The organism is Streptomyces alanosinicus (genome assembly GCF_014650595.1).
GTDB lineage: Bacteria > Actinomycetota > Actinomycetes > Streptomycetales > Streptomycetaceae > Streptomyces > Streptomyces alanosinicus.
In genome coordinates this window covers 335,222-509,951 of record NZ_BMVG01000002.1, presented here as the reverse complement: position 1 = coordinate 509,951, position 174,730 = coordinate 335,222, and the positions used below count along the sequence as shown (strand labels likewise).

The 174,730-nt window shown below is 70.5% G+C and carries 155 protein-coding genes, 4 tRNA genes, 4 pseudogenes and 1 riboswitch (1 of these 164 only partly in view); of the genes and pseudogenes, 68 read left to right on the top strand and 95 right to left on the bottom strand.

Annotated features, from left to right (window positions below; translation table 11 throughout):
- Window positions 1-113: 113 nt before the first annotated feature.
- On the top strand, window positions 114-995 hold the full coding sequence (locus IE277_RS08620; protein ID WP_189950184.1) for an IS5 family transposase: 882 nt from the start codon (window positions 114-116) through the stop codon (window positions 993-995).
- A 216-nt stretch (window positions 996-1,211) separates the two neighbouring features.
- Here the strand turns inward: IE277_RS08620 and IE277_RS08615 are convergent, their stop codons facing one another.
- Window positions 1,212-2,216, bottom strand: a complete 1,005-nt coding sequence (locus IE277_RS08615; protein WP_189950111.1) for an esterase/lipase family protein — start codon at window positions 2,214-2,216, stop codon at window positions 1,212-1,214.
- Window positions 2,217-2,672: 456 nt separating this feature from the next.
- Here IE277_RS08615 and IE277_RS08610 point away from each other — a divergent pair, with 456 nt between their 5' ends.
- Complete coding sequence (locus IE277_RS08610) at window positions 2,673-2,840, top strand: hypothetical protein (RefSeq protein WP_189950109.1); 168 nt, start codon at window positions 2,673-2,675, stop codon at window positions 2,838-2,840.
- 365 nt (window positions 2,841-3,205) lie between these two features.
- Here IE277_RS08610 and IE277_RS08605 read toward each other — a convergent pair whose 3' ends face one another.
- Window positions 3,206-3,385: a hypothetical protein gene (locus IE277_RS08605; RefSeq protein ID WP_189950107.1), complete on the bottom strand. Its 180-nt coding sequence runs from the start codon at window positions 3,383-3,385 to the stop codon at window positions 3,206-3,208.
- A complete protein-coding gene (locus IE277_RS08600) occupies window positions 3,382-3,729 on the bottom strand; it encodes a hypothetical protein (protein ID WP_189950105.1) in 348 nt (115 codons plus the stop codon). The genes IE277_RS08605 and IE277_RS08600 overlap by 4 nt, the downstream gene beginning before the upstream one ends.
- Window positions 3,730-4,556: 827 nt before the next feature.
- On the opposite strand from IE277_RS08600, the gene IE277_RS08595 reads away from it, so the two are divergent.
- Window positions 4,557-5,393 (top strand): helix-turn-helix domain-containing protein, encoded by an 837-nt coding sequence (locus IE277_RS08595; protein WP_189950103.1) that lies wholly within the window; start codon window positions 4,557-4,559, stop codon window positions 5,391-5,393.
- Window positions 5,390-5,602 (top strand): DUF397 domain-containing protein, encoded by a 213-nt coding sequence (locus IE277_RS08590; protein ID WP_189950100.1) that lies wholly within the window; start codon window positions 5,390-5,392, stop codon window positions 5,600-5,602. The genes IE277_RS08595 and IE277_RS08590 overlap by 4 nt, the downstream gene beginning before the upstream one ends.
- A 561-nt stretch (window positions 5,603-6,163) precedes the next feature.
- Here IE277_RS08590 and IE277_RS48760 read toward each other — a convergent pair.
- On the bottom strand, window positions 6,164-6,298 hold the full coding sequence (locus IE277_RS48760) for a hypothetical protein (RefSeq protein WP_268252259.1): 135 nt from the start codon (window positions 6,296-6,298) through the stop codon (window positions 6,164-6,166).
- A 19-nt stretch (window positions 6,299-6,317) separates the two neighbouring features.
- Entirely contained in the window at window positions 6,318-7,712 is a 1,395-nt protein-coding gene (locus IE277_RS08585; protein WP_189950097.1) for a cystathionine beta-synthase, read from the bottom strand.
- A gap of 159 nt (window positions 7,713-7,871) precedes the next feature.
- On the opposite strand from IE277_RS08585, the gene IE277_RS08580 reads away from it, so the two are divergent.
- From IE277_RS08580 to IE277_RS08570, 3 genes are all read left to right on the top strand, one after another.
- Window positions 7,872-8,891: an SGNH/GDSL hydrolase family protein gene (locus tag IE277_RS08580; RefSeq protein WP_189950095.1), complete on the top strand. Its 1,020-nt coding sequence runs from the start codon at window positions 7,872-7,874 to the stop codon at window positions 8,889-8,891.
- Window positions 8,892-9,027: 136 nt separating this feature from the next.
- Window positions 9,028-10,248, top strand: coding sequence for an acetyl-CoA C-acetyltransferase (locus tag IE277_RS08575; protein ID WP_189950093.1), 1,221 nt, complete (start codon window positions 9,028-9,030; stop codon window positions 10,246-10,248).
- A gap of 284 nt (window positions 10,249-10,532) precedes the next feature.
- A complete protein-coding gene (locus IE277_RS08570) occupies window positions 10,533-11,315 on the top strand; it encodes a hypothetical protein (protein ID WP_189950091.1) in 783 nt (260 codons plus the stop codon).
- 12 nt (window positions 11,316-11,327) lie between these two features.
- Here IE277_RS08570 and IE277_RS08565 read toward each other — a convergent pair whose 3' ends face one another.
- Window positions 11,328-11,639, bottom strand: coding sequence for a hypothetical protein (locus IE277_RS08565; RefSeq protein ID WP_189950089.1), 312 nt, complete (start codon window positions 11,637-11,639; stop codon window positions 11,328-11,330).
- A gap of 99 nt (window positions 11,640-11,738) precedes the next feature.
- On the opposite strand from IE277_RS08565, the gene IE277_RS08560 reads away from it, so the two are divergent.
- Complete coding sequence (locus tag IE277_RS08560) at window positions 11,739-11,969, top strand: DUF4287 domain-containing protein (protein ID WP_189950087.1); 231 nt, start codon at window positions 11,739-11,741, stop codon at window positions 11,967-11,969.
- A gap of 63 nt (window positions 11,970-12,032) precedes the next feature.
- Here IE277_RS08560 and IE277_RS08555 read toward each other — a convergent pair whose 3' ends face one another.
- From IE277_RS08555 to IE277_RS08545, 3 genes are all read right to left on the bottom strand, one after another.
- A complete protein-coding gene (locus IE277_RS08555) occupies window positions 12,033-12,893 on the bottom strand; it encodes a Bax inhibitor-1/YccA family protein (RefSeq protein WP_189950084.1) in 861 nt (286 codons plus the stop codon).
- 165 nt (window positions 12,894-13,058) lie between these two features.
- A complete protein-coding gene (locus IE277_RS08550; RefSeq protein ID WP_189950082.1) occupies window positions 13,059-14,255 on the bottom strand; it encodes a 4-hydroxybenzoate 3-monooxygenase in 1,197 nt (398 codons plus the stop codon).
- A gap of 163 nt (window positions 14,256-14,418) precedes the next feature.
- Window positions 14,419-14,505, bottom strand: a tRNA-Leu gene (locus IE277_RS08545).
- A gap of 410 nt (window positions 14,506-14,915) precedes the next feature.
- Here IE277_RS08545 and IE277_RS08540 point away from each other — a divergent pair.
- Window positions 14,916-15,686 carry an ABC transporter ATP-binding protein gene (locus IE277_RS08540; protein WP_189950080.1) on the top strand — a complete coding sequence of 257 codons (771 nt, stop codon included), beginning with the start codon at window positions 14,916-14,918 and terminating at the stop codon, window positions 15,684-15,686.
- The gene (locus IE277_RS08535; RefSeq protein ID WP_189950078.1) at window positions 15,686-18,214 is read left to right on the top strand and encodes an ABC transporter permease; all 2,529 of its coding nucleotides are present in this window, start codon (window positions 15,686-15,688) and stop codon (window positions 18,212-18,214) included. The genes IE277_RS08540 and IE277_RS08535 overlap by 1 nt, the downstream gene beginning before the upstream one ends.
- A gap of 92 nt (window positions 18,215-18,306) precedes the next feature.
- On the opposite strand, the gene IE277_RS08530 is transcribed toward IE277_RS08535, so the two are convergent.
- A complete protein-coding gene (locus tag IE277_RS08530; protein ID WP_189950076.1) occupies window positions 18,307-19,599 on the bottom strand; it encodes a class I SAM-dependent methyltransferase in 1,293 nt (430 codons plus the stop codon).
- 208 nt (window positions 19,600-19,807) lie between these two features.
- Complete coding sequence (locus IE277_RS08525) at window positions 19,808-21,190, bottom strand: NAD(P)/FAD-dependent oxidoreductase (RefSeq protein WP_189950074.1); 1,383 nt, start codon at window positions 21,188-21,190, stop codon at window positions 19,808-19,810.
- Window positions 21,191-21,748: 558 nt separating this feature from the next.
- Here IE277_RS08525 and IE277_RS08520 point away from each other — a divergent pair.
- The gene (locus IE277_RS08520; protein ID WP_189950072.1) at window positions 21,749-21,964 is read left to right on the top strand and encodes a hypothetical protein; all 216 of its coding nucleotides are present in this window, start codon (window positions 21,749-21,751) and stop codon (window positions 21,962-21,964) included.
- A gap of 100 nt (window positions 21,965-22,064) precedes the next feature.
- On the opposite strand, the gene IE277_RS08515 is transcribed toward IE277_RS08520, so the two are convergent.
- The 17 genes from IE277_RS08515 to IE277_RS08435 form a co-directional block, all read right to left on the bottom strand.
- Entirely contained in the window at window positions 22,065-23,036 is a 972-nt protein-coding gene (locus IE277_RS08515; protein ID WP_189950071.1) for a Ppx/GppA phosphatase family protein, read from the bottom strand.
- Window positions 23,033-23,569 carry a DUF501 domain-containing protein gene (locus IE277_RS08510; RefSeq protein WP_189950068.1) on the bottom strand — a complete coding sequence of 179 codons (537 nt, stop codon included), beginning with the start codon at window positions 23,567-23,569 and terminating at the stop codon, window positions 23,033-23,035. The genes IE277_RS08515 and IE277_RS08510 overlap by 4 nt, the downstream gene beginning before the upstream one ends.
- 46 nt (window positions 23,570-23,615) lie before the next feature.
- Complete coding sequence (locus tag IE277_RS08505) at window positions 23,616-24,092, bottom strand: FtsB family cell division protein (protein ID WP_189950066.1); 477 nt, start codon at window positions 24,090-24,092, stop codon at window positions 23,616-23,618.
- 120 nt (window positions 24,093-24,212) lie between these two features.
- Window positions 24,213-25,499, bottom strand: coding sequence for a phosphopyruvate hydratase (gene eno, locus IE277_RS08500; protein WP_189950064.1), 1,287 nt, complete (start codon window positions 25,497-25,499; stop codon window positions 24,213-24,215).
- 386 nt (window positions 25,500-25,885) lie between these two features.
- The gene (locus IE277_RS08495; RefSeq protein ID WP_189950062.1) at window positions 25,886-26,620 is read right to left on the bottom strand and encodes a LysM peptidoglycan-binding domain-containing protein; all 735 of its coding nucleotides are present in this window, start codon (window positions 26,618-26,620) and stop codon (window positions 25,886-25,888) included.
- A 3-nt stretch (window positions 26,621-26,623) separates the two neighbouring features.
- Window positions 26,624-26,797: riboswitch (cyclic di-AMP (ydaO/yuaA leader) on the bottom strand.
- 185 nt (window positions 26,798-26,982) lie between these two features.
- Window positions 26,983-28,173, bottom strand: a complete 1,191-nt coding sequence (locus tag IE277_RS08490) for a LysM peptidoglycan-binding domain-containing protein (RefSeq protein WP_189950060.1) — start codon at window positions 28,171-28,173, stop codon at window positions 26,983-26,985.
- 172 nt (window positions 28,174-28,345) lie between these two features.
- The gene (locus tag IE277_RS08485; RefSeq protein ID WP_189950058.1) at window positions 28,346-29,665 is read right to left on the bottom strand and encodes a cytochrome P450 family protein; all 1,320 of its coding nucleotides are present in this window, start codon (window positions 29,663-29,665) and stop codon (window positions 28,346-28,348) included.
- 141 nt (window positions 29,666-29,806) lie between these two features.
- Window positions 29,807-30,841: a nucleoside triphosphate pyrophosphohydrolase gene (locus IE277_RS08480; RefSeq protein ID WP_189950056.1), complete on the bottom strand. Its 1,035-nt coding sequence runs from the start codon at window positions 30,839-30,841 to the stop codon at window positions 29,807-29,809.
- A 98-nt stretch (window positions 30,842-30,939) separates the two neighbouring features.
- Window positions 30,940-31,596, bottom strand: coding sequence for a SurA N-terminal domain-containing protein (locus IE277_RS08475; protein WP_189950182.1), 657 nt, complete (start codon window positions 31,594-31,596; stop codon window positions 30,940-30,942).
- Window positions 31,597-31,826: 230 nt separating this feature from the next.
- Window positions 31,827-33,320, bottom strand: coding sequence for a serine/threonine-protein kinase (locus tag IE277_RS08470; RefSeq protein ID WP_268252262.1), 1,494 nt, complete (start codon window positions 33,318-33,320; stop codon window positions 31,827-31,829).
- A gap of 38 nt (window positions 33,321-33,358) precedes the next feature.
- Entirely contained in the window at window positions 33,359-33,976 is a 618-nt protein-coding gene (locus IE277_RS08465) for a hypothetical protein (protein WP_189950052.1), read from the bottom strand.
- Window positions 33,977-34,178: 202 nt separating this feature from the next.
- The gene (locus IE277_RS08460; protein WP_189950050.1) at window positions 34,179-34,346 is read right to left on the bottom strand and encodes a hypothetical protein; all 168 of its coding nucleotides are present in this window, start codon (window positions 34,344-34,346) and stop codon (window positions 34,179-34,181) included.
- Between the two features lie 78 nt (window positions 34,347-34,424).
- Window positions 34,425-35,168 carry an N-acetyltransferase gene (locus tag IE277_RS08455; protein ID WP_189950048.1) on the bottom strand — a complete coding sequence of 248 codons (744 nt, stop codon included), beginning with the start codon at window positions 35,166-35,168 and terminating at the stop codon, window positions 34,425-34,427.
- A gap of 91 nt (window positions 35,169-35,259) precedes the next feature.
- The gene (locus IE277_RS08450) at window positions 35,260-35,976 is read right to left on the bottom strand and encodes an HNH endonuclease family protein (RefSeq protein ID WP_189950046.1); all 717 of its coding nucleotides are present in this window, start codon (window positions 35,974-35,976) and stop codon (window positions 35,260-35,262) included.
- Between the two features lie 267 nt (window positions 35,977-36,243).
- Window positions 36,244-39,801, bottom strand: coding sequence for a transcription-repair coupling factor (gene mfd, locus IE277_RS08445; RefSeq protein WP_189950044.1), 3,558 nt, complete (start codon window positions 39,799-39,801; stop codon window positions 36,244-36,246).
- Window positions 39,802-40,033: 232 nt separating this feature from the next.
- The gene (locus tag IE277_RS08440) at window positions 40,034-42,616 is read right to left on the bottom strand and encodes an ABC transporter permease (RefSeq protein ID WP_189950042.1); all 2,583 of its coding nucleotides are present in this window, start codon (window positions 42,614-42,616) and stop codon (window positions 40,034-40,036) included.
- A complete protein-coding gene (locus IE277_RS08435; RefSeq protein ID WP_189950040.1) occupies window positions 42,613-43,401 on the bottom strand; it encodes an ABC transporter ATP-binding protein in 789 nt (262 codons plus the stop codon). Before IE277_RS08435 ends, IE277_RS08440 begins: the two co-directional genes overlap by 4 nt.
- 475 nt (window positions 43,402-43,876) lie before the next feature.
- Here IE277_RS08435 and IE277_RS08430 point away from each other — a divergent pair, with 475 nt between their 5' ends.
- The 3 genes from IE277_RS08430 to IE277_RS08420 all read left to right on the top strand — a co-directional run bounded on the left by IE277_RS08430 (window position 43,877) and on the right by IE277_RS08420 (window position 47,927).
- Window positions 43,877-45,418, top strand: coding sequence for an MFS transporter (locus IE277_RS08430; protein ID WP_373310747.1), 1,542 nt, complete (start codon window positions 43,877-43,879; stop codon window positions 45,416-45,418).
- Between the two features lie 338 nt (window positions 45,419-45,756).
- Complete coding sequence (locus IE277_RS08425) at window positions 45,757-46,287, top strand: DUF485 domain-containing protein (RefSeq protein ID WP_189950038.1); 531 nt, start codon at window positions 45,757-45,759, stop codon at window positions 46,285-46,287.
- Window positions 46,284-47,927 carry a sodium/solute symporter gene (locus IE277_RS08420; RefSeq protein WP_189950036.1) on the top strand — a complete coding sequence of 548 codons (1,644 nt, stop codon included), beginning with the start codon at window positions 46,284-46,286 and terminating at the stop codon, window positions 47,925-47,927. The genes IE277_RS08425 and IE277_RS08420 overlap by 4 nt, the downstream gene beginning before the upstream one ends.
- 265 nt (window positions 47,928-48,192) lie before the next feature.
- Here IE277_RS08420 and IE277_RS08415 read toward each other — a convergent pair whose 3' ends face one another.
- The 3 genes from IE277_RS08415 to IE277_RS08405 all read right to left on the bottom strand — a co-directional run bounded on the left by IE277_RS08415 (window position 48,193) and on the right by IE277_RS08405 (window position 53,385).
- On the bottom strand, window positions 48,193-49,080 hold the full coding sequence (locus IE277_RS08415; protein WP_229881009.1) for a coiled-coil domain-containing protein: 888 nt from the start codon (window positions 49,078-49,080) through the stop codon (window positions 48,193-48,195).
- A 306-nt stretch (window positions 49,081-49,386) separates the two neighbouring features.
- Window positions 49,387-52,365 carry an SUKH-4 family immunity protein gene (locus IE277_RS08410; RefSeq protein ID WP_189950034.1) on the bottom strand — a complete coding sequence of 993 codons (2,979 nt, stop codon included), beginning with the start codon at window positions 52,363-52,365 and terminating at the stop codon, window positions 49,387-49,389.
- Between the two features lie 9 nt (window positions 52,366-52,374).
- Window positions 52,375-53,385 (bottom strand): SMI1/KNR4 family protein, encoded by a 1,011-nt coding sequence (locus tag IE277_RS08405; protein ID WP_189950031.1) that lies wholly within the window; start codon window positions 53,383-53,385, stop codon window positions 52,375-52,377.
- 264 nt (window positions 53,386-53,649) lie between these two features.
- On the opposite strand from IE277_RS08405, the gene IE277_RS08400 reads away from it, so the two are divergent.
- Window positions 53,650-54,165 carry a YwqJ-related putative deaminase gene (locus IE277_RS08400; RefSeq protein WP_189950029.1) on the top strand — a complete coding sequence of 172 codons (516 nt, stop codon included), beginning with the start codon at window positions 53,650-53,652 and terminating at the stop codon, window positions 54,163-54,165.
- A 52-nt stretch (window positions 54,166-54,217) separates the two neighbouring features.
- Window positions 54,218-54,751 carry an SUKH-3 domain-containing protein gene (locus IE277_RS08395; protein ID WP_189950027.1) on the top strand — a complete coding sequence of 178 codons (534 nt, stop codon included), beginning with the start codon at window positions 54,218-54,220 and terminating at the stop codon, window positions 54,749-54,751.
- 49 nt (window positions 54,752-54,800) lie between these two features.
- On the opposite strand, the gene IE277_RS08390 is transcribed toward IE277_RS08395, so the two are convergent.
- Window positions 54,801-56,111, bottom strand: coding sequence for a sensor histidine kinase (locus tag IE277_RS08390; protein WP_189950025.1), 1,311 nt, complete (start codon window positions 56,109-56,111; stop codon window positions 54,801-54,803).
- 166 nt (window positions 56,112-56,277) lie between these two features.
- On the opposite strand from IE277_RS08390, the gene IE277_RS08385 reads away from it, so the two are divergent.
- From IE277_RS08385 to IE277_RS08355, 7 genes are all read left to right on the top strand, one after another.
- Window positions 56,278-57,153: a hypothetical protein gene (locus IE277_RS08385; protein WP_189950023.1), complete on the top strand. Its 876-nt coding sequence runs from the start codon at window positions 56,278-56,280 to the stop codon at window positions 57,151-57,153.
- A 6-nt stretch (window positions 57,154-57,159) separates the two neighbouring features.
- Window positions 57,160-57,230: transfer RNA gene (locus IE277_RS08380), tRNA-Gln, on the top strand.
- 124 nt (window positions 57,231-57,354) lie between these two features.
- Window positions 57,355-58,803 carry a bifunctional UDP-N-acetylglucosamine diphosphorylase/glucosamine-1-phosphate N-acetyltransferase GlmU gene (gene glmU / locus IE277_RS08375; RefSeq protein ID WP_189950021.1) on the top strand — a complete coding sequence of 483 codons (1,449 nt, stop codon included), beginning with the start codon at window positions 57,355-57,357 and terminating at the stop codon, window positions 58,801-58,803.
- A gap of 154 nt (window positions 58,804-58,957) precedes the next feature.
- On the top strand, window positions 58,958-59,938 hold the full coding sequence (locus IE277_RS08370) for a ribose-phosphate diphosphokinase (RefSeq protein WP_189950019.1): 981 nt from the start codon (window positions 58,958-58,960) through the stop codon (window positions 59,936-59,938).
- 199 nt (window positions 59,939-60,137) lie between these two features.
- Window positions 60,138-60,728, top strand: a complete 591-nt coding sequence (locus IE277_RS08365) for a 50S ribosomal protein L25/general stress protein Ctc (protein WP_189950017.1) — start codon at window positions 60,138-60,140, stop codon at window positions 60,726-60,728.
- A 75-nt stretch (window positions 60,729-60,803) separates the two neighbouring features.
- Complete coding sequence (gene pth / locus IE277_RS08360) at window positions 60,804-61,409, top strand: aminoacyl-tRNA hydrolase (protein WP_189950015.1); 606 nt, start codon at window positions 60,804-60,806, stop codon at window positions 61,407-61,409.
- Window positions 61,410-61,460: 51 nt separating this feature from the next.
- Window positions 61,461-61,970: a hypothetical protein gene (locus tag IE277_RS08355; RefSeq protein WP_189950176.1), complete on the top strand. Its 510-nt coding sequence runs from the start codon at window positions 61,461-61,463 to the stop codon at window positions 61,968-61,970.
- Window positions 61,971-62,085: 115 nt separating this feature from the next.
- Here the strand turns inward: IE277_RS08355 and ppc are convergent, their stop codons facing one another.
- The gene (gene ppc / locus IE277_RS08350) at window positions 62,086-64,818 is read right to left on the bottom strand and encodes a phosphoenolpyruvate carboxylase (RefSeq protein WP_189950013.1); all 2,733 of its coding nucleotides are present in this window, start codon (window positions 64,816-64,818) and stop codon (window positions 62,086-62,088) included.
- A gap of 317 nt (window positions 64,819-65,135) precedes the next feature.
- Between ppc and IE277_RS08345 the strand changes: the two genes are divergently transcribed.
- Genes IE277_RS08345 through IE277_RS08335 form a run of 3 tightly spaced genes read left to right on the top strand, consistent with a single transcriptional unit; the run spans window position 65,136 to window position 67,468 of the window.
- A complete protein-coding gene (locus tag IE277_RS08345) occupies window positions 65,136-66,143 on the top strand; it encodes an acyl-CoA desaturase (protein WP_189950011.1) in 1,008 nt (335 codons plus the stop codon).
- Complete coding sequence (locus tag IE277_RS08340) at window positions 66,140-66,817, top strand: TetR/AcrR family transcriptional regulator (RefSeq protein WP_189950009.1); 678 nt, start codon at window positions 66,140-66,142, stop codon at window positions 66,815-66,817. Before IE277_RS08345 ends, IE277_RS08340 begins: the two co-directional genes overlap by 4 nt.
- Before the next feature lie 42 nt (window positions 66,818-66,859).
- Window positions 66,860-67,468, top strand: coding sequence for a hypothetical protein (locus IE277_RS08335; RefSeq protein WP_189950007.1), 609 nt, complete (start codon window positions 66,860-66,862; stop codon window positions 67,466-67,468).
- Window positions 67,469-67,477: 9 nt separating this feature from the next.
- On the opposite strand, the gene IE277_RS08330 is transcribed toward IE277_RS08335, so the two are convergent.
- Window positions 67,478-68,290 (bottom strand): trans-aconitate 2-methyltransferase, encoded by an 813-nt coding sequence (locus tag IE277_RS08330; RefSeq protein WP_189950005.1) that lies wholly within the window; start codon window positions 68,288-68,290, stop codon window positions 67,478-67,480.
- Between the two features lie 88 nt (window positions 68,291-68,378).
- Between IE277_RS08330 and tamR the strand changes: the two genes are divergently transcribed.
- Entirely contained in the window at window positions 68,379-68,876 is a 498-nt protein-coding gene (gene tamR, locus IE277_RS08325; protein WP_189950174.1) for a MarR family transcriptional regulator TamR, read from the top strand.
- On the opposite strand, the gene IE277_RS08320 is transcribed toward tamR, so the two are convergent.
- Window positions 68,835-69,602 (bottom strand): LuxR C-terminal-related transcriptional regulator, encoded by a 768-nt coding sequence (locus IE277_RS08320; RefSeq protein WP_189950003.1) that lies wholly within the window; start codon window positions 69,600-69,602, stop codon window positions 68,835-68,837. The genes tamR and IE277_RS08320 overlap by 42 nt on opposite strands.
- Window positions 69,603-69,922: 320 nt before the next feature.
- Between IE277_RS08320 and IE277_RS08315 the strand changes: the two genes are divergently transcribed.
- Together IE277_RS08315 and IE277_RS08310 are read left to right on the top strand one after the other, a co-directional pair.
- Window positions 69,923-70,366, top strand: coding sequence for a GNAT family N-acetyltransferase (locus tag IE277_RS08315; protein WP_189950001.1), 444 nt, complete (start codon window positions 69,923-69,925; stop codon window positions 70,364-70,366).
- Between the two features lie 327 nt (window positions 70,367-70,693).
- A complete protein-coding gene (locus IE277_RS08310) occupies window positions 70,694-70,948 on the top strand; it encodes a hypothetical protein (protein ID WP_189950000.1) in 255 nt (84 codons plus the stop codon).
- Between the two features lie 21 nt (window positions 70,949-70,969).
- On the opposite strand, the gene galK is transcribed toward IE277_RS08310, so the two are convergent.
- From galK to galT, 3 genes are read right to left on the bottom strand one after another with little or no spacing between them, the layout of a single operon-like run.
- Window positions 70,970-72,124 (bottom strand): galactokinase, encoded by a 1,155-nt coding sequence (gene galK, locus IE277_RS08305; RefSeq protein ID WP_189949997.1) that lies wholly within the window; start codon window positions 72,122-72,124, stop codon window positions 70,970-70,972.
- Window positions 72,124-73,086, bottom strand: coding sequence for a UDP-glucose 4-epimerase GalE (galE, locus tag IE277_RS08300; RefSeq protein ID WP_189949996.1), 963 nt, complete (start codon window positions 73,084-73,086; stop codon window positions 72,124-72,126). The genes galK and galE overlap by 1 nt, the downstream gene beginning before the upstream one ends.
- Complete coding sequence (gene galT, locus IE277_RS08295; protein WP_189949994.1) at window positions 73,083-74,144, bottom strand: galactose-1-phosphate uridylyltransferase; 1,062 nt, start codon at window positions 74,142-74,144, stop codon at window positions 73,083-73,085. The genes galE and galT overlap by 4 nt, the downstream gene beginning before the upstream one ends.
- 180 nt (window positions 74,145-74,324) lie before the next feature.
- Here galT and IE277_RS08290 point away from each other — a divergent pair, with 180 nt between their 5' ends.
- Window positions 74,325-76,016 carry a sodium:solute symporter family protein gene (locus tag IE277_RS08290; RefSeq protein WP_189949992.1) on the top strand — a complete coding sequence of 564 codons (1,692 nt, stop codon included), beginning with the start codon at window positions 74,325-74,327 and terminating at the stop codon, window positions 76,014-76,016.
- Between the two features lie 20 nt (window positions 76,017-76,036).
- Window positions 76,037-76,387 carry a hypothetical protein gene (locus tag IE277_RS08285; protein ID WP_189949990.1) on the top strand — a complete coding sequence of 117 codons (351 nt, stop codon included), beginning with the start codon at window positions 76,037-76,039 and terminating at the stop codon, window positions 76,385-76,387.
- 116 nt (window positions 76,388-76,503) lie between these two features.
- Here IE277_RS08285 and IE277_RS08280 read toward each other — a convergent pair whose 3' ends face one another.
- The 4 genes from IE277_RS08280 to IE277_RS08265 form a co-directional block, all read right to left on the bottom strand.
- Window positions 76,504-77,187 carry a helix-turn-helix transcriptional regulator gene (locus tag IE277_RS08280; protein ID WP_189949988.1) on the bottom strand — a complete coding sequence of 228 codons (684 nt, stop codon included), beginning with the start codon at window positions 77,185-77,187 and terminating at the stop codon, window positions 76,504-76,506.
- A 226-nt stretch (window positions 77,188-77,413) separates the two neighbouring features.
- A complete protein-coding gene (locus IE277_RS08275; RefSeq protein WP_189949987.1) occupies window positions 77,414-79,243 on the bottom strand; it encodes an outer membrane protein assembly factor BamB family protein in 1,830 nt (609 codons plus the stop codon).
- 112 nt (window positions 79,244-79,355) lie between these two features.
- Window positions 79,356-81,098, bottom strand: coding sequence for an outer membrane protein assembly factor BamB family protein (locus tag IE277_RS08270; protein ID WP_189949985.1), 1,743 nt, complete (start codon window positions 81,096-81,098; stop codon window positions 79,356-79,358).
- Window positions 81,099-81,423: 325 nt separating this feature from the next.
- The gene (locus tag IE277_RS08265) at window positions 81,424-83,232 is read right to left on the bottom strand and encodes an ABC-F family ATP-binding cassette domain-containing protein (protein ID WP_189949983.1); all 1,809 of its coding nucleotides are present in this window, start codon (window positions 83,230-83,232) and stop codon (window positions 81,424-81,426) included.
- Window positions 83,233-83,390: 158 nt separating this feature from the next.
- On the opposite strand from IE277_RS08265, the gene IE277_RS08260 reads away from it, so the two are divergent.
- On the top strand, window positions 83,391-83,981 hold the full coding sequence (locus tag IE277_RS08260; RefSeq protein WP_189949981.1) for a Uma2 family endonuclease: 591 nt from the start codon (window positions 83,391-83,393) through the stop codon (window positions 83,979-83,981).
- Window positions 83,982-83,992: 11 nt separating this feature from the next.
- Here the strand turns inward: IE277_RS08260 and IE277_RS08255 are convergent, their stop codons facing one another.
- The 6 genes from IE277_RS08255 to rsmI form a co-directional block, all read right to left on the bottom strand.
- Window positions 83,993-84,886: a 4-(cytidine 5'-diphospho)-2-C-methyl-D-erythritol kinase gene (locus IE277_RS08255; protein ID WP_189949979.1), complete on the bottom strand. Its 894-nt coding sequence runs from the start codon at window positions 84,884-84,886 to the stop codon at window positions 83,993-83,995.
- Window positions 84,883-85,776 (bottom strand): 16S rRNA (adenine(1518)-N(6)/adenine(1519)-N(6))-dimethyltransferase RsmA, encoded by an 894-nt coding sequence (rsmA, locus tag IE277_RS08250; RefSeq protein WP_189949978.1) that lies wholly within the window; start codon window positions 85,774-85,776, stop codon window positions 84,883-84,885. The genes IE277_RS08255 and rsmA overlap by 4 nt, the downstream gene beginning before the upstream one ends.
- A 123-nt stretch (window positions 85,777-85,899) precedes the next feature.
- Window positions 85,900-87,354: a resuscitation-promoting factor gene (locus IE277_RS08245; protein ID WP_189949976.1), complete on the bottom strand. Its 1,455-nt coding sequence runs from the start codon at window positions 87,352-87,354 to the stop codon at window positions 85,900-85,902.
- Between the two features lie 148 nt (window positions 87,355-87,502).
- The gene (locus IE277_RS08240; protein WP_189949967.1) at window positions 87,503-88,399 is read right to left on the bottom strand and encodes a TatD family hydrolase; all 897 of its coding nucleotides are present in this window, start codon (window positions 88,397-88,399) and stop codon (window positions 87,503-87,505) included.
- Window positions 88,400-88,446: 47 nt separating this feature from the next.
- Window positions 88,447-88,857: a hypothetical protein gene (locus tag IE277_RS08235; RefSeq protein ID WP_189949965.1), complete on the bottom strand. Its 411-nt coding sequence runs from the start codon at window positions 88,855-88,857 to the stop codon at window positions 88,447-88,449.
- A 425-nt stretch (window positions 88,858-89,282) separates the two neighbouring features.
- A complete protein-coding gene (gene rsmI / locus IE277_RS08230; protein WP_189949963.1) occupies window positions 89,283-90,131 on the bottom strand; it encodes a 16S rRNA (cytidine(1402)-2'-O)-methyltransferase in 849 nt (282 codons plus the stop codon).
- 177 nt (window positions 90,132-90,308) lie between these two features.
- Between rsmI and IE277_RS08225 the strand changes: the two genes are divergently transcribed.
- On the top strand, window positions 90,309-92,057 hold the full coding sequence (locus IE277_RS08225; protein WP_189949959.1) for a dolichyl-phosphate-mannose--protein mannosyltransferase: 1,749 nt from the start codon (window positions 90,309-90,311) through the stop codon (window positions 92,055-92,057).
- 192 nt (window positions 92,058-92,249) lie between these two features.
- The gene (locus IE277_RS08220) at window positions 92,250-93,920 is read left to right on the top strand and encodes a penicillin-binding transpeptidase domain-containing protein (RefSeq protein WP_189949950.1); all 1,671 of its coding nucleotides are present in this window, start codon (window positions 92,250-92,252) and stop codon (window positions 93,918-93,920) included.
- Between the two features lie 27 nt (window positions 93,921-93,947).
- Here IE277_RS08220 and IE277_RS08215 read toward each other — a convergent pair whose 3' ends face one another.
- Entirely contained in the window at window positions 93,948-94,286 is a 339-nt protein-coding gene (locus IE277_RS08215; protein WP_189949948.1) for an SsgA family sporulation/cell division regulator, read from the bottom strand.
- A 169-nt stretch (window positions 94,287-94,455) separates the two neighbouring features.
- Here IE277_RS08215 and IE277_RS08210 point away from each other — a divergent pair, with 169 nt between their 5' ends.
- The 4 genes from IE277_RS08210 to IE277_RS08195 all read left to right on the top strand — a co-directional run bounded on the left by IE277_RS08210 (window position 94,456) and on the right by IE277_RS08195 (window position 98,403).
- A complete protein-coding gene (locus IE277_RS08210) occupies window positions 94,456-95,511 on the top strand; it encodes an energy-coupling factor ABC transporter permease (protein ID WP_189949946.1) in 1,056 nt (351 codons plus the stop codon).
- Window positions 95,512-95,513: 2 nt separating this feature from the next.
- Window positions 95,514-96,275 (top strand): cobalt ECF transporter T component CbiQ, encoded by a 762-nt coding sequence (gene cbiQ / locus IE277_RS08205; RefSeq protein ID WP_189949944.1) that lies wholly within the window; start codon window positions 95,514-95,516, stop codon window positions 96,273-96,275.
- Window positions 96,263-97,024, top strand: a complete 762-nt coding sequence (locus IE277_RS08200) for an energy-coupling factor ABC transporter ATP-binding protein (protein ID WP_189949943.1) — start codon at window positions 96,263-96,265, stop codon at window positions 97,022-97,024. The genes cbiQ and IE277_RS08200 overlap by 13 nt, the downstream gene beginning before the upstream one ends.
- A 209-nt stretch (window positions 97,025-97,233) precedes the next feature.
- Entirely contained in the window at window positions 97,234-98,403 is a 1,170-nt protein-coding gene (locus IE277_RS08195; protein ID WP_189949941.1) for a serine hydrolase domain-containing protein, read from the top strand.
- 42 nt (window positions 98,404-98,445) lie between these two features.
- Here IE277_RS08195 and IE277_RS08190 read toward each other — a convergent pair whose 3' ends face one another.
- The 6 genes from IE277_RS08190 to IE277_RS08165 form a co-directional block, all read right to left on the bottom strand.
- Entirely contained in the window at window positions 98,446-98,721 is a 276-nt protein-coding gene (locus IE277_RS08190) for a DUF1876 domain-containing protein (RefSeq protein ID WP_189949940.1), read from the bottom strand.
- 96 nt (window positions 98,722-98,817) lie between these two features.
- A complete protein-coding gene (locus IE277_RS08185; protein WP_373310749.1) occupies window positions 98,818-99,777 on the bottom strand; it encodes an NAD(P)-dependent oxidoreductase in 960 nt (319 codons plus the stop codon).
- Between the two features lie 267 nt (window positions 99,778-100,044).
- Window positions 100,045-100,890, bottom strand: a complete 846-nt coding sequence (locus IE277_RS08180) for an EamA family transporter (protein ID WP_189949938.1) — start codon at window positions 100,888-100,890, stop codon at window positions 100,045-100,047.
- Entirely contained in the window at window positions 100,887-101,402 is a 516-nt protein-coding gene (locus IE277_RS08175; RefSeq protein WP_189949937.1) for a YbaK/EbsC family protein, read from the bottom strand. The genes IE277_RS08180 and IE277_RS08175 overlap by 4 nt, the downstream gene beginning before the upstream one ends.
- A gap of 157 nt (window positions 101,403-101,559) precedes the next feature.
- Window positions 101,560-103,785, bottom strand: a complete 2,226-nt coding sequence (locus IE277_RS08170) for an MMPL family transporter (RefSeq protein WP_189949936.1) — start codon at window positions 103,783-103,785, stop codon at window positions 101,560-101,562.
- A 208-nt stretch (window positions 103,786-103,993) separates the two neighbouring features.
- Window positions 103,994-104,608, bottom strand: coding sequence for a TetR/AcrR family transcriptional regulator (locus IE277_RS08165; protein ID WP_189949935.1), 615 nt, complete (start codon window positions 104,606-104,608; stop codon window positions 103,994-103,996).
- A gap of 156 nt (window positions 104,609-104,764) precedes the next feature.
- Between IE277_RS08165 and IE277_RS08160 the strand changes: the two genes are divergently transcribed.
- Complete coding sequence (locus tag IE277_RS08160) at window positions 104,765-108,238, top strand: S41 family peptidase (RefSeq protein ID WP_189949934.1); 3,474 nt, start codon at window positions 104,765-104,767, stop codon at window positions 108,236-108,238.
- 286 nt (window positions 108,239-108,524) lie between these two features.
- Here the strand turns inward: IE277_RS08160 and IE277_RS08155 are convergent, their stop codons facing one another.
- From IE277_RS08155 to IE277_RS08140, 4 genes are all read right to left on the bottom strand, one after another.
- Window positions 108,525-108,767 carry a hypothetical protein gene (locus IE277_RS08155; RefSeq protein ID WP_189949933.1) on the bottom strand — a complete coding sequence of 81 codons (243 nt, stop codon included), beginning with the start codon at window positions 108,765-108,767 and terminating at the stop codon, window positions 108,525-108,527.
- A 116-nt stretch (window positions 108,768-108,883) separates the two neighbouring features.
- The gene (locus IE277_RS08150; RefSeq protein ID WP_189949932.1) at window positions 108,884-109,768 is read right to left on the bottom strand and encodes an SDR family oxidoreductase; all 885 of its coding nucleotides are present in this window, start codon (window positions 109,766-109,768) and stop codon (window positions 108,884-108,886) included.
- The gene (locus IE277_RS08145) at window positions 109,765-110,730 is read right to left on the bottom strand and encodes an alpha/beta fold hydrolase (protein ID WP_189949931.1); all 966 of its coding nucleotides are present in this window, start codon (window positions 110,728-110,730) and stop codon (window positions 109,765-109,767) included. Before IE277_RS08145 ends, IE277_RS08150 begins: the two co-directional genes overlap by 4 nt.
- Complete coding sequence (locus tag IE277_RS08140) at window positions 110,727-112,367, bottom strand: flavin-containing monooxygenase (protein ID WP_189949930.1); 1,641 nt, start codon at window positions 112,365-112,367, stop codon at window positions 110,727-110,729. The genes IE277_RS08145 and IE277_RS08140 overlap by 4 nt, the downstream gene beginning before the upstream one ends.
- A 242-nt stretch (window positions 112,368-112,609) precedes the next feature.
- Here IE277_RS08140 and IE277_RS08135 point away from each other — a divergent pair, with 242 nt between their 5' ends.
- Complete coding sequence (locus tag IE277_RS08135) at window positions 112,610-113,245, top strand: MerR family transcriptional regulator (protein ID WP_189950172.1); 636 nt, start codon at window positions 112,610-112,612, stop codon at window positions 113,243-113,245.
- Window positions 113,246-113,290: 45 nt separating this feature from the next.
- Here IE277_RS08135 and IE277_RS08130 read toward each other — a convergent pair whose 3' ends face one another.
- Window positions 113,291-114,094, bottom strand: coding sequence for an exodeoxyribonuclease III (locus IE277_RS08130; RefSeq protein WP_189949929.1), 804 nt, complete (start codon window positions 114,092-114,094; stop codon window positions 113,291-113,293).
- Window positions 114,095-114,176: 82 nt separating this feature from the next.
- On the opposite strand from IE277_RS08130, the gene IE277_RS08125 reads away from it, so the two are divergent.
- Window positions 114,177-114,653, top strand: a complete 477-nt coding sequence (locus IE277_RS08125; RefSeq protein WP_189949928.1) for a GNAT family N-acetyltransferase — start codon at window positions 114,177-114,179, stop codon at window positions 114,651-114,653.
- A gap of 121 nt (window positions 114,654-114,774) precedes the next feature.
- Here IE277_RS08125 and IE277_RS08120 read toward each other — a convergent pair.
- The 7 genes from IE277_RS08120 to galU form a co-directional block, all read right to left on the bottom strand.
- Window positions 114,775-114,848 (bottom strand) — tRNA-Ala (locus tag IE277_RS08120).
- 126 nt (window positions 114,849-114,974) lie between these two features.
- Window positions 114,975-116,252: a divisome protein SepX/GlpR gene (gene sepX / locus IE277_RS08115; protein ID WP_189949927.1), complete on the bottom strand. Its 1,278-nt coding sequence runs from the start codon at window positions 116,250-116,252 to the stop codon at window positions 114,975-114,977.
- Window positions 116,253-116,439: 187 nt separating this feature from the next.
- Window positions 116,440-117,144 (bottom strand): GNAT family N-acetyltransferase, encoded by a 705-nt coding sequence (locus tag IE277_RS08110; protein ID WP_189949926.1) that lies wholly within the window; start codon window positions 117,142-117,144, stop codon window positions 116,440-116,442.
- Window positions 117,145-117,164: 20 nt separating this feature from the next.
- Entirely contained in the window at window positions 117,165-117,665 is a 501-nt protein-coding gene (locus IE277_RS08105) for a MogA/MoaB family molybdenum cofactor biosynthesis protein (protein WP_189949925.1), read from the bottom strand.
- Window positions 117,662-118,141, bottom strand: coding sequence for a cyclic pyranopterin monophosphate synthase MoaC (gene moaC, locus IE277_RS08100; RefSeq protein WP_189949924.1), 480 nt, complete (start codon window positions 118,139-118,141; stop codon window positions 117,662-117,664). The genes IE277_RS08105 and moaC overlap by 4 nt, the downstream gene beginning before the upstream one ends.
- 136 nt (window positions 118,142-118,277) lie before the next feature.
- On the bottom strand, window positions 118,278-119,600 hold the full coding sequence (gene glp, locus IE277_RS08095; RefSeq protein WP_189949923.1) for a molybdotransferase-like divisome protein Glp: 1,323 nt from the start codon (window positions 119,598-119,600) through the stop codon (window positions 118,278-118,280).
- On the bottom strand, window positions 119,597-120,508 hold the full coding sequence (gene galU / locus IE277_RS08090; RefSeq protein WP_189949922.1) for a UTP--glucose-1-phosphate uridylyltransferase GalU: 912 nt from the start codon (window positions 120,506-120,508) through the stop codon (window positions 119,597-119,599). Before galU ends, glp begins: the two co-directional genes overlap by 4 nt.
- A gap of 140 nt (window positions 120,509-120,648) precedes the next feature.
- On the opposite strand from galU, the gene IE277_RS08085 reads away from it, so the two are divergent.
- Entirely contained in the window at window positions 120,649-121,230 is a 582-nt protein-coding gene (locus IE277_RS08085) for a 5-formyltetrahydrofolate cyclo-ligase (RefSeq protein WP_189950170.1), read from the top strand.
- A 131-nt stretch (window positions 121,231-121,361) separates the two neighbouring features.
- On the opposite strand, the gene IE277_RS08080 is transcribed toward IE277_RS08085, so the two are convergent.
- Window positions 121,362-124,196: a penicillin acylase family protein gene (locus IE277_RS08080; RefSeq protein WP_189949921.1), complete on the bottom strand. Its 2,835-nt coding sequence runs from the start codon at window positions 124,194-124,196 to the stop codon at window positions 121,362-121,364.
- Between the two features lie 223 nt (window positions 124,197-124,419).
- Here IE277_RS08080 and IE277_RS08075 point away from each other — a divergent pair, with 223 nt between their 5' ends.
- The 6 genes from IE277_RS08075 to mscL all read left to right on the top strand — a co-directional run bounded on the left by IE277_RS08075 (window position 124,420) and on the right by mscL (window position 130,336).
- Complete coding sequence (locus IE277_RS08075) at window positions 124,420-125,970, top strand: potassium/proton antiporter (RefSeq protein WP_373310745.1); 1,551 nt, start codon at window positions 124,420-124,422, stop codon at window positions 125,968-125,970.
- 277 nt (window positions 125,971-126,247) lie between these two features.
- Window positions 126,248-127,546, top strand: a complete 1,299-nt coding sequence (locus IE277_RS08070) for an MFS transporter (RefSeq protein ID WP_189949917.1) — start codon at window positions 126,248-126,250, stop codon at window positions 127,544-127,546.
- Between the two features lie 67 nt (window positions 127,547-127,613).
- A complete protein-coding gene (locus IE277_RS08065; protein ID WP_189949915.1) occupies window positions 127,614-127,922 on the top strand; it encodes an FmdB family zinc ribbon protein in 309 nt (102 codons plus the stop codon).
- Window positions 127,923-128,026: 104 nt separating this feature from the next.
- A complete protein-coding gene (locus IE277_RS08060; RefSeq protein WP_189949913.1) occupies window positions 128,027-128,860 on the top strand; it encodes an S-methyl-5'-thioadenosine phosphorylase in 834 nt (277 codons plus the stop codon).
- Window positions 128,861-129,208: 348 nt separating this feature from the next.
- Entirely contained in the window at window positions 129,209-129,721 is a 513-nt protein-coding gene (locus tag IE277_RS08055) for a CpaB family protein (RefSeq protein WP_189949895.1), read from the top strand.
- A gap of 138 nt (window positions 129,722-129,859) precedes the next feature.
- On the top strand, window positions 129,860-130,336 hold the full coding sequence (mscL, locus tag IE277_RS08050) for a large conductance mechanosensitive channel protein MscL (RefSeq protein WP_189949893.1): 477 nt from the start codon (window positions 129,860-129,862) through the stop codon (window positions 130,334-130,336).
- A 19-nt stretch (window positions 130,337-130,355) separates the two neighbouring features.
- Here mscL and IE277_RS08045 read toward each other — a convergent pair whose 3' ends face one another.
- The 3 genes and pseudogenes from IE277_RS08045 to IE277_RS08035 all read right to left on the bottom strand — a co-directional run bounded on the left by IE277_RS08045 (window position 130,356) and on the right by IE277_RS08035 (window position 132,666).
- Window positions 130,356-130,532, bottom strand: coding sequence for a hypothetical protein (locus tag IE277_RS08045; RefSeq protein WP_189949891.1), 177 nt, complete (start codon window positions 130,530-130,532; stop codon window positions 130,356-130,358).
- A 106-nt stretch (window positions 130,533-130,638) separates the two neighbouring features.
- The gene (pflA, locus tag IE277_RS08040) at window positions 130,639-131,475 is read right to left on the bottom strand and encodes a pyruvate formate-lyase-activating protein (RefSeq protein ID WP_189949889.1); all 837 of its coding nucleotides are present in this window, start codon (window positions 131,473-131,475) and stop codon (window positions 130,639-130,641) included.
- A 39-nt stretch (window positions 131,476-131,514) separates the two neighbouring features.
- Window positions 131,515-132,666, bottom strand: a pseudogene (locus tag IE277_RS08035) (pyruvate formate lyase family protein).
- Between the two features lie 228 nt (window positions 132,667-132,894).
- Between IE277_RS08035 and IE277_RS08030 the strand changes: the two are divergent.
- The 4 genes from IE277_RS08030 to IE277_RS08015 all read left to right on the top strand — a co-directional run bounded on the left by IE277_RS08030 (window position 132,895) and on the right by IE277_RS08015 (window position 137,591).
- Window positions 132,895-134,133 (top strand): low temperature requirement protein A, encoded by a 1,239-nt coding sequence (locus tag IE277_RS08030; RefSeq protein ID WP_189949885.1) that lies wholly within the window; start codon window positions 132,895-132,897, stop codon window positions 134,131-134,133.
- 37 nt (window positions 134,134-134,170) lie between these two features.
- The gene (locus tag IE277_RS08025) at window positions 134,171-135,196 is read left to right on the top strand and encodes a P1 family peptidase (protein ID WP_189949883.1); all 1,026 of its coding nucleotides are present in this window, start codon (window positions 134,171-134,173) and stop codon (window positions 135,194-135,196) included.
- 261 nt (window positions 135,197-135,457) lie between these two features.
- On the top strand, window positions 135,458-136,675 hold the full coding sequence (locus IE277_RS08020; protein ID WP_229881004.1) for a L,D-transpeptidase: 1,218 nt from the start codon (window positions 135,458-135,460) through the stop codon (window positions 136,673-136,675).
- A 169-nt stretch (window positions 136,676-136,844) separates the two neighbouring features.
- The gene (locus IE277_RS08015) at window positions 136,845-137,591 is read left to right on the top strand and encodes a DUF6227 family protein (RefSeq protein WP_189949880.1); all 747 of its coding nucleotides are present in this window, start codon (window positions 136,845-136,847) and stop codon (window positions 137,589-137,591) included.
- Between the two features lie 60 nt (window positions 137,592-137,651).
- Here IE277_RS08015 and IE277_RS08010 read toward each other — a convergent pair whose 3' ends face one another.
- The 5 genes from IE277_RS08010 to IE277_RS07990 all read right to left on the bottom strand — a co-directional run bounded on the left by IE277_RS08010 (window position 137,652) and on the right by IE277_RS07990 (window position 143,904).
- Entirely contained in the window at window positions 137,652-137,903 is a 252-nt protein-coding gene (locus tag IE277_RS08010) for a hypothetical protein (RefSeq protein WP_189949878.1), read from the bottom strand.
- Window positions 137,904-138,022: 119 nt separating this feature from the next.
- Entirely contained in the window at window positions 138,023-140,236 is a 2,214-nt protein-coding gene (locus IE277_RS08005) for a PTS fructose transporter subunit IIABC (RefSeq protein WP_189949876.1), read from the bottom strand.
- Between the two features lie 283 nt (window positions 140,237-140,519).
- Window positions 140,520-141,467 (bottom strand): 1-phosphofructokinase, encoded by a 948-nt coding sequence (gene pfkB, locus IE277_RS08000; protein WP_189949874.1) that lies wholly within the window; start codon window positions 141,465-141,467, stop codon window positions 140,520-140,522.
- The gene (locus IE277_RS07995) at window positions 141,464-142,225 is read right to left on the bottom strand and encodes a DeoR/GlpR family DNA-binding transcription regulator (protein WP_189949872.1); all 762 of its coding nucleotides are present in this window, start codon (window positions 142,223-142,225) and stop codon (window positions 141,464-141,466) included. The genes pfkB and IE277_RS07995 overlap by 4 nt, the downstream gene beginning before the upstream one ends.
- Before the next feature lie 239 nt (window positions 142,226-142,464).
- Complete coding sequence (locus IE277_RS07990) at window positions 142,465-143,904, bottom strand: MFS transporter (RefSeq protein WP_229881019.1); 1,440 nt, start codon at window positions 143,902-143,904, stop codon at window positions 142,465-142,467.
- A gap of 224 nt (window positions 143,905-144,128) precedes the next feature.
- Here IE277_RS07990 and IE277_RS07985 point away from each other — a divergent pair, with 224 nt between their 5' ends.
- The gene (locus IE277_RS07985; RefSeq protein WP_189949868.1) at window positions 144,129-145,115 is read left to right on the top strand and encodes a helix-turn-helix transcriptional regulator; all 987 of its coding nucleotides are present in this window, start codon (window positions 144,129-144,131) and stop codon (window positions 145,113-145,115) included.
- A gap of 4 nt (window positions 145,116-145,119) precedes the next feature.
- Here IE277_RS07985 and IE277_RS07980 read toward each other — a convergent pair whose 3' ends face one another.
- Window positions 145,120-145,866, bottom strand: a complete 747-nt coding sequence (locus IE277_RS07980; RefSeq protein WP_189950168.1) for a TetR/AcrR family transcriptional regulator — start codon at window positions 145,864-145,866, stop codon at window positions 145,120-145,122.
- Between the two features lie 230 nt (window positions 145,867-146,096).
- Between IE277_RS07980 and IE277_RS07975 the strand changes: the two genes are divergently transcribed.
- On the top strand, window positions 146,097-147,122 hold the full coding sequence (locus IE277_RS07975) for a MerR family transcriptional regulator (RefSeq protein WP_189950166.1): 1,026 nt from the start codon (window positions 146,097-146,099) through the stop codon (window positions 147,120-147,122).
- Window positions 147,123-147,744: 622 nt separating this feature from the next.
- Here the strand turns inward: IE277_RS07975 and IE277_RS07970 are convergent.
- A complete protein-coding gene (locus IE277_RS07970; protein WP_189949866.1) occupies window positions 147,745-148,755 on the bottom strand; it encodes a sigma-70 family RNA polymerase sigma factor in 1,011 nt (336 codons plus the stop codon).
- A gap of 193 nt (window positions 148,756-148,948) precedes the next feature.
- On the opposite strand from IE277_RS07970, the gene IE277_RS07965 reads away from it, so the two are divergent.
- Window positions 148,949-149,467 (top strand): GNAT family N-acetyltransferase, encoded by a 519-nt coding sequence (locus IE277_RS07965; RefSeq protein WP_189949864.1) that lies wholly within the window; start codon window positions 148,949-148,951, stop codon window positions 149,465-149,467.
- A gap of 67 nt (window positions 149,468-149,534) precedes the next feature.
- Here the strand turns inward: IE277_RS07965 and IE277_RS07960 are convergent, their stop codons facing one another.
- Window positions 149,535-150,302 carry a dioxygenase family protein gene (locus IE277_RS07960; protein WP_189950164.1) on the bottom strand — a complete coding sequence of 256 codons (768 nt, stop codon included), beginning with the start codon at window positions 150,300-150,302 and terminating at the stop codon, window positions 149,535-149,537.
- A gap of 236 nt (window positions 150,303-150,538) precedes the next feature.
- Between IE277_RS07960 and IE277_RS07955 the strand changes: the two genes are divergently transcribed.
- Window positions 150,539-151,048: a MarR family winged helix-turn-helix transcriptional regulator gene (locus IE277_RS07955; RefSeq protein ID WP_189949861.1), complete on the top strand. Its 510-nt coding sequence runs from the start codon at window positions 150,539-150,541 to the stop codon at window positions 151,046-151,048.
- 107 nt (window positions 151,049-151,155) lie between these two features.
- Here IE277_RS07955 and IE277_RS07950 read toward each other — a convergent pair whose 3' ends face one another.
- Complete coding sequence (locus IE277_RS07950; RefSeq protein ID WP_189949859.1) at window positions 151,156-152,697, bottom strand: MFS transporter; 1,542 nt, start codon at window positions 152,695-152,697, stop codon at window positions 151,156-151,158.
- 286 nt (window positions 152,698-152,983) lie between these two features.
- Entirely contained in the window at window positions 152,984-153,628 is a 645-nt protein-coding gene (locus tag IE277_RS07945; RefSeq protein ID WP_373310748.1) for a TetR/AcrR family transcriptional regulator, read from the bottom strand.
- 385 nt (window positions 153,629-154,013) lie between these two features.
- Between IE277_RS07945 and IE277_RS07940 the strand changes: the two genes are divergently transcribed.
- Together IE277_RS07940 and IE277_RS07935 are read left to right on the top strand one after the other, a co-directional pair.
- On the top strand, window positions 154,014-155,366 hold the full coding sequence (locus tag IE277_RS07940; protein WP_189949855.1) for a M6 family metalloprotease domain-containing protein: 1,353 nt from the start codon (window positions 154,014-154,016) through the stop codon (window positions 155,364-155,366).
- A gap of 199 nt (window positions 155,367-155,565) precedes the next feature.
- On the top strand, window positions 155,566-157,212 hold the full coding sequence (locus tag IE277_RS07935; protein WP_189950162.1) for an IclR family transcriptional regulator domain-containing protein: 1,647 nt from the start codon (window positions 155,566-155,568) through the stop codon (window positions 157,210-157,212).
- A 33-nt stretch (window positions 157,213-157,245) separates the two neighbouring features.
- Here IE277_RS07935 and IE277_RS07930 read toward each other — a convergent pair whose 3' ends face one another.
- Both IE277_RS07930 and IE277_RS07925 read right to left on the bottom strand, forming a co-directional pair.
- A complete protein-coding gene (locus tag IE277_RS07930; protein WP_229881001.1) occupies window positions 157,246-157,707 on the bottom strand; it encodes a DUF2000 domain-containing protein in 462 nt (153 codons plus the stop codon).
- A gap of 131 nt (window positions 157,708-157,838) precedes the next feature.
- Window positions 157,839-159,632 (bottom strand): hypothetical protein, encoded by a 1,794-nt coding sequence (locus tag IE277_RS07925; protein WP_189949852.1) that lies wholly within the window; start codon window positions 159,630-159,632, stop codon window positions 157,839-157,841.
- Window positions 159,633-159,913: 281 nt separating this feature from the next.
- Here IE277_RS07925 and IE277_RS07920 point away from each other — a divergent pair.
- The 6 genes from IE277_RS07920 (at window position 159,914) to IE277_RS07895 (ending at window position 163,866) form a co-directional block, all read left to right on the top strand.
- Window positions 159,914-159,986: transfer RNA gene (locus IE277_RS07920), tRNA-Arg, on the top strand.
- 113 nt (window positions 159,987-160,099) lie between these two features.
- Entirely contained in the window at window positions 160,100-160,261 is a 162-nt protein-coding gene (locus IE277_RS07915) for a hypothetical protein (RefSeq protein ID WP_189949850.1), read from the top strand.
- Window positions 160,262-160,399: 138 nt separating this feature from the next.
- Window positions 160,400-160,735 (top strand): deoxyxylulose-5-phosphate synthase, encoded by a 336-nt coding sequence (locus tag IE277_RS07910; protein ID WP_189949848.1) that lies wholly within the window; start codon window positions 160,400-160,402, stop codon window positions 160,733-160,735.
- Window positions 160,736-161,225: 490 nt separating this feature from the next.
- On the top strand, window positions 161,226-161,585 hold the full coding sequence (locus IE277_RS07905; RefSeq protein WP_189949847.1) for a hypothetical protein: 360 nt from the start codon (window positions 161,226-161,228) through the stop codon (window positions 161,583-161,585).
- 442 nt (window positions 161,586-162,027) lie between these two features.
- Window positions 162,028-162,606 (top strand): hypothetical protein, encoded by a 579-nt coding sequence (locus IE277_RS07900; protein ID WP_189949845.1) that lies wholly within the window; start codon window positions 162,028-162,030, stop codon window positions 162,604-162,606.
- Window positions 162,607-163,470: 864 nt separating this feature from the next.
- Window positions 163,471-163,866 (top strand): hypothetical protein, encoded by a 396-nt coding sequence (locus tag IE277_RS07895; RefSeq protein WP_189949844.1) that lies wholly within the window; start codon window positions 163,471-163,473, stop codon window positions 163,864-163,866.
- Between the two features lie 85 nt (window positions 163,867-163,951).
- Here the strand turns inward: IE277_RS07895 and IE277_RS07890 are convergent.
- The 7 genes and pseudogenes from IE277_RS07890 to IE277_RS07870 all read right to left on the bottom strand — a co-directional run.
- Window positions 163,952-164,412, bottom strand: a pseudogene (locus IE277_RS07890) (response regulator); the annotation flags it as partial.
- The gene (locus IE277_RS47000; protein WP_229880998.1) at window positions 164,409-164,759 is read right to left on the bottom strand and encodes a sensor histidine kinase; all 351 of its coding nucleotides are present in this window, start codon (window positions 164,757-164,759) and stop codon (window positions 164,409-164,411) included. The pseudogene IE277_RS07890 and the gene IE277_RS47000, both read right to left, overlap by 4 nt.
- A complete protein-coding gene (locus IE277_RS46995; protein ID WP_229880984.1) occupies window positions 164,744-164,875 on the bottom strand; it encodes a histidine kinase in 132 nt (43 codons plus the stop codon). Before IE277_RS46995 ends, IE277_RS47000 begins: the two co-directional genes overlap by 16 nt.
- 244 nt (window positions 164,876-165,119) lie before the next feature.
- Window positions 165,120-165,434, bottom strand: a complete 315-nt coding sequence (locus IE277_RS46990) for a hypothetical protein (RefSeq protein WP_229880970.1) — start codon at window positions 165,432-165,434, stop codon at window positions 165,120-165,122.
- Between the two features lie 27 nt (window positions 165,435-165,461).
- Window positions 165,462-165,776 (bottom strand): hypothetical protein, encoded by a 315-nt coding sequence (locus IE277_RS07880; RefSeq protein ID WP_229880967.1) that lies wholly within the window; start codon window positions 165,774-165,776, stop codon window positions 165,462-165,464.
- 164 nt (window positions 165,777-165,940) lie between these two features.
- Window positions 165,941-166,684 carry a polysaccharide deacetylase family protein gene (locus IE277_RS07875; RefSeq protein ID WP_189949842.1) on the bottom strand — a complete coding sequence of 248 codons (744 nt, stop codon included), beginning with the start codon at window positions 166,682-166,684 and terminating at the stop codon, window positions 165,941-165,943.
- A 152-nt stretch (window positions 166,685-166,836) separates the two neighbouring features.
- Window positions 166,837-168,303, bottom strand: a complete 1,467-nt coding sequence (locus IE277_RS07870) for a protein kinase domain-containing protein (RefSeq protein WP_229880963.1) — start codon at window positions 168,301-168,303, stop codon at window positions 166,837-166,839.
- Window positions 168,304-168,432: 129 nt separating this feature from the next.
- On the opposite strand from IE277_RS07870, the pseudogene IE277_RS46985 reads away from it, so the two are divergent.
- A pseudogene (locus tag IE277_RS46985) lies at window positions 168,433-168,567 on the top strand (cupin domain-containing protein); the annotation flags it as partial.
- Window positions 168,568-168,621: 54 nt separating this feature from the next.
- On the opposite strand, the gene IE277_RS07865 reads toward IE277_RS46985, so the two are convergent.
- A complete protein-coding gene (locus tag IE277_RS07865; protein WP_189949838.1) occupies window positions 168,622-168,789 on the bottom strand; it encodes a hypothetical protein in 168 nt (55 codons plus the stop codon).
- 55 nt (window positions 168,790-168,844) lie between these two features.
- A complete protein-coding gene (locus tag IE277_RS07860; RefSeq protein ID WP_229880949.1) occupies window positions 168,845-169,465 on the bottom strand; it encodes a hypothetical protein in 621 nt (206 codons plus the stop codon).
- A gap of 220 nt (window positions 169,466-169,685) precedes the next feature.
- Between IE277_RS07860 and IE277_RS07855 the strand changes: the two genes are divergently transcribed.
- The gene (locus IE277_RS07855; RefSeq protein ID WP_189949836.1) at window positions 169,686-170,558 is read left to right on the top strand and encodes a slipin family protein; all 873 of its coding nucleotides are present in this window, start codon (window positions 169,686-169,688) and stop codon (window positions 170,556-170,558) included.
- Here IE277_RS07855 and IE277_RS07850 read toward each other — a convergent pair.
- Window positions 170,458-171,693 carry an MFS transporter gene (locus IE277_RS07850; RefSeq protein ID WP_189949834.1) on the bottom strand — a complete coding sequence of 412 codons (1,236 nt, stop codon included), beginning with the start codon at window positions 171,691-171,693 and terminating at the stop codon, window positions 170,458-170,460. The two genes, IE277_RS07855 and IE277_RS07850, sit on opposite strands and share 101 nt — an antisense overlap.
- Window positions 171,694-171,803: 110 nt before the next feature.
- Here IE277_RS07850 and IE277_RS07845 point away from each other — a divergent pair.
- Together IE277_RS07845 and IE277_RS07840 are read left to right on the top strand one after the other, a co-directional pair.
- Window positions 171,804-172,760, top strand: a pseudogene (locus tag IE277_RS07845) (ArsR/SmtB family transcription factor); the annotation flags it as partial.
- Window positions 172,761-172,856: 96 nt separating this feature from the next.
- Entirely contained in the window at window positions 172,857-173,345 is a 489-nt protein-coding gene (locus tag IE277_RS07840) for a glutathione peroxidase (RefSeq protein WP_189950155.1), read from the top strand.
- Window positions 173,346-173,508: 163 nt separating this feature from the next.
- Here IE277_RS07840 and IE277_RS07835 read toward each other — a convergent pair whose 3' ends face one another.
- Window positions 173,509-173,700, bottom strand: coding sequence for a DUF397 domain-containing protein (locus IE277_RS07835; protein WP_189949833.1), 192 nt, complete (start codon window positions 173,698-173,700; stop codon window positions 173,509-173,511).
- A 189-nt stretch (window positions 173,701-173,889) separates the two neighbouring features.
- On the bottom strand, window positions 173,890-174,730 hold the 3' portion of the coding sequence (locus IE277_RS07830; protein ID WP_189949832.1) for a helix-turn-helix domain-containing protein. It continues 17 nt past the right edge of the window; only the last 841 of its 858 coding nucleotides appear in the window; the start codon falls outside the window, past its right edge — the gene reads right to left on this strand; it ends in the stop codon at window positions 173,890-173,892.

Below are 174,730 nucleotides of genomic sequence, written 5' to 3'. Positions count from 1 at the left end.
ACGGAACATGCGATCAAACGGACACGCCACCGGCGAGTGAACCTGACCAGGCCCTACTAGGGTCTGTCCGGCGAATCGCGTGACCGCTGAGCGTGCTGATCGTTCCGGTCAGCGTGGGGCGAGGTGACTTAGCAGACGAGGAATGGGCTCGGCTGGCGGCAAACTTGCCGAAGAACGTTGGCCGGGGCGGGCGCTGGAAGAATCATCGTCAGGTGATCAACGGGATCTTGTTCCGGCTGAGGACCGGCGTCCCATGGCGAGATCTGCCGACTCGATTCGGAAAGTGGAAGACGGTATACGACAGGCACCGCCGCTGGTCGGCGGATGGAACGTGGGACGGGATCCTGCGAGCGGTCCTGACCGATGCCGACGCGAGAGGGCGCATCGACTGGTCGATGGTGAGCGTGGACTCCACCGTGTGTCGCACTCACCAGCATGCCGCCGGTGCACGCAAGCAGGCGCCGCGGAAATCCGGCAAGCGTAGTCGGCCCTCCCAGCATCGTGCCGATGAAGCCCTCGGTCGTTCACGCGGCGGGCTGACAACGAAGATCCACCTGGCCGGTGAAGGCGGGCTGCGCCCCTTGTCCATCTTGATCACGCCTGGGCAATGGGGGGACGCCCCGCAGATGATCCCAGTCCTGGAACGCATTCGCGTGCCCCGTCCGGCCGGCGGCCGTCCACGCACACGGCCAGACCATCTGAGCGGCGATAAAGCGTACTCATCACGCCGTAACCGCCGTTACCTGCGGAGTCGACAGATCAAGCACACCATCCCCGAACGCCGCGATCAGCAGGCTCACCGCCAGCGCCGTGGCAGTGATGGAGGCAGGCCCACTGGCTTCGACCCGGCGCGCTATGCCCGTAGGAACGAGGTCGAGCGCCTGATCAACCGGTTGAAGATCTACCGGGCTGTTGCCACGCGCTTTGACAAGAGGGCGTACGTCTTTCACGGCACCGTGACGGCTGCTGCTGTACGTCTCTGGCTTCGCTCATGACACGCCGTTCTCCCCAGCCGCCCCGTCGACTGCGGCTGAGGCCGTTTTCACGGCCGCCCGGCCCCTCACTACCGGCGCCGCCGTTACCTGCACCTGGAGGACCGGACGGTCGGCCGCAGCGCGTCAGTAGCCTGAACTGCCCAGGTGGGGCCCGGTGTTTGGTGGGCCCCACCAAGAAGACCGGCAGTGTGTCGCCTGGCCTTCGGTCGATCGGGGTTACACGGGAATCGGCATCGCGGCGCAGCGCACCGGCGCCGCGTGGGCGGGGTCGAGGGCGTTGAGGACCAGTTGGTACACGTTGGAGTCATAGGCGTCGCCCAGGTGACCGGAGAGGTCGAGCGGGCACACGTCCTGCAGCAGGATGTTGTGCACGGTCGCGCCGGGCCCGGCGGTGAGGAACTGGTGGGTGTACGGGGTGACGATGATGTCGGTTTTGGTGACGATGTTGGTGTAGGTGACGCCGGGTTCGGTGTCGCCCTTGGCGTACAGCTGCTGGAGGACCGGGGAGCCGACCGTCTGGTCCTTGGCCGCGGGGCTGTCCAGCCCGAGGGGCTTGCCGGCATGCCCGGCGACGTCCAGCACCTCGTCCACGACGGGGGCCAGGCCGTCGATGGTGGTGCCGTGGCTGCTGGGGCTGATGCCCACCAGCTGGTGCACCTTCTTGGCGCCGCCCTCGAAACGCAGATACCACTGGGGCATCAGCCCGCCGCCCTGGGAGTCGCCCACCAAGTCGACCTTCTTCGCACCGGTAGCGGCCCGCACCTTGTCGACGTAGGCGGCCAGCTGCTTGGCCGAGGCGGGGACCGGGCCGGTGGCCTTCATCAGGGCGTGGGGTTTGGTCTCACCGTAGTTGAGGGCGAAGACGCAGTAGCCGGCGTTCTTCAGCACCGGGGCGAGGCCGCTCCAGTTGTCGAAGGCGTTGACAAAGGTGCCGTGGACGAGGACCACCGGGTAGGGGTGGGCGGCCGTGGGCTTGCAGGTGAAGTCGTTGGTCCCGGCCGGGGACCGGTCGGGGTCCGGCAGCGCGGCGGCAATGGCCGCCACCACGCTGACCACCCCCAGGGTGCCGAACGGGTTCACGGCCGGAACAGCCGGAGCAGCCGGGGCTTCGGCGGCAGCATGCCGCGGTGCTGGGGGTGCGGCGGAAGCGGCCGGAACGGCGGTGGTCAGGCAGGCCGCCGTGGCCAGGGCAGTGGCTGCGGCCTTGAGGAATCGGCGCATCGGGGCGCGGACCTCCCGGGTGAGGGGGCGTCGGGGGCATGAAGCGACCCCACACTCGACACCCGCCGCGCCACGATCGCGTGCGGCACACTGAGTGCACCCGTTCAGCGCACACGCAGTCACCCGGGAGAGCGGTCCCCCACCGGAAACGGCATGCTGCGGCCGTACCGTGCCTCGATGCCACCTCGTTGAGGTGAGCGCGCCTGTTCAACTTGCTCGCGGTCCCCCACTGGTACCTGCTTTGAGGCCCCACGGCTCCGTGGGCCGTTGCTGTAGACACCGGACCGCCCCCCGCGACCCATCGGACAGGTCCTAAGCCGGCCCGAGACCGGGCAGGGACGAACAGCAGGGCGGAGGATCGATACGTCGGCACCCACACGAGTACGGCATCGCATGCGGAACCGGAGGCCCGGGAAGGTACGGCCCACTCAACGGACCTACTCGAAGAGGTCGTTCATGCGCCGTATCGCCGCAGTCATCGTGGGAGCCGTCGCACTCGTCGCGCTCACCGCCTCAACAGCCAGTGCCCAGCCCCAGGGCCTCGGCGATGGTGCCGCAAAACTCGTCAGCGATGAGTTCGCGGGGCTCGCCACCACCGTCCAGGACGTTTCCGGTCTGCTCTAGTCCGACTCGGCTCACAGGGCCCCTCCGGGGAACGGCCCGTACACCAGACGCAGCCTTCCCCGTACCCCCACCCCCGGTAGCCACGCCGTCCGCCCGGCCCCACGACGCATCTTCGGCAGGTGCGGCTCCAGCAGCACCCATTTCGCCGACCGCTATGTCGGACAGCGTCGCATCAGCCATCGGCCCGCCTCAGCGTCCGTGAGTCATGCGGGTGGCCGTGAACCATGTGGTCATGCGCGGCGCGTACGAGGCTTCCCGCTACCGCGTGGTCGCCCGACGTGATGGCTTCGCCGAGCAGGACGCTGAGCTGTGCGCACACGGAGCACCGTTGGGGGTCGACGGGTCCCGGACGCGGAGTCATCAGGTCATTCAGCATGGGTATCGGACTCTTTCCAGTACGCCCAGCCTTCGGAGTCGAATGGGTCGCCAATGGGTCCATCGTGGTCGGGGCCGTCGTGCGGTTCACGGTTGCACGTGACGACGAATTCGCTGCCGTCAAAATCGCGGAAAGCCCTCTGTGCGCCGCATACGTCATCGCTGGTCACAGGTACCGTTCCCAAGCGTGGCCGCCCCGATGTGCTTCGGGCAGCCAGCAGCGAAGATCCTCGCCATCGGGTGACGGGCTTTCCGACTTGCAGACCGCACGTTGCTGCACCTTGATGTCGTCGGCGTCGGCGTCCAGCCCGTCAGCCTTCCAGGTGACCCACACAATGAACTCGTTGCCCAGGTCCCGGAGCAGCGCAACATGGTCGCCGAAGGGGTGCTTGTCGAGTTCGCACGTCACGTCTTCCGGCAACGGGTCGTCGCCTTCGAATGGCAGCTCACTCGGGAAGTCAAGTGCCGCCTTGCGCATCCCTTCGGGCACGTCCAGCCGCTTGTCACACGTCATCTCTCGCCTTTCTCTGCATGGCATGCATTCGGGGATGCGGCACGGGGGGAGTGCTCCGCGCGGGAACGCGATCACGCCGGACGCCGCGTCGAGCTGCCCGCCGTAACGCGTCCACCAGCCATCAGCGGGCACGCCGGTTCTCCCGCTCCACAAGGGGGCGCAAGCGCGCCATGGTGGGGCTGGCGGACCGGTCGTCGGCACCCTTGTACGCCGAAGGCGCGTCGGGACACTTCGGATGACCGCACTTGCATTTCGGCCACACCAGAGCCGACCGGATCGGGGGCTCACCGTGGTCGGGGAAGTCGGCGCTCACGCCACTCCCTCCCGCACATCCGTTGCCCGGCGGTGCGGATGCTGCCGGATCGCTTCGGTGGCACTGCGAACGCTCGCCACGCTGCCCAGCCGATGCGCCGCTTCCCGCTGTCGTGCGGCAGCAGCACAGAACGAGCAACCTTCCACAGGCACAGGCTCAAGGGTCGGAATGCGGAGCGCCGGTACCGTCGCGTCACTGCCCACTCTCACAACCCCCTCTTGAGCCCATCCTCAACAGCGCGCAGAAGGGCGCGAGTTGGCTTCGCATAGCCCGTGCGCGGCACCCAGTCCGGAGCCAGCCGCCAGAACCCGCCGGCCGCTATGAGTGCTTCCAGCTCCACCACGTCGTTAGCCGGGGGCCGGGGCGTGGAAGATTCGCTCGATTGCCCGAGATAGCGCTTACCGGACACGGCCACTCCTCTCCGTAGTGCTACGACTACCGGGAGGTTAAGCGTGGCCCACTGCTGGGAACCATTCAACCTGTTGGAAGAGAACGAAAGGTTGGTGAACTGCCCTTGAATCGCAAGGAGTTGAACCCAGACGCGTCCCCACAAGCGGCCTACGGAGCGCGTTTACGCAGTATGCGAGAGTCGCGCGGCTGGACCCAAGATGATCTTGGCGAACGCACGGAATATTCCAGTGTGCATATTTCAGCCGTTGAAACTGGGCGGAAGCCTCCAACCCTTCGATTCTCACGAAGCGCAGACAAGGCGTTCGGCATCGAGGGCACCGCAGACGCGTTCGAGCACGAGTACCGCGAACTTCAACACGGTTCCTTGCTGGAAGGGTTCCCTGAGTACGTCGGGCACGAGGGGCGAGCAGTAGAGATCCGGTTGTTTGAGATTGGGATCATTCCCGGCTTGCTTCAGACACCCGCGTACGCACGCGCCCTGGCAGACGGTGACGTTCGCCGGGGCACCATCACACCCGAACAAGCGGCTGAAAGAGTCTCGATCCTGGCAGAGCGGCAAGCAACGCTAGTACGGTCCCGGCCGCCCACGATGCTTGTGGTGATGGACGAAAGCTGCATCCGCCGTCCAGTCGGTGGCACCGAGGCCATGAACGATCAGCTACAACGCCTCGTAGACTTCGCCGCGTTGCCGAACACACATCTTCAGGTTGCCCCGTATGTCATAGGCGAGCGACGACCGTTCAACCTGCCGATCAACCTACTGACGATGTCGGACCGGTCCATGATCGCGTACGCGGAGTCCCAGGCCCGGGGACACTTGGACCGCGAATCTACGTTCGTTCTGTCCTCGCTATCGGCCTACCATCAGTTGCAGGCCGAAGCCCTGTCACAGACAGAATCCGTGGCCTTGATCGAACAGCTTCGAAAGGGCACCCCGTGACGACCGAATCCCCCCGCTGGTTCAAGTCCTCCTACAGCTCCAACGGCGGCAACTGCATCGAGGTCGCCGCAAACCTCGTCGCCTCGCGCGGCGTGGTCCCCGTCCGTGACTCCAAGAACCCGAGTGGTCCGGTTCTGGCCTTCCCCACCGACGCGTTCTCGTCCTTCGTGGCAGGCGTCAAGGCAGCCGGAGAGTTCGGCGCCGTTTGATCGCACCCTGAGACACGAGTCGGCCCCCTCTCGCCAGAGAGGGGGCCGACTTCTGCCCTGCGGGCACACCATCAGGTGGTTTGACGGACGACACCGATAGCATCGTGTTATCGCTTGAATACCCTAAGTGGCCGCAGCGTGTCGCGCGCAGTGCGATCCGCACCGACGGGAAGGGGTACACGCGCAATGCGACGCATGGCAACGGCCTTGGGGACTCTCGGGGCAGCTGTGGCACTCATGCTCACTGTCCCGAACTCCGCTTACGCGGCTACTGGAGTTCTAGTCATCGATGGTGTGGCCCACGAAGATCCGAGCGGCTGCTTCCCGCTTGGAGACTCCGCTCCTCCGGTGGTCTCCAACTACACTGACGCGGTCGCCGAGGTGCACTCCGGGCCCGACTGCACGGGGCAGGTCACCTGGTTGATTTACCCCGGTGAGACATACCACCCAAACGGTAGCCGGAGCATCTTCGTCCTCTGAGGTCTAGGCCAGCTCTAGGGGTGGACGTAGCACTCGACCCCCGAAGGCAGCCACCTTCGGGGGTCGAGTGGTGTTACGGAGTCAGGCGGCCTGAGGGCTGATCACGGACCATATCTCTGCCCACGACTCCTCAGAGATGTTGGGCAGAAGCTTGCTCAGCTCCTGTGCAACCCAGTCGTTGAGTTCCTGCGTGGTCTCAGTCTTCTCGGTTGCCATCCGCACTCCCTGTTGGGTCTCACATGGTCGAGTTTGAAAGGAAGGCCAAGAGGTCTTGGCGGGTGACGATCCCCGCAGGCTTGCCATCCACCAAGACCACCGCCGCATCGCGGCCCTCAAGGGCAGTCATGAGCCGTTCCACCGGTTCGCCGGACCCGACGACAGGCAGAGACTCAGACATGTACTTGCTCAGCGGCGCGTCAGAGGGTGCGTGGTCGGCCACCAGGGCGTGAAGAAGAACCCGCTCCTCCACCGCACCGATCACCTCTCCCGCCATGACGTCGGGGTGCCCCGCTCCTGGAGACACCACCGGCATCTGCGACACCCCGTACTCGCGCAGCACGCTGATCGCTTCCCCAACGGTCTCATCAGGGTGCATGTGCACGAAGCTGGGGATGCCTCCCTCTACGCTTGCCTTCTGCGTCAGGACCGCCCCAGCCGTCTGGCCAGTCGAGGTCTCTTCGCTGAACCCATGTTGACCGATCCACTCATCGTTGAAGATCTTCGAAAGGTATCCACGACCGCTGTCCGGCAGCAGCACGACCACCACGTCGTCGGGGCCCAGCCGTTCGGCGACCCGCAGCGCGGCGACGACGGCCATCCCGCAGGAGCCGCCGACGAGCAGGCCCTCCTCCTTGGCGAGGCGGCGGGTCATCTGGAAGGCGTCCTTGTCGGACACGGCGACGATCTCGTCGGCGACGGTGCGGTCGTAGGCGGTCGGCCAGAAGTCCTCGCCGACGCCCTCGATCAGATACGGCCGCCCGGAGCCGCCGGAGTAGACGGACCCCTCCGGGTCGGCGCCGATGACCTTGACCGTGCCGTCGCTGGCGTCCTTCAGATAGCGGCCGGTGCCGGAGATGGTGCCGCCGGTGCCGACGCCCGCCACAAAGTGGGTGATCTTGCCCTCAGTCTGCTCCCACAGCTCGGGGCCGGTGGAGTGATAGTGCGAGAGCGGGTTGTTGGGGTTGGAGTACTGGTCGGGCTTCCACGCGCCCGGGGTCTCCCGGACGAGCCGGTCGGAGACGTTGTAGTACGAGTCCGGGTGCTCGGGGTCCACGGCGGTCGGGCAGACGACGACTTCCGCGCCGTAGGCCCGCAGCACATTGATCTTGTCGGTGCTCACCTTGTCGGGGCACACGAAAATGCAGTTGTAGCCCTTCTGCTGGGCGACGATCGCCAGCCCCACACCGGTGTTACCACTGGTCGGCTCGACGATCGTGCCGCCGGGCTTCAGCTCCCCGCTCTGCTCTGCGGCTTCGATCATGCGCAGGGCGATGCGGTCCTTCACGGAGCCGCCCGGGTTGAAGTACTCCACCTTGGCAAGGACGGTCGCCTGGATGCCCTTGGTCACGTTGTTGAGCCGCACCAGCGGGGTGTTGCCGACGAGGCTGATCATCGAGTCGTGGAATCGCACCGTTGTCTCCGGTCGCTGCAAAAGATGTGGTCGTAGTGGTGTCGCCAGCCTAAGGCCAGCGGTGTGGCTCGGGCGGCCGTTCACTCCCCGTTGAGATTGACGTACGGGCCGTACGGGGCAAGGAGTGGGTGTACGGCTACGAGGAGGTGGCGGCGACGTATGACGAGCATGTCGAGGGCGAGGGTGGCCCGGCGTATCGCGGCCGGCGCGGCGTACGGCGGTGGCGGGGTCGGTCTGGCCGGTGCGGCCGCGGTCGGTCTGCTGCTGGCGGAGGTACGGCTGGCCCGGCGCCATGTGGGCAACGGCACCGGCGGACGCGTCCCGGTGTCCGACGGCGTGTACGGCCACACCTACGACATCCCCGGTGAACCGCCCCTCCGCCTCACCATGCTCGGCGACTCCACGGCGGCCGGGCAGGGAGTGCACCGGGCGGGGCAGACGCCGGGCGCGCTGCTGGCCTCGGGGCTCGCGGCGGTGGCGGAGCGCCCGGTGGAGCTGCGCAACGTCGCCCAGCCGGGGGCCCAGTCGGACGACCTGGACCGTCAAGTGGCCCTGGTCCTCTCCGCGTCCGTGGCCGTCCCCGACGTCTGCGTGATCATGGTCGGCGCGAACGACGTGACGCACCGGATGCCGCCGACCCGTTCGGTACGGCATCTCTCCGCGGCGGTACGACGGCTGCGCACGGCCGGCGCCGAGGTGGTGGTCGGCACCTGTCCCGACCTCGGGACCATCGAGCCGGTGCAGCAGCCGCTGCGCTGGCTGGCCCGGCGGGCCTCGCGGCAGCTGGCGGCCGCGCAGACGATCGGGGCCGTGGAGCAGGGCGGGCGCACGGTGTCGCTGGGCGATCTGCTGGGCCCCGAGTTCGAGGCGAACCCGCGGGAGCTGTTCGGCCCCGACAACTACCACCCCTCGGTCGAGGGGTACGCGACGGCGGCGATGGCCGTCCTGCCGACGGTGTGCGCGGCGCTGGGGCTGTGGCCGGCGGAGGAGGAGCGCCCCGACGTCTCCCGTCGCGAGGGCTTCCTGCCGGTGGCCCGCGCCGCCGCCGAGGCGGCATCGGAGGCCGGCACCGAGGTCACGGCCGCCATGCCGACGGGGCCGCGGGGGCCGTGGGCGCTGCTCAAGCGCCGGCGCCGGCGCCGGGTCCCGGAAGCCGAGCCCGCGACTCCCTCGCTCTGACCGGCCTTTCCCGAGCCGGGCAAGCAAGCGCTTAGTAAATTGCGGCCAGTGTCACACCACGGCACCAGTGACCTGGCTCATACGTGCGGGTAACTTCCCACACAGCCCTGCAAGAAAACTGCCCACTGGAGCCGTGATGCCCGAAGCCGTCATCGTCTCGACCGCCCGCTCCCCCATCGGCCGCGCCGGCAAGGGTTCCCTCAAGGATCTGCGCCCCGACGACCTGACTGCCACGATCATCCAGGCCGCCCTCGCCAAGGTCCCCGAGCTGGACCCCAAGGACATCGACGACCTGATGCTCGGCTGCGGCCTGCCCGGCGGCGAGCAGGGCTACAACCTCGGCCGGATCGTCGCCGTACAGATGGGCATGGACCACCTGCCGGGCTGCACGATCACCCGCTACTGCTCCTCCTCCCTGCAGACCTCCCGCATGGCCCTGCACGCCATCAAGGCCGGCGAGGGCGACGTCTTCATCTCGGCCGGCGTGGAGACGGTCTCCCGCTTCGTCAAGGGCAGCTCCGACGGCCTCCCGGACACCCGCAACCCCCTCTTCGCCGAGGCCGAGGCCCGCACCGCCGCCGTGGCCGAGTCGACCGGTTCCGACTGGCACGACCCGCGCGAGGACGGCCTGCTGCCCGACCCCTACATCGCGATGGGCCAGACCGCCGAGAACCTGGCCCGCGCCAAGGGCATCACCCGCCAGGACATGGACGAGTTCGGCGTCCGCTCGCAGAACCTGGCCGAGCAGGCCATCAAGAACGGCTTCTGGGAGCGCGAGATCACCCCGGTGACCCTCCCGGACGGCACGGTCGTCAGCAAGGACGACGGCCCGCGCCCCGGCGTCACCATGGAGGGCGTCGCGGGCCTCAAGCCGGTCTTCCGCCCGGACGGGCTCGTCACCGCCGGCAACTGCTGTCCGCTCAACGACGGTGCCGCCGCCGTCGTCATCATGAGCGACACCAAGGCCCGCGAGCTGGGCCTGACCCCGCTCGCCCGGATCGTGTCCACCGGTGTCTCCGGCCTCTCCCCCGAGATCATGGGCCTCGGCCCGGTCGAGGCGAGCAAGCAGGCGCTGCGCCGCGCCGGCCTCGGCATCGGCGACATCGACCTGGTCGAGATCAACGAGGCCTTCGCCGCCCAGGTGATCCCCTCCTACCGGGACCTCGGCATCGACCTCGACAGGCTGAACGTCAACGGCGGCGCCATCGCCGTCGGCCACCCCTTCGGCATGACCGGCGCCCGGATCACCGGCACGCTCATCAACTCCCTCCAGTGGCACGACAAGCAGTTCGGCCTGGAGACGATGTGCGTCGGCGGCGGCCAGGGCATGGCGATGGTCATCGAGCGCCTCAGCTGACACACCGTCCGTAGCGGGACAGGCACGTACCGTCAGGAATCGGCCCGGAACCGAGGAATCCCCGAGGTTCCGGGCCTTTCCGTGATCCAATCTCCCCCAGGATGTGACCTATCTCGCGCACCGAACCCATCGGTGCAGGTCAAAGCAGGTCAGCGCAGGGTGCGACGAGAACACAAGACCAAGGCCCTGTCCGTTTCGTGACGTTACGCACTGACAGCTGCCTAGTCCGCCCTTCAAGCTGATGTAGGAAGTCGGGGGTCGACTTTGAACACGGGAGTACGTCAGTGAGCGCCATGCCGATCGCCCTGCTGCTCACCACGGCCGCCACCGGCGCCGTGGGCGTCGCCGTCCTGCGCGCTGTTCTGAAGCTGCGCCGCCAGCTCACCGAGCTGCAGCGCCGGCTCGCCGAGAACCAGGCGACGGCCACGCGGGCCCTGCTGCCGAACGCCCGCAGCCACGCCGACGCCGACCAGATACGCACGGCCGTGGCCGAGGCGCTCGCCGAGGAGCGGGAGCGGGAGCTGGCCGAGGCGCGTGCCTTCTGGGCCGCCCAGGAGACGCGTGACGCCTCGGACGCCCCGTCCCTGCTGGGCCTGCCCGAGGCGGAACTCTTCCTGCCCCGGCAGGGCGACTTCGCCGGCCTGGAGCCGGTGTCCGAGCCGACCGCCGACACCGACGAGTTCGCCGGGGACTCCCCGGAACTGGCCGCGGCCCGCCGCCGTCACCCCTCGCACCCCGACTTCGTCCCGGTGCAGTCCCCCGTGGGCAACGACCACGAGCGCACGGTGACCGCCCTGGAGCAGCTGGCCACCGAGCACGTCGAACTCTCCGACGTCCGCCCGGGGCCGCTCGGCACCCTCGACGTCTATGTCTTCGCCGACGGCACCACGTTGTGCATGACCCCGGGTCACCGCGAGACCGCCGAACGCCTCGCGGCGGCGGTGGACGCGGGCGACGCCCCCTACCTCCTGGGCGGTTCGGGCATCTCCGGCGCCTACACCCTCACCTTCGCCTGCGGTGAGGACACGGTCTACATCCTGGCCGACCGGGTCATCGCGTCCCTGTAAGGCCGACGCGCCTCACACACTGGCCCTCGCCCGCGCCTCCTCCACCAGGCGCACCGCCTCGGCGACCTCGTCCTCGCTCCGCAGTACCAGCGACACATCGTGGGCGGCCACGAGGATCTGGTCCGCCACGGCGAACATCCCGGCATCCGGCATCTCCCGGGGCTCGCTCCCCGGCTCCTCGACCCGCTGGGCCCACCGGGCCAACTCCCGGGCCAGCGCCAGCGCCTCGGCGGCGGCTCCTCGCTGAAGCCGACTCTGCGGTGCCGCGCGCAACCGGTCGGCGAAGTGATCCACGGCTTGGGTCAGGGGCGTCGTATCAACCACGCGCCGAGCGTAACGTGCCGCACTGTTGCCAATACGCGAACGCTCAGGCACCGTGACGTGAAGGACCGGCTTACATCCCCTTTGCGTTCGGAGGCGCCGATGTCCCAACTCTTCTCCGAGGAGACCCACCGCAATCTGCTCGCCCGTATCCCGCACTGCACCGGTCGTGAGGTCTCCGACTGGCTGCGCACCGTAGAAGAAGGTCCCGCCCTGGTCCGCTTCGAGGAGAAGGTCACCTGGCTCCGGCACGAGTACGACCTCGCGTACGGCCACGCGAAGGCGATCGTCCATGAGTACGACCTGAGGAGGGCGGCCCGCAAGCTGCTCTAGACGCAGAGGGGCCCCGGGTCGGAACCCGGGGCCCTTCTCGTCGTCCTTCGACCGGCGGGTGCGCTAGTCGTTGTTGGTGAAGATCGCCACCAGTCGCAGCATCTCCACGTAGATCCACACCAGGGTCATGGTGAGGCCGAACGCGGCCAGCCAGGACTCGTTGCGCGGGGCGCCGTAGGCGATGCCGTCCTCGATCTGCTTGAAGTCGAGGGTCAGGAAGAACGCGCCGAGCAGGATCGCGATGATGCCGACGAGCGCGCCGAGCGGACCGAAGCTGCGCAGACCGCCGTCCGAGGCGACGCCGAACACGACCAGCAGCAGGTTGACCGCCATGACCACCATGAACGCCATGGCGATGGCGATGCCGATGCGGGCGTAGCGGGCGGTGACGCGGATCCAGCCTGCCTTGTAGACGAGCAGGGTGGCACCCGAGACCGCCATGGTGCCGAGCACCGCCTGGAAGGGGGCGCCGCTCCAGCGGCTGTTGTACATCTCGCTGATGACGCCGAGGAAGACGCCCTCGAAGGCGGCGTACCCGAGGATCAGCGCGGGCACCGGGGTGCGCTTGAAGCTCTGGATCATCGCCAGGACGAACGCGACGATCGCGGAGCCGACGGCCAGGCCGTAGCTGGTCGTCGAGACCGGCAGCAGCGCCCAGGCGAGGACCGCGCCGACGGCGACGGTGCCGAGCGTGATGGCCGAGCGGACGACGACGTCGTCCATGGTCATCCGGTCGGTGGTGACCGGAGCCTGCGGCGGAGCGCCGTACTGGACGCCGCCCTGCGCGTACGGGTTCTGGGCGTAGGGGTTCTGCGCGTACGGGTTGCCCTGGACGGACCCGGCCTGCGGTGCGGTGTTGAAGCCGGCGTAGCCGTTGTCGCGGCTGAACCCCCGTCGCGAGAAGACCGGGTTGCTGCTCCTCATTTCACTCCTCCATGGCCGCCATGCGCAGCCTTGGCTCAAGAGTAATGGATTGGCAAAGGGTAGACCGTGATACTTAAGGAGGATCTTTCCCCTGCCGTGTTGCCCAACACGCTACGCGTATGGCTGATTCCCAGCCAACGGTGATCGCGTTCCATGACGAATCCGCTACCTGGCCGAGATCTGACGCCGGCCCAGCGGAAACCCGGTGTACGCCTCGGCGAGGTCCGTCTCGGCCGCCCGGGAGGAGGCGATCCGCTCCAGCCGGGCCTGCTGGAGGCGGACGTCGAACGGGGTGGCGTCCGGGGCCGAGTGGAGCAGGGTCGTCATGTCGCAGGAGAAGCGCTCCGCCTGCCAGACCCGGCGCAGACAGGTCGCGGAGTAGGCGTCGAGCAGATCGGAGGAGCCCGTCTCCTTCTCGTGCGCGAGGGCGTGGGCGAGGGTGACGACGTCTCCGACGGCGAGGTTCAGCCCCTTGGCGCCGGTCGGCGGGACGATGTGGGCGGCGTCACCCGCGAGGAAGAGACGGCCGTGCCGCATCGGCTCGTGGACGAAGGACCGCATGGGGGTGACCGACTTCTGGGTGAGGGGTCCGCGCGCCAGCCGCCAGCCGTCGTCGGTCTCCAGGCGCCGCTCCAGCTCGTCCCAGATCTCCGGCTCGCTCCACCGCCCGGCGTCCGTGTCGGCCGGCACCTGGAGATAGAGGCGGGAGACGGACGGGGAGCGCATGGAGAGAAGCGCGAAGCCGCGGTCGTGGCGGGCGTAGACGAGTTCGTCGTGCGAGGGCGCGACGTCGGCGAGGACACCGAGCCAGGCGTAGGGGTACGTCCGCTCGAACACGCGGGACAGGGCGGCCGGGAAGGCCCGGCGGGCAACTCCCCAGAAGCCGTCGCAGCCGACGGCGTAGTCGCACTCCAGCACGTCCGCGCGGCCCCGGTGCCGGAACGGGATGCGCGGCCGGCCGTCGGCCGCGTCCTCGACCGCGAGTGCCTGCGCCTCGAACAGCAGCGGTCCGCCCTCGGTCAGCTGAAGGGCGATCAGGTCCTTGCAGACCTCGGTCTGGGCGTACACCATCACCGACCGGCCGCCGGTCAGAGCGGGGAAGTCGATGCGGTGGCGGCGGCGGGCGAAGCGCAGCTCGATGCCGTCGTGCCGCAGCCCCTCCCGGTCCATCCGCTCCCCGGCGCCGGCGGCGCGCAGCACGTCCACCGTGCCCTGCTCCAGGATCCCGGCGCGGTGGCGGTGCTCGACATAGGCGCGGTCGCGGCTCTCCAGGACGACCGAGTCGATGCCGGCGCGGTGCAGCAACCGCGCGAGCAGCAGTCCGGCCGGCCCCGCTCCGATGATCCCGACGGTGGTGCGCATCGACTCTGTCCCTTCCCGCGGCGGCATCGCCTCAGACCGAGATTCCCTGCTTCGCATGATCGCGCGCTGTTCGTGTGGTGAAGTTTTGTTCACCCATCGACGCGCCGAGTCTGCGCCGGGAGGCAGGTGATGTCAACGGGTATGACTGCGGCCAAGGCGCGGTTGGTGCCCGGAGCCGGACTTGAACCGGCACGCCCGCGAAGGGGCAGCGAGGTTTAAGCTCGCCGTGTCTGCATTCCACCATCCGGGCAGGCCATGGGCTCCGCTTTGAAGTTCGAGCCTATCGGGACGCATCCCCCGAACAGCGGAAGGGCGGACCGATGTTGTCTTATTTTATTGACGTCTGAGGGTGCATCAGCCCGCGGAACGGGCCATCCGCACTTGCCAACAGCGTGACGTGACGTGGATACGGCCGTACGTGGAATGACGGAATTTCACCGTCCGAACGAGGGTGTACCACCCGTTCTGGACGTCGTTCGACATCGATTCGACCGCGCCGCTCTCCGGGTCCGGCGTCCTCCCCAGGTATGACGCGGCGTCCTGCCGTCCGACCGGAGTCGTCCCCGGGAACCGGAACAGCGACTGACTACACGGCCCGCCGGCGCCGGGACGATGGAGACGTCCCCATGGAACACGTCGTCCCGACAGGAGCACCTTCCCGTGACCACCACACCCACCGCCGCCCGGGCCACCTCCGTGGCCGCACGCGCCACGGAGCTGTCGAAGATCTACGGGCAGGGTGAGACCCAGGTGGTCGCCCTGGACCGGGTCTCCGTCGACTTCCGGCAGGCCGAGTTCACCGCGATCATGGGCCCGTCCGGCTCGGGCAAGTCCACGCTGATGCACTGCGTGGCGGGCCTGGACACCTTCTCCTCCGGGTCCGTGCGCATCGGCGACACCGAGCTGGGCTCCCTGAAGGACAAGCAGCTCACCAAGTTGCGCCGGGACAAGATCGGCTTCATCTTCCAGGCCTTCAACCTGCTGCCGACGCTGACCGCCCTGGAGAACATCACCCTCCCGATGGACATCGCGGGCCGCAAGGCCGACAAGGCGTGGCTGGACCAGGTGATCTCGATGGTCGGCCTGTCCGGGCGGCTCAGCCACCGGCCCGCGCAGCTCTCCGGCGGCCAGCAGCAGCGCGTGGCCGTGGCCCGTGCGCTGGCCTCCAAGCCCGACATCATCTTCGGCGACGAGCCGACCGGAAACCTCGACTCGCGCTCCGGCGCCGAGGTGCTCGGCTTTCTGCGCAACTCGGTGCGCGAACTGGGCCAGACCGTCGTCATGGTGACCCACGACCCGGTCGCCGCGGCCTACGCCGACCGCGTGGTCTTCCTCGCGGACGGCCGGATCGTCGACGAGATCCACGGCCCGACGGCCGACTCCGTCCTCGACCTCATGAAGCAGTTCGACGCGAAGGGCCGTACCAGCTGATGTTCCGCACCGCCCTGCGCAACGTCCTCGCGCACAAGGCCCGGCTGCTGATGACGGTCCTCGCCGTCATGCTCGGCGTGGCCTTCGTCTCCGGGACGCTGGTCTTCACCAACACCATCTCCGACGCGTACCAGAAGAGCTCCGCCAAGGGCTTCGACCAGGTCGACGTCGCCGTACAGCCCAAGTACCAGGACTCCGAGGGCGACAAGGTCGGCAAGACGCCGGATCTGACCCAGGCCGTGCTGGACAAGGCCGCGAAGGTCCCCGGCGCCGCCTCCGCGACCGGTGTCGTCAGCGGCTTCACCGCCGTCGCCGACAAGGACGGCAAACTGCTCGGCGGCGACTGGCAGTCCGCCGGCGGCAACTACTGGGGCGCCAAGGACGCCCGGTACCCGCTGGTCAGCGGCCATGCCCCGCACGGCAGGAACGAGGTGCTGCTCGACTCCGAGACCGCGAAGCGGGCCGGCTACAAGGTCGGCGACACCGTGCGGCTCTCCGTCGACGGCCCGGTCCTCACCCCGACCGTCGCGGGCATCTTCACCACCGACGACGGCAATGTCGCCGCGGGCGGCAGCCTCGCCCTGTTCGACACGCCGACCGCGCAGAAGCTGTTCGGCAAGAAGGGCGGCTACGACGAGATCGACGTCAAGGCCGCGGCCGGCACCGGCCAGTCCGCGCTGAAGTCCGCGCTGGACTCGGCGCTGCCGCAGCACCTGGTGGAGACCACCACCGGCAAGAAGCTCGCCGACGACCAGGCGAAGCAGATCGCCGACTCGATGAGCGGACTGAAGCAGACCCTGCTGGTCTTCGCCGGTATCGCGCTGTTCGTCGGCACGTTCATCATCGCCAACACCTTCACCATGCTGGTCGCCCAGCGCACCCGCGAACTGGCCCTGATGCGGGCGGTCGGCGCCTCCCGCCGCCAGGTCACCCGCTCGGTGCTCATCGAGGCCTTCGCGGTCGGCACGGTCGCCGGTGTCACCGGTCTGGCCGTCGGTATCGGCATCGGCGCGGGCCTGCGCGCACTGCTGGGCTCCTTCGGCGCGAGCATGCCCGACGGGCCGCTGGTGATCAGCCCCGGCACCGTGGTGACCGCCCTCGCCGTCGGCATCCTCATCACCATGCTGGCCGCCTGGCTGCCCGGCCGCCGGGCCGCGAAGATCCCGCCGGTGGCGGCGATGAGCAGCGTGCACGCCAAGGCCAGCACCAAGTCGCTGGTGCTGCGCAACACGCTCGGCTCGCTGTTCGCGGCGGCCGGCGTCGCGACGGTCCTCGGAGCCACGACGATGGACGCCGACGCCGCCCAGGGCCCGATGGGCCTCGGCGCGGTCCTGCTCATCATCGGCGTGTTCATCCTGACCCCGCTGCTGTCCCGGCCGCTGATCGCGGCCGCCGCCCCGGTGCTGCGCGCCTTCGGCATCTCCGGCAAGCTGGCCCGCCAGAACGCGGTGCGCAACCCGCGCCGTACGGCGGCCACCGCCTCCGCGCTGATGATCGGCCTGACCCTGATCACGGGCATGACGGTGATGGCGGTCAGCCTGCAGACGGCGATCGACAAGATGGCCTCCTCGGCGATCCGCGCCGACTACGTGGTCTCGATGGCCAACCGCTCCCCGCTCTCCCCGGACGTGGCGAAGAAGCTCGCCGCCACCGACGGCGTCACCGCCAGCAGCCCGCTGCGCAACGCGATGTCCCGGATCGACGGCAGGACCGAGTTCCTGACCGGTGTCGACGCCTCGTCCATCGCGAAGCTGACGGACCTGAAGGTGGACGACGGATCCTTCACGGTGGGCGGCGACCAGGTCGTCGTGGACAAGGACCGGGCCAAGGAGAACGGCTGGACGCCCGGTTCGCGCTTCACCGCGCACTTCGAGGACGGCAAGGCCCGCACGCTGACGGTCGCCGGCGTCTACGAGGGCAACGACATGATCAACGGGATCATGCTGGACGACAAGGTCGTCACCCCGCATCTGAAGGACCCGGCCGATATGCAGGTCATGGTCAAGACCGCGGACGGCGCGTCCAGCGCCACCAAGGACCGGCTGGCGAAGGTCCTGGACTCCAACCCGGCGATCAAGATCCAGGACAAGCAGGACATCTCCAACGAGGTCGCGAAGATGTTCACGATGATGCTGAACATGGTCTACGGCCTGCTCGGCATGGCGGTGCTCGTCGCGGTCCTCGGTGTCATCAACACCCTGGCCATGTCGGTCTTCGAACGCGCCCAGGAGATCGGCATGCTCCGCGCGATCGGCCTGGACCGCAAGGCCGTCAAGCGCATGGTCCGCCTGGAGTCCCTGGTGATCTCCCTGTTCGGCGGGGTGCTCGGCATCGGGCTGGGCGTGTTCTTCGGCTGGGCGGCCGGCCAGCTGCTGGGCACGAAGATGCCGACGTACGAACTGGTCCTGCCCTGGGGCCGGATGGCGCTCTTCCTGCTGCTCGCGGGCGGGGTCGGCGTCCTGGCCGCCCTGTGGCCGGCCCGGCGCGCGGCGAAGCTGAACATGCTGACGGCGATCAAGGCCGAGTAGCCGAACAGCCGAACAGCCTTACGGCACAAGGAAGGTACGGCACAGGGAAGGGGGGCCTCGCGGTGGTGGGGCCCCCTTGGCCGTACCGGCTGTCAGGTGTTCCAGGTGCGGGTGCGCAGCGGCAGACCGGACGTGCCCGGCTCCGGGGTGCGGACCGCGAGGACCTGGTTGACGCCGATCCGGTTGCGTTCGAAGGCGAGCGCGGAGGCGGCCATGTACAGCCGCCAGACGCGGGCGCGGCCGGGGCCGGCCAGGCGCATGGCGCGGTCCCAGTCCGCCTCCAGGTTGGTGACCCAGTGGCGCAGGGTGCGGGCGTAGTGCTCGCGGATGGACTCCACGTCCCGCACCTCGAACCCGGCGCGCTCCAGCTGGGTGACCGTGGTCCCCAGGGGTGCGAGTTCGCCGTCCGGGAAGACGTAGGCGTCGATGAACTCGTCCACCTGGTACGTCGATTCGTCGCCCTGCGGGCGGCGCGCGATCTGGTGGTTGAGCAGCCGCCCGCCGGGCCCCAGCAGGTCGTACAGCCGGCGGGCGTAGTCCAGATAGCGGTCGGCGCCGACGTGCTCGGCCATCCCGATGGAGGAGATCGCGTCGAAGGGGCCGTCCTTGACGTCCCGGTAGTCCTGGACCCGGATCTCCACCCGGTCGGTCAGTCCCTCGTCGGCGACGCGCTTACGGGCGTACGCCGCCTGCTCCTGCGACAGCGTGATCCCGACGACGCCGACGCCGTGCTCACGGGCCGCGTGGATGGCCATCGAGCCCCAGCCGCAGCCGACGTCCAGCAGCCGCTGACCGGATGTCAGGCCCAGCTTGGCGCTGATGAGTTCGAGCTTGTCCCGCTGGGCGGTCTCCAGCGTCCCGCCGTCCTCCCAGTAGGCGCAGGAGTACACCATCGACGGCCCGAGGACCAGCTCGTAGAAGTCGTTGCCGACGTCGTAGTGATGGCTGATGGCCCGCTTGTCGGTGTGCCGGGTGTGCAGCCGGCGGCGCGGCCTGCGCACCTCCTCGCGCGGCGGGGCGGGCGGCAGCGGCGGCCCCGCCAGCATCAGCAGTTCGCGGACGGCGGCCCGTACGGCGGGGTCGCGCACGCTCTGGACGAGGCCGGGAGCGTCCTCCCCGCGCTCCCACACCAGCCCCGCCATCGCGTCCAGCGTGGTGTACAGATCTCCCTCGATCTCCAGGTCGCCGGAGACCCAGGCGCGGGCGAGGCCCAACTCGCCCGGCTTGAACAGCATGCGGCGCAGGGCGCGGCGATTGCGCACGACCAGTGCCGGCGCGTCCGGTGGCCCGGCCTGCGATCCGTCCCAGGCCCGCAGCCGGACCGGAAGCGGGGCTCCCAGTACCTGCTCGGCAAGACTCCTCAGCCGCGCTGCGGCGTCGGCCATGGCGCACACCTCCAAGACGACGATCCCGGATGCCGGTCATCACGTAAACACCGTCGGCGGTCGCGCACAGTCCCGCAAAGGAGTCACAGCTGGGCAAAATAGATGCACGGGCCATATAGATGCTGTTCGCGGAACGCCGGAAGACCCCCTGCACCACGGATGGCAGGGGGTCTTCCGGTTGGTTCAGCGACTCAGCGACCGGTGCGGGTCAGGAGGCCTTGGCCTTCTCCTCGGTCTTGCTCGGGGCGGCGACCGGGGCCGGCTTGGCCGCCTCGTAGAACTCCTCGCGGGGGTTCTCCATCGCGCCGAGGGAGACGACCTCGCGCTTGAGGAACATGCCGAGGGTCCAGTCGGCGAAGACGCGGATCTTGCGGTTGAAGGTCGGCATCGCCATGCCGTGGTAGCCACGGTGCATGTACCAGGCGAGGCGGCCCTTGAGCTTGATCTTCATCTTGCCCATGACGATCATCGCCACGCCCTTGTGCAGGCCGAGACCGGCGACCGCACCCTTGTTGGCGTGCTCGTACTCCTTCTGCGGGAAGCCCCGCATACCGGAGACCACGTTGTCGCCGAGGGCCTTGGCCTGGCGCAGCGCGTGCTGGGCGTTCGGCGGGCACCAGGCGTTCTCGTTGCCCGCCTTGCGGCCGACGAGGTCCGGGACCTGGGCATTGTCGCCGGCGGCCCAGATGTAGTCCGTGCCCTTGACCTGGAGGGTCGGCTCGCAGTCGACGTGACCGCGCGGGCCGAGCGGCAGACCGAAGCGGGACAGCGCCGGGTTCGGCTTGACGCCGGCGGTCCACACGATCGTGTTGGCGTCGACCTCAAGGCCGTTCTTCAGCACCACATGGCCGTCGACGCAGGAGTCCATCGAGGTGGAGAGGTAGATCTCCACGCCCCGGCTCTCCAGGTGCTCCTTGCCGTACTGGCCGAGCTTGGGGCCGACCTCGGGAAGGATCTTGTCGGCGGCGTCGACGAGGACGAAGCGCATGTCCTCACGGGAGACGTTCTTGTAGTACTTGGCCGCGTCCCGGGCCATGTCCTCGACCTCGCCGATGGTCTCCGCACCCGCGAAGCCACCGCCGATGAAGACGAAGGTGAGCGCCTTGCGGCGGATCTCCTCGTCGGTGGTGGACTCGGCCTTGTCGAGCTGCTCCAGCACGTGGTTGCGCAGACCGATGGCCTCCTCGACACCCTTCATACCGATGCCCTGCTCGGCGAGGCCGGGGATCGGGAAGGTGCGGGAGACCGCACCGAGCGCGATCACCAGGTAGTCGAAAGGCAGCTCGTACGCCTCGCCCACGAGCGGGGCGATCGTGGCGACCTTGCGGTCCTGGTCGATGGTGGTGACCCGGCCGGTGAGGACCTCCGCCTTGGGGACCACGCGTCGCAGCGGGACGACGACATGGCGCGGGGAGATGTTGCCGGCGGCGGTTTCGGGAAGGAAGGGCTGGTAGGTCATGTACGACCGGGGGTCGACGACCGTGACGGTCGCCTCTCCGTAGCGCATCTTCTTGAGGATGCGCCGAGCTGCGTACAGGCCTACGTACCCACCGCCTACTACGAGGATCCTGGGACGCTCCGTGGTGCTCATGCCATCGAGTATCCACCCGCCCCTCGGGGGTCGCTCGTGCGCCCCTTCACAAGGTCGGACAGACCCTGTGCTACACTCCGCGACTCGCGTGACACAGATCATGAGGACCGAGGGGAACCGCAGCACCCTTTGAGCCGTTGTCAATGCCGCGTGAGCTGCTCCTCTCGGTTACAGGTAAGGCTGCGAGCCACCCGGAACGCCCTCGTCGGCACGCGATCCGCAGGTGTCGCACGACCCCTATCTGAACATGTTCAAAGGCCTCTTCACCCCTCGAAAGGGCCAATGGGCCACCCTCTGTACGCCGATGGGCCCGAAATCCTTGTGAAGAACTTCACGAAGTTTTCCGACGCCACGTCACCGAGGGGCCCCGAAGAGCCCCCGGAAGGCGCTCAAACGTTATCCGACCTGCTCAACCAGCGGCTACCCGTCAGTAACAAATGAGACTCGGGCAACAGCCGGACCGGGGGAACCACCCGGACGGGCCGTTGGACGCCGCGCTCTTCACCCGTCAGCCACGCACCGCGCGATATCGGGAGCAAACACCCATAGCGTGCCTGCATGAGCACTTCACAGACGGCCTTCAAGGCCTTTTCGCGAATATGCGCGGTCAGCGCAGTCCTGGGCGTCGCTCTTGCGACGGGGCCGGCCGCGGCCGCGTCCACCGTGACCACGGCGTCCGCATCCCACATCACCAAGGCGGCCTCCCCCCTCGGCGGCCATGACGACGACGACGGCAACAACGGGTGCATCGCCCTCATCGCCCTTCTCTGCTGACGGCCGTTCTCTGCTGACGGCCGGCCGGGTCGGCCCGGGCTCAGGCGACGGCCCCGGTTCCTGCCCATGAGGAACCGGGGCCGTTCCACGTCACCGCGGGTCAGTGGCCGCCTGCGCCCGACTCCGCCTCTTCCGCCACCTTGAAGGCGATGCCGTCGAGGATGTCGTGCTCGCTCACCACGACTTCCTCGGCGCCGATCCGCTCCATGATCGCGAGCAGTACCAGGGCGCCCGCGCCGATGACGTCCACCCGGCCGGGATGCATGGACGGGATCGCGGCGCGCTCGGCGTGCGTCGAGCGCAGCAGCCACTCGGTGATCTCACGGACGCGGTCATGGGAGATCCGGGAGTGGTGGATGCGCGCGGAGTCGTACGCGGGCAGCTCCTGGGCGATCGCCGAGACCGTGGTGACGGACCCGGCGAGGCCCACCAGGGTGCGGGCCTCGCTCAGCGGCACCGTCCGCTCGGCGAGGTCCAGGGCCGCCTCGATGTCCGCTCTTGTCGCGGCGATCTGCTCCTCGGTCGGCGGGTCGCCGACCACGCCGTCCCGCACCAGGTGACGTTCTGTCATCCGCACACAGCCGACGTCCACCGAGCGCGCCGCCCGGACGTGCTCCTCGCCCACGACGAACTCCGTGGAGCCCCCGCCGATGTCCACGACGAGATAGGGCGTCGCGAGGTCCTCCCGGCCCGTCAGCTCCCTGGTCGCGCCGGTGAAGGAGAACTCGGCCTCCTGGTCGCCGGTGATGACCTCCGGCTCGACCCCGAGGATGTCCAGCACGCCGCGTACGAAGTCGTCCCGGTTCTCGGCGTCGCGGGAGGCGGAGGTGGCCACGAAGCGCAGCCGCTCGGCGCCGTGCTCCTTGATGATCTGCGCGTACTCACGGCAGGCGGCGAAGGTCCGCTCCAGTGCCTCGGGCGCGAGCCGCCCGGTCCGGTCGACCCCCTGGCCCAGCCGCACGATCGTCATCCGGCGGTCCAGGTCGACGAGTTCACCGGTCTCCGGGTGCACATCGGCGACCAGCAGCCGGATGGAGTTGGTACCGCAGTCGATGGCGGCGACGCGGGTCACTGCCCGTCCCCCTTGCTGTCGCAGGGCGTCACACAGGCCCCCTTGGCCCACCACTCGGGCAGCATCGCGATCGCCTCGTCGCCGAGCGGATTGACCCCGGGCCCGGCGGCCAGCGAGTGGGCGACCAGCACATGCAGGCACTTGACCCGGTCCGGCATGCCCCCCGCGCTCGGGAAGCCCGCCAGCACCTCGATCTCGTCCCGGCGCCGGATGTAGTCCTCGTGCGCGGCGCGGTACGCGGCGGCCAGCTCGGGATCCGTCCCCAGCCGCTCGGTCATCTCCTTCATCACGCCGTTCGCCTCCAGCGTGCCGATGGCGGAGGACGCCTTCGGGCAGGTGAGGTAGTACAGCGTCGGGAAGGGCGTACCGTCGGGCAGCCGCGGCGCGGTCTCCACCACGTCCGGCTGGCCGCAGGGGCAGCGGTGCGCGATGGCCCGCAGGCCCCGCGGCGGACGGCCCAGTTGCTGCTTGAAGGCCTCGACGTCCGCGGCGGTGGGCTCGGTGCGCGAGGTGGTCGGCGGGGGCGTTTGCATGACTGCTTTCAGGATGGCTTTCTGCTCGTTGCCGGCGAGGGGCCGGTCACTGGTCGGAGGCGTCGGACTTGTCGACCCCGTCCCAGATGTTCGCGTACCAGGGCCGGTGGGCGGCCCTGAGGTCGATGCGGGACTGCTTGGCCGTACCCGGGTCGACGACGATGTACCCGGTCTCGCCGGGCATCACATAGTGCAGCCGGAGCCGGATCTGCTGCTCGGCGTAGGAGTCGTCCTGCCAGCGCGCCTTGAGGTCGCGCAGCTGCTCGACCCGCTTGCGGGCCTGCTCCTGCTGCCGCTGCAGATCGGAGATCTGCGCGCGCTGGGAGACGTACTGCCGCATCGGATAGGCGAGCGCGACGATCATCGAGCACAGCACGAGGGCGAGCAGCGCCGCCCGGCCGGTGAGCCGGGAGCGGCGGGCCTGCCGCTTGGTCTGCGAACGGTAGACCCGGGCCGCCGTCTGCTCGCCGAGCAGCCGCAGTCTGGTCGCGGTGGAGAAACGGTCGCGGTCCTTCACGCCCATCTGGCTCTCCGCCTCCCCTTTCACGTGCGTACGTCCCCGGACACGGTACGGGACCGGGTACGGGGACGTACGTACGACTGGCTAGGCCTTACCTCTTTGCGACTCAGCCCTTGAAGCGGCTCAGCCCTTGAAGCGCGGGAAGGCGCTGCGGCCCGCGTACACCGCGGCGTCGTCGAGGATCTCCTCGATGCGCAGCAGCTGGTTGTACTTGGCGACACGCTCGGAGCGGGCCGGGGCGCCGGTCTTGATCTGCCCGCAGTTGGTGGCGACGGCCAGGTCGGCGATGGTGACGTCCTCGGTCTCGCCGGAGCGGTGGGACATCATGCACTTGTAGCCGCTGCGCTGGGCCAGCTCCACGGCGTCCAGGGTCTCGGTCAGCGAGCCGATCTGGTTGACCTTGACCAGCAGGGCGTTGGCGGTGCCCTCCTCGATGCCGCGGGCGAGGCGCTCGGGGTTGGTGACGAACAGATCGTCGCCGACCAGCTGGACCTTGTCGCCGATGCGGTCGGTGATGACCTTCCAGCCGGCCCAGTCGTCCTCGAACAGCGGGTCCTCGATGGAGACCAGCGGGTAGGACGCGACCAGCTCCTCGTAGTACTCCGTCATCTCGGCGGCGGAGCGGGACTTGCCCTCGAACTCGTACGTGCCGTCCTTGTAGAACTCGGACGCGGCGACGTCGAGCGCGAGCGCGATCTGCTCGCCGGGGACGTAACCGGCCTGCTTGATGGCCTCGACGATGAGGTCGAGGGCGGCGCGGTTGGAGTCGAGGTTCGGGGCGAAGCCGCCCTCGTCGCCGAGGCCGGTGGACAGGCCCTTGTTCTTCAGGACCTTCTTCAGCGTGTGGTAGACCTCGGTGCCCCAGCGCAGGGCCTCGGAGAAGGACTCCGCGCCTACGGGTGCGATCATGAACTCCTGGATGTCCACGTTGGAGTCCGCGTGCGAGCCGCCGTTGAGGATGTTCATCATCGGCACCGGCAGCAGGTGCGCGTTGGGGCCGCCCAGGTAGCGGAAGAGGGGGAGGTCGGAGGCCTCGGAGGCGGCGTGGGCGACGGCGAGGGAGACGCCGAGGATGGCGTTGGCGCCGAGGGAGCCCTTGTTGTCGGTGGCGTCCAGGTCGAACATGGCCTGGTCGATCAGGCGCTGCTCGGTGGCGTCGTAGCCGACCAGCTCCGGGCCGATCTGCTCGATGACGGCGAGGACGGCCTTCTCGACGCCCTTGCCCTGGTAACGGTTGGGGTCACCGTCACGCAGCTCGATGGCCTCGAAGGCGCCGGTGGAGGCGCCGGACGGGACGGCGGCACGACCCGTGCTGCCGTCGTCGAGGCCGACCTCGACCTCGACCGTGGGGTTGCCTCGGGAGTCCAGGATTTCCCGGGCTACGACGACGTCGATGGACGGCACGAGCATCTCCTTCTTGGATGTGACGCTGGAAGTGCGAGGTGGTGTGCCTTACGGCTGTGCCTTGCGACTAGAGCCTAACCGTCTCCGGGGGATCGGCCACTGACCGACCGTCCCGTGGACGGGAAGGGACACGCAGACGGTACCCATTGTTCATGAACGGAACAAAGAGGGGTGGAGGTAAAGAGCGGGGGAACGGCGGACGCCGGGGAGTCCGGGGGAGCGGGGAATCCGCGAAAGCCCGGGGCCCGGGAACGCAAAAGACCCCGTCCCGGCGCGTACGGGGGAACACGCGCCGGGACGGGGAGCCCGTGGGGACGGGGGTGGCCCTCACGGGGCCTTCAGCGTGGGGGGCGGGGATGTGAGGGCGCTGTGGACCGGGCCGGAGCCAGGTGTCACTTCAGGTGCAGCTGCTGGCCCGGGTAGATGAGGTCGGCGTTGTCGACGATGTCCTTGTTCAGCTGGAACAGCTTCTGCCAGCCGCCGGCGACGTGGTGCTTCTCGGCGATGGAGCTGAGGGTGTCACCCGTGACGACCTTGTACTCGCCGTCGCCCTTCTTGACCTTCTTGCCGGTCGGGGTGGTGACGGTCTTGCTCTTCGACGGGGCCGTGCGCTCGGTGGAGCGGGTGGCGGCCTGCTGGTCGGTGGAGCGGGTGGCGGTGCCGCCGGCCGAGGTGTTCGAGGAGGAGCCGGCGCTCTTCGAGGAGGTGCTGTTCGACGAACCGGAGCTGCTGCTCGGGGCGGAGCCGTTGTAGGCGGCGGAGGACAGGCCCGTGCCGCAGACCGGCCAGGCGCCCTTGCCCTGCGCGGCGAGGACCTTCTCGGCGACGGTGATCTGCTGCGCCTTGGTGGCCTGGTTGGCGCTGGCGGCGTAGGCGGTGCCGCCGTACGCGGCCCAGGTGGAGGCGGAGAACTGCAGACCGCCGTAGTAGCCGTTGCCGGTGTTGATGGACCAGTTGCCACCCGACTCGCACTGGGCGACCGCGTCCCACTCGGAGGCGGTGGCGGCGGAGGCGTTGCCGGCCGCCATCAGCGGGGCGGCGACGGCGGCACCGGTGACACCGGCGAGCGCGACGACGCGGACGGCCTTGGACGGACGACGGTGCTTGCCCTTGCCGGAAAACAGCATGGATCATCCCCTCACCGACGCCTGCGAGGTGAGCTGTCGGGTTCGGGCCGGTTGAGTTGCCCGGCCGCGCTCTCGCTTTCGCGAAGCGCGGCTTCACCCCTAGCCGGCACCGGCGTCAACCGCCGGGCCCGGCACTTACCTTGGGTCCCCCGCTCCTGCCTACGGCGCTTGACGCGACGACTGTTCCCGGACGACCGCTGGCAGGACTCGGCGTTGCGGTCGCCGGTGCTCGTGGTGACGAGCGGCCTTGACCGTAGACAGGTGATCGGCGGAATTTCAAAGACGATCAGGGCTTCTGAGACTCATCCCACACTTTCACCAAACCGGACATTCGGCGTAAAGTGGGGCGCCAACTCCCGCTGTCAGTCGTCCTTTTCGCCCGTGACTTTCAGGGTCTGACCGGCGGTGATGTGATTCGGATCGGCACCTACGACGTTCTTGTTGCCGTCGTAGAGCGCATGCCATCCGCCATGGACGCCAAGAGAGTCGGCGATGGAGCAGAGGGTGTCGCCCTCGCGGACGGTGTAGGTGTCCGGCCCCCGGCCGGCGTGACGGCCGGATCCGCCGGCGTTCTGACCGTTTGCGGCACTTTCGTCCGCACTGCCGCCGCGGTGACGTCCGCCACTGCTGAGCCCGCCGGTGTCGACGAGGCTCCAGGAACCGGTGGACTGACGGGAGTTGCCCGGGTCCTCGACGCCGGGGGTCTGCGTGGACGAGGTGTCGCCCCCCTGCCGGTCTCCGTCTCCGGTCGAGCCGGACTTGTCACCCTTGTCGGACTTGGGGGTGCTGGTACCGGAGGGGCCGTCGGTCGCATCCGGAGTCCCGGTGGCACCGCCCGTGCCCGGGCTCGCGCCCGGCGTGGCGGTCGAGCCGGACGAGGAGGGGCCCGAGGAATCGGAGGAGCCCGGACCGGAAGCGTCCGAGCCGGTGCCGGAGTTGGAATCGGAGCCGGAACCCGAGTCCGAGCGCGAGTCCGAGCCCGCACGGGAGTCGGAGCGGGAGTCGGAGTCGTGGCCGGAACCGGAATCAGAGCCGGAGCCGGAGCCGGAACCGGAATCCGGCGAGGAGGAATCCGACAGACCGGACGAGTCGGAGTCGTCGGCGGAGCCGGACCCGTCGCCAGGCCTGTTCGAGTCGCCGGAGCCGCCGAGGCCGGTGTCGACATCGACCGAACCGGAGTGGGAGGTCAGACCGGCGGTCAGGGCACAGGTGGCCCAGGGCTTGGTGCCCTGGCCGGCGAGGATCTTCTCGGCGACGGCTATCTGCTGGGAACGGCTGGCCTGATCGGCGCTCTGGGCATACTGCATGCCGCCGTAGTTGTCCCAGTCGTCCTGCGAGATCTGCAGGCCGCCGTAGTAGCCGTTGCCACTGTTCGCGCTCCAGGAGCCGCCGCTCTCACATTCGGCGACCTTGTCCCAGGTCGTGCCGTCGGCGGCGTTGGCGCTCGCGGCGCCGAGCAGCGGGATGGCGATGGCGGAGCCGGTCACTCCGGCCGCGACGAGGAGGGCCGGAGCCTGACGGGGGCGACGGTGACGACCGTTCCCGGGGAGCATACGGAAGCCTTTCGTGCGACAGCGGAACCGGCGTGGCGGCGGATACCACTCGCCACACTGATGGGTGAACGTATCGGCAGACGATCACTTGTCACAAGTTAATGCCGCGCAGATCACGTGAAGATCACAGAGTTGAACCTGCTTCGTACGCGTCCTTCGTACGCGTCCTTCCTCAGCCGGCCGGAGTGAACTCCACGGGCAGGGTGCGCAGGCCGCGCATGATGAGCCCGCCGCGCCAGCGCAGCTCGGCCGGGTCGGCGGCGAGCCGCAGGTCGGGCAGGCGGGTGAGCAGGGTGGTGAGCGCGGCCTGGCCCTCCAGCCGGGCGAGCGGGGCGCCGAGGCAGTAGTGGATGCCGTGGCCGTAGCCGAGGTGCTGGTTGTCTCGTCGGGCGAGGTCCAGCACGTCCGGTTCGGCGAACCGCTCCGGATCCCGGTCGGCGGCCGCGAGCACCACGAGCACCGGATCCCCGGGGGCGATGTCCTGCCCGCCGATGGTGAGCGGCTCGGTGGCGAAGCGCCAGGTGGCCAGCTCCACCGGGCCGTCATAGCGCAGGAGTTCCTCCACCCCGGTCTCCAGCAGGTCCCGCTGCCCGCCGGCCAGGGACCGCTGGAGCCGTTCCCGCTGCTCGGGGTGGGTGAGCAGGGCGTAGGTGCCGTTGCCGATGAGGTTGACGGTCGTCTCGAAGCCGGCGAACAGCAGGATGAACGCCATCGCGGCCGCCTCGTTCTCGGTGAGGTGCTCGCCGTGGTCGGAGGCGCGGATCAGGCCGGAGATGAGGTCCTCGCCGGGCGCGGGCTCGGCGGGCAGCGCCTCGCGCTTCCTGTGGATCAGCTCCGCGAGGTAGCCGCGCATCTTCTTCACGGAGCGTGCGACTCCGCCGCGCGGGCCTCCGCCGTGCCGGATCATCATGCCCGCCCAGTCCCGGAAGTCGTCCTGGTCCTCACGCGGGACGCCGAGCATGTCGCAGATCGCGTAGATGGGCAGCGGGAAGGCGAACTCGTGGATGAGGTCGGCCGAGCCCCTCTGCGCGAACCCGTCGATGAGGTGGTCGGTCAGCTCCTGCACCCGGGGAGCGAACTCGGCGACCCGGCGCGGGGTGAACGCCTTGCTGACCAGCCGGCGCAGCCGGGTGTGGTCCGGCGGGTCGATGTTCAGCAGATGGGTCATCAGCTCGGCCTTGCGCTCGCCGGGGATGCCGGTCTTGCCCTTGGCGTGCGCCGGCTCGTCGTGATGCGCCGGATTCTTGCTCAGCCGCTGGTCGGCGAGGGCCTGCTTGGCATCGGCGTACCGGGTGACCAGCCACGCCTCGACCCCGCTGGGCAACCGCGTCCGGTGCACCGGCGCATGCTCGCGCAGCCAGGCGTAGGCCGGGTAGGGGTCGGTGGCGAACTCCCACGTGAAGAGGGCGGGGGCGGGCTCCGCGCCGGAGCCGGCGGCACTGGCGGCTCCGGCGGCTCCGGCGGCGGTCGGGGGGTGGTGCTGGTCGGTCACCCCCCGACGGTATCCGGGCGCAGGCACCGCTCCTCCTCCGGTGCCGCGTCCTTGATGGCGTCCGCCTGCTCCGGTGCCGCGTCCTCCGTCCAGTCCGCCCGGTCGGTCGGTGCCGCCTCCCGTCTGTCGTCCGCCTACCGCCTAGTCCGATGCTCTTTCCTCCGCGGCCCGGGTCCGCTCCGGTGATCCGGCGCGGGCGGCCTCCGTCTGGCGTATCGCTTCCCGGTACACCCGGGTCGCCGCTCGCAGCGCGGTCTCCGGGTCGATGCCGGCCGCCTCGGCGCGGACCGCCAGGGCGAGCAGTTCGTAGCCGATGTCCTCGCCGTGCGGCAGGGGGACGTCCAGGCCCGCCGTACGGGCGCGGGAGGCGAGCTTGGCGGCGAGGGCCAGGCCGGGCTGGCCCACCGGGACGCCGTCCGTGACCGAGGTGCGCTGCTTCTCCTCGGCCTTGGTGCGCAGCCAGTGCTCCTTGACGTCCTCGGGCGTCTCGGCCTTCTCGTCGCCGAAGACGTGCGGATGGCGGTGGACGAGCTTGGCGACGATGCCGCCGGCCACGTCGTCCACGGAGAACGGCGCCTGCGGGTGCTCCTCGGCGATCCGGGAGTGGAAGACGACCTGCAGCAGGACGTCGCCCAGCTCTTCGCGCAGTTCCTCGCGGTCGCCGGTCTCGATCGCCTCGACCAGCTCGTAGGCCTCCTCGATGCCGTACTTGGCGAGGCCCTCGTGGGTCTGCCGGGAGGACCAGGGGCATTCGGCGCGGATGCGGTCCATGACCTGCACGAGGTCCAGCAGTCGGGCGCCCGGCAGGTCGTACGAGGCCGGCAGCAGCTCCAGCTCCGGCATGGCGACCCGGCCGGAGCCGGCCAGCCGGGCCAGGCCGTCGGTGAGCGCGGGCTCTCCCTCGCCCGTGGCCACGACCACCACCGTCCGCCCGCCGGCGCAGGCGTCGACCAGCTCCTGCGCGGTGGGGGACGCCTCCCGCACCACTGTCCCGGCCTCACGCAGATACGGCAGCTGCGGATGCGCTCCGTCGGCGCACAGCACGGCGTCGGCGGAGCGCAGGGCCTGCCAGGCGGGCCAGGACAGCAGGCCGGGGGCGACGCGGTGGCTGGTGGTGAGCAGGACGATGCGACCGCGGTCGGCGGCAGGGGCGAGGTCGGAGCTGGATGCGTTCACGATCCGAACGTAACCCACGGCGGGAGGGGACGGATTCGGTTATCCACAGGGCGGAGAGGATCGTGTGATCGTATGACCGATGCCTGCCCGGTCGCTCGTCACGCGGTCGCCGGCTGTCCGCCCGTCGCGCCCGTCGTGACCTCCCGTACCCAGGGCGTCTGGGTGTCCACGCGGCTGCTCTTCTGCACGTCCCAGGCGCCGTAGCGCGGGTTGAGGTCGACGCGGAGTTCCTGGGACGCCTTGGACAGCGCCTTCCAGAAGGCGGGCTGGCTGGTGTCGGTGCCGAGCTTCTTGGCCAGCTTCTGCGCCTCCAGCTGGAGCTGGAGGTTCTCGTCGAGGTGGGCCGGGGCGATGCCGTACTTCTGCAGCCAGGCCGTCTCCAGCCCCTTGGCGCCGCCGGCCTGCTGCTCCAGGCCCGTGCGCAGCTGCTGGACCTCCTTGCGAGTCACCGTGACACCGGCGTCCTGCGCGGCGCGGTGCAGTACCCGGTCGAGGACCAGGTTGTGCAGGGTGTCGCGGGTGAGGCTGCTGGTGGAGGCGAGGACCTGTGCGTACTGGGTCTCGTCCGGCACCGCGGCCCGCTGCGCCGTGCGGATCTCGTCGACCCGGCTCTGCAGCTGGGCGACGGTGATCCGCTGCCCTCCGACGACGGCCGCGGCGCCCGGGTGCGCGTCATGTCCGCAGGCGGTCAGCAGGGGTGCCGCGGCGGCGATCGCGGCGGTGAGGACGAGCGCGGTGCGACGGCGGCGGTGCAAGGGAACCTCCAAGGGGAGATTGTGCGACGGTGCACAAAGTCTTGCGGTGATCGATGGTAGGCAGTGGGCAGCCTGCGGCCAACCCATTCGACCAACGATTCGCACGCGCTTCGGGCACCGTCGCTCCCCCGGGCGGCCGTCGGTCGGGTGCGGGCCGGGTGCCGGGCCGCGGCGGCGCCGTGGATGTCGTACGGCGGGCGGCCGCGCCAGGCTTTGGGGCGACGGCGGATCTAACCGCGCACCTGTCCGAGCCATTGCAGGGTGCGCCGGATCTCCATGGCCATCGGATAGCCGGGTCCGTGCAGCCGTTCCACGTCCATCAGCAGCCGCGCGAGGGTGTCGTGGGCGGAGGGCCGGTCGCCGACGGCGAGCAGCAGATGGCCGATGCGCCGGCGGACATCGTGGGCGAGCTGCGGGTCGCCGGAGACGTACTGGTTCTCGTAGTACGGCAGCAGCGCGCGGTACTCGGCGAGCGCCGCGGCCGGTTCGCCCAGCTGCTCCAGGCACTGTGCGGCCTCGTAGCGGTAGCGCAGGGACTGCGGGTCGGCCTGGCCGGCCTCGGCGGCGCGTTCGTCGGCGAGCCGGCGCAGTTCGGGCAGCGCGCGCCGGTACTGGCCGTCGTCCATGAGGGTGGCCGCGTACTGCTTGCGCAGGGTGCGCACCACCGGGGAGTGCTCGCCGTGCTGTTCGGCGGCGGTGGGCAGGATCGCGCCCAGGATGTCCACGGCCTGGGTGATGCGCCCTTCTCCCAGCAGTCGCTTGACCTCGTCCACGGCCGCGGCGACATCGGGCTTCCCGGCCGGCGGCTGCGCCGGCGTGACGGGGGCGGGCTGGGGCGCGGGGGTCCGCGCGCGATCCGGCCAGGGGGCGTGCGGGCGCAGGAAGGGGCGTGTGGGGTCCAGAGGCGCCCCGGTGGGCGTCCCGCGCCCGGGCAGGAGCAGCGCCAGGTCCTCGTACACCTCCTGCGCGGAGGCCGGACGGTGCTGGGGGTCCTTGGCGAGCAGACGCAGCACGAGCCGCTCCAGTGCCTCGGGGACCTCGGGACGGATCCGGCGCACCGGCTGCGGGGGCTCGTACAGATGCCGGTGCAGCACACCGAGCGCCGTGGAGCCCGCGAACGGCACGTCGCCGCTGAGCAGTTCGTGCATCAGCACCCCGAGCGCGTACAGGTCGGTGTACGGGCCGACCGCGCCGCCCATCGCCTGCTCCGGCGCCATATAGGCGGGTGATCCGATCGGGGAGCCGGTGTGGGTGAGGCGCGTGGTGTCGGTGTCCATCACCGAGGCCACGCCCAGGTCGAGCACGGTGAGCGTGCCGTCCTGCTTCACCATCACATTGCGCGGCTTGAGGTCGCGGTGGACGATCGGCACGGCGTGCACGGCGCTCAGCACGGCGCACAGTTGCGCGGCGACCGCCACCGCCCAGGGCCACGGGTACGGGTCGTGCTCGGCGAGATGGCCGGAGAGGTCGGCGCCGTCGACGTACTGCATGACGAGGAACAGCTCCTCGCCCTCGCTGCCGGCGTCGTGCACGGTCACCAGACCGGGGTGATCGACCTGCGCGGTCACCCGGCACTCGCGCAGGAAGCGGCGGCGCAGTTCGTCCGCCTCCTGGCCCGCCACCTTGTCGGGGCGCAGCAGTTTCACCGCGACACGCCGGTCCAGCCGCCGGTCGTACGCCGTCCACACCTGGCCCATGCCGCCCTGTCCGATGAGCGTGGACAGTTCGTACCGGCCGCCGATGACACGTCCCGCCGCCACGCTCACCTTCCGCCCTCATGGCTGTCGTGCCGGCCGTCGTGCTTGCGCAGGTAGTCGCTCAACTCGTCCAGTTCGGCACGCACCTGCTCGATGTGCGTGGGCGCCGGGCGCTGCGGCGGCTGGGGCACGACCGGGCGCGGCACCGGGGGCGGGGTGCGCGGACCGACCTGCATGGGCGGCGTGGTCGGTACGGTCGCCGCGGCGTACGGGCTCATGGGGGCGGGATAGGCGTACCCGGCCTGTGCCTGCGCCGTCCGCTGCGCCTCGTACGCCTGCCGCTGGTGCGCGGCGTGGCGGATGTCCGCGGTGAGGTAGTACGCGATCGTGGCCACGAACGTGAAGAGCAGCAGGAACAGCCCGAAGTAGCCGGCCGGGGTGTGGACTTCGTCGCCGGATTCGGTGCCCATCAGCACCAGGCTGAGAATGTCGGCGGCCAGCGCGGCGAAGAACAGACCCCAGTCCACCGACCGTCGCGTGACGATCGCCAGCCGCAGCAGCAGCACCCAGACCAGGAGGCCGATACTGAAGATCCCGATCGCCACGAACAGCACACGCAGCAGAACCAGCCACGCGGTGTGCGGCGGCTGCTTCACCGGCTGTCCGTAGCCGAGGCCTTGCATGGCTGCTCCTGATGCCTGATATGGGCGCGCTTGTCCGCCCGGCGCTCCGAAGGGCGGACAACGCCGGTCGTGTGATTGTCGCTTCGAGCATATGACCCGGCACGGACAAGCGTCCCGGTTGTACCGAACCGTTGTCCGGCTCACGCGCGCGACAGGCGGCCGACCGGCTGCCGTTGAGTGTGTGACAGCCGCCATCCGGCGCTCAGTCGGGCGCCACCGTACCGTCGGCGAGACCGTCGTACATCCCGCGCACGAGCGGCGCCTGGCGAAACGGCGGCACGCTGCTCGCGGCCCGTTCCGGCGATGCCGTGGTCACCGTGCTGTCCACGGCGGGCAGCGACAACGGTGCCGCCTCCGCGAAGAAGGTCACGACGCGGATCCTGGCTTGTCTGGCGGACATGAGGCCCGCCTGATCCTGGAAGGACCGCGCCGTACGACGGTCATCCGGTCACAGCGCGTGCCGCATCCATACGTTGGGCTCGACGTAGACGGCGTATCCGCGCTCCGGTTCACAGCGGACCGGGACCAGCGCGCCGGGCACCTCGACGTCCTCGGCGGTGTCGAACGGCAGTCCGGTCCAGCGGCGCCATTCCGCCAGCGAGGCGCCGACGGTCATGGAGGCCGGGGCGATGGAGTCGATGCGGGCGCCGGCGCGGGCGTGCACACGCAGCCACGGATCCTCGGGCAGGCCGTCGGGGCGCACCCGGTGGGCGTACTCGGCGATCGGGGTGTGCGGTTCGCGGTGCTTGGCGCTGGGGCGGACGGGGGCGACGACCTCGCGGAAGCCGCGTGCGTGGGCGCGGGCGCGCATCGCCGAGAGCATGACGGCGGACAGGCCGTGGCCCTGCGCGTGCGGGGCGATGGTGACGGAGATCGCGCTCACGGTGTCCGGGCGGGTACCGCGGCGCAGGTCGGCGAAGGCCCAGAGCAGGATCTGGTCCCAGCCGCGCGCGGGCAGGGTGCGCCGACCGTCGATGTCGAGGGCGAAGGGCACGCTGAAGGCGTGGGCGACGATCTCGCCGCGCTCGTCCTCGGCGAACAGCACGTACTCCGGCAGTTCGCCGGGGATGCGGCCGTAGTGGGCGGTGCCGACGGGGTCGTTGGTCACGAACTCGGGCCATGTGTCGGCCATCTCGAACACCGCCGGCAGCCGGTCGGGCTGCTCGGCGATGCTGCTCACCTTGACGTCCATGACGTTCACCGTAGATGGCGCGCGCCGTCTCCCTTAATGGTTTTCACGGGGTGGCGTGGCGCGCCCGGCAGTGCGCGGGCCGGCCCCCGGCTCAGCGGGCGCGGAAACGCTCCGGCGCCTTGGTCGGGTTGCCGCCCGTGGGGAGCTGCCGGCCGGGGCAGCCGGCGAGCACCTTCTTCATGGCGGCCTTCTCGGCCTCGGTGACCCACAGGCCGTACTTCTTCTTGACGGCGACCTGGGTGGCCACATAGGTGCAGCGGTACTTCCCGTTGGGCGGGAGCCAGGTGGCCGCGTCGCCGTCCCCCTTGCCGCGGTTGGTGCTCGCGTCGACCGCGATGAGGTTCAGGGGGTCGTTGGCCAGGGCTATGCGCTTGCTCGCGTCCCAGTACTCGGCGCCCTTCTGCCAGGCGTCCGAGAGCGGGACGACATGGTCGATGTCGACCTGGCTGGCGCCGCGCCGGTAGGTGATCTCCTTGCCGGAATAGGGGTCGGGCTCAAGCAGGCCGTAGGTGACCTTGCAGGTGCCGCCGGTGACCTTCACGCCCTTCAGGTCGCGCTTGAGTATGTCGTCGCGGGTGTCGCAGGAGTTGGAGTCGGTGTCCGCCCAGGCGGTGCCGAACCGGGCCCGGGAGTAACCGGTCTGCGGGGCACGCCCCTTGACGGTCAGTGAGTCGACGGCGGTCAAGACCGCGCCTCCGCCGCCGGACTGCTCGGGTCCTGCGGACCCCTTGGTCTTGTCCTTGGTGCAGCCGGCCACGGCGACCAGCACGACCACGGCGGCCACCGCCCCGCCCCTCAGACGCGTCACGGTGCGTCCCCCCTCACTCGCCCTGGTCCGCCCTCACACACAGGCGGAATCGTTCCGTCCCTTACGGTAACCGGCCCGAGGCCGACTGCAGATGAGGACCAAAGGGGAGCTTTCGGGCAACGGGTGGTCGAGTTGGGGCATATGGTCCCATGCAGGGGGAGCGCGGCCGGGGGCGGGTGTGCGCCGCCGGCCTTGTGCGCCCCCGCCCCGGCCCCGCCCTACGCCCCTTCAACGGCCCTCTCTACGGACCTTCTCCACGGGCCCTCTTTACGACCCCAGGATCGAGGCGAGGAACTCACCGACCCAGCCCAGGAGTTCGCGGCCGACCAGTGGCTTGCCGCCGACCTTCGCGGTCTTCGGGCGCGGGACCAGCACCTGGTGCGCGGCCGGCTTGATGACCGTGCCCGGGTAGAGCCGTTTGACCCGCAGTTCCTGCGACTCGCGCAACTCCACCGGTGCGAAGCGGATGTTGGTGCCCTGCAGGACGATCTCGCCGACGCCGCAGGCACGCGCGAGCATCCGCAGACCGGCCACCAGCAGCAGGTTCTCCACCGGTTCGGGCAGTTTGCCGTAGCGGTCGGTGAGCTCCTCGCGGACGGCCTTGATGTCCTCCTCGGAGTTCGCGGAGGCGATGGCGCGGTACGCCTGCAGGCGCAGCCGCTCGCCGGGCGCGTAGTCGTGCGGGACGTGCGCGTCGACGGGCAGCTCGATCTTGACCTCGAGCGGCGGCTCCTCCTCGATCTCACCGGTCTCCAGCTGGCGCCGGTAGTCGGCGACGGCCTCGCCGACCATACGGACGTACAGATCGAAGCCGACGCCCGCGATGTGTCCGGACTGCTCGCCGCCCAGCAGGTTTCCGGCGCCGCGGATCTCCAGGTCCTTCATCGCCACGTACATGCCCGCACCCATCTCGGTGTGCTGGGCGATGGTGGCGAGCCGTTCGTGCGCCGTCTCCGTCAGGGGCTTCTCCGGCGGATACAGGAAGTACGCGTACCCGCGCTCGCGGCCTCGGCCGACGCGGCCGCGCAGCTGGTGCAGCTGGGACAGGCCGAAGTTGTCGCCGCGCTCCACGATCAGCGTGTTGGCGTTGGAGATGTCGATGCCGGACTCGACGATCGTGGTCGACACGAGCACGTCGAACTTCTTCTCCCAGAAGTCGACGACCACCTGCTCCAGCGTCGATTCCGACATCTGGCCGTGGGCGGTCGCGATGCGCGCCTCGGGGACGATCTCGCGCAGCCGGGCCGCCGCGCGGTCGATGGACTCGACGCGGTTGTGGATGTAGAAGACCTGGCCCTCGCGCAGCAGTTCACGGCGGATGGCCGCGCCGATCTGCTTCTCCTCGTACGGCCCGACGAAGGTGAGCACCGGGTGGCGCTCCTCCGGGGGCGTGGTGATCGTCGACATCTCGCGGATGCCGGTCACCGCCATCTCCAGGGTGCGGGGAATCGGGGTCGCGGACATGGTCAGCACGTCCACGTTGGCGCGGAGCTTCTTCAGCTGCTCCTTGTGCTCGACGCCGAAGCGCTGCTCCTCGTCGACGATGACCAGGCCCAGGTCCTTGAACTTGGTCTCCGAGGAGAACAGCCGGTGCGTGCCGATGACGACGTCGACCGCGCCCTCCTTGAGGCCCTCCAGGGTCGTCTTCGCCTCCGTGTCGGTCTGGAAGCGGGAGAGCGCCTTCACGCTCACCGGGAACTGCGCGTACCGCTCGGAGAACGTCCCGAAGTGCTGCTGCACCAGCAGCGTCGTCGGCACGAGGACGGCGACCTGTTTGCCGTCCTGTACGGCCTTGAAGGCGGCCCGCACCGCGATCTCGGTCTTGCCGTAGCCGACGTCGCCGCAGACCAGGCGGTCCATGGGGACCGACTTCTCCATGTCCTCCTTGACCTCGGCGATGGTGGTGAGCTGGTCCGGGGTCTCCGCGTAGGGGAAGGCGTCCTCCAGCTCGCGCTGCCAGGGTGTGTCGGCCCCGAAGGAGTGGCCGGGGGCGGCCATGCGGGCGCTGTAGAGCTTGATCAGGTCGGCGGCGATCTCCTTGACGGCCTTCTTGGCGCGCGCCTTGGTCTTCGTCCAGTCCGCGCCGCCGAGCCGGTGCAGGGTGGGGGCCTCGCCGCCGACGTACTTGGTGATCTGCTCCAGCTGGTCGGTCGGGATGTACAGGCGGTCGCCGGGCTGGCCGCGCTTGGCGGGCGCGTACTCGACCACCAGGTACTCGCGGGTGGCGCCCTGGACGGTGCGCTGCACCATCTCGATGTAGCGGCCGACGCCGTGCTGTTCGTGGACGATGTAGTCGCCCGGCTCCAGGGTGAGCGGGTCGATGGTCTTGCGGCGGCGGGCCGGCATCCGGGCGCCCTCGCGGCCGGTCGCGCGCTGGCCGGACAGATCGGTCTCGGTGAGCACGGCGAGCCCCAGCGCCGGGTCGACGAGGCCGTACTCGATCGAGCCGCAGGAGACGTGCACCAGCGACGGGCTCAGTTCGCCGAGGTCGACGTCCAGGCGGGCGGCGATGCCCTCGCCGCCGAGCACCTCCACGGTGCGGGCGGCCGGGCCGTGGCCCTCGGTGACGAACACCGTGCGCCAGCCGTCGGCGAGCCAGCCCTTCGTGTCGGCGAGGGCGCGCGCGGTGTCGCCGCGGTAGGTCTCGGGCGCGTGCATGCCGAGCTTGAGCGTGTCGGCGTCGCCCGCCGCGTCCGCGGCATGTGTAAGCGTTTCGTCGGCGGCGAACGGCGACACGGACCACCACATCATGTCCAGTTCGCGCGCGCGGTCGCGGACTGCGGCGATGGACCACAGGGAGGCCGCGCCGACGTCGATCGGGGCCTCGCCGCCGCCGGCGGTGGCCGCCCAGGAGGCCTGCAGGAACTCCTGGCTGGTGGCGACGAGGTCGGCGGCGCGGGTGCGGACTCGCTCCGGGTCGCAGACGACGGCCATCGCGCCCTTGGGCAGGACGTCGAGGAGCAGCTCCATGTCGTCGACCAGGACGGGGGCGAGGGACTCCATGCCCTCGACCGCGATGCCTTCGGCGATCTTGTTCAGGAGTTCGCCCAGCTCCGGGTGGTCCTCGGCGAGGGCACGCGCGCGTGCGCGGACGTCCGCGGTGAGCAGCAGCTCCCGGCACGGCGGCGCCCACAGGCCGTGCTCGGCGACTTCGAGGGAGCGCTGGTCGGCGACCTTGAAGTAGCGGATCTCCTCGACGTCGTCGCCCCAGAACTCCACCCGCAGGGGGTGTTCCTCGGTGGGCGGGAAGACGTCGAGGATGCCGCCGCGCACGGCGAACTCGCCGCGCTTCTCGACGAGCTCCACGCGCGCGTAGGCGGCGGCCGCGAGGGCTTCCACCACGTCGTTCAGGTCGGCGTTCTGGCCGGTCCTCAAGGACACCGGTTCCAGGTCGCCGAGGCCCTTGACCTGCGGCTGGAGCACGGAGCGCACGGGGGCCACGACGACGGAGACGGGGCCGGTCTCGGGGTCGTCCGGGCGGGGGTGGGCGAGGCGGCGCAGGACGGCGAGGCGGCGGCCGACGGTGTCGCTGCGCGGGCTGAGCCGCTCGTGCGGCAGGGTCTCCCAGGAGGGGTACTCCACGACGCCCTCGGCGGGCAGCAGGGAGCGCAGCGCGGCCGCCAGGTCCTCGGCCTCACGGCCCGTGGCCGTGACCGCGAGCAGCGGGCGGCCCGCCTCGCGGGCGAGGGCGGCGATCGCGAAGGGGCGAGCCGCCGGGGGGCCGACGATGTCGATGTGCATGCGGTTGCCGTCCGCGGCCGCAGTGATCGCTTCCGCGAGGGCGGGGTCCTTGACGACGGCGTCGAGCAGACCGTGCAGGCTCATGGAGAGGCTTTCCGTCCGGGGGGTCGGCAACACGAAGGGCCCGACTCGTGTGACGGGCCGGGGCTGTCCAGCGTACGACGCCGACGCCGTTGCCGTCGGGGCTGTGGACAACCGCTGTTTCCCCTGGCGGTGAAGAACCCGGTGCCGGGAAGTCCCCGAGGACTTCCCGGCACCGGGTCTTTCCCCCGCAACCCCCGTATGCGGTGGTCGGGCGGCGGCCGAGCCGGTGCGGCTAGTCCGTCGCGATGGCGTTCAGGACGTTCATCCGGCCCGCCCGGAACGCCGGGATCAGCGCGGCGAACAGGCCGACGAAGGCCGAGGCGATGAAGACCGTGATGATCGTCGGCCAGGGGATGTCCAGGATGTGCAGGCCCTGGAGCGAGAGGAGCTTCTGGGCGGTGGCACCCCAGCCCATGCCGAGGCCGAGGCCGAGCAGGGCGCCGAAGAGGGCGATCACCACGGACTCCAGGCGGATCATGCGGCGCAGCTGGCGGCGGGAGAGACCGATGGCCCGCATCAGGCCGATCTCCCGGGTCCGCTCGACGACCGACAGGGCCAGGGTGTTCACGACACCCAGGACCGCGACGATGATCGCGAGGGCGAGCAGGCCGTAGATCATGTTCAGCAGCTGGCCGATCTGGTCCTTCAGCGCCTTCTTGAAGTCGGTCTGGTCGCGCACGGTCAGCGACGGGTCGTCCCGCATCGTCGACTTCAGCGACGCGTAGGCGGCCGCTTCGTGCCCGTCCTTGGCGGTGGCGAAGACCATCTGGTCCAGCGGCATCCGGCCGGCCGGCATGTACTTCGCGGCGGTGGAGATGGCGGTGTACATCGCGCCCTTGTCGACCACGACGTCGTCGCTGGTGATCGCGCGGACCGTCAGCTTCGCCGTCGCACCTTCCCTGAAGCCGACCGAGACCGTGGAGCCGAGCTTGATGGCGTGCTTCTTGGCGAAGTCCTGGGGGACGGACATCGAGCCGGGCTTGTAGGCGTCGGCGAGGTCACCGGCGACGGTCTTGGTGCGCACGTCCTGCGCGTAGGTCGGATCGGCCGCGTTGATGGTGCTCTTCTCGGAGACCCGGCCGTCCGGCGTGGTCAGGTCCGCGTCCAGGAGCTTGTACTCGGTGACCCGCTCCAGGCCGGGCGTGGCCTTGATCTTCTGCACCATCTGCGGTTTGACCATCGAGTACTGCTGGTCGCCCTGGATGATGAAGTCCGTGCCGACGGTCTTGTCGAGCTGGTCGGTGGCCGAGGCCACCATGGAGGAGCCGACGACCGACAGACAGGCCACCAGGGCCAGGCCGATCATCAGGGCCGCGCCGGTGGCGCCGGTGCGGCGCGGGTTGCGCAGCGCGTTGCGCTCCGCCATCCGGCCGACGGGTCCGAAGAACCGCAGGATGATCGCGCCGAGGACGCGGACCACGCCTGCGGCGAGCAGCGGGCCGATGACGACGAAGCCGATCAGCGTGGCGACCACGCCGAGGCCCAGCCAGCCCGAGCCCGTCGTGGCCTTGTCGGCGCTCGCGGCGGCGTACAGGCTGACGGCGCCTGCGCCGGTCAGGAGCAGGCCGATCACGGCCCGGACCACGCCCGACTTCGCGTCGGCCGGGGCGCCCGCGTCGCGCAGGGCGGCCATCGGAGAGACCTTGCCGGCGCGGCGCGCGGGCAGATAGGCCGCGAGGACGGTGACGACGACGCCGAGGACCAGGCCGACGGTGGGGGTCGTCCAGGCGACGGTCAGGTCGTCGGTGGACAGGTGCATGCCCATCTGGCCCATGAGCTTCATCAGGCCGACCGCGATGCCGACGCCCGCGCCGACACCGAGCACGGAGCCGATCACGCCGAGCAGCACCGCCTCGACCAGCACCGACCGGTTGACCTGCTTACGGGAGGAGCCGATGGCGCGCATCAGGCCGATCTCGCGGGTGCGCTGGGCGACCAGCATGGAGAAGGTGTTGATGATCAGGAAGATGCCGACGAGGAAGGCGATACCGGCGAAGCCGAGCATCGCGTACTTCATGACGTTCATGAAGCTCTCGACGCTCTTCTGGTTGGCGTCGGCGACCTCCTTGGCGGTCTGCACCTTGTAGCCGTGACCGAGGGCGGCCGTGACGTTCTTCTTCAACTGGTCGTTCGTCACGCCCTTGGCGGCGGTGACGTTGACGTTCGTGTAGACGCCGGTCCGGCCGACCAGGGTCTGCTGGGCGGTCCTGGTGTCCAGGTAGAAGATGGCCGCGCCCGGGTTGGTCACCTTGAAGGCGGCGATGCCGGACACGCGCGCGTGGTGGGTGCCGACGACCGAGATCATGCCGATCTCGGAGCCGATCTTCAGGTGGTGCTTGTCGGCGGTGTCCTCGTCGACCATGACCTGGTCCGGGCCCTGGGGCGCCGTACCGGAGGTGATCTTCATGGTGCGGGCGTCGTTGCCGTTCCAGCTGCCGACGATGGTGGGCGCGCCGCTGGACGGCGACAGCTTGTCCTTGTCGGCGTCGATGACCGTCACCGCGGTGGAGGCGACCGTACCCTCGGCCTTCCGCACGCCCTCGGCCCCGTGGATCTTGCCGACCACGGAGGCCGGCATGACGGGCGGCTTGCCGGTGCGGGAGGTCGTCTGGCCGGTGTCGGAGGAGCCCATGGCGCTGACCGTGACGTCTGAGGACGTGGCCTGGAAGAGCTTGTCGAAGGTGGTGTTCATCGTGTCGGTGAACACGAGCGTGCCGCACACGAACGCCACCGACAGCAGGACCGCGACCGCCGACAGCGCCATGCGGCCCTTGTGCGCGAAGAAGTTGCGCATCGAGGTCTTCAGGACGGTCATGACGTACGTCCCCGGGCGTCGAAGTCCTTCATGCGGTCCAGAACCTGATCGGCCGTCGGCTGGTACATCTCGTCGACGATCCGGCCGTCGGCGAGGTAGAGCACGCGGTCGGCGTAGGAGGCGGCGACGGGGTCGTGCGTGACCATCACGATGGTCTGGCCGAGTTCGTCCACCGAGCGGCGCAGGAAGCCGAGGACTTCGGCGCCGGCACGCGAGTCGAGGTTTCCGGTCGGCTCGTCCCCGAAGATGATCTCCGGGCGGGCGGCGAGGGCACGCGCCACGGCGACGCGCTGCTGCTGGCCGCCGGAGAGCTGGGTCGGCCGGTGCTTGAGCCGTTCGGCGAGGCCGACGGTCTCCACCACCCGGTCCAGCCACGCCTTGTCCGGCTTGCGCCCGGCTATGTCCATGGGCAGCGTGATGTTCTCGATCGCGTTCAGCGTCGGCAGCAGGTTGAACGCCTGGAAGATGAAGCCGATCCGGTCCCGGCGCAGCTGGGTGAGCTTCTTGTCCTTCAGGCCGGTGATCTCGGTCTCGTCCAGGTAGATCTGACCGCTGCTCACGGTGTCGAGTCCGGCGAGGCAGTGCATGAGGGTGGACTTGCCGGACCCCGAGGGGCCCATGATCGCGGTGAACTGGCCGCGTGCGATGTCCACGTCGACGTGATCGAGGGCGACGACACGGGTCTCACCGGACCCGTACGCCTTCACGACCTGCCGCGCCCGCGCGGCAACGGCCGTACGCCCTCCAGTGCCCCCGTGCCTGGGAATGGTCACAGCCGATGTCACGGTATGTCTCCTATGTCGGTGTGCAAGTCGGTGAGTTGCCCCTGGTGTACCGGGGTGTCGTCCTGGGTACGTCGTTGAGTCTCGTGGCCGCCGAGGGCGTCGCGCGCTGGTGCGAAGCCCCGTCTTTCCCTGGGGAAAACCCCACCCCTCCGGTGTGGCCGGCCGCCCCCCTGCGGCGTAAAGCCAGGTTAAGGACCGCGCCCCGCCCCGCTCGTCCTCCGCCGGAACGAACCCTCCCCGAGCCGTAGTACGGAGGTACCCCTAGGGGTGCTCCACCTCCGGGCGGAGTCGTTCTCGGGGTGGACTCCACCCTTCGGCCCGGAAAGCCTCCACCCTTCCGTTGCGTCAGGGTCAAGCCCGTTCGCGCCAGGCCGGGTCCAGGGGGCGCGTGGCAAGCTGTCGTACCGCAGATAGATGCAAGGGCCACGGGGCAGACTCCGCCAGGAAGCCAGCGCGTCAGGGAGAGGGGTACACGGTGGGCAGTCACGGGGAGGGGTCCGCAGGGGGGAGCACGACACCCGCGATACGCGGCGGCACGGCCGCGCGCAAGGACACCCGGCGACGGGGCGCGGTGGTCGCCGCGCTGATGCTGGCGATGGGACTGGCCGCGCTGGACTCCACCGTCGTCTCCACGGCCGTACCGCAGATCGTCGGCGACCTCGGCGGGTTCTCCGTCTTCTCCTGGCTCTTCTCCGGCTATCTGCTCGCCGTGACCGTGACGCTTCCCGTCTACGGCAAGCTGTCCGACACCTTCGGCCGCAAACCGGTGCTGGTCGCCGGCGCGGCCGTGTTCCTGCTGGGCTCGCTGTTGTGCGCGAGCGCCTGGAACATGGCCGCGCTGATCGCGTTCCGCATCGTGCAGGGCCTGGGCGGCGGGGCGTTGCAGGGCACCGTGCAGACGCTCGCCGCCGATCTGTATCCGCTGGCGGAGCGCCCGAAGATCCAGTCCAAGCTGTCCACGGTGTGGGCGGTGTCGGCGGTGGCCGGGCCGGGGCTCGGCGGCGTGCTCGCCACGTACGCCGACTGGCGCTGGATCTTCCTGATCAACCTGCCGATCGGCGCCGCCGCGCTGTGGCTGGTCGTCCGGCATCTGCACGAGCCCGTACGGGAGAGGCCGGAGCACCCCGACAGCACGGCACGCGCGCGTGTGGACTGGCCGGGCGCGCTCGCGGTGTTCGCCTGCGGCGGGGTGCTGCTGACCGCGCTCGTGCAGGGCGGGGTCGCCTGGCCCTGGCTGTCCGCGCCCTCGCTGACGCTCTTCGCCACCGGCCTGGCGCTGGCCGGTGTGGTGGTCGCGGTGGAGCGACGGGCGGCGCAACCGATCATGCCGGGGTGGGTGTGGCGGCGCCGGACCATCGCGGCCGTCAATCTGGCACTCGGCGCGCTGGGGCTGCTGATGGTGGCGCCGAGCGTGTTCCTGCCGACGTACGCGCAGTCGGTGCTCGGACTCGCGCCCGTGGCCGCCGGTTTCGTGCTGTCGGTGTGGACGCTGAGCTGGCCGGTGTCGGCGGCGCTCAGCCAGCACGTCTACCGGCGCATCGGCTTCCGGGACACCGCGCTGCTCGGCATCGGCCTGGCCACGCTGATCCTCTTCGCGTTCCCGTTCCTGCCGTACCCCGGCTCGTGGTGGCAGCCGACGCTGCTGATGCTGCTGCTGGGCGGGGCGCTCGGACTGTTCCAGCTGCCGCTGATCATCGGCGTGCAGTCGACGGTGGGCTGGTCGGAACGGGGCACCACGACCGCGTCCGTGCTGTTCTGCCGACAGACCGGACAGACCGTGGGCGCGTCACTGTTCGGCGCCGTCGCCAACGGCGTGCTGGCCGCGCGCCTGGGCGGAGCGGGCGATCTGGACTCCGTCACGCGCGCGTTGGACGCCGGCAGGGCGCCGGAGGCGACCCGGCGGGCGATCGCCGACGCGGTGCACACGGTGTATCTCGGCGCGGCGGGCGCGGCGGCACTGGCCTTCCTGGTCCTGCTGCTGGTGGCGCCGAGGCGGTTCCCGGTGCGGCAGGAGTGACGGAACGACGGCATCGCGCGGTGCGGACGGGATACGGCCGGGGTACGAGCAGTACGGACGGGGTACGGCTGGGGTGCGACCGAGGTACGGATGGGCTACGGACGGCCTGGCGCGACGCCCCTGACTCCGCCGGCTCCGCCCGCCGGGCCATTCCGGTCAACGCGGGTAACGCCCCGGGGCGGGCTCGGATTTCGTGTAGCAAGCGCATACCGACTGGCCAGTTCGGTGAAAACGCCGCGTGAACCCGAACTCGCGAGTAACGTGCGTGGCTCCATTTCCCACCCCCCACCTCCCTGCGGTCCGCCGCCACGGACCCGAGCCATGCAAGGAGCCCCGGGATGTCCTACGACCCGCCGCACCCGTCGTACGACCCACCCCATCCGTTCAACGACCCGCCGCACACGCCCTACGGCCTACCGCACCCGTCCTACTGCCCACCGCACCCGCCCTACGGGCCGCCATCCCCCTCCTTCGGCCCACCACCCCCCTCGCGCCTCACCTACCCCTGGCAACCCGCGCCCGCGCGGCCGCCCCGGCCGCAGCGCCCGCCGGCCCGCGAACCCCTCGGCCACCACAGCGACCTGCGTGTGCTGCGCGGCGCCTACCGCTGGCAGCGGCGCACCGCCACGCTCACCGCGCTGGGCTACTTCACCCTGTTCCTGGTCCTGTCCGCGACCGCGCCCGGCGTGATGACACGCACGGTCGCCGACGGCATCCCCGCCGGCCTGCTGCTCGCCCTGCTCCAACTCCCGGTCACCGGGCTCGCGATCGCCCTGTACGAGCACACCGCGCGCCGGCATGTCGATCCGCTCGCGGACCGCATCCGCAAGACGGCCGAACTGGACGCGCGCCGGGGAGCGGTCCGATGACCGGCGCCGCCACCCCGGCCACGGGAGTCTTCACCGGCTTCAGCGGCTCGGCCCAGTCCATGTCCCTGGTCGCCTTCTCCACGGTCGCCACGGTGACCCTGCTGCTGTGCGTGATGACCGGCCCCGACCGCGACGACCTCGACGAGTTCTACACCGGCTACGGCTCCCTGTCCCCGCTGCGCAACGGCCTCGCCATCGCCGGGGACTACATCTCCGCCGCCACCGTCCTCGGCACCGGCGGAGTGATCGCCCTGTGCGGCTACGACGGTGTCGTCCTCGCCCTCAGTACGGCGCTGTCGCTGATGCTGCTGATGTTCCTGCTGGCCGAACCGCTGCGCAACGCGGGCCGGTTCACGATGGGCGACGCGCTCGCCCGCCGGCTGCCGGGCCGCTCCGTGCGCATCACGGCCTGCGCGGTGACGATCGCCGCGCTGCTGCCGCTGATGCTGGTCCAACTCGCCGGCACCGGGCAGCTGATGGCGTTCATCCTGGGCTTCTCCAACGCCTCGCTGAAGACCGGATGCGTCGTCGGACTCGGCGCCCTGATGATCGCCTACGCGGCGATCGGCGGCATGAAGGGCACCGCGCTCATCCAGATCCTGAAGATAGTGATGCTGCTCGGTTCGGGCGCCGTGGTCGCCGTGCTGATCCTGCACCGCTTCCACTGGGACCCGGGCGCCCTGTTCTCCGCCGCCTCGCGGCGAAGCGGGGCCGGGCCGGCCTTTCTGCACTCCGGGCTGCAGTTCGGCACCGGGCCGAGGTCCCGGCTCGACATGATCGCCTCGGAGTTGACGGTGGTGCTCGGCGGCGGCGTCCTGCCGCACGTCACCATGCGCATGTACACCGCTTCCAGCGCCCGTCAGGTGCGCCGGTCGATGTCCTGGGCGGTGTCGATCGTCGCCCTGTTCGTGCTGGTCATCACGGTGATCGGGTTCGGCGCCACGGCCCTGGTGGGCCGCTCCGTGATCGCCGGCGCCGATCCGCAGGGCAACACCGCGTATCTGCTGAGCTCGCGGGCGGCACTGGGCGCCGACGTGTCCACGACGGAGACCTTTCTGTTCACCATGGTCACCACCGCGATCTTCCTGACCCTGCTCGCCTCGGTCGCCGGGATGATGCTCGCCTGCGCCAACTCCCTCGCCCACGATGTGTTCGCGGCCCGCGTACAGGAGATGCCGGCCCGGCGCGAGATGGCCCTGGCGCGCGTCTCGGCGCTCGCCATAGGGGTGCCGACGATCCTGCTGGCCACACTGGTGCAGCACCACAGCCTCCAGCCCCTGATCACGCTCTCCTTCTGCCTGGGCGCCTCGGCCATCGCGCCCGCCCTGGTGTACGGACTCTTCTGGCGCCGGTACACCCGGGGCGGACTGCTGAGCACTCTGATCGGGGGCTCGCTGACCGTGCTGCTGCTCATGCCGGGCACCAATCTGGTCTCCGGCTCGCCCGTCTCGGCCTTCCCGCACGCCGACTTCAACTGGTTCCCGTTCACCACGACCGGCATCGTCTCCATCCCGGCCGGCTTCTTCTTCGGCTGGCTCGGGACGGTGGTCTCCGGCCGCGCCGGGGCGGAGCAACAGAGGCGTGAGTACGAGGCGGTGGAGGGGTGGATCCTGGCGGGGGCGGTACGGAAGGGGGGTTGAAGGGGGCGCGAGGCACGGGAGCGCGGGCGCGGGGCGTACGTGGGGTGCGCGGGGCTCCGGGCGGGGGCTGCCGCGCACCGGGGTGCGGAGCGCGCGGGCAGGCGCGGTGCGGGGAGCAGGCGCCGAGGAGGGGAGCGCGTCGGCAGGCGCGGGCGCTGGGCGCGCGGGCGCCCGGTGCGCGGCGTGCAGGCGCTGGGCGCGCGGGCGTGCGGGCGCCCAGCGGGGGCGGTCGGCGAACCGGGGAGCGGCCAGCCAGTGGCTGGCGCTAGTCCAGGGCCGCTCTGCCCGTCAGCGTGATCAGGCGGCTGCGGACGTGGTCCATGTGCGCCTGCACGTGGTCCCAGGTCTCGCCGTGCTCGCGCAGCACCTGTTCCGTCTCCCCGGCGATGCGTTCCTCGCGTACGCGCGCGTCGGCGACGATCTCGGCGGCACGCGTGCGTGCCTCCTCCTCGCTGCGCTGCGCGAACTCCTCGGCCTCGCCGAGGGCCCGCTTTGCGGCGGTCAGCGCGGCCTCGGCCAGGCTCGCCCGTTCGGCGTTCCGGGCCTCCAGCGCGGCGATCCGCTCGGCTTCCTCGCGTTCGGCCTCGGCCCACTGCTGGGCGTGCTCCCGGGACTGCTCGGTGAGCATGGCGGTGGTGCGCTGCCGTACCTCGCGCAACGCGGCGAGCGCCGCGCCGCGCTCTTCCTTCACGTCACGCCGGGCGCCGACGCGGAGTTCCTCGGCTTCGGCGCGCGCGGCGAGGAGCCGCTGGCAGGCGTGTTCGTCGGCTTCCGCGCGGAGCGCGTCCGCCGCTTCCTGCGCCTCCCGGCGCGCGTCGGCAGTGTCCGCTTCGGCCTGCGCGACCTGCTCATGCGCTTCACGCCGGGTGCGCTCGCGAAGGTCCGCCGCCTCCTCCAGCACGAGCGAGAACAGATCCCGCGCACGCTCCCCGAGCGCCTCGTACTCCTGCGGCGGCAGCTGGGCGACGGCCTCGCGCAACCGCGCGGCCTCCGCCTCCATGTCCTTGGCGAGCACGGTCAGCCGCGCGGCGCGCTCCCACGCGGCGTCACGGTCGTACGACAACGCCTCCAAGGAGGCGTCGACCTGATCGGGACGGTAGCCGCGCCCCCGGACGGTCACGAAGCCGTTGGGCGACATCGATGCGCTGCTCACCCTGGGAACTCCTCTCCACCGGACATACACGACAGGACGATTTCGCGCACATCTTGATGGATCGGACGTAAGTGTTCATAACGCGACACTCCGCAGCCACGTCACGCGCGCTATCTCGCAGTTCCCGCTTGCTGTGACCTGGGGCGGACCGAAGTGCTCTCTTCCTCCTCAAGGGTGACGACCGTACTGCGAACGGGTGCCGCCCCGGCTCATCGCTCCCACGAAAGGCGCCGGAAACGACACCGGCCCATCGTGTCCCTCACGCGTGCGTGGAGGACACGATGGGCCGGCATCCGGGTGGTGCTCCTACAAGAGCCCGTCCCACATCTGCTCCAGCAGCACCGACCACCAGCTCTCCGGGGAGCCGAGCGCCGCCGGGTCCAGGGCGGCCAGCTGCGCCTGGAAGTCGACGGTCCAGCGCCCCGCCTGCTCCTGGTTCAGCCCGAACCTCAGGCGCCACATCCGGCCCAGCAACGCCAGGCACCGCGCGAACTCGGGCAGCCCGGTGTTCACGAACTGCGGCGGCACCGGCGCCCCGCCCGGCCCCGCCTCCACGGGCACGGCCACGATGTTCGCCGTCCCGTACTGCACACAGATCGCCCTGCCGAAGTCGGTGCCCATGACGAGGTACGAACCCGCGTCCGACGCAGGCTGCACCGCGCGCTCGGCCGCCAGCTCCGCCAGCGTCGGCACGGGACGGCCCGGCTGAGCCTGCGCCCAGAAGAACGGGCCCATATCCACCGGCAGACCGGCCACGACCAGCGTGTGCGCCACGATCGGCGGCACACCCTGCCGCGACACCGCCTGCTGGTCGAACCGGAAGATACCCGGCCCGAACGCCGCCGCCAGCTCCTGCGCGATGCCCTCCGGCGGGACCGGCGGCACGGCCTGCACCGGCGCCAGCGGCGCCCGCACCGGCGCGAGCCGCGCGGGCCCGTCCGCCACCTGGTGCAACTCACCCTGGTGCGCCAGCAGTTGCTGCATACCCTGCTGTCGGCTCGCGTGGTCCGTGCCGTACGGCGCGATGTTCGTGATCCGCGCCTGCGGCCACTGCTCCCGGATCATCCGCGCGCAGTAGGCACCCGGCAGCGCGCACGACTCCAGCTCCGTGTGCAGCTCCAGCACCTGGTCCGCCGGCACGTTCATCGTCCGCAGCTCATGGAAGATCTGCCACTCCGGATGCGGCATACCCGGCGCCGAACGCCGGATCAGCTGCTGCTCCGAACCGTCCTGAGCGCGGTAGCGCAGCACGGCCTGATACCCCGGACCGACCGTCGGCTGCCCCTGCTGCGGATACCCGTACGCGGCCGGCTGCCCCGGCATGGGCGCGCCCGGCGGAGGCATCGCACCCGGCGGCATCGACTGCGGTGCGCCCGGGCCGCCGGGCGGCATGCCCGGGGCGCCCGGAGCCATGGGAGCGCCGGGGGCGGGCGGCGGGGGCGGAGGTGCGCCGGGACCGGCCACGGGGGGCGCGGCCAGCATGGTCTCCGCGTGGTGCACGGCCCCGCGCCCGCCCCCTGGAGCGCCCGGGGCGCCAGGCGCACCGGGACCGACGGGAGCGCCCGGAGGCTGTGGTGCGCCAGGCACGGGTGGCATGCCCGGGGCGCCCGGGGCCATGGGAGCGCCGGGCGGAGGCGGCATGCCCGGGGCGCCCGGCGGCTGCTGAGCGCCCCCGCCCAGCTGGCTGGGGTCGGCCAGCATCGTGGCCGCGTGATGCACATTGCCCGCAGGCGCGGGAGGCGGAGTGGGGGTACCCGGAGCATGGGGCGCACCCGGCGCCTGCGCCCCTTCCGCACCACCCGGACCGGCCGGCGCGCCCGCAGCGCCGGGCCCCTCCGGGCCGAGCGCCGACACCAGCTGCGTCGGCACGTACGGACCGCTGGACGCACCCGGCTCGGGGGGCATCGGCGCGCTCCCCGGGCGCGCGCCCGGCGCGCCAGGGACACCCGGCGGCGGAGGCGGCGTACCCACGCCACCGCGCGCCTTCTTCGGCAGCGGCGCCGCCTTGCTGGTCGCGGCGTCCGCGATGTCACCGGCGTTCGGCGCGAGATGCCGCGCAGACGCACCCGTGTCCGCCGGAGACTGCGGCGCACCCGCCGTACCGTCCGGCGCCTGCGGGTAGCCGTACGGAGGAGGCGTGCTGCCCTGCGGCGCGCCAGGCCCCTGCGGGTAGCCGTACGGAGGAGGCGTACTGCCCGGCGGGACGCCCGGCGCGCCGGGAGCGGCAGGGGGCGGGACCGGAGTGCCGGGCGCCGGCGGGTACACGTGCACGCCCGGCGGAGGCGTACCGGGAGACGCCGGCGGCTCCGGGTAGCCGTACGGCGGCGTGCCGGGCGACGGAGGGGGCGTACTGCCCTGCGGAACGCCCGGCGCACCAGGAACAGCGGGCGCCCCGGGCACACCAGACCCACCCGGCGCGTGCGCAGCATGAGGCGCTCCCGGCGCGTTCGCCGGATCGAGCGCCGGCGCGACCGCCGTCGCCGGCAGCTGACTGCCCCCCGACATCAACGCCGTCTTCGCGTCCGGCACACTCGTCGGCGGCCGCGGAGCCGGACCGTCGGCATCGCTCAGCGGCGGCGCGAACACGGTCGCGGGCAACGGCACGGAACGGTCGTCCTCGCCCGGGTCCGCGTTCGTGTCGGTACCGGACCAGGGCGTCGCGCCCACGGGCACATCCGCGGACGGCGCATTCCCGGGAGCAGGCGCCCCGGGCACACCGAACGCGCCCGGCGCACCCGACCCGCCCTGCGCCCCACCAGACACCCCGGACGCCCCCGATACCCCGGACGCCCCAGCACCAACACCGGCGCCCGCATCAGCACCGGAAGCCACACCCGAAGCACCCGCACCGGCACCAGCACCCGCACGACCGCCCCCGCCCTCCGGCTCCGGCCGCCGCTCTCCCCCGATGCCCAGCTTGTCCGCCGCCTCCTGCAGCCACTCCGGAGGAGTCAGCAGGAACGACGTCTGATTGAGATCCATCCGGGCAGCCGCCGGCGCCGGAGCCGCGCCCTGCGCCCCCTCGGCACGGCCGTACTCCTCCTCGTACCGGCGGATCACCTCACCCACCGGCAGACCCGGCCACAGCGTCGCCTCACCACTGTCCCGGGCGATCACCAGCCGCTGCGCGCCCGCGTCCGAACGCGGCCCCTCCGCCCGGTCCTCGCCCCACACCACGAAACCCAGCTCGAACTCCCGCACCCGCACCTCACGATGCTGGTACGCGGGCACGTCACCGTTGATCCACTCCTCGGCGCGCTCCTGCGCCTGCGCGTAAGTCACCATCGCTGCAGCTCACTCCCCCACCGGGCCGGCGGACGCCGAGCCGGCCGACACGGCGACGACACGGGCGAAACCACCGTCGACCATCAGATTCGCCACCGTCTCCAACTCCGGCGGATTGCCCGCCAGCCGCGACAGAAAGGCATCGAAGTCATCACCGCACGGCAGCAGCAGACGCTCCACCCGCTCCGCCGGCGACCACGAAGGATCCACATCGCGCACGTCGTCGTACGCGCAGAACCACACCGAACCGGGCCGCTCGCCCTTCACCTTCACCGCGAGCAGACCACCCTGCACGAACGAGACCCCGAGGTAGTCCTTCGTCAGGTGGTCCCGCAGACACTTGTTGACATACACCAGGTCGTTCACGGCCGCCTCCTCGCGCACCGTGAAGAACGGCTGGTCCACCAGCAGACCCAGCTCGGCGTCCAGCGCCGCACCCACCGGCGCACAACCACCCGCCGCCTTCAGGAACGAGCGGTACGCGCCCGGAAGACGGAAGCCGAGATCCTCCTCGACCCCCTGCACCTGCGCCTCCGTCACCGCCACACCCGACTTCGGCAGCCCGAAGTGCGCCGGCCGCGTCTCCTGCAACGGCCGCGTCCCACGCTTGCCGTGCTCGACCGGCGCCGTCGCCACCCCGCCGTGATGCCGCAGCAACGCCTTCACCTCGACCGGAACCAGCTCCAGCCGACGCGTGCCCACCACGTGATGCCACGTCCAGCCGTGCGGCGTCGCCACATCCGGCACCGTGTCCCACAGCTCATGCCGCTCCGCAGCCAGCGCCGCGTTCGCCGACACATAGTCCGTCAGCCGCAACTCGTCGACGCCGAAACCGTCCGGCGGCTCGGCGATCTCCACCGCCACGCGCGCGTACGGAGCGAAATCCGGGTAACCACGCTCATCGACCCGTACTCCTCTCGGGTGACGTGCCGCCCGGACCGGATCCGGGAAGTGCACGACCTGCCCGGCGTAGGCCGCGTTCGGCGGCGCGGCTTGCTGCCCGAGCCGACCTGTCGTCATGGCGGTAGCCCCCTGCGGCGTTCTGTTAGGCCTCAATCGGCGGTGTCGATCGCGGATGGCGACAGCCTATGCGGTACACGAACGCCGGTCACCGGCCCACCGCATCCGCGCGGAAACCACCCCTCCGCTTCCGTCACCAGCCGTCACCCCACCGTGACGACCCGCCCCTGCCCGGGCGTGTCGCGCCGCCCCAGCTTCCGCACCGGCCACGGCATTTGGCACCCTGTGTCCTTCGAGGGGATGCCAGGGGAGGGGAAAACGATCATGAATACCTTGCGAACCGGAGGTACCGACGTGCGGGCCGGCGACCCCCGCATCGGCTGGAGCGGCACCGACGCACCCCCCGCCCCCACCCTGCGCCACCGCCGCGACGGCATCCTGCCCACCGTCGCCGCCGCCCTCTCCGTCCGCGGCGCCACCCTCACCGGCACCGCCGCCCGCGGCGACCAGCCCCCACCCCTGCACCCCCTCGTCCAGGACTTCCTCGACACCCTCACCAGCGCCCAACGCGACCGCTTCACCGGCCGCTGCGCCGAAACCATCCTCATCTCCCGGCACATCACCGCCGCCGACGCCACCCGCAGCAAACGCGCCGCCCGAAAACCCATGACCAACGGCGAAGCACGCAAAGCCCTCAAACACGCCAAACTCACCGCCCGCCGCATACGCGAGGACGGCGACCCCCTCCACGGCAGCTTCGCCACCCCCTGCCGCGCCTGCACCGCCCTCAGCGCCCACTTCGGCGTCCGCGTCGTCGACCCCACGGCAACCGACGGCTGACCACCACCGTCCACCCCAGTACGACACCGCCGGCACGACGAACGAAGGGCAGATGCACCCCGACAACGCCGCCACCCCCAAGCCCGCCGCCCGCCACGAGCACGGGGCCACCCCGGCCCGCTTCCCCGTACTCGTCGACGCCGCACTGCGCGCCGCCGGCTGGCAACCCGGACGCTGGGACATAAAGCAGGCCGAGATCTGGGCCGACGCCCTGCGCGAACACACCTCACCCGCCGGACACCGGCACACCGTCTTCCCCGCCGCCGTCGAGGCCTGGGCCGAATTCGGCGGCCTGACCATCACCCCCAGCGGACCCGGCCGCCAGATCGCCCCCGCCACCCTCCACCTCGACCCCCTGCACGGCCTCCACCACGCCCGCACCCTCGGCGACCTCGGCCGCGCCCTCGGCACCGAGATCTGCCCCCTCGGCGAAGAGACCGACACCGCCGCCGTCCTCGCCATCGACAGCGAAGGCCGCGTCTACACCCTCGACCACACCGGCGACTGGTACGCCGGCCCCGACATCGACCACGCCCTCGCCGCCCTCGTCACCGGCATCGAACCCGTACGCCTCACCGCCGGCTGACCCCCACCGACCCACCCCACACCGCCGGCCGACCCCCACCGCACAGCCCCTACGCCGCCGGAATCACCGCCGACACCCGAAAACCCCCCGCATCCGTCGGCCCCGACACAAACACACCACCCAGCGCCACGACCCGCTCCCGCATCCCCACCAAGCCGTTCCCGCCCGACGGCAACCCCGCCGACGCCGAACCCGGCTCCGGCGGCGGCTCGTTCTCCACCTGCATCGCGATCTCCGACACCCGGTGCGCCAACCGCACATGCGTCTTCGCACCCGCCGCATGCTTGTGGACGTTCGTCAACGCCTCCTGCACCACCCGGTACGCCGTCTGCTCCACCCGAGCCGCATACGACCGCACCTCCCCCTCCACCGCCAGATCCACGACCATCCCCGCCGCCGCCGACTGCCCGATCAGCTCAGCCAACTCCGACAGACACGGCCCGGGCCCGTCCTCCACCACCACCCAAGACGCCGCCGCAGCGGCCGCAGCCGCCTCCCGCACCGCCGCCAACGGCACCCCGGCAGCACGCCGGCCCACATCCTCACCCGCCCGCAGAACCCCGAGCATCTCCCGCAACTCGGTCAGCGCCTGCCGCCCCATGTCCCCCACCAGAGCGGCATTGCGCACCGCCTTCTCCGGATCCTTCCGGGCCACCGCCTGCAACGCCGCCGAATGCACCACCATCAGACTCACCCGATGCGCGACAACGTCATGCATCTCCCGCGCGATCCGCGTCCGCTCCTCGTTACGCGCCCACTCGGCCCGCTCCTCGGCCCGCTCCGCGAGCAACTGCAGCTCCCGCTCCAGCGAGTCCGCCCGCTCCCGCAGACTCTCCATCAACCGCCGCCGCGCCCCCACATACAGCCCCAGCAGCACCGGCGGAGCCGTCAGCCCGAGCGCCGTCGTCACCGCGGCGAACGGCACGAACCAGTCACCGAGCGTCAGGTTCCCGCTCGCCATGTCCTGCCGCACCCGCACGAACGTCACCACCGCCGTACCCACCAGCGACATGCCCGCCAACGCCCCGATGATCCGCCGCGGCAGCTCACACGACGCGAGGGTGTACAGACCGACGACGCTCAGCAAGAACCCCATCTGCGCGGGCGTGATCGCGATGGCGACCAGAACCACGGCGATCGGCCACTTCCGCCGCACCAACAGCACCGAACCGGCGAGCAGACCGAAGACGATCCCCACCGACACCGGAATCCCCGCGTCCCGGGCGAACCCGATACCCTCCGCGCCGCACTCCACCGCGGACAGCAGCGCGAGACTCCCGTCGAGCACCGCACTACGCCACCTCGCCCACCACCACGGGCCGGTCAGGCCCCTGGCGTGGTCTTCCCCCGTCGTGGTCATGCATCCAGCCTACGGGCCGCCGCCAGGGCTTTTCCGGCGACTTTCACCCACCTCCACACACCACACTCCGTAACCGGACGACCCCGATACCCCCAGGTATCCCTCGAACTGGTGAACCCTTCCCGTTCGACCCCGGAACCCACCATTCCGGCCAGACGGTATGCCTATGACACATTCATCGGGCAAATACGCCGACTTCGAGGCCCTGCGCGAGCAGGCGGTCGCCTTACGCCGGGCAGGGCTCAGCCGACGACAGATCCGCGACCGGCTACACGTCGACAACAACGACATCCTCAACCGACTCCTGGAAGGCGAGCCCCCTCCCAATTGGACGAAGCGCCCGAACGCGAAGGACGACCTCCGGGACAAGGCGCGCGAGCTACGACTCCAGGGCTGGACCTACGACCAGATCCAGGTCGAGCTGGGCTGCTCGAAGAGCTCGATCTCGCTGTGGGTGCGGGATCTGCCGAGGCCGGAGCGGCAGAAAAGGACCCGAGAGGAGGCCTCGGCGATCGCGAAGCGCGGCTGGGAGGCCAAGCTCCTGCTACGCGACGAGGAGCGCCAGCGCACCAAGCAACTGGCGATGACAGAAGTGGGACAGCTAACCGAGCGGGAGCTGTTCCTTATCGGCGTGGGGCTCTATTGGGCGGAGGGTGCCAAGAGCAAGCCCTACAGCCGACGAGAGCGCATCACCTTCGTGAACAGCGACCCGAACATGGTCACGGTCTTCCTGGTCTGGCTGAAGATGCTTCGCGTAGCCCCGGAGACTCTGAGGTTCGCCGTGCAGATCCACGAGACCGCAGACGTACCAGCCGCCGAGAAGTTCTGGGCAGATCACGTCGGCATCGAAAGGGCTGCACTCCTGAAGACGACGCTCAAGAAGCACAACCCGAGCACCAACCGGAAGAACACCAAGGAGAGCTACTACGGCTGCCTCCGTGTCGACGTGAGGGACGGAGCCGACCTGTACCGTCGCATCGAAGGCTGGTGGTACGGCATAGTAGGGGCTGCCACCGCACCCGATCTAGCAAATCGGACATAGCGGTAATCCCGGGTCGTCTAAGGGCAAGACGTCAGATTTTGGTTCTGATCATGGGGGTTCGAGTCCTCCCCCGGGAGCACATGCTCAGTTCGGGTCCTGACCGGTCACCGCACCGTCAGGGCCCGCTCTCATGTCCGCTGAACATCCCCCCGGTATCCTGCGGCTGTCATCCCACCCACCCTCAGCCGAAGGGCCACCCCCGTGAGCGCCATCCGCCCGGCCGCCGTCGTCGTTCTCGCAGCGGGTGAGGGCACCCGTATGAAGTCGGCCACACCGAAGGTCCTGCACGAGATCTGTGGCCGTTCCCTCGTCGGTCATGTGCTGGCCGCGGCCCGTGAGTTGGACCCGCGGCAGCTGGTCGTCGTCGTGGGCCACGCCCGGGAGCAGGTCGGCGCGCATCTCGCCGAGATCGACGCGGAGACCAGGACCGCCGTGCAGGCGGAGCAGAACGGGACCGGGCATGCCGTGCGGATGGGCCTGGAGGAGCTGGGCGGGGCCGTGGACGGGACCGTGGTGGTCGTGTGTGGGGACACCCCGTTGCTGACCGCGCAGACGCTGCGGCGGCTCGCCGGCACCCATCACTCCGACGGCAACGCCGTGACCGTGCTGACCGCCGAGGTGCCGGATGCGACCGGGTACGGCCGGATCGTGCGGGACGAGGCGTCGGGTGCGGTGACGGCCATCGTGGAGCACAAGGACGCCACGGATGCCCAGCGGGCTATCCGGGAGATCAACAGCGGGGTGTTCGCGTTCGACGGGCAGTTGCTGGCGGACGCGCTGAAGAAGGTGCGGACGGACAACAGCCAGGGCGAGGAGTACCTGACGGACGTGCTCGGGATCCTGCGGGCGGCCGGGCATCGGGTGGGGGCCTCGGTGGCCGCCGATCACCGGGAGATCGCCGGGATCAACAACCGGGTGCAGCTGGCCGAGGCGCGCCGGATTCTCAACGACCGGTTGCTGACCACCGCGATGCTGGACGGTGTCACGGTCGTCGATCCGGCGTCGACCTGGGTGGATGTGACGGTGACGTTCGGGCGGGATGCCGTGGTGCAGCCGAACACGCAGCTCACCGGGGCCACGCACATCGGTGAGGGTGCCGAGGTCGGGCCGAACAGCCGGTTGAAGGACACGCGGGTGGGTGCGGGGGCGCGGGTGGACAACACGGTGTCCGATTCCGCTCACATCGGTCCGGACGCGACCGTGGGGCCGTTTGCTTATCTGCGGCCGGGTACGCGTCTTGGGAGCAAGTCCAAGATCGGCACGTATGTGGAGACGAAGAACGCGGCGATCGGTGAGGGTACGAAGGTTCCGCATCTGTCGTATGTGGGTGACGCGACGATCGGTGATTTCACGAACATCGGTGCCGCGAGTGTGTTTGTGAACTACGACGGTGAGAACAAGCACCACACGACCGTCGGGTCGCATTGCAAGACGGGTTCGGACAACATGTTTGTGGCGCCTGTCACGGTCGGGGACGGTGCTTACACCGCCGCCGGGTCTGTGATCACGAAGGATGTGCCGCCCGGTTCGCTGGCCGTGGCCCGTGGCCAGCAGCGGAATATCGAGGGTTGGGTGGCTCGTAAGCGTCCGGGGAGTGCGGCCGCGCGGGCGGCCGAGGCGGCGTCCCGGAGGGGCGAGAGCGAGGAGTGACCGGAAACGGTTGCGTCGAACTCGGCGTACCGTGATAAGTGCACATCCGCACGTGTGCACCCCGCACCCTTACCAGCTGATACGGCCTCTCATGCCCAGCCGAGAGGTCGCCGAGCAGCCGGCTGGCTGAGACAACCTCTGAGGAGACTGTGCTGTGACCGGGATCAAGACGACCGGCGAGAAGAAGCTGATGTTCTTCTCCGGCCGCGCCCACCCCGAGCTTGCCGAGGAGGTCGCCCAGCAGCTGGGTGTCGGGGTCGTCCCGACGAAGGCCTTCGACTTCGCCAATGGCGAGATCTACGTCCGGTACCAGGAGTCGGCGCGTGGTGCGGACTGCTTTGTGATCCAGAGCCACACGGCTCCGATCAACCAGTGGATCATGGAGCAGTTGATCATGATCGACGCGTTGAAGCGTGCGTCTGCGCGCTCCATCACGGTGATTGTGCCGTTCTACGGTTACGCGCGGCAGGACAAGAAGCACCGGGGTCGTGAACCGATTTCGGCGCGTCTGATCGCGGATCTGATGAAGACGGCGGGTGCGGACCGCATTCTGACCGTCGATCTGCACACGGATCAGATCCAGGGCTTCTTCGACGGGCCGGTGGACCATCTGTTCGCGCTGCCGCTTCTCGCCGACTATGTGGGCGGGAAGGTGGACCGGGACAAGCTGACGGTGGTGTCGCCGGACGCGGGCCGGGTGCGGGTGGCGGATCGCTGGTGCGACCGTCTGGGTGCGCCGCTGGCGATCGTGCACAAGCGTCGTGACAAGGACGTGGCGAACCAGGTGACCGTGCACGAGGTCGTGGGTGAGGTCAAGGGCCGGGTGTGTGTGCTGGTCGATGACATGATCGACACGGGTGGCACGATCTGTGCGGCCGCGGACGCGCTGTTCGCGCACGGTGCGGAGGATGTCATCGTGACGGCGACGCACGGTGTGCTGTCGGGTCCGGCGGCGGACCGGTTGAAGAACTCGCGGGTGGGTGAGTTCGTGTTCACGAACACGCTGCCGACGCCGGCGGAGCTGGGCCGGGATCTGGACAAGATCACGGTGTTGTCGATCGCTCCGACGATCGCGAGTGCGGTGCGTGAGGTGTTCGAGGACGGTTCGGTGACGAGCCTCTTCGACGAGCAGTGAGGATTCCGCGGCCCCGCCGGGTGCGGTAGCTGAAGATCCTTTTGGGTACGGCCTTCCTGTCCGAGTAGACTGCTGCAGTTGCTCGGCGAGGGAGGCCGTACACATGTGTACGGCGGTCCGTTATCGACGCGCTCTTCGTAGCAGGCCGTTCGTGGCCGGGTGACCACGTCCGTTCTACTTTCTACGAGGAGTGATCATCATGTCCGAGGTGAAGCTCGCCGCCGAGACCCGTACCGAGTTCGGCAAGGGTGCCGCCCGTCGCATCCGCCGTGAGAGCAAGGTTCCGGTCGTTCTCTACGGTCACGGCACCGAGCCGGTGCACCTGACCCTGCCGGGTCACGAGCTGCAGCTGGCGCTGCGTACGCCGAACGTCCTGCTCTCCCTGGACATCGACGGCAAGACCAGCGAGCTGGCGATCCCGAAGGCCGTCCAGCGTGACGCGATCAAGGGCTTCCTGGAGCACGTCGACCTGCTGCTGGTCAAGCGCGGCGAGAAGGTCACGGTCGAGATTCCGGTGCACACCGAGGGCGAGCTGGCCCCGGGTGGCAACCTGCTGGAGCACGTGCTGTCCGCGCTGCCGGTCGAGGCCGAGGCCACGCACATCCCGCAGGCCGTCACGGTCTCCGTCGAGGGCCTGGAGGCCGGTGCCTCCGTCCTCGCCAAGGACATCACGCTGCCCTCCGGTGTGACCCTGGCCGTCGAGGAGGACGCGGTCGTGCTGCAGGTGCTGCAGGCGCAGGCCGAGGAGGCCGAGGGCGAGGCCGCCGAGGGCGAGGCGGCGGAGGCCTGATCCTCCCCGTCGTCATCGACTGTTCAGCCGCTGCTCCCCTCGCCGGGGGCGGCGGCTGGCGCGTATCAAGGAGACATGGACGTGACCACCCCCGTCAGCGGTGACCCCTGGCTGATCGTCGGGCTCGGCAATCCCGGGCCGGAGTACGCCATGAACCGGCACAACGTCGGTTTCATGGTGGCGGACCTGCTCGCGGAGCGGATCGGGGGGAAGTTCAAGCGGGCGGGCAAGGCGCAGGCGCAGGTGCTGGAGGGGCGGATCGGCCCGGTGGGTCCGGCGAACCGGCGGGTGATCCTGGCGAAGCCGATGTCGTACATGAATCTGTCCGGTGGTCCGGTGAACGCGCTGAAGGACTTCTACAAGGTGCCGGTGGCGAACATCGTGGCCGTGCATGACGAGCTGGACATCGACTACGGGGTGCTGCGGCTGAAGCGGGGCGGCGGTGACAACGGGCACAACGGTCTGAAGTCGATGACGAAGGCGATGGGTGCGGACTATCACCGGGTGCGGTTCGGGATCGGGCGGCCTCCGGGGCGGATGCAGGTCGCGGATTTCGTGCTGAAGGATTTCTCGTCGGCGGAGCGCAAGGAGCTGGACTACTTCGTGGACCGTGCGGCGGATGCGGTGGAGTGTCTGGTGATCGAGGGGCTGGAGCGGGCGCAGGGCGCGTACAACTCGTGACTTGTACGGTTTTGGTTCCCGGGTGAGTTGACGGTCATGGCGGTATGGCCAATGATCCCGGCCATGCCTGCCTCCGCCGCCGCCTCTGCTCGTCGCGCCTCCGTGACCGCTCTGCACTTCGGGCGGGTCGCGGCGATGGGCTCTCTCGCCGCGCTGATCCTGTTCGCGGGGGTGTGGGGTTCCTGGGGGACCGCGCAGCACGTGATGCTGGCGAAGGGGCGTGAGGCGGGCACGGTGCGGGTGACGCGGTGTGCCGGGGACACGTGTACGGGGCCGTTCACGCCGACGTCGGACGGGGCGCGGGCACGCGCGCGTGTGGAGCTGGCGCAGTCCGTGGCGGTGCGCAAGGGGCAGACGTACGACGTCGTGCTGAAGCCGGGTACGTCGGACGCGGTGCGTTCGGGGCCTGCGGGGATCCTGTACGCCTGGGTGCCGTTCGGGGGTGCGTTGTTGCTGGCCTCGGTGGTGGTGGCCGGCGGGATGCGGCTGACGCGGGTGGCGTGGGTGCTGGGGCTGTCCGGGGCGGGGCTGCTGACGGCGGCGTTCGTGGCCTTGCAGTAGCCGGAGCCTCGCCGGGGCCTGGGCCTTGCGGTTGCCTGGGCTTTGCGGTGGCCTGAGACGGAGGGTGCCCCCGGGGTCGTACGGCCTCGGGGGCACCGTCCGTCTCGGGGCCGGGTCAGCCGGTGTTGCGCAGGCCCGCTGCCACGCCGTTGACGGTGAGGAGCAGGGCGCGGGCGAGCAGCGGGTCGGGTTCGGTGGCTGTTGCCGCCGCGTCGCGCTGGCGCTTGAGGAGGGTGACCTGGAGGTAGGAGATGGGGTCCAGGTAGGCGTCGCGGATGGCGAAGGTCTGCTTCAGGTCGGGCTGGGCGTCCAGCAGTTCCTGTTCGCCGGTGATCCGCAGGACCTCGCGGACGGTCAGCTCGTGTTCGGCCTTGATGGTGTCGAAGACGTGCTTGAGCTCGTCGGGGACGAGGGTGTCGACGTAGTGCTGGGCGATGCGCAGGTCGGTCTTCGCGAGGGTCATCTCGACGTTGGAGATGAAGTTCTGGAAGAAGTGCCACTGGCCGTGCATCTCGTCGAGCACGGTATCGAGGCCCGCCTCGCGCAGGGCCTTGAGGCCGGAGCCGACGCCGAACCAGCCGGGGGCGATCTGCCGGGACTGGGTCCAGCCGAACACCCAGGGGATGGCGCGCAGGCCGTCGAGGCCGGCGCCGGAGTCGGGGCGCCGTGAGGGGCGCGAGCCGAGGTGCAGGTCGGCGAGCTGGTCGACGGGGGTGGAGGCGAAGAAGTACGCGGGCAGGTCGGGGTCCTCGACCAGCTTGCGGTAGGCGGCGTGGGCGGCGTCGGAGACGACGTCCATGGCGGCGTCCCAGCGGGCGAGGGCCTCGTCGGACTGGCGGGGCGCGGTGTGCAGGGCGGAGGCCTGCAGGGTGGCCGCGACGGTGAGTTCCAGGTTCTCCCGGGCCAGTGACGGGATGAGGTACTTGTCGGAGATGACCTCGCCCTGTTCGGTGACCTTGATCTCGCCCTCCAGGGTGCCCCAGGGCTGGGCGAGGATGGCGTCGTGGGAGGGGCCGCCGCCGCGGCCGACGGTGCCGCCGCGGCCGTGGAAGAGGCGCAGGCGGACGCCGTAGCGGTGGGCGACGTCGCGCAGCCGGCGCTGGGCGCGGTGGATCTCCCACTGGCTGGTGGTGATGCCGCCGAACTTGGAGGAGTCGGAGTAGCCGAGCATGACCTCCTGGACGTCGCCGCGCAGCGCGACCAGGCGCCGGTAGGACGGGTCGGAGAGCATGTCCTCCAGGATGGTGTCGGCGGCCTTGAGCTCGTCGGTGGTCTCCAGGAGGGGGACGATGCCGATCTTGGCCCAGCCGGCGTGCAGGTCGAGGAGGCCGGCCTCGCGGGCGAGGACGGCGGCGGCGAAGACGTCGTCGGCGCCCTGGCACATGGAGATGATGTAGGACTCGATGACTTCGGGGCCGAAGATTTCGAGGGCCTTCTTGACGGTCTCGAAGACGCCGAGGGTCTTGGCGCCGGCCGCGTCGACGGGGGCGGGGGTGGGGGCGAGCGGGCGGCGGGACCGCAGCTCCTTGGCGAGGAGCTTGGCGCGGTACTCGCGGGGCATGTCGGCGTAGCGCCAGGATTCCTCGCCGAGGCGGTCGAAGAGCTGGCCGAGGGCGTGGTGGTGGGCGTCGGCGTGTTCGCGGACGTCCATGGTGGCGAGCTGGAGGCCGAAGGCGGCCAGGGTGCGGATGGTGCGGCTCATGCGGCCGTCGGCGAAGAGGGCGCCGCGGTGTGCGCGCAGGGAGGTCTGGACGAGGCGCAGGTCGGCGAGGAGTTCGGCGGTGCCGAGGTAGTCGCGGCCGGCTTCGTGCGGGGTGCTCGTGGCGAGGCGCTGCTTGGTGTTGACCAGCTTCTGCCGGATGCAGGTGGCCTTGAGCCGGTAGGGCTCCTCGGCGTTGAGGCGCTTGTAGCGGGGGCTGATCTCGGGGAGCCGCTCCAGGTCGGTCTGGAGGGAGGTGAGGAGTTCCTCGGTGGCGCCGGTGTAGCGGATGGAGTTGGAGAGCAGACCGCGCAGTTCGTCGATCATCTCCAGGGCGTCGTTGATGCCGTGTTCGTGCTGGAGGATGAGGACGTCCCAGGTGACCTGGGGGGTGACGTTGGGGTTGCCGTCGCGGTCGCCGCCGATCCAGGTGCCGAAGCTCAGCGGGCGGGTGTCGTCGGGGAGCTTGACGCCGACCCGTTCCAGTTCGGCGGTGAGGTCTTCGAGGACGTCGCCGACGGCGTCGGCGTGCAGCTCGTCGAGGTAGTAGATGGCGTTGCGGGCCTCGTCGGCGGGCTCGGGGCGGACGACGCGCAGTTCGTCGGTCTGCCACACGAGGTCGATGTTCTCGGCGAGGCGGACGTCGTGGCGGCGGCGGTCGGAGTCGAGGACGGGCTGTTCCAGGAGCGCCGCGATGCGCCGGAGCTTGTTCAGGACGGAGCGGCGCGCGGCCTCGGTGGGGTGTGCCGTGAACACCGGGCGGACGTTGAGGTGCTGGACGGTCTGCCGCAGGTGCTCGGGGTCGGCGTCCTTGAGCCGGTCGGCGGTGCGGGCGATCAGGCCGCCCTCGGCGGCGCGCCGGGCGCGCAGCTCGCGGCCGCGGTGCACCTGTTCGGTGACGTTGGCGAGGTGGAAGTAGGTGGAGAAGGCGCGCACCAGCTTGGCCGCGGTCTCCAGCTCGGTACCGCGCAGCAGCTCGGCGGCGGCCTCGCCGTCCTCGCGGGTGAGGCGGCGGACCTTCTCGACCAGGTCGAGGAGCTCGGGTCCCTCCTGTCGTACGAGGGTCTCGCCCAGGAGATCACCCAGCCGGCGGATGTCGGCGCGCAGCTCGCTGCTGGTCGTGGTGGTCTGGTCGTCGGCACTGCTCACAGGTGCGGCTCCTTGCAGTGTGGAAGCTCGACTAGGAGGGAACCCGGCCGGCCGGCGGGCGGCGGGCGCCGCATACGGGCCGGAGCGTCCGGGAAGGAAACTTCAGCGGACCGCGCTGTCCGACCGAGACCAAGGATAGGTGGCCATGTGGACGCGCAGGGTCTGGGGCTCTTGCCGCCGCACGCCACGCTGCCATACTTACGTCGCCGTAGGTTACGGAACCGTAGGGAAGAGTACCGTCGAGTCCCGTTCGGTCCCTGCGGCCCGGTATCTGCCTCGACTCTCACCCTCGACCCTCGACCCCACAGGGGACGCGCATGACCTCCAGTTCCGATGTGATCGAAGAAGCCCCTGAGGCCAACGACACGCCCCACCCCTCCGCCACGCTGGGTGGCGAGCAGAAGCGTTCGATCGAGCAGATCACGCTGCTCCTGTTCATCACTGTGCCGTTCCTGGCTCTCGTGGCGGCCGTGCCGCTGGCCTGGGGCTGGGGGGTGAGCTGGCTCGATGTGGGCCTGCTGGTCTTCTTCTACTACCTGGGATGCCACGGCATCACGATCGGTTTCCACCGGTATTTCACCCATGGTTCGTTCAAGGCCAAGCGGCCCTTGAGGATCGCGCTGGCGGTCATGGGGTCGCTGGCGGTCGAGGGCCCGCTGGTGCGCTGGGTGGCCGATCACCGCAAGCACCACAAGTTCTCCGACGCGGAGGGCGACCCGCACTCTCCGTGGCGGTTCGGGGAGACGGTCCCGGCGCTGATGAAGGGCCTGTGGTGGGCTCATATCGGGTGGATGTTCGACGAGGAGCAGACCCCGCAGGACAGGTACGCGCCGGATCTGGTCAAGGATCCGGCGATCCGGGCGATCTCCCGGCAGTTCGTCTACTGGACGGCTCTCTCCCTCGCGTTGCCGCCGCTGGTCGGGGGTCTGGTGACGATGTCCTGGTGGGGCGCGGCCACCGCGTTCTTCTGGGGTTCACTCGTACGGGTGGCGCTGCTGCACCATGTGACGTGGTCGATCAACTCGATCTGTCACGCGGTGGGCAAGCGGCCGTTCAAGTCGCGGGACCGCTCGGGCAATGTGTGGTGGCTGGCGGTGCTGTCGTGCGGTGAGTCGTGGCACAACCTGCATCACGCCGACCCGACGTCGGCGCGGCACGGGGTGATGCGCGGCCAGCTCGACTCCTCGGCGCGCTTCATCCGGATCTTCGAGCTGTTCGGCTGGGCGTACGACGTGCGCTGGCCGTCACGCTCACGTATCGATTCGCGCCGTAACTCCGCAGATGACGGCTCCGGTCGCCGGAAGGTGGGCGCCGAGGCGGCATGATTGACGCCGTGGCGACCGACTCCAGCAGCATCTCCAGCAACGACAAACCGCGGCGGGCCCGCCGGACTCGTATGACCGGTGCCGAGCGCCGCCAGCAGCTGCTGGAGATCGGTCGCACCCTCTTCGCGGCGAAAGGTTTCGAGGGCACCTCGGTGGAGGAGATCGCGGCCAAGGCCGGGGTGTCCAAGCCGGTGGTGTACGAGCACTTCGGCGGCAAGGAGGGCTTGTACGCGGTGGTGGTCGACCGCGAGATGCGGCGGCTGCTGGACATGGTGACCGGCTCGCTGACCGCCGGCCACCCGCGTGAGCTGTGCGAACAGGCCGCCTTCGCGCTCCTCGACTACATCGAGGAGAACACGGACGGTTTCCGCATCCTGGTCCGCGACTCCCCCATCCCTCAGTCCACGGGCTCCTTCGCCTCGCTGATCTCGGACATCGCCACCCAGGTGGAGGACATCCTGGGCCGCGAGTTCAAGTCCCGTGGCTTCGACCCGAAGCTGGCGCCGCTGTACGCGCAGGCGCTGGTCGGCATGGTGGCGCTGACCGGGCAGTGGTGGCTGGATGTGCGCCGCCCGAAGAAGGCGGAGGTCGCGGCGCATCTGGTGAACCTGGCGTGGCACGGCCTGGACGGCCTGGAGCAGAAGCCGCGGCTGATAGGCCACCGCAAGGCGTGACCCGCTGACGGGTGCCGAAGGCCGCGTTCGTACGATCGGGCGGTGGCCAAGCAGCGTACGTCCCGTGCCCGGAAGAAGCGCACCGCCCGAGCCCGGCAGACGGGCATGTCTCCCGCCTCGCGGCACGCGTCTCACGACGAGCAGGAACGCGCCGCCTCCGCCGTGCGGAGCGCCGTCCCGATGGAGCGGAAGAAGAAGGTCGGGACCGTGCTGTGCGGTGTGCTCGCCGTCGGCCTGTTCGCGGTCACCGTGTATCTGGCCGGCTCGGCCGTCGGGCATCTGGGGCTGATCGGCCGCCAGCTGGGCCTGCGGATCAAAGACTGTGAGGTGACGTCCAGCAGCACCCCGCGCGGGGGCGGCCGGCCGGACGTCTCCTACGCCTGCTCCGGGGAGGTGGCCTCCGGCGGTACGCCGCGCCGGATCACCGCGTACGGCTTCACCTACTACCCCCTCACCCTCGATCCGGTGAAGGTGTCCCAGGAGCCCTGGGGGACATGGGTCCCGGTGGATCACGGGGCCTGGAACCAGGTGGGCCGCGCGGTGTCCCCGCTGGTCCCGCTCGGGTTCACGTATCTGTTCGCCAAGGGCACCCTGACCGGCTACCGCCGCTGGCGGGACTCCGGCCGGCTGCTGGCGGGGGCCTCGGCGTAGCCGCGCGGTTCAGCTCTCCTTCACGGCGACGGCGAACAGCCGCCGGAAGGACATGACCGTGCCGTACGGCGCGCTCGGGTAGGCCTCGCGCAGCAGGTCCCGGTACTCGGTGAGGAACGCGTCCCGGGCTTCGGGATCGTCGGCGAGCGCGGTCAGGGCGGGCCGCAGGCCGGTCCCCTTGACCCAGTCCAGGACCGGGTCCTCGCCCGGCAGGACATGGAGGTACGTCGTCTGCCACACATCGGTCGCGCAGCCGAGGCGGGCGAGGAGGTCCAGATAGGTGCCGGGGGTGTGGACGGAGTCGGTGCGGCGCAGGACGTCGGCGAGCCGGGACTTCCAGCGGGGCGTGGCGGCGAGTTCGCGCATCAGGGCGTGCAGCGGGGCGTCGATGTTGTCGGGCATCTGGAAGGCGAGGGTGCCGCCGGGTGCGAGGCCGGCGATCCAGTCGGCGAAGCGGTCGGTGTGGCCCGGCACCCACTGGAGGGTCGCGTTGGAGACGATCAGGTCGTACGGCTCCTTGGGCGTCCAGGTGCGGACGTCGGCGTGGGCGAAGTCCAGTCGGCCGCCGCCGGCCGTTGGGCCCTCGTGCCGGGTGTGGGCGGCATCGAGCATCTCGGGCGAGTTGTCGTAGCCGGTGACGTGGGCGGTGGGCCAGCGCCGGGTGAGCAGGGCGGTGACATTGCCCGGCCCGCAGCCGAGGTCGGCGATGCGGGGCGCCGGTGCGGGCGCGTCCGGGACGCGGGCGAGGAGGTCGGTGAAGGGGCGGGCCCGGTGGTCGGCGTGCCGCAGATACTGACCGGGGTCCCAGGTGGGGTTCGTCATGTCTCCACTCTCCCTGTATTTTTATCTCGACGTCAAGAGACTCGACTTCAAGAGACTTCATGTCGACACAACCACTACACTGATCTCCATGGAGGACGAGGTCGATCGGCTGGTCGCAGCGTGGCGCCGGGAACGTCCGGACCTCGACGTGGAGCCGCTGGAAGTGCTCAGCCGGGTGAGCCGACTGGCCCGGCATCTGGACCGTGCGCGCCGGCTCGCCTTCGCCGAGCATCAGCTGGAGCCATGGGAGTTCGATGTGCTCACCGCGCTCCGGCGCGCGGGCACGCCGTATCAGCTCTCCCCCGGCCAGCTGCTGACCCAGACCCTGGTCACGTCGGGCACGATGACCAACCGCATCGACCGCCTGGCCAAGAAGGGCCTGGTGGAGCGGCTGCCCGACCCGAGCGACCGGCGGGGGGTACTGGTCCGGCTCACCGACACCGGCCGGGACCGCGCGGACCAGGCGCTGGCGGGCCTGCTGGAACAGGAGCGGGCGATCCTCGCGGAGCTCTCCCGCACCCAGCGCGCCGAACTCGCGGGCCTGCTACGCCAGTTGACCGCCCCGTTCGACAACATCCCCGGTTAGCTCGGCCGGGCCGACCCCCGCGCGCCGGGCGAGCGCCACGGCGGCCAACGTCGAATGGACGCCGAGCTTGCCGAGGACGTTCTGCATATGGGTGCGCACGGTGTGCGGGGAGAGGAACAGCCGCTCGGCGACGGCCTTGCGGCCCAGACCCGCGACCATGCAGCGCAGCACCTCCCGCTCCCGGGGCGTGAGGGACTCCACCAGCCGCTCGCTCTCGGTGCGGTGCCGGCGCGCGGCCGTCAGCTCCCTGAGCACTCCGGTGAGCAGGGCGGGCGGCAGATGGGTCTCGTCGCGCAGCACGCCCCGGATCACCGTCAGCAGCCGGGACAGCGAGCAGTCCTTGGCGACCCATCCGCAGGCACCGGCCTGCAGCGCGAGCGCCGCCCGCCGGGGATCGTCCTTCTCGGCGAGGACGACGGTCCGCACGGCGGGCTGGGCGACGCGCACGCCCGCGACCAGCGAGATCCCGTCGACCAGGCCCTCCTCGTCGCCCTCCTGCACGGGCACGGCCGGGCGGGAGCCGGGCACATGACCGCCGAGGTCGGCATCGACGAGGAGGACGTCGAAGCGGCGGCCCTCACCGGCCGCCCGCTCCAGGCAGCGCAGCGCGGCCGGGCCGCTGCCGGCGGCGGAGACGTCGACGTCCGGCTCGGCGGCCAGGGCGGCGGCGAGCGACTCGGCGAAGATGCGGTGGTCGTCCACGACCAGGACTCGGATACGAACCACGAAACCCCCTTCCCCAGGCTCCGCACGGAGCAGGGGACAACCAAGGTCCGGAAGGGCCCGGCCGTCAGCCGGTCCGGAGAGACCGGATAGGTCCGGGGAACGACGACCGGCGCGGGTACGACACCTTCGGCCAAGGACGCGCGCCGCACGGCCGCCGCCGTCGCGGAAACTGCTACCCCCACCGCAGGCGCCGTACCCGCCTGTCTCGCCCCCTGATCAGCACCGGCCCCCACCGGTGCTGTTCCACAGAGTACGGATGTCAGCACGCAGCGGAAGCGGATTTACAGAACTGGCCGTCCAGCGCGTTTATCGTGTGCCGCATGTTTCGTATTGAGGCGGAAGTCGACAAAGGCCGACGTGATCTGCTCCGCTCACGGCTGCGGGACAGCGACACGGCGGCGTCCCCGGTGCTCGCGGCGCTGCGTGGCACACCCGGCGGGCGCGAAGTCCCCCTGCACGTCTGGGCACTGGACCGCGCCGGTGACCTGGCGGGCGGCCTGGTCGGCCACACCTGGGCGACCTGGCTGCACATCACCTGGCTGTGGGTCGACGCCGCCCACCGCGGCACCGGACTGGGCTCGGATCTGCTGGCGAAGGCGGAACACATCGCCGTGACCGACCGTGCCTGCGCCACCGCCCGCCTGGAGACCTGGGACTTCCAGGCCCCCCGCTTCTACGCGAAGCGGGGCTACGAGGTGGTGTGCGTGATCCCCGACTATCCGCCGGGGATCACGGAGTACACCCTGACGAAACGGCTGGGCTGACCCGGCCGGGGCGCCCCGCGAGCCTGTGGGGCGCGCGGGGCGCCCGGCATCCGGCCGGCCCGGCGGCGGGGGCGCCGGCGGATACGCCGGGCGCGGCGGGATCCGGGGGCCGGGCGGGCCCGTCGGCGCGGGTGGCGGCGGCTGGGGTTCCAGCGAGCGCCGGGGGCGGGGCTGCGGCGGCCGGGGTACGAGCGGCGGCGCGGGAGCGAGGGACGGCGGCGCGGGCGGGTCCGACGAGCCGTCCGGCAGCACCGGTCCGCCCGCCCGCAGCCGCTCGACGGTCAGCTCGGCCCGGCGGCGGGCCCGGGGGTCGTCGTCGCGCCGGAAGTGCAGGATGTAGCTCACGGCGGTGTGCTGGACGCCGCCGAAGGCCTGGAAGGACCTGCCTCCCTGGCGCTCGACGGAGACCAGTTCGTACCCGAGCGCGTGCGCGATCCACTCGGCCAGGGCTCGCCCCTCGATGCCGAGGCGGAGTTCGAGCCGCCCCCGGCCGTCGAAGCGGGACCGTATCGCGTCGGCGTCCATCCGCCCGAACCTCCCCCGGGACACCGTCGGCGAAAGACCGTCGGCCCCGCACCGTAGCGCGGGGCCGACGAGGCTGACTCAGACCAGCCGCCGTGCCCCCGCCGACGGCACCGCCTCGAAGACGCGCGGGGCCGTGAAGCCCGCTGCCGCGAAGGCCTCTTCGATCGCCTTGGTGTGCGTGTCGACGTCGGCGGCCTCGGTCAGGACGATCGCCGAGCCGCCGAAGCCGCCGCCGGTCATCCTGGCGCCCGGCGCCCCCGCCGCGAGCGCCGTGTCGACGACCAGGTCCAGCTCCGGGCAGGAGATGCGGAAGTCGTCGCGCAGGGAGGCGTGGCCCTCGGTGAGGACCGGGCCGATGGCGCGGGCGCGGCCGGCCGTGAGGAGGTCCACCACCTGCTCCACCCGGTGGTTCTCCGTCACGATGTGGCGGACCAGGCGGACGATCTCCTCCTCGTCGCCGAGCCGGGCCAGCGCCGCGTCCAGGCCGGCGTACGGGACGTCCCGCAGGGCGTCGACCCCGAGCAGCGCCGCGCCCTTCTCGCAGCCCGCCCGGCGCTTGCCGTACTCGCCGCCGCTGTGCGCGTGCTTGACCTGGGTGTCGACCACCAGCAGACGCAGCCCCTCGGCCGCGAGGTCGAAGGGGATCTGCCGCTGGGACAGGTCACGGGTGTCGAGGAAGAGCGCATGGCCCGCCTCGCAGCAGGCCGAGGCCGTCTGGTCCATGATCCCGGTCGGCGCGCCGACGTACACGTTCTCGGCGCGCTGGCACAGCCGGGCCAGCTTCCAGCGCTTGAGGCCGAGGTCGTAGAGGTCGTTCAGCGCCAGGGCGATGACCACCTCCAGGGCCGCCGAGGAGGACAGCCCGGCGCCGGTCGGCACCGTGGAGGACAGATGCACGTCCGCGCCGGTGATCTCGTGGCCCGCCTCGCGCAGGGCCCAGACCACGCCCGCCGGGTACGCCGTCCAGTGCGCGTCGCTCTGCGGCGCGAGGTCGTCCAGGCGCAGCTGCGCGACCCCGCCCTCGATGTCCGCCGAGTGCAGGCGCAGGACGCCGTCGGTGCGGCGGGAGACCGCCGCGATCGCCTGGTGCGGCAGCGCGAACGGCATCACGAAGCCGTCGTTGTAGTCGGTGTGCTCGCCGATCAGATTGACCCGGCCCGGCGCCGCCCACACCCCCTCCGGCTCGCTGCCGTACAGCTCGGCGAAGCGCTCCGCGACCTGCTCTGCCCCCACTACCGCTCCTTTGTGATGTGCTGCGCGAACTCCCAGGCGTCCGCGACGATGCCCGCGAGATCCGCGCGGGTCGGGTTCCAGCCCAGTTTCTCGCGCGCGGTGTCCGCCGAGGCGACCAGGACGGCGGGGTCGCCGCCCCGGCGCGGGGCCACGACCTCCGGGATCGGGTGGCCGGTGACCCGGCGGACCGTCTCGATGACCTCGCGCACGGAGAAGCCCTCGCCGTTGCCGAGGTTGCAGATCAGGTGCTCGCCCGGGCGCGCGGCCGTCACGGCCAGCAGATGGGCCTCGGCCAGGTCCGCGACGTGGATGTAGTCACGCACGCAGGTGCCGTCCGGGGTCGGGTAGTCGTCGCCGAAGACGGAGATCGCCTCGCGGCGGCCCTGGGCGACCTGGAGGACCAGCGGGACGAGGTGCGACTCGGGGTCGTGGCGCTCGCCGTAGGCGCCGTAGGCGCCGGCCACGTTGAAGTAGCGCAGCGACACCGCGGCCAGGCCGTGGGCGATCGCCTCGCTGGTGATCATGTGGTCGACGGCGAGCTTGGTGGAGCCGTAGGCGCTGGTCGGCCTCGTCGGGGCGGTCTCCGGGATCGGGACCTGCTCCGGCTCGCCGTAGGTGGCCGCCGTGGAGGAGAAGACCAGCGTGCGCACGCCCGCGTCGCGCATCGCGCCGAGCAGCGCCAGGGAGCCGGCGACGTTGTTGTCCCAGTACTTCTCCGGCTTCACCACGGACTCGCCGACCTGCGAGGACGCGGCGAAGTGGAGCACGCCGTCATAGGAGGGGTCGAGCCACTTGGCGGCGTCGCGGATGTCGCCCTCGATGAACGCGGCGCCGGCCGGAACGCCTTCGCGAAAGCCCGTGGAGAGGTTGTCGAGGACGGTGACCTCGTGGCCGGCCTCCAGCAGATGCTGGGCCACGACACTGCCGACGTAACCCGCGCCGCCCGTCACCAGGTACTTCATGAACTCGCTACCTCTCGCAGTCGCTCGGCCGCGTGTTCCGGCGGCACGTCGTTGATGAACACGTTCATGCCGGACTCGGAACCCGCGAGAAACTTCAGCTTGCCGGAAGTGCGGCGGATGGTGAAGAGCTCGAGGTGGAGCGCGAAATCGTCGCGCTCCACGCCCTCGAACTCGGCCAGCGCGCCGAACGGGGCCTGGTGCCAGGCCGCGATGTACGGCGTCGCAGGCTCACCGGTGCCGAAGATCCGGTCGAAGCGCCTCAAGAGTTCCAGATAGACCTGGGGGAATTCTGTGCGTGCCGCCTCGTCCAGTGCGAGCAGGTCGGGCACCCGGCGCCTCGGGTACAGGTGGACCTCGTACGGCCAGTGCGCCGCGTACGGCACGAACGCGACCCAGTGTTCACCCTCAAGGACGACCCGCCCGTCGGCCAGCTCGCGCCGCAGGACCGCGTCGAAGAGGTTCTCGCCGCCGGTGGCCCGCTTGTGCGCGGCGACCGAGCGGAGCATCAGCGCGGTGCGCGGGGTGGTGAAGGGGTAGGCGTAGATCTGCCCGTGCGGGTGCCCCAGGGTCACGCCGATCTCCGCACCCCGGTTCTCGAAGCAGAAGACCTGCTTCACGGCGGGCAGGTGCGACAGCTCGGAGGTCCGGTCCGTCCAGGCGTCGAGCACGAGGCCCGCCTGCTCGTCGCTCAGGTCCGCGAAGGAGGCGTCGTGGTCGGAGGTGAAGCAGACGACCTCGCACCGGCCGGAGTCGCCGGCCAGGGAGGGGAACCGGTTCTCGAAGACGACGACGTCGTACGACGAGTCCGGGATCTCGCTGAGCCGCTCGCCCCGCGTCGGGCACAGCGGGCACTCGTCGGCCGGCGGGTGGTACGTGCGGCCCTGCCGGTGGGAGGCGACCGCGACCGCGTCGCCGAGCAGCGCGTCCCGGCGGACCTCGGAGGTGGTGACCGTGCGGTCCAGGGGCCGGCGGTCGGCCGCGTCTCGCACGGTGTCGTCGCGCAGGTCGTAGTAGATCAGCTCACGACCGTCGGCCAGCCGTGTCGAGGTCTTTTTCAACGCCGGACTCCTCTATGTCCCGCACCCAATCACTCAACACAATCAAACATAACAGACCACAACTCGACAACACCGCGGATCATCACAATCAAACAAAGAACACCAACAGAAGTGTTCAATTACTGAACGCGGAGACGTAGGTTCCGCTCAGGATCAGTTCGCGCAACGAAGCGAGTTCTCATGCAAACCCCCACAGACACCCCGCTCCAACTGGCGGCGGAGCTACGGCTCCCCACCAACTGGCTGGACTACACGATCCTGGCGATCTACTTCGTCGTCGTCCTCGGTATCGGCTTCGCGGCCCGCCGCTCGGTGAAGACCAGCCTCGACTTCTTCCTCTCCGGACGCTCGCTGCCCGCCTGGATCACCGGCCTCGCCTTCATCTCGGCGAACCTGGCGGCCACCGAGATCCTGGGCATGGCCGCGAACAGCGCCCAGTACGGCGCCTACACCGTGCACTGGTACTGGATCGGCGCCATCCCGGCCATGGTCTTCCTGGGCCTGGTGATGATGCCCTTCTACTACGGCAGCAAGGTCCGCTCGGTCCCCGAGTTCCTGCTGCTGCGCTTCGACCGGGCCGCCCACCTGCTCAGTTCGATCCTCTTCGCGTTCGCCGCCATCCTGATCGCGGGCGTCAACCTCTACGCCCTCGCGATCGTCGTCGAGGCACTGCTGGGCTGGCCGCAGTGGGTGGCCATCGTGGTCGCCGGCGCCTTCGTCCTCGCGTACATCACCCTCGGCGGTCTCTCCTCGGCGATCTACAACGAGGTCCTCCAGTTCTTCGTGATCCTGGCCGCCCTCATCCCGATCACCATCCTCGGCCTGAAGAAGGTCGGCGGCTGGGGCGGACTGACCCACAAGCTCACCGCGACCCACGGCCACAACTTCACCACCGCCTGGGGCGGGACCGGCATCGGCAGCGTCAACCCGCTCGGCGCCAACTGGCTGACCATCGTCCTCGGCCTCGGCTTCGTGCTCTCCTTCGGCTACTGGACGACGAACTTCGCCGAGGTGCAGCGCGCCCTGTCCGCGAAGAACCTCTCCGCCGGGCAGCGCACCCCGCTGATCGCCGCCTACCCGAAGATCTTCATCGTCTTCCTGGTGATGATCCCGGGCCTGGTCGCCGCCGCGCTCGTGCCGAAGATCGGTACCACCGGCTCCGGTCTGCAGTACAACGACGCCATCCCGTACCTGATGCAGGAACTGCTGCCCAACGGCGTCCTCGGCATCGCGGTCACCGGTCTGCTGGCGGCCTTCATGGCGGGCATGGCGGCCAACGTGTCGTCCTTCAACACCGTGTTCACGAACGACATCTGGGCGAAGTACGTGGTGCGCGGCCGCGAGGACGCGTACTACGTCCGCTTCGGCCGTCTGATCACGGCGATCGGCGTGGCCGCCTCCGTCGGCACGGCGTTCCTGGCGTCCTCGTTCTCGAACATCATGAGCTACCTCCAGACGCTGTTCTCCTTCTTCAACGTGCCGATGTTCGTCGTGTTCATCGTCGGCATGTTCTGGAAGCGCGCCTCCGCGAAGTCCGGCTTCTGGGGCCTGCTCGCGGGCACCGTCACCGCGATGGTGAACTACTTCGTGCTCTACAAGAAGGGCATCATCTCCATCCCCTCCGACCAGGGCGCCAACTTCGTCTCCGCGATCGCGGGCTTCGTCGCGGGCGCGGTCGTGATGGTCGCGGTGTCCTTCTTCACGAAGCCGAAGCCGGCGGAGGACCTCCAGGGGCTCGTCTACGGCACCCGCTCCCCCGGCATGTCCGAGGCGCCCGCCGCCGGCGACGACGCCTGGTACCGCAAGCCCGCCCTGCTGGGCTGGGGCGCGGTCGTGCTGGCCGCCGCCTGCTACATCCCGTTCTCGTTCTGACGCGGAAGGACCGAGGAACCATGAGCGAACACCCCGACCACGCAGAGCACTCCGACCGCCCGCACGAGGGCTTCCACTACAGCGAGCAGGACGTCCAGCGGGAAGTCACCGAGTTGGAGAGCAAGTCCGCGACGGCGGCCCGCATCTTCGACCTGCGCCGCATCATCGGCGGCCTGTTCGTGCTGTACGGCGTCATCGTCACGATCACCGGCATCACCGACTCCCGGTCCGCGATCGACAAGGCCCAGGGCGTCAACATCAACCTCTGGACCGGGATCGGCATGCTCCTGCTGGGCATCTTCTTCCTGGCCTGGCTGAAACTCAGGCCGACGCCTCCGGCGGTTTCACCGGAGGAGACGCACGGGGGGTAAAGCGCCGTTCCCGTCTGCGGGTGCGTGGGGGCTGCTCGCGCAGTTCCCCGCGCCCCTGGGGAGTTGCAGCTCCTCGCCGTAGCTGCGCCCCACGTGACCAGCCGCAGCGCCGCTGCCTAATCCTGGCCGGGGGTCAGTGGGCCCGCCCGGTCCAGCAAACCCGTTCGCGCGGCCAGTGCCGCCGCTTCCAGGCGGGACCCCACGCCCAGTTTCATCAGCACGCGCTGTACATGCGTCCGCGCCGTACTCGGCGCGATCCCCATCCCCGCCGCGATCAACCGTGTGTCCTCCCCGTCGGCCACCCGCACCAGCACCTCCACCTCCCTGGGCGTCAGCATCACCAGCAGCCGCTGAGCCTCGTCGTCCGGCTGTGCGGAGGGATGGAGCAGCTCCCCGAACGCCCCCTGCAGCAACTGCGGTGCCACCGCGGCCTCCCCGGCCCGCGCCTTCATGATGGCCCGCTCGACGCCCTCTATCCGCTCGTCGTGCCGCACATACCCCGAGGCCCCCGCGGCGAACGCCGCAGCGATACCGCGCGGCGAGGGCACCGGGCCGAGCACCACCATCGCCACCTGCGGCCGCTCCCGCTTGATCTTCACCACCGGTTCGAACACACCCGGTTCGGCCGGCGCCGCCGTACCCAGCAGGCACACCTCCGGCGCCCGTGCGATCACCAGGTCCGCCGCGCCCGCGGCCGGCGCCGCCGCGGCGAGCACCCGGTGCCCGCGCAGCTTGAGCGCCGATGCCAACGCCTCCGCGAGCAGGCGATGGTCGTCGACGACCATGAGCCGTACTCCCATAGAGCAACCCCCCAGTCCCCCCCATGGATGCCCCACTATGGACGTCCAGCGGTCCGCAAGGACAGAGGGCCCCCCGGCGCCTCGCCCTTCATGCCCCCGGAAGCTACACGCTTGTTCGACGTATTGCTGCCCCTCTCGATGAGAAGTGCCCCGGATCGATGAAATCCGGGGCACTTCTCGGCAAGTCACCCATTCGGGCGAGAGTCGCTGCGGGGGCGCGCGGCGGTCAGCCGCTCGTGCCGAGCGCGAGCACCAGGTCCTCCTTGTCGCCCGTCGACATGCCCTTGCGGTCGGCGTAGACCTGCGACATGAACAGGCGGCCGTTGCCGAAGAGGATCTCCGCGTAGTCGGGCAGCATGTTGCTCTCCGCCTTCTGCGCACCGCCCGAGGCAGGGTTCTCCAGCAGCTTGGTCGCCTTGAAGGACCCGCCGTCGATGCTGACGACCTGGCCGCCCTTGTCGTACGGCGGCCGCTTGTAGGCGATCAGGTTGTTGCCGTCCATGCGCAGCGGGGACAGCACATAGCCGTCACCGGCCTCGGCGCGCTGACCGGTCGGCTTGCCGGTGTTCAGGTCGAAGGAGACGATCTCGTTCGTCTGGCCGAACTCGCCGTTGCCGTCGTGTTCCTCGGTCGGCACATACAGCTTGCCGTTGCCCGCGACGACCTCCTTGCAGTCCTCGATGCGGGTGATGCTGTTGCACTTGCCGCCGTAGGTCTTGCCCGGCGCGGAGATACGGGCGAGCAGCTTGCCGGTCTTGCTGTCGATGGAGAAGTAGTCCGAGATCTCGCTGCCGTCACCGGCGCTGTCGCCGACGTCGGCGGCCACCACCAGCGGGTCGGTGGAGATGATGCCGGCGTACTTGATCCCCGGGTCCATCTTGTACTCGGAGATCGCCTTCCCGGTCTTCGGGTCGAGCGTCTGGATGAGCAGCTGCCCGGTCTCGTAGTCTCCGCACTTGCGCACCGCGACCAGCTTGTCGCCGCCGCCGTAGCCCGCGTCGTAGCAGTCGTCGCCCGTCTTCGGCAGCCACAGCGCCTTGCCCGAGCCGATATCGAAGGCGGCACCGCCGTCGCTGTCACCGACCGCGACGGTGTTCTGAGCGACCGTCACATTCTGATAACTGACCGGGTAGTCACCGGACTTGACCGTCTTCGTCCACAGCTGCTTACCCGCGTTGAGGTCGATCGCGGCGATCTGGGTGCACCCGGCGACGGAGTTCTTCGTGTTCGGCTTCGGCTGGTAGGTGATCGCGGTCTTGCCGTCCGACGTGACGTGCTTGCTGGCCGCGCACACCGGGCCGGGCAGCTTGATCGTCCACAGCTTGGTGCCCTTGGCCGGGTCGTACCCGACGACCTCGGAGACGCCGCTCTTGGCGTACACCTTGTCCGTCAGCCACGAACCCTCGGTGCTGACCGTGTCGTTGGTGGTGGGCAGCGGGACCTCGAACAGCACACTGGCCGCGGGGTTGGCCGGCACCTTCTCCTTGCCGTCCGTGCCGCCCGTGCCGCCCGAGCCACCGGTGCCGCCGCCGCTCTTGCCGCCGGTGCCGCCGCTGGAGGAGGCCTCGTGCGTCTTGTCGTCGCCCCCGGAGGAGTTGGCGTACCAGAAGCCGCCGGCGACGATCAGCGCGATGGCCACGACCGCCGCGACGACGATGAGCAGCGTGGTGTTGTTCCGCCCGCCGCCGCTCTGGCCCGGCTGCGGCTGCATCGGCACGGTCGGCGGCTGGTGCGGATAGCCGTAACCCGGCTGCCCGGCCTGCCCGTACGGGCTCTGCGGCTGGCCGCCGTAGGGCGCGGCGGGCTGCTGGCCGTACGCCGGGGTCGGCTGGCCGTACGGGCTCTGCTGCCCGCCGGGGTAGCCGTAACCGGGCTGCGGCGGCTGGGGCGGCTGCGGCGCCGGCGGGGTCTGCGGGTAGCCGTAGCCGGGCTGCGGCTGAGGAGGCTGCGGGGCCTGCGGCGGCTGGGCGGGCTGCTGCGGCTGCTGTGGGCTCGGGGGGCCGAAACCGCCCTGCTGAGGCGGCTGGTTCGGCGGCGGAGGAGGCGGCTGGGTCATGGGACGGATACCTCGGTGAGGCTCGAAAGCCGTACGGCGAAGGGCCACGGCGAAGGGGACAGGGACACGGCGAAGGGACTCGCCACGGACAGGGCGGAGCCGGGACGGCGGCTCAGTTACCGAAGGCCATGATCAGCTTCTCCTTCGACTCGTCGCTGCCGGACAGCCGGCCGGAGGAGATGAAGAACCGCCCGCCGGCCCAGTCCACGACCCCGTCGTAGAAGGAGTCCTCGATCCGGGCCGTGCCCTGCGGGTTCTGCAGCAGCTTGGTGACCGGGTGGGAGGAGCCGTTGACCGGGATCGACACCACCTGGCCGCCCGAGTCGTACGACGGCTGCACATACGCGACGAGCTTTCCGCCCTCGGCCTTCATCGGGTACATCGGCTCGTCGGCCGGGGACTTGGCCCGCCACTTCGCCTTGCCGTCGGCCAGGCTGATCGCGACGATCTCGTTGGCGCTGCCGGTGGCGTCCGTCGGCAGGTACAGCGTGCCGGCGTCCACGGCGACGCCCTGGCAGGCCTGAAGATCGCGTTCGAGGATCGCCCAGCCGCAGTGGGGGGCGAACTTCTCGTCGACCTTGACCTCCGAGCGGAACGTGCCGTTCTTGGTGAACGTCGAGATGTTCCAGGCCTTCTTGTCCTGGTCGGTCAGATAGACGACCAGCGGGTCGACGGAGTACGCCCGGGTGACCTGCCAGCCTTTCTTGACCCGCTGGGTCCAGCGCACCTTGCCGGTGGCCGGGTCCAGTTCCTGGATCTCGTCGTGCTCGTTGTCGCCGCCCGCACCGCAGGAGGACACCTGGATCAGCCGGCCGGTGCCGCCCGCGTACGCGGCCGGGTAGCAGGCCGCGCCGTACTTCCCCTTGTCGTACAGCTTCGTGCCCTTGTCGACGTCGTACGCCGTGCCCGACTCCGAACGCCCCACCATCAGCGTCCTGCCGCTCACGGTCAGCTCGATGTTGAGCGCGCTGTCGAACAGCCCGCCGTCGGCGACCTTGGTGCTCCAGCCCTTCTGGCCGGTGGCCAGGTCGATCTGCTGCAGCTGGTTGCACTTGGCGTTGTCATCGGCGCCGCTCATGTACGCCACGACGACCTTGTCGTCGGCCGACTTCCGCGGGGTGACCGCGCAGATCTTCTGCGGGAACGCGAGCGGACCCCACACGGGCTTGCCGTCAGCGACGCCGTAGGCGAAGACCTGCTTGTACGCCGCCTTCACCACCGCCTTGTCCGTGAGCCACATACCGGGCGCGTCGGCGCCCGCACCCGGGGCGTCCGGTGCCGACTGGTACCAGAGCACCTTCGCCTCACCGGCCTTGCGGCCCTCGTTGAGGTTCTCCGAGTCGTCGCCGTGGGGCGCGCTCAACGCACTCGACGTGCTCGCCGTGTTCGACGCGCCGGTGGCGGAGTGCTTGGGGTCGTCACTGTGCTGGGCGACCGGTTTCTTCTTGTCGCCGCCACCGCTCGTGACCGCGTACACCGTGCCGCCGACGACCAGCAGCGCGGCCGCCGCGGCGCCGATGACCAGCGCGGTCCTCGCCTTGGGCTTGCCGCCCGGCACGGTGCCCGGCGCGCCCGGGTAGGGCGGCTGCTGCGGGTGGCCGAAGCCGGGCTGGGGCGCCGCGCCGTAGGGGCCGGGCTGCTGCGGATAGCCGTGGGGACCGGGGGCGCCCGGCGCGTTGGGGGCGCCGTACGGGCCCGGCTGCTGGGGGTAGCCGTAGCCGGGCTGGGGCGGCTGGGCCGGCGGCGGGGGCGTGGGAGGGCCGAATCCGCCGCTCTGGGGCGGCTGGTCCTGTGGTGGCCGGTCCTGTGGTGCTCCGAAGCCGCCCGGCGGCGGCTGATCGGGCGGCTGGGTCATCAGCGTTCTTCCCCCTCGTTCACTGATTTTTAGCCACGCCCTGAGGTTCTTGACGGACCCTGGGTCGTTACGCAGACAGTTCTCAGACGGCCCTTTCTATCACCCGGTAGCGACAGCGCACGGGCTCGGATCCACCGCTGTTCCCAAGGGACGACCGGCCCGTGATGCCGCCGTTATGCGCCTTCACGCCCCCTTCACGCGGCGCACGCAACAGCACCGCGCGCCGGGCGAAGTCAACGGCGCCGCGGAGGGCGGAACCGTGAAGCGCGGGCGCACGATGGCTGATTCACGCCCCGGTCCCGCTACCCGCCGTGCCCCGGTCCCGCTACGCGTCCTCCGCCAACTCCAGCCAGCGCATTTCCAGTTCCTCGCGCTCGCCCGCGAGGTCGCGCAACTGGGCGTCCAGACCGGCGACCTTCGCGAAGTCGGTGGCGTTCTCGGCGATCTGGGCGTGCAGCTTGGTCTCCTTCTCGGAGATCTTGTCCAACTGGCGCTCGATCTTCTGGAGTTCCTTCTTGGCGGCACGCTGGTCGGCGGCGCTCTTCTCCGCGCCGGCCGACCTGGGTGCCGCGGCGGCGGCCTGGGCTGCGACCGCCTCCTCCATCCGCAGGCGCCGCTCCAGATACTCGTCGATACCGCGCGGCAGCATCCGCAGGGCCCCGTCGCCGAGGAGGGCGAAGACCCGGTCGGTGGTGCGCTCGACGAAGAACCGGTCGTGGGAGATGACGATCATCGAGCCCGGCCAGCCGTCGAGGACGTCCTCCAGCTGGGTGAGGGTCTCGATGTCGAGGTCGTTGGTGGGCTCGTCCAGGAAGAGGACGTTGGGCTCGTCCATGAGGAGCCGCAGCAGCTGCAGACGCCGGCGCTCACCACCGGACAGGTCCCCGACCGGGGTCCACTGCTTCTCCTTGTTGAAGCCGAACGTCTCGCACAGCTGCCCGGCGGTCATCTCGCGCCCCTTGCCGAGGTCGACGCGCTCACGGACCTGTTGCACGGCCTCCAGGACCCGCCACGTGGGGTCGAGTTCGGCGACCTCCTGGGAGAGGTAGGCGAGCTTGACGGTCCTGCCGACGGCGATACGGCCGCCCACCGGCTGCGCCTCGCCCTCCGTGCGGGCCGCTTCGGCCATGGCCCGCAGCAGGGAGGTCTTGCCGGCGCCGTTCACCCCGACGAGACCGATCCGGTCACCGGGCCCGAGCTGCCAGGTGACGTGCTTGAGCAGCACCTTCGGACCGGCCTGCACGGTGATGTCCTCAAGGTCGAAGACCGTCTTGCCGAGCCGCGAGGAGGCGAACTTCATCAGCTCCGAGCTGTCCCGCGGCGGCGGCACGTCCGCGATCAGCTCATTGGCGGCCTCGACCCGGAAGCGCGGCTTGGACGTACGCGCGGGAGCGCCGCGGCGCAGCCAGGCCAGCTCCTTCCTGATCAGGTTCTGCCGCTTGACCTCCTCGGTGGCGGCGATCCGCTCGCGCTCGGCACGCGCGAACACGTAGTCCGAGTAACCGCCCTCGTACTCGTACACATCGCCGCGCTGCACGTCCCACATGCGGGTGCAGACCTGGTCGAGGAACCACCGGTCGTGCGTCACACAGACCAGCGCCGAGCGGCGGGTCTGCAGATGCCGGGCGAGCCAGGCGATGCCTTCGACGTCGAGGTGGTTGGTGGGCTCGTCGAGGACGAGGAGGTCCTGGTCCTCGATGAGCAGCTTGGCGAGCGCGATCCGGCGCCGCTCGCCACCGGACAGCGGCCCGATGACGGTGTCGAGCCCCTTGGGGAAGCCCGGCAGGTCCAGCCCTCCGAACAGCCCGGTCAGTACGTCCCTGACCTTGGCGTTGCCGGCCCACTCATGGTCGGCCATGTCGCCGATGACCTCATGCCGGACGGTGGCGGCGGGGTCGAGGGAGTCGTGCTGGGTGAGCACGCCGAGCCGCAGCCCGCCGGAGTGCGTCACGCGCCCGGTGTCGGCCTCCTCCAGCTTGGCGAGCATCCGGATGAGGGTGGTCTTGCCGTCGCCGTTGCGGCCCACCACGCCGATGCGGTCACCCTCCGACACGCCGAGTGAGACGCCGTCCAGCAGGGCACGGGTGCCGTACACCTTGCTGACGTTCTCGACATTGACCAGGTTGACGGCCATTTCACTCCTGTGCGCGGGGGTCGGTCAGCCTTCTAGCGTAGGGCCTCGGAGGGTGGGGGCGGGGTGTGGGGGAGTTGTCACTCTTTGTGATGACGTGATCGGGAAGCGGCCGCTACGGTGGAGGGCAGGCAGCAAGGATCCCGTCCATGGGAGGAACTATGACAGCCCAGCGTGCTGAGCAGCCCGAATGGCGAATGCCCCCGCTGGACGGCTACACCATTGACGACCTGCTCACCTTGCCGGATCTCCCGCCGCACACAGAACTGATCGACGGGAGCCTGGTCCTTGTGAGCCCGCAGCGCTACTTCCACTTCGCGACGATTGACCTGCTGGTGAGCGGCCTGCGCCAGACCGTGCTGCCTGACCTGAAGGTCGCGCGTGAGATGACGGTGGTGCTGGATCGCCGCAACGGGCCCGAGCCCGACATCTCCGTGATCAAGGCTGCCGCGAAGAAGGGACTGGACCAGACGTACTTCGAAGGAAAGGACGTGGTGCTCGCCGTAGAAGTCATCTCTCCGGAGTCCGAGGCCCGCGACCGGCTCACCAAGACACACAAGTACGCGGCTGCAGGTATTCGTTACTACTGGCTGGTCGAGATGACCGAGCCGCACGGCCACCCCGTTGTCGAGGTCTTCGAACTCTCGGCGGACACAGGCACGTACCGGTCGACCGGCACCTACCGGGACCGCGTCAAGGTCGACAAGCCATACCCCATCGACATCGATCTGACGGCGATCGACGAGCTCTGAAAGAGCACTCCTCAGACCACTGTCGCCCCCGCCACCGGCCCCTCCGCCATTCGCACGGCCCTGCACGTCCCCGACGACCGCAGCGCCGCCGCCACCTTCTCCGCCGTCGCGGCATCGCGCGCGAGGAACGCCGTCGTAGGCCCGGAACCGGACATCAGCGCGGCGAGCGCACCCGCCCCGCGCCCTGCTTCCAGCGTGTCGGCCAGCTCGGGGAACAGGGACAGCGCCGCAGGCTGAAGATCATTGGACACAGCCGCGGCCAGCGCCTCCGCGTCCCCCTTCGCCAGCGCCTCCAGCAGTTCCGCCGAAGCCACCGGGTCCGGAATCTCCCGCCCCTCCGCGAGCCGGTCGAACTCACGGAAGACCGCCGGCGTCGACAGCCCCCGCTCGGCCATCGCGAACACCCAGTGGAAGGTGCCGCCGGTCTCCAGGACCGTCAGCTGCTCGCCCCGGCCGACGCCGAGAGCCGCGCCGCCCACCAGGCTGAACGGCACATCACTGCCCAACTCGGCGCAGATGGCGAGGAGTTCGGCCCGCGAGGCACCCGCACCCCACAGCGTGTTGCAGGCGAGCAGCGCCGCCGCGCCGTCCGCGCTGCCGCCCGCCATGCCGCCGGCGACCGGGATGTCCTTGGCGATGTGGATGTGGACGTTCGGTTCGATGCCCCGGCGCGCGGCCAGCGCGATCGCGGCGCGCGCGGCGAGGTTGGTGCGGTCCAGGGGGACCTGGGCGGCGTCCGGGCCCTCGCAGGTGACGCGGAGCTCGTCGGCGGGGGTGACGGTGACCTCGTCGTACAGGCCGACGGCGAGGAAGACGTTGGCGAGGTCGTGGAAGCCGTCGGGGCGCGCGGCGCCGACGGCGAGCTGGACGTTGACCTTGGCCGGGACCCGTACCGTGACGCTCACTTGCCGCTCTCCCCGTGCTCGGTGACCCTCGCGTCCTTGTGCTCGGCGATCCGTGCGAACTCCTCCACCGTCAGCGACTCGCCGCGCGCCTGCGGTGAGACACCGGCCGCGACCAGGGCGGCCTCGGCGGCAGCGGCGGACCCCGCCCAGCCTGCCAGCGCCGCCCGCAGGGTCTTGCGGCGCTGCGCGAAGGCCGCGTCGACGACCGTGAAGACCTCCCTCTTGGAGGCCGTGGTCTTGATCGGCTCGGTCCGCCGGACGAGGGAGACCAGCCCGCTGTCGACGTTGGGCGCCGGCCAGAAGACATTGCGGCCGATGGCCCCGGCCCGCTTCACCTCGGCGTACCAGTTGGCCTTCACGGACGGCACGCCGTACACCTTAGAACCGGGCGCGGCGGCCAGCCGGTCGGCGACCTCGGCCTGCACCATGACGAGGGTGCGCTCGATGGTCGGGAAGGTATCGAGCATGTGCAGCAGCACGGGGACGGCGACGTTGTAGGGAAGGTTCGCCACCAGCGCCGTCGGCGGGGGGCCGGGCAGTTCCGCGACGTGCATCGCGTCGGAGTGGACCAGCGCGAACCGGTCGGCGCGCGCCGGCATGCGCGCCCCGACGGTCGCGGGGAGGGCCGCGGCGAGTACGTCGTCGATCTCGACGGCGGTGACCCGGTCGGCGACCTCCAGCAGCGCGAGCGTGAGGGAACCGAGCCCCGGACCGACCTCGACGACCACGTCGTCGGGGCGGACCTCCGCGGTGCGGACGATACGGCGGACCGTGTTGGCGTCGATCACGAAGTTCTGGCCGCGCTGCTTGGTGGGACGGACACCGAGCGCTGCCGCGAGCTCACGGATGTCGGCGGGGCCGAGGAGGGCGTCGGGGGTGGGGCTGCTCACGGGACAAGGGTACGGGGGTCTGCCGGGCCGGATCGCCAGGTGCCCGGCACAGCGGCCCGGCCGACCGCGGCTGGGCTCCGGCTGCGGCTCCGGCTCCGGCTCCGGCTCCGGCTCCGGCTCCGGCTAACCGTGCAGCCGTGATCCGCAGGACGGCCAGGGTGTCGCCCCGCGTCGCGTGTACAGCTTCTTCGCGCGGAAGGTCTGTTCCTCCGCCGGGGCGTCCTGGGGGTGGCCGCTGCCGCCGAGGCTCTGCCAGGTGCTCGAGTCGAACTGGTAGAGCCCGCCGAACGTGCCCGAGGGGTCGACCGCGTCCGGGCGGCCGCCGGACTCGCAGGTGGCCAGTCCACGCCAGTTCAGGTGGTCGGCGCCGGACACGGAGCGCGGCAGCGGCTTGGTGCCCACCTTCACGATCTGTTTGCGCGGCTTGCGCACCACCTCGGACTTCTCCCGGCGCGGCTTGTCCCGCACCCCGTTGACGATGCGCAGCAGAAAGGTGTCGCGCCGCAGGCCGGGCTGCCCGGCCTGGGCGACGACCTCGGTGCCCTTGGTGAGGGTGGGGTCCTCGGTGCGCTCGGTGTCGAACGGGATCTGCTCCTCGCGGATCTCCCGGCTGCCGCTGACGCGCAGTACGGTCACCGTCTGCCCGTCGCGCGGGAAGCTGTCCTGCGGGACGGAGGTGGTGTCCTCGCCGTGCAGGCCGATCCCGGCCGCCGCCAGGACCTCGCGGACGGTGGCCGCGTTGGTGCGGATGGTCCGGCTGCGGCCGTCGGCCATGATCGTGACGGTGCGTTCGGTGCGCACGTCGAGCGTGAGCCCGGCGCGTCCGATGCGCTGGGAGCGCGAGAGGGACAGATACGCGCCCTCCGCGCGCACGCCCAGCTCGTCCAGCGCACCCGCCACGGTGTGCGCCGTGGTCCACACCTCGCGCCGTCGGCCATCCAGGGTGAGCCGGACGGGGCGCCCGTAGCGCACGGCGACCGTGTCTCCGCTGGCGAGCTCCGCGCCGGGGGCGGGCGCGATCACGTCATGCTCCCCCGTGCGCACGCCCTCATCGGCGAGCAGCTCACGCACGTCGTCGGCAAAGGTGTGCAGGGTGCGCGGTTTGCCGTCGACGGTCAGCTCGACCGCCTTGTCCTTGGCGACGAACGCGGTGGTGCCGCCGGCGAGGAAGGCCACGACCAGCGCCTGCGGCAGCAGGCGGCGCACGGAGGACTCCGGGCGCTCGGCGCAGCGTGCCCTGCGCCGGCGCTCGGCCCGTCCGCCCACACCGGCGGACACCTCGGCGCCGTACGCCCTCTCTTCGCCCGGCCCGCTCCCCGCATCCGGGGCGCGCCGGGCGTCGTCCGGCACACCCCGGGCCCCCGGCGCGTGCCCGGCCTGCCGGGGCAGCAACGACTCGGTGACGAAGTACGCCTGCGCCTCGTAGGCGGGCCGGTACGTGTCCTCGTACAGCCCGTGCGGCAGGGTCTCCGCATCGTGCACGGAGGCCTCCGTGCCGTACTGCTCGTACGACTCATATGCCTGGTACGGCAGGTACGGCTCGTAGGCCTCGAACGTCTCGTACTGCGACTTGCTCACGCCGACACACTCCAGAAGTGCCAGAGGGGTCCGGATCGGGCCCCCAGAACCTAGCGGAGCGGTCGTCACTCTCCAAAGCGACGCGACTACGCACTGTTGCCCGTCGAGCGTGCGCTCAGTGCCCGAACAAAGTGCCCGAACAAGGGGCTCAGTAGCCGAAGGCGCGGGCGGTGTTGGCGGCGAGGGCCGTGGCCAGCGCGTCCTCCTCGATGCCGCGCACGGCGGCCATGGCACGGACCGTGACCGGCACGAGATAGGGCGCGTTGGGCCGGCCGCGATACGGCGCCGGGGTCAGGAAGGGCGCGTCGGTCTCCACGAGGACCAGTTCCAGCGGGGCCACGGCGAGGGCGTCCCGCAGGTTCTGGGCGTTCTTGAAGGTGACATTGCCGGCGAAGGACATGAAATAGCCCTCGCGGGCGCAGATCCCGGCCATCTCGGCGTCGCCGGAGTAGCAGTGGAAGACGGTGCGCCCGGGGGCGCCCTCCTCCTTCAGCACGCGCAGCACGTCGGCGTGCGCGTCGCGGTCGTGGATGACGAGCGCCTTGCCGTGCCGCTTGGCGATCTCGATATGGGCGCGGAAGGAACGCTCCTGCGCGGCCTTGCCCTCCGGGCCGGTGCGGAAGTGGTCGAGCCCCGTCTCGCCGACGCCCTTGACCTGCGGCAGCCCGGCGAGCCGGTCGATCTCGGCGAGGGCCTCGTCCAGCGCCGCGTCACCGCCCGCCTCCCGGGCGCCCTGCCGCGACCAGCCGTCGGGGTCGCCGTGGACGATGCGCGGGGCCTCGTTGGGGTGCAGGGCGACGGTGGCGTGGACGCTGTCGTACGCGGCCGCGGTCTCGGCGGCCCACCGGGAGCCCTTGATGTCGCAGCCGACCTGGACGACCGTCGTCACCCCCACCGACGCGGCCTTCGCGAGGCCCTCCTCGACCGTGCCGGACTGCATGTCGAGGTGGGTGTGCGAGTCGGCGACCGGAACCCGCAGCGGCTGCGGAAGCGGCGGCGCGGCGTTCTTGTCGCCCTGGGCGGTCGGGCCGGCGTTCGAAGGCATGCCCCGATCCTACGAAAGGGGCATGCCCGCGGCGGACGGCGATCCGCTCAGCCCGCCTTGCGCTGGAACGGGTGCAGGAGATCGGACAGGTGCCAGTGGTGCGGTTCCTTGGGCTGTGCGCCCTCCACGGGCACCTCGGGTGCCTCGACCGGTCCCGCCTGCGGCACACTGTGGCGCCGTTCCCCGGCGCCGCGCACCGACGAGACCTGTCCCGCGCGCATGATCCGCACGACGTGACCCTCGCAGTTGTGGCAGTTGGGCCGGCTCAGCGGCGACGGCACGACCCGCCCGTCGGCCACGTACAGCACGAACTCCTGCCCGTCAGCGTCCGTGTGGTGCTCTATCTCGTACGACTGCTCCCAGCCGTGCCCGCATCGCATGCAGGCGAAGGAATACGACTCGTGAACGACGGCTGTGGGCGTGCCACGGAGGCCGGTCTGCCCTGCGATCTCACTCATGCCAGCTCCTCTTGTCCGCTGGACAAGCGCCCCACATGGAATTCCCCCCGGAATCCCTGGGACGAGGGACGGGTGCGTCCCTTCACCCAGTGGACGCCTTCACCAGCGCGAACGCAGCAGAGCTGTCGAGTGTTGGAAGCGATTTGAGCCTTCCTTGCCGAAAAGCCCCGCCCGCCCCCTCTTCCCTTTGCCATCGGCGACAGCCCTTTGCCCTCCCATGGCCCGCCCGCTCACCAGAGAACACCCCTGCTCAGAGGGCATATATGCGCAGGCCGGGGCCGGCGCCCCAAGGGGCGCGGGGCTGTATCGGCATGCGGCTCCACCGCATCGACATGCGGCCCCACCGCCTGGGCGCGACCAGCCAGGACGGACCCGCGCCCCGCGACGGAACCACACCGCCACTGCGCTACCGGAGCAAATTCCCGTCACTCACCGGCACGCTTCGCCGCGACCACGGCGTCGAAGACAACCCGCTTCGGCAGCCCCGCCTGCGCCGCCACCGCCGCGATCGCCTCCTTGCGGCGCTCGCCGGCCTCCTCCCGCGCCCGCACGCGGCGCACGAGCTCCTCCGCGTCGAGCTCCTCCGGCCCGGCCTCGGGCGCTCCCTCGACCACGACGGTGATCTCCCCGCGCACGCCCTCCGCGGCCCATCGCGCCAGCTCGGCCAGCGGACCGCGCCGTACCTCCTCGTACGTCTTGGTCAGCTCCCGGCAGACGGCGGCCCGCCGGTCCGCGCCGAAGACCTCGGCCATGGCGGCGAGGGTGTCGTCGAGCCGGTGCGGGGCCTCGAAGTACACAAGGGTGCGCCGCTCGTCCGCGACCTCCCGCAGCCGCGACAGCCGCTCGCCCGCCTTGCGCGGCAGAAAGCCCTCGAAGCAGAACCGGTCGACCGGCAGCCCGGACAGGGCGAGCGCGGTGAGCACGGCGGACGGTCCCGGCACGGCGGTGACCTTGATGTCCTGCTCGACTGCGGCCGCGACCAGCCGGTAGCCGGGGTCGGACACGGACGGCATGCCCGCATCGGTCACGAGCAGCACGCGCGCGCCGCCGAGCAGCTCCTCGACCAGCTCCGGCGTGCGGGCGGATTCATTGCCCTCGAAGTACGACACGACGCGGCCCTTGGGTGTGACGCCGAGTGCCTGGGTGAGCCGGCGCAGCCGCCGGGTGTCCTCGGCGGCGACCACGTCGGCGCCGGCCAGCTCCTCGGCGAGCCGGGGCGGCGCGTCCGCGATGTCGCCGATGGGGGTACCTGCGAGGACAAGGGTTCCAGTCACGCCCCCATCCTCGCAGGGACCACTGACAGCCCGGCCCCGGACCGCGGCCGGCCACCCGGCCCCGGCGGGCGGGTCCACGGCGGCGGCCCGGCCCCGGGCGGCCGGGAAATCGGCCGCATCCCGGCCGGTAGGGCCCATGCGCGGGACTCCCACAGGACGGTTCCCTACGATGGCGCGGTGACCAGTACCGCGTCCTCCATGGACCTCCGGCAGGGCCAGACGCCGCATGACCAGCGGCCGTCGTGGCGGCAGCGGCTGCGCCGATTCGGATACGTACCGGCCAAGGACGCGCCCTCGGGCGACGTACGCGACCGGCTGGTGCCCCCGTACGCCGAGCCGAGTCCGCGGCTGTGGCAGGTGCTCGGCGTGTCGCCGGTCCTCGCCGAGCGGGTCACCCGCTGGTCGGGCTGGGGCGGTCCGCTGCTGGTGACACTGCTCGCGGGCCTGATGCGGTTCTGGAACCTGGGCTCACCGCGCGCGGTGATATTCGACGAGACGTACTACGCCAAGGACGCCTGGGCGCTCGTCCACCGCGGGTTTGAGGTCAACTGGGACAAGAACGCCAACGACCTGGTGCTGCAGAGGCACGGCCATCTCGCGATCCCGACGGACGCGGCGTACGTCGTGCACCCGCCGGTCGGCAAGTACGTCATCGGTCTCGGCGAGCTGATGTTCGGGTTCGACCCCTTCGGCTGGCGGTTCATGACCGCGCTGCTCGGCACGCTGTCGGTGCTGATGCTGTGCCGGATCGGGCGCCGGATCTTCCGCTCGACGTTCCTCGGCTGTCTCGCGGGCACGCTGATGGCGGTGGACGGCCTGCACTTCGTGATGAGCCGGACCTCACTGCTCGACGGCGTGCTGATGTTCTTCGTGCTGGCCGCGTTCGGCTGCCTGGTCGTCGACCGGGACCGGGCACGGGAACGGCTGGCCGCCGCGCTGCCCGTCGACCCGGACGGCCGGGTCCGCCCGGACGCCGATGTCGCCGACACCCTCCGTCTGGGCCTGCGCCCCTGGCGCTGGGCGGCCGGGCTGATGCTGGGCCTGGCCATCGGCACGAAGTGGAACGGCCTGTACATCCTGGCCGCGTTTTGTGTGATGGCGGTGCTGTGGGACGTCGGCGCCCGCAAGACGGCCGGCGCACAGCACGCGTACGTGGCGGCCCTGAAGTACGACACCGGTATCGCCTTCCTCACCACGGTCCCGGTGGCGATCGCCGTCTACCTGGCCTCCTGGACCGGATGGATCCTTTCCCCTGCGGACGGCACCGGCGGTTACTACCGCAACTGGGCGGCCACCGACGGCAGAGGCGGCGCCTGGACCTTCCTGCCGGACTGGCTGCGCAGCCTGTGGCACTACGAACACGAGGTCTACAAGTTCCACATCGGGCTCACCCAGCCGCACACCTACCAGTCCAACCCATGGAGCTGGATCGTGCTGGGCCGCCCGGTGTCGTACTTCTACGAGTCGCCGAACCCCGGCGCGGACGGCTGCCCTTCGGACGCCGGCCAGAAGTGCGCCCGTGAGGTGCTGGCGCTCGGCACCCCGCTGCTGTGGTGGGCGGCCTGCTTCGCGATCCTGTACGTGCTGTGGCGGTGGGCCCTGCGCCGCGACTGGCGTGCCGGTGCCATCGCGTGCGGCATCGCGGCCGGTTATCTGCCCTGGTTCATGTACCAGGAGCGGACAATCTTCCTGTTCTACGCGGTGGTCTTCGTGCCGTTCCTGTGTCTGGCCGTGGCGATGATGATCGGGGCGATCATCGGCCCGCCGGGCTCCTCCGACACCCGCCGGCTGATCGGCGCCTCCTCGGCGGGCGTGCTGGTGCTGCTGATCGCCTGGAACTTCATCTATTTCTGGCCGCTTTACACCGGCACCGCCATCCCGATCGACTCCTGGCGGTCACGGATGTGGTTGGACACCTGGGTCTGACCTGCGACATCGCGCTCTCGGTGAGCCGTTCGACGGGGCGTTCGGCGGGCCGGCACCGTACTGATTGTCGCAACCCTGCTACGGATCGGCCGCCGACATCACCCTCCCAGGTGGGGACTTTAGGGTGAGTGCCGTCGTTGGGAGTGTGTGGGCCACGGGGACCCCTGGGGAAGGCACGGAGGAACTGAGGCTGTGGGCAAGAGAAGGCGCGTCGCCGATCGACGGAGTACGACCAGACCCGCCGTGCTCGGCGGCATGATCGCCGTGTTCGTCGGCGGCCTCGGTTTCGGCGTGTACGCGCTGACCGACGGCGGCGCGGCGGCCGACGAGCGCCCGTCCGCCAGAGCCGACCACAAGAACGTCAAGACCGGCCCGCTGAGCGCCACCGAGGTCCGCGCGGCCTCCGCCCGCTTCCTGACGGCCTGGCAGCAGGGCAAGGTCACCGAGGCGGCCGACGCCACGAACAACGCCCCGGCCGCCACCGCGCTGCTCACCGGCATCGCCAAGGACGCCCGCCTGAAGGGCGTCACCCTCATCCCGGGCGCGGCCACGGGCGCGAAGGTGCCGTTCTCCGTCAAGGCGACGGTGTCGTACGACAAGCTCAGCAAGCCACTGATGTACGGCAGTTCACTCACCGTGGTGCGGCGGGCGGGCGACGGCGAGCCGCGGGTCGACTGGCACTCCTCCGTCGTCCAGCCGGATCTGCAGGACGGCGACACGCTCGTCACGGGCGCGTCCGGCACCCCGCCGGTCAAGGCGCTGGACCGGGACGGCGGCGAGCTGACGGCCGCCAAGTACCCCTCCCTGGGCCCCGTGCTGGACGGGCTGCGCGAGAAGTACGGCAAGACGGCGGGCGGCAAGGCGGGCATCGAGCTGCGCGTGGTGCGCGGCAAGGCTGCGCAGAAGGCCGAGCTGTCCGACAAGACGCTCGTCGCACTGAGCCAGGGCACGCCGGGCACGGTGCGGACCACGCTGAACCCGTCCCTCCAGAGCGCCGCCGAACAGCAGGTGGGCAAGCAGGCGAAGGCGTCCGTGGTCGTCGTACGGCCCTCGACCGGTGAGATCCTCGCCGTCGCCAACAGCGGACACGGCTTCAACGTCGCCTTCCAGGGCTCCCTCGCGCCCGGCTCCACGATGAAGATCGTGACGTCGACAATGCTGTTCGAGAAGAAGCTCATCACGCCGGACGCGTCGCACCCATGCCCCAAGACGTTCAAGCTGGCCGGCTGGACGTTCCACAACGACGACAACTCCGAGATCAAGAAGGGCACGTTCAGGCAGAGCTTCGGTGCCTCCTGCAACAACGCCTTCATCGATTTCGCGCCGAAGCTGTCCGACAGCGACCTGACGAAGGAGGCCCAGCAGGTCTACGGCCTCGGCATGGACAACTGGGCCATCGGCGTCCCGTCGTTCGACGGCGCGGTCCCGGTGCAGAGCGGCGCGCAGATGGGCGCCTCGCTGATCGGGCAGGGCGCGGTGCGGATGAACCCGCTGAACATGGCCTCGGTCTCGGCCACGGTCGTGTCGGGCTCCTTCCACCAGCCGTACCTGGTGGCCCCGTCGGTGGACAACCGCACGCTGGCGAAGGCCGCGCGCACGATGTCGGCGAAGACCCAGTCCCAGCTGAAGGACGTCATGCGGTTCACGGCGGACTACGGCACGGCCGCCAAGGCGATGGCGGGCATGAGCGGGGACTACGGCGCGAAGACCGGCTCCGCCGAGGTCGACGGGCAGAAGAAGCCGAACGGCTGGTTCACCGCCTACAAGGGCGACCTCGCCGCCGCCGGCGTGGTCCAGGCGGGCGGTCACGGCGGCGACACGGCCGGGCCGATCGTGGCGGCGCTGCTCAAGATGGGCGGCTGAGCCTTCCCGTCGCCGGTGGGCAGCCGATCAGCTGCCCACGGGTTCGGCGGTGTAGGTCCGGCGCAGGAATCTGAGCAGCGCCTTCGACTCGAACTGCACGACCTCGACACCGTGGTCGGTGTGGAACTCCACGACCGCCTGGACGCGTCCGCACGGCCACACGCGTACGTCACCGCTCTCGGCCGGGGCCCGCAGTCCTCGTTCCAGCAGCGTGCGCGAGAAGGTCCATTCATGGGTCCCGGGCAGGTCCACCCGGACGGAGCGTGGATCGGAGTCGGGGTCGTACCGCAGTACCACCGGTACGGCCCCCGGGTCCTCCTCGTCCGTGACGATATGGGCGCGCGCGTACTGCTCGACCACAGACATCGGACCGCCCTTTCACGCTGAGTGACGCATACGAAAGCCGTGCTTCCGCTACCACTCCAATGTCGCATATTTTCCGGTTCGCGCCTTCGGGAGCGGCTTGTCTTGCAGAGCGAATGCACGACCACCTGGTTCTTGCAAAGGGTTCGCAACAAAGGCCTAAAATCGCGGCGTGCATGTACCTGACGGATTCATCGACGCTCCCACCTCCGCCGTCACCGGGGTGGTCGCCGCCGGCGCCCTCGCGGTGAGCCTGCGGGGCGCCCGCCGCGAACTGGACGAGCGGACGGCCCCGCTGGCGGGTCTGGTGGCGGCGTTCATCTTCGCCGTACAGATGCTGAACTTCCCCGTCGCGGCCGGCACGAGCGGCCATCTGCTGGGCGGGGCACTGGCCGCGATCCTCGTCGGCCCCTGCACCGGTGTGCTCTGTGTGTCCGTGGTGCTGCTGATGCAGGGGGTGCTGTTCGCGGACGGCGGGCTCACCGCGCTCGGCGTGAACATCACCGACATGGCGATCACCACGACGGTCGTGTCCTACGCCGTGTTCCGCGCGCTGCTCGCCGTCCTGCCCCGCAAGCGGCGCTCGGTCACCGTCGCCTCCTTCGTCGCCGCGCTGCTCTCCGTGCCGGCCGCCGCGCTCGTCTTCACACTTCTCTACGCGATCGGCGGGACGACCGACATCTCCATCGGCAAGGTGGCGACCGCGATGATCGGTGTGCACGTCCTGATCGGCATCGGGGAGGCCGTCATCACCGCGCTCACGGTGAGCGCGGTGATCGCCGTGCGCCCGGATCTCGTGTACGGCGCGCGCGGCCTGCGGCAGCGGCTCCAGTTGCGCGTGGACGGCGCACTCGTGGACGCACCGGCGCCCGTGCTGGCGCGCACAGCGCCCGGGGCGGCGCGCACCTCCCGGCGCACGCTGTGGGTGACGGGTCTGCTCGCCTCCCTCGCCCTCGCCGGCTTCGTCAGCTTCTACGCCTCCGCGAACCCCGACGGCCTGGAGAAGGTCGCGCACGACAAGGGGATCGACAAGAAGCAGGAGAAGCATGCCGCCGCCGACTCCCCGCTCGCCGACTACGGCGTGAAGAACGTCGCGAACGCTCGCCTGTCCGGCGGCCTCGCGGGCGTGATCGGTGTCGGCGTCACGGTCGTGGCGGGCAGCGCGGTGTTCTGGGCCGTGCGCCGCCGGCAAACCGAGGACGTCTCCCCTCTCCACACGGGGCTGTAGCGATGGGAGCAGGTCACGCGCACAGGCTGTACCGGCACGGGCACTCGCCCGTGCACGCCCTGCCGCCGCACACCAAGCTGGCGGCCGCCTTCACGTTCGTCGTGGTCGTCGTGTCGACCCCGCGCGAGGCGATGTGGGCGTTCGCGGTGTACGCCCTCCTGCTCGCGTGCGTCGCCCGGCACGCGCGCGTGCCCGCCGGTTTCCTGCTCAAACGGCTGCTGATCGAGGTGCCGTTCGTGGCGTTCGCGGTGCTCATGCCGTTCGTGGCGGAGGGCGAGCGCGTGCAGGTGCTGGGCCTCTCGCTCAGCGTGAACGGGCTGTGGGGCGCCTGGAACGTGCTCGCCAAGGGCACACTCGGTGTCGCCGCCTCCGTGCTCCTGGCCGCCACCACGGAGCTGCGCGAACTGCTGCTCGGGCTGCAGCGGTTGAAGCTGCCGCCGCTGCTCGTGCAGATCGCTTCTTTCATGATCCGCTATGGCGACGTCATCACCGACGAGATGCGGCGGATGCGGATCGCCCGCGAGTCGCGCGGCTTCGAGGCGAAGGGCGTGCGGCACTGGGGCGTGCTCGCCAAGTCCGCCGGCGCGCTGTTCATCCGCTCCTACGAGCGCGGGGAGCGCGTGCACCTGGCCATGGTGAGCCGGGGGTACGCCGGTGCGATGCCGGTCATCGACGAGGTCACCGCGTCCGGCGCGCAGTGGCGTCTCGCTCTCGCGCTCCCCTGCGCCGCCCTCGTCGTCTGTCTGCTGGGATGGTTCCTGTGAGTACTGCTTCCCTGGAGGTCTCCGGCCTCGCCTTCGCCTACCCCGACGGCCATCAGGCCCTGTTCGGCGTCGACTTCACGATCGCGCGCGGGGAGCGGGTCGCGCTGTTCGGCCCAAACGGCGCCGGCAAGACCACCCTGGTGCTGCATCTCAACGGCATCCTGGGCGGCGGGACCGGCACCGTGACGGTGGCCGGACTGCCCGTCGGCACGGAGCACATGGCCGCCGTCCGGCAGAAGGTCGGCATCGTCTTCCAGGATCCGGACGACCAGTTGTTCATGCCGACCGTGCGGGAGGACGTGGCCTTCGGGCCGGCCGCCGCCGGGCTCAAGGGGGCCGCGCTGGAGGAGCGGGTGCGCACCGCCCTGGAGCGCGTCGGCATGCAGGACTTCGCCGGCCGGCCGCCGCACCATCTGTCCTTCGGGCAGCGCCGGCGCGTGGCCGTGGCCACCGTCCTCGCCATGGAGCCGGAGATCCTCGTCCTCGACGAACCGTCCTCCAACCTCGACCCGGCCTCCCGCCGCGAACTCGCCGACATCCTGCGTTCCCTGGACGTCACCGTCCTCATGGTCACCCACGACCTCCCCTACGCCCTGGAGCTGTGCCCGCGCTCTCTCGTCCTCAGCGACGGCGTGATCGCGGCCGACGGCCCGACCGGGGCGCTGCTCGGCGACGAGAAGCTGATGCGGGCGCACCGGCTGGAGCTGCCGTTCGGCTTCGACCCGAGGTCCGTGACCATGGGCGCGTGACGGCGAGGCCCCCTGCTCACCACGACGGGGCCCGGCGCGCAGGAGGTCGCGCAGTCGCGCGGTTGTGCGAGGAGTTGTGGAAGCTCACCGAGCGCGACCCGCGGCAACATCGATGTAACGATCCTGCTGAGCTGATCCCACCGAGGAATCACAGGCGCACGACCCGTGTTCCACGCACTGTCGCAGGTGATCGGAAAGGGACAGCGGGCGTGGACGTGCACGGCACAGTGGCCGAGGGCTTCGAGCCCGTCGAGGAAGCGTTCCGAGCGAACTTCGCGCTGCTCGGGGAGCGCGGCGCGGCTGTCGCCGTGTACCGCGACGGGCACAAGGTCGTCGACCTGTGGGCCGGCACGAAAGACGTCGATGGTGCGCCCGGTGCGGTGCCGTGGGAGCCCGGGACCGCGCAGATCGTGCGCTCCGCGACCAAGGGCGTGGCCGCCGCCGCGCTCCTGCTCCTGCACCAGCGCGGCGAGCTGGACCTGGACGCCCCGGTCAGCGCGTACTGGCCCGAGTACAAGGCGGCCGGCAAGGAGCACACCCTCGTCGGGCATCTGCTCGCCCACCGCGCGGGCGTGCCCGTGCTGGACCGCCCGCTGACCCCCGCGGAGGCCGCCGACCCCGACCTGGGCGCCGCGGCCGTCGCCGCGCAGGCGCCGGTGTGGGAACCGGGCACCGACCACGGCTACCACGCCCAGACCTACAGCTGGCTCAGCGGCGAACTGATCCGCCGGATCACCGGTCGCCCGGCCGGCGAGTGGATCGCGCAGGAGATCGCCGGCCCCGTCGGCGCGGACCTGTGGCTCGGCCTGCCGGAGTCGGAGCACGCGCGCGTGGGCCGCGTCGGCCCGGTCGAGGCGCCCGAGGCCGCGGGCGGCCTGAGGACGCGCCCCAAGCGCGCCGTGGCCGAGGCCTACGCGGCCCCAGACTCGCTGACCCGGCGCGCGTTCGCCGCGATCGCCCCGCTCCCCGACGAGAACGATCCCGGCTACCGCGCGGCCGCCCTGCCCGCCTCCAACGGCATCGCCACCGCCGACGGGCTGGCCCGCTTCTACGCCTCGCTCATCGGCGAGGTGGACGGCGGTACCCGGCTGTTCACACCGGAGACGACGGAGCTGGCCCGCGGCGAACAGTCCGCCGGGCCGGACCGGATCCTGGTCGTCGGCACCCGGTTCGGCCTCGGCTACATGCTGCACGGCGCCGCGTCCCCGCTGCTCTCCCCCGGCTCCTTCGGCCACCCCGGCCGGGGCGGCGCCCTCGCCTTCGCCGACCCGGAGACCGGCATCGCCTTCGGCTATGTCACCAACGGCTTCCGCGCGAGCGTGACGGCGGATCCGAGGGCGCAGGCGCTGGTACGGGCGGTACGCGCGGCGCTCGCGTAGGGACGTACGCCCCGGAGTGCACTCCTGGGCGTCCGCGCGCCGTCAGACGTTGATCGAGTGCGAGATCCGCCCGGACTCCGCGTCGATCTCGTCATGGGCCTTGGTCAACAGGTGCATGGCCAGTTCGTTGAGGGCACGCGCGCCGGCTATCTCCTCGCCGACCCGTGGTTGGTTGGCGTCGATGAGGTGCCGGGTGGCGTGGCCGTGCGCCCGGACCTCGGTGCCGTCGGGCAAGCGCACCAGGGCCGCAGCCCTCGTGTGCTGATCATCCTCCAGGAACTCCAGCTCGACATGCCAACCGACAGCGGTGTGCATCATGACGATCACCTCCGGAAAACCGCTGCTTCCAGGGTGCGCCCGAGCATCCCGGCCCGCCATGCCGGCGCCCGCCCGGCGGACCGGCGTTCCCTCTCGCTACCGGCTCTCGCCGCGCCCGCCGCCCGTGCCGCCCTGGTCGTCGAAGCTGGCGAAGTACGCGGCGGCCATGTCCTCGGCGGCGTGGCCTCGGGCGGCGGCACGGGCGAAGCGTTCCGCGGCCGCCGCGGCGACGTCGAGCCGTACGCCGTTGCGCTCCCCCGCCCGCACGATGAGACGGGCGTCCTTCTCGGCGGTGGCCACCGCGAACGAGGCCGGGGACAGCTTGCCGTCGAGCACCAGCGCGGCCTTGGCCCGCAGATAGGCCATGTCGAGCGGGCCGCCTTCGATGAGGTCGAAGAAGTCCCGCGGTTCGACGCCGAGGGCCTGGGCGAGGGCGAGGACCTCACCGGTGGCCGCGGTGGCCGCGAGCACCCAGCTGTTGGCGACCAGTTTCAGCCGGCTGGCGCTGCCGGCGCCGCCGTCGGCCCCGGTCCACATGGTCTTCGCGCCGACCGCGTCGAAGACGGGCAGGACCGCCTCCCGCCCCTCCTCCGGCCCGGCGGCCAGCACGGTCAACTGACCGGCCTCCGCGGGCTGTCGAGTGCCGAGGACGGGTGCGTCGTAGAAGACGAGTCCGTACTCGCGGGCGAGGGCGGCCAGGTCGGCGACCGGATCGGTGCCGACGGTGGTGCACTGTGCCCACACCATGCCGGGTCGCAGCGCCGGCGCGGCCTCGCGCATGACGTCCAGGACGGTGTCGCCGTCGTAGAGCATCGTCAGGACGACGTCGGCGCCCTCGACCGCCTCGGCGGGGGTGCGGGCGATCCGTGCGCCGTCCGCGGCGAGCGGCTCGGCCTTCTCGCGTGTCCGGTTCCACGCGCGTACGTCCAGCCCGGCGCGGCACAGGTTCCGGGCCATCGCGGCCCCCATGATGCCGGTACCCAGCACGCTGACGGTCGGCTTGTCGGTCATTGACGGCTCCCTGTCGTCGGGTTGCTGCCCAGTGCTCCCCGCCATCTTCGCCGCGCCCGCCACGTCGTGCACGAACCCGCCCCCGCCACGTCGCGCACCACCCGGCGCGCGCCGCACGCCACACCAACTGCCGCACAGCGCGCGGCGTTCCTCACGGCGCGCACCACCCCACCCCGGCGCACGCACCGAACCACACAACCGGCGCCCACACCCCGTCCCCGGCGCCCCGAGCCCAGCGCACTCCGCAGCGTGCACCCCTCGCGCGCGCCGCTCCCCGCACCACCCGATGCCCGGCGCACACCCCCGCCCCCACTACCCGGCGTGCATCATCAACCCGATGCCCACCACCAGCAGCCCCGCCGCAGCGATGCGCGGCGCTCCGAACCGCTCCTTGAAGAACAGCGCGCCGATCGCGGCCCCGACGATGATCGAGGACTCGCGCAGGGCCGCGATCGGGGCGAGTTCGGCCCGGGTCTGGGCCCACAGGACGAGGGCGTACGCGGACACGGACAGGGCGGAGCCGAGGAGGCCGAGCGCGGCGTACGGCCGGAGCAGCCGGACGGTGTCGGCACGCGCGCGTGCGCACATGTAGCCGGGGATCACGACCCCCTGGATGATCATGAGCCAGGCGATGTATCCGAGCGGGGAGTGCGCGGCGCGTACGCCCAGGCCGTCGATCACCGTGTACACCGCGATGGTGAGCCCGGTCGCGAAGGCCGCGCCGATCGCCGCCCAGTTGGGCCGGTTGCCGCGCAGCCCCCACAGGCTGACGCCCATGAGCCCCACGCAGGACACGGCGATCCCGGCCAGCGCCCAGTTCCCGGGCACCTCGTGTGCGAAGACGGCGGCCAGCACGGTGACCACGAGCGGGGCGCTGCCGCGTGCGATGGGGTACGCCTGCCCGAAGTCGCCCAGCCGGAAGGAGGTCATCAGCAGGGCGTAGTAGGCGATGTGCACGACCACCGAGGCCAGCAGATACGGCCAGGCGGGCCCCGCCGGGAAGGCGACGAACGGCGCGATCGCGAGCCCGATCAGCACCCCGCCCCCGGAGATCAGGGTGAAGCCGACCAGCTTGTCGGTGATGCGATGCGCGATGGCGTTCCAGCTGGCGTGGGTCACCGCGGCCAGCAGGACGGCGGCCGAGACGAGCGGCGTCACGCGGTCTGCTCGCGCACGTCCACCAGGTCGGCGCCCGCGTGGGTCACGAGCGCCTTGGGCTCGATCGGGAAGACGGTGTGCGGCGTACCGGCCGCGGCCCAGACCACGTCGTGCGTGAGCAGCGAGCGGTCGGCGAGGACACGCGTGCGTGTGCGGTGGCCGAAGGGCGGGACGCCGCCGATGGCGTACCCGGTGGTCTCGCGCACGACGCCCGCGTCGGCCCGGCTGACCTCGGCGGCGCCCAGTTCCTTCCGCACCCGCTCCACGTCCACGCGCGAGGCACCGTCCATGAGGACCAGCACCGGTACCCCGTCGGCCGCGAAGATCAGTGACTTGCAGATCTGGCTCAGCTCGCAGCCGACGGCCGCGGCGGCCTCGGCGGCGGTCCGGGTGGCCTCCGGGAACCGCCGGGCCCGGCCGAGCAGTTCGTCGAGGCCGAGTGCGCGCAGGGCCTCGGCGAATCGGGGGTGGGCTCCGCTGTCGTCGGCGTCAGTGGCGGCTGTCGTCGTCATGCCGGGCACGCTACGCCATCGTCCGAGCCCAGCTCACAGGCTTTTCACCGCACCGCACCGCATCGCACGCGCGAGAGCGGCAGAAAGAGGCCGGTGAGGGTGCAGCCCCGTCCCCACGGGCACCCTCACCGACCGGTCCTCTGCCGGAGGCGGTACGTCAGGCCCGTACCAGCTCCCGCTCCTCGTCGGGGTCGGCGCCCTCGCGGCCCGAGTCCGACAGGTCGCGCAGGCCCTCGCCCTCGACGTCCACGTTGGGCAGCGCCCGGTCCAGCCACTTCGGCAGCCACCAGGCCCGCTTGCCGAGCAGCGCGAGCACCGCCGGGACGATGGCCATGCGGACGATGAACGCGTCGAAGAAGACGGCGATCGCGAGGCCGAAGCCGATCATCTTGACCATCGCCTCGGTGGAGCCGATGAAGCCGGAGAAGACGGCGATCATGATGACGGCCGCGGCGGTCACGACCCGGGCGCCGTGCCGGAAGCCGGTGACGATGGCCTGGTCGGGCTTCTCGCCGTGGACGAACGCCTCCCGCATCCGGGTCACGAGGAAGACCTCGTAGTCCATCGCGAGGCCGAAGACGACGCCCACCATGAAGATCGGCATCATCGACATGACCGGGCCGGTCTGCTCGACGTTCATCAGGCCGGACAGCCAGCCCCACTGGAAGACCGCGACCACGGCGCCGAGGGCCGCAAGCACGCTCAGCAGGAAGCCGAGGGCCGCCTTCAGCGGGACGAGGACCGAGCGGAAGACCACGATCAGCAGCAGGAACGCGAGGCCCACCACCAGCGCCAGATACGGCAGCAGCGCGTCGTTCAGCTTCTGCGAGACGTCGATGTTCATCGCCGTGGAACCGGTGACCAGAAGCTTGGAGTCGGTCGCCTCGGCGATGTCCGCGCCCTTGTCACGGATGGCGTGGACCAGGTCCTCGGTCGTGTGCGAGGACGGCTTGGACTTGGGTACGACCGTGATCGTCGCGGTGTCGCCGGCCTTGTTGGCGACGGCCGGGGTGACCGTGACGACGTCCTTCAGGCCCTTGATCTCGTCGCCGACCTTGGTGAAGGCGCCCTTGGGGTCGTGGCTGTCCTTGGCGTCGACCACGACCATCAGCGGGCCGTTGAAGCCCGGCCCGAAGCCCTCGGAGAGCAGGTCGTAGGCGCGGCGCTGGGTGGTGGAGGCGGGCTGGGACCCGTCGTCGGGCAGGCCCAGTTCCAGGGAGGCGGCCGGGATCGCGGCCGCGCCGAGGCCGAGCACACCGAGCAGCAGAACGGCCACCGGGCGCCGTACGACGAAACTCGCCCAACGGGTGCCCATGTTGGGCCGGGCCGGCTTCTTCGGGGTACGGCCGCCGCCGAGCAGCTTGCTCTTCTCGCCGGCCGGCTTGATCTTGCGGCCCGCGTAGCCGAGCAGCGCCGGGATCAGCGTCAGCGCGATGAGGACGGCGATGGCGACGGTGCCCGCCGCCGCGATACCCATCTTGGTGAGCATCGGGATGTTGACGACCGACAGGCCGACCAGGGCGATGACGACGGTGAGGCCCGCGAAGACCACCGCCGAGCCCGCCGTGCCCACGGCCCGTCCGGCCGCTTCCTCGCGCTCGCGGCCCTCGGCCAGTTCGGCGCGGTAGCGGGAGACGATGAACAGCGCGTAGTCGATGCCGACGGCCAGGCCGATCATCGAAGCGAGCGTGGAGGTGGTGGAGCCGAGGTCCAGGGCGCTGGCCAGCGCGGTGATCGTCGAGACGCCGATGCCGACGCCGATGATCGCGGTGAGCAGCGGGAAGCCGGCCGCGAGCAGCGAACCGAAGGTGATGACGAGGACGACGGCGGCGATCCCGATGCCGATGACCTCGCTGGAGCCGGTCTCCGGGGTCGCGCTCAGCGCGTCACCGCCGACCTCGACGGTCAGTCCGGCGTCCCGCGCATGCTGCGCGGACTCCTTCAGCGCGTCCCGGGAGGAGTCCTTCAACTCCATGCCGGAGACCTTGTACTTCACCGAGGCGTAGGCGATCTGGCCGTTCTTGCTGACGGCGTGCCCGAGGTAGGGGTCGGCGACGGAGACGACCTCGGAGCCGTTGCCCAGCTCCTTGACGGTCTTCTCGACGGTCGCCTTGTTGAGCTTGTCGGTCACCTTCTCACCGGCCGGCGCCTTGAAGACGACGCGCGCGGTGGCGCCGTCGGCGCTCATGCCGGGGAAGCGCTGTTCCAGCAGATCGAAGGCCTTCTGTGCTTCGGTGCCGGGGATGGAGAAGGAAGTGTTGCCGGCGGCCGGCGCGGAGGCGGCGCCCACCCCGGCGAGGGTGAGCAGCGCGATCCATATGAGGGCGACGAAATGCCGTCGCCGGAAGGCGAGACGGCCGAGTTTGTAGAGCATCGTGGCCACGGAGACGTACTCCCGGTCAGGTCGTGGGATTCATCAGGGCAGGGGTGATCAGCCCGACGACGTGAGCGGAGACGTCAGGTGGTGGGCTTGTCGGGGAGAAAGGAAGGGAGAAGGAAAGGAGGAGGGAGGGAGAAGGAAGCAGGACGAGAGAGGCAGAAGCGGGAAGCAGGGGTTCAGCTGGTGACCAGGGACTGCCGAGGGGCGGTCGTCACTGGTCGGACGGGGTGATGCCGAGGGCGGGGAGGACCACGGCGTCGATGTACGACATGAGGAAGGACTGCGTCGGCGGAAGCTCGTCGATCATCGTGCGGGCGGCGAACCCACCGAGCATCATGTGCATCATGAACTCGATCGCCGGGTTGTCCGCACGGACCTCGCCCCGGTCGACGGCCCGCTGCACCACGCGACGGAACGACGCCATCTCCGGCTCGATCAGATGCTCCCGGAACGCCCGCAGGAGGTCCGGGTTGCTGTGCACCGCCATGGCCAGACCCCGCATCAGCGCGGAGTTCTGCTCCATCTCACAATCGTCCGAGCGCATGGTGAGAGCGTGCAGATCGCCCTTGAGCGACCCGGTGTCGATCGCGTCGAGCCCCATGCCGCCCGGCTTGCTGTGCCGTACCGCCTTCGCCACCAGCTCGGCCTTGCCGCCCCACTGGCGGTAGAGCGTCGCCTTGCTGGACTTGGTGCGAGCCGCCACGGCGTCCATGGTGAGGGCGTCGTAGCCGACCTCCCGGAGCAGGTCGAGCACGGCCTCGTACAACTCGGCCTCGCGCTCGGGCGTGATCCGGCTGCGACGCGCCGTTGCGACGACCTCGGTCATGCCTTTCACCTTCCCACTCCGGAGCCTTTTGGCTTCGTACCACCATGAAGATACCCCGCAAGCGAGCGAAACGAAACCGTTTCGTACGTGCTTTGGGTCACGAACGTGAGAGACGCATAAGTTGCTGGGCCCCAGCGGGCGGAAAAGCATGGGGAGGTGAGCTATCTACGCTTTCCTCACCTCAGCGGCGACCTGCTCTGCTTCGTGGCCGAGGACGACCTCTGGCTGGCTCCCCTCGACGCCCCGGGCCGGGCCTGGCGGCTCACCGCGGACCGTACGAAGACCGGGCACCCGCGCTTCTCGCCCGACGGCCGCCACATCGCGTACACGACCTGGCGCAGCCTCGTGCCCGAGATCCACCTCGTGGGCGTCGACGGCGGTCCCGCGCGGCAGCTGACGTACTGGGGCAGCGCCGACACCCAGGTCTGCGGCTGGGACCCGGACGAGCACATCCTGGCGGTGGCCTCCCACAACCAGCCCTTCTCCTACTTCACCTGGGCCTACAAGGTCCCCACCGACGGCGACCCCGGCGGCCGGCTGCCCTGGGGCCCGGTCGCCGACATCCAGGTCGCCGACGTCGCCGGCGAGCACAAGACCCTGCTGCTCACCGGCACCCCGCCGCACGAACCGGCCTCCTGGAAGCGCTACCGCGGCGGCGCCATGGGCCGGCTCTGGCTGCACGGGCAGCAGCTCGTGCCCGACATCGGCGGCCATCTGGCCTGCCCCATGTTCGTCGCCGGCCGGGTCGCCTTCCTCTCCGACCACGAGGGCGTCGGCAACCTCTACTCCTGCGCCCACGACGGCACCGACCTGCGCCGCCACACCGACCACGACGCCTTCTACGCCCGGCACGCCGCCAGCGACGGCACCCGGGTGGTCTACCAGTGCGCGGGCGACCTGTGGCTGGTGGACGACCTCGCCCCGGACGCCGTACCTCGCAAGCTGGACATCCGCCTCGCCGGGCCGGCCACCGGGCGCCGCCGGTACCAGGTGCCGGCCGCGCAGAACGTCGACGGCATCTCCGTGGACGACACCGGCCGGGCCAGCGCCGTCGTCGTACGCGGCAGCCTGTACTGGCTCACCCACCGCGACGGCCCCGCCCGTACGATCGCCGACACGCCCGGCGTGCGGGTACGGCTGCCGGAGATGCTGGGGACGACCGGCCAGGTCGCGTACGTCACCGACGCGGAGGGCGAGGACTCCGTCGAGATCGCCCAGCTGCCCCGCGCGACCGGCGACCGCGCACCGCGCCGGCTCGCCTCCGGCGCACTGGGCCGGGTCCTGGAGATGGTCTGCGATCCGGAGGGCGAACGGCTGGCGGTGGCTTCGCACGACGGGCGCTTGCTGCTGATCGATGTGTCGGAGGAGGAGGCGCCGGAGGGCGTTACGGAGGGGGAGCGCGGGGAGGTTCAGGGGGGCGGCGCTGGTAGCACGAGTAGCGCCAGTAGCGAAGGGGGAGGCTCCGGGGGCGCGGAAGGTACGGAAGGCGCCGGCGCGGAAGGTGCGGAGGGCGCCGGCGCACAGGACGCTGGACCCGCGGAAGGCGCCGGAGGCGAGGACACCGGACCCGCGGAAGGCGCCGGCGCACAAGCCACCGGACTCGCGGAAGGCGCCGGAGGCCAGGTCACCGAGCTGATCCGCTCCGTCAACGGCCCGGTCCGCGACCTCGCCTTCTCCCCGGACGGGGCCTGGCTCACCTGGTCCCATCCGGGCATCGGCCGCTCCCTGCGGCAGATCAAACTGGCCCGGATCAAGGACCGGCTGATCGTGGACGTGACCAACGGCCGCTTCGAGGACGAGAATCCCGTCTTCACCCGCGACGGCCGCTATCTCGCCTTCCTCTCCTGGCGCGGCTTCGACCCGGTGTACGACGTCCACACCGGCGATCTGTCCTTCCCGCTCGGCTGCCGCCCGTACCTCGTCCCGCTGAACTCGGCGACCCCCTCCCCCTTCGCCCTGAACCCCGAGGGCCGGCCGGCGGCCGGCGGGCTCGACCCGGTCGAGGACGAGGAGACGGGCGAGGCCGGCACGGTGACCGTGGAGGTGGAGGGCCTGGGGAGCAGGGTGACGCCGTTCCCGGTGATCGCCTCCAAGTACTCCGCGCTGTACCCGGTCGCGGGCGGCGGCCTGGTCTGGCTGCGCTGGCCGATCTCCGGCGCACTCGGCGAGACCTTCGCCAACCCGTCCGACATCAGCGGCCGTCCGACCCTGGAGTACTTCAACATCACCAAGGCGAAGAAGTCCGAACTGGTCGACCACCTGGACTGGTTCGCGGTCAGCGGCGACGGCAGCCGGCTGGTCGTCGTCGACGAGGGCGACCTGCGGGCCGTCCCCTCCACGGAGTCCGGCGACGCGGACACCACCGTCTGGATCGACCTGCGCCGCATCCTTCACGAGGTCGACCCGCCCGCCGAGTGGCGCCAGGCCTACGACGAGGCGGGACGGATCATCCGCGCCTACTTCTGGGACCCGGGCATGTGCGGCATCGACTGGAACGCGGTGCTCGACCAGTACCGCCCGCTCGTCGAACGGGTCGCCTCCCCCGACGAGTTCGCCGATCTGCTCCGGGAGGTCCTCGGCGAACTGGGCACCTCGCACGCCTACGTCACCCCCGCCCGCCGCAACGAGGGCCCGCCCCACTACCAGCGCTGGCAGGGCCTGCTCGGCGCCAACCTCGTCCGCCGCGACGGCCACTGGATGGTCAAGCGCATCCTGCCCGGTGACTCCTCCGACTCCAAGGCCCGCTCACCGCTGGCCGGCACGGGCATCCGCGAGGGCGCCGTCCTCACCCACGTCGACGGCCGCCCGGTCGACCCGGTGACCGGCCCGTTCCCACTCCTCGCCGGTTCCGGGGGTACGACCGTGGAGCTGACGTTCACCCCGGCGGAAGGGGAGTCGGGCCGGGCCCGCCGGGTCGCCGTCGTCCCGCTCGTCGACGAACGGCCGCTGCGCTACCAGGACTGGGTCGCCAAACGCCGCGGGGTCGTACGGGAGTTGAGCGGCGGCAAGTGCGGCTATCTGCACATCCCCGACATGGGCGGCTCCGGCTGGGCCCAGTTCAACCGCGACCTGCGCATGGAGGTGTCCCGGCCCGCCCTCATCGTGGACGTGCGCGGCAACGCCGGCGGGCACATCAGCGAACTCGTCATCGAGAAGCTGACCCGGACGATCCTGGGCTGGGACCTCACGAGGGACGCGCAACCGGTGTCCTACACCTCGAACGCCCCCCGGGGCCCGATCGTCGCCCTCGCCGACGAGGCGACCTCCTCGGACGGTGACATGATCACCGCCGCGTTCAAGCTGCTGGGGCTCGGGCCGGTGGTCGGCCAGCGCACCTGGGGCGGTGTCGTCGGCATGACCGGCCGCCACCGGCTGGGCGACGGCACGGTCATCACGGTCCCGATGAACGCCGCCTGGTTCGACGCCTACGGCTGGTCCGTGGAGAACCACGGCGTCGCCCCCGACCTGGAGATCATGCGCACCCCGCTGGACTGGGCGGAGGGCCGGCACGCCCAGATGGACGACGCGATCCAACTGGCCCTCGACCTCCTCGAATCCACCCCCGCCGCCATCCCCCCCGACTACACCGACGCCCCCGACCGCTCCCGTCCCCACCTCCCACCCCGCTAGCATGGTGATCGGCGGACATCGTGATACCGGGCCGCATCGTGATACCGGGCCGAGGGGCTCGCCGAGCAGGGGCGCGGGAGCGATACAGCCAAGCCGAGGCTATGCAGGGGCGCGGGGAACTGCGCGCCAAGCCCCCACCCACCCGCACCCGACACCACACCCCCATCACCCGGAGCTCGAACCCGCCTCCCCCACCGAGAACCCGCGAACAGACAACAAGCGTGGGGCACCCTCCACAAAGAAGGGCGCCCCACACCGAACCGGCGGCCAAAGCCGAGCGCAGCGACTACGCGTCGTAGTCCCGGTCGAACCGGTCTTCCATCTCCTGCTCCGAGTCCTCTATGTCGCGCATGTTCTGGCGGCCACGCTCGGGCGTCTGCTGCTGGCCCTGCTGCCCCCGCTGCTGCTGGCCTCGCTGCTGCTGCCCGCGCTGACCGGCGCGCTCACGCCCCTCGTTGGGTTTGTCCTTGGCCTTGGCCTTGTTCTGCCACTCGTTGGCCTGGTCCTTGAACTGGTCCTTCATACCCATGTGGGTTCACTCCTGTGGTGAGTGAGGGTGGGGATGCCCTGGTCGAGGCCCCGCAGCGGGGGCCTTCGGTGGGGCCTCGACCAGATTCACACGGTCGACCACGGAGCGCATGTGGATCAGTTACGGTGCGTAGACCGCGCGTCCTCGTCAGCCGCCCCGCCCGCCCCCACGAGCCCCGAGCTCATCCCCTGCAGACGGGGCGCGAACCGCTTCATCTCGCGCTGCCCGACCGTTCCGATGAGCGCCGGCAGATAACCGCGCACGCCCTGCATGCCACGCAACCACCACTGCCCGTACACATGCGCCGAGCGCCGCTCTATCCCGGCGACGAGCCGGTCCACCGCCGGTCCCAGCGGGTACGTCTTGTTGGACGGCCACGGCAGCCGCTGCCGCAACTCACGCATGACGTCGTCCTGGTCAGCGCCGCGCACCATGTCGGTGTCCGTCCAGGACAGATACCCGACGCCGACGCGCACGCCCTGGTAGCCGACCTCGGCGCGCAGACTGTGCGCGTACGCCTCCACGCCCGACTTGGACGCGCAGTACGCCGTCATCATCGGCGCCGGCGTGATCGCGGCGAGGGAGGCGATCTGGAGCAGATAACCCCGGCTCTCCGTCAGCACCGGCAGGAACGCCCGCGCGGTCACCGCCGAACCGATCAGGTTCACCTCGATCACACGCCGCCAAGCCTGCGGATCGGACTCGACGAACGGACCGCCCGTCGCCACACCGGCGTTGGCCACCACGATGTCGACCTTCCCGAACCGCTCCTTCACCTCCTGCGCGACCCGGCTCATCGTCTCGTGGTCGGTGACGTCGGCGTACCAGTAGGCGCTGTCGCTGTGCAGACGCGAGGAGACGTCCTTGAGCGCCTCCTCCTCCAGCCCGACCAACGCGACCTTCGCGCCGCGCGCGGAGAGCTTGCGCGCCAACAGTTCACCGACGCCGCGCGCCGCCCCGGTGACGACCGCGACCTGCCCTTCCAGGCTGACCCTGCTCATGCGCCCTCCTTGATCTGCGCCGTGGTGGAACGGTCCGCGTCCTCGGGGCCGCTCCCCGGGCCGGTGACGTACGTGGTGACGAGGTCCCGGATCCTGGCGGTCACCAGGTCGGGGGCCTCGATCGGGGTCATGTGGCCGACGCCGGTCAGCTCGGTGAGGCCGACGCAGTGCGGCAGCGCGGCAATCAGCGCGTGGGCGTGCACGGGAGGCGTGAGCCGGTCGGACGCGCCGTGCACTACGGCGGTGGGTGCGTGCAACTCCCGCACGCCGTGGTCGAGGTCGAGCGCCTCAAGCACGTTGGCCCACGCCTGGCGCACGGCGCGCGGACAAGCGTGCACGATCCGCGCGCACGCCTCCACCATGCGCGGGGCGGAACCGGCGCCCATGGTGGCGTACTTGAGGATGCCCTTCGCGACCGGCGTGACCGGGCCGAGCGGGGCGCTCGAACCGAGAATGCGCCCGGTGATCCACGTGCGCACGCGCCCGGCGCTCAACGGCACCACGCGCGACTCCGCGACCAGCCGTGAACTCCCGGTGCTGCACAGCAGGACAGCGGCGGCGTGTTCCTGGAAACGGGGGCGCGTGGCCGCGGCCATGACCGTCATACCGCCCATGGAGTGGCCGACGATCAGCGCTCTTTCTCCGCGCGCGAGGGTCTGCGCGAGCACCGCTTCCAGATCGTCCGCCAGCGCGTGCGTCGTGCACGCGGAGCTGGCAGGGCTGCGCCCGTGCCCCCTCTGGTCGTACGCGATCACACGGTGATCGGTGGCCAGCTCCCGTATCTGCGCGGCCCAGAAGGCGGTCGAGCAGGTCCAACCATGGGAGAGGACGACGGGAGGCGCATCCTCGGGCCCGTGCACCTCGGCGTGCAGTCGCGCGCCGTCGGCGGAGACGACGGTGAGTTCGCGGGCGGGGGTGGGCGGCGCGTACGGGCCGGATGCCACGGAGGCGAGACGGCTCATACGGTGCCCTCGCTCTGCTGAGCGCCGCTGGCGTGCGCGGGCGCGGACTCGTCGGTGGCGCGCGCGGATCGCTTGGCGGCGCGGGCGGGCTCATCCGCCTTCTTCACGCCCGCTCCCACACCCACGCCCTTCGCGCCGGGCTTGCGGAGGACCTCGTACTCCCCCAGGTCCACCCGTCGGGTCGCGCGCCGGAACTCGGACGTCGTACCGGGCCAGATCGTGGTGTTGCGGCCGCTCGCGTCCAGATACCAGCTGGTGCAGCCACCGGTGTTCCACACGGTGCGCTTCATGCGCTCCTGAACCTTCCGGTTCCAGTCCTCGACGGCCGCGGGCCGGGCATCGAGGGCCGTACGGCCTCCCCCAGTGCCTTGAGGGCCTGGGGGGACCCCCAGGACGTCCAGTTGCCGCAGATAGTCGGCCATGTAGTTCAGCTGGGACTCGATCATGAGGATCATGGAGGAGTTCCCGAGGCCGGTGTTGGGCCCGATGATCGTCATCCAGTTCGGGAACCCGGCGGCCGCCGCGCCGCGCAGCACCTGCATGCCGCTCTTCCAGGACTCAGCGAGCGTGACGCCCTCCGCCCCGACCACCCGCTCGGCGATCGGCATGTCCGTGACGTGGAAGCCGGTACCGAAGATGATCGCGTCGACCTCGACCTCGGTGCCGTCGGCCGCGACGACGGTCGACCCACGGATCTCGCTGAGCCCGCTCGCGACGACGTCCACATTCGGCTTGGCCAGCGCCGGGTAGTACTCGCTGGACAGCAGGATCCGCTTGCAGCCGATGCGATAGTCGGGGGTGAGCTTGGCGCGCAGGGCCGGATCCTTGATGGCCCGGGCCATGTTGCGCCTGGCGAGCTGCTCGACCATGCCGAGTTCGTCGGGGTGCTTGGTGAACGCCTGCACCTGCAGTTCCCTGATGCCCCACAGCAGTCCGCGCCGCAACTGGGTGGTGAAGGGCACCGACCGGTGCAACCAGCGCTCGGCGCCGCTGATGGCACGGTCCACTCGGGGCATCACCCATGGCGGGGTCCGCTGGAAAAGGGTGAGCCGGCCGACCTCACGCTGGATCGCGGGCACGATCTGGATGGCGGAGGCGCCGGTACCGACCATGGCGACGCGCTTGCCGCGCAGATCGTAGTCGTGGTCCCAACGGGCGGAGTGGAACACCTTGCCCGGGAAGGACTCCAGGCCCGGGATCTCGGGCGTCTTCGGGTCGGACAACGGCCCGGTCGCGGAGACGACCACGTCGGCGGAGAGCGACCCGCGCGTGGTCTCGATGTTCCACCGCAGATTCTCGGCGTCCCAGCTCATCAGCTTGACCTCGGAGTCGAAGCGGATGTGCCGGCGCAGTCCGAAGAGGTCGGTGACGTGCTCCAGGTAGGAGCGGATGTGCCGCTGCCCGGAGAAGGTGCGCGGCCAGTCGGGGTTGGGCGCGAAAGAGAAGGAGTAGAGGTGGGAGGGCACGTCACAGGCGCACCCGGGGTAACTGTTGTCCCGCCAGGTGCCGCCGACGCTGTCCGCCCGCTCCAGGACGACGAAGTCGGTGATCCCTTCGCGGCGCAGCCGCACGGCGGCCCCCAGTCCGCCGAACCCGGACCCGATCACCGCCACCCGTACATGCTCGTGCTCGGCCATCCCGAAGCCTCCACGCATCACCTTGGACTCTGCCAGTGAACACTGGCGCAATTGGACTGTAGAGCAGCTCCGTACTGAGCGGTAGGGGTCGGGAAGGGAAAGTTACCGGCGGTACAACATAGGCTGCGGGCGTGGCAGACGACGGGGCACGCAAGGCGGATCAAGGCGGCCGGCGCGAAGACCGGGACGGCGCGCACAGCGCGCACCACGGCGCGCGGGACACCGGACCGCGCGAGTACCGCATGGAGGAGCTGGCCCGACTGGCCGGCATCACCGTGCGCACACTGCGCTTCTACCGTGAGCGCAAGCTGATCCCGCCGCCCCGCCGCGAGGGCCGTATCGCCTGGTACGACGACCATCACCTGGCCCGTCTGCGCACCATCGCCGCCCTGCTCGAACGCGGCCACACCCTCAACGGCATCGCCGAACTGGCCGAGGCCTTCGACCACGGCCGCGACGTCGCCGACGTCCTCGGCGTCGGCACGCCCACAGAAGAGGAACCGGTCCGCCTCACCCCGGAGGAACTCGCCGCCCGCTTCGAGGGCGAGGTCACCCCCGAGAACCTCGCCGCCGCCATGGAACTGGGCTACCTCGGCACCGACGGCGACGAGATCGTCCACATCAGCCGCCGCCTGCTGGACGTCTCCTCCGCGCTGGTCCGCGAGGGCATCCCGCTCGGCGAGGTCCTCATGGCCGCCACCCGGGTCCGCGAACACGCCGACGCCCTGGCCGAGATCTTCGCCGACCTGATCCTGCGCCACGCCCCCGAGGAGGATCTCCACCGGCTGCGCCCCCTGGCTCGCAGCGTCGTGGAGGCGGAACTCTCCCTGGCCCTGGACCGGCGCCTCAACAAGGAGGCAGGCGCGCAGGACACCTGAGTGCGCCCCGGCGCGTCAGACAAGGCGCGCGCCGAGGTCGTACGCCTACAGGTCGTAGACGACGGTCACCGGCGCGTGGTCGGACCAGCGCTCGGCATGCGTGGCCGCGCGCTCGACGAGGCCCTTGACGGCCTTGCCTGCGAGACCGGGCGTGGCGACGTGGTAGTCGATGCGCCAGCCGGAGTCGTTGTCGAAGGCCCGCCCGCGGTACGACCACCAGGTGTACGGCCCGTCGACCTCGGGGTGCAGAGCACGCACGACGTCGACGTAGCCACCCTCCTCGGCGGTGAACACCCGACCGAGCCACTCCCGCTCCTCGGGCAAGAAGCCGGCGTTCTTGGTGTTGCCGCGCCAGTTCTTGAGGTCGGCCTGCTGGTGGGCGATGTTCCAGTCGCCGCAGACGACGACCTCACGACCGTCGGCGGCGGCCCGCTCACGCAGCGCCTTGAGGTGATCGAGGAACTCACCCATGAAGCGGACCTTCTCGTCCTGCCGCTCGGTGCCGACCTCGCCGGAGGGCAGATACAGGGAGGCGACCGTGACGCCGGGCAGGTCGGCCTCGACATAGCGCCCGCTGCCGTCGAACTCGTCCGAGCCGAATCCGACCCGGACGCGGTCGGGCTCGCGCCGCGTGTAGAGGGAGACGCCCGCGCGCCCCTTGGCGGCAGCCGGAGCGTGCACGACATGCCAGCCGTCGGGCTGTCGCACCTGCTCAGGCAGTTGGTGCGGCTCGGCGCGCACCTCCTGCAGACAGACGACGTCCGCGGAGGTCTGCGCGAGCCACTCCACGAAGCCCTTCTTGGCGGCGGCTCGCAGTCCGTTCACGTTCACCGAGGTCACAGTCAGCACCAGGGCACGATACCGGCACACTGGTCGTGGTCCGCCCGCACAGCCCGACAATTGCCGTCCGCATAGAAGTACGATACTCCGCATGAATATACGTCGCGTTCGTTTCGATCACCCCGACGCCGTCAAGCTCAACGACGAGGTCCAGGCCGAATATCACCAGCGCTACGGCGACGGCGGTGACGCCACTATCCTCGACGCCGCCGACTTCGCCCCGCCCCGGGGCGTGTACCTGATCGCGTACGACGAGCACGACCACCCTGTCGCGACCGGCGGCTGGCGCAGCCAGGACCGCAACGAGGAGGGCAACGAGAACGGCGACGCCGAACTCAAGCGCATGTACGTGGTCGCGGGCATGCGCGGCCGGGGCCTCGCGCGCCGCATGCTCACGGCCCTGGAAGAGGACGCCCGCGCCGCAGGCCGGATACGCATGGTCCTGGAGACGGGCACCAAACAGCCGGAGGCCATCGCCCTGTACGTATCCACCGGCTACGAACCGTGCACCAAGTTCGGCTACTACCGCCACCACGAGGAGAGCCGCTGCTTCGCGAAGGCCCTCTGAGCGGGTAACTCGAATCACACCAGGCCCGCTTGAGTCCCGGCGGGCCTGTGCGCGAGCCTCAGTCGCGCACAAACACGATGGAGCCCCTGCCGACTACCGCCGACAGGGGCTCCATGCTGCGTGGACCTGAGGGGATTTGAACCCCTGGCCCCCTCGATGCGAACGAGGTGCGCTACCGGACTGCGCCACAGGCCCTTGCAACGAGTGAAACTTTAGCATCCCGATCGGGGTGCTTGGAAATCCGCTCCCTCACTGGTCACGGCCAAGGTTTCCGCAGGGGGCGTGTACGGCACGGGATGCGCCGACAAAGGTGGCGCAAGATCACTCGTTGGCCGCGCGCGGGCGGTCGCCGTCCTCGTACTGATCGAAGAGGGGCGTGCGTCCGCGCTCGCGAGCCCGGCGCGCGGCGGCGGCGCCCGGAGCCGCCCCACGCGAACGGGCTCGGGCGTTGGGGAACGCATCACTGCGACCGTCCGCCGGCTTGCCCCCGGACGCGGGCGCCCGCTCGCCCGCTTCGGCCTGCTGCGCGCGGCTCGCCCGATGCTCCGGCGCGACGGAGCTGGAACGCGCCGAACTCCACGTGTCGGGCGCCCCCAGATCCACATCGGACGTGGCACGCGGCGCGACCGGCGCGGTCACGTACGTCGGCAGCGGTACCGGCACCGGATCCCAGCTGTCCCCGCCGGGCCGCCGCTGCCGCTCGCGCTGCTGGTCGACCCACTCGGCGTGATCCGTCTGCTCGACCAGCGCGCGCCGGTCCGCGGCGAGCGCGGAGAGACCGGTGTCCGTATCGGCCTGCAAGACCTCCTCCGAATCGTCCGCACCAGGGCTCGCGTCGAGGGACACGCGCCGACGCGGCTGGCGCTCCCGCTCCCGCAGCCGCTGGGCCGCGACCTCAGCGCGCCGACGGTCCATCTGGTAGGCGAAACGGCGGCGCTCCTGGGTGCGCAGATACGCGATGTACCCGCTGAGCAGCACGGCCGGTACGGCGGGCACCCACAGGAACGCGAGCCCGCCGACGGCGGCGACCACGGCGCCCAGCGTGAAGGCGAGGAAGAGCATCACGGTCGTGCGCCGACGGCGCGCGAGGACCTTCAAGCGCCGGGCACGCGCTGCGGCCGCCTGCGCCGAAGCCGAAGACGTACGTCGCGCGGACGGCACCCGCTTCGGCGCGGGCACCGAAGGCGATGCGGGCGCGGAACCCGATACGGGCGCGGAGCCGGACACCGGTGCGGACTTGGGCGCCGGCGTGGCGCTCTGTTCGCGTGCCGGTTCCGGCTTCCCGGGCGCCTCGGGTTCACCGTCGACATGAACCTGTCGGCGGGTCGGAGGCATGGCGAAGGCCCGGACGTCCACCGAGTCGGTGACGGCGTCCGGATCGCCGGCGCCCGGCTCCCCCTCCTCGGCGGAGCGCGCCCGCAGGTCCTTGGCGTACCGGCGCTCCATTCCCGCCTTTCCGGACAGCAGCCGGATGGCGGTGCTGAAGCGTTCCGTCGGACGGGCCTCGTTCAGCTCGTCCTGCCTACGGAGCCACATCGGCACCAAGTAGGCGGCCCAGGCCCCGACAATGACTGCGTAGATGAGGCCGCTGCTGCTCACGTCTCACACCGTAGAGGGGTTTGCGCGAGGCCATCCGCCAATTGGGCCGGTGTGTCGCACGATCTGGCTGATATTTCCAGCTTTTTTTGCGATCGATGCGATCAGCAGGCTGCCACAGCCATGAATTTCAATGCCCCGAGACGGTCAACGGGCGAACAATTTCGAACATGCATTCAATTTGCGAGGGCTAGGTGGGATTCCCCGGCGTGTTCTGCGGATTGCGCGCCGGGCCGGGTGCGCCCGGCGCACCAGCGGCACCACCCGCGCCCTCTTCACCATCCGGGCGACCGGTGCGCCGCTCTGCCTGAGAGCGTGCCCGCTGCCACCGCGCGAGCAACCCGTCGGGCACCTCTTCCGCCGTGAGCGCAAACACCAGGTGGTCGCGCCAAGCCCCGTCGATGTGCAGATAGCGCGGCCGGAGCCCCTCCTCGCGGAATCCGAGTTTCTCCACGACCCGGCGGCTGGGCCGGTTCTCCGGACGAATGCAGACCTCGATGCGGTGCAGCCCGACGGTGTGGAAACAGTGGTCCACCACGAGCGCGACAGCCGTCGGCATCACCCCGCGCCCTGCCACCGTCTCGTCCACCCAGTAGCCGATGTGCCCCGAGCACATCGATCCCCAGGTGATTCCGGCGACCGTCAACTGCCCGACGAGCCGCCCCTCGTACTCGATGACGAACGGCAGCATCCGGCCCGCGTTGGCCTCGGAACGCAGGTGCCGGACCATCTGGCGATAGGTCGGCCGGTGCGCGATCGGTCCGCTCGGCGTGGGCGGCGGGATGGTCGCCTCCCAGGGGCGCAGCCAGTCCCGGTTGCGCCGGTTCACCTCGCGCCAGGCCCGTTGGTCGCGCAGCCTTATCGGCCGGAGGACGACATCGCCGTCCGCCAGCACGACGGGCCAGGATGGGCTGTTCAGCTCGCACCCCCGCTACTGTGTCTGGGGTGGTCCCCGCCACGGATCTGGTCGACGGCATGGGTCAGCAGAGGCTCCAGCACGGCGAGACCGTCCTTCACTCCGCCCGTGGAGCCCGGCAGATTGACGATCAGGGTCCGCCCGGCCACCCCGGCCAGGCCTCGCGAGAGCGCCGCTGTCGGGACCTTCTCCCTCCCGAAGGCCCGGATGGCCTCCGCGATGCCCGGCACCTCGCGGTCGATCACCGCGCGGGTCGCCTCGGGCGTGCGGTCGGTGGGAGAGATACCGGTGCCACCGGTGGTGACGATGGCGTCGTAGCCGGCGTCGACTCCCGCGCGCAGGGCAGCCTGCACGGGGTCCCCGTCAGGGACGACCTGGGGCCCGTCGACGTCGAACCCGAAGCCCTTCAGGCCGTCGGCGATCAAGGGACCGCCCCTGTCCTCGTAGACGCCCGCGGCAGCCCTGTTGGAGGCGGTGACCACCAGAGCGCGGTAGGTCATGCCCGGCTCCAGTCGCCCGACTTGCCGCCCGTCTTCTCCTCCACACGTACGTCCGTGATGACCGCTCCCTTGTCGACCGCCTTGACCATGTCGATCACGGTGAGCGCGGCGACCGTCACAGCGGTGAGGGCCTCCATCTCGACGCCCGTACGATCCGTCGTCTTCACGGTGGCCTGGATCTCCACGGCGTCGTCCGCGACCGACAGATCCAGTTTCACACCGGACACCGACAATGGGTGGCACAGCGGGATCAGGTCCGGGGTGCGCTTGGCGCCCATGATGCCGGCGATGCGCGCCGTGGCGAGGGCGTCGCCCTTGGGCACTCCCTCGCCGCGCAGCAGCTCGACCACTCGGGCTGAGACGAGGACGCGTCCGCTGGCACGGGCGGTGCGCGCGGTCACGTCCTTCCCGGATACGTCGACCATGCGGGCCGCGCCCGCCTCGTCGATGTGTGTCAGTCCGTCCTGCGTACTCATGGTGTGTGCCGCTCCCGGTCCGGGCCCGTCACAGTGCGGTGCGCGGGCCTGTTGTGCGCGACACGGTACCGCCATGTCCGCGCAGGCACCGGCCCAGGACCCCGTGGGACCCACCGCGCGTGCACGCGCGCGTGCCTCAGCCCAGCAGCACGACCTCCACCTCAGCGCCGGGCTCGACGGACTCCGCGTCCTCGGGGACGACGATCAGCGCGTCGGCGTGCGCCAGCGCCGCGATCAGATGCGAGCCGGAACCGCCGACGGGGGTCACCTCACCGTCGCCGTACACACCGCGCAGGAACTGTCGACGCCCCTTGGGCGAGCGCAGTGCCGCGTCCGCCTTCAGGGTGGCCCGAACGCGGGGCCGGTCCACGTCCGTGAGACCCATCAGGGCACGGATGGCGGGACGGACGAACAGTTCGAAGGAGACGTACGACGACACAGGGTTGCCCGGCAGGGCCAGCAGCGGTGTGTGGTCCGGCCCGATGGAGCCGAAGCCCTGGGGCTTGCCGGGCTGCATGGCGAGCTTGCGGAACTCCACACCGCTGCCCGCCTCGTCCTCGTCCCCGACGGACGACAGCGCCTCCTTCACGACGTCGTACGCCCCGACGCTCACCCCGCCCGTGGTCACCAGCATGTCGGCGCGGACGAGCTGGTCCTCGATGGTGGCACGGAGGGTCTCGGCGTCGTCGGCGACGGCTCCCACCCGGTAGGCGATGGCGCCGGCGTCCCGCGCGGCGGCGGTGAGGGCGAAGCTGTTGGAGTCGTAGATCTGGCCGTGGGCCAGATCCTCACCGGGCTGGACGAGTTCACTGCCCGTGGACAGGACGACCACGCGCGGGCGCGGGCGCACGCGTACCGTGCCGCGGCCGATCGCCGCCAGCAGCGCGATCTGCGGCGGGCCGAGGATCGTCCCGGCCTCCAGGGCGCGGTCGCCGGCCTTCACGTCGCTGCCCTTGCCGCGCACGTGTGCGCGTGCCTCGGCGGGGCGGTGCACGCGTACATGCCCCTCGGCGCCTTCGGGGGCCAGGCTGCGGGCGCGCATACCGCTCACCGGGCCCTCTCCGAGCCCACCGTCGGTCCACTCGACAGGGACGACAGCCTCGGCACCGGGCGGCAGCGGGGCGCCGGTCATGATGCGCGCGGCCTGGCCGGGACCGACCCGGACCGGGTCGGTCGCTCCCGCGGCGACGTCGCCCACGACCTCCAGGACGGCCGGGAACTCCTCACTGGCGCCGGCGACGTCCGCGACCCGCACCGCGTACCCGTCCATGGAGCTGTTGTCGAACGGCGGCAGGGACACCGGCACCGTGACGTCGTCGACAAGAATGCAGCCCTGGGCGTCGAGCAGTTGCAGCTCGATGGGTTCGAGGGGACGGACGGTCTCGAGGATGTCCTCCAGGTGCTCGTCCACCGACCACAGGTGGTCCGGACCGGCGGGGCGGGTCGCGGCGCTGCTCAAGACTGCTGCATCTCCTCGGCTACGTAACTGCGAAGCCAGGTCCGGAAGTCCGGGCCCAGGTCTTCACGTTCGCACGCGAGTCTGACAATGGCACGCAGATAGTCGCCACGGTCGCCTGTGTCATAGCGGCGCCCCTTGAAGACGACACCGTGCACCGGCCCGCCGACCTTCTCGTCCGTCGCGAGCTGCTGGAGGGCGTCGGTGAGCTGGATCTCGCCGCCGCGGCCCGGCTCCGTCTTCCGCAGTATGTCGAAGATGTGCGGGTCCAGGACGTAACGGCCGATGACCGCGTAGTTCGACGGGGCGTCCGCCGGGTCCGGCTTCTCGACCAGCCCGGTCACCTTGACGACGTCGGTGTCACCGGTGGCCTCCACGGCCGCGCAGCCGTAGAGGTGGATCTGCTCCGGCGCGACCTCCATGAGGGCGATCACGCTGCCGCCGTGCTGCTCCTGGACCTTGATCATGCGCTGGAGCAGCGGGTCGCGCGGGTCGATCAGGTCGTCACCCAGAAGCACCGCGAACGGCTCGCGGCCGACGTGCGGAGCAGCGCACAGCACAGCGTGCCCGAGCCCCTTGGGGTCGCCCTGGCGCACGTAGTGCATGGTCGCCAGGTCGCTGGATTCCTGCACCTTCGCGAGGCGTTCGGCGTCACCCTTCTTCCCGAGCGCCGACTCCAGCTCATAGTTTCGGTCGAAGTGGTCCTCGAGGGGACGCTTGTTGCGTCCGGTGATCATGAGGACATCGTCGAGCCCCGCCGACACGGCCTCCTCGACCACGTACTGGATCGCCGGCTTGTCGACTACCGGCAGCATCTCCTTGGGAGTGGCCTTGGTGGCCGGCAGGAACCGGGTGCCGAGGCCTGCCGCGGGAATGACAGCCTTGCTGATCCTGGGGTGCGACTGAGTCATGCCCGCCACCATATCCGGTGCCTTTGTGGGAAAACTGTGGCTCCCGTTGGTTGACCCTTTATGACTGCATTGAACAATCAAGAAGGACGCGAGAACGACCCGTGGAACACGACGGACGCACGAGCGAGCCTGACAAGCGAATGTTGCGGCGGGAGTTCCTCTCGGTGAGGAACAGGTTGACGGACGATGACGTGGACGAGACCGCCCGCACGCTGGCGGAGCGTGCCCTGGAGCTGCCCGAGCTGGCGCACGCGCGCACGGTGGCGGCGTACGTCTCCGTCGGGAGCGAGCCTGGTACGCCTGCGCTTCTGGACGCGCTGCGTGCGCGGGGCGCGCGGGTCCTGCTCCCCGCGCTCCTGCCCGACAACGACCTGGACTGGGGCGAGTACGCCGGCCCAGGTTCCCTCACACGGGTCCAACGCGCCGGGAAAATAGCGCTCTTGGAACCCTCCGGCGCACGTCTGGGCCCGGACGCGGTGACAGCCGCGGACGTCATCCTGCTGCCCGGGCTCGCGGTCGACGCGCGCGGGATGCGTCTGGGGCGCGGCGGAGGATCGTACGACCGCGTACTGGCCCGCCTGGAGCGCGCGGGCGCACGCCCCCGGCTCGTTGTGCTGCTGTATGACACGGAGGTCGTCGCACACGTCCCGGCGGAGGCGCACGACAAGCCGGTGCACGCGGTGGTGACGCCCTCCGGCGTGCGCCGCTTCCCGAGTACCTGACCGGACGCCCTCACGCCCCCATCCCGCGGGACTGCACAGCGCGCCCCGCTACCGGTACAGCGCTCCCCCATACGACGAAGCGGCCCTCCACGCGTGCGTGGAGGGCCGCTTCGTACTGTGCCGTCAGTGCCTCACGGCTTGAGGACGAGTGTGTCGCTCGTGCTCTTGTCGACCGCCTTGTCCGAGAACGACCAGGGCAACAGCTCACCCTTGGCCCACATGCCCGTCTGATCCGTGTAGTGCGCGCTGAAGGCGTGCCCAGAGGCGCCGGTCAGGTTGATCCACTTGGACTTGTCGAGATCGGCAAGATTGACGACCATCCGCATGGACGGCACCCAGACGACGCCGTAGCCGCCGGCGGCGTTCCAGCCGGTCGCGTTCACCGTGGCCTCACCGCCGCTGAGCTCCCAGGGACCGCGGTTGAGGATGTACTGAAGGATCTTGGGGCCGTCGGTGCCGAGTGTCTGGTTCTTCAAGAACAGGCGGTGCAGCCGGCCCCAGCTCCAGGTGTCGATGTCCTTGCCGAGCTTGGCGGTCAGCTCCCAGCGGGCGTCGATCATGGCGCGGGCGAACAGCTGGTCCATGTTGTTCGCCGCCGGACGGGTGCCCGACTTGGGCGTCTTCCACCAGTCGCTGTTCGGCTTGTCCATCAGGGTACGCACGACCTCGAACCAGCGGTCCCCGCCGTCCGGCTGCGCCTGGTCGGCATCGCGCTGGCCGCACTCGCGCACCTTGGTGTCGTCGTCGACCGGGCCGGTGCTGTCGATCTTGTCGGCCCACAGGCACTGTCCCTTGACGCGGAGCTCCTTGGGGAGCTTGTTACCGAAGGCGAGCTTGAGGACGTTGCGCCAGACGGCGTTGAAGTAGGCGGCCGCCGCGGAATCGGCGTCCTGGGTGTAGTCCCAGCCCTCCAGCAGCTTCTGTGCCTCGCGCACGTGCTTGTCGTCGAGGTTGATCTTCAGCAGCTTGGGCACCAGGAGCTTGGCGATCTCGCTGCTGCTGTCCAGCTGCATCTGCCGCATGTCGTCGGTGGAGACCTTGCCACCGTTCTTGATCTTGGACTCGATCAGGTCGGTGATGCGCTGGCTACGGGTGCCGTATCCCCAGTCGGTGGTGAGGGTGTACGGGTACTTGTCCTTGTCGACCACGGCCTGGTTGGCGGTGACGATGTAGCCGCGCTCCGGGTTGAACTCGTAGGGCAGCTCCTTCTGCTTGATGAAGCCGGTCCAGTGGTACTTCGATTCCCAGCCGGGCGCCGGGATGGAACCGTCGTCGAGAGAGGAGCGCGTGGGGATCTTGCCGGGCAGGGTGTAGCCGATGTTTCCGTCGGTGTCGGCGTAGACCAGGTTCTGCGAGGGGACGTCGAACAGGGCGGAGGCCTGGCGGAAGTCATTCCAGTTCGTCGCCCTGTCGATGGCGAAGACGGCATCCATGGAGGTCCCCGGGTCGAGCGCGGTCCACCTGAGGGCGATGCCGTAGCCGTCGCCACGGTCGGGCGCTGCGGAGTTGACCGTGGCCCTCTTGCCGACCTGGACGAGCTCGTCGTCACGGTCGGACAGCAGCGGCATCCCGTCCTGGGTCTGGCGCACGACGATCGTCTTGGACGCTCCGCCGGCGACCTTGATGGTCTCCTCGCGGGTCGTGAAGGGCCGGACCTTGCCGTCGTACAGGTAGCCGTTCGCGCTGACCTTCTCCAGGTAGAGGTCGGTGACGTCGACCCCGGAGTTGGTCATGCCCCAGGCGATGTCGGCGTTGTGGCCGATGACGACACCGGGCATACCGGCAAAGGTGTAGCCGGTCACGTCGTACTGGCACGTGCTGGAGACACTGCGGCAGTGCAGGCCCATCTGGTACCAGACGGACGGCAGCGACGCCGACAGGTGCGGGTCGTTGGCGAGCAGCGGCTTACCGGTGATGGTGTACTTCCCGGACACCACCCACGAGTTGGATCCGATGCCCTGACCGTTCACACCGACGGCGGTAGGAACGTCGTCCAGGACGTTGTAAAGGCCCGCCAGCTGGCTCGTGAGCGACGATCCGGTCGCGGACGAGGCGGAGGAGCCGGTCGCCCCCGTTGAGCCCCCAGAGGCGCCCATAGCGCCGCCGGTCGTACCGGACGTACCCGTCGCGCCCGACGTGCTCGTCATGCCGGTGCTCTGCGAGGTTCCGGTGCCGCCGCTCTGCTGGAAGGACTTGGTCAGCTGGTTGTACCGGCCTTCCTGCACGATCGGCTTGTTGCGGCTGTACGGGTACTCCGGATACAGGTCCTGGATCTGCTGCGGGCCGAGCCGGCTGGTCATCAGGGCGCGGTCGATCTCGTCCTGCATGTTGCCGCGCAGGTCCCAGGCCATCGCCTTCAGCCAGGAGACGGAGTCGACCGGGGTCCACGGCTGCGGCTTGTAGTCGTTGGTGAAGCCCAGCGCCGCGTACTCCAGGGAGATGTCCTTGCCGTCCTTGCCCTGAAGGTAGGCGTTGACACCCTTGGCGTACGCGTCGAGGTACTTCTTCGTGGAGGCCGACAGCTTGGTGTCGTACTCCTTCTTGGCGATCCGGTCCCAGCCGAGGGTGCGCAGGAACTCGTCGTTCTTGACCTGGCTCTTGCCGAACATCTCCGACAGGCGCCCGGAGGTCATGTGCCGGCGCACATCCATCTCGTAGAACCGGTCCTGCGCCTGGACGTAGCCCTGGGCCATGAACAGGTCCTCGTCTGAGGACGCGTAGATCTGCGGGATGCCGTTACCGTCCCGCTTGACGTCGACCGGCCCGGACAGGCCGTCGAGCTTGATCGTTCCCTTGGTCTGCGGGAAGGAGGCCCGGACGGTGCTGATCGACCAGTACGCGCCGTAGGCGATGCCGCCAATGATGGCCAGGACCAGCACGAGCACGATAAGTCGGGCTTTGCGCCCCTTCTTCCTGCCGGACTTGGCGGGCTTGTCACCCGTTGTGGCGGTGGTGTTGGGGGGCATCGCTGTCCTTGCTGTCCTAACGCGAGCGGCAGGTCGGGCTGTGACTTTGAATGAGCGCTGGAGCAACCATAGGCGCAGGGCCCTGCGCCGCTTGACGCGGAGTCGGGAACTGGCGCGCACGAGCGTTCGATCTTGACCCTGCAAGCGTCAAGAAAGCGTCAAGAGTTAGGTAAAGTAACGAAGTACTTGGGTGCGGCGCGCCGCAGCCTCGGGTCTTGTGTACGTGAGCTCGCGCTTCCGGCGCGCGGGCCAAGGAAGGGAACCGCCGCTGACTGTTCACCACCTCAACCAGCTCTTGCTCGTCTGCTCCGTGGTCCTGCTCGTCGCCGTCGCGGCGGTGCGGGTCTCCTCCCGCAGCGGGCTCCCCAGCCTGCTCGTCTACCTGGCGATCGGTGTCCTCATGGGCCAGGACGGCCTGGGTGAGATCCACTTCAACAGCGCCGCAGCGACCCAGGTCATGGGGTACGCGGCCCTGGTCGTGATCCTTGCCGAAGGCGGTCTCGGCACGAAGTGGAAGGAGATCAGGCCGGTCCTGTCGTCCGCCTCGATCCTGGCGACACTCGGCGTCGCCGTCAGCGTGGGTGTCACCGCGGCGGGAGCGCACTATCTGATCGGCCTGGAGTGGCGGCAGGCTCTCATCATCGGCGCTGTGGTGTCGTCGACGGACGCGGCAGCGGTCTTCTCCGTGCTGCGCAGAGTTCCCCTTCCCCCGCGCGTGACGGGCACGCTGGAGGCGGAGTCCGGCTTCAACGACGCCCCGGTGGTCATCCTGGTCGTCGCCTTCTCCACGGCCGGCCCTGTCGAGCACTGGTACGTCCTGCTGGGTGAGATAGCCCTGGAACTGGCCATCGGCGCCGCTGTAGGGCTCGCGGTGGGCTGGATCGGCTCCTGGGGGCTCAGGCACGTGGCGCTGCCCGCGTCCGGCCTCTACCCGATCGCGGTCATGGCGATCTCCGTCACGGCGTACGCCGCCGGCGCCCTGGCGCACGGCAGCGGCTTCCTGGCCGTCTACCTCGCCTCGATGACGCTCGGCAACGCCAAGCTTCCGCACTGGCCGGCCACGCGCGGCTTCGCCGAGGGACTCGGCTGGATCGCCCAGATCGGGATGTTCGTCCTGCTCGGCCTGCTCGTCACCCCGCACGAGCTGGGCGACGACGTCTGGCCGGCTCTGGTCATCGGTCTCGTCCTGACCATGATGGCCCGCCCGCTGAGCGTGGTGCTCAGCCTGGCGCCGTTCCGGGTGCCGTGGCAGGAACAGACGCTGATGTCGTGGGCGGGACTGCGCGGCGCCGTGCCCATCATCCTCGCCACCATTCCGATGGTGAACGGCGTCACCGGCAGCCGTCGCGTGTTCAACATCGTCTTCGTACTGGTCGTGGTGTACACGCTCGTCCAGGGCCCGACCCTGCCCTGGCTGGCGCGCAAGCTGCGGCTGGGCGAACAGGGCGAGACCTCCGACCTCGGCATCGAGTCGGCACCTCTTGAGCGGCTGCGCGGGCATCTGCTGTCCATCTCGATCCCCGCAGGCTCCCGGATGCACGGCGTGGAGGTCAACGAGCTGCGCCTGCCCCCCGGTGCTGCGGTCACCCTCGTCGTCAGGGATGAAAAATCGTTCGTTCCGCTGCCCACGACCGTGCTGCGCCGGGGCGACGAGCTACTCGTCGTCGCCACCGACCCGGTGCGCGACGCGGCGGAACGACGCCTGCGCGCGGTTGCCCACGGCGGCAAGCTGGCGGGCTGGCTGGGGGCGAACGGAGCGAGCGCCACGCGTTAAAAGGGCGTTCACCAGATTCACATTCCGTGAAATCCCAGGTGTCCTCAGGCATGGTGCCCGTTTTCACAGCCAAGGGACCTGATGCTCCCTGTACCATGAAGGCACACTTTGATCGAACCAACTCTGCCTGACGCAGAGCTGGCGCGACCGTATGGCGGCCGCATCGCCCCCACCCGCAGTGGGCGCCGGCATCTACCGCAGTCCGCGCAAGAGGACAGCTCTCGGCGTCTTGGCCCACACGGGGCCCGCGCTACCAGGCGGCAGAAAGGCACGGGCCGTGGGATCCACGGTCACCACCACCGAGCCGGAGAAGATCTCGTCGGTCTCGTCCCGCCCGGGATACGGCCAGCTGCTGCGCACCCGCGGCGCCTGGACCTTCCTGCTTCCCGGCTTCGCCGCGCGCCAGCCGTTCGCGATGCTCACCATCTCCATCGTGCTGCTGGTGCAGCACACCACCGGCTCGTACGGCGCCGCGGGCGCCACCGCGGCCGTCACTGGTGTCTCCATGGCGCTGTGCGCGCCGTACACCGGCCGGCTCGCCGACCGCCACGGCCAGCGCGCCGTGCTGATCCCGGGCATTCTGGTGCACACGCTGTCGGGCTTGTCACTGACAGCGCTCGCGCTGGCGCACGCGCCCCTGTGGGCGCTGTTCCTGGCGGCCGTGCCGACCGGCGCCTCGGTGCCGCAGGTCGGCCCCATGGTGCGTGCGCGCTGGGGCGTGAAGCTGCAGGGCTCGCCCCTGATGACCACCGCGGCGGCGTTCGAGTCGGTCACGGACGAGCTAACGTTCGTCTTCGGTCCGCTGCTGGCGACTGCGCTGTGCACCACCGTGACGCCGGCGGCCGGCCTGATCACGGAGGGCGCGCTGACCCTCGTCGGCGGTCTGCTGTTCGCCGCACAGAAGGGCACACAGCCGCCGGTGACCGATGAGGGCGGGCACGGGCGCGTGCAGCAGGCCTCCGCGCTGCGCGTACCGGGTTTGCGCGTGCTGGTCGTGACCTTCCTGGGGATCGGGTCCGTCTTCGGCGGCATGCAGGTGTCGTTGGCGGCGTTCACCGAATCGATCGGCGAGCCCGGCCTGAACGGTGTCCTGTACGGCGTCTTCGCCGCTGGGAACATGCTGTCCGGCATCGTCTGCGGCGCGATCGCCTGGAAGACCTCCCCGCAGCGCCGCCTGGTCGTCGGCTACACGGCGCTCGCGATCATCGCGTCCGCGTTGTGGACGGCGCACTCGGTGCTGCTGCTCGCCGGGCTGGGCCTGCTGGTCGGCATGTGCATCGCGCCGGCGCTGATCACGGGTTACACGCTGGTCGAGGGCCTGGTCCCGGCCGGCGCGCGCACGGAAGCCTTCACCTGGCTGACGGGCGCGGTCGCACTCGGGCAGGCGGCCGCCGTCACGGTCGCCGGACAGCTGGAGGACCGGCTGTGGGGCGGTGCGGGCTTCCTGGTGCCGATGGCCGGCACCGTGCTCGCGCTGGTGACCCTGCTGGCGCTGCGATCGAGGCTGGTCGCGAGGCAGCAGAACCGTACCGTCGCACGTGGCGTCGGTCACCGAGTGCCGGTGACGGTGGACTGATCCCCGGGAATACGTCACTATGGACCGTCGTTAGCACTCATTGAGTGAGAGTGCCAGGAGGAAGACAGTGCCGACCTACCAGTACCAGTGCACCGAGTGCGGCGAGGGCCTTGAGGCGGTGCAGAAGTTCACCGATGACGCCCTGACCGAGTGCCCCAACTGCAACGGCCGCCTGAAGAAGGTGTTCTCCGCGGTCGGTATCGTCTTCAAGGGCTCCGGCTTCTACCGCAACGACTCCCGTGGCTCCACGTCGAGCAGCAGCCCGGCGTCGAAGTCGTCGAGCACGTCGTCGGCCGGCTCCTCCTCGTCCGACTCGAAGTCGTCATCCGACTCGAAGTCGTCCCCGTCGAGCTCCACCAGCAGCTCCGCGGCCTGACATCTCTTCCCAGGACCCTGCCGTCGTACGACGACAGGGTCCTCGGCGCTTCCCGGCACCCGTTCGCTCCTCCTCTTGTTTCACCGCCCGCTAGTGTGCTGGTCATGGCGAACGCAGAGATCGGCGTAATCGGCGGTTCAGGCTTCTACTCGTTCCTCGACGACGTGACCGAGGTCCAGGTGGACACGCCCTACGGACCACCCAGCGACTCCCTCTTCCTCGGGGAGATCGCCGACCGACGGGTCGCCTTCCTGCCCCGGCACGGCCGCGGCCACCACCTGCCGCCACATCGCATCAACTACCGCGCCAATCTGTGGGCGCTGCGCTCGGTCGGTGCACGGCAGGTGCTCGGCCCCTGCGCGGTGGGCGGGCTCCGACCCGAGTACGGCCCCGGCACCCTGCTGGTGCCGGACCAGTTCGTGGACCGTACGAAGTCTCGGGCGCAGACGTATTTCGACGGGCTGCCGCTGCCCGACGGCACCGTGCCGAACGTCGTGCATGTGTCCATGGCCGACCCCTACTGCCCCGCGGGGCGGACGGTCGCTCTGAAAGCCGCCCGGGGACGTGACTGGGAACCGGTGGAGGGCGGCACACTGGTCGTGGTCGAGGGCCCGCGCTTCTCGACACGCGCCGAATCGTTGTGGCACCAGGCACAGGGCTGGTCCGTCGTGGGCATGACCGGACACCCGGAAGCGGCGCTCGCCCGGGAGCTGGAGCTGTGCTACACCTCACTGACTCTGGTCACCGACCTGGACGCGGGCGCCGAGACCGGCGAGGGCGTCTCCCACGAAGAGGTACTGCAGGTGTTCGCCGCAAACGTGGACCGGCTGCGCGGTGTGCTGTTCGACGCGGTGGCGGCACTGCCGGAGAACGAGGCGCGGGACTGTCTGTGCGTGAACGCGCTCGGCGGAATGGATCCAGGCTTCGAGCTGCCGTAGCGCACCAGCGAGACGTTGCCGGGGCGCTGTGGGCAAGCGCCCTGTGGGCAAACAGAGCACGAGCCGGTGGACAACCGGGCGGAATTCCCCGTTCGGGTGGGCGAGTTATCCACAGTCCGTCCGTGGTCCACCGGCTCCGACGGGATTCGGCGGGAGGCCTCATCGTGGCACCGCAAGCCGAATTCCTCGTCGCAGGCGGTGATTCCCATGCCTCGGTCCTCGTCGTTCCCGGATCCGTCCCCGACCTCGCCCTGGCCCTCTCCCCCGTTTCCCCCCTCTCCGCGCTCTCGCCCTTCTCCCTCGCCCAACCACTCCCCGCTTTCCCCTCCCCTCCGGCTTCCGCAGCCGTTGGGCACGGACGCTCCCGCAACCTGTGAGGTCCCGCAGTTCCCTCCGGTGCGGGTACGCGGCGGGCGGTATCAGCTGCAGCGGCTCGTACGGCACCGAAGGCGAGCGATCGCGGCAGGCCTCGCCGTAACGGCGGCCGCGCTCGTCGCCGCGGGACCACGCACCTCGGCCGAGCCGCACCGCGCGGAACAAGCCCGTGGTCACCCCGTCACGGAACCCGTGCGACGACGCGCGGCCATGCAGACGGTGACGGCGCCGGTGCGGATCGCCGACGCGGCCACGGTCCGGCTTCTACGGCCCGGCGACCGCGTCGACGTCATCGCCGCCGAGGACCCTTCGGCCGGGGGCATCGCCCGGGTACTTGCGCGTGGTGCGCGGGTGGCCAAGGTGCCCGAGCCTCTTGAGGGCGGGGCCGAGAGCGGAGCACTGGTCGTGTTGTCGGTACCGCGCGCCACGGCGGTACGGCTCGTCGGTGCGAGCGCTGCGGCACGGCTGGCGGTGACGCTGTGCTGAACCGACTCGGACGTTTTCTCGGCGACGTGCTGTCGAGTCGCCGGATCGAGCGTATGAATTGGACACAACAGCCTCACCGTGCCGTAGGTTGCGGAGCATTTCGTTCCACAACTTGTGCATGCGAGGAGAGTCCCCTAGGTGAGCACGAAACAGGGATCGAGCGTCTGGCAGGGCTTCAAGGCCTTCCTGATGCGCGGCAACGTCGTCGATCTGGCAGTCGCGGTGGTCATCGGCGCCGCGTTCACGAACATCGTGAACGCGGTGGTGAAGGGGATCATCAACCCGCTGGTCGGGGCGATCGGCACGCAGAACCTGGATCACTACAGCAGCTGTCTGAAGGACCCGTGTCACGTGGCTGCGGACGGCACGGTCAAGAGCGGTGTGCCGATCCTGTGGGGCTCTGTGCTCGGTGCGGCGCTGACCTTCCTGATCACCGCGACGGTGGTGTACTTCCTGATGGTTCTGCCGATGTCGAAGTATCTGGCCCGGCAGGCAGCCCAGAAGGCGGCGAAGGAGGGCACGAAGGAAGTCATCGAGGTGACCGAGCTGGAGGTGCTCAAGGAGATCCGCGACGCCTTGGTCGCGCAGCGCGGGTCCGGGCACGACGAGCGCTAGCCGCACTCCTGCAGGCTGCTCAGAGGTGGTGGGGCGGCTTCTCGTCGAGGAAGCGCCTCAGGTCGCCCGCGCTGTCGCCGTCCGTGCGCTCGCCCCATCCGCGGTCGATGTCGTCCGAGGACTGCCGGTCCAGCGGGTCGTCGAAGACCAGCGCGGGTTTGGGGTCACGCGGCTCGGATTCGGGGGCGGTGCTCATGCCTCAAGGGTACGGCCCCCGCCGAGACGTCCGGGCGCGCTGCTCGCCCCTGGCGCGGGCCCACTGCCCGTCGAAGCCGTCCGGCGATGCCGGCACGAATGCCGGCTCACACCGCGCGGAGGCCGTGGGCGGAGAAGATGTTCCGAGCCAGGGCGATCTGGTCGGCAGTGGGACTGGGGGTGCCAGCGAGGGGGAATGGCATGCCGAGTGCCTTCCACTTGGCATCGCCCAGCTTGTGGAAGGACAGGATGTCGACGGGGGAGACATTGCCGAATCCTGCGGCGACCCCGGCGACGCCGTCGACGTTCGTCGGATCGTCGGTGAGACCGGGCACCAGCGCGAAGCGGACGTGGACCTCCTTGCCGAGCGCGGCCAGGCGGCGGGCGAAATCGAGGGTCGGACCGAGAGGGCGACCGGTGACCTTGCGGTAGGTGGCGCGGTCCCAGGACTTGATGTCGAGCAGGACCAGGTCGGTGTCGCGCAACAACGCGTCGGTCGCGCGGCCGCCGAGGAAGCCGGACGTGTCCAGGGCGGTGTGCAGACCCAGTTCGCGCTTGAAGCGGTTCAGCAGTTCGCCGGTGAACGCCGGCTGGAGCAAGGGCTCTCCCTCGCTGACGGTGGCGCCACCGCCGGCCGCCCTGATGAACCGGGGGTACTTGCCGGCTTCCGCGATGATCTCGTCGGCCGTGCTGCGCTTACCGTCACGCATCCGCCAGATGTTCGGATTGTGACAGTAAAGGCAGGTCAGCGGGCAGCCGGACAGGAAGGTCACGAACCGGGTGCCCGGCCCGTCGACGCCGGTCGACAGGCCCCAGGAGTGCACCGAGCCCACGGCGGCCCGCGGGGTCGCCGCGACGGCGAGAGTGGCTGCGTGGATGGGGCGCCTGGCCCGCGCCGGCGTGGCGGCCGGCGCAGGCGCGGGAGGCGTGCTCAGCGGGGTCATCGCGCCTCGTCCTCTCGGTCTTCTCTGTCCTCAGGTCTCTCACAGGGAGCCGTGGAAGGTGCGGTTGATGACATCCAGCTGCTCACGGGTGAGCCGGATGAAGTTGACCGCGTAGCCGGAGACCTTGATGGTGAGCCGGGGGTACTTCTCGGGGGGCTCCATCGCGTCCTGAAGAGTCGCCTCGTCGAGGACGTTGACGTTCATGTGGAAGCCGTCACTGGCCGTGAATCCGTCGAGCACGCCGGACAGGTTGGCGATGCGTTCCTCGGGGGTACGGCCGAGGGCGTCCGGGGTGATGGTGCCGGTCAGGGAGACGCCGTCCTCCGCGTCGCCATACGGCAGCTTGGCGACCGAGAGGGCCGAGGCGCGACCGGCCGAGGTAGGCGAAGTACAGCCACTGGACGGCTTCGCGGCCGGTGCGGGCGGTCCGGAGATGTCGTAATCGTAGGACAGAGCCATCGACTTGAGCTCTTCGAGTGCACGGATCTGCTCACTGGTTTCCTCGCGTTCCTGAATGAGCTGAACCGTGAGGGGTTCAGTCCCGAGGAGAACCATGACCGCCTTTTTGGCCGCTACGAGCCGGTCGACACCGTAGAGGGCGCGGCGATAGTCACCGATGATGCGGCCGCGGCCGTAGGCGTCGGGCAGGCCGGTGATGATGCCGGAGGAGCGGCAGGCTCGGATCTCGGAAGTGTGGGCGTCGAAAACTCCGTCGTTGAGGGTCTTGCGGAGCTTGGTGTAGATCTCCCTGACCGCGGGATCGGGTCCGTAGGCCTTCAGGGCGCCCTCGATCATCCGCCAGCCTCCGTTGGGCATGATGGCGCGCTTGAGCGGGGCGTCGGTCTGCAGACCGACGATGAGGTCGAGGTCGGGGTCGATGCAGCCGGGCGCGAAGGCGTCGATGCGGGACGGGGTGCTGACGTCGACGTCGTGGATGCTGCGCTCGATCTCCTCGGGGAACATCGCGAGGAGCTTTTCCCAGACGCGGGTGGTGCGTTCGGTGGGGCCACTGAGGATGGAGGCGTCGACTTCGTAGAGGGTGTAGTTGCTCTGGATGAAGTCACGGACGTCGATCGTGTCGCGCCAGCGGCCGCTCCGGAAGCCGGTCCAGGCGTCCACGGTCGCCGGAGCGGTTCCCGCCGGATCTTCCGCAGGGGTGGACGTCGTGATTTCCGCAGGCGTGGCGGTCATGATCCGAACCTTCCGCATCGGGAGGTCGCGACGCGTCCATTGCACGCCCGCGCGGGACGTACCGGGTGCAGCATTGGTCCCGGATCCACGCCCGAAGGTCCTGGCGTGCGTCGCTCCAGGGCAGAGAAGCTCCTCCTGACCTGGGGATTCGTTAGGGGCTTTGACCTCCCGCCAGCTTGTGAATTCGTTCACAAGATTTTGGGGCGGTTTTCTGCTGTCCTGGGAGGCATGACGTCGAGTTCCGCTCCGGCGCCCGCCTCCCCGGGCGCACCACAGTCCTCCGGGCCACTGCGCCGCCTCACCGCTCGCGGACGCGACGAGGCGCACCGGGTCTCCTCGCCGCTAGAACTCTTCTTCGACCTGTGCTTCGTCGTGGCGATCGCGCAGGCGGGAATGCAGCTGGTGCACGCCGTCGCGGAGGGGAACGCGGGCGACGGCATTCTCAACTACGCCATGCAGTTCTTCGCCATCTGGTGGGCGTGGATGAACTTCACATGGTTCGCCTCTGCGTACGACAACGACGACGCCCTCTACCGGGTCGTCACCCTGGTACAGATCGCCGGCGTTCTGGTGCTGGCCGCAGGAATCTCCCAGGCGTTTCAGCACCACGACTACCTGGTGGTCTGGCTCGGCTACGTGATCATGCGGCTGGCGATGGCCGCGCAGTGGCTGAGAGCCGCGAGATCGACCGAGGGCGCCGAGAGAACCATGGCGTTGCGGTACGCGACGGGTGTGCTGCTCTGCCAGGTCGGCTGGCTCGGACTGGTGTTGCTGCCCGGACCCGCGCGGCCCTGGGTGTTCCTCGTGATGGCGGTCGCGGAGATGTGCGTGCCGCTGTATGCCGAGAAGCACTACGCGACATCCTGGCATCCGCACCACATCGCCGAGCGGTACGGCCTGTTCACCATCATCGTGCTCGGCGAGACGGTCTCCGCGGCGACCGTCGCCGTGAAGTCGTCCGTGGACGAGCATCAGGCACTGGGCGAACTACTGCCGATCGCGGCGGGCGGGCTCCTGATCGTCTTCTCCGCGTGGTGGATCTACTTCGTGGTACCTATCCACGGCCATCTGCGGGCCAACGAGCAGGCGTTCCTCTGGGGGTACGGCCACTACCTGATCTTCGCCTCAGCCGCGGCGATCGGAGCGGGCCTGGAGGTGGCCGTGGAGCACACAGTCGGCAAGACCCACATCTCCACCCTGTCCGCAGCGGCGGCGGTGACGCTGCCCACGGCGCTGTACCTGCTGACCGTCTGGGCGCTCCACTCCAGGCACTTCAAGGTCGGCATCGCCCAGCAGCTGGTGTTGCCGGTCACGGCACTGCTCGTGATCTGCTGCACCTTCCTCGGTGACTGGGCGGTATTCGCGGCGGGGCTCGCGTGCGCGGCCGCCGTCGCGACCGGTGTGATGCTGACGGGGCGCATGGTCGGCGGGGAGCGCTCGGCGAGCGCCACCGCGCCGGCCGGCTGAGGCTTCATCGGCGCCTGGAGAGGCGAGACTGGCGTGCATGACAGTTGACGCAATCACGGACGTCGCCGGGGTACGGGTGGGGCACGCGACCCGCAGCGGGGACGGCTGGCTCACCGGCACCACGGTCGTCCTCGCTCCTGAGGGCGGCGCAGTCGTCGCAGTGGATGTGCGCGGCGGCGGCCCCGGCACCAAGGAGACCGACGCACTCGACCCGCGCAACGTCGTGACCCGGGTCGACGCGGTGGTGCTGACCGGTGGCAGCGCGTACGGGCTCGACGCGGCGTCCGGTGTGATGGCCTGGTTGGAGGAGCGGCAGCGCGGAGTGCGGGTAGGGACGGACCCTGCGCACGTCGTGCCGGTCGTACCCGCCGCGTGCGTCTTCGATCTGGGGCGCGGCGGAGATTTCTGCGCGCGGCCTGACGCGGACACAGGACGCGCGGCGGTGGAGGCTGCGGCGCGGGCCGCAGTGGGGGCGCGGGTGCCGGAGGGATGCGTCGGAGCCGGCACGGGCGCCGTGGTGGGGCTGATCAAGGGCGGGGTGGGCAGCGCGAGCGCGACGCTCGACTCGGGAGTCACCGTGGCCGCGCTGGCCGTCGTGAACGCCGCGGGGTCGGCGATCGAACCCGAGACGGGGGCGCTGTACGGGGAGTTGTGTCAGGGACGCGTGGAGTATCCCGAGCAGAGTGTGCACGAGTTTGCACGCTGGCGCCTCGACGAAACCGCCGCCAGGAATGCGCAGCCCCCGCTCAACACAACGCTGGCGGTGGTCGCGACCGACGCGAAGCTCTCCAAGGCGCAGGCGCAGAAGCTGGCAGGTACGGCGCACGACGGGATCGCGCGCGCCGTGCGGCCGGTGCACCTCATGAACGACGGGGACACGGTGTTCGCGCTGGCGACCGGTGCACGCTCGCTCGCTGAGCACCCACTGGTGCTCAACGAGATCCTCGCTGCCGGCGCGGATGTCGTGACGCGCGCGATCGTGCGGGGGGTGCACGCCGCCGAGTCGGTGGACGGACCTGGCGGGGCGTGGCCGTCGTACGGCGAGTTGTACGGGGCGCGGTAGGGGTGGTGAGGCGTGGGGTCACGACGCCCCCGCGCCGTATGAACGTCGCCGACGCGCTGTCCAACGGTCGGCGGCGCCCGCCACGTTAGGGCAACGGTCCGCTAACGAGTAAGCGCTGCTTAGCCCGTTGGGCTGGAATTGTCGCGGTTCTGTCACGTGATGGCGTTCACGAGAACGGGAGGGAACCTTCGTAGGCTCCAACACCCTCTTTCTCCACGCACTGGAACAGACCACGCACATCACATGAACCTGGAGCAGCACGTGACAACGCCGGACATTGCAGCGCGGCGCGCACTGGGGGCCTGTGCCGCCCTGATGGTCGGCGCCCTCACCCTGACCGCTTGCGGTGGCAGCGCCAACGCCTCCAACAACGGCAAGGGTGAGAAGGACTCCACGAAGGCGTCGGCGGCCCAGATCGCGATTTCCGCCAAGGACGGTTCGACTGGCGCGTCCATCAACGCGACCGGCGTGAAGGTCAGCGGCGGCAAGCTGACCGACGTGAAGATGACCGCGGCCGAGACGAAGCAGGCCGTGGCCGGCGCGGTATCGGCGGACGGCTCCAGCTGGAAGCCCAAGCGGCAGCTGGAGCGCGGTACGAAGTACGAGATAGACGCGACCGCGAAGGACGCCGACGGCCGTATCACCACGACCAGGTCCGTCTTCACCACCGTCTCGTTCGCGAACAGTTTCGTCGGCACCTACGCCCCGGACAACGGCACCACTGTCGGAGCGGGCATGCCTGTGTCGTTCACGTTCGACAAGTCGATCTCCGACAGGAAGGCCGTGCAGTCGCACATCACTGTCAGCTCCAGCAGTGGTCAGCAGGTGGTCGGGCACTGGTTCGGGGACCGGCGGCTGGACTTTCGGCCGCAGGAGTACTGGAAGGCCGGCTCCAAGGTCACGATGAAGATCGACTTGGACGGGGTCGAGGGCGCCAAGGGCCTCCACGGAGTGCAGAAGAAGACCGTCACCTTCACCATCGGGCGATCTCAGGTCTCCACGGTCGACGCCAATACGCAGACCATGACCGTGGTGCGGGACGGTAAGACGATCAAGACGATTCCGATCTCTACCGGCAGCCCGGATCACACCACGTACAACGGGCAGATGGTGATCTCCGAGAAGTTCACGCAGACACCCATGGACAGCCGGACGGTCGGCCTCGGTAACGCGTACAACATCCCGGACGTCCCGCATGCGATGCGCCTGACGAGCTCCGGCACCTTCCTCCACGGCAACTACTGGTACGACAAGGGCAATCCACCCTTCGGCCGTGCGGGCACCAGCCACGGCTGCGTCGGGCTCGCGGACGTGCAGGGCGGGCAGGGTGCCACGCCCGCCAAGTGGTTCTTCGACAACTCGGTCATCGGCGATGTCGTGATCATGAAGAATTCCCCTGACGCGACGGTCGCTCCCGACAACGGGCTCAACGGCTGGAACATGTCGTGGAGCGCCTGGACCGCCGGAAGCGCTGTCTGAACGGCAACTTTTACGGCAAGATGTGACGTCAGGCGGGGCCACACGGGAACTTTTCGCGCGGCCCACGCGTTTTCCCGGCATAGGTTTTCTCGGTTCCCGGACACGATGTCCGACCGAGGGGCTACGGTATGCACCCACAAGGTGACATGCAGCAACGCCGGGAGATGCCTTGAGCGTTCCGTACGAGACAGCAGCGTACGAACCAGCCGAGTCGCCCGAGTCTCCGGAGGAGCATCTCGCGCGACTCCTCGGCCGTGCCCTGAACTCCTTCGAGCTGCCCGACGAAGTGATACGGCAGCTCGATTGCGCGCTGGCGCACGACAGTTCGCTGCACTCGGCGTACCACAGTGCGGGGCTGCACCGGGAGACGTACCGGCACACCTGGCTGCTCGCCGACGGCTGCGCGGTCACGCTGTGGGAGCTGGTGCACAACCCCACGCCGGGCAGCGCTCCGGAGCACGAGGTGTATGTCGACGAAGAGGAGTTGCAGACGGCCACGGCGCGGCTCGGGTTGCCGCCGGACACACCGGAGTTCGAGCTGCCCGCACTGATGCGGCTGTGGGCGATCCCGGAGCCCCGGCACGTCTTCGCCTCGGACAACTCGGCGGACCATGCGCGCCGGCTTCTGCGCCGAGCGGAGAATCCGGACCGGCCTGGTGCGGACACGGCGGCACTGCTGGCGACGGCAACCGCGCACGAGATCACGCAGGCGTTCGGGCACCCAGGGCGTGCCGGACGGGTGGGGCTGAGCTACGCGCTGTACGAGCACGCGTTCCTGCTGCCGGACGACAATGAGGTCTCCCTGTGGGAGGTCGAGCACACGGCGACTCCCGACGGGCGGCACATGTGCGAGGTGTACATGTCGGAGGACGCGGCACGGGACGCCATGGAGCGGCGCGCGGCGCGACAGGGGTAGCGCGCGCAGCGCTGTGCGCCGGATGCGAGAGCGCTTCGGTGGTTGGGGGGCTTTTCGGCGTCAGCCGTTGGCGAATTGACGCGCCAGGCCCGCGAAGGCGTCCTGTTCGGCGGGGGTCAGCTCCACGGACTCCAGTGCGGGGCCGACGCGCCGCTGGCGCGGCAGGGCCGGAAGTGCGGCGGCGGTGCGGCGCGCAGGGGTCTGCAGGCCCGTGCGGCGCAGCAGGCGCATCAGGACGACGGCCCAGACGACGGTGGCCACGGCGAGAACGGCGACGCCGATCAGCTGAAGAGTCGGGGCGTGCTCAGGCATACGTCCCAGTACACACCACGGTCCGGGACTTTGGTCCCGGACCGTGACGTATCTCGCAGGTGCCATGAACAACTCACAGCGAACTAAAGGGACAAGGTGCGGCGGGGGCGGTGTGGCAGTCAGGCCGCCACGGGCTGCTTGGTCTCCTTGGTCGTGGGAGCCGTGTTCGCGGCGGGGTCGGCGGCCGGGCTCTCGGGGGTCTGCTTGCGCATGCCCTTGAGGAGGACGACCAGGGCCGTGGTGGCACAGACGCCGACCGCGATTGCGACGAGGTACAGGAACGGGTTGCCGATCAGCAGGACGACGAAGATGCCGCCGTGCGGGGCGCGCAGGGTGGCGCCGAAGGCCATCGACAGGGCGCCCGTGAGCGCGCCGCCCACCATGGCCGACGGGATGACCCGCAACGGGTCGGCCGCGGCGAAGGGGATCGCGCCCTCGGAGATGAAGGAGGCGCCGAGGACCCAGGCGGCCTTGCCGTTCTCGCGCTCGGTGTGCGTGAACAGCTTGCCGCGTACGGTGGTGGCCAGGGCCATCGCCAGCGGCGGGACCATGCCGGCCGCCATCACCGCGGCCATGATCTTCATTGCGGAGTCGCTGGGGTTCGAGACCGCGATGCCTGCGGTGGCGAAGGTGTAGGCGACCTTGTTCACCGGGCCGCCCAGATCGAAGCACATCATCAGGCCGAGCAGGGCGCCGAGCAGGATCGCGTTGGTGCCGGTGAGGCCGTTCAGCCAGTCGGTGAGGCCCTTCTGGGCGGTGGCGATGGGCTTGCCGATGACGACGAACATCAGGAATCCGACGATCGCCGAGGAGATCAGCGGGATCACCACCACGGGCATGATGCCCCGGAGGGCCGCCGGGATGTTGACCTTCTGGACGGCCATCACCACGCCGCCTGCGATCAGACCGGCCGCCAGTCCGCCCAGGAAGCCGGCGTTGATGGTCAGCGAGATCGCGCCGCCCACGAAGCCGGGGACCAGGCCGGGTCGGTCGGCCATGCCGTAGGCGATGTACCCGGCCAGGACCGGGACGAGGAAGCCGAAGGCCACTGCGCCGATCTGGAACAGCAGGGCGCCCCAGCTGTCGGCCTGGGTCCACATGAAGTGGTCCATGACCGACGGCGCCTTGTCGACCTTGTAGCCGCCGATCGCGAAGCCCAGGGCGATGAGGAGGCCGCCCGCGGCGACGAACGGAACCATGTAGCTCACGCCGCTCATCAGCCACTTGCGGAGCTTGGTGCCGTATCCCTCGGTGGAGTCGCCCGCGCGCTCCACCGGCGTGCCGCCCGATGCGGGCGCCGGGGCGATCGTCTCGCCGCGTGCCGCCTTCTCGCGCACCGCCGTGATGAGTTGGGCGGGGCGGTTGATGCCCGCCTTCACTCCGACGTCGACGGTCGGCTTGCCGGCGAAGCGGTCCTTGTCGCGGACGGGGACGTCGTGCGCGAAGATCACGGCGTCCGCCGCCGCGATCGCCGCCGGGTCCAGCCGGGAGAAGCCGGCCGATCCCTGCGTCTCGACGATGAGTTCGACGCCTGCCTCGCGGCCCGCGTTCTCCAGAGACTCGGCCGCCATGTACGTGTGCGCGATGCCGGTCGGGCAGGAGGTGACGGCGACGATACGGAAGGGGCGCTCACCGGAGTCCGATGCGGGGCCGGCGTCCGTGGGGGTTGCCGACGCCGGGGCGGACGCGCTGGGCGTCTGTGTCGTACTACCCGCCGCGGCGCCGGCGGAGGCCGCCACCGACGCCGCAGCGGTGTCTTGGGAGGCGCCCGCCGTGCCCGCCGTGCCCGCGGCGGTCTGAGGGGCGCGTGCCGCAGCGTTCGCGCCCGCGTTCGCATCCCCGTCCGCGCCCTCCCGCGGAGTCGCCGCCGGGGTCTGCGTCGCGCTCGGTGTCTCGTCCCCGCGGATCAGCGCCGCCGCCTTCGCCGCGTCGGTCACCGCGCGCAGCGCCGAGGTGAACTCGGTGTTCATCAGCTGACGGGCCAGTGAGGAGAGGATCGTGAGGTGGGCGTCGTCGGCGCCGGCCGGGGCCGCGATCAGGAAGATGAGGTCGGCGGGGCCGTCGGGGGCGCCGAAGTCGATGCCCTCGGTGCTGCGGCCGAAGGCGAGGGTCGGCTCGGTGACGTGGGCACTACGGCAGTGCGGGATGCCGATGCCGCCGTCGAGGCCGGTCGGCATCTGGGCTTCCCGGGCGGCCACATCGGCGAGGAAGCCCTCCAGGTCGGTCACCCGGCCCTGGGTCACCATGCGCTCGGCGAGGGCGCGTGCCGCCGCTTCCTTGGTATCGGCGGACAGGTCGAGGTCGACCAGGTCCGCGGTGATCATGTCGCTCATCGCGGGCTCCTATGCACGCGTATCGCCCGGGGAAAGGCATGGGCGAGGAGGGGGACGGGGGTGCGGTGGGAGTGGGGAGTCGGGCGGGAGGCGGGGTCGGGGAAGCCCCGCCTCCCGGGGGCGGCGGGCCGGCTCGGCCGGAAGTACCGCCCGGTGGCCGCGGCGAGTAACGGGGAGTCCCGCCGCTTCGGGGCCGGTTTGCTGGGCGCGCCCGGGGGCGTCGGTCCGGGTCGCGCACCCAAGTGGCGCGTGCCGGGGCGTCCGCCGCGGAGCGCGAGCCGGGTCATGACACGGGCTCCGTCAGTTCGCGGTCGAGCGGGATCTCGGCCGTGACGGTCACCGCCGCCGGGTCAAGGTCGGCAGGGGTCGGCATGACGCTGCCGGGGAGCTGGACGGCGGCGGCTCCGTGGGCGACGGCCGAGGCGAGGGCCTCAGGGCCGCTGCCGCCGGCGATCAGGAAGCCGGCGAGGGAGGAGTCGCCGGCACCGACGTTGCTGCGCACGGCGTCCACGCGGGCGGTCGCGAACCAGGCACCCCCGTCCTCCACGAGGAGTTGTCCGTCGGCGCCCAGGCTGGCGAGCACGGCGCGTGCGCCCATGCCGCGCACCTCCTCGGCCGCCTTCAGCGCGTCGCCCACGGTCGCAAGGGGGCGCCCGACGGCTTCCGCGAGCTCCTCGGCGTTGGGCTTCACCACGTCCGGCCGCGCGCGCAGCGCCTCCAGCAGCGCACGCCCCGAGGTGTCCAGCGCGATGCGCGCGCCCCCGGCGTGCACCTCAGTGACGACATCGGCGTACCAGGAGGGCGCGAGCCCCTGGGGCAGGCTCCCGCAGCACGCGATCCATTCGGCGTCACGGGAGTACTCGCGGACGGTGACCAGGAGCAGGGCCTGCTCGGCCGCGGACAGCTCCGGGCCCGGCGCGTTGATCTTCGTGAGGACCCCGTCGGACTCGGCAAGCGCGATGTTGGAGCGGGTGGCTCCGGCGATCGGGACCGGCGCGACCTCGATGCCCTGCGCGTCGAGCAGATCGGCGACGAGCGCCCCCGGCGCACCACCCAGGGGCAGTACGGCGATCGTGCGCCGCCCGGCGGCTGCGACGGCGCGCGAGACGTTCACGCCCTTTCCTCCGGGATCCATGCGCTCGCCGGTGGCGCGGATGACTTCGCCGCGCTCCAGGGAGGGGACCTCGTAGGTGCGGTCGAGGGAGGGGTTGGGGGTGACGGTGAGGATCATGCGCGCACTACTTCCGTGCCGCCGCGCTCGATGGCGGCGGCGTCTTCGGGACTCAGCCCGCTGTCGGTGATCAGCAGGTCCACATCGCTCAGGTCGCCGAAGCGGGCGAAGTGCTCCTGGCCGTGTTTGGCGGAGTCGGCCAGCAGCACCACGCGGCGGGCGGCGGCGACCGCGGCCCGTTTGACCGCGGCCTCGGCGAGGTCCGGGGTGGTCAGACCGTGCTCGGCGGAGAAGCCGTTCGCCGCCACGAGCAGCACGTCCGCGCGGATCTCGCCGTATGCACGGAGCGCCCAGGCGTCCACGGCGGCGCGCGTGCGATGCCGTACGCGCCCCCCGACCAGATGGAGCTGGATGCCCGGGTGGTCGGCGAGGCGGGCGGCGATGGGCAGGCTGTGCGTGACAACGGTCAGGGAGGCCTCCAGCGGGATCGCGGCGGCGACCCGGGCGACCGTCGTACCGGCGTCGAGGATCATCGTGCCCTCGGTCGGGAGTTCGGCGAGGGCGGCCTTGGCGATGCGGTCCTTCTCGTCGGCGGCGGTGGATTCGCGCTCGGCGAGGTCCGGTTCGAAGTCGAGGCGGCCGACCGGGATGGCACCGCCGTGCACCCGGCGGACGAGACCGGCGCGGTCGAGGGCCTTCAGATCACGACGGATCGTTTCCGCGGTGACCTGGAACTCCTCGGCGAGCGACAGTACGTCCACCCGGCCGCCGTCACGTGCGAGCCGGAGGATCTCCTGCTGCCGTTCCGGTGCGTACATGTCGCCGGCCTCCGCCTCGATGTCATGTGCCTCGGCGCTCGCACCTCGACACCTCGATGTCCGTTCACTTCCGAGCGATGCCCGAACGTGTGGTTTCACGGCGAGGCTACGCGCGGTTTTCCGAAAAGTAAACAGGTTCGGATTTCAATCGGGCATGAACAGACACGACGAACAGCCATGGCGAACGAACATGACGAGGGCCCGGCACCTGGTCGGTGTCGGGCCCTCGTCGTGGCTGGTCAGGAGACCAGCTCGGGTTCCTTCTCGGCCATCGGCGGCGTGGCGTCCGCCGCGCCCTCGGCATGTTGCGCGGGCCGCTTCGGCAGGGCGGACATCAGCAGGAAGATCACGCCCATGATCGCGGCGACCCACCACAGCGCGTACTGGAAGGCGTGCACGAAGGCCGGGCCCACCTGCAGCCGGGTCAGCCGGTCGCCGATCTCGCCGAAGAACACCACTGACACCAGGCCCAGGCCGAGCGCGTTGCCCATCTGCTGCACCGTGTTGATCAGCCCGGACGCGGAACCCGCGTGCTCTTGCGGCACGTCCGAGAGGACCGCGTCGGTCAGCGGGGCGACGATCAGCCCCATGCCGACGCCCATCACGACCAGCGGCAGGGCCATCTGCCAGGGGGCGATGGCGAGGCCGTACCGGTGCGCCTCCCACAGATAGATCAGCACGCCCGCGCCCATCACCAAGGCGCCCGTCTGGAGCACCTTCCGTCCGAACCTCGGGACCAGCTTCTGCACCGACAGCCCGGCCGCGGTGGAGACCGCGAGGGAGAACGGCACGCCGGTGAGCCCGGCCCGCAGCGGGCGCCAGCCCAGGCCGATCTGCATGTACAGCGTCCAGACCAGGAAGAAGATGCCGAGCGCGACACCGAAGACGGTCTGTACGGCGATGCCCGCGGCGAAGCTCTTCACCCGGAAGAGGGACAACTCGATGAGCGGGGAACCGTCCCTGGCCGCCTTCCGTTTTTCGTACGACACCAGCGCGGCGAAGACGACCAGCGCACCGGCCATACAGACGTATCCCCACAGCGGCCAGCCCAGCTCGCGGCCGCGCGTGAGCGGGTACAGCAGCATCAGCAGACCCAGCGAGACCAGGGCGACACCGGCGAGGTCCAGCTTCAGCGCCTTGGGGGCCTTCGACTCAGTGATGAAACGGCGGCCCAGGATCCAGGCCAGGACGCCGACAGGGAGGTTGATGAGGAAGATGGGCCGCCATTCGAGGCCGAACAGGTTCCACTCCGTCAGCAGCGCGCCCAGCAGCGGGCCGGAGACCGCGCCCAGACCGACGACCGCGCCGAACATTCCGAACACCTTGCCGCGTTCATGGGCCGGGAAGGTGGCATGCACGATCGACAGCACCTGCGGCACCATCATCGCCGCCATACCGCCCTGCAGGATGCGGGAGGCGACCAGCATCTCCGGGTTCGCGGCGAAGCCGCACAGGGCGGAGGCGAGGGTGAAGCCGCCGATACCGATCAGGAACAGCCGCTTGCGGCCGTGGATGTCGCCGAGGCGGCCGCCGGTGATGAGACCGGCGGCGAAGGCCAGGGCGTAGCCGGCGGTTATCCACTGGATCTGGCTGACCGAGGCGTTTGCACTGCGCTGGATGGACGGGATGGCGATGTTGACGATCGTCACGTCCACCAGGTCCATGAAGGCCGCGGTCATGACGATCGCCAGCGCCAGCCAGCGGGCCCTGTCGGGGGAAGCCGCGGGAAGCGCCGTGGAAAGCGCCGGGGAGGTGGCTGACGGTGTCCGGCTGTCCGTCGTTCGTGATGGGTCGCGCAGTTCGCCGCGCCCGTTGAGGGTGTTGTCGTCGCCGTAGGTCATGGCCTCACGCTAGGACGGCATTAGGTCAGATCGTGTCCTAGTCGTACGGCATTCTCGTCTGCATGACTACCGACACACCGGCACGGTTGCTGCAGCTTCTCTCGCTCCTCCAGACGCCACGTGAATGGCCCGGCGGGGAGCTGGCCGATCGGCTCCGCGTGTCGCGGCGTACCGTGCGGCGGGACATCGACCGGCTGCGGGAGCTGGGCTATCCGGTGCAGGCCACGAAGGGCGCGGACGGCGGATACCGGCTGGTCGCGGGCAAGGCGATGCCGCCGCTGGTGCTGGACGACGAGGAGGCGGTGGCGATCGCGGTGGGCCTGCGGGCCGGTGCCGGGCATGCGGTGGAGGGCGTGGAGGAGGCGTCCGTGCGGGCGCTGGCCAAGCTGGAGCAGGTGCTGCCGGCCCGGCTGCGCCATCGGGTGTCCACCCTGCAGGCGGCGACCACACCGCTGACCAGCGGGGACGGGCCGAGGATCGCACCCGAGACGCTGACCGTGATGGCCTCGACGGTGGCGGGGCACGAGCGGCTGCGGTTCGCCTATCGCGACAAGGACGGCGGCGAGTCGCGGCGGCTGACCGAGCCGCACCGGCTGGTGTCGACCGGGCGACGGTGGTATCTCGTCGCCTACGACCTCGACCGCGCCGACTGGCGCACCTTCCGGGTGGACCGGGTCAGCGAGCCGTTCGCGACCGGAGTCCGGTTCGCGCCGCGCGAGTTGCCGACGGGGAGCGCCGCCGAGTATCTGCGGCGGTCCATCCAGCGGCGGCAGGAGACGTACGAGTTCGCGGTGCGGTTCGCCGCGCCGGCGGAGCAGATCGCCATGCGGATGCCGGCTTGGCTCGGGGTGCCGGAGGACGACGGCGAGGGCGGTTGTGTTCTGCAGGGCACCTCCGGCGATCCGGTGGAGTGGCTGGCGGTGCGGCTGGCGATGACGGGGTACGAGTTCACGGTGCGGGGTCCGGGTGAACTGGTGGAGTGCGTACGGGAGTTGGGTGGGCGACTGAGCCGGGCGGCAGAGACCGATCCCGGAAGTCCGCGGCGGTGATGCCTCAGGGGTGATCCTGGTCCGCCCCGCTCCAGCCGAAGCCCCGCAGGGACCCGAGGTTGCGCAGCGCCAGGGCCGCGGGGCCCTCGGGGCCGGTGGGCGGCGAGGTTGTGGCGGCCCAGGCCTCCACGGCCACGCGGACGGCGGCGCCGGCGACGGCCGCGGCGAAACGGAGATCCGGGGTGATCGGCGTGGCGGGGGCGGGCGGTGTGCGTGCGGGTGGCGCGGGGGGTGAGGGTGGCGTGGGTCGCGAGCCGAGGTTGTCGTGGCTCGCCCTGCCCGTGTCGCTTACGTCAACTCCGCTTCCCCTGTTGGCCGTTGCCGCCGTGCGGGCTGACAGGATCTCGGCCAGGGTCTGGTCCGATGCCTGGCACACCTCGGCCCAGACCTTGCGCAGGGCGGGGCTGGTGTCGGCCAGGTGGATCAGGGTGCGGACCCATTCCCAGGACGCCGCCGAGACGCCGAGACCGGGGGTGAGGGTGTGGTGGACGGCGTGTTCCAGGGCCTCCGGGACAGTGAGGTGAGCCGGGGCCGAGCGGACCGCTTCCGCCCAGCGCTGGGCGCCCGCCGCGTAGAGAGGGGCGACCGCCTCTTCCTTGGTGGCGAAGTAGCGGTAGAACGTGCGCGGTGCGATGCCCGCAGCCTGTGCGATGTCCTCGGCGCGGGTGGCTCGCAGGCCCTGACGGACGAACAGCGCGGCCGCCGCGCGGGCGATCTCCGTCCGGGTCTCGGCCTTACGGCGTTCGGTCAGCGAGACCGGTGCGGAGACGGAAAACTGCTGGTGGGCGGGGCGGGGGGTGGTGCTCACCCCGGCAGGCTATGCCCATGTGACAGAATCTGCCATCCGGCGGTCCACCCCGGGGTTCAGGTACGGGGTGGGCCGCCGATCCAGGTTATGTCACCGCCCCGGCAGCCGCGATCGCTCTCCGTCACCCGCGCGGACTTGAGTCTCCCGCAGGAGGAGACCGGAAGGTGGGGCTCATGCACGGCGGCAACTCTCACTCGCACGGCGCCACCTCGTCCTCTGGCGCCTCCCCTTCCGGCGCCTCGTACTCGATCGGTGAGCTGGCCCGGTGTACCGGACTGTCCGTCAAGACGATCCGTTTCTACTCGGATCGGGGCCTCGTGGCGCCGGCGAGCCGTACCGCGGCCGGATACCGCCGCTATGGCCCCGACGCCGTAGCCCGGCTCGCGCTCGTACGGACGCTGCGTGAACTCGGTCTCGGCCTGGACGCGATCGGGCGGATCGTGGACCGGCCGCTCGACCTCGGCCGGGTCGCGGCCGAGCAGGCCGCCGCGCTGGACGTGCAGATCAGTGTGCTGCGCCTGCGCCGGGCGGTGCTGTCCGCCGTGGCCGCCCGGCGCGAGCCGAGCTTCGAGGAGATGGAACTGATGCACCGGTTGGCAACCCTGTCCGAGGCGGAACGGCGCCGTCTGATCGACGGCTTCCTCGACTCCGTCTTCGCCGAGCCCGGACCCCCTCCCGCGGAGGCGGCCCCGGAGACCGCTCTTCGGCGTTCACTCACCCCCGAGCTGCCCGAAGACCCGACCGGGGAACAGCTGGCGGCGTGGGTGGAGCTGGCCGAGTTGTCGCTCGACGAGGGGTTCCGGGCCGCCGTACGACGCCTGGTCCAGGACCATGCGGGGGAGCGGACCGAGCGTCAGGGCGCGACCGGTGGGCCGCCCGTCGCGGACGTCGTGGCCGTCGCCCGGGATGTCGTGGACGCCGCTGTGGTGTCCGGCATCAGGCCCGAGGATCCGGAAGCGGATCGTGTCGTCGCGGACCTCGTCGCCCGGTGCGGCCTCGTCTCCGGGTACCTGGGGGATGCGGCAGGGCACGCCATGCCGTACGACGCTCTGCTCCGGCGTCTGGAGGCCGCGCGGGAACCCCGCAGGGACACCTATCTCCGGCTGCTGGCCCTCGTCAACGGCTGGCCCGCCCCGCAGCCGCTGACCCCGGTGATCGACTGGGCCGCCACGGCGCTGCGCGCACGGACGGCGGCCTGACGGGAAAAGGGCCCGCAACGGCCGGCCCGGTCCACGAGGCGCACCTCACCGCGTCGCGCACGAGCACGGACACAGCGGGCACGAGCGCGGACACAGGCACGAGCGCGGACACAGAAGGAGCCGGGCTTCGGCACCCGGGGGGACAGGTGCCGAAGCCCGACTCGGGAAGGTCCCGGCGCCGGGGGGGGGATTTGCGTCGGGACGTGGCTATGGGGGTGGATCGTGTGGGATGAACGCGTGGGTCGGCCGGTCTGCGTGGGGTCGGCCGGTCGGTACGGTGCGGGGGGAGTGCGGTTCCCGGGCCTGGCTGCTGGTGGACCCGGAAGGGTTGTTCCCGTGGGTCCGGGACTTGAAGCGATGGGACCACGCCATGTTTGCGCCGTCTTTCGCCACCGGCGTGCGCGGCCGCCAGGCACCGTACGCCCACAGGCGGCACCCGCCTCCGAGTACCGCACCCGGGCACCGGAGGCCCACCGCGGCCCCGGAGCACCACGCACGGCACACCATCGCTCCACCCCCCTCCAACAGCCCTTCAGCCTCCCCCGATACGCAATATGCGAAGCGCGAAACGCGATACGCGGGACGTAGTACGCGGGGCGCAGTACGCGCCACGCGATCCGCGCTACGCCGCCGCGTCGAACCCGGTGTCCTTCGCCAGCTTCTTCAGTTCGAGGAGCGCGTGCTTCTCGATCTGGCGGATGCGCTCGCGGGTCAGACCGTGTTCCTTGCCGACCTCGGTGAGGGTGCGCTCGCGGCCGTCGTCGATGCCGTACCGCATCTTGATGATGGAGGCCGTGCGCTGGTCCAGGCGACCGATCAGGTCGTCCAGTTCCTCACTGCGGAGCAGGGTCAGCACCGACTGCTCCGGGGACACCGCCGAGGTGTCCTCCAGCAGGTCGCCGAACTGGGTGTCGCCGTCGTCGTCCACCGACATGTTCAGCGAGACCGGGTCGCGGGCCCAGTCGAGGACGTCGATGACGCGCTCCGGTGTCGTGGCCAGCTCGGCGGCGATCTCGGCGGGTTCCGGGTCGCGGCCGTTCTCGCGGTTGAACTCGCGCTGCACACGGCGGATGCGGCCCAGCTCCTCCACCAGGTGGACGGGGAGCCGGATCGTGCGGGACTGGTCGGCGATGGAGCGGGTGATGGCCTGGCGGATCCACCAGGTGGCGTACGTCGAGAACTTGAAGCCCTTGCGGTAGTCGAACTTCTCGACGGCGCGCACGAGGCCGGCGTTGCCCTCCTGGATCAGGTCGAGCAGGGGCAGGCCGCTGCGCGGGTAGCGCCGGGCCACGGCGACGACCAGGCGGAGGTTGGAGCGGATGAAGATGTCCTTGGCCCGCTCTCCGGCGGCGACCAGGGCCCGCAGCTCCTCGCGGCTGGCGTCCGACGTGGACTCCACCTCGCCGTCGAGGACCTGCTGCGCGAAGACACCCGCCTCGATGGTCTGGGACAGCTCGACCTCCTTTGCGGCGTCGAGCAGCGGCGTGCGCGCGATCTCGTCGAGGTACATGCCGACCAGGTCGCGGTCTGCGATCTCGCCGCCATGAGCAGGGCGTGCGCGAACACTGCTTGCCGAGTCGGCCGTCTCGCCGGTAGCGGCGGACTTACGACGGGCGACGGCACGGGTTGCCATGCGTGCTCCCTTGCGATGGTGGGCTGGCGGGTGGTCCTGACAAACGCTCGGCACCGGGGGGAGTGTCTCTGGCGACTCTCTCCGAGTGCGCTGCATCCGTGGGAAACAACGACTGGAATCCGGACAGAATTCCCAACCCGCCCCCCAATTTTTCTGATCATGCAGTACCCTGTCCGCCACCTGGGGAGGCGGCATGCCGACAGAGCACACAGAGGTGCAGGTCAGACCGGGAATCGAGGATGATCTCAAGTCCCTCACGGCGATCTACAACCACTATGTACGTGAGACGGCCATCACATTCGATACCGCGATCTTCACTCCTGAAGAACGCCGTCCTTGGCTGCTCTCCCACCCGGAAGACGGCCCGCACCGGCTCATGGTTGCCACGGAAGCGGAAACACAGCAAATCCTTGGGTACGCCACATCCGGGCCTTACCGACCCAAGCCCGCGTACGCGACATCTGTGGAGGTTTCGGTATACGTCGCTCCGGATGCCGGCCGGCGCGGCATCGGCACACTGCTCTACGACGCCCTCTTCAGGGCGCTGACCGGCGAGGACGTGCACCGCGCGTACGCCGGGATCGCCCAGCCCAACGAGGCCTCCGAGCGGCTGCACGCCCGCTTCGGCTTCCGGTTCGTCGGCACGTACCGCGAGGTCGGCCGCAAGTTCGGCCGCTACTGGGACGTGGCCTGGTACGAGAAGGAGCTGTAGGCGCGAGAAGGAGCCGCACGCACAAGAAAGAGGCCGCATGCGCGCGCGACGGCCCAGCCGCGACGGCTCAGCCGAACTGCACCGACCGCTTCGCCATACCCATCCAGAATCCGTCGATCACCGACTTCTGCGCGTCCAGTTCGCCGCCCGCCTCGGCCGCGCCCATGGTGACGAAGAGCGGGGCGAAGTGTTCGGTGCGCGGGTGGGCGTAGCGGCCGGCCGGGGCCTTGTCCAGGAAGTCCAGCAGGGCGTCCCAGTCGCGGGCCTGAAGGGCGCGCGAGCCCCAGTCGTCGAACTCGGAGGACCAGCTGGGCACGCCGCCGCCCGCGTACCGCAGGGCGGCGAGGTTATGGGTGAAGAAGCCCGAGCCGACGATCAGCACGCCCTCGTCCCGCAGCGGTGCGAGCCTGCGGCCGATGTCCATCAGGCGCCGGGGATCGAGGGTGGGCAGGGAGATCTGCAGGACGGGGATGTCGGCGGCCGGGAACATCTCGACCAGGGGGACGTAGGCGCCGTGGTCGAGGCCGCGGTCGGGGATGTCCTGGACGGGGGTGCCGGGGGCGCGCAGCAGCTTGCGGACGGATGCGGCCAGCTCGGGGGCGCCGGGGGCGGGGTAGCGGACCTGGTAGTAGTGCTCGGGGAAGCCCCAGAAGTCGTAGACGAGCGGGACGGTCCGCACCGCGCCGAGTGCGAGCGGGGCCTCCTCCCAGTGGGCGGAGACCATGAGGATCGCCTTGGGGCGGGGCAGGTCGGCGGACCAGGCGGCGAGCTCACCGGGCCAGACGGGGTCGTCGGCGAGCGGCGGGGCACCATGGCTGAGATACAGGGCGGGCATGCGCCCCGCCCCGGCCCCGCCAACGGCCCCCTCCCGCCGTTCGCCCCCGGAGGCGGGCTGCCCCTGTGTGTGTGCGGTGGTGGACATGACGGCGGCTCCCATGAATCACGGGGCCGCGCCGCCACGACCGCTGTGGACGTCGCGACCACACCCCGATGCTTTAACTCTCAAGTTCTACAGAAACCATACGCCCGACTTGTTCAAGTTTCAAGGAGCCGACTCGTACAGTGGGACACATGAACACGGCATCCGACTCCGCCACAGAGCCCCGCTGGCTCACCGACGAGGAACAGCGCGTCTGGCGCGCCTATCTGCACGCCACCACCCTGCTGGAGGACCATCTCGACCGGCAGTTGCAGCGCGACGCGGGCATGCCGCACATCTACTACGGCCTTCTCGTCGGCCTCGCCGAGGCACCGCGCCGCCGGCTGCGGATGACCGAGCTGGCGATGAAGGCGAAGATCACCCGCTCCCGGCTGTCCCACGCGATCGCGCGGCTGGAGAAGAACGGCTGGGTGCGCCGCGAGGACTGTCCCTCCGACAAGCGCGGCCAGCTCGCGGTGCTCACCGACGAGGGTGCCGAGGTGCTCGCCCAGACCGCGCCCGGCCATGTGGCCACCGTGCGGCAGGCGATGTTCGACCGGCTCGGTCCGGAACAGCAGAAGGCCCTCGGCGAGATCATGGGGATCATCGCCGAGGGCCTCCAGCCCAACGAAGCGGGTGCGGACCTGCCCTGGCTCCGCTAGATCACCGTACGGACATCACCGGATCGTCGTACGGATCGCCATACGGATCGTCGTACGGAAATCGCCGTAGGGAAATCGCCGTAGGGAAGATCATCGTCCGGGTGGGGTCAGTGGGCCACCACCGGCACCGGGACCTCGTCCTCCACACCGTCGCCGGAGGCCACCGGGGTGGAGCCCGGACGGCCGGCGTTGACGAAGGTGAAGGCGATCAGGGCGGCGAGGGCGAGGATGCCGACGGCGAACCAGATCGCGATGCTGTAGCCGTGCACCATGGCCTCCAGCCCCACCAGCTGCTGCTGCGGCTTGCCGGCCGCGGCGGCGATGTGGTCCTTGAGGTACGACGTGGTCGCCGAGGCGGCGATGGTGTTCAGCAGGGCGGTGCCGATCGCGCCGCCCACCTGCTGCGAGGTGTTGACCATCGCGGAGGCGACACCGGCGTCCCGGGGCTGGACGCCCTGGGTGGCCAGGGACATCGCCGGCATGAAGGCCGTACCCATGCCGAGGCCGAGCAGCACCATCGCGGGCAGCAGCTGGGTGCCGTACGAGGAGTCGATCTTCAGCTGGGTCAGGATCAGCATGCCGAGCGCGGCGACCAGGAAGCCGGGACCCATCAGGAAGCGGGCCGGGACCCGGGTCATCAGACGGGTGCCGATCTGGGTGGAGCCCGTGATCATGCCGGCCACCATCGGCAGGAACGCGAAGCCGGTCTTGACCGGCGAGTAGCCCTTCACGACCTGCAGGTAGTAGGTCAGGAAGAGGAACAGGCCGAACATGCCGATGATCGCGAGACCGAGGGAGAGGTAGATCCCGCCGCGGTTGCGGTCGGTGACCACGCGCAGCGGCAGCAGCGGGGCCTTGACCCGGGACTCGACGACCGCGAACGCGAGCAGCAGCACCGCGGAGGCGACGAACATCGAGATGGTCACGGAGTCGCCCCAGCCGTCGGACTCGGCGCGGGTGAAGCCGTAGACGAGTGCGATCAGGCCGAGGGAGGAGAGGATCACGCCGGGGATGTCGAGCGGGGCGCGGTTGCGGCCGCCCTCCGGCTCACGGATGACGGACCAGGCGCCGAGCGCGGCGACGACGGCGAACGGGATGTTCACGAAGAAGGTCCAGCGCCAGTTCAGGTACTCGGTGAGGAAACCGCCGACGATCAGGCCGACGGCACCGCCACCGCCGGCGATGGCGCCGTAGATACCGAACGCCTTGGCGCGCTCCTTGGCGTCGGTGAACATCACCGCGAGCAGGGAGAGCGCGGCCGGGGCGAGCAGGGCGCCGAAGACGCCCTGGAGGGCGCGGGCGCCGAACATCATCGGACCGGTGGTGGCGGCGCCGCCGAGCGCGGAGGCGAGGGCGAAGCCGGTCAGGCCGGTGACGAAGGCGCGCTTGCGGCCCCACTTGTCGGCGATACGGCCGCCGAAGAGCAGCAGACCACCGAAGGCGAGGGCGTAGGCCGTGACGACCCACTGCCGGTTGCCGTCGGATATGCCGAGGTCCCTCTGGGCGGAGGGCAGGGCGATGTTCACGATGGTGGCGTCGAGGACGACCATCAGCTGGGCGAGCGCGATGAAGACGAGCGCCTTCCAGCGGTTGGCGTCGCCGGCCGGTGCGGCGGCGGCGCCGGAAGCCTTGAGGGCTTTTTCGGACATGGAGATACCCACTTCGGGACTTCGAGACTTCGTGACGGAAACGTGCGGAAAGATCGAGAGAAGGCTTGAGAAGAGCTGAGAAGGACGGGGAAAGGCTGAGAAAGCTCGGGAAGGGCTGAGAAGGGCTGAGAAGGATCGAGAGCGATCGGGAAATGAGGGAGTAGGACGAAAAAACGGAAGGCGGTGGACGCGGCTCATCGACGGTGACGGCCGGCGGGCAGAGGCGGCAGGCGGGCTGACGTAGCTGACGTAGGGGTGGACTGGAATGCGGGGCCGGACTGATCGGTCAGGACCCGCGCAGCTCCTCGATGGTCACGGCCGCGCCCGGCAGGGCGGAGCGGGCGGGTGCCCGCAGCCCGTCGAGAACCAGCTGCAGATGACGGTGGATGAAACGGTCGCCGTGCAGACAGTCCGTGCCGGCCGGGGGCCGGCTCAGCTGGGCCACGACGATCATCAGGTCACCGACACCGACGTCGGGCCGGAGCTGCCCGGCCGCCTTGGCCCGGCCCATGACCTCCTCGATGAGCTGCTCGACGCGCTCGCGGGAGGCTTCCAGGTCGGGGTGGTGCTGGTCGAACGTGCTGGAGATCATCGGGCACAGCGCGCTGATCCGCTCGTCGGCGGAGGCGTGCACGAAGCGCTCCAGTGCGGCGAAGGCGTCCCTGGTCTCGGCGAGGGCCGTCTCGGCCGCCTCGGCCGTGCGGTCCATGACGAAGCAGACGACCTCGCGGACGAGGGCCTCGCGGTCGGGGAAGTTGCGGTACACCGTGGCGTTGCCGACGCCGGCCCGGCGGGCGATCTCGTCGAGCGGCACGTCCGGGCCGTGCTCGACGAACATCTCCCGGGCGGCGGTGACGATCCGCTCCCGGTTGCGCACGGCGTCGGCCCGGGGCCGGGACACCTTGCGCGGTACAGGGGCGATCGCGGTCAACACGGTGGACTCCTCAGAAGCGATGGGGCGATGGGGCGATGAGGCAGAAGCGATGAAGCGATGCGGCGATGAGATCGGCGACCTCGGGCAGAGATGAGGTCGGCGACCTCGGTGAGAGATGAGGTCGGTGCCGTCGATCCGGGGAGGCAGTCCCCGTTTCGCTCGGACACAGGTCTAAACGGGGAGAGGTTCCCCGGTTATTTCCCGACCGCGAAAAGAATCCATGTGACCTGAGGCACACTCACCTCCCGCCGAGATTCACCCGCGTGCGGGCCTGCTTTCCCACGATCGGTCTCCTCCAGCGCGCGCCCGCGCACCCCACGGACACAGGGTGAGCGCAAGGGTGCAGCCGGAGACGGGCTGCCGTGGAGCGAGAGGTCCATCCATGCAGCCGGAGCCGGAGCCGCCTCGCCCGATACCCCTGTGCATAGCCCCCGCACCCCTGTGCACAGCCCCCGCGCGCCGGCGGATACGCCGACACCGACGGATACGCCCGCGCCGGGCGGCCGCTCTCGCCGCGGTGAGCGCGCTGACCCTCGCGGTCAGCACCTCGGCCGGGACCGGACACCTCTCGGCGCCCACCGCCGCCGGGCCGATCGGCCTGGCCCGCTCCTCCGCGCTCGCCCCCTGCACCGTCCACGGCGGTCTCGACGTGCAGATGACCGAGGGCCTGCCCACCCCGCACGGCTACGCCCGCTCCACCGGCACGGTCCATGCCCTGACCCTGATGGTCGACTTCTCCGACGCGCCCGGCGAGGGCAGTGCGATGGACCGCTTCCACGAGTTCTTCCCGCAGACCCAGCAGTGGTTCCGCGCCGCGTCGTACGGCCGTTTGGACTACCGGCCTGAGACGCCGATCAGCGGCTGGCTGCGGATGCCGAAACCCTTCAAGGCGTACGGCATCGAGCGCGGGGCGCCCTTCGATCCCGGCTACCGGGGGCTGGTACAGGACATCGTGGCCGCGGCCGACCCGACGGTGGACTTCCACGCGTACGACCTGCTGAACGTCCTGATCACCCCGAACGCCGGGCCGTCCGCGCTGGACACAGTCCTGTCCGTGACCTTCGCCGGCAACGGCGACGCGCCGGTCGCCGACGGGATCCCCGTGGCCAACGCGTCGTTCATCTACTCCCGGCAGGACGACGGCTCCGGCTCGTACTCCCGCACCGGCTACCGGGTGCTGCCGCACGAGAACGGCCATACCTTCGGACTGCCCGATCTGTACACGCAGGACGGCGGGGGCGCGGTCGGGCACTGGGACATCATGAGCGAGGACTGGGGCGCAGACAACGACTACCTCGGCTGGCACAAGTGGAAGCTGGGCTGGCTGGACACCTCCCAGGTGGGCTGCGCGGCGACACGCGGCAGCACCGAGTACATGCTGACCCCGCTGTACAAGCCGGGCGGCGGAAAGCTGGTCCTCGTGCCCGTCAGCGACCAGAGCTCGTACGCGCTGGAGGTGCGCACCCAGGGCGGCAACGACGAGGCGGTGTGCCAGCCGGGCGTACTGATCTACAAGGTGGACGGCACGATCGACACCGGACGCGGTCCGGTCACGGTGTACGACAGCCATGGCAACAGCGGCGGCTGCACCCGCAGCCCCAACGTCCAGGCGGAACTCTCCGACGCCACCTTCACCTCCGGCGAGACCTTCAAGGACCCGCGCCACGGCATCACCGTGGAGATCCTCGACACGGACGCGGACGGGAACTACCGGGTACGCGTGACTCGGAAATAGGGGCGGAGCAGGGAGGGAGCACGGACGGAGCAGGCACGGACCTGGGGCGGAGCAGGGACGGACCCGGGCGGACCGGGGCGTGCCGGGGGACGGAGAGCAGCGGGAGTCCGGGGCGTGCCAGGGGACGGAGAGCAGCGGGAGTCCGGGGCGGGTGGCGGGGTTTACCGTAGGCGTGGCTGTTTGGCGTACCGGAGAGATGATGCCCGCGAAGACCGCACTGGATGCCGATGCCCGTGGTGAAGCGGGGGAAGCGGTCGGGCCGTTGGTGCGCGGAGTCGGTGTGCTGCGGCGGCTCACCGAGGCGGGCGGCTCGCTGAGCCCGAGCGCGCTGGAGCGGGCCACCGGGCTCGCCCGGTCCACGGTCGACCGGATCACCGCGACCCTGGCCCGCATGGGTTACGTCCGCCTCGACGCACGGGACGTCGTCCTCACCCCCGGGGTGATGGAACTGGGCAACGCCTATCTGGCCGCCCTGCGGCTGCCCGCGCTGCTCGGCGGGCACGCCGACGCGGTCGCCGACGCGCTGGACGAGTCGGTGTCGCTCGCGGTCCCCGACCTGGACGGCATCCGTTTCATCCACCAGGCCACCCGCCGCCGCGCGATGACGGTGAGCTTCCGCATCGGTGATCTGCTGCCGGCCGAACGCACGGCGCCGGGAGCGGTGTTCGCGGCCGGGTGGGCCGAGGGCGACTGGGCGCGCTGGCGGGCCCGCCGGGCGGCGGATCCGGCGGACGCGGCCTTCCCTGCCGTACCGCCCCGGCAGCAGCCCCGGCAGCCGCCCGCCGACGACTCCGCCTTCGTGCGGCGGGTGGAGCGGGCGCGCCGGGACGGCTGGGCGGTGGACGACCAGCTGATCGAGCCGGGCCTGGTCGCCGTGTCCGTACCGGTGCGGGATCCCGGTACCGGCCGGCCGGCCTGTGCGGCGAGCGTGGTCAGCCACACCAGCCGGCATTCCGCGGCCGGCCTGCGCAGCAGCCTGCTGCCGCGCCTTCGTACGGCGGTGGCGGCGATGGAGGCCGAGCTGCGCACGGCACCGCCGCCGGACCCGGGGCCCGTGCCCTCAGGCCTCGCGACCTGGACGACGGCGTCCAAGCACGAGCTGGGCCGGGACTTCGTGGAGTCCCTCGCGCGCGGTCTGACCGTACTGACCGCCTTCGGCGCGGGGCGCTCGACACTGACACTGACGGAGGTGGCGCGGGCGACCGGCCTCAGCCGGGCCACCACCCGGCGTGCCCTGCTCACCCACGAGCAGCTGGGCCTGGTGACCGCGCACGCCGACGCCCTTGACGGCGGGGGACACCGCGCCTTCACCCTCACCCCGCGTGTCCTGGACCTCGGCTTCCCGCCGCTGTCCCGCACCACGCTCGCCCGCCTGGCCGAGCCGCGGCTGCGGGCCCTCGCGGACCGGGTGCACGAGGCGGCGGCGCTCGCGGTGCTGACGGATGACGGCAGCGAGATCCAGTACACCGCCGGAGCGGGCACGCGCCGGGTGCTGACCGTGGACGTCACGGTGGGCGCGCGCCTGCCCGCCGCCGCGACGTCGCTCGGCCGGGTGCTTCTCGCGGACCGCGAACCGCCGCCTACAGAGCGGGAGTTCACCGGCGTACGCGCCCGGGGCTACGCCCTCGTCGACGAGGAGCTGGAGTCGGGGCTGCGCTCGATCGCGGTACCGGTGCGCGACCGGGCGGGCCGTACGGTCGCCGCGCTGAACGTGGCGACCCACCCGGCCCGCCACACCCTGGAGCACTGCGTCGACACCCTCCTGCCCGAACTGCGCGCCACCGCCGGTGAGATCGAGCAAGACCTGCACACGGCATCGCGGTTCACGCGCGTGGCGACGGGCTGAGCGAGGCCCCCGTGACTACTTCCGCCACTCCCGCTACTTCCACAGGGAGAACTTCTTGGTGAGCGGATCGAGTTCGTCGCGTCGGCCGAACGCGGCCACGGCGTAGTACTCCAGCTCGGCCTCGGGCAGGGCCGCGACCCGCTGGAGCTGTTCGGCGTAGGTGTCCCCGGTCATCGCCGACACGAAGTCGTTGACCAGCAGCCCGGCGGCGCTCGCCTCGGCGCGGAACCGGCGCAGTCCGGCCGCGCGGCCCTCCAGGACGATCAGGGAGAGACCGGAGATCGGCGCGTGTGTGCCGCCGTCGGCGTCCGGGAAGTTCAGGAAGGACATCTTGGCGGCCAGTTCGGGATGCTCGGCCGCGGCCTTGGCGGCCAGGCCCAGCGCGGTGTGCGTGCCGGCGTTGATGGCCACGCCGGCGGGCAGCTTCGCCTTGAGGACCACGGCGAACTTCCAGTCGGAGGCGACGTCGGACGGCTGGATGATCAGGTGGGACACCGGGGCTCCTTGAAACAGCTCGAATCTGATGGTCCGGGATTGACGATCCGTGATTGACGATCTGAGATTGACGATCCGGGATTGACGGTGAGTCACATAACTGGTCCGGACGGCCTGGCCGGTCAGGCCGGTCAGGGTGTGAACGTGACGCCCGGCACGAGGTGGAACTGGACGTCGCCCACGACGGTCGGGCTGAGCCGGTAGCCGGGCCGGCCCTGGAGTACGTCGTCCGGCTTGAGGCCCAGCTCGGTGCCGCGGTCCAGCTGTTCCTGGCAGACGGCCCGGAACCGCCGTACCACCTGGACGACGGCGCTGCTGGTCCGTCCGGTCCGCTCGGCCAGCTCGGCCGCGGAGAGATAGGGGACCTCGCGCTCCTCGGCGCGGGCCTCCTTCAGCTCCCGGCCCAGTTCGCCGAGGATCGCGAGCAGCGCGGCGGGGGCGGTCTCGTAGATCAGGATTCCGTTGATCCACAGGCTCTCGCCGTACGCGGCGAGGTCCACCTCGGCGGGCAGTTCCCGTCTGCTGCGCAGGTCACGGCGGAACACCCCGAACGCCGGCATGAAGTCCGGCACCCGGTAGGCCGCCCGTGCCCCGAGGTAGTGCGCCAGCGGGGTCTGCAGTCCCGACTGCGGCGGCACCTGGAGGGCCTCCACCACGGCCTGCAGGGGATCCGGTACCAGCCTGCGCAGCTCGGCGAGCCGCCGGGAGAGCCAGGACGCCGTGGCCGCCTTGCCGTAGAGGGCGAAGTGGAGCATGCCCGCGTCCAGCAGGGCGATGCCGGCCTCCTTCTCCATACCGGCGGCCCGCAGACGCTCCCTCAGGTCCATCGCGGTGCGGATCAGATCGGCGGACCCGAGCCTGAGCCGGCCGGCCTGGAGCAGGCCGCGCCAGCGGACGTGCACGGTGAGCAGCAGCGGCGCGACCGGCTCGGCTCCCTCCAGGTGCCGGACGAGCCGGTGGAAGATCTCCGGGTAGGGCGAGTCGAGGTAGCCGAGCCAGCCGAAGGAGAACAGGTCGAGTGCCGCGTCGAGGTCCCGGCGGGAGCGCGACGCGGCGTAGGCCAGCAGGTTTTCGCTGACCCTGACGTAGCGGCGCAGCAGCGCCCGGTCGTCGGGACCGAGCCCCTGCGGCCCCATCGCCGGCGAGTCCACGAACGAGCTGTATCCGCCGCTTCGTACGTCGCCGAGGTGGAAGGCGTAGGAGGTGCTGTCCGTGGCCGGCCGGTGCCCGGCCGAGGCGATCACGTCGTCCACGTACCGGCGCTGCTCGTCCAGCACCCGGACCGCCGCCTGCTCCTGCCCTGCGAGCAGGCGGGCGATCACGAGGTCGGTGTAGAGCCAGGCGGCGTCCGCGTAGTAGGAGTACTTCCGGTACTTGTCGAGGCTGGTTCCGAAAGCGGCGAGCGCCTCCTCGACCGAGCCGCGGGCGCTGTTGTCGAGTCCCCGCTTCCAGGAGACGTACGAGGTCTCCAGGAACTCCTCCCCGACGCCTTGGATCCCCAGTTCCGCAGCCAGCCGCGAGAAGGCGGCGGGAAAATCCGAGCGGGCATACTCCGCCCAGCCCTGACTGATGGCGTCGGCCGCCTCCTGCAGGATCTGAGCCGACTTCTCCTCGACTCCCCGGTAGATCAGGTCGATGGTCTCCTTGACCCGGGGCAGGACACGGCCGGTGTAGAGGATGGAGGTGTCGGCGTACCGGTCGGCCACCGCGCGCAGTTCGAGCGCGGTCGGCCCGGCACCGCCCGCCAGCCCGGCGCAGACACCGGCCAGGCACAGCAGCAGGGCCACGTCGTGCTCGTCCGTGCGCTGCAGCTCACTGTCGGGCAGCTGCCCGACGGCGGCGAACGCCCGCTCGACGCCGGCCGGTCCGCCACCGCCCCGCACGAACTCCTGAAGATCCTCCCGAATCTCCGCGACACTCCGCATCGGCATCCCCGACCCAAACCCTCTGAAATTCCCCGGACTTACCCGGATTCCCCGGCACGAGCGATGGATGTCATCTTAGACCCTTGAGATGACATAGCCAAGAAAGCATCCCAACCCAAGATGACTCATCCTGATGCCCCCTACCCCCTGCCCCCTCCTCCTGGTCACCCACCAGCGCCCCATCCGCTACCCTGTCAGGGACCGCCCCAGCGGCGGCCACACCCTTGCCGAGCGCAGCGGCGTACTCACGGGAGTATCCAGCCTGCGCCACGCAAGACCCCGCCTTCGTAGCTCAGGGGATAGAGCACCGCTCTCCTAAAGCGGGTGTCGCAGGTTCGAATCCTGCCGGGGGCACAGAGAAATTCCTGGTCAGAGGCCCTTTCGTCCGACGGACGAGAGGGCCTCTGCGCTTGCGGCACACATATGGCACACATGCGGCTGCGGGCAGAGGTGGGGAGCTGTGCGAGATGCCCGCGAAGGATGAGCCGGCTCGGCGCCGGTACGAGAAGCTGGTCGACCGCCTGGAGGCGCTGATGCGGGCTTCCGTGAAGCCTCGCTACCAGGGCTACCACGGGCAGCTGATCCTGAGCAGCAACGATCAGCGAACTGGCCGCCAGGGATGCTGCTGACGCCATCGACGCAGAACTCTGTGGCCGCGAGCAGAAGCAGGCACGGTCGGCGGTCGCCGCTCCACCTTTGCGGAAAAGCCTGCGCAGCATGCCGGAAATCTGTCGAGCCCGCTCCGGCGGCGGACCTACGCTTGCCGCATGGCCCATGGGAAGACCTCGTACGTTTGCCTGCCCTGCCGGGCCTCGTACAAGCAGCCCTACCCCGGCTACCACGACCACGACCGGGTCTGTCCACGCTGCGCCGAACCACTGATCCACGTCGGCTCCGCCTTCGCGGCACCCAAGAGGCGGGACACCGCCGCCTGGCGCGCCCTCTCCGTGCTGCTGCACGCGGGTGTGCGCTTCCACAAGAGCTGTTGCGGCGGCCCCGGCCGCCGCCCGCGCACGCTCAGCGAGGTGCGCGAGCGCATGGCCTACGCCCGGGCCACCGGAGAACCGTTCGCTCAGGCGTTGGTCCGCCGCGACCTGCCCTAGGGCGTGTTGCGAAAGTCCCGTCGTCCGCCCGGAGGGCGGGCCGAGCGGCGTCTGGTGCGTGCTCTGGGGGTCCCCCCGGCCGGAGGCTGGGGGAGTGCCGGGCGAAAGCCCTCGTACTGGTTGTACGTGGGTTTTCGCCCGGTGCGGCGAGAGTGCGTGCCAGGCGTCGGGCGGCAGGCGGGACTTTCGCAACACGCCCTAGCAGCCAGACAGCACACCCGGCCCACAAGCCCAGGCAGCCAACGCCCGCCGCACCTCAGCACACCCCACCGCTCCGGCCCCGCTGCCACCTCGCGCCCAGCGGCGCTGACCGCATGCTCCATGACACGGCGACGGAGTTCGGATGGCCCACCGTGGCCTGATCCCTCCGGTCTCCGGCGCAGAGCCGCCGACTCGTCCGCGTCGGGCGTCCTCTCGCCGTCCGACACGACAAACTAGGACATGACGCCGGGGTCAGAGACCCGGCTCCGAACGTGAACAGGACCGGCCCGTGACCTTCGTTACCGATCTGCCCGCCCCCCGGCTGGCTTCCGACGTGACTTCCACCGACGTGGAGGCGCTCGTCGCCTTCCTTGACGGCAAGGTGCACGGCATCCTGGCCGGGCACCGGAGCGACACCGACGTCTGGAAAGCCGCCCTGGGGCTGCGTCTGGCGTTGAACCACCGGGCGCGGCAGGCCCGGGAGGCGTACGCGCGAGCGGACCACTCCAGGGAGGCGGCGCGGGCCCGGTTCCTCAGGTGGAACCGCCTGGCCGTACTGGCCCTGGGCTGGGAGAAGGACCCGGACTACGACGAGCGATGGAAGGTCATCGCCACCCCGGTGCCGAAGGCGCGGCCGTCTTCGTGGTGACGGACCATCGGAGAGCGCCCGCGCCGTCGAAGCCGACGGTCGGACTGACCAGGGTCTCTGAACCGGTCCGGCCGTGAGGCGGAAACGCCCCGGGCCGCCCAGTGACGCGAGTCGTACTGCGAGCGGGAGTGGAACGACGACCGGGCAGGGGTCCCGTGCGGCGAACGGCTGACCCACAAAGTCACCGACGCAGCCGGGACGTCGTATCTCGCCTGTGAGACCCACGCGATGGACACGACCGAGCACCTGACCGGCGCCACCATGACCCCGCTCAACAACAGGCAACAGCCATGAACGACCAGCTACGCCTGCGGTACTCGGCAGACCGTCGGACCCATGCATGCCGCCGTCGCGATTCCCGGTCCTGTACCGATCGGCACTCCCGCCCCCGCACACGGCGGGCGTACGATCAAGGCCGCTGCTGAGAAGTGAGGCTGCCTCAATGCCGTGTACCCATCTGCCGATACGCGCCATCGCGACCGGCTTCGTCACAGCTGTGCTCCTGCTCGCCACCGGGTGCGGCCGGCAAACCGCCGTTGCCCCGGCGACGCCCGCAAAGCCGCGGTCGATCGCTCCTGCAACGCCTGACAGCTCCGGGCCTCCCGATCAGCAGAAGCTGGACGCCGCGGCAGCCGCCATCGAGCATCTGGGCGCCTCCCAGCCCGACTCGTTCACCGGGCTCGCCGTTGACAATCCCGGCAACCGGGTCATCGTCTACCGCAAGCCGCGTGCCACCTTCGACGCCGCGCTCGCCCGACTCCGCACGGGCGTGCGCATCGACAAGCGAGACGCACCGCGATCGATCGGCGAACTGACGGCAACCCGGGACCACGTGACAGCGCTCATGGGGCACACCACCGGGTACACCATCGTCTCGGTGAGTGATGGATCGGTGAACAGTTACACCGACGGCGTGGTGGAAGTCGGCGTCACCGGCGACCTGTCACGTGCCAAGAAGGAGTTGCGCGCACGCTTCGGTGACGCGGTCACGGTTGCGGCAGGTAGTCCTGCTGTGGGTTGAGGGGACCCTTGCAAGAGGGACATGGGGCCATGGAAATCGCGTTCAAGGCGTCGTTCATGCTCGCCCCGGCCACCGAAGTCGTCCTGGTCACCACGCTGGTCTCCAGGTCTGGCGCCAGCAGCGCCACAGGAACACCCAGCCCTGGTACTCAACGGAGGTGCCGCACTGGCCGGGTTCAACGAGGAGGTCGCGCGCTATCGCGAGCTTGCTGGGAATCTGCTGACTCGCCTGCATCGTTGAAGACAGCCCACACGGTCATGGGGATGCGAAAGCAGCAGCCACGGGCGTGCCCACACCTTAAAGGTCCAGGTCAGCCTGCTCCGGAACATATCCAGCACACATGGGGCCGGGAAACCCCGTAAACACGCGAGAACTACGGGCGACTCGTCCGGGGCCGTTTGCGTGAGCGGGCTTCTCCGCGCCATCGGGCTCCGGCTCCGCTTCGGGAGCGGTGTTCTCGGCGGTGGCGCGGGCGCTGAAAACCCGTCCGGTCCCGCCCCAGCCGGTTCCCCATGCGGTATGCGGTTGAACGGGAGTCATTCGCCCCGCCGCCCCCCAGGCTCCTCGGCTGGGTCGCCTGGCGACACACCGACACACCGACACACCATGCGCCGGCCACGCCTTCGCGGAAGCCTGCGGCATCAACCTCACCTACATGCCGGCCGAGCCGCGCCGCCACCACGAAGAATGGAACCCAGGCGTGGCCACACCCGAAGAACCCCTCGGGTGAACTCATCGCCAACAGTGTTGTGCACTCCGTGCTCACGACTCACCGGCCGCATTCCGGCAGCCTGGAGGGACGTTTGCCGATCGGCAGCGCGTAAACGGAGTGCAGACCAGCATGGGAAACGGGGAGGACGTCACATGAAGCGCCTCAAGATGCGCACGGCACGGATGTCGGTCGTGGCGGGTGTGGCCGCGGCCGGGCTCGCACTCGGGCTTGCCGGAGCGGGGACCGCACAGGCGTCGCCGGTAACGCCGACGGACATGCCAGGCTTCAAGGGCGGCAAGGTGGACTGGAAGGCGAACGGTGACACGGTGACGGTCACCGACACCAAGCGGGACGGCTACGCCTTCGGCGTGACCATCTTCATCAGGGACCCCTACCACTCGCACAGCAGGCAGTGCCTGACCAGCGGCGCGGGCCAGACCAAGACGTGCCACTTCGACTACCCCGAAGGCAGCGACCTCGCTGTCCAGGGCATTCTGATCAGCTCGACCGACATTGACTATGCGGGCACCGGTATCGTCACGGCCTGACCGACCCGCAACGGCTTACCGGGCACCCAGCCCTGTACAGCAGGAAATGTGGATCAACTGCGCCCTGTGAACGTCGCACTCCACGCCCGCGGTCGCCCACGAGCCCGGTCTCGCGCTCCCGGTCGGTGACCCCGTCCAGTGAGCGGCTGGGCGGACGCGCGGGTTCCGGACGGCGGCCGAACTCCGCGATCAGGCGGCGGGTGACCGAGGGGGCGAGCAGCGCCTCGCCCGCGGCGCCGGCGCGCAGGGCGGCGTAGACGTACTCGTCCAGGTCGAAGGTGGTGAGGATGAGGACGCGGACGCCGGGCAGAGCCGGGTCCGAGCAGATCTGCCGGGTCGCCTCGATGCCGTCGAGGTCCGGCATGCGTACGTCCATCAGCACGACGTCCGGCCGTCCGCGGCGGGCGAGTTCGACGGCATCCGCTCCGTTCGCGGCCTCGCCCACGGCCGTCATGCCGGGCGTGTGGTCGACGAGGACGCGGAAGCTGCCGCGTACCACGCCTGGTCGTCGGCGATCAGTACCCGGACCGGGGGCGCGTCGGTCATGGTCCTTGGTTCCCTTCGACGGGCAGGCGGACGGACACCGCGAAGCCGCCCTCCGGCCGGGGGGCCGCCTCGAAGCTGCCGCCGTACATCATCGCCCGCTCCCGCATCCCCAAGAGACCATGTCCGCCGGGCAGTTCGCGGACGGCCCGGCCGGGTGCGGACGGTGGTCCCTCGTCCATGATGTCGATGCGGATCTCTCGCGCAGCCGCCTCGACCGTGACCTGGCAGCGAGTCGGGGCGGCGTGCCGGACCACGTTGGTGAGGGCTTCCTGGACGATCCGGTCGACGGTCAGCTGTGTCCCCTCGGACAGGGCCTCCGGCACGTGCACGGTCAGGTCGACGTCCACCCCTGCCCGGTGCACAGCACGCCGAGCGTGCGCCGCATCTCGGCCAGCGCGGAACGGCTTGTTTCCTCGATGACCTTGAGGGCGGCCCGTGCCTCCCGCGGGTCGGCCTCCGCCACATGCCCGGCAACGCCCGCCTTGACGGCGCGATCCGCAGACGCTCCTCGTCCCGTGCGTGCTCGGACCGGCGCCGCTGTTCCCGGGCGGTCTCGGCCCTGCGGCCGCGCACGGTGAACCCCACGCCCCAGGCCCCGCCGATCACCAGGAACACGAGCCCGGCCACCCCGACGGCGCCCCGCCAGTCCTCGGCGGGTGTGACCACCGCCTCGCCGAGATACACGGCACCGCACGCCACCGGCAGCGTCACCGCGAGTGCGGGCACGGACCGGCGGGCGGGCTCGGCCAGTGCGACGAGGGAGGCCGCAGGCCCGGCGGCGGTGTACGGCTCACGGGGGATGTCGAGGAGCGATGCCTGGCCAGGGCGGCCGGCACGGCCGCGAGGACCGCGAGCGGCCACCGGCGGCGTACGGCGATCAGGCAGCCGGGCCAGGGTTGCCCTGTGCAGGCGGGCTGGCCGTCGTCGGAGGTGAGCCGGGCGAAGCCGGCGTACACGGCGGTCAGGGCCAGTGCCGCGCCGAGGTCGAGGGCGTGGAGATGGCGCTGCCCCTTGGACTTCATGACCCGACCGCACCTGTGCGCGTACATTCAACCGGCCTGTCCCAGGAGCACCATCAGCCCCACCGTCACCAGGGTCAGCGGCACCAGTGCGGCGCACAGTCCGGCCAGATGATCCACCCCCGCGTGGAAGGCACGGGCGAACAGTCCGAACATCACCAGGACCCCGCCCCACAGGCCCAGCCGGTACTCCGCGCCCCGATCCGTGCGGCCACCACCGCCACAGCGGGCCAGAGCAGCAGGCTTCCAGCAGCGGACCGAGCACCATGGCGGTGCCGCCCAACCGTCCGGGGAAGCCGGTGGCCTCCCCTCGCTCCACAGGCAGCGCGCCACGCAGTCGGACACCGATTCGTTGTGACCGGGACGGTCCTGGATGTCGTCGGGTTCGTCATGCCGACGACGATGCCTTCGCCGTCCCTGCGGGGCGTCGGACCAGGAGCTGGACTGCCGAGTCAGACCTGGGTACGACCGGTCGGGCGGAGGAGGGGGAGGGGCAGGCCGAAGCCGCGTCAGGCTGCGGGAAGGCTGAACTTGTAGCCCTGCTGGGTCAGCCAGGGGAGCAGTTCGCGCAGGGCTTCCACGGTTTGGCTGCGGTCGCCGCCGCCGTCGTGCATGAGGATGACGCCGCCGGGACGCAGTTCCCGTTTCGCGGTGGCGAGGATCGAGTCGGCGCCGGGGCGGGTCCAGTCACGGGTGTCGACGGTCCAGCCCAGCGGGCGCAGACCGGCTTGCACGGCTATCTGGCGGTTCTCGGGGGTGAAGTCGCCACCGGGGGCACGGAACCAGCTGATCCGGGTGCCCGGCCCACCAGCCTTGTCGATCATGTCCTTGGCCGCGGTGATCTCGTGGACCTGCTGGTCCTTCGGGAGGGTGTGCATCGGCTGGGGGTGGTCCACGGTGTGGTCGCACAGCCGGTGGCCGTCGGCGATGACGCGCTTGACCAGGGCGGGATTCTCGGCGGCCTGTGTGCCGACCTGGCAGAAGGTCGCCTGGGCGTGGTACTGCGCGAGCAGGTCCAGGATCTGACCGGTGGCCGGACCCGGGCCGTCGTCGAAGGTGAGTGCCACGGTCCGGCCGGCCGTCGCCGCGCGGTAGGCGATCGAATCGCTCGGAGCACCGGCGGGAGCAGCGTGCGCGTTGACGTCGGATGCGGCGCTTGCGCTCGTGCCGAGGCCGGCCAGGGCGAAAGAGACGGCCAGTGTGCAGCCGAGAGCCGCACGGCGCAGTAGACGGACGGAGTTCGGGTTCGGCATTCGGTACGTGCTCCAGGCAGTGCTGGCCGTCCGGGGACGGCGACGACGGGACCCCACGACGATGACCGAATGTCCGACTAAAGCAAAGCTTTCACCGAAATTTGCAGCTTTTGTCACAAACCGGCCATTGGTGACTTTGTGCTTCGGGACGCCTACGCTTCGTCAACAGGGCGGCCGGTGTCCGCCTGCCCGGCCCGGTGCCGTACGAGCCCGATGGCCTCCCACGACACGGCGGCCACGGCGACCAGCGTCAGGAGCAGATAGAAGACGAAGAGTTTGTGCAGGTCGTCGAGGAAGTACCAGATCGATGCGGTGGCGCTGAACCAGAAGGCGACCAGTGCGCCGGCGCCGCGCCCGTGGCCTTGGCCGCGTGCCGCGCTGACGAGGCAGCAGGCGGCGGCCAGTGCCAGCAGGGCGGCGATGGCGACGTAGGAGTGGTGCCAGCCGGCGTAGGCGCGCCGCAGTTCGGAGTTGACCGCCACGGCCTCGGCCACCGGCCCCCAACTCACCACGCAGGCCAGGCGTGTGGACCACGGCAGCGTCACCAGGCCCGCCACTCCGGCCGCGACGGCGACCCAGCCGAAGTGGGCGGTGTCCACCAGCCGGCCACGTGCGCACAGCAGCGCGAGCAGACAGCCGAGCAGAGCCAGCGCGCTGTCGGCGGACGGGCGCAGTGAGGGACGGAACCTGTCCCGCAGAGCGGTCCGGCCGCCGGTTCGCGTCACCGGGGGCGCGGGCGCGGTGGGCGCGGGCGCGGTGGGCGCGGGCGCGGTGGCCTGGAGCGTCGGCAGGGAAGCCTGTGTGAGGGCGTCGACGAGGGCTGCGCGCATCTGTCCGGCGTCGGCGTACCGTTCCTTCGGGTCCTTGCCGAGCGCGCGCAGGATCACCGCCTCCACCGCCGGCGGTATCCGCGGTCGCAGCCGGGAGACCGGCTCGGGTGCGGCGAACAGGTGCTGATGCATGATGGCGAAGGACGATTCGCCACGGAACGGGGGCTGCCCGGTCAGCAGTTCGTGCAGCAGACAGCCCATCGCGTACAGATCGGCCCGATGGTCGATCTCCGACCCGTTGATCTGTTCGGGGGAAAGGTAGGCGGGGGTGCCGATCGCCGCGCCGCTCCCGGTGATGCGGGTGGCGGTCTCGGTGAAAGCCTTGGCGATGCCGAAGTCGAGGACCTTCACCGTGTCGGGTCCGGTGAGCATGATGTTCGACGGCTTGATGTCCCGGTGCACGATCCCGCACTCGTGGCTGTGCCGCAGCGCGTCCAGCACCGCGCAGGCCGCGTTGACGGCGTCGACGACAGACAGCGGGCCGTCGTGCAGGACTTCGGCGAGGGTGGCGCCTTGCACGTACTCCATGACCAGGTAGGGCCGTGGGCCGTCCGGGTGCGGCTCCTCGCCGACGTCGTGGATGGTGGCCACCGCCGGATGGTTGAGCGCGGCAGCCGCGTGCGCCTCACGCTGGAATCGGGCTCGCGACTGCGGATCATGGGCCAGCACCGACGAGAGCAGTTTCACCGCGACGGTGCGGCGCAGCCGACGGTCCACCCCGCGATGGACCGTTCCCATGCCACCTTGACCGAGCTTCTCGACCAGCTCGTACCGGCCACCGAGGACCATGTCCCCCACCCTTGCCTCCCGTGCCTCCCGCGAATCAGGAACCCGGCGCAGCTTACGGCGCGGCCCCGATCGGCCCATCGCCCCGGGCGAGGGCGAGATGATCGCGCTGGGCACGACGCGGATGCGTGTCTGAGCACGTTCACGCCGGACCTGTATGTGCGGTACTTCCGGGACCTGCAGGAGATGTCCGCCGGTGGCCGGGCGCTGACCTTGCGGGCGAACATCCAGGTGATGAGCCGTTACGCCACCGAACCCGCCCCCGAACCCGCCGCCGACTCCTCCCGGACCTTGCCGTCTTCCGTCTCCCGGGGCGACGCGTCAGCGCCACGAGATGCAGATGGTGTCGCAGAGCCACAGCAAGAGGACCGTCCGCTCGATCGCCGGAGCCGCGCTGGTGGTGGCGGTCGCGGGTGTCGCGGGTTGCCCGAAGGGCACGGACTCCTCTGCGGAGAAGAAGCCGGCCGCGCGCAAGACGGCAGCAAGCAAGCCGTCAGCGAGCCGGCCGGCCACGGGTGATTCGGCTTCGCCGCCCGCGAGGGTCTCAGTACCGCTGCGCCTTCGCGACCGCCGCGTTCAGCTTCGGCTCGGGCGGCTCATGGCTGACCACGATCGTATGAACCGTCTGACCGGCTCCGACCTTCTCCGCGCCGACGTAGCGGGTCTCCACGACCTTCCCGTCGGCATCACGGAAGTCGACCTGGACCGCGAAGGACGCCGTCGCGTCCGCCGAGTTGCGGATGTTGACGTGCAGCGCGAGCAGGCCGCCCGTCTCCGACCGGGGCATGCCGGTGAGCGAGACGTCGGACACCGCGTTGCCGCGCCCCTGTGCCTTCTCCAGCTTCGTGCGGGCCGCGGCGTTCGCCCGTCCGGTCTCCGCCGACACCGACGCGTCGAACTCCGAGGCCCTGGCGGCGGACGAGGCCACCGCGGCGGAGGCCGACGCCACGGCGGAGGAGGCGGCCGAGGCCAGCGCGGAGGGCGGCGTCCCCGAGAACGACGCCGTGACGGGAGGCGAGGGACGGGGGCTGACCGAGGCCGCCGCGGTGCCCTTGCCGCCACCGCCGCCGCACGCCACGAGCGCCAGACTTCCCGCGGCGGCCAGTACGGCCCCCGTAAGGGCGCCCTTGCCGCGGTACCGCCGCGGTCGCCCGCCCTCAGACACACCGCTCACCATGGCACCGATTCCCTTCCGTTCGTGATCATTCGCGTTCATGCTGCCCCACAGGCAGCCGCCCCGCGACCGGACGCGGGCTCCTCCCGGCGAGTGCCGTCCGCCCCACGGCCGCGGAATTTTGACGGAGTCATGACGCAAACACCGCATCCTTTCGGCCGCCGCCGGTGTCCTTGCCGGTGTCCGTACTGGTCGCGAGGAAGGGAGTGCCATGGAAGGCACCGTGGTGGTGGTCGTCTTGGTGGCCCTGTTGGCACTGCTCGTGCTGAAGAGCGGGATGCGGGTCGTCAACCAGGTGGAGCGCGGGGTGGTGTTCCGGTGGGGGAAGGCACTGCCGAACCACCGGCAGCCCGGCATCACCTTCCTCATCCCGTACGCCGACCGTATGCGCAAGGTGAACGTGCAGGTCATCACGATGCCCGTGCCCACCCAGGAGGGCATCACCCGGGACAACGTGTCGGTGAAGGTCGACGCGGTCGTCTACTTCCGGGTGGTCGACCCGGTGCGTGCCTCCATCGAGGTGCAGGACTACGTCTTCGCCGTCGGGCAGGTCGCCCAGTCCTCCCTGCGGTCCATCATCGGCAAGAGCGATCTGGACGATCTGCTGAGCGACCGGGAGCGGCTGCACGAGGGCCTGGCGCTGATGATCGACTCCCCGGCCACCGGATGGGGCATCCACATCGACCGGGTCGAGATCAAGGACGTCCAGCTGCCGGAGTCGCTGAAGCGGTCCATGTCCCGGCAGGCCGAGGCCGAGCGGGAGCGGCGGGCCCGGGTCATCACCGCCGACGGTGAGTTCCAGGCCGCGCAGCAGCTCGCCAACGCGTCCCGGATCATGTCGGACACCCCGGAGGCCATGCAGCTGCGCCTGCTGCAGACCGTCGTCGAGGTGGCCGCCGAGAAGAACTCGACCCTCGTGATGCCGTTCCCGGTCGAGTTGCTGCGCTACTTCGACAAGGCCACCAAGAAGATGGAGGCGGACATCAACGCGCAGCAGGTCCCGGCACCGCAGCAGCCGTCGTCGCAGCCCCAGCCCCAGCCCCAGCCGAACGTCGAGCAGCTGCCGAACATCGAGCAGCAGTAGCCAGCGCCAGCGTCACGCACACCGAGCCCGCCGCCATCACCGTCATCCCGGCGGCGGGCGAGATGAGCTGGGCGAGCCAGCCGGCCAGCGTGGCGCTCACGCCCTGCAGGGTCAGCATGCCCGCCGAGTGCAATCCGAGTGCCTGGCCGGTCAGTTCGCCCGGTGTCAGTTCCATCAGCCGTTCCTGCTGCACCAGGCTCGCCGCGAACCCGACGGAGGCGACCGTGACACACACCGCCGCCACCGGCAGCGGCGGGTGCGCGCCGAACACCAGGTACGGCGTCGCGAGCAGCAGCAGGAGCGGTGTCGCCAGCCGGCGCCGCACCGCGGGCGGCAGCAGCCGTCCCACGGTCACGTCCCCGGCGAACATCCCGAGCGCACCGCAGGCGAACAGGGTGCCGGCCGCGTGTGGTGCGTAGGACACGTACAGCGATTCGCAGCCGACGACCAGGCCGTTGGGCAGCCACAGGCCCAGATAGGTGAGGCGGTGCGGGCGGGACGACCACAGCAGGGCGTTCGTACGCCAGGTCGCCGCCGCCGAGGGCCGGCCCGCGGCGCGGGGCGGACGGGCGGTCAGGCCGAGCCGCAGCACCAGCGCGGCCACCAGATACAGGGCCGCCGCCAGCAGCAGGCACACCCGTGGGGAGAGCGCGGCGAGCAGGGCGCCGCCGGTGGCGAACCCGGCGATCTGCGCCAGCCCGCTCATCATGTTGAACAGCGAACGCCCCGGCAGATAGCGGCCGTTGTCGAGCAGCTCGTTCAGCAGGCCCCAGCGGACCCCGCCGCCGAGGGAGGCCACGAGGCCCAGCGCGAGGAGAACGGCGAAGACCGCTCCGACCGGCAGACCGGGCAGCGCCTGTACGGCCGTACCGGCGGTGAAGGCCAGCGCGATCGCGGACAGTGCCGTACGCGGGGGCAGCCGGTCGGCGCCGGACAGCAGGAAGGTCGCGCCCAGCACCTGGGCGAGCGAGGGTCCGAACATGCTCACCGCCGACAACAGCGGCGATCCGGTCGCCCGGAACACGAGTGTGGCCAGGGCGAGGCCGCCGACGGTCTGCGCGGCGGTCTGCGCGGCCGAGGCGGCGAAGAGCGGGGTGAACTCCGGGGTACGGAACAGGGATCGGTATCCGGGCATGCCCCGCAGTCTCGGGTGTGCGCGGGGCGGCCGTTATTGTTTCGCGCACCCGCGAAAGGCCGGCCGCCGTCGGCCGCACGGGACGGTCACTCACCGGGGGGTGCGGTTTCATGGGCTGGTGGGAGCTGAACGCGGACACGCTCGCCCGCAGCCGGTTCGTCGTCTCGCCGCTCGCCGAGACCTTCGCCTGTCTGAAGCTGCTGCACGCGGGCGACGCCGCGCATCCCGGTGAACAGGAGTGGCTGCGCGCCCATCTGCCCGTCTACCGGGCGTACCTCGCGGCCGAGCCGGTGACGGCACAGCTGGTGCGGGCGGGGCTCGGCCGGCAGTGGATCGCCGACTTCCTGACCCCCGCGCCCCGCGACGGTGAGTCGTTCGGCGACGGGGTCGCCCGGGTGCGGGCGACCTCGCCGGACGCCGCCCGCGCCCATCTGCGCACCGCGCTCGCCGGACCGCTCCCCGCCGGGCTGGTCCGGGACGACCTGCCAGAGCGGGCGGCCGTACTGCTGGAGTGGGTGTGGGAGGCGACCGTACGGCCCTCCTGGGAGCGGCGCCGGCGGGTGCTGGAGGCGGACGTGGTCGCGCGCACCGCGCAGGTCAGCCGGGGTGGCTGGGCGAGTGTGCTGGACACCCTGCGGCCCGGCCGCACGCGCTGGCTCGGCGAGAACCGGCTCCAGGTCAATCCGCATGAGTACCCGCCCCGCGAGATCTCTGGCGCGGAGCTGGTCCTCGTGCCGGTCACCGTGCAGCGGGCGGGGTGGGTGGCCTGGGAGGACGGGGTGCGTTACGCCGCGGTCTACCCGTGCGCCGGCGCCCTCGCCCACCCCGTCGAGCGGTCCGTGCCCACCGCTCTCGGCGCCTTGCTGGGCCCGGCCCGCGCCACGGTCCTGGTGCTCCTCGCCTCCCCCATGAGCACCACCCAGCTCACCGCGGTGACCGGCCAGGGCCTGGGCTCGGTGGGCCGCCATCTGAAGGTGCTGAGGGACGCGGGCCTGGTGGAACGGCGCAGGGCGGGCCGCTCGGTCCTGTACGGGCGCACCGCGGCCGGGGACGCCCTGGCGGCGGCGCAACCACGGCCGGAGGGACGGCCCGCGCCCGTGGCCGGGGCCGACCCGTGGCCGTGGCCGGGGGACGGCCCTTGCCGGGGCACTAGCATCCGCCTCATGACGAACGTACTGACTGTCGACATCGACGCCCTCGCCGGCGGCCCCGCCAACCTGGCCCAGTACGCCGGGCAGCCGGTCCTCATCGTGAACGTGGCCTCCAAGTGCGGCCTGACCCCGCAGTACACGGGCCTGGAGAAGCTCCAGGAGCGGTACGCCGCCAAGGGCTTCACCGTGCTCGGCGTGCCCTGCAACCAGTTCCTCGGGCAGGAGCCCGGCTCCGCCGAGGAGATCGCGGAGTTCTGCTCGGCGACGTACGGCGTGACCTTCCCGCTCACCGAGAAGGTCGAGGTGAACGGCGACGGCCGGCACCCGCTGTACGAGCGGCTGGTGGGCTTCGCCGACGCCGAGGGGCACAGCGGCGACATCCGCTGGAACTTCGAGAAGTTCCTGATCGGCCGGGACGGCACGGTGGTGGCCCGGTTCTCGCCGCAGACCGAGCCGGAGTCCGCCGAGGTCGTGGCGGCCATCGAGGCGCAGCTGGCCTGACCGGTCGCCCCCGCTGCCCCCCGCTGCCCGCGCCGCCCCGGCGGCGCGGGCACGACCGAGCCCTCTCGGCAAGGACGGCGACTGGTCGAGAGGGCTCTTGGGTGGTGCTTGTGAAGTTGTTTTCGTCGGGCTGCCGCTACGGACGAAGGTCAGGGAGAGCCCCCTAGGCCTTGACCGAAGCCACGAAGGCGTTCCACGCGTCGGCGGGGAAGGCCAGGTTCGGGCCCTCGGAGACCTTGGAGTCGCGGACGGCGAGTTCGGCGGTGGCGGGCGACTTGACCTCGACGCAGGCGCCGTTGCCCGCGGAATAGGAGGACTTCATCCACGTCTCCGAAGCGCCCTGAATCAGTGCCATGTCCACTCCTGTTGCGAGTTGCGGTAGTGCGGTTCACGCCAACCTTGTCGTCTGATTGGCGTGATCGACGCTACCGGCCAACTGCCGCCGCCGGAGGAGCCGTTCACTCAACCGGATGGCATATTCCAGAGGAGCCTTCCACTCGGACCGGCCGACGGTGTAAGATCCGGCGCCCTCTGTGACAGGAGCTCATTCGGCGTAGTCCTTGGCCACCTTTGCAATGAACTGCCGGGATTGCTCCACATTGAGGGACTGTGCCCGGAGATGCTCGTACATCACGGCGTACTTCTGTACGTCCTGGGCCTTCTCCAGGTACAGGTCGCTGGTGACGCCCTCCAGGTACACCACGCTGGAGTCGGCCGCGTCGGTGAACTCCAGGATCGCGTACTGGCCGTTGAGCCCCGGATGCGCGCCCACCTCGAAGGGCAGCACCTGCACGGTGACATGCGGCAGCTGGGACAGCTCGATCAGATGGTCCAGCTGCTCGCGCATCACCAGCTTGCTGCCGACGACCCGGCGCAGCGCCGCCTCGTCGAGCACCACCCACAGCCGGAGCGGGTTGTTCTCGGCGGTGATACGTTCCTGTCGGCGCATGCGCACCTGCACACGTTTCTCGATCTCGTTCGTCGACGTCTCCGGCAACGCACCCTGCACCAGGGCCTCCGCGTAGGCGGCGGTCTGCAGCAGACCGGTCACCAGCTGGGGTTCGTACACCCGCAGCGACTCGGCGTCGGTCTCCAGCCCGATGTAGACGCTGTACGGGATGTCCCCGAAGGTGTGCCACCACCCCTGCTGCCGCGAGTCCCGCGCCATCTCCATCAGCGAGTCGACGATCCGCTGGTCCTCGACCTCGTACACCCCGCACAGGTCGCGCACATCGCGCTGACTGATACTTCTGCGGCCGTTCTCCAGCCGACTGATCTTCGACTGCGACACCAGCAGCCGTTCCGCCACTTCTTCGGCCGTCATGCCCTTGAGCTCGCGGAGCCTGCGGAGCTCCTGGCCCAGCCGGCGTCGCCTGACGGTGGGA

Bases quoted from the DNA above. Each gene is read 5' to 3' on its own strand.
- IE277_RS08265 (WP_189949983.1), bottom strand. From the start codon at position 83,232: ATGGCCGTCAACCTGGTCAATGTCGAGAACGTCAGCAAGGTGTACGGC.
- tamR (WP_189950174.1), top strand. From the start codon at position 68,379: ATGGAGGACGAGGTCGATCGGCTGGTCGCAGCGTGGCGCCGGGAACGT.
- IE277_RS08600 (WP_189950105.1), bottom strand. From the start codon at position 3,729: ATGACGTGTGACAAGCGGCTGGACGTGCCCGAAGGGATGCGCAAGGCG.
- IE277_RS07965 (WP_189949864.1), top strand. From the start codon at position 148,949: ATGCCGACAGAGCACACAGAGGTGCAGGTCAGACCGGGAATCGAGGAT.
- IE277_RS07985 (WP_189949868.1), top strand. From the start codon at position 144,129: ATGACTACCGACACACCGGCACGGTTGCTGCAGCTTCTCTCGCTCCTC.
- IE277_RS48760 (WP_268252259.1), bottom strand. From the start codon at position 6,298: ATGGCAACCGAGAAGACTGAGACCACGCAGGAACTCAACGACTGGGTT.
- IE277_RS07910 (WP_189949848.1), top strand. From the start codon at position 160,400: ATGGCCCATGGGAAGACCTCGTACGTTTGCCTGCCCTGCCGGGCCTCG.
- IE277_RS08005 (WP_189949876.1), bottom strand. From the start codon at position 140,236: ATGAGCGACATGATCACCGCGGACCTGGTCGACCTCGACCTGTCCGCC.
- IE277_RS08080 (WP_189949921.1), bottom strand. From the start codon at position 124,196: ATGCCCCCCAACACCACCGCCACAACGGGTGACAAGCCCGCCAAGTCC.
- IE277_RS07895 (WP_189949844.1), top strand. From the start codon at position 163,471: ATGAAGCGCCTCAAGATGCGCACGGCACGGATGTCGGTCGTGGCGGGT.
- IE277_RS08510 (WP_189950068.1), bottom strand. From the start codon at position 23,569: ATGCAAACGCCCCCGCCGACCACCTCGCGCACCGAGCCCACCGCCGCG.
- IE277_RS08060 (WP_189949913.1), top strand. From the start codon at position 128,027: ATGGCGAACGCAGAGATCGGCGTAATCGGCGGTTCAGGCTTCTACTCG.
- pflA (WP_189949889.1), bottom strand. From the start codon at position 131,475: ATGACCCCGCTGAGCACGCCTCCCGCGCCTGCGCCGGCCGCCACGCCG.
- IE277_RS07875 (WP_189949842.1), bottom strand. From the start codon at position 166,684: ATGCCGAACCCGAACTCCGTCCGTCTACTGCGCCGTGCGGCTCTCGGC.
- IE277_RS08345 (WP_189950011.1), top strand. From the start codon at position 65,136: ATGACCTCCAGTTCCGATGTGATCGAAGAAGCCCCTGAGGCCAACGAC.
- mfd (WP_189950044.1), bottom strand. From the start codon at position 39,801: ATGAGCCTGCACGGTCTGCTCGACGCCGTCGTCAAGGACCCCGCCCTC.
- IE277_RS08420 (WP_189950036.1), top strand. From the start codon at position 46,284: ATGACCGGCGCCGCCACCCCGGCCACGGGAGTCTTCACCGGCTTCAGC.
- IE277_RS07850 (WP_189949834.1), bottom strand. From the start codon at position 171,693: ATGCCCGGATACCGATCCCTGTTCCGTACCCCGGAGTTCACCCCGCTC.
- IE277_RS08610 (WP_189950109.1), top strand. From the start codon at position 2,673: ATGCGCCGTATCGCCGCAGTCATCGTGGGAGCCGTCGCACTCGTCGCG.
- IE277_RS08400 (WP_189950029.1), top strand. From the start codon at position 53,650: ATGAATACCTTGCGAACCGGAGGTACCGACGTGCGGGCCGGCGACCCC.
- IE277_RS08025 (WP_189949883.1), top strand. From the start codon at position 134,171: ATGACAGTTGACGCAATCACGGACGTCGCCGGGGTACGGGTGGGGCAC.
- IE277_RS08010 (WP_189949878.1), bottom strand. From the start codon at position 137,903: ATGCCTGAGCACGCCCCGACTCTTCAGCTGATCGGCGTCGCCGTTCTC.
- IE277_RS08330 (WP_189950005.1), bottom strand. From the start codon at position 68,290: ATGACGAACCCCACCTGGGACCCCGGTCAGTATCTGCGGCACGCCGAC.
- IE277_RS08530 (WP_189950076.1), bottom strand. From the start codon at position 19,599: ATGGCCGACGCCGCAGCGCGGCTGAGGAGTCTTGCCGAGCAGGTACTG.
- IE277_RS08425 (WP_189950038.1), top strand. From the start codon at position 45,757: ATGTCCTACGACCCGCCGCACCCGTCGTACGACCCACCCCATCCGTTC.
- pth (WP_189950015.1), top strand. From the start codon at position 60,804: ATGGACGTGACCACCCCCGTCAGCGGTGACCCCTGGCTGATCGTCGGG.
- IE277_RS08560 (WP_189950087.1), top strand. From the start codon at position 11,739: ATGTCCCAACTCTTCTCCGAGGAGACCCACCGCAATCTGCTCGCCCGT.
- IE277_RS08385 (WP_189950023.1), top strand. From the start codon at position 56,278: ATGACACATTCATCGGGCAAATACGCCGACTTCGAGGCCCTGCGCGAG.
- IE277_RS08575 (WP_189950093.1), top strand. From the start codon at position 9,028: ATGCCCGAAGCCGTCATCGTCTCGACCGCCCGCTCCCCCATCGGCCGC.
- IE277_RS07950 (WP_189949859.1), bottom strand. From the start codon at position 152,697: ATGTCCGAAAAAGCCCTCAAGGCTTCCGGCGCCGCCGCCGCACCGGCC.
- IE277_RS08190 (WP_189949940.1), bottom strand. From the start codon at position 98,721: ATGATGCACACCGCTGTCGGTTGGCATGTCGAGCTGGAGTTCCTGGAG.
- IE277_RS07960 (WP_189950164.1), bottom strand. From the start codon at position 150,302: ATGCCCGCCCTGTATCTCAGCCATGGTGCCCCGCCGCTCGCCGACGAC.
- IE277_RS08280 (WP_189949988.1), bottom strand. From the start codon at position 77,187: ATGGGAGTACGGCTCATGGTCGTCGACGACCATCGCCTGCTCGCGGAG.
- IE277_RS08355 (WP_189950176.1), top strand. From the start codon at position 61,461: ATGATCCCGGCCATGCCTGCCTCCGCCGCCGCCTCTGCTCGTCGCGCC.
- IE277_RS08395 (WP_189950027.1), top strand. From the start codon at position 54,218: ATGCACCCCGACAACGCCGCCACCCCCAAGCCCGCCGCCCGCCACGAG.
- IE277_RS08525 (WP_189950074.1), bottom strand. From the start codon at position 21,190: ATGAGCACCACGGAGCGTCCCAGGATCCTCGTAGTAGGCGGTGGGTAC.
- galU (WP_189949922.1), bottom strand. From the start codon at position 120,508: ATGACTCAGTCGCACCCCAGGATCAGCAAGGCTGTCATTCCCGCGGCA.
- IE277_RS08275 (WP_189949987.1), bottom strand. From the start codon at position 79,243: ATGACCCAGCCGCCTCCTCCGCCGCCGAACCAGCCGCCTCAGCAGGGC.
- IE277_RS08490 (WP_189950060.1), bottom strand. From the start codon at position 28,173: ATGCTCCCCGGGAACGGTCGTCACCGTCGCCCCCGTCAGGCTCCGGCC.
- IE277_RS08200 (WP_189949943.1), top strand. From the start codon at position 96,263: ATGGTTCCTGTGAGTACTGCTTCCCTGGAGGTCTCCGGCCTCGCCTTC.
- IE277_RS07900 (WP_189949845.1), top strand. From the start codon at position 162,028: ATGCCGTGTACCCATCTGCCGATACGCGCCATCGCGACCGGCTTCGTC.
- IE277_RS07915 (WP_189949850.1), top strand. From the start codon at position 160,100: ATGCCCGCGAAGGATGAGCCGGCTCGGCGCCGGTACGAGAAGCTGGTC.
- IE277_RS46990 (WP_229880970.1), bottom strand. From the start codon at position 165,434: ATGAAGTCCAAGGGGCAGCGCCATCTCCACGCCCTCGACCTCGGCGCG.
- IE277_RS08185 (WP_373310749.1), bottom strand. From the start codon at position 99,777: ATGGCGGGGAGCACTGGGCAGCAACCCGACGACAGGGAGCCGTCAATG.
- IE277_RS08235 (WP_189949965.1), bottom strand. From the start codon at position 88,857: ATGAGTGAGATCGCAGGGCAGACCGGCCTCCGTGGCACGCCCACAGCC.
- galE (WP_189949996.1), bottom strand. From the start codon at position 73,086: ATGAAGTACCTGGTGACGGGCGGCGCGGGTTACGTCGGCAGTGTCGTG.
- IE277_RS08535 (WP_189950078.1), top strand. From the start codon at position 15,686: ATGTTCCGCACCGCCCTGCGCAACGTCCTCGCGCACAAGGCCCGGCTG.
- IE277_RS07940 (WP_189949855.1), top strand. From the start codon at position 154,014: ATGCAGCCGGAGCCGGAGCCGCCTCGCCCGATACCCCTGTGCATAGCC.
- IE277_RS08465 (WP_189950052.1), bottom strand. From the start codon at position 33,976: ATGCAAGGCCTCGGCTACGGACAGCCGGTGAAGCAGCCGCCGCACACC.
- moaC (WP_189949924.1), bottom strand. From the start codon at position 118,141: ATGAGTACGCAGGACGGACTGACACACATCGACGAGGCGGGCGCGGCC.
- eno (WP_189950064.1), bottom strand. From the start codon at position 25,499: ATGCTCGTGCCGTCCATCGACGTCGTCGTAGCCCGGGAAATCCTGGAC.
- IE277_RS07925 (WP_189949852.1), bottom strand. From the start codon at position 159,632: ATGCGGAGTGTCGCGGAGATTCGGGAGGATCTTCAGGAGTTCGTGCGG.
- pfkB (WP_189949874.1), bottom strand. From the start codon at position 141,467: ATGATCCTCACCGTCACCCCCAACCCCTCCCTCGACCGCACCTACGAG.
- IE277_RS08260 (WP_189949981.1), top strand. From the start codon at position 83,391: ATGACAGCCCAGCGTGCTGAGCAGCCCGAATGGCGAATGCCCCCGCTG.
- IE277_RS07835 (WP_189949833.1), bottom strand. From the start codon at position 173,700: ATGGCACTGATTCAGGGCGCTTCGGAGACGTGGATGAAGTCCTCCTAT.
- IE277_RS08140 (WP_189949930.1), bottom strand. From the start codon at position 112,367: ATGGCCGAGCACGAGCATGTACGGGTGGCGGTGATCGGGTCCGGGTTC.
- IE277_RS07970 (WP_189949866.1), bottom strand. From the start codon at position 148,755: ATGGCAACCCGTGCCGTCGCCCGTCGTAAGTCCGCCGCTACCGGCGAG.
- IE277_RS08290 (WP_189949992.1), top strand. From the start codon at position 74,325: ATGCAAACCCCCACAGACACCCCGCTCCAACTGGCGGCGGAGCTACGG.
- IE277_RS07975 (WP_189950166.1), top strand. From the start codon at position 146,097: ATGCACGGCGGCAACTCTCACTCGCACGGCGCCACCTCGTCCTCTGGC.
- IE277_RS08555 (WP_189950084.1), bottom strand. From the start codon at position 12,893: ATGAGGAGCAGCAACCCGGTCTTCTCGCGACGGGGGTTCAGCCGCGAC.
- IE277_RS08455 (WP_189950048.1), bottom strand. From the start codon at position 35,168: ATGGACGTCAAGGTGAGCAGCATCGCCGAGCAGCCCGACCGGCTGCCG.
- IE277_RS08215 (WP_189949948.1), bottom strand. From the start codon at position 94,286: ATGTCTGTGGTCGAGCAGTACGCGCGCGCCCATATCGTCACGGACGAG.
- IE277_RS07990 (WP_229881019.1), bottom strand. From the start codon at position 143,904: ATGACCGCGGCCTTCATGGACCTGGTGGACGTGACGATCGTCAACATC.
- IE277_RS08440 (WP_189950042.1), bottom strand. From the start codon at position 42,616: ATGACCGTCCTGAAGACCTCGATGCGCAACTTCTTCGCGCACAAGGGC.
- IE277_RS08125 (WP_189949928.1), top strand. From the start codon at position 114,177: ATGAATATACGTCGCGTTCGTTTCGATCACCCCGACGCCGTCAAGCTC.
- IE277_RS08315 (WP_189950001.1), top strand. From the start codon at position 69,923: ATGTTTCGTATTGAGGCGGAAGTCGACAAAGGCCGACGTGATCTGCTC.
- IE277_RS08285 (WP_189949990.1), top strand. From the start codon at position 76,037: ATGAGCGAACACCCCGACCACGCAGAGCACTCCGACCGCCCGCACGAG.
- IE277_RS08135 (WP_189950172.1), top strand. From the start codon at position 112,610: ATGGAGGAGCTGGCCCGACTGGCCGGCATCACCGTGCGCACACTGCGC.
- IE277_RS08615 (WP_189950111.1), bottom strand. From the start codon at position 2,216: ATGCGCCGATTCCTCAAGGCCGCAGCCACTGCCCTGGCCACGGCGGCC.
- cbiQ (WP_189949944.1), top strand. From the start codon at position 95,514: ATGGGAGCAGGTCACGCGCACAGGCTGTACCGGCACGGGCACTCGCCC.
- IE277_RS08165 (WP_189949935.1), bottom strand. From the start codon at position 104,608: ATGACCGAGGTCGTCGCAACGGCGCGTCGCAGCCGGATCACGCCCGAG.
- IE277_RS08150 (WP_189949932.1), bottom strand. From the start codon at position 109,768: ATGAGCAGGGTCAGCCTGGAAGGGCAGGTCGCGGTCGTCACCGGGGCG.
- IE277_RS08155 (WP_189949933.1), bottom strand. From the start codon at position 108,767: ATGGGTATGAAGGACCAGTTCAAGGACCAGGCCAACGAGTGGCAGAAC.
- IE277_RS07935 (WP_189950162.1), top strand. From the start codon at position 155,566: ATGCCCGCGAAGACCGCACTGGATGCCGATGCCCGTGGTGAAGCGGGG.
- IE277_RS08520 (WP_189950072.1), top strand. From the start codon at position 21,749: ATGAGCACTTCACAGACGGCCTTCAAGGCCTTTTCGCGAATATGCGCG.
- IE277_RS08045 (WP_189949891.1), bottom strand. From the start codon at position 130,532: ATGAGCACCGCCCCCGAATCCGAGCCGCGTGACCCCAAACCCGCGCTG.
- IE277_RS08240 (WP_189949967.1), bottom strand. From the start codon at position 88,399: ATGCCTTCGAACGCCGGCCCGACCGCCCAGGGCGACAAGAACGCCGCG.
- IE277_RS08340 (WP_189950009.1), top strand. From the start codon at position 66,140: ATGATTGACGCCGTGGCGACCGACTCCAGCAGCATCTCCAGCAACGAC.
- IE277_RS08105 (WP_189949925.1), bottom strand. From the start codon at position 117,665: ATGACCTACCGCGCTCTGGTGGTCACCGCCTCCAACAGGGCTGCCGCG.
- IE277_RS08410 (WP_189950034.1), bottom strand. From the start codon at position 52,365: ATGGTGACTTACGCGCAGGCGCAGGAGCGCGCCGAGGAGTGGATCAAC.
- IE277_RS08145 (WP_189949931.1), bottom strand. From the start codon at position 110,730: ATGAGCCGTCTCGCCTCCGTGGCATCCGGCCCGTACGCGCCGCCCACC.
- IE277_RS08175 (WP_189949937.1), bottom strand. From the start codon at position 101,402: ATGACGACGACAGCCGCCACTGACGCCGACGACAGCGGAGCCCACCCC.
- IE277_RS08270 (WP_189949985.1), bottom strand. From the start codon at position 81,098: ATGACCCAGCCGCCCGATCAGCCGCCGCCGGGCGGCTTCGGAGCACCA.
- IE277_RS08030 (WP_189949885.1), top strand. From the start codon at position 132,895: ATGACGTCGAGTTCCGCTCCGGCGCCCGCCTCCCCGGGCGCACCACAG.
- IE277_RS07870 (WP_229880963.1), bottom strand. From the start codon at position 168,303: ATGGTCCTCGGTGGCCGGTACGAGCTGGTCGAGAAGCTCGGTCAAGGT.
- IE277_RS08580 (WP_189950095.1), top strand. From the start codon at position 7,872: ATGACGAGCATGTCGAGGGCGAGGGTGGCCCGGCGTATCGCGGCCGGC.
- IE277_RS08365 (WP_189950017.1), top strand. From the start codon at position 60,138: ATGTCCGAGGTGAAGCTCGCCGCCGAGACCCGTACCGAGTTCGGCAAG.
- IE277_RS07995 (WP_189949872.1), bottom strand. From the start codon at position 142,225: ATGTACGCACCGGAACGGCAGCAGGAGATCCTCCGGCTCGCACGTGAC.
- IE277_RS08550 (WP_189950082.1), bottom strand. From the start codon at position 14,255: ATGCGCACCACCGTCGGGATCATCGGAGCGGGGCCGGCCGGACTGCTG.
- IE277_RS08505 (WP_189950066.1), bottom strand. From the start codon at position 24,092: ATGGGCGTGAAGGACCGCGACCGTTTCTCCACCGCGACCAGACTGCGG.
- IE277_RS08085 (WP_189950170.1), top strand. From the start codon at position 120,649: ATGTTGCGGCGGGAGTTCCTCTCGGTGAGGAACAGGTTGACGGACGAT.
- IE277_RS07840 (WP_189950155.1), top strand. From the start codon at position 172,857: ATGACGAACGTACTGACTGTCGACATCGACGCCCTCGCCGGCGGCCCC.
- IE277_RS08390 (WP_189950025.1), bottom strand. From the start codon at position 56,111: ATGACCACGACGGGGGAAGACCACGCCAGGGGCCTGACCGGCCCGTGG.
- IE277_RS07955 (WP_189949861.1), top strand. From the start codon at position 150,539: ATGAACACGGCATCCGACTCCGCCACAGAGCCCCGCTGGCTCACCGAC.
- IE277_RS08405 (WP_189950031.1), bottom strand. From the start codon at position 53,385: ATGACGACAGGTCGGCTCGGGCAGCAAGCCGCGCCGCCGAACGCGGCC.
- IE277_RS07855 (WP_189949836.1), top strand. From the start codon at position 169,686: ATGGAAGGCACCGTGGTGGTGGTCGTCTTGGTGGCCCTGTTGGCACTG.
- IE277_RS08495 (WP_189950062.1), bottom strand. From the start codon at position 26,620: ATGCTGTTTTCCGGCAAGGGCAAGCACCGTCGTCCGTCCAAGGCCGTC.